Origin of the sequence: uncultured Litoreibacter sp. (assembly GCF_947487515.1) — a bacterium.
Lineage (GTDB): Bacteria > Pseudomonadota > Alphaproteobacteria > Rhodobacterales > Rhodobacteraceae > Litoreibacter.
Genome location: NZ_CANKWO010000003.1, coordinates 168,759 through 395,074 on the forward strand (window position 1 = coordinate 168,759; position 226,316 = coordinate 395,074).

General features: G+C 56.8%; 230 protein-coding genes, 3 tRNA genes, 2 pseudogenes and 2 riboswitches (2 of these 237 cut by a window edge). Of the genes and pseudogenes, 152 read left to right on the forward strand and 83 right to left on the reverse strand.

Annotated elements, in window-relative coordinates; all coding sequences use genetic code 11:
• The 3 genes from moaB to Q0746_RS10725 form a co-directional block, all read left to right on the forward strand.
• On the forward strand, positions 1–367 hold the 3' portion of the coding sequence (gene moaB / locus Q0746_RS10715) for a molybdenum cofactor biosynthesis protein B (RefSeq protein ID WP_298260077.1). 176 nt of this gene lie to the left of the window's left edge; 367 of the gene's 543 nt are visible here — the last part of the coding sequence; its start codon lies off the left edge, out of view; it ends in the stop codon at positions 365–367.
• Positions 368–453: 86 nt separating this feature from the next.
• Positions 454–1,908: an HlyD family efflux transporter periplasmic adaptor subunit gene (locus Q0746_RS10720; protein ID WP_298260079.1), complete on the forward strand. Its 1,455-nt coding sequence runs from the start codon at positions 454–456 to the stop codon at positions 1,906–1,908.
• A 3-nt stretch (positions 1,909–1,911) separates the two neighbouring features.
• Complete coding sequence (locus tag Q0746_RS10725; protein ID WP_298260081.1) at positions 1,912–5,298, forward strand: efflux RND transporter permease subunit; 3,387 nt, start codon at positions 1,912–1,914, stop codon at positions 5,296–5,298.
• On the opposite strand, the gene Q0746_RS10730 is transcribed toward Q0746_RS10725, so the two are convergent.
• Positions 5,295–6,116: a protein-disulfide reductase DsbD domain-containing protein gene (locus Q0746_RS10730; protein ID WP_298260082.1), complete on the reverse strand. Its 822-nt coding sequence runs from the start codon at positions 6,114–6,116 to the stop codon at positions 5,295–5,297. The genes Q0746_RS10725 and Q0746_RS10730 overlap by 4 nt on opposite strands.
• A 124-nt stretch (positions 6,117–6,240) precedes the next feature.
• On the opposite strand from Q0746_RS10730, the gene Q0746_RS10735 reads away from it, so the two are divergent.
• Positions 6,241–6,810: a YqgE/AlgH family protein gene (locus tag Q0746_RS10735; protein WP_298260083.1), complete on the forward strand. Its 570-nt coding sequence runs from the start codon at positions 6,241–6,243 to the stop codon at positions 6,808–6,810.
• Here the strand turns inward: Q0746_RS10735 and Q0746_RS10740 are convergent.
• The gene (locus tag Q0746_RS10740; RefSeq protein WP_298260085.1) at positions 6,802–7,752 is read right to left on the reverse strand and encodes an L-threonylcarbamoyladenylate synthase; all 951 of its coding nucleotides are present in this window, start codon (positions 7,750–7,752) and stop codon (positions 6,802–6,804) included. The two genes, Q0746_RS10735 and Q0746_RS10740, sit on opposite strands and share 9 nt — an antisense overlap.
• Before the next feature lie 141 nt (positions 7,753–7,893).
• On the opposite strand from Q0746_RS10740, the gene Q0746_RS10745 reads away from it, so the two are divergent.
• The 5 genes from Q0746_RS10745 (at position 7,894) to Q0746_RS10765 (ending at position 11,920) form a co-directional block, all read left to right on the forward strand.
• Positions 7,894–9,600 carry an acyl-CoA dehydrogenase gene (locus Q0746_RS10745; RefSeq protein ID WP_298260088.1) on the forward strand — a complete coding sequence of 569 codons (1,707 nt, stop codon included), beginning with the start codon at positions 7,894–7,896 and terminating at the stop codon, positions 9,598–9,600.
• Positions 9,597–10,628 carry an MBL fold metallo-hydrolase gene (locus Q0746_RS10750; protein WP_298260090.1) on the forward strand — a complete coding sequence of 344 codons (1,032 nt, stop codon included), beginning with the start codon at positions 9,597–9,599 and terminating at the stop codon, positions 10,626–10,628. The genes Q0746_RS10745 and Q0746_RS10750 overlap by 4 nt, the downstream gene beginning before the upstream one ends.
• A 3-nt stretch (positions 10,629–10,631) precedes the next feature.
• Positions 10,632–11,090 (forward strand): DUF6173 family protein, encoded by a 459-nt coding sequence (locus tag Q0746_RS10755; protein ID WP_298260092.1) that lies wholly within the window; start codon positions 10,632–10,634, stop codon positions 11,088–11,090.
• An 89-nt stretch (positions 11,091–11,179) separates the two neighbouring features.
• On the forward strand, positions 11,180–11,314 hold the full coding sequence (locus Q0746_RS10760) for an aa3-type cytochrome c oxidase subunit IV (RefSeq protein ID WP_298260095.1): 135 nt from the start codon (positions 11,180–11,182) through the stop codon (positions 11,312–11,314).
• 12 nt (positions 11,315–11,326) lie between these two features.
• A complete protein-coding gene (locus Q0746_RS10765) occupies positions 11,327–11,920 on the forward strand; it encodes a hypothetical protein (protein WP_298260097.1) in 594 nt (197 codons plus the stop codon).
• 298 nt (positions 11,921–12,218) lie between these two features.
• On the opposite strand, the gene rpsU is transcribed toward Q0746_RS10765, so the two are convergent.
• Positions 12,219–12,425: a 30S ribosomal protein S21 gene (gene rpsU / locus Q0746_RS10770; RefSeq protein WP_073145071.1), complete on the reverse strand. Its 207-nt coding sequence runs from the start codon at positions 12,423–12,425 to the stop codon at positions 12,219–12,221.
• A gap of 111 nt (positions 12,426–12,536) precedes the next feature.
• On the opposite strand from rpsU, the gene Q0746_RS10775 reads away from it, so the two are divergent.
• Together Q0746_RS10775 and Q0746_RS10780 are read left to right on the forward strand one after the other, a co-directional pair.
• The gene (locus Q0746_RS10775; protein ID WP_298260101.1) at positions 12,537–13,220 is read left to right on the forward strand and encodes a COQ9 family protein; all 684 of its coding nucleotides are present in this window, start codon (positions 12,537–12,539) and stop codon (positions 13,218–13,220) included.
• 12 nt (positions 13,221–13,232) lie between these two features.
• Positions 13,233–14,219 carry an NAD(P)H-quinone oxidoreductase gene (locus Q0746_RS10780; protein WP_298260103.1) on the forward strand — a complete coding sequence of 329 codons (987 nt, stop codon included), beginning with the start codon at positions 13,233–13,235 and terminating at the stop codon, positions 14,217–14,219.
• A 297-nt stretch (positions 14,220–14,516) separates the two neighbouring features.
• On the opposite strand, the gene Q0746_RS10785 is transcribed toward Q0746_RS10780, so the two are convergent.
• On the reverse strand, positions 14,517–15,149 hold the full coding sequence (locus tag Q0746_RS10785) for a ribonuclease T2 (RefSeq protein WP_298260105.1): 633 nt from the start codon (positions 15,147–15,149) through the stop codon (positions 14,517–14,519).
• 141 nt (positions 15,150–15,290) lie between these two features.
• Between Q0746_RS10785 and Q0746_RS10790 the strand changes: the two genes are divergently transcribed.
• The 4 genes from Q0746_RS10790 (at position 15,291) to Q0746_RS10805 (ending at position 19,915) form a co-directional block, all read left to right on the forward strand.
• On the forward strand, positions 15,291–16,043 hold the full coding sequence (locus Q0746_RS10790; RefSeq protein WP_298260108.1) for a cell cycle transcriptional regulator TrcR: 753 nt from the start codon (positions 15,291–15,293) through the stop codon (positions 16,041–16,043).
• Positions 16,044–16,160: 117 nt separating this feature from the next.
• Positions 16,161–17,207 (forward strand): alcohol dehydrogenase family protein, encoded by a 1,047-nt coding sequence (locus tag Q0746_RS10795; protein WP_298260110.1) that lies wholly within the window; start codon positions 16,161–16,163, stop codon positions 17,205–17,207.
• 137 nt (positions 17,208–17,344) lie between these two features.
• Complete coding sequence (locus tag Q0746_RS10800; protein ID WP_298260112.1) at positions 17,345–19,303, forward strand: bifunctional 2',3'-cyclic-nucleotide 2'-phosphodiesterase/3'-nucleotidase; 1,959 nt, start codon at positions 17,345–17,347, stop codon at positions 19,301–19,303.
• 48 nt (positions 19,304–19,351) lie between these two features.
• Entirely contained in the window at positions 19,352–19,915 is a 564-nt protein-coding gene (locus Q0746_RS10805; RefSeq protein WP_298260114.1) for a DUF4453 domain-containing protein, read from the forward strand.
• Here Q0746_RS10805 and Q0746_RS10810 read toward each other — a convergent pair.
• From Q0746_RS10810 to clpS, 3 genes are read right to left on the reverse strand one after another with little or no spacing between them, the layout of a single operon-like run.
• On the reverse strand, positions 19,912–20,718 hold the full coding sequence (locus Q0746_RS10810) for an SDR family oxidoreductase (protein ID WP_298260116.1): 807 nt from the start codon (positions 20,716–20,718) through the stop codon (positions 19,912–19,914). The genes Q0746_RS10805 and Q0746_RS10810 overlap by 4 nt on opposite strands.
• A gap of 42 nt (positions 20,719–20,760) precedes the next feature.
• The gene (locus Q0746_RS10815; protein WP_298260118.1) at positions 20,761–21,771 is read right to left on the reverse strand and encodes a class I SAM-dependent methyltransferase; all 1,011 of its coding nucleotides are present in this window, start codon (positions 21,769–21,771) and stop codon (positions 20,761–20,763) included.
• Positions 21,772–21,792: 21 nt separating this feature from the next.
• Positions 21,793–22,143, reverse strand: coding sequence for an ATP-dependent Clp protease adapter ClpS (clpS, locus tag Q0746_RS10820; RefSeq protein WP_298260120.1), 351 nt, complete (start codon positions 22,141–22,143; stop codon positions 21,793–21,795).
• Positions 22,144–22,226: 83 nt separating this feature from the next.
• Between clpS and Q0746_RS10825 the strand changes: the two genes are divergently transcribed.
• A complete protein-coding gene (locus Q0746_RS10825) occupies positions 22,227–22,937 on the forward strand; it encodes an HAD family hydrolase (protein ID WP_298260122.1) in 711 nt (236 codons plus the stop codon).
• A gap of 2 nt (positions 22,938–22,939) precedes the next feature.
• On the opposite strand, the gene Q0746_RS10830 is transcribed toward Q0746_RS10825, so the two are convergent.
• Positions 22,940–23,530, reverse strand: a complete 591-nt coding sequence (locus Q0746_RS10830; RefSeq protein WP_298260124.1) for a TetR/AcrR family transcriptional regulator — start codon at positions 23,528–23,530, stop codon at positions 22,940–22,942.
• Positions 23,531–23,634: 104 nt separating this feature from the next.
• Here Q0746_RS10830 and Q0746_RS10835 point away from each other — a divergent pair, with 104 nt between their 5' ends.
• A complete protein-coding gene (locus Q0746_RS10835) occupies positions 23,635–24,246 on the forward strand; it encodes a DUF2306 domain-containing protein (protein WP_298260126.1) in 612 nt (203 codons plus the stop codon).
• 31 nt (positions 24,247–24,277) lie between these two features.
• Here Q0746_RS10835 and Q0746_RS10840 read toward each other — a convergent pair whose 3' ends face one another.
• Positions 24,278–25,693, reverse strand: coding sequence for an FAD-binding oxidoreductase (locus Q0746_RS10840; protein WP_298260128.1), 1,416 nt, complete (start codon positions 25,691–25,693; stop codon positions 24,278–24,280).
• 110 nt (positions 25,694–25,803) lie between these two features.
• Here Q0746_RS10840 and Q0746_RS10845 point away from each other — a divergent pair.
• Positions 25,804–25,880, forward strand: a tRNA-Met gene (locus Q0746_RS10845).
• Positions 25,881–25,948: 68 nt separating this feature from the next.
• On the opposite strand, the gene Q0746_RS10850 is transcribed toward Q0746_RS10845, so the two are convergent.
• Together Q0746_RS10850 and Q0746_RS10855 are read right to left on the reverse strand one after the other, a co-directional pair.
• On the reverse strand, positions 25,949–26,800 hold the full coding sequence (locus Q0746_RS10850) for an SMP-30/gluconolactonase/LRE family protein (protein WP_298260130.1): 852 nt from the start codon (positions 26,798–26,800) through the stop codon (positions 25,949–25,951).
• 36 nt (positions 26,801–26,836) lie between these two features.
• Positions 26,837–27,751, reverse strand: coding sequence for a 2-dehydro-3-deoxygalactonokinase (locus tag Q0746_RS10855; protein ID WP_298260132.1), 915 nt, complete (start codon positions 27,749–27,751; stop codon positions 26,837–26,839).
• Positions 27,752–27,913: 162 nt separating this feature from the next.
• Between Q0746_RS10855 and Q0746_RS10860 the strand changes: the two genes are divergently transcribed.
• The 6 genes and pseudogenes from Q0746_RS10860 to Q0746_RS10885 all read left to right on the forward strand — a co-directional run.
• Positions 27,914–28,900: an aldose epimerase family protein gene (locus Q0746_RS10860; RefSeq protein ID WP_298260134.1), complete on the forward strand. Its 987-nt coding sequence runs from the start codon at positions 27,914–27,916 to the stop codon at positions 28,898–28,900.
• A gap of 6 nt (positions 28,901–28,906) precedes the next feature.
• Positions 28,907–30,349 carry an NAD-dependent succinate-semialdehyde dehydrogenase gene (locus Q0746_RS10865; RefSeq protein ID WP_298260136.1) on the forward strand — a complete coding sequence of 481 codons (1,443 nt, stop codon included), beginning with the start codon at positions 28,907–28,909 and terminating at the stop codon, positions 30,347–30,349.
• 12 nt (positions 30,350–30,361) lie between these two features.
• A complete protein-coding gene (locus Q0746_RS10870; RefSeq protein ID WP_298260138.1) occupies positions 30,362–30,907 on the forward strand; it encodes a hypothetical protein in 546 nt (181 codons plus the stop codon).
• Between the two features lie 116 nt (positions 30,908–31,023).
• Positions 31,024–32,331 (forward strand): histidinol dehydrogenase, encoded by a 1,308-nt coding sequence (gene hisD, locus Q0746_RS10875; protein ID WP_298260140.1) that lies wholly within the window; start codon positions 31,024–31,026, stop codon positions 32,329–32,331.
• A 170-nt stretch (positions 32,332–32,501) separates the two neighbouring features.
• Complete coding sequence (locus tag Q0746_RS10880; RefSeq protein WP_298260142.1) at positions 32,502–33,287, forward strand: phosphatidylcholine/phosphatidylserine synthase; 786 nt, start codon at positions 32,502–32,504, stop codon at positions 33,285–33,287.
• Positions 33,288–33,352: 65 nt separating this feature from the next.
• Positions 33,353–34,048, forward strand: a pseudogene (locus tag Q0746_RS10885) (phosphatidylserine decarboxylase); the annotation flags it as partial.
• 77 nt (positions 34,049–34,125) lie between these two features.
• Here Q0746_RS10885 and Q0746_RS10890 read toward each other — a convergent pair.
• The 8 genes from Q0746_RS10890 to Q0746_RS10925 form a co-directional block, all read right to left on the reverse strand.
• Positions 34,126–35,001, reverse strand: coding sequence for a DmsC/YnfH family molybdoenzyme membrane anchor subunit (locus tag Q0746_RS10890; protein WP_298260144.1), 876 nt, complete (start codon positions 34,999–35,001; stop codon positions 34,126–34,128).
• On the reverse strand, positions 35,001–35,744 hold the full coding sequence (locus Q0746_RS10895; protein WP_298260146.1) for a 4Fe-4S dicluster domain-containing protein: 744 nt from the start codon (positions 35,742–35,744) through the stop codon (positions 35,001–35,003). The genes Q0746_RS10890 and Q0746_RS10895 overlap by 1 nt, the downstream gene beginning before the upstream one ends.
• A complete protein-coding gene (locus Q0746_RS10900) occupies positions 35,741–38,551 on the reverse strand; it encodes a molybdopterin oxidoreductase family protein (protein WP_298260148.1) in 2,811 nt (936 codons plus the stop codon). The genes Q0746_RS10895 and Q0746_RS10900 overlap by 4 nt, the downstream gene beginning before the upstream one ends.
• Before the next feature lie 13 nt (positions 38,552–38,564).
• The gene (locus Q0746_RS10905; RefSeq protein ID WP_298260150.1) at positions 38,565–39,512 is read right to left on the reverse strand and encodes a phosphate acyltransferase; all 948 of its coding nucleotides are present in this window, start codon (positions 39,510–39,512) and stop codon (positions 38,565–38,567) included.
• An 87-nt stretch (positions 39,513–39,599) separates the two neighbouring features.
• Positions 39,600–41,369: a sulfoacetaldehyde acetyltransferase gene (gene xsc, locus Q0746_RS10910; RefSeq protein ID WP_298260152.1), complete on the reverse strand. Its 1,770-nt coding sequence runs from the start codon at positions 41,367–41,369 to the stop codon at positions 39,600–39,602.
• 185 nt (positions 41,370–41,554) lie between these two features.
• A complete protein-coding gene (locus tag Q0746_RS10915) occupies positions 41,555–43,030 on the reverse strand; it encodes a PLP-dependent aminotransferase family protein (RefSeq protein WP_298260154.1) in 1,476 nt (491 codons plus the stop codon).
• Positions 43,031–43,154: 124 nt separating this feature from the next.
• The gene (locus tag Q0746_RS10920) at positions 43,155–43,844 is read right to left on the reverse strand and encodes a DUF1295 domain-containing protein (RefSeq protein ID WP_298260156.1); all 690 of its coding nucleotides are present in this window, start codon (positions 43,842–43,844) and stop codon (positions 43,155–43,157) included.
• Positions 43,845–43,854: 10 nt separating this feature from the next.
• On the reverse strand, positions 43,855–44,334 hold the full coding sequence (locus Q0746_RS10925; RefSeq protein ID WP_298260158.1) for a DUF2269 family protein: 480 nt from the start codon (positions 44,332–44,334) through the stop codon (positions 43,855–43,857).
• A 73-nt stretch (positions 44,335–44,407) separates the two neighbouring features.
• Here Q0746_RS10925 and Q0746_RS10930 point away from each other — a divergent pair, with 73 nt between their 5' ends.
• Positions 44,408–44,929 (forward strand): TetR/AcrR family transcriptional regulator, encoded by a 522-nt coding sequence (locus Q0746_RS10930; RefSeq protein ID WP_298260160.1) that lies wholly within the window; start codon positions 44,408–44,410, stop codon positions 44,927–44,929.
• A 122-nt stretch (positions 44,930–45,051) separates the two neighbouring features.
• Here Q0746_RS10930 and Q0746_RS10935 read toward each other — a convergent pair whose 3' ends face one another.
• Entirely contained in the window at positions 45,052–46,464 is a 1,413-nt protein-coding gene (locus Q0746_RS10935) for an aminotransferase class III-fold pyridoxal phosphate-dependent enzyme (RefSeq protein ID WP_298260162.1), read from the reverse strand.
• 499 nt (positions 46,465–46,963) lie between these two features.
• Here Q0746_RS10935 and Q0746_RS10940 point away from each other — a divergent pair, with 499 nt between their 5' ends.
• From Q0746_RS10940 to Q0746_RS10960, 5 genes are all read left to right on the forward strand, one after another.
• Positions 46,964–47,968 carry an ABC transporter substrate-binding protein gene (locus tag Q0746_RS10940; protein ID WP_298260164.1) on the forward strand — a complete coding sequence of 335 codons (1,005 nt, stop codon included), beginning with the start codon at positions 46,964–46,966 and terminating at the stop codon, positions 47,966–47,968.
• An 80-nt stretch (positions 47,969–48,048) separates the two neighbouring features.
• Positions 48,049–48,855 (forward strand): ABC transporter ATP-binding protein, encoded by an 807-nt coding sequence (locus Q0746_RS10945; RefSeq protein WP_298260167.1) that lies wholly within the window; start codon positions 48,049–48,051, stop codon positions 48,853–48,855.
• Positions 48,852–50,117: an ABC transporter permease subunit gene (locus tag Q0746_RS10950; protein WP_298260169.1), complete on the forward strand. Its 1,266-nt coding sequence runs from the start codon at positions 48,852–48,854 to the stop codon at positions 50,115–50,117. The genes Q0746_RS10945 and Q0746_RS10950 overlap by 4 nt, the downstream gene beginning before the upstream one ends.
• Before the next feature lie 81 nt (positions 50,118–50,198).
• Positions 50,199–51,602, forward strand: a complete 1,404-nt coding sequence (locus Q0746_RS10955) for an L-serine ammonia-lyase (protein WP_298260171.1) — start codon at positions 50,199–50,201, stop codon at positions 51,600–51,602.
• Between the two features lie 31 nt (positions 51,603–51,633).
• The gene (locus Q0746_RS10960; RefSeq protein WP_298260173.1) at positions 51,634–52,464 is read left to right on the forward strand and encodes an NAD(P)-dependent oxidoreductase; all 831 of its coding nucleotides are present in this window, start codon (positions 51,634–51,636) and stop codon (positions 52,462–52,464) included.
• A gap of 7 nt (positions 52,465–52,471) precedes the next feature.
• Here Q0746_RS10960 and Q0746_RS10965 read toward each other — a convergent pair whose 3' ends face one another.
• Positions 52,472–53,230, reverse strand: coding sequence for a DeoR/GlpR family DNA-binding transcription regulator (locus Q0746_RS10965; RefSeq protein ID WP_298260175.1), 759 nt, complete (start codon positions 53,228–53,230; stop codon positions 52,472–52,474).
• 95 nt (positions 53,231–53,325) lie between these two features.
• On the opposite strand from Q0746_RS10965, the gene glpD reads away from it, so the two are divergent.
• Both glpD and glpK read left to right on the forward strand, forming a co-directional pair.
• A complete protein-coding gene (glpD, locus tag Q0746_RS10970; protein WP_298260177.1) occupies positions 53,326–54,909 on the forward strand; it encodes a glycerol-3-phosphate dehydrogenase in 1,584 nt (527 codons plus the stop codon).
• Positions 54,906–56,390 carry a glycerol kinase GlpK gene (glpK, locus tag Q0746_RS10975; protein WP_298260179.1) on the forward strand — a complete coding sequence of 495 codons (1,485 nt, stop codon included), beginning with the start codon at positions 54,906–54,908 and terminating at the stop codon, positions 56,388–56,390. The genes glpD and glpK overlap by 4 nt, the downstream gene beginning before the upstream one ends.
• Here glpK and Q0746_RS10980 read toward each other — a convergent pair.
• Positions 56,387–56,953, reverse strand: coding sequence for a gamma-glutamylcyclotransferase family protein (locus Q0746_RS10980; RefSeq protein WP_298260181.1), 567 nt, complete (start codon positions 56,951–56,953; stop codon positions 56,387–56,389). The genes glpK and Q0746_RS10980 overlap by 4 nt on opposite strands.
• A gap of 94 nt (positions 56,954–57,047) precedes the next feature.
• Here Q0746_RS10980 and Q0746_RS10985 point away from each other — a divergent pair, with 94 nt between their 5' ends.
• Positions 57,048–57,251 (forward strand): dodecin family protein, encoded by a 204-nt coding sequence (locus Q0746_RS10985; RefSeq protein WP_298260183.1) that lies wholly within the window; start codon positions 57,048–57,050, stop codon positions 57,249–57,251.
• Here Q0746_RS10985 and Q0746_RS10990 read toward each other — a convergent pair.
• Entirely contained in the window at positions 57,248–58,414 is a 1,167-nt protein-coding gene (locus Q0746_RS10990; protein WP_298260185.1) for a geranylgeranyl reductase family protein, read from the reverse strand. The two genes, Q0746_RS10985 and Q0746_RS10990, sit on opposite strands and share 4 nt — an antisense overlap.
• A 114-nt stretch (positions 58,415–58,528) precedes the next feature.
• Here Q0746_RS10990 and Q0746_RS10995 point away from each other — a divergent pair, with 114 nt between their 5' ends.
• A complete protein-coding gene (locus tag Q0746_RS10995; RefSeq protein WP_298260188.1) occupies positions 58,529–59,044 on the forward strand; it encodes an alkylphosphonate utilization protein in 516 nt (171 codons plus the stop codon).
• Positions 59,045–59,124: 80 nt separating this feature from the next.
• Here Q0746_RS10995 and Q0746_RS11000 read toward each other — a convergent pair whose 3' ends face one another.
• The gene (locus Q0746_RS11000) at positions 59,125–59,331 is read right to left on the reverse strand and encodes a cold-shock protein (protein ID WP_021101227.1); all 207 of its coding nucleotides are present in this window, start codon (positions 59,329–59,331) and stop codon (positions 59,125–59,127) included.
• 165 nt (positions 59,332–59,496) lie between these two features.
• Positions 59,497–59,727 carry a DUF465 domain-containing protein gene (locus Q0746_RS11005; protein WP_298260191.1) on the reverse strand — a complete coding sequence of 77 codons (231 nt, stop codon included), beginning with the start codon at positions 59,725–59,727 and terminating at the stop codon, positions 59,497–59,499.
• Positions 59,728–59,853: 126 nt separating this feature from the next.
• Between Q0746_RS11005 and Q0746_RS11010 the strand changes: the two genes are divergently transcribed.
• Positions 59,854–60,063, forward strand: coding sequence for a hypothetical protein (locus Q0746_RS11010; RefSeq protein ID WP_298260193.1), 210 nt, complete (start codon positions 59,854–59,856; stop codon positions 60,061–60,063).
• A 311-nt stretch (positions 60,064–60,374) separates the two neighbouring features.
• Here the strand turns inward: Q0746_RS11010 and Q0746_RS11015 are convergent, their stop codons facing one another.
• Positions 60,375–60,893, reverse strand: coding sequence for a hypothetical protein (locus Q0746_RS11015; RefSeq protein ID WP_298260195.1), 519 nt, complete (start codon positions 60,891–60,893; stop codon positions 60,375–60,377).
• 10 nt (positions 60,894–60,903) lie between these two features.
• A complete protein-coding gene (gene ettA / locus Q0746_RS11020; protein ID WP_298260197.1) occupies positions 60,904–62,559 on the reverse strand; it encodes an energy-dependent translational throttle protein EttA in 1,656 nt (551 codons plus the stop codon).
• A gap of 262 nt (positions 62,560–62,821) precedes the next feature.
• Between ettA and Q0746_RS11025 the strand changes: the two genes are divergently transcribed.
• The 4 genes from Q0746_RS11025 to Q0746_RS11040 all read left to right on the forward strand — a co-directional run bounded on the left by Q0746_RS11025 (position 62,822) and on the right by Q0746_RS11040 (position 69,167).
• The gene (locus Q0746_RS11025) at positions 62,822–63,418 is read left to right on the forward strand and encodes a nicotinate-nucleotide adenylyltransferase (RefSeq protein ID WP_298260199.1); all 597 of its coding nucleotides are present in this window, start codon (positions 62,822–62,824) and stop codon (positions 63,416–63,418) included.
• 101 nt (positions 63,419–63,519) lie between these two features.
• Positions 63,520–65,001, forward strand: coding sequence for a D-alanyl-D-alanine carboxypeptidase/D-alanyl-D-alanine-endopeptidase (dacB, locus tag Q0746_RS11030; protein WP_298260201.1), 1,482 nt, complete (start codon positions 63,520–63,522; stop codon positions 64,999–65,001).
• Between the two features lie 108 nt (positions 65,002–65,109).
• Positions 65,110–66,687 carry a lysine--tRNA ligase gene (locus Q0746_RS11035; protein WP_298260203.1) on the forward strand — a complete coding sequence of 526 codons (1,578 nt, stop codon included), beginning with the start codon at positions 65,110–65,112 and terminating at the stop codon, positions 66,685–66,687.
• A 188-nt stretch (positions 66,688–66,875) separates the two neighbouring features.
• On the forward strand, positions 66,876–69,167 hold the full coding sequence (locus Q0746_RS11040) for a glycosyl hydrolase family 28-related protein (protein WP_298260205.1): 2,292 nt from the start codon (positions 66,876–66,878) through the stop codon (positions 69,165–69,167).
• A 327-nt stretch (positions 69,168–69,494) separates the two neighbouring features.
• Here the strand turns inward: Q0746_RS11040 and Q0746_RS11045 are convergent, their stop codons facing one another.
• The gene (locus Q0746_RS11045) at positions 69,495–69,890 is read right to left on the reverse strand and encodes a hypothetical protein (protein WP_298260207.1); all 396 of its coding nucleotides are present in this window, start codon (positions 69,888–69,890) and stop codon (positions 69,495–69,497) included.
• 152 nt (positions 69,891–70,042) lie between these two features.
• Between Q0746_RS11045 and Q0746_RS11050 the strand changes: the two genes are divergently transcribed.
• From Q0746_RS11050 to Q0746_RS11060, 3 genes are all read left to right on the forward strand, one after another.
• Positions 70,043–70,450 (forward strand): universal stress protein, encoded by a 408-nt coding sequence (locus tag Q0746_RS11050; RefSeq protein WP_298260209.1) that lies wholly within the window; start codon positions 70,043–70,045, stop codon positions 70,448–70,450.
• Between the two features lie 169 nt (positions 70,451–70,619).
• On the forward strand, positions 70,620–70,847 hold the full coding sequence (locus tag Q0746_RS11055) for a hypothetical protein (protein WP_298260211.1): 228 nt from the start codon (positions 70,620–70,622) through the stop codon (positions 70,845–70,847).
• Between the two features lie 32 nt (positions 70,848–70,879).
• Positions 70,880–71,197 carry an antibiotic biosynthesis monooxygenase family protein gene (locus Q0746_RS11060; RefSeq protein WP_298260213.1) on the forward strand — a complete coding sequence of 106 codons (318 nt, stop codon included), beginning with the start codon at positions 70,880–70,882 and terminating at the stop codon, positions 71,195–71,197.
• Positions 71,198–71,348: 151 nt separating this feature from the next.
• Here Q0746_RS11060 and Q0746_RS11065 read toward each other — a convergent pair whose 3' ends face one another.
• Together Q0746_RS11065 and uvrB are read right to left on the reverse strand one after the other, a co-directional pair.
• Positions 71,349–71,930: an ion channel gene (locus Q0746_RS11065; RefSeq protein WP_298260215.1), complete on the reverse strand. Its 582-nt coding sequence runs from the start codon at positions 71,928–71,930 to the stop codon at positions 71,349–71,351.
• Positions 71,931–72,000: 70 nt separating this feature from the next.
• The gene (gene uvrB / locus Q0746_RS11070; RefSeq protein ID WP_298260217.1) at positions 72,001–74,202 is read right to left on the reverse strand and encodes an excinuclease ABC subunit UvrB; all 2,202 of its coding nucleotides are present in this window, start codon (positions 74,200–74,202) and stop codon (positions 72,001–72,003) included.
• A gap of 128 nt (positions 74,203–74,330) precedes the next feature.
• Between uvrB and Q0746_RS11075 the strand changes: the two genes are divergently transcribed.
• The 6 genes and pseudogenes from Q0746_RS11075 (at position 74,331) to Q0746_RS11095 (ending at position 79,482) form a co-directional block, all read left to right on the forward strand.
• Entirely contained in the window at positions 74,331–74,642 is a 312-nt protein-coding gene (locus tag Q0746_RS11075) for an ETC complex I subunit (protein ID WP_298260219.1), read from the forward strand.
• 1,153 nt (positions 74,643–75,795) lie between these two features.
• Positions 75,796–77,058, forward strand: coding sequence for a DUF4123 domain-containing protein (locus Q0746_RS11080; protein ID WP_298260221.1), 1,263 nt, complete (start codon positions 75,796–75,798; stop codon positions 77,056–77,058).
• Between the two features lie 229 nt (positions 77,059–77,287).
• A complete protein-coding gene (locus Q0746_RS11085; RefSeq protein WP_298260223.1) occupies positions 77,288–77,911 on the forward strand; it encodes a hypothetical protein in 624 nt (207 codons plus the stop codon).
• 55 nt (positions 77,912–77,966) lie between these two features.
• The gene (locus tag Q0746_RS11090; RefSeq protein ID WP_298260225.1) at positions 77,967–78,488 is read left to right on the forward strand and encodes a hypothetical protein; all 522 of its coding nucleotides are present in this window, start codon (positions 77,967–77,969) and stop codon (positions 78,486–78,488) included.
• A gap of 302 nt (positions 78,489–78,790) precedes the next feature.
• Positions 78,791–79,132: pseudogene (locus Q0746_RS16730) on the forward strand (TniB family NTP-binding protein); the annotation flags it as partial.
• An 86-nt stretch (positions 79,133–79,218) separates the two neighbouring features.
• Positions 79,219–79,482, forward strand: a complete 264-nt coding sequence (locus Q0746_RS11095) for a hypothetical protein (protein ID WP_298260227.1) — start codon at positions 79,219–79,221, stop codon at positions 79,480–79,482.
• A gap of 18 nt (positions 79,483–79,500) precedes the next feature.
• On the opposite strand, the gene Q0746_RS11100 is transcribed toward Q0746_RS11095, so the two are convergent.
• The 5 genes from Q0746_RS11100 to Q0746_RS11120 all read right to left on the reverse strand — a co-directional run bounded on the left by Q0746_RS11100 (position 79,501) and on the right by Q0746_RS11120 (position 82,914).
• On the reverse strand, positions 79,501–80,460 hold the full coding sequence (locus Q0746_RS11100) for a phosphatidate cytidylyltransferase (RefSeq protein WP_363322758.1): 960 nt from the start codon (positions 80,458–80,460) through the stop codon (positions 79,501–79,503).
• A complete protein-coding gene (locus Q0746_RS11105; RefSeq protein WP_298260228.1) occupies positions 80,460–81,098 on the reverse strand; it encodes a lysophospholipid acyltransferase family protein in 639 nt (212 codons plus the stop codon). The genes Q0746_RS11100 and Q0746_RS11105 overlap by 1 nt, the downstream gene beginning before the upstream one ends.
• A gap of 108 nt (positions 81,099–81,206) precedes the next feature.
• Complete coding sequence (locus Q0746_RS11110) at positions 81,207–81,494, reverse strand: hypothetical protein (RefSeq protein WP_298260230.1); 288 nt, start codon at positions 81,492–81,494, stop codon at positions 81,207–81,209.
• Positions 81,495–81,534: 40 nt separating this feature from the next.
• Entirely contained in the window at positions 81,535–82,209 is a 675-nt protein-coding gene (locus Q0746_RS11115; RefSeq protein WP_298260232.1) for a PspA/IM30 family protein, read from the reverse strand.
• Between the two features lie 96 nt (positions 82,210–82,305).
• Positions 82,306–82,914: a TetR/AcrR family transcriptional regulator gene (locus Q0746_RS11120; RefSeq protein WP_298260234.1), complete on the reverse strand. Its 609-nt coding sequence runs from the start codon at positions 82,912–82,914 to the stop codon at positions 82,306–82,308.
• Positions 82,915–83,009: 95 nt separating this feature from the next.
• On the opposite strand from Q0746_RS11120, the gene Q0746_RS11125 reads away from it, so the two are divergent.
• The 4 genes from Q0746_RS11125 to Q0746_RS11140 all read left to right on the forward strand — a co-directional run bounded on the left by Q0746_RS11125 (position 83,010) and on the right by Q0746_RS11140 (position 84,537).
• A tRNA-Arg gene (locus tag Q0746_RS11125) sits at positions 83,010–83,086 on the forward strand.
• A gap of 233 nt (positions 83,087–83,319) precedes the next feature.
• Positions 83,320–83,673: a nuclear transport factor 2 family protein gene (locus Q0746_RS11130; protein ID WP_298260235.1), complete on the forward strand. Its 354-nt coding sequence runs from the start codon at positions 83,320–83,322 to the stop codon at positions 83,671–83,673.
• A gap of 46 nt (positions 83,674–83,719) precedes the next feature.
• Positions 83,720–84,076, forward strand: a complete 357-nt coding sequence (locus Q0746_RS11135) for a metalloregulator ArsR/SmtB family transcription factor (RefSeq protein ID WP_298260237.1) — start codon at positions 83,720–83,722, stop codon at positions 84,074–84,076.
• Positions 84,073–84,537 (forward strand): SRPBCC domain-containing protein, encoded by a 465-nt coding sequence (locus Q0746_RS11140; protein ID WP_298260239.1) that lies wholly within the window; start codon positions 84,073–84,075, stop codon positions 84,535–84,537. The genes Q0746_RS11135 and Q0746_RS11140 overlap by 4 nt, the downstream gene beginning before the upstream one ends.
• Positions 84,538–84,780: 243 nt before the next feature.
• Here the strand turns inward: Q0746_RS11140 and Q0746_RS11145 are convergent, their stop codons facing one another.
• The 4 genes from Q0746_RS11145 to Q0746_RS11160 all read right to left on the reverse strand — a co-directional run bounded on the left by Q0746_RS11145 (position 84,781) and on the right by Q0746_RS11160 (position 88,655).
• Positions 84,781–85,320 (reverse strand): hypothetical protein, encoded by a 540-nt coding sequence (locus tag Q0746_RS11145; protein WP_298260241.1) that lies wholly within the window; start codon positions 85,318–85,320, stop codon positions 84,781–84,783.
• An 82-nt stretch (positions 85,321–85,402) separates the two neighbouring features.
• Entirely contained in the window at positions 85,403–86,191 is a 789-nt protein-coding gene (locus Q0746_RS11150) for an AraC family transcriptional regulator (RefSeq protein WP_298260243.1), read from the reverse strand.
• Positions 86,192–86,756: 565 nt separating this feature from the next.
• A complete protein-coding gene (locus Q0746_RS11155) occupies positions 86,757–87,503 on the reverse strand; it encodes a hypothetical protein (RefSeq protein WP_298260245.1) in 747 nt (248 codons plus the stop codon).
• Positions 87,504–87,530: 27 nt separating this feature from the next.
• Positions 87,531–88,655, reverse strand: coding sequence for an NmrA family NAD(P)-binding protein (locus Q0746_RS11160; RefSeq protein ID WP_298260247.1), 1,125 nt, complete (start codon positions 88,653–88,655; stop codon positions 87,531–87,533).
• Positions 88,656–88,740: 85 nt separating this feature from the next.
• Here Q0746_RS11160 and Q0746_RS11165 point away from each other — a divergent pair, with 85 nt between their 5' ends.
• The 5 genes from Q0746_RS11165 to Q0746_RS11185 all read left to right on the forward strand — a co-directional run bounded on the left by Q0746_RS11165 (position 88,741) and on the right by Q0746_RS11185 (position 92,240).
• Complete coding sequence (locus Q0746_RS11165) at positions 88,741–89,298, forward strand: TetR/AcrR family transcriptional regulator (protein WP_298260249.1); 558 nt, start codon at positions 88,741–88,743, stop codon at positions 89,296–89,298.
• A gap of 277 nt (positions 89,299–89,575) precedes the next feature.
• The gene (locus tag Q0746_RS11170; RefSeq protein WP_298260251.1) at positions 89,576–89,917 is read left to right on the forward strand and encodes a PepSY domain-containing protein; all 342 of its coding nucleotides are present in this window, start codon (positions 89,576–89,578) and stop codon (positions 89,915–89,917) included.
• A gap of 87 nt (positions 89,918–90,004) precedes the next feature.
• On the forward strand, positions 90,005–90,685 hold the full coding sequence (locus Q0746_RS11175; protein WP_298260253.1) for a response regulator transcription factor: 681 nt from the start codon (positions 90,005–90,007) through the stop codon (positions 90,683–90,685).
• Entirely contained in the window at positions 90,669–91,952 is a 1,284-nt protein-coding gene (locus tag Q0746_RS11180; RefSeq protein WP_298260255.1) for a HAMP domain-containing sensor histidine kinase, read from the forward strand. Before Q0746_RS11175 ends, Q0746_RS11180 begins: the two co-directional genes overlap by 17 nt.
• A 78-nt stretch (positions 91,953–92,030) precedes the next feature.
• Positions 92,031–92,240: a hypothetical protein gene (locus Q0746_RS11185; protein WP_298260257.1), complete on the forward strand. Its 210-nt coding sequence runs from the start codon at positions 92,031–92,033 to the stop codon at positions 92,238–92,240.
• A gap of 305 nt (positions 92,241–92,545) precedes the next feature.
• Here the strand turns inward: Q0746_RS11185 and Q0746_RS11190 are convergent, their stop codons facing one another.
• Genes Q0746_RS11190 through irrA form a run of 6 tightly spaced genes read right to left on the reverse strand, consistent with a single transcriptional unit; the run spans position 92,546 to position 96,248 of the window.
• The gene (locus tag Q0746_RS11190; RefSeq protein ID WP_298260259.1) at positions 92,546–93,274 is read right to left on the reverse strand and encodes a DUF4123 domain-containing protein; all 729 of its coding nucleotides are present in this window, start codon (positions 93,272–93,274) and stop codon (positions 92,546–92,548) included.
• The gene (locus Q0746_RS11195; RefSeq protein ID WP_298260261.1) at positions 93,275–93,661 is read right to left on the reverse strand and encodes a hypothetical protein; all 387 of its coding nucleotides are present in this window, start codon (positions 93,659–93,661) and stop codon (positions 93,275–93,277) included.
• Between the two features lie 55 nt (positions 93,662–93,716).
• Complete coding sequence (locus tag Q0746_RS11200; protein WP_298260262.1) at positions 93,717–94,160, reverse strand: protein-arginine deiminase family protein; 444 nt, start codon at positions 94,158–94,160, stop codon at positions 93,717–93,719.
• A gap of 20 nt (positions 94,161–94,180) precedes the next feature.
• Positions 94,181–95,143: a hypothetical protein gene (locus Q0746_RS11205; protein WP_298260264.1), complete on the reverse strand. Its 963-nt coding sequence runs from the start codon at positions 95,141–95,143 to the stop codon at positions 94,181–94,183.
• Positions 95,128–95,799, reverse strand: coding sequence for a DUF1007 family protein (locus Q0746_RS11210; protein ID WP_298260266.1), 672 nt, complete (start codon positions 95,797–95,799; stop codon positions 95,128–95,130). The genes Q0746_RS11205 and Q0746_RS11210 overlap by 16 nt, the downstream gene beginning before the upstream one ends.
• 32 nt (positions 95,800–95,831) lie before the next feature.
• Positions 95,832–96,248 carry an iron response transcriptional regulator IrrA gene (gene irrA, locus Q0746_RS11215; protein ID WP_298260268.1) on the reverse strand — a complete coding sequence of 139 codons (417 nt, stop codon included), beginning with the start codon at positions 96,246–96,248 and terminating at the stop codon, positions 95,832–95,834.
• Between the two features lie 159 nt (positions 96,249–96,407).
• On the opposite strand from irrA, the gene fabA reads away from it, so the two are divergent.
• The 8 genes from fabA to Q0746_RS11255 are packed head-to-tail and all read left to right on the forward strand — an operon-like array spanning position 96,408 to position 103,521.
• Positions 96,408–96,917, forward strand: coding sequence for a bifunctional 3-hydroxydecanoyl-ACP dehydratase/trans-2-decenoyl-ACP isomerase (fabA, locus tag Q0746_RS11220; RefSeq protein ID WP_298260270.1), 510 nt, complete (start codon positions 96,408–96,410; stop codon positions 96,915–96,917).
• A gap of 21 nt (positions 96,918–96,938) precedes the next feature.
• Complete coding sequence (fabB, locus tag Q0746_RS11225; RefSeq protein ID WP_298260272.1) at positions 96,939–98,168, forward strand: beta-ketoacyl-ACP synthase I; 1,230 nt, start codon at positions 96,939–96,941, stop codon at positions 98,166–98,168.
• A 3-nt stretch (positions 98,169–98,171) separates the two neighbouring features.
• Positions 98,172–98,960 carry an SDR family oxidoreductase gene (locus Q0746_RS11230; protein WP_298260275.1) on the forward strand — a complete coding sequence of 263 codons (789 nt, stop codon included), beginning with the start codon at positions 98,172–98,174 and terminating at the stop codon, positions 98,958–98,960.
• Between the two features lie 55 nt (positions 98,961–99,015).
• Entirely contained in the window at positions 99,016–99,798 is a 783-nt protein-coding gene (locus Q0746_RS11235) for a site-2 protease family protein (RefSeq protein WP_298260277.1), read from the forward strand.
• Positions 99,799–99,855: 57 nt separating this feature from the next.
• Entirely contained in the window at positions 99,856–100,542 is a 687-nt protein-coding gene (locus tag Q0746_RS11240; protein WP_298260279.1) for a haloacid dehalogenase type II, read from the forward strand.
• Positions 100,539–101,360 (forward strand): alpha/beta hydrolase, encoded by an 822-nt coding sequence (locus tag Q0746_RS11245; RefSeq protein ID WP_298260281.1) that lies wholly within the window; start codon positions 100,539–100,541, stop codon positions 101,358–101,360. Before Q0746_RS11240 ends, Q0746_RS11245 begins: the two co-directional genes overlap by 4 nt.
• Entirely contained in the window at positions 101,357–102,337 is a 981-nt protein-coding gene (locus Q0746_RS11250; protein ID WP_298260283.1) for a threonine/serine dehydratase, read from the forward strand. The genes Q0746_RS11245 and Q0746_RS11250 overlap by 4 nt, the downstream gene beginning before the upstream one ends.
• The gene (locus tag Q0746_RS11255) at positions 102,334–103,521 is read left to right on the forward strand and encodes an endonuclease/exonuclease/phosphatase family protein (protein ID WP_298260285.1); all 1,188 of its coding nucleotides are present in this window, start codon (positions 102,334–102,336) and stop codon (positions 103,519–103,521) included. The genes Q0746_RS11250 and Q0746_RS11255 overlap by 4 nt, the downstream gene beginning before the upstream one ends.
• Here the strand turns inward: Q0746_RS11255 and Q0746_RS11260 are convergent.
• Positions 103,490–104,707, reverse strand: coding sequence for a TCR/Tet family MFS transporter (locus tag Q0746_RS11260; protein ID WP_298260287.1), 1,218 nt, complete (start codon positions 104,705–104,707; stop codon positions 103,490–103,492). The genes Q0746_RS11255 and Q0746_RS11260 overlap by 32 nt on opposite strands.
• Before the next feature lie 39 nt (positions 104,708–104,746).
• Positions 104,747–105,532, reverse strand: a complete 786-nt coding sequence (gene pcaD / locus Q0746_RS11265) for a 3-oxoadipate enol-lactonase (protein ID WP_298260289.1) — start codon at positions 105,530–105,532, stop codon at positions 104,747–104,749.
• 134 nt (positions 105,533–105,666) lie between these two features.
• Here pcaD and Q0746_RS11270 point away from each other — a divergent pair, with 134 nt between their 5' ends.
• Both Q0746_RS11270 and Q0746_RS11275 read left to right on the forward strand, forming a co-directional pair.
• Positions 105,667–106,755 (forward strand): zinc-binding dehydrogenase, encoded by a 1,089-nt coding sequence (locus Q0746_RS11270; protein WP_298260291.1) that lies wholly within the window; start codon positions 105,667–105,669, stop codon positions 106,753–106,755.
• On the forward strand, positions 106,752–107,981 hold the full coding sequence (locus Q0746_RS11275) for a mandelate racemase/muconate lactonizing enzyme family protein (RefSeq protein ID WP_298260293.1): 1,230 nt from the start codon (positions 106,752–106,754) through the stop codon (positions 107,979–107,981). The genes Q0746_RS11270 and Q0746_RS11275 overlap by 4 nt, the downstream gene beginning before the upstream one ends.
• Here the strand turns inward: Q0746_RS11275 and Q0746_RS11280 are convergent.
• The 4 genes from Q0746_RS11280 to Q0746_RS11295 form a co-directional block, all read right to left on the reverse strand.
• On the reverse strand, positions 107,971–108,741 hold the full coding sequence (locus Q0746_RS11280; protein ID WP_298260295.1) for an FCD domain-containing protein: 771 nt from the start codon (positions 108,739–108,741) through the stop codon (positions 107,971–107,973). The two genes, Q0746_RS11275 and Q0746_RS11280, sit on opposite strands and share 11 nt — an antisense overlap.
• A gap of 103 nt (positions 108,742–108,844) precedes the next feature.
• Complete coding sequence (locus tag Q0746_RS11285; protein ID WP_298260297.1) at positions 108,845–109,489, reverse strand: OmpA family protein; 645 nt, start codon at positions 109,487–109,489, stop codon at positions 108,845–108,847.
• A 125-nt stretch (positions 109,490–109,614) separates the two neighbouring features.
• Positions 109,615–110,250 carry an OmpA family protein gene (locus tag Q0746_RS11290; RefSeq protein WP_298260299.1) on the reverse strand — a complete coding sequence of 212 codons (636 nt, stop codon included), beginning with the start codon at positions 110,248–110,250 and terminating at the stop codon, positions 109,615–109,617.
• A gap of 111 nt (positions 110,251–110,361) precedes the next feature.
• Complete coding sequence (locus Q0746_RS11295; RefSeq protein ID WP_298260301.1) at positions 110,362–111,228, reverse strand: bifunctional helix-turn-helix domain-containing protein/methylated-DNA--[protein]-cysteine S-methyltransferase; 867 nt, start codon at positions 111,226–111,228, stop codon at positions 110,362–110,364.
• 106 nt (positions 111,229–111,334) lie between these two features.
• On the opposite strand from Q0746_RS11295, the gene nth reads away from it, so the two are divergent.
• Both nth and Q0746_RS11305 read left to right on the forward strand, forming a co-directional pair.
• Positions 111,335–111,991, forward strand: coding sequence for an endonuclease III (gene nth / locus Q0746_RS11300; RefSeq protein ID WP_298260303.1), 657 nt, complete (start codon positions 111,335–111,337; stop codon positions 111,989–111,991).
• Positions 111,984–112,979: an adenosine kinase gene (locus Q0746_RS11305; RefSeq protein ID WP_298260305.1), complete on the forward strand. Its 996-nt coding sequence runs from the start codon at positions 111,984–111,986 to the stop codon at positions 112,977–112,979. The genes nth and Q0746_RS11305 overlap by 8 nt, the downstream gene beginning before the upstream one ends.
• 68 nt (positions 112,980–113,047) lie before the next feature.
• Here the strand turns inward: Q0746_RS11305 and Q0746_RS11310 are convergent, their stop codons facing one another.
• Together Q0746_RS11310 and Q0746_RS11315 are read right to left on the reverse strand one after the other, a co-directional pair.
• A complete protein-coding gene (locus Q0746_RS11310) occupies positions 113,048–114,187 on the reverse strand; it encodes an SRPBCC family protein (protein WP_298260307.1) in 1,140 nt (379 codons plus the stop codon).
• A gap of 10 nt (positions 114,188–114,197) precedes the next feature.
• Positions 114,198–115,016, reverse strand: a complete 819-nt coding sequence (locus tag Q0746_RS11315; RefSeq protein ID WP_298260309.1) for a sulfotransferase family protein — start codon at positions 115,014–115,016, stop codon at positions 114,198–114,200.
• A gap of 156 nt (positions 115,017–115,172) precedes the next feature.
• Here Q0746_RS11315 and Q0746_RS11320 point away from each other — a divergent pair, with 156 nt between their 5' ends.
• Both Q0746_RS11320 and Q0746_RS11325 read left to right on the forward strand, forming a co-directional pair.
• Positions 115,173–116,750: a DUF5928 domain-containing protein gene (locus Q0746_RS11320; protein WP_298260310.1), complete on the forward strand. Its 1,578-nt coding sequence runs from the start codon at positions 115,173–115,175 to the stop codon at positions 116,748–116,750.
• 5 nt (positions 116,751–116,755) lie between these two features.
• Positions 116,756–117,127: a histidine triad nucleotide-binding protein gene (locus tag Q0746_RS11325; protein WP_298260312.1), complete on the forward strand. Its 372-nt coding sequence runs from the start codon at positions 116,756–116,758 to the stop codon at positions 117,125–117,127.
• 15 nt (positions 117,128–117,142) lie between these two features.
• On the opposite strand, the gene Q0746_RS11330 is transcribed toward Q0746_RS11325, so the two are convergent.
• Positions 117,143–118,087, reverse strand: coding sequence for a calcium-binding protein (locus Q0746_RS11330; RefSeq protein WP_298260314.1), 945 nt, complete (start codon positions 118,085–118,087; stop codon positions 117,143–117,145).
• A 316-nt stretch (positions 118,088–118,403) separates the two neighbouring features.
• On the opposite strand from Q0746_RS11330, the gene Q0746_RS11335 reads away from it, so the two are divergent.
• Both Q0746_RS11335 and polA read left to right on the forward strand, forming a co-directional pair.
• A complete protein-coding gene (locus Q0746_RS11335) occupies positions 118,404–118,583 on the forward strand; it encodes a zinc-finger domain-containing protein (protein WP_298260316.1) in 180 nt (59 codons plus the stop codon).
• Positions 118,583–121,369 carry a DNA polymerase I gene (gene polA, locus Q0746_RS11340; protein ID WP_298260318.1) on the forward strand — a complete coding sequence of 929 codons (2,787 nt, stop codon included), beginning with the start codon at positions 118,583–118,585 and terminating at the stop codon, positions 121,367–121,369. Before Q0746_RS11335 ends, polA begins: the two co-directional genes overlap by 1 nt.
• A 3-nt stretch (positions 121,370–121,372) precedes the next feature.
• Here polA and Q0746_RS11345 read toward each other — a convergent pair whose 3' ends face one another.
• The 3 genes from Q0746_RS11345 to Q0746_RS11355 all read right to left on the reverse strand — a co-directional run bounded on the left by Q0746_RS11345 (position 121,373) and on the right by Q0746_RS11355 (position 123,074).
• The gene (locus Q0746_RS11345) at positions 121,373–122,002 is read right to left on the reverse strand and encodes a LysE family translocator (protein WP_298260319.1); all 630 of its coding nucleotides are present in this window, start codon (positions 122,000–122,002) and stop codon (positions 121,373–121,375) included.
• Positions 122,003–122,067: 65 nt separating this feature from the next.
• Complete coding sequence (locus Q0746_RS11350) at positions 122,068–122,331, reverse strand: DUF2798 domain-containing protein (protein ID WP_298260321.1); 264 nt, start codon at positions 122,329–122,331, stop codon at positions 122,068–122,070.
• Between the two features lie 155 nt (positions 122,332–122,486).
• Positions 122,487–123,074, reverse strand: a complete 588-nt coding sequence (locus tag Q0746_RS11355) for a DUF1285 domain-containing protein (protein WP_298260323.1) — start codon at positions 123,072–123,074, stop codon at positions 122,487–122,489.
• A gap of 66 nt (positions 123,075–123,140) precedes the next feature.
• Between Q0746_RS11355 and Q0746_RS11360 the strand changes: the two genes are divergently transcribed.
• From Q0746_RS11360 to Q0746_RS11375, 4 genes are read left to right on the forward strand one after another with little or no spacing between them, the layout of a single operon-like run.
• Positions 123,141–124,148, forward strand: coding sequence for a MoxR family ATPase (locus Q0746_RS11360; protein WP_298260325.1), 1,008 nt, complete (start codon positions 123,141–123,143; stop codon positions 124,146–124,148).
• Positions 124,145–125,050 carry a DUF58 domain-containing protein gene (locus Q0746_RS11365; RefSeq protein ID WP_298260327.1) on the forward strand — a complete coding sequence of 302 codons (906 nt, stop codon included), beginning with the start codon at positions 124,145–124,147 and terminating at the stop codon, positions 125,048–125,050. Before Q0746_RS11360 ends, Q0746_RS11365 begins: the two co-directional genes overlap by 4 nt.
• Positions 125,047–127,797 (forward strand): DUF4159 domain-containing protein, encoded by a 2,751-nt coding sequence (locus tag Q0746_RS11370; RefSeq protein WP_298260329.1) that lies wholly within the window; start codon positions 125,047–125,049, stop codon positions 127,795–127,797. Before Q0746_RS11365 ends, Q0746_RS11370 begins: the two co-directional genes overlap by 4 nt.
• Before the next feature lie 3 nt (positions 127,798–127,800).
• Positions 127,801–129,864, forward strand: a complete 2,064-nt coding sequence (locus tag Q0746_RS11375; RefSeq protein WP_298260331.1) for a hypothetical protein — start codon at positions 127,801–127,803, stop codon at positions 129,862–129,864.
• A gap of 3 nt (positions 129,865–129,867) precedes the next feature.
• Here Q0746_RS11375 and Q0746_RS11380 read toward each other — a convergent pair whose 3' ends face one another.
• Positions 129,868–130,227: a hypothetical protein gene (locus tag Q0746_RS11380; RefSeq protein ID WP_298260334.1), complete on the reverse strand. Its 360-nt coding sequence runs from the start codon at positions 130,225–130,227 to the stop codon at positions 129,868–129,870.
• Positions 130,224–130,952 (reverse strand): DUF599 domain-containing protein, encoded by a 729-nt coding sequence (locus tag Q0746_RS11385; protein WP_298260336.1) that lies wholly within the window; start codon positions 130,950–130,952, stop codon positions 130,224–130,226. The genes Q0746_RS11380 and Q0746_RS11385 overlap by 4 nt, the downstream gene beginning before the upstream one ends.
• Before the next feature lie 91 nt (positions 130,953–131,043).
• Here Q0746_RS11385 and Q0746_RS11390 point away from each other — a divergent pair, with 91 nt between their 5' ends.
• From Q0746_RS11390 to Q0746_RS11410, 5 genes are all read left to right on the forward strand, one after another.
• Entirely contained in the window at positions 131,044–132,486 is a 1,443-nt protein-coding gene (locus tag Q0746_RS11390; RefSeq protein ID WP_298260338.1) for an FAD-linked oxidase C-terminal domain-containing protein, read from the forward strand.
• A 17-nt stretch (positions 132,487–132,503) separates the two neighbouring features.
• Positions 132,504–133,598: an FAD-binding protein gene (locus Q0746_RS11395; RefSeq protein ID WP_298261252.1), complete on the forward strand. Its 1,095-nt coding sequence runs from the start codon at positions 132,504–132,506 to the stop codon at positions 133,596–133,598.
• 4 nt (positions 133,599–133,602) lie between these two features.
• Positions 133,603–134,934, forward strand: a complete 1,332-nt coding sequence (gene glcF, locus Q0746_RS11400; RefSeq protein ID WP_298260340.1) for a glycolate oxidase subunit GlcF — start codon at positions 133,603–133,605, stop codon at positions 134,932–134,934.
• Between the two features lie 177 nt (positions 134,935–135,111).
• The gene (locus tag Q0746_RS11405; RefSeq protein WP_298260342.1) at positions 135,112–135,918 is read left to right on the forward strand and encodes a trypsin-like serine protease; all 807 of its coding nucleotides are present in this window, start codon (positions 135,112–135,114) and stop codon (positions 135,916–135,918) included.
• A gap of 141 nt (positions 135,919–136,059) precedes the next feature.
• Positions 136,060–136,509 (forward strand): Hsp20 family protein, encoded by a 450-nt coding sequence (locus Q0746_RS11410; RefSeq protein ID WP_298260344.1) that lies wholly within the window; start codon positions 136,060–136,062, stop codon positions 136,507–136,509.
• A 77-nt stretch (positions 136,510–136,586) separates the two neighbouring features.
• Here Q0746_RS11410 and Q0746_RS11415 read toward each other — a convergent pair whose 3' ends face one another.
• Positions 136,587–137,447 (reverse strand): hypothetical protein, encoded by an 861-nt coding sequence (locus Q0746_RS11415; RefSeq protein ID WP_298260346.1) that lies wholly within the window; start codon positions 137,445–137,447, stop codon positions 136,587–136,589.
• Positions 137,448–137,560: 113 nt separating this feature from the next.
• On the opposite strand from Q0746_RS11415, the gene miaB reads away from it, so the two are divergent.
• From miaB to Q0746_RS11435, 4 genes are all read left to right on the forward strand, one after another.
• Positions 137,561–138,877: a tRNA (N6-isopentenyl adenosine(37)-C2)-methylthiotransferase MiaB gene (gene miaB, locus Q0746_RS11420; RefSeq protein ID WP_298260348.1), complete on the forward strand. Its 1,317-nt coding sequence runs from the start codon at positions 137,561–137,563 to the stop codon at positions 138,875–138,877.
• A 357-nt stretch (positions 138,878–139,234) separates the two neighbouring features.
• Positions 139,235–139,717 carry an OmpA family protein gene (locus tag Q0746_RS11425; protein ID WP_298261253.1) on the forward strand — a complete coding sequence of 161 codons (483 nt, stop codon included), beginning with the start codon at positions 139,235–139,237 and terminating at the stop codon, positions 139,715–139,717.
• A 12-nt stretch (positions 139,718–139,729) separates the two neighbouring features.
• Positions 139,730–140,047 (forward strand): hypothetical protein, encoded by a 318-nt coding sequence (locus Q0746_RS11430; protein ID WP_298260350.1) that lies wholly within the window; start codon positions 139,730–139,732, stop codon positions 140,045–140,047.
• 147 nt (positions 140,048–140,194) lie between these two features.
• Positions 140,195–141,205, forward strand: coding sequence for a PhoH family protein (locus Q0746_RS11435; protein ID WP_298260352.1), 1,011 nt, complete (start codon positions 140,195–140,197; stop codon positions 141,203–141,205).
• Here the strand turns inward: Q0746_RS11435 and Q0746_RS11440 are convergent.
• Together Q0746_RS11440 and Q0746_RS11445 are read right to left on the reverse strand one after the other, a co-directional pair.
• Positions 141,195–142,061 (reverse strand): shikimate dehydrogenase, encoded by an 867-nt coding sequence (locus Q0746_RS11440; protein ID WP_298260354.1) that lies wholly within the window; start codon positions 142,059–142,061, stop codon positions 141,195–141,197. The two genes, Q0746_RS11435 and Q0746_RS11440, sit on opposite strands and share 11 nt — an antisense overlap.
• A complete protein-coding gene (locus tag Q0746_RS11445; RefSeq protein ID WP_298260355.1) occupies positions 142,027–143,262 on the reverse strand; it encodes a urate hydroxylase PuuD in 1,236 nt (411 codons plus the stop codon). The genes Q0746_RS11440 and Q0746_RS11445 overlap by 35 nt, the downstream gene beginning before the upstream one ends.
• Before the next feature lie 98 nt (positions 143,263–143,360).
• Between Q0746_RS11445 and Q0746_RS11450 the strand changes: the two genes are divergently transcribed.
• The gene (locus Q0746_RS11450; protein WP_298260357.1) at positions 143,361–144,275 is read left to right on the forward strand and encodes a LysR family transcriptional regulator; all 915 of its coding nucleotides are present in this window, start codon (positions 143,361–143,363) and stop codon (positions 144,273–144,275) included.
• A 22-nt stretch (positions 144,276–144,297) separates the two neighbouring features.
• Here Q0746_RS11450 and uraH read toward each other — a convergent pair whose 3' ends face one another.
• Positions 144,298–144,651: a hydroxyisourate hydrolase gene (gene uraH / locus Q0746_RS11455; RefSeq protein WP_298260359.1), complete on the reverse strand. Its 354-nt coding sequence runs from the start codon at positions 144,649–144,651 to the stop codon at positions 144,298–144,300.
• A 138-nt stretch (positions 144,652–144,789) separates the two neighbouring features.
• Between uraH and ybeY the strand changes: the two genes are divergently transcribed.
• The 4 genes from ybeY to metK all read left to right on the forward strand — a co-directional run bounded on the left by ybeY (position 144,790) and on the right by metK (position 148,993).
• Positions 144,790–145,287, forward strand: coding sequence for an rRNA maturation RNase YbeY (gene ybeY, locus Q0746_RS11460; RefSeq protein ID WP_298260361.1), 498 nt, complete (start codon positions 144,790–144,792; stop codon positions 145,285–145,287).
• A 37-nt stretch (positions 145,288–145,324) separates the two neighbouring features.
• Positions 145,325–146,224, forward strand: coding sequence for a hemolysin family protein (locus tag Q0746_RS11465; RefSeq protein ID WP_298260363.1), 900 nt, complete (start codon positions 145,325–145,327; stop codon positions 146,222–146,224).
• 5 nt (positions 146,225–146,229) lie between these two features.
• Positions 146,230–147,741 carry an apolipoprotein N-acyltransferase gene (gene lnt, locus Q0746_RS11470; protein ID WP_298260365.1) on the forward strand — a complete coding sequence of 504 codons (1,512 nt, stop codon included), beginning with the start codon at positions 146,230–146,232 and terminating at the stop codon, positions 147,739–147,741.
• Positions 147,742–147,755: 14 nt separating this feature from the next.
• Positions 147,756–147,804, forward strand: a riboswitch (SAM-SAH riboswitch).
• A 7-nt stretch (positions 147,805–147,811) separates the two neighbouring features.
• On the forward strand, positions 147,812–148,993 hold the full coding sequence (gene metK / locus Q0746_RS11475) for a methionine adenosyltransferase (RefSeq protein ID WP_298260367.1): 1,182 nt from the start codon (positions 147,812–147,814) through the stop codon (positions 148,991–148,993).
• A gap of 53 nt (positions 148,994–149,046) precedes the next feature.
• Here metK and Q0746_RS11480 read toward each other — a convergent pair whose 3' ends face one another.
• Entirely contained in the window at positions 149,047–149,400 is a 354-nt protein-coding gene (locus Q0746_RS11480) for a hypothetical protein (protein ID WP_298260369.1), read from the reverse strand.
• Positions 149,401–149,512: 112 nt separating this feature from the next.
• Between Q0746_RS11480 and trmB the strand changes: the two genes are divergently transcribed.
• From trmB to Q0746_RS11535, 11 genes are all read left to right on the forward strand, one after another.
• A complete protein-coding gene (gene trmB / locus Q0746_RS11485) occupies positions 149,513–150,223 on the forward strand; it encodes a tRNA (guanosine(46)-N7)-methyltransferase TrmB (protein ID WP_298260371.1) in 711 nt (236 codons plus the stop codon).
• 148 nt (positions 150,224–150,371) lie between these two features.
• The gene (locus Q0746_RS11490) at positions 150,372–150,752 is read left to right on the forward strand and encodes a hypothetical protein (protein ID WP_298260373.1); all 381 of its coding nucleotides are present in this window, start codon (positions 150,372–150,374) and stop codon (positions 150,750–150,752) included.
• 64 nt (positions 150,753–150,816) lie between these two features.
• Positions 150,817–151,254: a hypothetical protein gene (locus tag Q0746_RS11495; protein ID WP_298260374.1), complete on the forward strand. Its 438-nt coding sequence runs from the start codon at positions 150,817–150,819 to the stop codon at positions 151,252–151,254.
• A 138-nt stretch (positions 151,255–151,392) separates the two neighbouring features.
• Positions 151,393–151,842 (forward strand): ribose 5-phosphate isomerase B, encoded by a 450-nt coding sequence (rpiB, locus tag Q0746_RS11500; RefSeq protein ID WP_298261255.1) that lies wholly within the window; start codon positions 151,393–151,395, stop codon positions 151,840–151,842.
• A 194-nt stretch (positions 151,843–152,036) separates the two neighbouring features.
• Positions 152,037–153,461, forward strand: coding sequence for a DUF2235 domain-containing protein (locus tag Q0746_RS11505; protein WP_298260376.1), 1,425 nt, complete (start codon positions 152,037–152,039; stop codon positions 153,459–153,461).
• Between the two features lie 103 nt (positions 153,462–153,564).
• Positions 153,565–154,911, forward strand: a complete 1,347-nt coding sequence (aroA, locus tag Q0746_RS11510; protein ID WP_298260378.1) for a 3-phosphoshikimate 1-carboxyvinyltransferase — start codon at positions 153,565–153,567, stop codon at positions 154,909–154,911.
• A 5-nt stretch (positions 154,912–154,916) separates the two neighbouring features.
• Positions 154,917–155,498, forward strand: a complete 582-nt coding sequence (locus Q0746_RS11515; RefSeq protein WP_298260380.1) for a hypothetical protein — start codon at positions 154,917–154,919, stop codon at positions 155,496–155,498.
• A complete protein-coding gene (locus Q0746_RS11520; RefSeq protein ID WP_298260382.1) occupies positions 155,482–155,988 on the forward strand; it encodes a hypothetical protein in 507 nt (168 codons plus the stop codon). The genes Q0746_RS11515 and Q0746_RS11520 overlap by 17 nt, the downstream gene beginning before the upstream one ends.
• Positions 155,975–156,376: a GFA family protein gene (locus tag Q0746_RS11525; RefSeq protein ID WP_298260384.1), complete on the forward strand. Its 402-nt coding sequence runs from the start codon at positions 155,975–155,977 to the stop codon at positions 156,374–156,376. The genes Q0746_RS11520 and Q0746_RS11525 overlap by 14 nt, the downstream gene beginning before the upstream one ends.
• Entirely contained in the window at positions 156,373–156,978 is a 606-nt protein-coding gene (locus tag Q0746_RS11530) for a (d)CMP kinase (protein WP_298260386.1), read from the forward strand. The genes Q0746_RS11525 and Q0746_RS11530 overlap by 4 nt, the downstream gene beginning before the upstream one ends.
• A gap of 31 nt (positions 156,979–157,009) precedes the next feature.
• The gene (locus Q0746_RS11535) at positions 157,010–158,644 is read left to right on the forward strand and encodes a caspase family protein (RefSeq protein ID WP_298260388.1); all 1,635 of its coding nucleotides are present in this window, start codon (positions 157,010–157,012) and stop codon (positions 158,642–158,644) included.
• A gap of 276 nt (positions 158,645–158,920) precedes the next feature.
• On the opposite strand, the gene Q0746_RS11540 is transcribed toward Q0746_RS11535, so the two are convergent.
• The gene (locus Q0746_RS11540) at positions 158,921–159,871 is read right to left on the reverse strand and encodes an ion transporter (RefSeq protein WP_298260390.1); all 951 of its coding nucleotides are present in this window, start codon (positions 159,869–159,871) and stop codon (positions 158,921–158,923) included.
• A gap of 173 nt (positions 159,872–160,044) precedes the next feature.
• Between Q0746_RS11540 and Q0746_RS11545 the strand changes: the two genes are divergently transcribed.
• The 6 genes from Q0746_RS11545 to trpB all read left to right on the forward strand — a co-directional run bounded on the left by Q0746_RS11545 (position 160,045) and on the right by trpB (position 165,165).
• Complete coding sequence (locus Q0746_RS11545; protein ID WP_298260392.1) at positions 160,045–160,293, forward strand: hypothetical protein; 249 nt, start codon at positions 160,045–160,047, stop codon at positions 160,291–160,293.
• Positions 160,294–160,559: 266 nt separating this feature from the next.
• Positions 160,560–162,239 carry a 30S ribosomal protein S1 gene (rpsA, locus tag Q0746_RS11550; protein ID WP_298260394.1) on the forward strand — a complete coding sequence of 560 codons (1,680 nt, stop codon included), beginning with the start codon at positions 160,560–160,562 and terminating at the stop codon, positions 162,237–162,239.
• A 293-nt stretch (positions 162,240–162,532) separates the two neighbouring features.
• Positions 162,533–162,820: an integration host factor subunit beta gene (gene ihfB / locus Q0746_RS11555; RefSeq protein ID WP_298260396.1), complete on the forward strand. Its 288-nt coding sequence runs from the start codon at positions 162,533–162,535 to the stop codon at positions 162,818–162,820.
• A 5-nt stretch (positions 162,821–162,825) separates the two neighbouring features.
• Positions 162,826–163,185: a LapA family protein gene (locus Q0746_RS11560; RefSeq protein ID WP_298260398.1), complete on the forward strand. Its 360-nt coding sequence runs from the start codon at positions 162,826–162,828 to the stop codon at positions 163,183–163,185.
• Between the two features lie 9 nt (positions 163,186–163,194).
• Positions 163,195–163,848, forward strand: coding sequence for a phosphoribosylanthranilate isomerase (locus tag Q0746_RS11565; protein ID WP_298260400.1), 654 nt, complete (start codon positions 163,195–163,197; stop codon positions 163,846–163,848).
• Between the two features lie 84 nt (positions 163,849–163,932).
• Positions 163,933–165,165, forward strand: coding sequence for a tryptophan synthase subunit beta (trpB, locus tag Q0746_RS11570; protein WP_298260402.1), 1,233 nt, complete (start codon positions 163,933–163,935; stop codon positions 165,163–165,165).
• A gap of 70 nt (positions 165,166–165,235) precedes the next feature.
• Here the strand turns inward: trpB and pth are convergent, their stop codons facing one another.
• Positions 165,236–165,928, reverse strand: coding sequence for an aminoacyl-tRNA hydrolase (gene pth, locus Q0746_RS11575; RefSeq protein ID WP_298260404.1), 693 nt, complete (start codon positions 165,926–165,928; stop codon positions 165,236–165,238).
• Positions 165,929–166,010: 82 nt separating this feature from the next.
• Entirely contained in the window at positions 166,011–166,766 is a 756-nt protein-coding gene (locus Q0746_RS11580; RefSeq protein ID WP_298260406.1) for an SDR family oxidoreductase, read from the reverse strand.
• A gap of 229 nt (positions 166,767–166,995) precedes the next feature.
• Between Q0746_RS11580 and Q0746_RS11585 the strand changes: the two genes are divergently transcribed.
• A complete protein-coding gene (locus tag Q0746_RS11585) occupies positions 166,996–167,415 on the forward strand; it encodes a VOC family protein (RefSeq protein WP_298260408.1) in 420 nt (139 codons plus the stop codon).
• 114 nt (positions 167,416–167,529) lie between these two features.
• Here the strand turns inward: Q0746_RS11585 and Q0746_RS11590 are convergent, their stop codons facing one another.
• Positions 167,530–168,180: a 50S ribosomal protein L25/general stress protein Ctc gene (locus tag Q0746_RS11590; protein WP_298260410.1), complete on the reverse strand. Its 651-nt coding sequence runs from the start codon at positions 168,178–168,180 to the stop codon at positions 167,530–167,532.
• Between the two features lie 150 nt (positions 168,181–168,330).
• Between Q0746_RS11590 and Q0746_RS11595 the strand changes: the two genes are divergently transcribed.
• Positions 168,331–169,464, forward strand: coding sequence for an MFS transporter (locus tag Q0746_RS11595; protein ID WP_298260412.1), 1,134 nt, complete (start codon positions 168,331–168,333; stop codon positions 169,462–169,464).
• Here the strand turns inward: Q0746_RS11595 and Q0746_RS11600 are convergent.
• Together Q0746_RS11600 and trpA are read right to left on the reverse strand one after the other, a co-directional pair.
• The gene (locus Q0746_RS11600; RefSeq protein WP_298260414.1) at positions 169,461–170,624 is read right to left on the reverse strand and encodes an alpha-hydroxy acid oxidase; all 1,164 of its coding nucleotides are present in this window, start codon (positions 170,622–170,624) and stop codon (positions 169,461–169,463) included. The two genes, Q0746_RS11595 and Q0746_RS11600, sit on opposite strands and share 4 nt — an antisense overlap.
• Before the next feature lie 71 nt (positions 170,625–170,695).
• On the reverse strand, positions 170,696–171,487 hold the full coding sequence (gene trpA / locus Q0746_RS11605) for a tryptophan synthase subunit alpha (protein ID WP_298260416.1): 792 nt from the start codon (positions 171,485–171,487) through the stop codon (positions 170,696–170,698).
• A gap of 187 nt (positions 171,488–171,674) precedes the next feature.
• Between trpA and ychF the strand changes: the two genes are divergently transcribed.
• The 5 genes from ychF to Q0746_RS16735 all read left to right on the forward strand — a co-directional run bounded on the left by ychF (position 171,675) and on the right by Q0746_RS16735 (position 174,343).
• Positions 171,675–172,772: a redox-regulated ATPase YchF gene (gene ychF / locus Q0746_RS11610; protein ID WP_298260418.1), complete on the forward strand. Its 1,098-nt coding sequence runs from the start codon at positions 171,675–171,677 to the stop codon at positions 172,770–172,772.
• Positions 172,773–172,898: 126 nt separating this feature from the next.
• On the forward strand, positions 172,899–173,222 hold the full coding sequence (locus tag Q0746_RS11615; RefSeq protein ID WP_298260420.1) for a hypothetical protein: 324 nt from the start codon (positions 172,899–172,901) through the stop codon (positions 173,220–173,222).
• 108 nt (positions 173,223–173,330) lie between these two features.
• Positions 173,331–173,981 carry a hypothetical protein gene (locus tag Q0746_RS11620; RefSeq protein ID WP_298260422.1) on the forward strand — a complete coding sequence of 217 codons (651 nt, stop codon included), beginning with the start codon at positions 173,331–173,333 and terminating at the stop codon, positions 173,979–173,981.
• Positions 173,982–174,044: 63 nt separating this feature from the next.
• Positions 174,045–174,134: transfer RNA gene (locus tag Q0746_RS11625), tRNA-Ser, on the forward strand.
• Positions 174,135–174,232: 98 nt separating this feature from the next.
• Positions 174,233–174,343 (forward strand): DUF6538 domain-containing protein, encoded by a 111-nt coding sequence (locus Q0746_RS16735; RefSeq protein ID WP_363322759.1) that lies wholly within the window; start codon positions 174,233–174,235, stop codon positions 174,341–174,343.
• 299 nt (positions 174,344–174,642) lie between these two features.
• Here the strand turns inward: Q0746_RS16735 and Q0746_RS11630 are convergent, their stop codons facing one another.
• Together Q0746_RS11630 and Q0746_RS11635 are read right to left on the reverse strand one after the other, a co-directional pair.
• Positions 174,643–175,041, reverse strand: a complete 399-nt coding sequence (locus Q0746_RS11630; RefSeq protein ID WP_298260424.1) for a methylglyoxal synthase — start codon at positions 175,039–175,041, stop codon at positions 174,643–174,645.
• Positions 175,031–175,978, reverse strand: a complete 948-nt coding sequence (locus tag Q0746_RS11635; protein ID WP_298260427.1) for a GntR family transcriptional regulator — start codon at positions 175,976–175,978, stop codon at positions 175,031–175,033. Before Q0746_RS11635 ends, Q0746_RS11630 begins: the two co-directional genes overlap by 11 nt.
• Positions 175,979–176,320: 342 nt before the next feature.
• Between Q0746_RS11635 and Q0746_RS11640 the strand changes: the two genes are divergently transcribed.
• The 10 genes from Q0746_RS11640 to Q0746_RS11685 all read left to right on the forward strand — a co-directional run bounded on the left by Q0746_RS11640 (position 176,321) and on the right by Q0746_RS11685 (position 187,721).
• The gene (locus Q0746_RS11640; protein ID WP_298260429.1) at positions 176,321–177,307 is read left to right on the forward strand and encodes a tripartite tricarboxylate transporter substrate-binding protein; all 987 of its coding nucleotides are present in this window, start codon (positions 176,321–176,323) and stop codon (positions 177,305–177,307) included.
• 65 nt (positions 177,308–177,372) lie between these two features.
• On the forward strand, positions 177,373–177,804 hold the full coding sequence (locus Q0746_RS11645; protein WP_298260431.1) for a tripartite tricarboxylate transporter TctB family protein: 432 nt from the start codon (positions 177,373–177,375) through the stop codon (positions 177,802–177,804).
• An 11-nt stretch (positions 177,805–177,815) separates the two neighbouring features.
• Positions 177,816–179,360, forward strand: a complete 1,545-nt coding sequence (locus Q0746_RS11650) for a tripartite tricarboxylate transporter permease (RefSeq protein ID WP_298260433.1) — start codon at positions 177,816–177,818, stop codon at positions 179,358–179,360.
• A 57-nt stretch (positions 179,361–179,417) separates the two neighbouring features.
• Complete coding sequence (locus Q0746_RS11655) at positions 179,418–180,503, forward strand: isocitrate/isopropylmalate dehydrogenase family protein (protein WP_298260435.1); 1,086 nt, start codon at positions 179,418–179,420, stop codon at positions 180,501–180,503.
• Between the two features lie 93 nt (positions 180,504–180,596).
• A complete protein-coding gene (locus Q0746_RS11660; protein WP_298260437.1) occupies positions 180,597–181,259 on the forward strand; it encodes an aspartate/glutamate racemase family protein in 663 nt (220 codons plus the stop codon).
• Between the two features lie 17 nt (positions 181,260–181,276).
• Positions 181,277–182,554, forward strand: a complete 1,278-nt coding sequence (gene otnK / locus Q0746_RS11665; RefSeq protein ID WP_298260439.1) for a 3-oxo-tetronate kinase — start codon at positions 181,277–181,279, stop codon at positions 182,552–182,554.
• A gap of 228 nt (positions 182,555–182,782) precedes the next feature.
• Positions 182,783–183,256 (forward strand): ribonuclease E activity regulator RraA, encoded by a 474-nt coding sequence (gene rraA / locus Q0746_RS11670; protein ID WP_298260441.1) that lies wholly within the window; start codon positions 182,783–182,785, stop codon positions 183,254–183,256.
• 29 nt (positions 183,257–183,285) lie between these two features.
• Positions 183,286–184,311 carry an AbrB family transcriptional regulator gene (locus Q0746_RS11675; RefSeq protein WP_298261257.1) on the forward strand — a complete coding sequence of 342 codons (1,026 nt, stop codon included), beginning with the start codon at positions 183,286–183,288 and terminating at the stop codon, positions 184,309–184,311.
• Positions 184,308–186,896 (forward strand): aconitate hydratase AcnA, encoded by a 2,589-nt coding sequence (acnA, locus tag Q0746_RS11680; protein ID WP_298260443.1) that lies wholly within the window; start codon positions 184,308–184,310, stop codon positions 186,894–186,896. The genes Q0746_RS11675 and acnA overlap by 4 nt, the downstream gene beginning before the upstream one ends.
• A gap of 93 nt (positions 186,897–186,989) precedes the next feature.
• A complete protein-coding gene (locus tag Q0746_RS11685; protein WP_298260445.1) occupies positions 186,990–187,721 on the forward strand; it encodes a GntR family transcriptional regulator in 732 nt (243 codons plus the stop codon).
• Here Q0746_RS11685 and Q0746_RS11690 read toward each other — a convergent pair.
• Complete coding sequence (locus Q0746_RS11690; protein ID WP_298260447.1) at positions 187,718–188,584, reverse strand: amidohydrolase family protein; 867 nt, start codon at positions 188,582–188,584, stop codon at positions 187,718–187,720. The genes Q0746_RS11685 and Q0746_RS11690 overlap by 4 nt on opposite strands.
• Positions 188,585–188,664: 80 nt before the next feature.
• Here Q0746_RS11690 and Q0746_RS11695 point away from each other — a divergent pair, with 80 nt between their 5' ends.
• The 9 genes from Q0746_RS11695 to Q0746_RS11735 all read left to right on the forward strand — a co-directional run bounded on the left by Q0746_RS11695 (position 188,665) and on the right by Q0746_RS11735 (position 197,183).
• Positions 188,665–189,588, forward strand: coding sequence for an SMP-30/gluconolactonase/LRE family protein (locus tag Q0746_RS11695; protein WP_298260449.1), 924 nt, complete (start codon positions 188,665–188,667; stop codon positions 189,586–189,588).
• A 35-nt stretch (positions 189,589–189,623) separates the two neighbouring features.
• Positions 189,624–190,166: a TRAP transporter small permease subunit gene (locus tag Q0746_RS11700; RefSeq protein WP_298260450.1), complete on the forward strand. Its 543-nt coding sequence runs from the start codon at positions 189,624–189,626 to the stop codon at positions 190,164–190,166.
• A complete protein-coding gene (locus Q0746_RS11705) occupies positions 190,166–191,485 on the forward strand; it encodes a TRAP transporter large permease (protein ID WP_298260452.1) in 1,320 nt (439 codons plus the stop codon). Before Q0746_RS11700 ends, Q0746_RS11705 begins: the two co-directional genes overlap by 1 nt.
• A 43-nt stretch (positions 191,486–191,528) precedes the next feature.
• Entirely contained in the window at positions 191,529–192,530 is a 1,002-nt protein-coding gene (locus Q0746_RS11710; RefSeq protein WP_298260454.1) for a TRAP transporter substrate-binding protein, read from the forward strand.
• Between the two features lie 537 nt (positions 192,531–193,067).
• Entirely contained in the window at positions 193,068–194,006 is a 939-nt protein-coding gene (locus tag Q0746_RS11715; RefSeq protein ID WP_298260456.1) for a substrate-binding domain-containing protein, read from the forward strand.
• An 84-nt stretch (positions 194,007–194,090) separates the two neighbouring features.
• A complete protein-coding gene (locus tag Q0746_RS11720) occupies positions 194,091–195,164 on the forward strand; it encodes an ABC transporter permease (protein ID WP_298260458.1) in 1,074 nt (357 codons plus the stop codon).
• Positions 195,165–195,172: 8 nt separating this feature from the next.
• A complete protein-coding gene (locus tag Q0746_RS11725; RefSeq protein ID WP_363322771.1) occupies positions 195,173–195,949 on the forward strand; it encodes an ATP-binding cassette domain-containing protein in 777 nt (258 codons plus the stop codon).
• A 7-nt stretch (positions 195,950–195,956) separates the two neighbouring features.
• Entirely contained in the window at positions 195,957–196,163 is a 207-nt protein-coding gene (locus Q0746_RS11730; RefSeq protein ID WP_298260462.1) for a hypothetical protein, read from the forward strand.
• A 12-nt stretch (positions 196,164–196,175) separates the two neighbouring features.
• Positions 196,176–197,183 (forward strand): LacI family DNA-binding transcriptional regulator, encoded by a 1,008-nt coding sequence (locus tag Q0746_RS11735; RefSeq protein ID WP_298260464.1) that lies wholly within the window; start codon positions 196,176–196,178, stop codon positions 197,181–197,183.
• On the opposite strand, the gene Q0746_RS11740 is transcribed toward Q0746_RS11735, so the two are convergent.
• Genes Q0746_RS11740 through Q0746_RS11750 form a run of 3 tightly spaced genes read right to left on the reverse strand, consistent with a single transcriptional unit; the run spans position 197,175 to position 200,351 of the window.
• Positions 197,175–198,332 carry a Gfo/Idh/MocA family oxidoreductase gene (locus Q0746_RS11740; RefSeq protein ID WP_298260466.1) on the reverse strand — a complete coding sequence of 386 codons (1,158 nt, stop codon included), beginning with the start codon at positions 198,330–198,332 and terminating at the stop codon, positions 197,175–197,177. The genes Q0746_RS11735 and Q0746_RS11740 overlap by 9 nt on opposite strands.
• 2 nt (positions 198,333–198,334) lie before the next feature.
• Positions 198,335–199,231 carry a TIM barrel protein gene (locus Q0746_RS11745; RefSeq protein ID WP_298260468.1) on the reverse strand — a complete coding sequence of 299 codons (897 nt, stop codon included), beginning with the start codon at positions 199,229–199,231 and terminating at the stop codon, positions 198,335–198,337.
• Positions 199,232–199,247: 16 nt separating this feature from the next.
• Positions 199,248–200,351, reverse strand: a complete 1,104-nt coding sequence (locus tag Q0746_RS11750; RefSeq protein WP_298260470.1) for a Gfo/Idh/MocA family oxidoreductase — start codon at positions 200,349–200,351, stop codon at positions 199,248–199,250.
• Between the two features lie 121 nt (positions 200,352–200,472).
• Between Q0746_RS11750 and iolD the strand changes: the two genes are divergently transcribed.
• From iolD to gcvP, 8 genes are all read left to right on the forward strand, one after another.
• On the forward strand, positions 200,473–202,344 hold the full coding sequence (gene iolD, locus Q0746_RS11755; RefSeq protein ID WP_298261259.1) for a 3D-(3,5/4)-trihydroxycyclohexane-1,2-dione acylhydrolase (decyclizing): 1,872 nt from the start codon (positions 200,473–200,475) through the stop codon (positions 202,342–202,344).
• The gene (gene iolC / locus Q0746_RS11760; RefSeq protein ID WP_298260472.1) at positions 202,344–203,336 is read left to right on the forward strand and encodes a 5-dehydro-2-deoxygluconokinase; all 993 of its coding nucleotides are present in this window, start codon (positions 202,344–202,346) and stop codon (positions 203,334–203,336) included. Before iolD ends, iolC begins: the two co-directional genes overlap by 1 nt.
• A 28-nt stretch (positions 203,337–203,364) precedes the next feature.
• Positions 203,365–204,207, forward strand: coding sequence for a 5-deoxy-glucuronate isomerase (locus Q0746_RS11765; RefSeq protein WP_298260473.1), 843 nt, complete (start codon positions 203,365–203,367; stop codon positions 204,205–204,207).
• Positions 204,204–205,031, forward strand: coding sequence for a class II fructose-bisphosphate aldolase (locus tag Q0746_RS11770; RefSeq protein WP_298260475.1), 828 nt, complete (start codon positions 204,204–204,206; stop codon positions 205,029–205,031). Before Q0746_RS11765 ends, Q0746_RS11770 begins: the two co-directional genes overlap by 4 nt.
• Positions 205,032–205,034: 3 nt before the next feature.
• Positions 205,035–206,027, forward strand: coding sequence for an inositol 2-dehydrogenase (gene iolG / locus Q0746_RS11775; protein WP_298260477.1), 993 nt, complete (start codon positions 205,035–205,037; stop codon positions 206,025–206,027).
• 70 nt (positions 206,028–206,097) lie between these two features.
• Positions 206,098–206,184, forward strand: a riboswitch (glycine riboswitch).
• A 157-nt stretch (positions 206,185–206,341) separates the two neighbouring features.
• A complete protein-coding gene (gene gcvT / locus Q0746_RS11780; protein ID WP_298260479.1) occupies positions 206,342–207,457 on the forward strand; it encodes a glycine cleavage system aminomethyltransferase GcvT in 1,116 nt (371 codons plus the stop codon).
• A 16-nt stretch (positions 207,458–207,473) separates the two neighbouring features.
• Entirely contained in the window at positions 207,474–207,833 is a 360-nt protein-coding gene (gene gcvH / locus Q0746_RS11785; protein ID WP_298260481.1) for a glycine cleavage system protein GcvH, read from the forward strand.
• A 13-nt stretch (positions 207,834–207,846) separates the two neighbouring features.
• Positions 207,847–210,681: an aminomethyl-transferring glycine dehydrogenase gene (gcvP, locus tag Q0746_RS11790; RefSeq protein WP_298260483.1), complete on the forward strand. Its 2,835-nt coding sequence runs from the start codon at positions 207,847–207,849 to the stop codon at positions 210,679–210,681.
• Positions 210,682–210,758: 77 nt separating this feature from the next.
• Here the strand turns inward: gcvP and Q0746_RS11795 are convergent, their stop codons facing one another.
• The 5 genes from Q0746_RS11795 to Q0746_RS11815 form a co-directional block, all read right to left on the reverse strand.
• Positions 210,759–211,565 carry a substrate-binding domain-containing protein gene (locus tag Q0746_RS11795; protein WP_298260485.1) on the reverse strand — a complete coding sequence of 269 codons (807 nt, stop codon included), beginning with the start codon at positions 211,563–211,565 and terminating at the stop codon, positions 210,759–210,761.
• A complete protein-coding gene (locus Q0746_RS11800) occupies positions 211,562–212,272 on the reverse strand; it encodes an ABC transporter ATP-binding protein (RefSeq protein WP_363322760.1) in 711 nt (236 codons plus the stop codon). The genes Q0746_RS11795 and Q0746_RS11800 overlap by 4 nt, the downstream gene beginning before the upstream one ends.
• Positions 212,269–212,973 (reverse strand): ABC transporter permease, encoded by a 705-nt coding sequence (locus Q0746_RS11805; RefSeq protein WP_298260487.1) that lies wholly within the window; start codon positions 212,971–212,973, stop codon positions 212,269–212,271. The genes Q0746_RS11800 and Q0746_RS11805 overlap by 4 nt, the downstream gene beginning before the upstream one ends.
• A gap of 111 nt (positions 212,974–213,084) precedes the next feature.
• Positions 213,085–214,323, reverse strand: a complete 1,239-nt coding sequence (locus Q0746_RS11810; protein WP_298260489.1) for a response regulator — start codon at positions 214,321–214,323, stop codon at positions 213,085–213,087.
• On the reverse strand, positions 214,320–216,074 hold the full coding sequence (locus Q0746_RS11815) for an ATP-binding protein (protein WP_298260491.1): 1,755 nt from the start codon (positions 216,072–216,074) through the stop codon (positions 214,320–214,322). The genes Q0746_RS11810 and Q0746_RS11815 overlap by 4 nt, the downstream gene beginning before the upstream one ends.
• Before the next feature lie 244 nt (positions 216,075–216,318).
• Between Q0746_RS11815 and Q0746_RS11820 the strand changes: the two genes are divergently transcribed.
• The 4 genes from Q0746_RS11820 to gph all read left to right on the forward strand — a co-directional run bounded on the left by Q0746_RS11820 (position 216,319) and on the right by gph (position 220,194).
• Positions 216,319–217,323, forward strand: coding sequence for a DctP family TRAP transporter solute-binding subunit (locus tag Q0746_RS11820; RefSeq protein WP_298260493.1), 1,005 nt, complete (start codon positions 216,319–216,321; stop codon positions 217,321–217,323).
• Between the two features lie 78 nt (positions 217,324–217,401).
• Positions 217,402–218,079: a TRAP transporter small permease gene (locus Q0746_RS11825; RefSeq protein WP_298260495.1), complete on the forward strand. Its 678-nt coding sequence runs from the start codon at positions 217,402–217,404 to the stop codon at positions 218,077–218,079.
• Between the two features lie 3 nt (positions 218,080–218,082).
• Positions 218,083–219,459 carry a TRAP transporter large permease gene (locus tag Q0746_RS11830; RefSeq protein WP_298260496.1) on the forward strand — a complete coding sequence of 459 codons (1,377 nt, stop codon included), beginning with the start codon at positions 218,083–218,085 and terminating at the stop codon, positions 219,457–219,459.
• Positions 219,460–219,549: 90 nt separating this feature from the next.
• A complete protein-coding gene (gph, locus tag Q0746_RS11835; RefSeq protein ID WP_298260498.1) occupies positions 219,550–220,194 on the forward strand; it encodes a phosphoglycolate phosphatase in 645 nt (214 codons plus the stop codon).
• 130 nt (positions 220,195–220,324) lie between these two features.
• Here the strand turns inward: gph and Q0746_RS11840 are convergent, their stop codons facing one another.
• On the reverse strand, positions 220,325–221,047 hold the full coding sequence (locus Q0746_RS11840) for a transporter substrate-binding domain-containing protein (protein WP_298261263.1): 723 nt from the start codon (positions 221,045–221,047) through the stop codon (positions 220,325–220,327).
• Between the two features lie 152 nt (positions 221,048–221,199).
• Between Q0746_RS11840 and Q0746_RS11845 the strand changes: the two genes are divergently transcribed.
• Genes Q0746_RS11845 through Q0746_RS11855 form a run of 3 tightly spaced genes read left to right on the forward strand, consistent with a single transcriptional unit; the run spans position 221,200 to position 223,038 of the window.
• Positions 221,200–221,940: an amino acid ABC transporter ATP-binding protein gene (locus Q0746_RS11845; RefSeq protein WP_298260500.1), complete on the forward strand. Its 741-nt coding sequence runs from the start codon at positions 221,200–221,202 to the stop codon at positions 221,938–221,940.
• 1 nt (position 221,941) lies between these two features.
• The gene (locus Q0746_RS11850) at positions 221,942–222,700 is read left to right on the forward strand and encodes an amino acid ABC transporter permease (protein ID WP_298260502.1); all 759 of its coding nucleotides are present in this window, start codon (positions 221,942–221,944) and stop codon (positions 222,698–222,700) included.
• A 5-nt stretch (positions 222,701–222,705) separates the two neighbouring features.
• Positions 222,706–223,038 (forward strand): carboxymuconolactone decarboxylase family protein, encoded by a 333-nt coding sequence (locus Q0746_RS11855; RefSeq protein ID WP_298260504.1) that lies wholly within the window; start codon positions 222,706–222,708, stop codon positions 223,036–223,038.
• A 9-nt stretch (positions 223,039–223,047) separates the two neighbouring features.
• Here the strand turns inward: Q0746_RS11855 and Q0746_RS11860 are convergent, their stop codons facing one another.
• A complete protein-coding gene (locus Q0746_RS11860; protein WP_298260506.1) occupies positions 223,048–223,236 on the reverse strand; it encodes a hypothetical protein in 189 nt (62 codons plus the stop codon).
• A gap of 144 nt (positions 223,237–223,380) precedes the next feature.
• Here Q0746_RS11860 and Q0746_RS11865 point away from each other — a divergent pair, with 144 nt between their 5' ends.
• The 3 genes in view from Q0746_RS11865 to Q0746_RS11875 are tightly spaced (at most 12 nt apart) and all read left to right on the forward strand, a layout consistent with a single transcriptional unit that may run on beyond the window.
• Positions 223,381–225,027 carry a hypothetical protein gene (locus tag Q0746_RS11865; protein WP_298260508.1) on the forward strand — a complete coding sequence of 549 codons (1,647 nt, stop codon included), beginning with the start codon at positions 223,381–223,383 and terminating at the stop codon, positions 225,025–225,027.
• A gap of 12 nt (positions 225,028–225,039) precedes the next feature.
• On the forward strand, positions 225,040–226,158 hold the full coding sequence (locus Q0746_RS11870) for a phosphatase PAP2 family protein (protein WP_298260510.1): 1,119 nt from the start codon (positions 225,040–225,042) through the stop codon (positions 226,156–226,158).
• Positions 226,159–226,316, forward strand: the beginning of a protein-coding gene (locus tag Q0746_RS11875; protein WP_298260512.1) for a hypothetical protein. Its footprint extends 1,978 nt past the window's final position; the window shows 158 of its 2,136 coding nt (coding positions 1–158); it begins with the start codon at positions 226,159–226,161; its stop codon lies beyond the right edge, outside the window.

Sequence of the window (226,316 nt, forward strand, 5' to 3'; positions counted from 1 at the left end):
TTCCGAGCAGCTGCGAGCATGGTGCGCCTCCCCTGATATTGACGTTATCTTGACCACCGGCGGCACTGGCCTGACGGGGCGGGATGTCACTGTCGAGGCCCATCGTGACGTCTACGAGAAAGAGATCGAGGCCTTCGGGACGGTGTTCACCATCGTATCCATGAAGAAGATTGGAACCTCCGCCGTGCAAAGCCGCGCAACAGGGGGGGTGTTGAACGGGACATATCTGTTTGCCCTGCCCGGAAGCCCCGGCGCGTGCAAAGACGCATGGGATGAAATTCTGGTGCTTCAGCTGGACTACCGCCACCGCCCTTGCAACTTCGTTGAAATTTTCCCACGTCTGGATGAACACAAGCGACGGAAGTGAAGATGTTTCACGTTTAGGTATGTGACGTTGAACCTGCTACGTTGTGCGTTCTACGATACGAGTGAACTTTCGGAGCCCGATTTCATATGCGTTTTTTCCGCCGGAGCCTTGTTGGCCTGTTCCTGATGGCCCTGACCATTGGCCTGTTGGCGACGGGCGGGAATGTTATCTATGGCGCGCTTAAAGAGCGCTGGGCGCGCGACAGCACCGCCCGTCCCGCCCGCGAAAGAGTGTTTTCTGCGAATGTTGTGCTGCTCGAAGCCGCGACCGTGACACCGGTTTTGGCCAGCTTTGGCGAAATCCGGTCACGGCGCACGCTGGATTTACGCGCACCCGTGGGCGGCACAGTGGTGGAGCTGTCGAAGGATTTCCAAGAAGGCGGCATTGTGCGCGCAGGCCAGCTGCTGGCGCGTATTGATCCTGCTGAAGCCCAAAATGCCGTCGATGTGGCGGAAACAGACTTGGTCGAAGCGCAGGCGGATTTGACAGATGCCCGCGCGGCTTTGGAGTTGGCCGAAGACGACCGCGCCGCCGCCGTCGAGCAGTTGGCGCTGCGCAGCCGTGCCTATCAACGCCAACGCGACCTAAAGGCGCGGGGTGTGGGAACCGAAGCCAGTGTCGAAGTTGCCGAGCTGGCGGAAGCCAGCGCAAAACAGGCCGTGCTGTCGCGCCGCCAAGCGATCCAGCAAGCCGAAGCCCTCGTAAGTCAAACCCGTACCTTAATCGAGCGCCGCCGCATCACCCTGTCCAACGCGCAACGACTTTTGGCCGACACGGAGGTCTTTGCGGCCTTTGACGGGCGTCTGTCGGGCGTTACCGCGACCGAAGGCGGCTTGGTCGCCAATAACGAACGACTGGCGGAACTGATCGACGCCGATGCGCTTGAGGTATCGTTTCGCGTTTCCACGGCCCAATATGCGCGACTTCTAGAGGCTGACGGTTCTCTGACGGACGCGCCGGTGAAGGTCACCTTGGATGTTTTGGGGACCGATCTGAGCTTTGAGGGCCGTCTGACACGCGAAAGTGCTGCCGTATCTGAAGGGACAACCGGACGTCTGCTGTTTGCCGAGCTCGCGAACACCCGCGGATTGCGTCCAGGTGATTTTGTGACCGTCGCCATTGAGGAGCCGGAGTTGGAGCGGGTCTCGTTGATCCCGTCTACCGCTGTGGATGCCGCGGGCGGCGTTTTGGTTCTGGGCAGCGGTGACCGTTTGGAGGACGGGCAGGTCACCGTGCTGCACCGCCAAGGCGACGATGTGATTGTGCGCGCCCACAGTCTTGTTGACCGCGAGATTGTGGCAGAGCGTTCTCAACTGTTGGGGGTAGGGATCAAGGTGCGGCCGTTGCGCGGCAACCGCGAGGTGCCAGAGACCCCGCAAATGGTGGAGCTGGAACAAGACCGCCGCGCCAAATTGATCGCCTTCGTTGAGGCCAACGGCCGCATCCCCGATGAGGTCAAAGCCCGAATGTTGACCCAACTGGCGGAACCGAAAGTCCCCGCCGCCATGGTGAAGCGGCTTGAAAGCCGCATGGGAAGCTAGGCCATGAAGCGCCGCATCGGATCAAAAACTGGCGGAATACTGTCTTACTTTACCCGTCATGGAACCGCGGCGAATTTGTTGCTGGTCATTCTGATTGCGATGGGCGCCGCTGCCGTTCCGCGCATGAATACCCAATTCTTCCCTGATGTGATTGTCGACAGTGTTTCGGTCAGCGTTCAATGGGACGGTGCGGGGGCAGATGACGTCGACGGGGCGATTGTCCAGCTGCTTGAGCCCGCGTTGCTGGCTGTTGAGGGGGTCGAGAGCTCCAATTCCCAATCGCGCGAGGGCAGTGCCAGCATCCGTCTGGAATTCGAACCGAACTGGGATATGTCGCGCGCCGCCGATGATGTGCAGGTGGCGGTGGACAGCGTCAACAACCTGCCCGACGATGCCGAAGAACCCAATGTGCGCCGCGGCGCTTGGCGAGACAGGGTCACCGATGTGGTGATTTCGGGGCCTGTGTCTGTGGGGCAGCTTGGCCGGTTTGCAGATGAATTCGTCACGCGCCTTTTTGCCGCCGGAGTGACCCGTGCCACCATTCGCGGCGTCGCAGCGCCGGAAACGATTGTGGAGGTGTCGTCGCTGTCGCTGATCCGCAATGACATATCGATGGCGCAGATAGGGGATGCCATTCGCGGCGAAGCCTCCGCCGATCCGGCAGGAGATGTGGACGGCGCAAATGCCCGCGTACGCACCGGAGTGGCCAAACGAACTGCGGACCAGATATCGGGGATCGTACTGCGTTCGAACCCTGACGGATCGAAGCTGACAATTGGCGACGTGGCCGTGATCCTTGTGGAAGGCAGCGACCGCGAACGGGCGTATTTTGTAGGCGATAACCCTGCCGTGTCGATCCGCATTGATCGCAGCATTCGCGGGGATGCCATTGCCATTCAGGGGCAGGTGCAAGAGGTGGCCAAAGAGCTGGAGCGGACCCTTCCCGAAGGCACCAAGGTTGAACTGATCCGCACCAGATCCGAGGCGATTTCGGGGCGTTTGAATATCTTGCTCGACAATGGGCTGGTGGGGCTTGGGTTGGTCGTATTGCTGTTGTTTCTGTTTCTCAATGCGCGCACCGCCTTTTGGGTCGCGGCGGGTGTGCCGGTGGCCATGCTGGGCGCGATTGCGATGATGTATGCGGCTGGGATCACGATCAACATGGTGTCCCTGTTTGCGCTGATTATCACGCTCGGGATCGTTGTGGATGACGCCATTGTGGTGGGGGAGCACGCCGATTTTCGGGCCTCCACCCTTGGCGAAGACCCTGCCACCGCCGCCGAGAATGCTGCACGCCGCATGGCGCAACCGGTGTTTGCTGCGACCATAACCACCGTCATAGCCTTCTTCGGGTTGGTGGCTGTCGGTGGCCGGTTTGGCGACCTGATCGCTGACATCCCGTTTACCGTTATTGTGGTGTTGCTGGCCTCCTTGGTGGAGTGCTTCTTGATCCTGCCAAACCACATGGCGCACGCCTTGGCGGCGCAGTCAAAGGAACGCTGGTATGACTGGCCGTCACGCACAGTGACGCGCGGGTTCAACTGGTCGCGGGAGACATTGTTTCGCCCGTTTATAACGGGGGTGATTTGGGCGCGCTATCCGGTGATGGCGGGGGCGATTGTCTTGCTGATGTCGCAAGCCGCCTTGTTTATCAAAGGTGATGTGACCTGGCGGTTTTTTAACGCGCCGGAGCGCGGGTCGATTTCGGGAAATTTCGCGATGTTGCCGGGTGCCACCCGCGACGACACCATGGACATGATGCGCGAAATGCAGCGGGCCACAAATGAGCTGGCCTCGAAATATGAGGCCGAGCATGGCCGCAACCCGATTGACTATGTGTTAGCGGAAGTCGGCGGCACGACCGGACGCGGGTTGGCAGGGCAAGAGACGAAGAATGCGGATCAGCTTGGCTCTATCGCGATAGAATTAATCGAGGCTGACCTGCGCAGCTATTCAAGTTTTCAATTCGTAGGTGAATTGCAAGATGCCGTGCGCCGGCACCCTATGCTGGAGACCGTGAGCTTCCGTGGCTGGCGCTCGGGCCCAGGAGGCGACGCCTTGGATGTGCAGATCTACGGAGCAGATGCCGCGACTTTGAAGCAGGCCTCCGAGCGACTGAAAACCGTGCTCTCAACATTCGCGGAAGTCTCGGCTTTGGAAGACAACCTTGCCTATGACAAAGAAGAGTTGATCCTTGATTTAACCGCCCAAGGGCAGGCGTTGGGTTTTACCATCGACGCCTTGGGCCGCGTGTTGCGCAACCGTTTGAATGGCATTGAAGCGGCGACATACCCTGACGGGCCGCGGTCCGCGACGATCCGTGTGGAGCTGCCGAAGGGCGAACTGACGGCCGACTTCCTAGAGCGCACATTCCTGCGCGCACAATCTGGCGAATATGTCCCCCTAAGCGACATTGTCGCCGTCGTGCGCCAGTCCGGCTTTTCCACCGTGCGGCGCGAAAACGGCGTTCGGTTGGTCTCGGTCACTGGTGATTTATCCGAAGACGACCCCGTGCGCGCCGAAGAAATCATGGCCTCCCTAGAGGAAGACATCCTGCCGATGATAGAGCAGGACTACGGCGTCGCGACCACCTTGTCGGGCTTGGCAGAGCAAGAGAGCGAGTTCCTAACTGACGCGGGCCTAGGCTTCATGTTCTGCCTGATCGGAATCTATCTGGCACTGGCTTGGGTTTTCTCGAGTTGGACCAGACCTTTGGTTATCATGTTGATTATTCCCTTCGGCTTGGTTGGCACCATCTATGGCCACCACGCGTGGGACGTGCCTTTGTCGATGTTCACGGTAGTGGGATTGATCGGGATGACGGGGATTATCATCAACGATTCGATTGTATTGGTGTCTACGGTGGATGAATACGCCCAAGAACGGGGATTGATCCCCGCGATCATCGACGGAACCGCCGACCGGTTGCGCCCCGTTTTGCTAACCACCCTGACCACCGTGTTGGGGTTGGCGCCGCTTTTGTTTGAGACGTCGTCGCAGGCGCAGTTCCTGAAGCCCACGGTCATAACGCTGTGTTACGGGCTTGGCTTCGGGCTGGTGCTGGTGTTGCTGATCGTGCCGTCGCTGATGGCGATGCAGGCGGATGTGGCGCGGCAAGTCACCGCGGCGCGGCGGGCAATCTCGGCGGATGGCGGGATGCGCTGGATCACCCTGAGCTTTGCGTTGATCATTGCCGCGCTATTTGGGGTGACCTTGGGCAGTGTATCGATCTTGGGCGAGATGTCGGCGCCGGTCGCAATGCTTGCGGGTGACGGCAGCTCTGTTCTGTCGGCTTTGTTGTTGTTTGTGCTGGGGACCGCCTTGCTATTGGCCTTGGGCTGGGTTGCGGCGGTGCTGTTGCACCTGCGGGCGCGCCAAAAAAACGCCTAAGGGCAACCGATGATTTCAACGGCGGTTTGCGTGGTAATCACTGTAACCCGCATTTGCTGCATATCCACGGCGAAGGGCGCGCCTGTGCGGCTGGCCACTTCGGCGCGCATTTTCAGGTGATCTCCGTCGCGGTGGATCAATGGCTCGGCAACCCACAGATGCGGGTTTGCAACCTCAATCACCACCGCTTCGCCATTGCCCGCGAGCGGAGGCATATCCAATTCAACATCTATCCGAGTATGGGTGTCACTGCGGTGAAGGGCACAGTTGATGTTTTGAACATTGGCCTGATCCGCGCTGAGCGGGTGCCGTTGCAACGCGGCAGAAATCTCGGTGACATCGGTTTGATCCGCAGGGTCCAACAATGCGTGCAAATCCAAGTTCACCGGCATGCAAACCTCGTCGCAGACGCCGAAGGCCAAATGCCCGTCAATTTCAATGGGCCCGTTGCCATCGGCATCAAACGCCAAGGGCAGCACAAATTCATCGCGGTACCCCACAGAGCGAAGCCCGTTCTGGCGAAAGACCTGCGGGATCGGCCAAAGCGTATGCGCCTCGCGTAGGTTGGTCGAGGCGGACCAGTCCATGCGTGTGGGGATGCCGCCATCTCCAGGGGCGCGCCAGTAGGTTTTCCACCCTGGGGCCAAGCTGAATCTCAAGGCGGCATGATGTGTCCCATGCTCATCGCGCCAGCCGGTCAACAGCGAAACAGACACCACATCCGACAAGCCGTTCTCCACGATCTGCGCGGACGCAGGGGAAAGGGCGGACATAGTGCCGACAAGGGCAGCGCCAAAAGAAGTCAAGAATCTGTTCATACTATTTCGATAGCGGCTCTCAATATGACATTAAACTCACGTTTGAGCGAGGCTTTGCAGAAGTTTTACTCTGCGCCTTTGAGGTCGCTTGTAAGCGCAGGGCCAAATCGCCAGTTTGCACCCCATGAGTATTGATTCGACTTCGCTGGCAGGAAAGCTGCTGATTGCCATGCCCGACATGGGCGACCCGCGCTTTGAGCGGTCTGTGATTTTCATGTGTTCCCACTCGGCCGAACGCGCCATGGGGCTCATTGTCAACAAAACGGCGCGGGATTTGAAATTCAACGACCTGTTAAAGCAGCTTGATATCCCCTTGGCCCCGCCAGAGCGCGAGATCACCGTGCATATTGGCGGGCCGGTGGATTACGGGCGGGGTTTTGTGCTGCACTCCCCAGATTACCACAGCACCGACAACACATTGGACATCGACGGCGGCTACGGGCTGACGGCGACGCTGGACATTCTTGAGGACATCTCGACCGGCGACGGGCCAGAGCAGTGCCTGCTGACCATGGGTTATGCCGGTTGGGGGGCTGGGCAATTGGAAAACGAAATCCAACGCAACGGTTGGCTGATCTGTGACGCGGATAGTGACTTGATCTTCAAAGGCGCGAATATTGCCAAATGGAGCGGAGCCTTGGACCTGCTGGGGGTCGATCCTTTGATGTTGTCCCCTGGCGGTGGCTCAGCCTGATCGCGGTGCCGCGGCACGGGTAAGGCGGTCATTGATCGCGAGGCCCAAGCCGGTCATCGGAATTGGGGCGACGGTGAATTGACCTGCCCCATTGGCCCCTTTGGCCAGTTTGTCCATCTGACGCAACATGGCGAACAAATTGGCGGCGGCTTCATGCAGATCGCCTGAGGGCGACAGGTTCAGTTGGCCGCCGACGTCACCGAACCCCAGCATCAAATCCCCCTCCAATTGGTTCAACACCACCTGCGCGTCCGGCGCATAGTGAGAGGTCAACTGACCCGGGGCGGCTGGTATGTCGGGATTTAGGTCTTGCATCAATGAGCAACCCAAGGCGGCCTCCAAGGCTTCGGCCGGCAAGCCGCCGTGTCTCAGCAGCCGCAACGGGTTTGTGGAAATGATGGTGCTTTCCACGCCAACGTCGCAAGGGCCACCGTCCAGCACAGCATCAATGCGTCCCGACAACCCGTCCAAAACATGGGCCGCGGTGGTGGGGCTGATCTGGCCGGAGGGGTTTGCAGAAGGTGCTGCAACAGGGCAATCGGCCAAGGTCAGTAGCTTGCGGGCCAAGGGTTGCGCGGGCATGCGGATGGCCACCGTCTCTAGGCCGGCGGTCACCAAGGACGACAGCCCGTGATCGGGCTTCAATGGCAAAACCAACGACATAGGGCCAGGCCAGAAGGCTTGCGCCAAGGCGCGGGCATTGTCGTCGAAACGGGCCAAAGCTTCTGCCTGCGCAAGGCTGGCGACATGCACGATCAGCGGGTTGAAACTGGGGCGGGTTTTGGCCGCGTAAATCGCCGCGACAGCGTCACCATCCTTGGCGTTCGCCCCCAAGCCGTAGACGGTTTCTGTGGGGAAGGCGACAAGTCGCCCCGATTGCAACATCATGGCAGCCTTGGCTAAATCGGCCGGACCAAGTAATTGGGTCGATAATTCGGTCATGCGGTAAGACCCATGTCTGACGTTGCGTTCTGCTTGATGCCGCTCCCTTGTGAGGGGTATCAAGCGGCACGAGTGATGGACCCTACTATCTGATCCTGCGGCTGCTTGCCAAGCCGCGAGATACCCTAACGAGGACAGAACATGCCATATCGCGCCCCCGCCGCTGACTACAAATTTTTGCTCGATCATATCGTTGGCTACGACGACGTGGTTGCGACAGAACGCTTCGGTGAAGCAACTGCGGACATGGTTTCGGCGATCCTTGACGAAGCCGCCAAGATGTCGAACGAGGTTTTGGGCCCGCTCAATCGCAGCGGCGATCTGCACCCCGCGTCGCTGGAGAATGGAGTGGTCCGCACCTCGCCAGGCTTTGCGGAGGGATATAAAGCCATCGCAGAAGGCGGTTGGATCGGCATGGCAGCCAGCCCTGAATACGGCGGCATGGGGCTACCGTTTTCGGTGCAAAACGCGGTGAATGAAATGATGGGCGGCGCCTGCCTGTCGCTGCAACTCAACCCGTTGATGTCGCAGGGCCAGATTGAGGCGCTGGAACATCATGCGTCTGACGCGATCAAGGATGTGTACTTACCCAAGCTGATATCGGGCGAGTGGTGCGGCACGATGAACCTGACCGAGCCGCAAGCCGGTTCCGACGTCGGCGCATTGAAGTCCAAGGCCGTGAACAATGGTGACGGCACCTACGCCATTTCCGGCCAAAAGATTTTCATCAGCTGGGGCGACAACGACTTCAGCGAAAACATCTGCCACTTGGTGTTGGCGCGCCTTCCTGACGGGGCCGCGGGGACCAAGGGCATTTCGCTGTTTATGGTGCCCAAACTTATTCCCGACGAATCTGGCAAACCGAGTGTGGCCAATAGTTTGAAAGTCGTCTCGCTGGAGCACAAGATGGGGCTTCACGGCTCCCCCACCGCAGTGATGCAATACGACGGTGCGACCGGCTGGCTTGTGGGCAAGGAGGGCGGTGGCATGGCGGCGATGTTCACCATGATGAACAACGCCCGCGTCGGGGTTGGCGGGCAAGGGATTGCTGTCGCTGAAGCCGCCTATCAACACGCCTTGGGATACGCGCAAGATCGCAAGCAGGGGCGTGCCGCCGTGGGGGACACAATTTTGGGGCACGCGGATGTGCGCCGGATGCTCTCGCAGATGAAGGCAGATGTGTTCACAGCCCGCGCAATTGCCGCGTCTTGTGCCGCAGCCATTGATATGCAGACGGCCACAGGCGGGGCGGAGTGGTCGGCCCGCGCGGCGTTGCTCACCCCGATCGCCAAAGCCTTTGGCACCGACACCGGTATCGAGATCGCCGAGCAGGGCATCCAAGTGCATGGCGGGATGGGGTTCATTGAAGAAACCGGCGCTGCGCAATTCCTTCGCGATGTACGGGTTACGGCGATCTACGAAGGCACGAATGGCATTCAAGCCATGGACCTTGTTGCCCGCAAAATGATGGATGGCGGCGAGGCGGCCTATGCCTTGATCGACGAAATTGAAAGCTACGCCGAGCGGTGCAGATCTGTGGTACCAGAGCTTGCGGCACCGGTCTTTTCGGCCTCCGAGACATTGCGCGAAACCACCGAATGGCTGGTAGAGCAGGAGATGGACGACCGCTTTGCCGGTGCGACGGCCTATTTGCGGCTGTTTGCGCGGGTGCTAGGCGGATATTTCCACCTTTGCTCGGCGAAGGTTGCAGGGGCCGACAGCGCACGCGGACGCTTGGCCCGCGTCTATGTGAAGCGCTTGTTGCCCGAACATGTCGGATTGGCCGAACAGGCACGCCAAGGGGCGGCTGATCTCTTTGCGTTGAGTGAAGAGGATCTGATTGCGTGAGCGACAAATTGAACTACCCCTTTCCGGACATCCCCGTGGAAGGAGAGGCCATCGAAGTCGCGACAGGCATATTGTGGATGCGATTGCCGCTGCCGATGAAGCTGGATCACGTCAATGTTTACGCGTTGGATGAAGGCGATAGCTGGACACTCATAGACACCGGTTTTTTCTCGAAACGTGGCGTGGCGATTTGGGAAGGGCTGATGGCAGGACCGCTGCAGGGGAAGCCCGTGTCGCGGGTGATTGTCACGCATCATCACCCTGATCACATTGGCATGGCCGGCTGGTTCCAAACGGAGCACGGCGCGGAGCTAGTAACCACACGCACGGCGTGGCTGATGGCGCGGATGCTGGTTTTGGATGTGCAGGATCGCCCGAACGCCCAACAGCTGCAGTTCTGGAAGCAGGCGGGAATGGACCCCGAAGTCTTCGCGCAACGGGCCCAAGAGCGCCCGTTCAACTTTGCCGACTGCGTCGCCCCGATGCCGTTGGGATACCGCCGGATCAAGGAGGGCGACGTCCTGTTCGCTGGCGGACGTGACTGGACGGTGCGCATCGGCAATGGTCATGCGCCAGAACATGCAACGCTTTGGGCGGATGATGTGGTTTTAGGGGGCGATCAGTTGCTGCCATCCATCAGCCCGAACCTAGGGGTTTACCCAACCGAACCTGACGCCGATCCGGTGTCCGACTGGCTGGAGGCCTGCGAACGTCTTGCGACGTCTTCCACGCCGGATCAGCTGGTGTTGCCGGGCCACAAATTGCCGTTTACCGGCCTGCCTTTGCGGATGCGCCAACTGATCGACAACCATCATGGTGCGTTGGAGCGTTTGTTGGAATACCTCGACACGCCCAAATCGGCGCATGACTGCTTCTTGCCTTTGTTCAAACGCGAAATACGGGGTGGGGAATACGGCTTGGCGCTGGTCGAAAGCGTGGCGCATTGTGCTCACTTATATTTGGCTGGACAAACCACGCGTAGTTTGCGTGAAGATGGGGCACATGTGTACCAACGCAAAGAGGCCTGAGTTATGGACGACAAGATAGAAACAACCGCAGAGGCCATCGAGGCCTCGGCATTGCGCCGCGCCGGTGTGGTTCACGTAAATGATTGCGGCCCGACCGCGGAAAACGAACCCCTTCCAGAGGCCATGGCCAAAAAGCCGATAGAGCAAAAATCCCCGTCAGAATGGGCCTATGAGCGGCTGATTCTCTATATCAAGAACTTCGAGGAAAAACTCGATAATGACCACGAGGTTGCCATGGGTTTTGTCGGCGGCGACACAGGGGTTATGCGGATTGAAGGGATTGGCTTTTATGCCCCTGATATCATCACCTTTTACGGGTCAGACCCGAGCGGCGCCCGCACCCAGCAAATTCAGCACGTCAGCCAATTGAATGTGCAGCTGAAAACCCTGCCCAAGCAGGTCGATCAGCCTGAACCCAACCGCATCGGCTTCCGGCTGGCCCAAGATCTGGACAAAGCCTGATATTTTGCGCCCCCCCGCGTCCCCCTGACGCGTGACAGCACCAAAAGAATCCGCTAGATCACCCCAAACGACACATACGGAGAGATACAATGGCAGAGCACAAACACGGCTCCATGGACATCAGCGAACACGAAAAGATGTTCGCGGGTTTTGCAAAATTCACCACATATGCCGTGATCGGCATCATTGTGTTTCTGGTGCTGTTGGCACTGGTCAACGGTTAAGCCGACACTGCTATGATGCGGCTGGTGTTGTCAGTAGTGATGGTCGCATGTCTTGCGGCGTGTAGTGCCGAACCGGTTTGGGCGCCTGACGATCAGGTGCGTTCCAAGGCCTATCGCCACAACGGGCCGGCCTCGCTGACATTGATCACCGTGATTAGCAACCGATCTGGGGCAGGCGGGCACACCGGCCTGCTGATCAATGGCTCGCAACGGGTTGTTTGGGATCCTGCCGGTTCGTGGTGGAGCCCGAACGCGCCGGAACGCAACGATCTGCATTACGGGATGACCGACCGTATGGTCGGCGTCTATGTCGATTACCACACCCGCGAAACCTACCACACAGTTTTGCAAGAGGTGCAGGTCTCGCCGGAGGTGGCAGAACTGGCCCTGAAAGAGGCCGCGTCTTACGGCGCGGTTTCCAAGGCAGCATGTGCGCAATCGACAAGCACGATTCTGAGCCGCCTTCCTGGGTTCGAGAGCATCAACGCGTCGTTTTTCCCTAAGAAGACCATGGCTGCCTTTGGCAAGCTTCCAGGTGTCAAAACCCGCAAGGTTTATGACGACGATCCGGACGACAATTCGGACAAATTGCCGACCGCCGGCTGATTTTCCGCGCCGATACCCGACTTTTTCACGTTTTATGCACGCGCGTTCACGGTAACGAATCGCGTAGGTTAGCCGCACGAACAAAAGTTTGTTCAGCACTGTGTAGCGAGTACATTGGGGGATGGTTGCCGTAGATCGCAGTATCTACTTTTAGTGAGTTTGAGCGCCGGTTTTGCAATATTGCCGAGCCAGCCCTATTACCCGAAGGCCCAAATCATCCCTGTTTTTCGGGTCGCCCCAAAAAAACCCCCGCGGCTTTCGCTGCGGGGGTAATTTATGTCTGCTTGAAAACCCGGATCTAACCGCCGTTTTCGCGCTGGAGCTTTTTGCGAGCCAGCTTGCGGGAACGACGAATTGCTTCGGCTTTCTCGCGTGCTTTCTTCTCAGACGGCTTTTCGAAATGTTGCTTGAGCTTCATTTCACGAAAAACGCCCTCACGCTGAAGTTTCTTCTTCAGTGCGCGGAGAGCCTGATCGACGTTATTGTCGCGAACGCTTACCTGCATGTGGTGTCACCACCTTCCTAGGTTAAATTTTGCAAGATTGCAGGAAGTGGCCATATAGCAAAGCACCTTGAACTTGTCTACCATGAAGGCAGGTTTTGAAAGGACCGCACTATGGAAGACGCAAAGACCAAACTTCTTGACGCAAGCCTGCCTCATGTCACCTTCGACGGCTGGTCCCAAGACACCTTTGATGCCGCAATAGAAGACAGTGGCGTTGATCGCGCAGCGGCGTTGGCCCTCTACCCGCGCGGCGCGCTGGATTTGGCGGTGGCGTTTCACAAACGCGGTGACGCGCAGATGGTTGCGCGGCTGCAGTCCGAGAACCTGCTGTCCCTGCGCTTTCGCGACCGAATCGCCGCGGGCGTCCGTTTTCGACTGGAGGCGGCAGGGCTGGATAAAGAAGCGGTGCGTCGCGGAACGTCCTTCTTTGCTGTTCCGGTGAATGCCCCAGAGGGTGCAAAGCTTGTTTGGGGCACGGCTGACGCGATTTGGACAGCCTTGGGCGATCAATCTGTGGATCACAATTGGTACACCAAACGCGCCACCCTATCAGCTGTTTATGGCGCCACGGTTCTGTTTTGGCTGGGCGACGACAGTGAAAACTATGCCGCAACTTGGGAGTTTCTGGACCGCCGGATCGACAACGTCATGCAGTTTGAGAAGGTCAAAGCGCAAGTAAATGCGCACCCGTTGGCGTCGAAGCTCATGACGGGGCCGAATTGGCTTTTGTCACAGCTTAAAGCCCCCGGTTCGGGGTTCGATTCCGATTTGCCCGGGCATATGAATTCTAAGTAAGGACCACGATTTATGGCACTCCCTGAAATGATGCGGGCGGTGGAGATCACCCAAGCCGGCGGACCAGATGTCTTGCAATCCACCCAAGCGCCAGTTCCTGCCCCACGTCACGGCGAAGTATTGATCAAGCTGGCATATGCCGGAGTAAACCGCCCCGACGCCTTGCAGCGCGCCGGACTGTATAACCCGCCAAAAGGGGCCTCCCCCCTGCCGGGATTGGAAGGCGCTGGCACGATTGCGGCCATCGGGGACGGTGTCGTTGGCGTCAACATCGGGGATGAGGTTTGCGCCTTGTTACCAGGCGGCGGCTATGCCGAATATGTGCGCGCCCCAGCTGCCCATTGTCTTCCGATCCCCAACGGGCTGAACATGGCGCAATCCGCAGCCCTGCCAGAGACATTCTTTACCGTATATTCAAACGTGGTGATGCGCGGCGCGTTGCAGGCGGGGGAGCGGTTCTTGGTGCATGGCGGGTCATCAGGCATTGGGACAACCGCGATCCAATTGGCCTCTGCATTGGGGGCACGGGTGTTTGCCACGGCCGGATCGGCAGAGAAATGCAGCGCCTGTCTGTCACTGGGAGCGGAGCAAGCGGTGAACTACCGAGAGGCAGACTTTGTTGACGTTATGAAAGCCGAAGGAGGCGCAGACCTGATCCTTGATATGGTTGGCGGAGACTACCTGCCGCGCAATCTGCGTGCCTTGGCAGATGACGGGCGTTTGGTTCAGATCGCGTTTTTGCAAGGCCCGAAGGTCGCGGTAAACTTTGCGCAAGTGATGATGCGACGTCTGACGATCACCGGCTCCACGCTGAGACCGCAAAGTGATTTGGCGAAAGCTGCGATTGCCACGGAGTTGAAGCAGCGCATTTGGCCGCTGATCGAGGCCGGACGCATCGCGCCGGTGATGGACAGTGAGTTTGCACTTGAAGACGCGGCGAAAGCGCATGCGCATATGGAAAGCTCGGCGCATATCGGAAAGATCGTCTTGAAAGTTTGAGAAAAGTAAGCCGGGCCTTGGGGGGACCCGGCTTTTACCATTTACCCCTGAAATTATGGGCTACAAACTCGCTACATCTTTTCACACGACGTGCAAAAAGCAGGACAAAAGTGCAGTGCAAAACCATGCAGAATGCTCAGATGGTCCTCACAATTAACGAACTACATTTCTTCCCCCCGGAAGTACCGCACAGGTAAGGAATACCATACTTTTTGCGAAACCTTTAGGGGAGAAGTCGCAAACTGTGCTCACGTTTTCGCGATGCCATCACGTAGAACGCGTGTTTTTATCATGATTTCAACGGATTGGATCAAGCAGGGCGTCCGTCATGGAGCAGTCGTTTTGAGTGTCTTTTCCGCAACGCCTAGGGATTAAACCCTTGGTCAGGCAGATGCGCACCTCCTGAATCCGGCGCTTTTTACAGGTCACGGTGACCATATCAGGGGACAGATTCGGGTTTGCTTCTAGGAATGCTTCCTCGACGACTTTGGCAGGGAGTTTGACCGGATCCTTCAGCTTGCGCAGAACGGCGGGGCGCGTCACGGCATTATAGGCCGCGCGGGACGCTTCCAGATAGTCCTTGGCCGACAGCCCAGAGCAGCGCCCATGCTTCTTCCATTGGTGCCACGCCAAGCCGCCGGACCCCATGATATCCGCCATGGCTTTGGTTTGCCCTCGCGACGCATCACGGTGAGGCGTGCGGCAATAGGAAGGCCAGCCGCGTTCGTTTTGTGGCCACAACCCGTGCAGCGTCCAGCCAAAGTCATGGCGATCGTCGCATTGATCTGACTTGCGCGCGTCCCCCTCCAATGCACACCAAGTCGGCGACCAGCTTAGGGCCAGCACGTAATAGTCGAACTCCCCCGCGCGTTCGCCATCGGCCCAAACCGGCGCCCCCCAGAGCAGCAACGCCATCAACAACTTTCGCATTTTCTCTTCCCCTGCGGCTATTCCGGCCCTATATAGCGTTCAAGTTCCCCAACATCACGAACTTGTTCCGAAAGGGACAGCCCCTAAGCCGGGTGACGGGGAAGATGTGTCCGCAGAGGCGGCAATTATGGAGAAAGCACAATGGCACTACCCATTATGGCGAAAGCCACCGCAGTTTGGTTGGTTGATAACACCACGCTGACGTTCATTCAGATCGCTGACTTCTGCGGCTTGCACGAGCTGGAAGTTCAAGGCATCGCGGATGGCGATGTCGCCCAAGGCGTGAAAGGCTTTGACCCGATTGCCAACAACCAGCTGACGCAAGAAGAGATCGACAAAGCGGTAAACGATCGCAAGTACCGTTTGCAGTTGAAGTTTAACGCGGCAGCCGAAGGCGAAGAAGTGCGCCGTGGCCCGCGCTATACCCCGCTGTCCAAGCGCCAAGACCGCCCAGCGTCGATCTTGTGGCTGGTGAAGTTCCACCCTGAGTTGACCGACGGTCAGGTCTCCAAGCTGGTCGGCACAACCAAACCCACGATCAACGCCATTCGCGAGCGCACTCACTGGAACATTGCCAACATCCAACCGATTGATCCGGTTGCCTTGGGCTTGTGTAAGCAATCCGAGCTGGACGCCGCCGTGCAAAAAGCCAATGCCAAGCGCCTGAAAGAGGGCACCGCCCTGTCCGACGAAGAGCGCCGCAAGCTGGTCTCGACCGAGCAGTCACTGGGACTGGCCCCAGAGCCAGAGCTGCCAACTGCGATTTCCGGTCTGGAAGCCTTCACGCTATCGGGTGACACGGATGAAGAGGAAGAAGATGACAACCTGCTGGTTGACGCCGACAGCCTGTTCAACCTGCCAGATGCACCAAGTGCCGATGGTGACGACGACTAATACGACCACCCAATTCCAAGTTAAGCGCCGCTCCTCAAACCGAGGAGCGGCGTTTTTCGTTTGACGCCCCTGACCGTCGTACTCAAGATTAACTCTGGTTCTCGGCAGGAGGTTGGCATGAACATCCCAATAAGCATGCAAGGCATCGCTATGGTCGGTCACGGCGGCCCAGAAATGCTTGAGTGGCGTGAAGATTTACCCGTACCGACTTTGGATAAGGGAGATGTGCTGGTTCGCGTGCGCGCGGCGGGCGTGAACAACACGGATATCAACACACGTATCGGTTGGTACTCCAAGGGGGATGCCGACGCTGATGACGCTGCATGGAATGGGTCGGCGTTGACGTTTCCCCGTATTCAAGGTGCAGATGTTTGTGGTCACATTGCCGCTGTGGGCGAAGGCGTCGATCAGGGCCGCATTGGAGAGCGGATATTGATTGAGCCATCACTTCAAGAGGTTGATGGGCAGGTTTTGGATGTGCCCGTCTACTACGGCTCTGAAGCCGATGGAGGGTTCGCCCAATACACCAAGGTTGCCGCCCGCCATGCCCATTCCGTCACCAGTGATTTGACGGATGTAGAGTTGGCTTCATTTCCGTGCTCATACTCCACAGCTGAGAACATGCTCACGCGGGCAAATCTGCAATCGGGTGAAACGGTGTTGATAACCGGCGCATCAGGTGGTGTGGGGTCGGCTGCTGTGCAATTGGCGCGCGCCCGCGGCGCAAACATCGTGGCCGTGACCAGCCCTTCGAAAGCGACTGCGCTGACTGAATTGGGCGCAACAAAAACATTGGGGCGCAATGACGATTATGTTGCATCACTTGGCTTGAACAGCGTCGATGTGGTCGTGGATTTGGTGGCTGGCCCGAAATGGCCATCGCTGTTGGACGTATTACGCCCCGGTGGGCGGTATGCGGTGTCAGGCGCTATCGGCGGCCCTATCGTGGAGTTGGATGTACGCAGTCTTTACCTAAAAGATCTAAGCTTCTTTGGGTGCACAATTTTGGAACAGCAAGTGTTTGGCAACCTTGTGAAATTGATTGAGACCGGAAAGATTGACCCGCTGGTTGCAGAAACCCACAACTTGCGGGACATCAACAAAGCACAAAAATCTTTTCTAGAGAAAAACCACATTGGAAAGATTGTTCTAAACGTAGATTGATCAAATAATACGCCGCACTTTCGCCCATTGATTTCGGATTAAGCGAGAGGGCGCGGAAACCGAAGCTTTGTCAGAAAACTGTTGTGAGACTCAGCCAGATGAGTGCTCAATCAGAGAAATATATAGGGAAGACTGTTATGACAAAAATCACTTTTGACCGACGCAACTTTTTGATGGGCACCGCTGCTTTGATCGCAGTTCACCCGTTTTCGGCGCGTGCTGCATCTAACCAAGCGCATTTGCGGATTATGGAAACGACCGACCTGCATGTGCATGTGTTTCCCTATGATTACTACGCCGACAAGCAACGCGACACCGTAGGGCTTGCCCGCACCGCCTCGATCATCGGCGAAATCCGCGCGGAGGCCACGAACTCGATGTTGATCGACAATGGCGACTTCCTGCAAGGCAACCCGATGGGGGATTACATCGCCTATGAGCGCGGCCTGAAAGAGGGCGACAAACACCCCGTCATCCAAGCGATGAACGCCGTTGGGTTTGATGCCTCCACCTTGGGCAACCATGAATTCAACTATGGGTTGGAGTTCCTAGGCAAAGCACTGGCAGGCGCGGACTTCCCAGTGGTGTCGGCCAACGTCGTGAAGGAAATGGGCGCAGAGCCGACCAAAGACAAAACCCTGCTGCCGCCCTTTGTGATCTTGGACCGCATGATCATCGACGGGGATGGCAACAGCCACCCGATCAAAGTGGGCCTCATCGGCTTCGTTCCGCCGCAGGTGATGAACTGGGACCGCAAGCATCTGGAAGGCAACGTACAGGCGCGCGATATCGTTGATACCGCCAAGGCCTATGTGCCTTTGATGAAAGAACAGGGTGCAGATATTATCATCGCCCTTAGCCACTCTGGCATCGGAGCTGCGGATCATTCTGACGGCATGGAAAACGCATCTGTGCCTTTGGCGATGGTTGACGGCATCGACGCGATCCTGACGGGCCACAGCCACCTTGTGTTCCCCGGACCGAAGTTTGAAAATTTCGCAGGTGTTGATGCCGAGAAAGGGACGATCCACGGCAAACCAGCGGCCATGGGGGGCTTCTGGGGGTCACACCTTGGCGTGATTGATCTGATGCTGGAGCGTTCTGGCAACGAGTGGAAAATCGTATCCCACATGTCTGAGGCCCGCCCGATTTCAAAGCGCAACGAAGACCGCTCAACCACCGCATTGGTGGAAAGCGACGAGGCAGTGCTGGCCTCCGTTGCCAAAGAACACGAAGAAACGCTGGCCTATGTGCGCCGCGCAGTGGGCAAGACAGACGCCGCGTTGCACAGCTACTTTGCCTTGGTGGCGGATGATCCTTCGGTGCAAATCGTATCCAACGCGCAAATTTGGTACATTGAGGATCAACTGAAAGGCACCGAGCATGAAGGCCTGCCGATCCTGTCCGCAGCGGCGCCGTTCAAGGCCGGCGGTCGTGGTGGCCCAGAGTATTTCACCGATGTGCCAGTGGGTGATGTGGCGATCAAGCATGTCGCTGACCTGTATTTGTACCCCAACACCGTGCGTGCAGTGCGCGTGACGGGCGCGCAGGTGAAGAACTGGCTGGAACGCTCTGCGGGAATGTTCAACCAGATCAAAGCGGGCGAAGGGGATCAGGTTTTGTTGAACCCCGAATTCCCAAGCTACAACTTTGATGTGATTGACGGGGTTGAGTACCAAATCGACTTGTCGCAACCGTCGATGTTCACCTCCAAAGGGGAGCCGTTGAACGCAGATGCCAACCGCATCGTGAATTTGACCTTCAACGGCAAGCCGATTGATCCCGCGCAAGAGTTCATCATCGCGACGAACAACTACCGCGCATCCGGCGGCGGAAGCTTCCCGGGAACAGGCGATACAATCGTGTTTGAAGGCCCAGACACCAACCGCGACGTCATCGTGCGCTACATCGTCGACAAAGGCACTGTCAGCCCGCGTGCGGACGCCAACTGGACCTTTGCGCCAATGGAAGGCACCAGCGTTCTGTTCGATACAGGCCCAGCCGCCAGCACCTACATGGGTGACGTAACCAGCGTAAACATTGAAGAAGCGGGCGAGGGCCCCGAGGGGTTCGCACGTTTCCGCATCGCGCTGTAAGTCAAACACAGGCTTGACCAGAGCAGGGAAAGGGGGCTGATTGGGGCCATGAAATATCTTTCCCTGCTTTTGCTATTCTTGTTTCCGGCGCCCGCCTTCGCAGATGAGCCTTGTGCCGACCTGTGGTGGTCGCGCAATCATTTGTTTGATCAGGCTGGGTATTGTTTTGCATCCCCGCTGGGGCAGTCAGTCTTTGACAACAGCGACTGCACCACTAAGGCGCCCCCCAAGCTGTCGCCCGCGGCCAGCAAAACCGTATCAGCCATTCGCGAGGAAGAAGCGCTCTGGGGCTGCAAGGTAGATACCAAAGCCACAACTTTGGAATTGCAGCAACTCGCTCTGCGTCGAAGGCTAGAGGATGTGGCGGTGAATGACGGGTTGGAAAGCGCTTGTTTGAACTACCTCGGCCCCGAGTTCCATGTTCACGCGGCTGCGCGTGACGGGGCTCCTGTAATTGGCACGATCCGCACAGGCGACAATATCGGCCTTGCGCATTACTCCGTTTTTGAAGGCTGGCTGTTCGTATCCTATGGCACCAACCTGTATCCCGACAGCCTAGTTGGCTGGGTCAGCCATGACTTTTGGAAGCAATGCGAACACGTCGCGGGTTAATGCGCTGCTGTCTCGACCGGATCAAGCAAGGTGCGTCCTCCGTCGACGGTCATGATCTCACCGGTGATGAAATTCGAGCTGGGCGAACATAAGAACTGCACCGCCTCCGCCACCTCAGAGGCGGGCGCAATACGTGACAAAGGCGTGTGCCCGATGATGTCTTCGCGCAGGTCGTCCGTCTCTTTCAGGGAGTTTTGCAAACTGGCGCTCATGACCGAGCCGAACGCCACGGCATTCACGCGAATGCGGTTGGGGGCCAAGGCGATGGCCATGGTGCGCGTCATCTGATCAAGTGCTGCACAAGAGATCGAATACCCCATTAAACCAGGGCGTGAGCGGCGCGCGGCAATCGAGGACAGGTTCACAATGGAGCCCGCCATCTCACCATCCTCTAGGTCTTCGGATTGCTTTATCATGCGTTTGGCGATCAGCTGGCTCAAGCGCAAACCGGACAACAGGTTTTGTTGCAAAAGCTGCTCAACAGAATCGTCTTCGTCATCCATCGGATTGGTCGGCAGCACCTGCCGCGACGCGTTCACCAAGATGTCGACACGGTCAAAGGCATCGATGGTCGCAGAGAGCAAATTCGCCTGAGACAGCTTTTCGCGCAAGTCGCATGAAAAAATGCGCGATGTGCTTTCGTCTTCTGCCATGTCCCCCATTTCGGCGCGCAGATGCTTTTCATCGCGATCGGCCATCATAACGTTGGCCCCCTGTGCGATGAAATGCCGAGCGATCGCAAGGCCGACCCCGTTTGCAGCGCCTGTAATAATGGCGGTCTTACCAGCAATGGAAAATGACATTGGACTGTCTCCGGTTGAGTGGTGGGGTCAGGCTAGGGTGATTCAGCGTTTTGTGCGAGTTTTTTGCGGCGCGGCCTGAGGGCGGCGTGCGCAGATCACTTTGAAACCGGCTGTTTGGGCAACGGTGTCAACTTGCCCGAAACGCTCGTTTAGGGTTTGCTCATAGGGAAGGTTGCGATTGGCGACCATCCAGAATTGGCCCTTTGGCATCAACATGTCAGCCGCGCGGCGGATGAACATTTGACCCAACTCAGGCATTGGCTTTCGCCCAAGATGGAACGGCGGATTCGAGACAACAGCCGCATAATTGCTGCCGACATGATAGGTCACATCGCCCCAATGGAACGCGGCGCGCGGATCGGTGATGTTCAATTTTGCAGCGTCTATCGCGTGGTGATCTGCCTCGACCAAATCTAAAGATTTGACGCCCTCGGAGGTCAGAATTTTGCGCGCCAAATACCCCCAACCCGCACCAAGGTCCGCAACAGGGCCTTTGAAGTCCGGCAGATGTTCGGCCAGCAACGCCGAGCCCTTATCGATGCCATCTGCCGAAAACACGCCAGGAAATGTGGTGAAGCCACTTGCAAGAGAGATCGGCTTTGCGATCCAATCGCTGATATCTGGCACGGTTTCAGGGCGTGTGAACCAAAACATCTTTCCGTGTGACTTGGAGTAAACCTCCACCCCGTCAAATCGAGCGCGCACCGATTTGAGAACCGATTCCGCGCCATCAGTTTTGGCCCCCTCGATGGCTATCACGCCGCCGACGGCCGTCTGCTCTAGGGCGCGGGCGATCAGATCGAAGGTGGCAGGCTTAGATCGGTGACACATGACCAAGCTGGCCGTCACGGGCCTAGTGGCGCCGACGGTGATGTTGAAGCCCCGCGACGCCAAGGCCTTGTGATCCGGATAGAAGCTTTGTGTCAGATGCAAACGGTCGGCCTGTGCAAAGCTCAGGTCCATGTCGCCAGCCGCATTTAGAACGGCGACGTCACCATCGGGCAGGCTCAGGAGGTCTTGCTCCAGCGCCAGTGAAAAACGAGTATCTGTCATAGGGGGCAATAGGCGCGCGGCCTACTCTTTCTCCATCGTGCATTGAAGCGGATGTTGATTGCTGCGGGCCGATTCCATGACCTGCGCGACCTTCGTTTCGGCGATTTCAAAGGCGAAGACGCCCACAACTGCCAGCCCCTTCTTGTGGACTGTCAGCATGATTTCGACAGATTGCGCATGGTTGAGGCCGAAGAATCGTTCCAGTACCAGCACCACGAATTCCATCGGGGTGTAGTCGTCGTTGAGCAGCAGCACCTTATACATCGGTGGCCGTTTGGTTTTAGGTTTGGTCTTCGTAACAACGGCAACGTCGCCCTCGGCGTCGTCATCTTTGTCGGACATGGTGATCTCAAACGGGGTCACGGGCAGCATTCCCTTGCGGCGGCAGACTTTCGGTTGGCGAGGCCTACTATATAAGCGACAGGTGAGTCCAGAAAAGGGGGGCAGTTTGAAAAATGAGTCATATAATTACGACTATCGGTTTTGATGCAGATGACACGCTTTGGGAAAACGAAGAGTTTTTCCGCCTCACGCAGGATGTTTTCTACGACTTACTGCGCGATTATGCGGACCCCGAGCACTTGGCGGATCGCCTGCTGCAATCAGAGCGCAAAAACCTCGGTCACTACGGATTTGGGGTCAAAGGTTTTGTGTTGTCGATGATCGAAACGGCCATTGAGGTGACTGAGCAAAAGGTCCCAGCCTCGGTCATTCAAACGATCATTGAAGCGGGCCAAGAGATGCTGCGCCATCCTGTGAACCTGCTGCCCCACGCCCGCGAGGCGGTGGAAGTTCTTGGACGGGATTTCAAGCTGGTGCTGATTACCAAAGGCGACATTTTGGACCAAGAACGCAAGCTTGCCCAATCAGGGCTTGGCGAGATGTTCGACGCGGTGGAAATCGTCGCGGATAAAACACCGCAGACCTACATTCGTGCATTTATGCGCCACGGCCATGGGCCGGACCGTGCAATTATGGTGGGCAATTCGATGAAATCCGATGTCGTCCCCGCCATTGAGGCAGGGGGATGGGGGGTGCATGTTCCAGCTAAATATGAGTGGGAAATGGAACAGGCCGAGGCCCCCGTCGGGCACCCGCGGTTCTTTCAAATGACAAACCTGAGCGAGCTAGAAAATCTGGTTGCAGACATCCGCTCTGGAAGGTGAGTTCATTTTTTCGGCGTCAGTTGGGGCAAGATCAGCTCGAAGGGCATAGCGGCGCCATCTTCTGGCGAGATCAGCTTATTGTAGGCCCGCAAACTGGCGTAGCCGTGCACAAGTGACCAAATCATGATTTCGTGGCCCTGACTGTGCTTGGGGGACGGCTCGAACAAGGCGCAGGTGTCTTCCAGCAATCTGAACGCTCTGTTTGCACTTTTTCGGAAGTCTTCATCCACGTTGGCATGGGGTTTGATGTCGGTCGAAAAAATCAACTCGAAGAGCGCTTCATTCTCGGCCGCGAACTGCAGATACCCTTGGCACAAACCCAATAGCTGGTTTTGAGGATCTTTCGGGGCAGCGTCCCTGTTTTTCTCCATCAGATCGGCGAAAACCTGAAACCCTTTCGCAGCAATGGCGACGAGCAATGCCGCCTTGCCCTTGAAGTGGTGGGCTGGGGCCGCATGTGTCACGCCCACTCGGGTCGCAATTTTGCGCAAGGACAAACCCTTGGTGCCTTCGGTTTCCAAAATGTCGATCCCTGCTTGTATCAAAGCGGGTCGCAGGTTTCCGTGATGGTGAGGAGTGTTTTCAGACGTCATGGTGTCACTTGGGTCAAGTTGCTTGACAGTGTCAAGTTCGAGACACTATCTTTACAGTGTAAAGTTTGAGTCGAGCACTCTGCCCCAATAGCGAAAGGTCCATCATGTCGCCTAGAAAACCATTGAAATGGCTCAACGCGCTTTTGTGCATTCTTGTGGCGATTGTATCTTGGCGATTTATCGTTCTGGGTGTCGAGGCCAGCATGGAGTTCATGCTTTACCATGCGCAGCAGCGGCCCCTTTCGTTCTACGCACATGTTGGCCTAGCACCATTGGCTTTGCTACTGATGCCGTTTCAGTTTTGGACGGGGCTTCGTCTGCGACGCCCCAAAACGCATCGATGGATCGGTCGGGTTTATGTCTTGGCGATTGTGATCTCAGGCGTCGGGGCGTTGTTCATGGCGGTGAACACCCGTACGGGGCTTGTTGCGGGGACGGGGTTTGGATTGCTGGCTCTGGTTTGGCTTGGCACGACCTTGCGGGGAATTTGGCTTGCGCGTGCGAAGCGGATTGCAGAGCATCAAGTCTGGATGATCCGTTCCGCCGCGTTGACGTTCGCAGCCGTTACCTTGCGGTTGTATCTTCCGCTGTCCCAAGTCGCCGGTTTGCCGATGGAGGCATCCTATGCAGCCATCGCATGGGCGTGTTGGGTGCCGAACCTAATCGTGGCCGAAATTTGGATTGTGAACAGGATCCAGCGTCAGGTGCTTGCATGACAGCGGCCCCGCGCATTCCATAACCTTTGGGCTAATTCGTCTCTGGGAGTACTTTTCCAGGGTTCATGATGTTGTCAGGGTCGATTGCGGCTTTCACCGAACGCATCACAGCCAGCGCGACCTTGTCTTTGCGCCGCGCCATGGACGGCTTTTTGGTCAGGCCGATTCCATGTTCCGCAGAGAAGCTGCCACCAAGTGACAGGACAACGTCCTCTACCATCTCGGTCAACATATCGACATGCTGGGGATCACCCTGCGTGGGAAACAACAAGAAGTGAATGTTGCCGTCTCCGAGGTGGCTGACCGACGTGTGCAGTGCTTGCGGGTCTAGGTCTACCAGCCGCGCGTCGATCTGGGTGAAAAAGTCGGCCACTTTGTCTACGGGCACGCAGATGTCGTTGTTGATCATCGGCTTGCGGATCAGCATCACCTCGCCCGCGTCCTCGCGGCGTTGCCACATATCGCGGCGCTGGCTGTCGTTCTGGGCAACGACGGCATCCAGAATTCGGCCATCCTCCATCATGTTCGCCAGCGTGGTTTCCAACAGGGTGACCAATGGGGTTGTGCCATCTGCCTGCACAGCGGTCAGCATTGGCGCGGTGGCACCAACTTCGACCATGATGTTTACATCATGAGGGGCCTCAAACGGGGCACGGGCCTTGGGGAACATCGTTTGATGGTCCGAGATATAAAGCGCATCCATGTATTCAAAGGCCTCAACCAAGCCGCCAGTGGCGGCCTGCAAGTCGTTCAATAACGTCAGCGCATCGGATAAAGCAGGCACGGCGACCATGGCCGTGGCGTAGGCGCGTGGCTTGGGCACCAGTTTCAACACCGCTGATGTGATCAACCCCAACGTTCCCTCGGCCCCGATGATCAGGTCTTTAAGGTCGTAGCCCGAATTGTCTTTGTGCAGCTCACTCATCAGGTTCATGATCTGACCGTCAGGCAGAACCACCTCCAACCCCAAGCACAGCCACCGCGTTGATCCATAGCGCACCACGTTTGAGCCACCCGCATTGGTGCTGAGCGCGCCGCCAATCATCGCAGAGCCCTTTGCGCCAAACGTCAAAGGGAACACAAGGTCATGGGCATCTGCGGCATCGTGGATCGCCGACAACACCGCCCCAGCCCCGACAATCGCAATGCGGGCATTAGGGCGAATTTCACGGATGTCGTTCATGCGCTCCATTGAGATCATCACCGCATCCTTCGCATAGGTGCCACCTGCAAGGGAGGTGTTGCCAGACACCGGAACGATCGCGGTTTTGGTGGCGGCGCAGGCTTTGACAATTTCGCTGACGTCTTGCGTAGACGCGGGGCGGACCACAGCGATAGGGGTCGCCTTATACTTGCCAGTCCAGTCGTGATCATATTTGGCCGTATCGGCATCCGTCAGAACGTGAGCATCGCCCACAATGTCGCGCAATTTGGTCAATAGTGTCATGGGGTCCTCCACTGCCTGAGCGAAGTTCTATCGCAAAGGCGCCAATGGCAAGCCTAATCCTGCGATTCCCGCTTGACCCCGCCGCTGTGGTTTCTTATTCCCCGCCCAGCGGCGTTATAGCTCAGTTGGTTAGAGCGAACGACTCATAATCGTTAGGTCGGTGGTTCAAGTCCACCTAACGCCACCAAAGAAAGCCCGTGGATGCTGCAAAGCCTCCGCGGGCTTTTTTTATGGCCTTGGGCCGAGCTGCGAATTTTACAAGAGTACCTGAGGGGCGGCGAGACCGCGCAATGCGGTGTTGAACGCGAATGTTTTTCCCGCATCTGGCTGCGCCAACAAGGCATCATCAGACAACCCCTGCTGCGCGGTCGTAACAAACAGGGTCGACATATCCGGGCCACCAAAAACAGGGCATGTGACATGCGCAGTAGGAAGATCAAACGTACGTCGTTGATCCCCGAAACGACCATATTGCGCCACATTGGACGCCCCCCATTGCGCGATCAGCAAATCGCCATCCGCGGTGGTAATTGCGCCATCGGGATTTAGGCCCTTCTTGCTTAGATCAAGAATCCTGTCAGGGGCCGCGCAGGGCCAGCCTTGCGGATCCAGTGGCACCCGCATGACACGGGCATAGTAAGTGTCGGTGAAATAGGCATAGGCCCCGTCAGGGCTGAAGCAAATGGCATTGGAGATGGTGATCGGGGCGAACAGGCGGCGCAGCTCTCCCTTATAGTAGCGGTATATCGCACCTGCGTCGGGCTCTGCTTGCTTGCCCATGGTTCCGATCCAGAACCCGCCATAGGGATCAGCGCGCCCGTCATTGGAACGCGTGACGGGATTATCGGCCTCGAGGTTGCATATTTTGCTGCGCGCCGCGCTTTCTAGGTCAAAGGTGAACAGCGACACTTCATCGGCGATAAGCAGCTGCGTGTCGCTGACCCACCCCATGGCGGAGACATGCTGCTCAAACGCCCATTCTCGCCCGTCGTCACACAGCAGCTTTCGCCCAAGGATGTCGCACCAGAACAATTTGCCCAACTTGGGGTGCCAAAAAGGGCCTTCGCCCAGCAGGCAAGCGCGATCATCGTGAACTTGGGGACTCATAAAACTACCATTGTTACTTACTTGCCTAGCACCGGTTTAGGCCCGCGAGGACAGGTCCTTATAGGCCGCCGACAGGCCTTGCAGTGTGGTGGAGGCCACGTCGTGCATGGAGGGTGAAACCCCTTGGGCTGACAGGGCCTTCGCATAGAGGGCATTCAAAGCAGAGGCCCCGATCAGGGACACGGATTGACCCAACCAATAGGGGCGGGCTGCGGAAAGCTCCAAGCCCAGCAATATGCCCGACAACCGCGCACGTGATACGGCTTGATCTGCCCCGAACAGCAGATCGACCGCACGGACTTTGAACAGCTGCGTTGCCACGGCTTCGGGGCGGCTGATCGTGTCGGACACCGCGCCAAGGAAGGCTTCGTGATCCAACCCGCCGCCTTCACCGATGGAATGGCGCAACACCGACTCGCGGCTCAGCAGGTCAAACATTTCGCCAGTCATGAAGGTCTGAAAGGACACAACTTCCCCTGCGCTGATATGGGCCCACTTCGTGTGGGTTCCCGGAAGGCACAAAATGCCGTCATAGCCGGGGTTCTCCGATAGGAAGCCCGCGATTTGGGTTTCCTCGCCACGCATGACGTCGGCGGATTTTTCTTGCTTCAAGCCAGGCAAGATATGCATGGAAATGCGGCTGTCTTTGCAAGGCACGACATGAATGTCACCCAAGGGTGTGGTGGGGACCGCTCGGTAGGGGGCCTCGTCCCAGCCTTGTCGCGCACCAACCATGCCACATGCGATCACGGGCGTGTGGTCATTGCCCAGCCACGGCGCGATATGGGACAGAAGCGTGACCTCGAATTCTCCGGGGGCGACGCTTGACATGCCTTGGTCAGAGCCATTTTCGGCGAGCACGTCGCCCTCTGCAGTCATGGCCCAAACACGCAGGTTTGAAGTGCCCCAATCGACCGCAATCCAGTCGGGATATGTAAGTTCATTTTGCATGCGGCAGTTAGTAGCATACTTAAATCTGCAACCAAGCCCCTCTGCCCATCTAATTTCAGCTTTGGAATTCGGTAGGTCCAGCGAGGGACGGGTCTTGCTAGTCGACGGAAGGTCGGCTTTGGTGTGGCCAGCGTAAAACCTTCAGTCATAAGGATACCCGATTTGAGCTTTGGACAGATGCCCGATGGCAGCACAGTTTCGCGTCACCGCATCGAAGGAGGCGGCTTGGTCGCGCATGTTTTGTCCTATGGGGCAGTGCTGCAAGACTTGCGACTGGAGGGCCATGCGCCGCCATTGGTTTTGGGCTTTGACGAGTTTGCCCCCTACCTGACAGATGATTCCTGCTTCGGGGCCGTGGTTGGCCGTTGCGCCAACCGGATTGGAGGCGGGGCGTTTCAGATTGACGGCACGCAGTACCAGCTGGATCGGAATTTTGAAGGCCGTCACCATTTGCACGGCGGCGCGGCTGGGGCTGGCACGCGCAATTGGGAGGTTGAGGCAGTGGCGCGCGACCGGATCACTCTGCGTCTGGATTTTGCCGACGGAGAGATGGGCTACCCAGGGAACATGACTGCGCGTTGCAGCTACGCCTGTTTGGACGGCGGGGTGCTGGATATACAGATCACCGCCGAAACCGACGCGCCGACACTGTGCAACTTTGCCCATCATTCCTATTGGAATTTGGACGGCGGCGCCACGACCAAGAACCACTTGATGCAAGTGGATGCAGACCGGATCACGGCTGTGGACGACGGCTTCATTTCCACCGGCGAGACCCCCAATGTGACGGGAACGCGCTACGACTTTCGCACCGAGCGACCAATCCATGATGACGTGTTCATCGACAACAACCTGTGCTTGTCCAATGCGCGGCACCCCCTGCGCCGCGTTGGATCGCTGCGGTCTACAGTATCGGGTGTGACCATGGAGATGCACACCACCGAAGCGGGATTGCAGGTTTATGACGCGTTCAAAATGAACGTGGAGCCGGCGGGATTGGAAGGGCGCATATATGGCGCGAATGCCGGTGTGGCGCTTGAACCTCAGGTGTGGCCTGATGCTGTCAATCACGCCAGCTTCCCGACAGCAATCCTGCGGCCGCACGAGACCTACAAACAACACACACAGTTCGAAATTTCCAAAGGATAACGCGCTATGAGCTATGAAAAATACATGAAGGAAGCCAATTTCATCGGCGGTGAATGGGTCGGCGCGGACAGCGGGGAGACGATTGACGTCACCAATCCCGCTACGGGCGAGGTTATTGGCACCGTTCCCGCCTGTGGCGATGTTGAAACCCGCCGCGCGATCGACGCTGCTGCGGGGACGTTTGACCAGATGGCAGGCATGGCCTTGATGGACCGCGTCGGTCTGCTGTGGAAATTGCACGACGCGTTGATGGACAACCAAAAGACGCTGGCAGAGTTGCTGACGGTCGAAATGGGCAAGCCGCTTGCGGAAGCCATGGGCGAAATTGGCATTGGTGCGCAATATGTGCGCTGGTTCGCCGAAGAGGTCCGACGTGCGAAGGGCGAAATCGTCCCGGCCCCCTCAAATGGCCGCCGGTTTTTGGTGACCAACCACCCCGTGGGTGTGGTCGGTATGATTACCCCGTGGAATTTTCCGTCATCCATGCTGGCCCGCAAAATTGCCCCCGCTTTGGCGGTCGGCTGCACGGTGGTTGCGAAACCTGCAACGGCTACGCCCTACAGCGGCTTGGCGTGGGGTGCATTGGCCGAAGAGGCGGGCTATCCCAAAGGTGCGGTCAATGTGGTGACAGGTTCTGCACGCAAAATCGGCGGCGCGATTATGGCGGATGCGCGGGTGCGCAAAGTCACCTTCACCGGCTCCACCGAAGTGGGGAAAGAGTTGATCCGCCAATCGGCGGACACGGTCAAAAAGGTTTCGATGGAATTGGGGGGCAACGCGCCGTTTCTGGTGTTTGACGACGCGGATGTCGATGCTGCGGTAACCGGCGCTATGGTGTCGAAGTTCCGCAACTCTGGCCAAACCTGCGTTTGCGCAAACCGCATCTATGTTCAATCCGGCGTCTACGACGAATTCGTGGCCAAGCTGACAGTGGCCGTTGAGAACCTGAAGGTCGGCGACGGGCGCGAGGCGGGTGTGGAGCAAGGCCCGTTGATCGACATGGATGCCGTCGAGAAGGTGGAAGAATTCGTGGCTGATGCCACTGCCAAGGGCGGCAAAGTCGTCTCGGGCGGGGCGCGGCATGGGAATGGCCACAGCTTCTTTGAGCCGACAATCGTGACCGAGGCCACGCAGGACATGAAATTCGCGAAGGAGGAAATTTTCGGGCCGCTGGCTCCGGTGTTCCGCTTCGAGGACGAAGATGAGGCAATCGCTTGGGCCAATGACACAGATTTCGGATTGGCATCCTATGCCTATACCCGCGACGTGGGCCGGATCTTCAAGCTGAACGAAAAGTTGCAATACGGGATGATTGGCGTGAACTCCGGCTTGATCACAACCGTTGAGGCCCCGTTTGGGGGTATGAAAGAAAGTGGCTTGGGCAAGGAAGGCGGCAGCCAAGGGTTGGCCGACTACATGGACGTGAAATACACCGCCGTGGATTTCTAGGCGCCTGTATCTGTGAGTTGGATTGACACTTTCCTTGGCGGTGGGCCTGAGTATGCCGCCGAGGATTGGTTGGTGGCTGACATGCAAAACCTGCTTGCTCAGGCGTGCTTGGGCGCGGGGCTGCCGACGCGCCAAGCCGAGGACATGGCGGGCATGTCCGCCTTATTGATGAGCGACCCGAAACTGTTTGCCATAGCGGTCGCGGCGCTGGAGCCGCCGCATTTTGCCGTACGCGCCGAGGGCACCACCGAACATCTGGTGATTGAATCTGCACGGATCGTTATGGCCGCCTCCGTGATGACCGACGCCTTCGCCGACGGTGCCTCTCGGGTGGTGCTACATGATTTGGACTGGCCGCAATTGGTCTGGCCAGTGCTGTTGCAGGCGGAAAACTTCTTTGGATGCGGCTTTGCGATCGACAGGCCAGACGCGCGGACGGTGATGGTTTCACGTTCCCGCAGCCGGTTGAAGCCATTGGGCGAACCGCAACCGGTTCCGCTGGTCCCTTTGGCGCAACTGCACAGATTGGCGGCCAAAGCGCGTCTCTCACGCGGCTAACCATCACCACAGTTTCGGAATTCTTGAAAGTGGCTCGGAAAAGCCGAATATGATTTGCCTCCAGCGGTCCGCTGCAACATGCCTGAGGGCAGACTGCCGGATCAAGAGGGCCCCCGATGATACATCTCAAGTCACCACAGGTTGACCAACTGGACGCCGACCGAAAAACACGCGAGATCGTGGAAGACATGCTTTCCAAGATTCGCATCAACGGCGAAGCCGCCGTGCGCGGTTACGCCAAAGACTTGGATGGGTGGACGCAAGAATTCGCCTTGTCTGCCGAAAAGAAGGCCGCATTGATTGCCCAAGTCCCCGACCAAGCGAAGGCGGATATCGAGTTTGCCCACCGGCAGATCGTGCGCTTTGCACAGGCGCAGCGCGACAGCATCACCGACTTTCACATAGAAACGGAGCCCGGTGTAACCCTTGGCCAACGCTGCGTGCCCGTCGATTGCGCTGGCTGCTATGTTCCGGGTGGCCGCTATGCGCATGTGGCGTCGGCCTTGATGAGTGTCGCAACCGCACGGGCGGCGGGCGTTCCCTTCATTGTCGCGGCTTCCCCGCCGCGCGGCGACGCGATTGATCCGGCGGTGGCATATGCGATGGATTTGGCAGGGGCCGATTTGATCCTAGAAATGGGGGGCGTGCAAGCTGTGGCGTCCATGGCGATGGGCCTGTTCGGGGCGAAACCGGCGGATATACTCGTAGGCCCCGGCAACGCCTTTGTGGCAGAGGCCAAGTTGCAACTGTTCGGAGGCGTGGGCATTGACCTATTCGCCGGACCTACGGAAAGCGCCGTGATCGCGGATGAGACCGCGGACCCGATGACCGTCGCAATTGACCTGTTGTCCCAAGCAGAGCACGGCACCAATTCTCCGGTTTGGCTGTTCACAACATCGAACGCGCTGGCGGAAACGGTGAATCGTATTTTGCCGAAAATCGCCAAAGAATGGCCCACCGGCGACGTTGCGCGCCAAGCTTGGGCCAATCACGGTGAGATTGTGATCTGCGAGGACCGCGAGCAAATGGCAGAGGTTTCGGACAAATATGCCTGTGAACATCTGCAGGTGCAGGCCGAAGATCTGGATTGGTGGCTGCAACGCCTGCGCAACTACGGCTCGCTGTTCTTGGGTGAAGGTTCCACCGTAACCCATGGGGACAAATGCTCCGGCACCAATCACATCCTGCCGACGCGTCAGGCCGCCCGCTACACCGGCGGGTTAAACGTGATGAAGTTCCTAAAGATTTTGACGTGGCAGGAAATCAAAACCGACGCAGACCCGATGATGTCCTCCGTTGCGTCACGCCTGTCACGTACCGAAGGGATGGATGCCCACGCCCGCGCTTGCGACTGGAGGTTGCAAAAATTTGGCGGTCGGGAAAACTGGGGCTTCGAGGTCGCACACCAAAAACGCTTTGACTAGGACGAGCCTTGAAAAGGGAAATCCGAAGGACCGGTTGGATGGCCGGTCTTTTCGTGTCTGAAACCCGATAGAGACCATCCCCACCGAACTGTGTTAGGATATGGCTTCCCCGCGTCAATGGATGTAGCAAGGCGTGAAATTGTGCGACACAGATTGAGAACTTAAACAACATGAACGTTAAGGATGACACCCCGCGCAGCACCTCCAAAGAGGTGGCCTCGGATCGCCGAATAAAGTTGCGCCATATCGTACCAAGCATGGTGACGGTCTTCGCAATCTGTGCCGGTTTGACGTCTTTGCGCATGAGCATCGAGGGCAACATCCCTGCGGCTTTGTATCTCATCATGCTGGCCGTGTTTTTGGACGCGGCTGACGGCAAGCTTGCCCGTTATCTGGATACTGCCAGCCCTTTCGGGGCGGAGTTGGATACACTCGCAGACTTCTTTAACTTCGGCATTGCGCCGGGGCTGCTGATCTACAACGCCTTCTACCACGCATCCGAATTTCAAAACCTAGGCTGGTTGAGTTGCCTAATTCTTGCGGTGTGTTGCGCGCTGCGTTTGGCGCGTTTCAACGTTGGCTTGTCGGTGCCGCCGAAATCCGGCGCGCGCGACTACTTCGTGGGAGTTCCGGCTCCGGCATTGGCATCCCTAGCGTTGATGCCGGTGTTCATGAGCTTGGTCGGATGGACCAGCATCGGGACATATTCGCATGTGATCGCAGTCTATGAAATTGCCATCGCGTTGCTGGCGGTTAGCATGATCCCTACGTTTTCGATCAAGCACGCCTCCATTAGCCGCAAGTTCCTGCCATTTCTGGCGATTGGCTCTGCGATCGTGATCATCTGCTTGATGGTGTACCCGTGGCACACATTTATTTTCGCGAACCTCATGTATTTGGGGTCTTTGCCCGTGTCTTACATGCGCGAACGCGATTCCCAGCCAGCGGAAGGCTAGGCAGACTTGCCCTGCGCGGGCTTTGCTGTCACTGAGCGTGCCAACCCAGATATAGACAGGATAGACCTATGAACATGCTTAAGATTGTGGCGGTGCCCATGCACCCGGAAGGCCGCAAATTCGTCGCCATATTTGCCGGTATCGCGGTGCTTCTTGGTTTGATCTGGCAGCCACTTTTCTGGTTGGGCCTTGGGGCGACGGTCTGGTGCTACTACTTCTTTCGCAATCCGGTGCGCACGATCCCGCAGCGCGAAGGGTTGGTTCTGTCCCCTGCGGATGGCGTTGTTTCCCTGATTTCCGAAGTCGTGCCACCGGTGGAGCTTGGCCTTGGGGACACGCCTGTGCACCGTGTGTCGGTGTTTATGAATGTGTTTAACTGCCATGTGAACCGCTCGCCGATGGATGGGACGATTACCGAAATCGCCTATCACAAAGGGAAGTTCGTCAATGCGTCTTTGGACAAAGCCAGCGAACACAACGAGCGCAATGGATTGGCCATTGAGTCTGCGGATGGACACCGCATCGGTGTGGTGCAGATTGCTGGGCTGGTTGCGCGTCGCATCGTTTGCTTTGTCAAAACCGGTGACGCCCTGAACGCGGGCGAGGTTTTTGGCCTTATCCGCTTTGGGAGCCGTTTGGACATCTATCTGCCTGCGGGAATTCTGCCGGCCGTTTCAGTTGGTACCACCGCAGTCGCGGGTGAGACCATGCTTGCTGATTTGCGCGGAGAGCAAAAGGTCGTGCAAAGCGTCAATATCTAAGCCGCGATTGCTGCGCCGAACACAAAGAAAGCCCCGTCAGATTCTGGCGGGGCTTTCTTTTCGTTTGGGATGTTGGGTTAGCGTTTGCCGTAGTACAGCCCAACGGTGTGCTCGGCCTCAGCAAAGAACAACCAGCGCAGGGTGAGCGCGCCGAAGATATGCAACAGCAAAGCCAAAAACGATATCAGGTGGCTAAACGGCGGCAACACCAGCAGTATGAACGGCAGCACAGACAGGCACAGAACGCCAATGACCCGCAGCTTGAACGCATGCTTGCGGCCAACCACATGAACCATTTCCTTCATCAGGTAGTTTTTGGAACTATGCGGGGCCTCAAACATGCGCACCTTGCCCATGTCGCCAAGACCGGTCGCACTTTCGATGGTGGAGCCTGAAGCTGCGAACAGCTTGTCCCCGATCATCCATGCCACGACCTGCGCCGCGCCAAGCACCAACAGCATCGGCGCCGCAAGAGACGTCTGCCCCGCAAGGAAGGCGCCACCGGTGAGGGCGTATAACAGAAACAGCACAGGCGTGATCCAATGGTTCCAGCGCGGCACGGTGGTGATCTGCGTATAGATCATTGAGGTGCCGAACACCGTGGCCAAGCTAAGTGCGCCGCCAAGCAGGCCCAATAGCGTCCAGCGGGTGTCTAGGAAAACCACACCGATGGCATAGAGCCCCATGACCACCAGCGATGCCACTGCCAAGCAGCCCTCGCGCGACAACCAGCTTGTGCGCCATTGCGTGAAAGCCTTCAGGGCGCGCTGGGGGTTGCCAAGGTGGAAGGTCGACGAAATCAAGCCTCCAACCGCAAAGGCATAGGCGATCAAAAAGAAGAGGAAGGCGGTGAAGCCAGAGTAATCCGGTTTGCCAAGGCCTAGGAACGTCAAAAGCCCAAAGCCCAACCCCGAAAAGACGGTGAAGACGATAATGGATGGAGCCGGATGCATTAGCCGATCCTTTCAAGCGTTTTGTCGAGCCAGCCAAGGAAGCCCTGAGGCTCTTCTGCGACGGTCTCAAGGAAGGGGGCAAGGATGTCGATCTGGTCATCCTTCGGACGCGGCGGCAGGTATTTGTTGACCGGCTTTGTGCCCAATTCTGGCATCAGATCCATCCCGCCGCGTTCCGCAACAAGTTTGGACACGTCGGAATTTTCATCCCCCAAATCACCAAAGTGACGCGCGCCCGCAGGGCAGGTGCGCACGCAGGCTGGCTGACGGTCAATTTCGGGCAGGTTTTCGTTGTAGATGCGATCGACGCATAGGGTGCATTTCTTCATGACACCTTCGGCTTGGTCCAGCTCGCGCGCGCCATAAGGGCAGGCCCAAGCACATAAACCGCAACCGATGCAGTCGCTCTCATTGACCAACACGATGCCATCTTCGACGCGCTTGTAGGATGCGCCGGTCGGGCAAACGGTGACGCATGGCGCGTCCTCGCAGTGGAGACAGGACTTCGGGAAGTGAACGGTCATCGCCGCCCCCTCATCCGGTGTCACCTCATAGGAATGCACACGGTTGAGGAACGTGCCCGACGGATCAGCACCATACGGATTTTGGTCCGACAGGGGCGCGCCGTAGTTTTCCGTGTTCCAACCTTTGCAAGACACCACGCAGGCGTGGCAGCCAACGCAGGTGTCTAGGTCAATAACAAGCCCAAGCTTCTTGTCGGTTTGGGTCGGGAGAGTGGTCATTTGCCAACCTTCCATTCTAAGTGGGATGGCCCTTTGCCAACCGGTGATTTTTGGGGAGGCATGTTCGGCTGGCTTTCCGCCGGAGCCGTCGTTTTGACAATGCGCACTTTCAGATCGAACCATGCCGCCTGACCGGTGATCGGATCAGAATTTGCCCACCGCAGCCCGTCGCCTTTGGGGGGCAGCAATTCGTGGATCAGGTGGTTCAGCAAGAAGCCCTTGGTGGTCTCCGGCGCATCCTCATCCAAAGCCCACGCCCCTTTGCGTTTGCCGATGGCGTTCCATGTCCAGACAGTGTTGCTGTTCAGAGCAGCTTGTAGGGCTACAGGGACCGTGATCTCGCCATGCGGGGATGTGACCTTGGCCCAATCGCCCTCAGCGAAGTTGTTGTCGTCCCAGATCTTCTGCGGAACATAGAGCGGGTTGTGGCCGTGGATTTGGCGCAACCAAGCGTTCTGGCTGCCCCACGAGTGGTACATCGCCATCGGGCGCTGCGTCAGCGCGGTGATGGGGTATTCGTCGGCCTTGTTCTCGTCCTCGTTGGAATACCAGATTGGCAGCGGGTCCATCGTTTGCTTGATCCGCTCGCGCAGATGCTCTGGCGGCTGGCGGGTGCCAACCCCTTCGGCGGCAAGCTGGAACCGGCGCATCGGTTCTACGTAGAGGTTGAACAAATAGGGCATTGGCTTGTCAAAGAAGGATTTCTTCACGGCCCAGTCTTGGTAATCCATGTTCCACGGTTTGTAGAAGGCGGCCTCTTCTGGAACGTGTTCCATCCAGAAACCACCGTTTTCAATGTAGCGGTCAAGTTGTTCGGGGTTGCTGTCACCGCGCCCGTGATCGTCACCGTCACCGCGGAAGCCCGCCAAGGGACCAACGCCCGGACGGCGGATGTGGTTGGTGATATAGTCGGCGTAGTCTTTGTATTTTTGCGACCCATCCTCATTCACAAATCCCGGCAAGCCGAGGCGGCCACCAAGATCGCAAAGGGCCGATTGGAAGCCTTTGACATCGCGGTCTGGCTCCACCACTGGCCAGCGGATGGCATCCGCTACGGCGTCGGCCTCGCAGATCGGGCGATCCAGCAGGGAGATGCAATCGTGGCGTTCCAGATAGGTTGTGTCGGGCAAGATCAGGTCAGCATAGGCGACCATTTCGGAGGAATAGGCATCCGAATAAATGATGTTCGGGATCACGTAATTCCCGTCGTCATCCTTGTCGGTCAGCATCTCGATCACGCCGCGCGTGTTCATCGAAGAGTTCCACGACATGTTCGCCATATACATGAACAACGTGTCGATCTTGTAGGGATTGCCAGCATGCGCGTTAGAGATAACCATATGCATCATGCCGTGGCTCGACATGGGGTTTTCCCACGTGAAAGCCTTGTCGATACGCGCAGGCGAGCCGTCTTCCTTTAGTGCCAGATCATCTGGGCCGTGGGTGAAGCCAAGGTGAGGGCCGTCCAAGGCCTGACCAGGCGTGACACCGTAATGCGGTTTGGGGTGGGCCTCTGGTGGCTTGGGGTAGGGCGGCTTAAAGCGCATACCACCAGGGGTCTCAACGCTGCCAAGGATGATCTGCAACACATGCAAGGACCTGCAGGTTTGGAACCCGTTGGCGTGGGCAGAAATGCCGCGCATCGCGTGGAAGGACACAGGACGCCCGATCATTTTGTCGTGCTTATGGCCGCGGAAGTCCGTCCATTCGCGGTCCAGCTCGATGGCTTGGTTGAAGGCAACATCGGCCAGCTCTGCGGCGATACGCTTGATGCGTTCGGCGGAGATGCCCGTGCGTTCGGCCACGGCTTCTGGTGCGTACTGCGGGTCTAGGTACTTCTCGGCCATATGCTGGAAGACCGAGCGGTGGGTGACACCTGCCTCGCGCAGTGATCCGGCCAAATCCGGCTTCACACCCATCGCGTCGAACGCAGCAGGCTTTCCGGTGGCGCGGTCGATGACCATCAGCTTGTTGTTCGCGTCGCGCATCAGCAGGCCGAAGTCTTCGGAGTTCTCGTCACCATTGACCAACACAGGCGCGTTGGTGAACTGCGCCAGATAGTCGAGGTCCAGCTTGCCCGCTTTGAACAGCTCATGCACCATCGACAGGATGAACAACCCATCAGTGCCCGGAGTGATGCCGACCCATTCGTCCGCCACCGCGTTGTAGCCCGACCGGATCGGGTTCACGCCGTATACTTTGGCACCGCGCGCTTTGACTTTGCCAAGACCCATCTTGATTGGGTTGCTGTCGTGATCTTCAGCGACGCCAAAGATCATCACCATTTTGGTGCGATCCCAATCCGGCTGGCCGAATTCCCAAAACGCGCCGCCCATTGTGTAGATCCCCGCCGCCGCCATGTTGACGGAGCAGAAACCACCGTGCGCCGCGTAGTTCGGCGTGCCGAAGCCTTGCGCCCAAAGGGAAGTGAAGCTTTGCGACTGGTCACGCCCCGTAAAGAATGCCAGCTTTTCCGGTGCAGTTTCGCGGATCGGGCGCAGGACACCTTCGGCGATGTCGTAGGCCTCTTCCCAAGTGATTGTCTCAAACTCGCCAGAGCCGCGCGGCCCAACCCGTTTCATCGGGGCCTTAAGGCGTGAGGGCGCATTGTGCTGCATGATGCCCGCAGAGCCCTTGGCGCACAGCACACCTTGGTTCACAGGGTGGTCGCGATTGCCTTCGATATAGGCAACTTTGCCCTCTTTCATGTGAACGTTGATGCCGCAGCGACAGGCGCACATGTAGCAAGTCGTTTTGCGGATTTCGTCGCTGACTTTCGGGGATAGGTCGATCACGGGTTGGTTCATGGTATGACTCCGGTCAGCTATTTTTATTGGCGGCGGTGACAAGGGCGGCAAGGCAAGCCGAGGCCATACGCGCAGCAGGCGGATCAGCGCGCGAGGTCAGCAAGACGGGGACTTTGGCCCCCATAACGATGCCAGCCGCACAGCCGCCCGTGAGATAAACAAGAGATTTGAACAAGGAATTGCCCGACACAATGTCGGGCACGATGATCGCGTCGGCTTGCCCCGCGACCGGATCGTTAGACAGCCCTTTGGTGGCAACTGCTGCGGGCGACAAGATGAGGTCCAGCGCCAGCGGGCCGGAGAAGTCAGCGCCGCTGATCTCTACCTTGGCCCATGTGGCCAGCTCATCCGCTTCAACCGACGAAGGGACCGCTGGTAGCACGCTTTCTGTGGCCGACATGAAGGCCACTTTCGGGCGCTCGGTACCCAGCATTTTGAGAAGTTTCACGACCTCCTTGGTCGCGTCTTTGCGGGTGTCGATATTGGGGTCCACGTTGACCGCGGCATCCGAGATGGTGACAGAACGCCCACCGTCGGGGTGGGAAATATGGAAGATATGCACAAGGCGGTTGCCGGTGCGAAGGCCCGCGTCGCGTGCAAGTGCTGCACGCATGAAGGTGTCAGAATGCAGCTGGCCCTTCATCATGACGTCTGCGCGGCCCTCGCCGCAGGCCATGGCCGCGGCCATTCCGCTGTCTTGCTCGCCCTCAGCTTCAATCAACTGGAACTGCGAAATGTCCCAACCCAGCTTTTCGGCCTCGGCTTCGATCATCGCGCGCTCCCCCGTGAACACGGGTTCCATGATGTTTGCGTCTGTGGCGTCGCGGGCCGCTTCCATTGGCAAAGGCGCACCTGCGCGGGCAATCGCGACGCGCGGTGTGGCGGCTTTTTGCGCCATATCTAGAAGCCAATCGGGGCATACCGCTTCGCGTTGGGATAGGAATGGATTGTTGGATGTCATGGCGGTCTCTCTCCCAAGGCACGTCTTTTCACCACAAAACCCGCCCCAATTTCTTGGGACGGGTGTGATCTTAATATGGAGGGCGGCTTACCGGTCCGCCATGTCCGATGCGGATACGCCTGCAACGGCGACTGGCTTTTTCATCGCGTCGCGGCGGAACGGCTCGCCCAGCTCTTTGTTGAGAAGAACTTCGATGAAGGTTGTAACATTGCCTTCCATCTGGCCTTTGACTGCTGTGTTCAAGGCCTCTGTCAGCTCTTCCATCGTCGATACTTGCACGCCGGTCAGGCCACATGCGTCCGCGATTTTTGCATAGGACACGTTGGTATCCAGCTCTGTGCCGACGAAGTTATCGTCGAACCACAACGTGGTGTTCCGCTTTTCGGCACCCCATTGGTAGTTGCGGAAGATGATCATTGTCATTGCAGGCCAATCGCCACGACCAACGGAAACCATTTCGTTCATCGAGATGCCGAATGCGCCGTCACCTGCGAAACCAACAACTGGAACATCTGGGCAGCCGATTTTTGCACCGGCGATTGCTGGGAAGCCGTAGCCACATGGGCCAAACAGGCCAGGTGCCAGATATTTGCGGCTTTCTTCAAACGAAGGATAAGCGTTCCCAATCGCGCAGTTGTTGCCGATGTCGGACGAAATGATCGCATTCTTCGGCAGCGCCGATTGAATTGCGCGCCAAGCTTGACGAGGGGACATTTTGTTCGGCTCGTTGTTGCGGGCGCGTTCGTTCCAAGTGGTGCCTGGATCGTCCTCTTCGTGATCCAAGGATGTCAGCTCTTGAGCCCAAGCAGATTTGGTTTGCGCGATCAGGTTCTTACGATCTGCGCGACCAGCGTCACCTGCAGTATCCGCGAGTTGTGACATGATACCTTCGGCAACCTTCTTGGCGTCACCCACGATACCAACGGTGACTTTCTTGGTCAGGCCGATGCGGTCAGGGTTGATGTCGACTTGGATGATTTTCGCGCTCGTTGGCCAGTAATCGATGCCGTAACCCGGAAGGGTCGAGAACGGGTTCAAACGTGTGCCCAATGCCAAAACCACATCCGCCTTGGAGATCAACTCCATGCCAGCCTTTGAGCCGTTGTAGCCCAGTGGGCCTGCAAACAGCGGGTGGTTGCCCGGGAACGCATCATTGTGCTGGTAGCCCACACACACCGGCGCATCCAGCGTTTCCGCCAGCTTGGCCGACGCGTCGATGCCGCCTGCCAGAACAACGCCCGCGCCGTTCAGGATCACTGGGAACTTAGCGGAGGACAACAGTTCTGCCGCTGTTTTGATTGCTTCTTCGCCGCCTGCTGGGCGTTCGAATTCCACCTTAACGGGTAGTTCGATGTCGATGACTTGTGTCCAGAAGTCCCGTGGGATGTTGATCTGAACTGGCGCAGAGGCGCGGTGAGCCTGCATGATGCAGCGGTTCAGAGTTTCTGCGACGCGGGACGGGTCGCGGACCTCTTCTTGGTAGGCCACGCAGTCAGCGAACAGGTTCATCTGTTCCATCTCTTGGAAGCCGCCTTGGCCGATAGTTTTGTTTGCAGCCTGTGGTGTGACCAACAACAGCGGGGTGTGGTTCCAGTAAGCAGTTTTCACGGAGGTTACGAAGTTGGTGATGCCCGGACCGTTTTGCGCGATCATCATGGACATCTCACCGGTGGCGCGGGTGTAGCCATCTGCCATCATGCCTGCTGTCATCTCATGCGCGCAGTCCCAGAATTTGATGCCCGATGTTGGGAACAAATCAGAGATAGGCATCATAGCCGACCCAATAATGCCGAATGCGTGGCGAATGCCGTGCATTTGCAGGGTTTTGACGAAGGCTTCTTCGGTCGTCATTTTCATGGTGGCGGTCTCCCAATGTGGTGAAATGCGGGCGCAGGTGCCCGAGATTATAACGGTCTGCGGGGAAGCTATGCTGTGTCCAAGAGTCGTGTTATAGCCAAAAATTTGGTACTATATGTCCAGCAAATTGGAGGAATCGGCCATCATATCTGATTCTGCGCGATTTTTTGGGATTGTTGGTCCCATTATTTGCGGATTTGGGATTTCATTTCTTCAATCTCTTTGGCGATTAACGCGACTCCGGGTGAAATTTGACCCGTTTGAATCGACGAGTACGCCAAGCGGTAGTGCTTGAACTCGCGCTGCTCACCTTCACAAAAGGCCGCGCCCGGTTCGATCAGCACGGATTTCTCCCGCAAGCGCTCCGCGAGTTCTTTGGTGTCCACACCATCCGGCGCACGCATCCAGTAGCTTGACCCCCCAAACGCCCCCGCACCAGCCACGGTAAGCCCATAGGTCATCAGCGCCTTGTCCATCACGCGTCGCCGGTCATGGAACGCATTGCGCAACCGACGAACCAGCGCATCGTAGTGCCCCAACGACAAAAAGTAGGCGGCAGTGCGCTGCATATGAACGGGTGGATGCCGAAGCACAGCAGATCGAAGCGCACGGGCCTCGCGAATGAACGGCGCAGGCCCGACCAAATACCCCAACCGCAAACCGGGAAACAGGGATTTGGAAAAGGACCCGATGTAGATAACACGCCCGTCCTCATCCAATGATTTGAGGGCGGGTGACGGGGGCTTTAAAAACGACATCTCGAACTCGTAGTCGTCCTCGATAATCAGGAAATCGTCTTCTGAAGCCCGCCGCAGAAGCTCTTTGCGTCTGGCGATTGGCATTGTGGATGCGGTGGGGCACTGATGACTTGGGGTCGTGAAAACAACATCTGTTTCTGGCGGAATCAGATCGGGCGGCAAGCCGTCGCTGTCGACGGGAACCTCAACGCGGTGGCAGCGCGACTGGTGCAAGATCGAGCGCAAGCCGGGGTAGCAGGGATCCTCGTGGGTAGCGGTTCGACGTTGGGTGAGCAAAACCTGCGCAGCCATCCACAAGGCGTTCTGCGCACCCACAGTGATCAAGATTTCGTCGGTGTTTGCCAATATCCCGCGGCGAGGCAGGGTGTTTCGGGCAATGAATTCTATCAATTGCGGATCATCGCGATCCACTTGATCCGCGGTCAGGCTGTCAAAATCACGTTGCCCCAAAGCCCGCAGTGCACATAGGCGCCAGTTCTGACGATCAAACAACGACGGGTCCACCTGCCCGTAGATAAACGGGTACTTATACTTGCGCCAATCGAGTGGTTTGGAAATCTGCAAGCCGCCGGAGAACCTGTTGCCAATCGCACGAGACCAATCGACGGTGTCCGAAGAAGACCGCGGGCTGATTTGTGGCGGCTCCGGCGCGTTTTGCGAAACAAAGTAGCCAGAGCGGCCAGCGGACGACAGGTAATCATCGGCCATCAACTCGTTATAGGCGAGGGTCACGGTGATGCGGCTCACCCCCAGATGCAGCGCAAGTTTGCGCGACGAGGGCAGCTTTTCTCCGGGGCGAAAGCGACCTGACAAAATGCCGCCCGCAACCAGCTGCTGGATTTGTTGCTGCAGGGTGCCCTCGAATGCGGGGTCCAGAAAGAAGGTTTCGACTGCGATCGGCATGGGGAAGCTGGCCTTAAATCGGTTGTGATTTGGATATACCGAAAATCACAGCGCTGGGGAAGGGCCGAGAGATTGAAAATGCACAGATGCGATGACTTCGAGAATGGCCGGAAGGGGATGCTATTCAATATACGAAGGGCATAAACTTTGCCGTTTTACCTGCATAGGTCTTGAATTCATCGCCATATCTTTCGGCCAGATAGGTATCCAAAGCGGGGATGTGGAAGAAGATGAACAGCAAGGTCATCATGATCGGGATTGCGAAGGCAAAGGCAGAAGCCGCCAAAATTGCCCATCCCGTGAACAATACGCTATCGCCAAAGTAGTTGATATGCGCCGAATACGCGAACAGCCCACCGGTGTAGCAGTGCCCCTTGGAGGCGGGGTTCTGTTTCCACTTTCGTCGCTGCAATTCTGATCCCGTATTCAGATAGGAGCCGCAGAGCACAAGCCCGATGCCAGCCCAATCGACAGGCCTAAAGGGCCTCGCCTGTCCCGAAAGGCCACCGGCGCCGAGCAACAGGAACCCGACTTCGAAGATGGCCATGAAAAGGAGCAGCCCCCAGACTTCTGACATCTCGACCCTACGTTGCAACAAGACAAACAAGGTGACGAGGTGACGTAGAAAGTAGAGAAGCGCGCAGAGGGCCAGTACCTTGGCGCGCAAGCCGTCTGGCCATTCACCTCCACCAAATGCCACCCATAAGCAGGCGAGCACGATGATGCCGTGCAAAGAGGCAAAGACGCGTTTCGGCCACAAAGAGCTGTCATGAGAGCGATCGATCCCCCCAGTTTTAGAAGAAATATCGGTCATTTTTCGGCCTCTATGGTTTGAATATCATCAGAATGACGGTAGTTATGCTCATCAACAGCGCACCACCGCCAAGGGGGACGGCCTTCTTAAAGGTCTCTTCATATTGAGTGGGCAGGGCCGGTTGGCTTTCGAAATCGGCGTCGCTTGCGATCTTATGCAGTTGCCTTTCGATCTTCGCACCGATCCGGAAGGCCATGATCAAAGCGATGCTCAAGCCAAAAGAGGTGGCGATCCAGATCGACCCGAAATCGTGGCCAGCTTGGACCATCATGAAGAGACCAGAAGCAGGTATGACGATCAACGACGGCCCCATGAGCAGGCGGTTTATTCGCAATACGACACCAAGCATGGGAACCGCTTGAGACGGTGTAAGGCGCTTGGCTTCGGCATGGATCAGGCCATTGATTACAGTTGCACCGACCATCACGATCACCGCGCAAAAGTGAATGAGTTTTGTCATTATAAAAAGATCGAACATGTTTTCGTCCAACTGGTCTATTTCCGCCGTATAGACATTGCCGCCAATTGGTGTCAAACGTTATCGACCAAATGGACGAAAAAAGATGCCCAAGATTGTTGACCACGACAAACACCAAAAGCAGCTGGCCCTGAGGGCCGCATCATATTTTACCGAAAAAGGGTACGCGGGTGGAAGCATGCGTAAAATTGCGGAGCACCTAGGTGTTTCCAAAAGCGCCCTCTACCACTACTTCCCGAGCAAAGAAGCGTTGTTTCTGGCCTCAACCGTTCAAGTGATGGAGGGGATCGGGACACATGACGCCGACGATGACCAGCCTGCGCAGGTGCGCCTAGACCGGCTCCTTGCGCAGATGAGCCCGAATTTTGGCGCGGAAATGACGCTGCTGTTTGACTATCTTCGGGGCAAAACGCCTCTCGATGTGCGCGAGGATCAAGCGATGCAGATCGCAATGGAAACCTACCGAACCATTGTCGCCGATATTGTCGGTGAGGCCAACGCGCAGGACACCTTGGCGCTGTTGTTGGGGAAGCTATTGATCGCCCATCTTACCGGACATCCTGCGCAGGGATGGGCGTCTGACGCCGGCACCCAACCGGCCAAGTAGCGGGCCGTGCGTATGTGCAAGTTTTGACGCCTTAAGGGTCCGTTGTGCCGAAGGCGAAAGTCAAAAGCCCGCGACATCCATTGGACGCGCGGGCTTTTCTATTGGTTTATTGCTGGTGGCCCTTAACCTAGGACCGCCGTCAAAGCGCCATCCACAGATGAGATGATCGCATCGATATCGTCCTTTGTTGCGATCAGGGAAGGCGAGAAGCATAGCGTGTTGTTGAACCCCGGCACGGAGCGATTTGTCATGCCAATGATCACCCCGTCCTTCGCCATGCAGTGACCGACCACTTGGCCGACCAGCTTCTCATCCAGCGGCGCTCGGGTCTCACGGTCAGCGACCAGCTCCGCACCAAGGAACAGGCCTTTGCCGCGCACGTCGCCGACGGACTTATGCTTGGCTTTCAACTCGTCGAGTTGCCCCAGCATGTAGTCACCCATGGCCACGGTGTTCTCGAGCAGCTTCTCATCTTCGAGGATGCGCATGTTCTCCAGCGCCGCTGCGGGGCCCGCGGTACAGCCGCCAAAGGTGGAGATATCACGGAAATAGTTCAGCTGATCAGAGGTGTCGTCCTTGAACATGTCGAACACGGCCTCGGTGGTGACACAGCAGGAGATCGCCGCATAGCCAGAGGCCACGCCTTTCGCCATGGTCACGATGTCGGGCTGCACACCGTAGTGCTGATAGCCGAACCAAGTGCCTGTACGCCCCATGCCGCAAACGACCTCGTCGATGTGCAACAGGATGTCGTATTTCTTGCAGATTTCCTGAACACGTGGCCAATACCCTTCGGGTGGGGTGATCACGCCGCCGCCAGCTGTGATGGGCTCTAGGCAAAGGGCGCCGACGGTGTCGGGGCCTTCGCGCAAGATGACCTCTTCGATCGCGTTGGCCGCCGCAATGCCGTAGGCCTCGCCGGACAATTCGCCCAAGCCCTGATCCATGGCGCGATACTCGAGGCAGTGCGGCACCTTGATGAAACCTGGTGTAAACGGGCCGTATTGTGCGTTGCGTTCGTCCTGACCACCGCCAGACAGGCAGGCGATTGTGGTGCCGTGGTAGTCTCGGTCACGGTAAAGAATTTTGTGCTTCTTGCCGCCATACCGCTTATGCGCAATCTGGCGAACCATCTTAAAGGCTTTTTCGTTGGCCTCGGAACCGGAGTTCGCATAGTAAACCCGCTTCATTCCGGGCATTTTGGCGATGAGGCGCTCGGAAAACATCGCGGCCGGAATTGATCCGACTGTGCCGCCAAAGAAGTTCATCTTAACTAGTTGGTCGCGCACGGCATCTGCGATTGTCTCGCGGCCATATCCAACATTTACGGTCCAAACGCCGCCAGAGACGGCATCGATGTGCTCACGGCCGTTTTGGTCCCAGACGCGCAGGCCTTTGCCTTCGACCATGATTTTTGGATCGGTCGGGTTTTCATCGGCCATATAGCCAGCATGTTGGCTAAGGTGATGCCAAACATGAGCGCGGTCGGCTTCGACAACGCCGGAGAGATCATTGCTTTGCAGATTACCGTCCATCGGCTTGCTCCATTATTTTCAAGGGGGCCGGGTGGTTTCCCAGCGATTCTAAATATTTTGCGACAATTCTTTCGCTGGTATCAAAGCTGCATGGATTTTGAGCCCGCAATAGGGCCAGAGGTGGATCACGAATAGAGCCAGATTTCGAATATTGAGCGAAGTTCGCGGGTCTCCATCTTTGGCAATTCTTTTTAAAAATAGCGGGTTAGCTGCAGGCCGCTGGGCGAAAACCTTCAACGGCCTGTGTAAAGTGCTGCGATTAAATCCATTGACGGGAGGCACTTCATTTCGCCTAGCTGTATGTGGAAAAGCTGGAAGGGATCATGCGAAAACATGAAACTCTGACTGCAAGAGCAGACTGTGCTGGCATCTGTATGGCGGTGTGATCTGTTCTAAAAGCCCCTTGGTACGGCATGAGAACCGGAAAACCGGACCTGCTGAAATCAATGGAAAATTTCGCGCTGTATTGCGCTCGTTGTTCAACATGGGAGATGAACGTATGAAACTAACCACTAAAATGATGGGTGCTGTTGCCAGCATCGCAATGCTGTCCGGCGCTCAAGCCGCAATGGCGGATGGCCACGGGCTGACCGTCGGCTATTTCCTAGAGTGGCCGATGCCATTCCAATTCGCAAAAGTGAACGGCACCTATGACGAAGCACTCGGTGCACCAGTCACTTGGGTGTCCTTCGACACAGGTACTGCGATGTCCGCTGCAATGGCATCTGGCGACGTGGATATTTCCGTATCCCAAGGCGTGCCACCCTTCGTTGTTGCAACCTCCGCAGGCCAAGACATCCAGATCGTTGATGTTGCTGTGTCCTACTCCGAAAACGACAACTGTGTTGTCGCCACTGGTTTGGAAATCGACAAAGACTCCGCGGCGGAACTGGCTGGCAAGAAGGTTGCCGTTCCTTTGGGGACAGCCGCGCACTACGGCTTCCTGAGCCAAATGAACCACTTCGGCGTCGATGTCGCTGGCATGAGCGTCGTGGACATGGCCCCCGCTGAAGGCGCCGCTGCGCTGGAGCAAGGTTCCGTGGATATGGCATGTGGTTGGGGCGGCGGTTTGCGCACCATGCTGAAGTCCGGCAACGTGTTGCTGACAGGGGCCGAAAAAGAAGCCTTGGGCATTTTGGTGTTTGACGTTTCTTCCGCGCCTGCAAGCTTCGTTGCTGAAAACGGCGAAACAGTTGCCAAGTTCTTGAAAGTGACTGCGGACGCAAACGCGATGTGGGCTGATGAAGCCAACCACGCGAAAATGCTGCCTGTCATCGCAAAAGACGCTGGTATGGACGAAGCCGCAACGGCCTCCACACTGGCTGGTTTTGCCTTCCCAACCGTAGCGGACCAACTGGGCGAGAAGTGGCTGGGCGGTGGCGCACAAACCTTCATGAAGGGTGTTGCGGACGTCTTCGTGAACGCCAAATCCATTGACGGCGCATTGGATAGCTACAGCGCGACTGTGAACACAGGACCGCTGCAAGCCGCGTCAGAAATGTAGCACCGACTTGGGGTGGCGCAGGGAGAACCCTGCGCCACCCTTTTCACTTCCAAGCCACCTAATTAAGGAGTGGGGCAGCAATGTCGGGCCTATCAATTGAAAATATTTCCATGCGCTTTGACCTGCCAAACGGCGGATCGGTGCAGGCGTTGAAAGACGTCTCTCTTGACCTGAAGCCAGGAGAATTAATGAGCGTTCTGGGGCCATCCGGCTGCGGGAAAACCACCTTACTGAACATCGTTGCAGGCTTTTTGGCCCCCACCGGTGGGCGCATCGCCATGAATGGGCACACGGTTCAAGGACCCGATGCCGAACGGGGCATGGTGTTTCAACAGGGTGCTTTATTCGAGTGGATGAGCGTGCGCGAGAATGTCGCCTTTGGCCCACGCATGAAAGGCGAGAAGGAAACGCAATACGGGGCCAATGTTGATCACTTGCTGGACGTCGTAGGCCTTGGTGATTTCAAAGAAAAGGCCATCTATGAGCTGTCTGGTGGGATGCAGCAGCGTGTGGCTTTGGCGCGTTGTCTTGCCAATGACCCCGACGTCATCTTGATGGATGAACCTCTGGGCGCGCTAGACGCATTGACCCGCGAGAAGATGCAAAGCCTTGTGCTAAAGCTGTGGAAAGAAACTGGCAAAACGATCATTTTGATCACGCACTCGGTTGAAGAAGCATTGCTTCTGGGCGAGCGACTGCTGGTCATGGCCCCTCGTCCGGGCCGCATTCACAAAGAGTACCGTTTGCCATTTGCCGACCTCGGGGTGGATCAAGATCTGCGCGAAGTGAAGAAGCATCCGGACTATAACAAAACCCGTGAGGAAATCCTCGCCATGATCTGGGACATGGAAGAGGAAATAATGGGCCGCACGGAGGAATCAGCATGATTATTCTCGCAATTTACATCGCCATTTTTGCCGGTGGTTACTTCGCGGTGAAGCAGATCACCGCCTCCACGCAACCCAAAGACTACACTTCGCTAAAGACGGTGACCTTCGGGGATGAAAGCGCCGTGCGCCCGAACCGAGCGGCCTCTATCATTTCGGTGGTGACGATCTTTTTGCTGTGGGGAGCGTTCACTGGATCCAGCTTGATCCCGTCCTTCTTGCATGCCCCAGCGGCCTTCACTGGCACGGGCGAGTTCTCCTATACCGTCGAGGCTGGCGGGCAATCCGATGACGCGACGGTGACGGTCAACGTGCATGAAGCCGATGGCGACGCCGCTGAACCTGTAGTTGAGGCGGGTGACGGTTTCGCCAAGAACGATGTCATGTCGGTGGCGAAATACCGCTCCAAGCTGTTGCGCGTAGATAAGAATGACGAACTTGGTCGCACTGACGGGGCGCAGATTACTGCGGTCAACGGACAAGCAATTGCCCCTGGTGGTGAGGTCTTTACCGACTTTGCCCGCATTGGGATGACGCCTAAAGGCACGCTCAACATTGTGCCAAACACAGGCTGGCAAATGCAGCCGTTGTATCTGCCACCACCAGAGAAAGTGGCAAGCCGCCTAGCCGAGATTTCCAGCACCGGTTTCCGCAACTCGACGCTGTGGGAGCACTTAGGGTTCTCGTTGTTCCGTGTGGTTATCGGGTTCCTTATTGGTGCGGCTGTGGGCATCCCGTTGGGGTACGCCATGGGCCTGTCCAACTGGTTCCGCGGCTGGTTTGATCCTGTGGTTGAGTTCATGCGTCCGGTGCCACCTTTGGCGTTGATTCCGCTGGTGATCATCTGGGCCGGCATTGGCGAGGTTGGCAAAATCGTCCTGTTGTTCCTTGCGGCACTTTGGATCATGGCAATTGCTGCGCGTTCCGGCGTATCGGGCGTCAACATCACCAAAGTTCACGCGGCGTATTCGCTGGGTGCGTCCAAGTGGCAGATCATGCGCCACGTCATCATCCCGAACAGCCTGCCGGAAATCTTCACCGGCGCGCGGGTCGCGATGGGTGTTTGTTGGGGCACGGTTGTTGCTGCTGAATTGGTCGCGGCGGAGAAGGGGGCAGGCATGATGATCATGGTCGCCTCCAAGTTCCAAAACACCGACATCGTGTTGATGGGGATCATCCTGATCGGCGTCATCGGGTTCAGCATCGACGTACTGATGCGCTGGGCCGAAAACATCTTGGTGCCTTGGAAGGGCCGTAGCTAAGATTTAGCTCATGTCGTGAATCCACTGCCGCCTGTCTTGTTTTGATAGGCGGCAGTTTTCGTTTTGGGAGACTGTTCCCACATGTTTCTAAGTATCTTCGACATATTCAAAGTGGGCATTGGCCCGTCTTCGTCTCATACCATGGGGCCGATGACGGCTGCGGGGCGTTTTCTTGATGACCTGCGGGGCGGGCGCGAAAAGGAACCGGGCGCAGGAGAGCTGCGAGCGGTGTCGGCGTCTTTGCACGGGTCCCTGGCGTTTACAGGCAAGGGGCATGCCACGGATCGCGCCGTGATGCTGGGGTTGATGGGGTATCTGCCCGCGACGATGGATCCTGATGCCGTCGACGACTTGATTGCCACCCTGACGGATGAGAAAACCCTACGCCCAGAAGGCTTGCCAGAATTGGCCTTTGACCCTGCAAAAGACGTCGCCTTTGACTATGACTTGATGTTGCCCGGGCACACCAACGGCATGAGGCTGAAGGCTTGGGATGTCGCAGGCAACCTGTATATGCAGGAAACCTACTACTCGGTGGGCGGTGGCTTCGTCCTGACCGAAGCCGAGCTGGCCAACGAAGAGCCGGACCTTCATGCGCAAAAGGAACAAGCCGGTTTTCCCTATCCCTTTGGATCAGCGGCCGAGATGCTGAAAATGGGCGCGGCAAACGGTAAAACAATTGCGCAAATGAAAGAGGCCAACGAATTGGCCACCATGTCGCGCAGTGATCTGGACCGCAATCTGTCCACCATTCGCAATGCTATGTTTGACTGCGTTGACCGTGGGCTGCGTTTAGAGGGGATTCTACCCGGAGGCCTGAAGGTCAAGCGCCGTGCCAAACATATCCATGATCAACTGACCGCAGAGCAGGGCATGAACCGTGCCCAACCGCATACCATCAATGACTGGATGAGCGTCTACGCCATGGCAGTGAACGAAGAGAACGCAGCGGGTGGCAAGGTCGTCACTTCCCCCACGAATGGGGCGGCGGGGGTTTTGCCCTCTGTCCTGCGGTACTACAAAGAACATTGCGTCGGGGCGACCGATGACGGGCAGCGCGTCTTCTTGTTGACCGCCGCTGCCATTGGCGGGCTGATTAAGCACAATGCATCGATTTCCGGCGCTGAAGTGGGCTGTCAGGGCGAAGTCGGCTCCGCCTCATCAATGGCAGCCGCGGGCCTGTGTGCGGCGCTTGGCGGCACCAATGAGCAGATAGAAAACGCCGCTGAAATTGCGCTAGAGCATCATCTTGGTATGACCTGCGATCCGGTCGCGGGTTTGGTTCAGGTTCCGTGCATCGAACGCAACGGGCTGGGCGCGATCAAAGCCGTATCGGCAGCATCCTTGGCCCTGCGTGGGGATGGCACACATTTCATGCCATTGGACAATTGTATCGAAACCATGCGTCAAACCGGCATCGACATGAGCACGAAATACAAAGAAACCTCCTTGGGGGGGCTTGCGGTTAACATTCCGGAATGTTGAGGTCGCCCCAACAGTTTCAGGAGATCACACCATGAAGAAAATCGTGCTGACGGGCGCCGCAGGCAACCTTGGAAAACTCTTGCGCGGGCCATTGGCTGCGATGTGTGAGCAGCTCCTTTCAACCGACATCGTTGAAAGCATCGGCGCGTTGGCCGCAAACGAGACATTCGTGCAGGCTGATCTGGCCAAAATGGATGACATTCGCCCGCTGCTTGAGGGCGCGGATATGGTGGTCCATTTCGGCGCGATTGTGGATGAATTGCCCTTTGAGCAGATGTGGGGCCCGAACTTTGTGGGGTCCTATAACATTTGGCAATCCGCCAAGGATCATGGCGTACGGCGGGTGGTTTATGCATCCTCCATTCACGCCATGGGGATGTACCCCAAGACTGTCGCCATCACGCCCGACATGCCACATCGCCCAGACACCTATTACGGTTTGGCCAAATGCTTCACCGAGGATTTGGGCCGCATGTTTTGGGAAAAAGAGGGGTTGGAATCGGTTCATATTCGAATTCTGTCAGCCACATCACGTCCGGGCAATGCACGCGCCTTGGGGTCATGGCTGAGCCCCGATGATCTTGTGCGCGTGGTGACCCGTGCGATCGATACGCCCGTGGTTGGGTTCACAGTTATCTACGGCGTGTCCAATAATGACCGCTCTCCGGTGGATAACTCATCCGCGTCGCATTTGGGTTACCGTCCGAAGGATAATGCAGAAGAATTTGCAGCGGACATTTTGCCAGACACGCCACCAGCTGACCTGAACGACCTAGGTTTGACCTGCCACGGCGGACCCTTTGCATCCGCCACTTTGGGAGTAAGTCCGATGGCGTTGATGGGCATTCCTGAAGACGATTGAGCCGCCGCTAACACACGCGCAGATCTGTGTCCCAAGCTACGCAGCTTTGCGCCAGTTCAGGCGGCAGATCTGCGTCGGTGTAGACGCGATGGATGCTTTCTAGGGTGGCGATCTTAACCGGCGCGCTGCGGTCGAACTTTGAGCAGTCCGAAACCAGAAACGTGGCACGGGATCGTGCGATGATGGTTTGGCTTACCTCGACTTCTTGGATGTCAAAATCAAGAATGTCTCCGTCTTCATCCAGTGCTGAACATCCGATCACCGCGTGATCAAACTTGAACTGAGCGATAAACTTTGTGGTCATAGCTCCGATCAGGCCACCGTCCGAGCGGCGCAGCGTGCCGCCTGCGACCATGACATCGATCTGAGGTGCAGCGGAGAGGATATTGGCCACATTCAGATTATTGGTCACCACGGTTAATGCGTCGTGTTGCAACAACTCCCGCGCGACAGCTTCCGTTGTGGTGCCGATGTTGAGAAACACGCAGGCTCCGTCGGGAATGTCATGTGCGCAGGCCTTGGCGATACGGGTCTTGGCGTTGTGGTTTAATTGGCGCCGATCCTCATATCCGATGACCGAGGCGGTTTCGGGCAGAATTGCGCCACCATGCACCCGCTTTAGTTGCCCGCTTTCGGAGAGATCAGACAGGTCTTTGCGAATGGTTTGCGCGGAAGTCTGAAAGCGCCGCGCCAATTTCTCCACGCTGACGCGGCCCTTGCGGCGCGCAATGTCCAGAATTTCGGATTGCCGGAAGTTTTCAGCCATTGAGCGCCCCATTTCTACCAATTTCGAAAGTAAACCTTGACGAAACGAAAGTAAACTTGTGTTTAGGGATGAGATACGCAAGAGGAGTCGCTGGCATGGCGCGCGAAGATATTGTTGACCTTTTCATCATCGGCGGCGGCATAAACGGTGTCGGTATTGCCCGTGACGCGGCAGGGCGCGGCATGTCCGTATCCTTGGCCGAAATGAATGACTTGGCCTGGGCCACATCCAGCGCATCAACCAAGCTGTTCCATGGCGGCCTGCGGTATCTCGAGTATTTTGAAGTCGGTTTGGTTAAAAAAGCGTTGATCGAGCGCGAAACCCTGCTGCGTGCGATGCCTCATATCAGTTGGCCAATGCGGTTTGTGCTTCCCTATCACAAGGACATGCGGTTCGAGGGGATGACACCAACCTCCAAAGTGTTGAGTTTTGTGATGCCTTGGATGAAAGGTCGCCGTCCTGCTTGGCTGATCCGGTTGGGGCTGTTCATGTATGACAACCTTGGCGGTCGCGAAATACTCCCTGCGACGCGCCGCGTGGACCTAACAACGGATCAGGTTGGCGAAGGGATTGAAGACCGGTTCAAGCTGGCCTTTGAATATTCCGATTGCTGGATCGAAGACGCGCGGCTGGTGGTTCTGAACGCCCAAGATGCTGAACAACGCGGCGCCGAAATTATGGTGCGCACCAAGGTTGTCTCGGCCCAACGGGCGGCGGACCATTGGGTGATCTCCCTGCAAGACAGTGACACGGGCGAAATGTCAGAACGCCGTGCGCGTATGTTGGTGAATGCCGGCGGGCCGTGGGTGGAAGACATCATTCGCAACGTCACGCGCAGCAATGCCAGCGAAGGTGTTCGCCTTGTGCGCGGCAGCCATATTGTGACCAAGCGTTTGTTCGAGCATGACAAAGCCTATTTCTTTCAAGGGGAAGATGGCCGGATCATCTTCGCGATCCCCTACGAGACGGATTTCACCTTGATCGGCACAACGGACGCAGAACATTTTGAGCCGTCGGTGAAGCCGGAATGCACCGACGAGGAACGCGACTATTTGATCGAGTTCGCCAATGGCTACTTCAAGCGCGATATCTCGGTGGACGACGTGGTTTGGACCTATTCGGGCGTGCGTCCACTTTACGACGACGGGGCCAAATCAGCTACAGCTGCCACCCGCGACTATGTGTTGAGCGTCTATGACGATGGTGCCCCGATGCTGAATGTGTTCGGGGGAAAAATCACGACCTACCGCAAACTGGCGGAGCATGCTTTGGGCAAGATTGCGCCCTTCTTCCAGAGTGTCGGACCCGATTGGACGGCAGGTGTCGCCCTTCCGGGCGGAGATTTTCCCGTGGATGGTGTTCAGGGTCTGATTGACGGGCTTACGGTGGATTATCCGTTCTTGGACGAGAGATGGGCGAAGCGATTGGTCCGCGCATATGGAACTGATGCGGGGCGAATGCTGGCCGACGCTGCTGCACCATCAGATTTGGGGCGACACTTCGGGGCAACCTTGACGGAGCGCGAGGTCAGATGGCTCATGGCGCATGAATATGCCCGTCGGGCAGAGGATGTCGTGTGGCGCCGCTCCAAACTAGGGTTGCGGATGAGTGACGCCGAGATCACTTTGTTGGACGACTGGATGCAAGCTGAACGCGCCGCGACGGAGGAAACCACATGACACATATTCTAGCGATTGATCAGGGCACAACGTCCAGCAGGGCGATCCTCTTTGACAGCGACATGAAGATCGTGACCTCTGCACAAGAAGAATTCACGCAGCATTTTCCGCAGTCAGGCTGGGTGGAACATGATCCCGCCGACCTATGGTCGACCACCGTCAGCACCTGCCGTGAGGCAATACAAAAGGCGGGGATCACCGCGAATGACATTGCCGCAATCGGGATCACCAATCAGCGCGAGACGACGTTGGTTTGGGATAAGAAAACCGGCGAACCCGTGCACAACGCGATTGTCTGGCAGGATCGCCGGACCTCAGAGTATTGTCGCGCGTTGCGCGACGCAGGTCATGAGGCAATGTTTACCAAGCGCACCGGACTGCTGCTTGATCCGTATTTTTCAGGTACAAAATTGCGGTGGATACTGGAAAATGTCGAAGGCGCACGGGAACGTGCGGAAGCCGGCGAGTTGCTCTTCGGGACCGTCGACAGCTATTTGATTTGGAAAATGACCGGCGGGGCTTCTCATGTCACCGACGCCACAAACGCCGCGCGCACGTTGATGTATGACATCCGTAAAGGAAGTTGGAGCACCACGATCTGCGAAGTGCTGGGCATTCCCATGGGGATGTTGCCACAGGTCAAGGACTGCGCCGCTGATTTCGGCATGTGCCGCGCGGAGTTGTTTGGCTCCTCATTGCCGATTTTGGGCGTCGCGGGCGACCAACAGGCGGCCACGGTCGGGCAGGCGTGTTTCCAACCTGGTATGTTGAAGTCGACTTATGGCACAGGCTGTTTTGCCTTGCTGAACACGGGCGACACCCCTGTTGCGTCACAAAACAGAATGCTGACGACCATTGCCTATCAGTTTGATGGTCAACCTACCTATGCGCTGGAGGGGTCCATCTTTATTGCCGGGGCCGTGGTGCAATGGCTGCGGGACGGCATCAAGATTATCCGCGACGCTGCTGAAACGCAGGCCTTGGCGGAACAGGCGGATGATGGGCAAGAGGTTGTCATGGTGCCGGCCTTCACTGGCCTCGGCGCGCCTTATTGGAATGCGGACTGCCGCGGGGCGATCTTTGGGCTGACACGCGGCACTGGCGCGGAAGAGCTGGCCCGTGCCGCATTGCAAAGCGTCGGATTCCAGACAAGGGACTTGCTGGAAGCAATGACCGCTGATTGGGGCGGGGATGAAAAAGCCGTGTTGCGAGTGGACGGCGGAATGACGGCCAGTGATTGGACGATGCAATTTCTAAGCGACATTATCGGCGCGGAAGTGGACCGACCTCAGGTGCTGGAAACGACTGCTTTGGGGGCTGCTTGGCTGGCGGGCTCACGGGCGGGGATATACCCTGACATGCAAGGTTTCGCGCAGAGTTGGGCATTGGAGCACCGGTTCGAGCCCCGCATGGACAACGCCACACGAAACGAGAAACACGCCCGTTGGAAGAAAGCTGTTGCGGCGACGATGTCGGTCTAACGGGAAAACAGCTGCGCGCCAAGCGACGACAAGTGATCGTCCACAAACGTGGATTGAGCGGCCGACAGGGTTTGACTGCGCGGATAGATGGGTGCTGAACGGTCGTTCAATATCGGGGTGTCCCATCCATCTGTCGTGTCGAAGAAACGGGCCGCGCCCACTTCGCCAAAGACCTCTAGATAACCTTGAACAACGACATCGAGATAGCTCAGCAGGATCGGTTGATCTGTGCTTGGCGGGGCATCATTGCCCAAATGGACTTGATACATGTGGACATCTACACCCCCTGCGCCGTGGACCAGACTTGTGGCCGGTAGCGCGTTGCGAAAGTACCCGCTTTCACGCAGATCAAGCGCCTTCCAATCCGCATTTGGAACCTCTGCAATCAGCCCGTCGATATTGCTATCGGCGTCAGGCGTGACGCTCAGAAACGCCTGAGGCGCACCAGAATTATGCCGCCAAACGCGCCGCCACCCGCTTAGTTTCGCAGGGTGGGTGGAAGAGTAAACATGGGTCTTGGCGTTTACCAAGGAGCCGTAGCCGAAGAAATATGGATTATTCATGGTGGGAAAAGACAGGATTTTCCCCGCAGGCACAAGTTGAGTTATGGTCGAAACAGGCTAGCAAGGATGCTCATACTCAAAACGGAGAAGTAATATGTCTATCGCACGCGTAACCGAAGTCATCTCGTCCTCAACAAAAAGCTTTGAAGATGCAATCCAGCAAGGCGTAGAGCGCGCTTCCAAGACGCTGAAAAACGTCCAAGGCGCATGGGTTCAGGACCAAAAATGCACCGTTGAGAACGGCAAAATCGCTGAATACCGAGTGACCCTGAAGATCACGTTCGTTCTGGAAGACTAAGTCGGGCCTCGAAAGCCAAGGCGGTGTTTTAAGAGCCGCCAGCCAAGTTTTGGAATACGCCGCAACAGCGCACCGCGCAGATCGGCGTATTCTGCCTCTCCTGCAAGAAGTTCAAGATACTTCATTTGCAAAGAGCTCCCCCGCTCAAACGCCTTGCGGAAGTAACCTTCAGTGGCTTTGGGAAACATGATCATTCGCCACATTTTGGCTTGATCGATGGACCTTTGAATGGGTTTTACCAATTTTTCATAGTGGAAATACGCCGTTTGGGGGCGGTTCTGCTTTAACGCTTTGATTGCTGCTTCTGCGGCATGTTGGCCGCTTTCCATTGCAAGCGCGATGCCCTCGCCGGTGATGGGATCCACAAGCCCTGCAGCATCGCCAGCCAATAGGATGTTGTCACGGCCCGGTTTTCTTTTGTAGTCGCCAAACGGCAAGTACTGCCCCTTGAAACGCTGATCCGGATCGCTGTTCGTTTGATCTACATAAGCCGACATATTGGCTTTCATGTCGGCGTTCTTCGCATTGATGCCGCCGACACCAACGGTCACGGTCTCGCGCTTGGGGAAAGACCAGCCATAGCCCCAACTGGCGGCGTCAAAATCAATCTCAACCGCGCCATCACATTCCGGCTTGCGAGGAGATTCGATTTCCAACCCGAACCCGATGGTGTCGGGATCGAAAGGTTTGCCAAACAGGGACCGCGCGATGAATGAGTTCACCCCGTCAGCGCCAATCAGCGTTCTGAAGCCAAGTTGGGTGCCGTCGCGAAGGGTTAGGGCGCTGTTACCCAATTCGGTTATCGGTTGCCCCACGTAAGGAACCGCGCCGGCTTTCACGGCCTCGCCATGCAACATGGCATCGAAATCACGGCGCATGGTTAGATGCACCGGTGGGGCGTTCGGAATGTCGGCCAGTACCCGACCCCTGGACAGGAAGCGCATGTGATCAGTGGTGACAAACAGATCAGAGGTGACCTCTTGCCCAAAAATGGCGCGCATGGCTTTTTGGCTGCGCCCCGTAAACAACCCACCGCACAACTTGTCGCGCGGGAACGTTGCCTTGTCGACGATAGCGACATTGAGGCCAGCACGAGCGGCGGTTGTGGCGGCGGCAGATCCAGCAGGGCCGGAGCCTACAACGATGATGTCATATTCGGTCATAGCGCACTATTACGGGATCGCAGGCAGCGTGCCAATGCGCTACCTAGGGGGTAAATACATCTAGGCGCGTCACGGCCACTTATTGGGGCGACGGGCATTGAAAAAGGGCAAGTGATGATACCAGAAAGCGTAATGACGCGGTGCGATGGCGCTTGCGAGTTGTGTGGCTCTGCCGCGACCGAAGGCGTCCCTGTTACGCCGCGTGAAGATGTAATCGCGCTTTGCGGGATATGTGCGTCGGGGGAGGCAGAGGAAAACCACTGGCGTTGTTTGCAAGGGGCTGTGTGGTCGGAGGCGCCAGCGGTTCAGGTGTTTGCGGTGCGCAAGTTGCGCCAGCTTGAAGCCTCTTGGGCACAGGAAACGCTGGACATGGTGTTTCTGGATGACGACTTGTCGGCTTGGGCCGCAGATGTGCCGCTGGAGCATCGCGATTCCAACGGTGCGGTTCTGGCGGCGGGCGACAACGTGGTGTTGATCAAAGACCTGCCCGTCAAAGGTGGGGGCTTCACGGCCAAACGCGGCACAGCTGTCCGCGGGATATCCTTGGTCGCGGACAATGCGGGCCACATCGAAGGGCGCGTGGAGGGGCAGCGCATCGTGATCCTGACCGAGTTCGTCAAGAAGAAGTAGCTGCCAAAAGAAAAGGGCGCGCGAAGATGTCTTCGCACGCCCCTTAGAATTCTTTAATCGCGGTGGCTTACGCCAATGCCTTAGGCAAGTGCGATGTTTACAGCGCTTTCGCGGCCGTCACGGCCAGCTTCAACGTCAAAAGTTACAGCTTGGTTGTCGTCCAATGTGGACAGACCGGAGCGTTCCAGAGCGGAGATGTGTACGAACACGTCCTTGGAGCCGCCTTCAGGAGCGATAAAGCCGAAGCCTTTAGTAGAGTTGAACCATTTCACGGTGCCATTAGCCATCGTGTTATTCCTTAATTTAATGCTGCCCGCATGATCGCGGCAGCTCGGCTCGATTGGTCTGTAACGATAGACTGGCGGCCTTATTAGGGAAGTCAGTGGGTCGAAAGAGGCAAACGTTGCAGGGCGCGTGTGCCAGAGTTTGCCCTGCAAGTAAAGCTTTTTCGATCAAAGCATTGCGGCGATCTGATCCTTCAACGCCAAGCGTTGCTTGCGCAAAAGAGCCTCATTTGCCTCATCTGTGGGCTCTACGTTGGTCTCGGCGCGGTGCACGGCACGGTTTACATCATGGTAGGCGTCAAACAGCTTGCGAAAATGAGCGTTGCCTTCTTTGAGCGCGTGAATTTGTTTCAATTTTTCAGGAAATTCTTCGGCAAGCTCATGAGGGGTGTGGGACATCGTTTGGCTCCTTTTTGATCACGTCGACATCAAGCATAACGGTTGTGGCGGCGGAGGCCTTGATGTGGGTCAAAGGGCGGGTAGCTGTTTTGAATTCAGAGCGAGGAGAAGAAGAGCACCTTGTGCATGGACCGCAGCGTGGTGAAATTCTACCGCGCGTGGGAAAGGGTATCAGGAGCGGATCAACCGATTTTAGCCACCTATGCGCAAGCTAGGATCGTGGAGTGCCTGACGGTGGAGGAGAACTTCTACCAGAACATTGAGCACACGCTCGACAAGTACAACGATCCGGCGCCGGAAGATATTGAGGAGGGGCCGGAGGAGGGGGAGGTTTGAAGGGGGGGAAGCCTATTGCAGCGACGTGCGACGAATTCGACACATGCGCGAAAAATGGAGCTTCACCCATAAAAAAAGCGGGCAAGGAGCCCGCTTTGGTCGAATTTTTCCGAATGCATTTGAATTATGCAGCTTTTGATTCGGTGCGTTGCTCAAAAGCGGATTTAACATTGCGCATGAACAGGGATGACTGTTTGAATTTGTCTAGTCCAACTGTTTTTATAGCATTTTCAAATGCTTGCTTGGTCGAGGCGTGATTGCACATAATGGATTTGCCCTTGTTTGTAGTGGCCATTCCTAGCGGAAAAACCTTACGTCTTAGTTAAGTGTAACCACATTCCCTTGGATTCAACAGTCGAGAAACGACCTGTTGAACGCATTGTGAGGCCGAAAGCTGCGAAGAAGGTTCTATCGTACGGGCTTCGGTAGTGAATCTTGATGTGAGGACTTACGAGAGTTGTTTCAGAGCAATCGACGATAGCTGTAAAGCAATGTGCAAGTATTTCTGCATATTGCTCAAGTTCCAAGTTCTCGAAGTCGTAATACGGGGACAGGATAAGGTGCCGCACTCGCATCACCTTTCCCTTGAAGCCCTTTAACAGAGTTGAGTTTAGAAAGCAGGCCGCATGAATGCGGTCCTGATCATCAATTAACGCAAAGACTCCCGAATCCGGATCTGGTGTACCATTGTCACACTCGTTCTCCAGCGTGCCGAGCGCCGCTGAGGCGTAGCCCTCAAATTCATCTTCGTAAGTAGAGTACTCTTCTTTCCATTGGGTTTGAAAATCTTGCCAACTGTTATCTGCTGTGTTTAATCGCGTTAATTTCAATTTTATGCCCTTACCTCGTGAACTTCTTATACTTCACCCGTGTTGGCTCCACTGCATCCGGACCCAAACGGCGGATTTTGTCTTCTTCATAGGCCTCGAAGTTGCCTTCGAACCATTCCACATGGGCCTCGCCTTCAAAGGCTAGGATGTGTGTGCAGAGACGGTCGAGGAAGAAGCGGTCGTGGGAGATGACCACGGCGCATCCGGCGAAATCCTCAATGGCATCTTCAAGCGCCCTTAACGTTTCCACGTCAAGATCGTTGGTAGGTTCATCGAGCAGCAACACGTTGCCGCCGGATTTCAGGAGTTTCGCCATGTGCACGCGGTTGCGCTCACCGCCCGACAAAAGGCCCACCTTCTTCTGCTGATCGCCGCCTTTGAAATTGAAGGCGGAGCAATAGGCGCGGGAGTTCATTTGTGCATCACCCAGTTGGATGATCTCGCCTCCGTCGGAGATTTCTTCCCAAACGGTAGCGTCTGACGCCAGCGCGTCACGTGATTGGTCGACATAGCTGAGCTGCACGGTATCGCCGTAAGTGACGGAACCGCTGTCGGGCTGTTCCTGCCCTGTGAGCATGCGGAACAGCGTGGATTTACCCGCACCGTTGGGGCCGATGACGCCGACGATCCCACCCGCAGGCAGGGAGAAAGACAGGTCTTCAACCAGCAGCTTGTCGCCGTAAGCTTTGGTGAGGTTTTCGACCTCGATCACCTTATTGCCCAAACGTGGACCGTTGGGGATGATGATCTGTGCATTGCCGAGCTTTTCGCGCTCGGACTGGCCGGCCATTTCGTTATAGGCGTTGATACGCGCCTTGGACTTGGCTTGGCGGGCTTTGGCGCCAGCGCGGATCCACTCGAGCTCTTTTTGCAAGGTCTTTTGTTGGGATTTGTCTTCCTTGGCCTCGCGCTCCAGACGTTTGGCTTTCTGTTCCAGCCAAGAGGAATAGTTGCCTTCGTAAGGAATGCCGCGACCACGGTCGAGTTCCAGAATCCAGCCGGTGATGTCGTCAAGGAAGTAACGGTCGTGAGTAACGATCAGGATGGTGCCCTTGTAGTCGATCAGGTGCTTTTGCAACCAAGCAATGGTTTCGGCGTCAAGGTGGTTGGTCGGCTCATCGAGGAGCAGCATGTCGGGTTCTTCGAGCAGCAATTTGCACAAGGCCACACGGCGCTTTTCACCACCCGACAGGCTTTCGACTGCAGCGTCATCTGGTGGGCAGCGCAGGGCTTCCATGGAGACGTCGATTTGCGCGTCGAGGTCCCAAAGGTTCTGCGCGTCGATTTCATCTTGGAGCTTCGCCATCTCATCGGCGGTCTCATCGGAGTAGTTCATCGCAAGTTCATTGTAGCGATCAAGGATGTCTTTCTTGGCCTTCACGCCCAGCATGACGTTGCCGCGCACATCAAGGGATTCATCTAGGTTCGGCTCTTGTGGCAAATAGCCAACATGCGCGCCCTCGGCGGCCCATGCTTCACCGGTGAAGTCCTTATCCGTGCCCGCCATGATGCGCATGAGCGACGATTTACCCGAGCCGTTGACGCCCACGACGCCAATTTTCACGCCAGGCAGGAAGTTCAGGCGGATGTTCTCAAACACCTTTTTACCACCGGGATACTGCTTGGAAACGCCGTCCATAAAGTAGACGAATTGATTGGCTGCCATGGGATAAGCTCCGGCTAGTGTGAGTAACTGTTGGAAGGTGTTTAATCCGCCTTTGGAAGAAGGGCAATCATGCGAAATGACTTCAAAGAGCCAATAGGTTCGGGCGCCAACGATTTGTCGCTACCCGCACCAAGCTTGAGGATGAGCATCATTGCCCCAAGGGTCAACACAGACGCTGACCATTCCCAAATCACCGACTTAGTGTGAGTTCCAAATTCATGCTCATTTGACAGGGGTGAAAATAGGTTATCTATGCAATGGCATGAAAAGAGAGTTTCCATTAGCGTTTTCAGGAGAGGTGATCGGCCTGCTGGGAGGGTCGTTTGATCCTGCGCATTCCGGACATGCGCATATCACCCGAGAGGCGTTGAAGAGGTTTGGATTGGATCGTGTGTGGTGGCTCGTCAGCCCCGCAAACCCGTTGAAAGACCACACGCCTGCGCCAATTGAACACCGCATAGCGCGTGCGCAAAAGGTGATGGACCATCCCAAGGTGCGGATCACTGGCATAGAGCAATCCTTGGGCACCCGATACACCGCGCAAACTTTGGCCGCATTGAAAGCGCGGTATCCGGGGGTGCGCTTCGTGTGGTTGATGGGGGCTGACAATCTGGCAAGCTTTCATCACTGGCGCGACTGGGGATGGATTATGCAAAACGTGCCGGTCGGTGTTCTGGCGCGTCCAGGTGACCGGATTTCCGCGCGGCGATCCGTGGCTGCGCAGCGGTTTGAACATGCGCGATTGGGTGGATCAGAATCGCAGCTTTTGGGGGTGTCTGAAAGCCCGTGCTGGTGCTACGTCAACGTGCCTTTGAGCGACGCATCTTCCAGCAAGATCAGGGCTTCGGGCGCTTGGTAGCGCACCTGCGCAGCATCACAGCTGTGTCACGCTGCGCGTTGGTGCTTGTCTCCTAGAGCGGTTTGAGCGAAATAGTTTTCAGGTAATATTTGGGTGGAACCGTGACACGATTTGGCCGACGCGCAGTAATAGGGTTTTTGATGTTTGGCGTGGCAGAAGCCGCATTGGCGAATGCGCCTGCCAGATCATTGGTGCCCACGCGCAAACCTTCCGGCAAGTCTATCCCTGTGGCCAAGCCAGTGGTGAAGGGCGCAAGCGCTCTTATTCAAGAGGCGAATTTGGGCGGCAAAATAGGCTTCGTCGTCGCGGATGCGCGAACGGGCAAAGTATTGGAGCAGCACAACGGATCATCTTCGCTGCCCCCTGCGAGTGTGGCGAAGGCGCTGACGACATTGTTTGCGCTGGATAAACTGGGGGCTGCCAAGCGTTTCAAAACGCAACTGATCGCAACTGGCCCCGTTCGAAATGGCGTGCTCGCAGGTGATTTGGTGGTGAAAGGCGGAGGTGACCCGACGCTGAGCACGGATGACTTGGACGCTATGGCGGCCAAGTTGCGTGCCGCGGGGGTAACTTCGGTAAAGGGTAAAATGCGCGTGCATGGCGGGATGCCTGTGATCGCGCAGATCGACCGCGAACAGCCCGAGCACGTGGGATACAACCCTGCGGTGGCGGGGCTGAACCTGAATTTTAACCGTGTTTACATGGAATGGCGTCGCACGAGTAACGGCTACTCCGTCAAGATGGACGCGCGGTCAGACAGAATTCGTCCCGGCATCGGGTTTGCGAAAACGACAGTGGCCTCGCGTGACCTGCCGATTTTCAAATACTCGGGGCAGGGCGGCAAGGATAACTGGAGTGTGGCGCGCAAAGCTTTGGGGAAATCTGGCGGGCGCTGGTTACCGGTGCGCCGCCCCGAGATTTACACAGGTGATGTGTTGCAAACTGTGGCGCGCTCCCATGGGGTGAAGCTGCCATTTCCGGTGAAGTCCACGACGGCCCCGCGAGGCAAGGTTTTGGTCGAACACAGCAGCCCAGAAGTGCGCGTGATCGCGCGTGATATGTTGCGATTTTCGACCAATCTGACGGCGGAAGTCTTGGGGCTGCAGGCCAGCGGAGCAAGCAGCTTGAAGGCCTCTGCGCGCTCTATGAACAGCTATTTGAAGTCGAAATTCGGCTTGAAGAACGTTAAACTGGTAGACCATTCCGGCCTTGGGGACTCGTCCCAGATCAGCGCCCAAGAGATGGTGCAAACCCTTGTGGGGGCCGGATCAAACGGGCAGCTTCGGTCGATCCTGAAAACCATTGCGGTGCGAGATGACGACCACAAAGTGGTGCAAAACAGCGCAACCAAAGTCGTGGCCAAAACCGGCACGCTAAACTTTGTCAGTGCGCTTGCGGGATATATTCGAACGCCCGATGGTCGTGATTTGGCCTTTGCAATGTTCATGGCTGATGAGCCGCGCCGCAAGGCATTGAAAAAATCCGAGCGCGAGGCCCCGCGCGGATCGCGGTCTTGGAACGGGCGCGCCAAGAAACTGCAGTCGAAACTGATCAACCGTTGGGCGGCGCTGCACGGAAGCTGATCTAGCATTTGGTGCAGCGCAGAATGTTGACCTGAGGCAATGCACACAATAGGTAGCGACACTGCTGCGTCACATGGTGTGTCGCGGGACAAAACTGGATGTGCTCCGATGACGGAAATGCGTGACGCTGGAATGACTTCTAAAGCTTGGCCTTTTGTGGAGGCTCGGTCGTTACTCAAGCGTTACGAAAAGAGCGCTCCGGAAAAGGGTTACGTGCTGTTTGAGACGGGCTACGGTCCATCAGGTTTGCCGCACATCGGGACCTTTGGCGAAGTTGCACGCACCACAATGATCCGCCGCGCCTTTGAGGTGATTTCGGACATTCCGACACGGTTGGTTTGCTTTTCGGACGATGTGGACGGCATGCGTAAAGTGCCCAGCAATGTCCCGAACCCTGAAGGCCTTGAGCAATATCTGCAGATGCCATTGACCAAAGTGCCTGATCCCTTCGGCGAATATGAAAGCTTTGGCCATCACAACAACGCCATGTTGCGCCGGTTCCTAGATACCTTCGGGTTTGAGTATGAGTTCATCTCGGCGTCTGAGTTCTACGGGTCTGGCAAGTTCGACGACGTGCTGCTGCGTGCGGTCGAGCGGTATGACGACATCATGAAAGTGATGCTGAAAAGCCTGCGCGAAGAACGCCGCGGATCTTATTCTATCTTCCTGCCGATCCATCCTGAGACCGGTCGCGTGCTCTATGTGCCGATGAAGAATGTCGATGCGGCGAAGGGTGAAATCACCTTTGACGACGAAGAGGGCAAGGAATGGACGCTGCCTGTCACCGGTGGCAACGTGAAGTTGCAATGGAAGCCGGACTTCGGCGCACGCTGGGCGGCACTTGATGTAGACTTCGAGATGTATGGCAAGGACCATTCGACCAACACGCCGATCTATGACCGGATCTGCGAAATTCTTGGCGGACGCAAACCGGAGCATTTCTCATATGAGCTGTTCCTTGATGCGGATGGGCATAAAATATCCAAGACGTCAGGCAACGGGGTGTCGATCGACCAATGGCTGACCTATGCCTCGTCGGAATCGCTGTCGTACTTCATGTATTTAAAGCCGAAGACCGCCAAGCGGATGCATTTCGACGTGATCCCCAAAGCGATGGACGAATATCACCAACAGCTTCGCGCCTATGCGGGGCAAGATGCGGCGGCGCGGGCAAACAACCCCGTGTTCCACATTCATGGCGCGGATGTGCCAGAGAGCAAAATGGTTGTTCCCTTCTCGATGCTGTTGAACTTGGCCTCGGTCGCAAATGCCGAAGAAAAAGACCAGCTTTGGGGCTTTATTCAGCGGTATGCACCAGAGGCAACCGCCGAAACCCACGGCGACTTGGATCAAGCAGCAGGCTTTGCCGTGCGCTATTACAATGACTTCGTGAAGCCGCAAAAAGTGTTCCGCTTGGCCAGTGATCTGGAACGTGAAGCCTTGCTGGACCTACGCGGTCAATTGGCTGCATGGGACGGCGGCTTGGACGGCGACGCGCTGCAATCAGTCGTCTTTTCCTGTGGTCGGGAGCGGTTTGACCCGATGCGCAACTGGTTCAAAGCCCTCTATGAAGTGCTGCTAGGTGCCTCGCAGGGCCCTCGATTTGGCGGATTTATCGCGCTTTACGGCGTCGATGAAACAATCGCGTTGATCGATGATGCTTTGGCGGGAAAGCTGGTCGGTTGACCCCAGCGTACGGTGCTATTTAGCAGCGTCTTAACTATTTGAGGCTAAACCGCCCCCGTCAGGACGGCGTGTCCGGCATTCCAATTCCGAGTAGCTTTTTTCACCCTTTCTTAGGGGGCGCTCGGCTTGTGTCTGGCGTAGCGCTTTGTCTGACACGCCCGCTCCAACCAAGTTGAAAAGGGCTACCGATGAACAAAGCGATTACCGACGGGCTGGTGTTGACGCCGCCCCCATTTGCAAACGGTTTGGATGTATGGTCACGCGGGGATGGCACCCCCGGTACGGCCACCTATGATGGCTACGCGAGTGCGGCCTATGTCCCTGCAGATCAGGATTTCAGCGGGTGCCTTGAAATACTGAAAACTGAAAACACGCAGCGTTTGCGCTATATGGGCGAAACGCCGTTGCTGCCTGGGTGCTATTTGCAGATCAAGGTGCGCGTTAAAGCGATTTCCGGCAACCTGCCGACCGTTCGCATTGCGGCTTTCGCCGGAGGGGCTGGTGGTGCGGCGGTCAGTGGGGTGTCTACGCAAGGGCCAGCCACCACTTTGACCAGTTACGGTGACATCGTCGAAGTCACTGCGATCGTCGGCACCGGCGAACGCAACGGGGTAGACCTGTCGTGGGGAAGCGATGCGCTATATGGCCACTTCGGGATCGACCTGACCGGAGCGAATGGCGGCGTACTGCGCATCGATGATGTGCAAATCGAAGATGTGACCAGCGCTTTCTTGCGGTCTATGATGGATTGGGTCGACGTTAAGGATTTTGGCGCAATCGGGGATGGAACCACGGACAACACGGATGCCTTTGAAGCCGCTGATGCCGCTGCGAATGGTCGTGGTGTTTTGGTATCAGATGGCGTCTTTCATCTGGCGGGAAATGTTACGATCGAAAGCCGTGTTCGTTTCCAAGGCACTGTCACCATGCCTGATGACAAGTATTTGGCGTTGGCGCAAAACTTCGATTTCGATCACTACGCTGCGGCATTTGGGGATGAGGAACTGGCGTTTCGGAAGGCGTTTCAAGCTCTGCTAAAACAATCCAGCCATGACAGCCTTGATCTATGCGGTCGCTCCATCGGACTGCGAGGGCCAGTGGATATGCAGGCGGCGGTGCCCGACGTGTCGACCTTTACGACGAGACGCGTCATTCGCAATGGCCAATTGGATGCCATCAGCAACCCTGCGTGGGACGCAGGCACTGCGACGTCCAGCGGCACGTATTCCGTGTCTCAACCTTATCGCCTGAGTGGCGTGACCAATGTGGCAAACATTGAAGTTGGAAGTCTTGTTAGCGGAAATGGCGTGGGGCGCGAGGTTTACGTGACCAGTAAGAATGTCGGTGCGCAGACGTTGACCCTTAGCCAGCAATTGTATGATGCCGTTGGCACGCAAAACTATAGCTTCAAACGCTTTCGCTATATGTTGGATTTCAGTGGGTTTGAAAAACTGTCTCAGTTCAACATCGCCGACGTTGATCTAAAGGCCGACGGTTTGGCGAGTTGCGTGATGCTGCCGCCCGCTGGATTGATCTGGCACCTGCGCGATTGTTTCTTCAATGCGCCGCTGGACCGCGCAGTCACTTCGATTGGGCTGGCCTGCCAAGGGATGATGATCGACCGGTGTCAATTCATCTCGAACGAGCAAGCGGTCGTGGCTACGGCGCGGACCTCCATCGGGTTCAACATCAATGCCAATGATGCCAAAATCCGTGACAACCGCTGCATTCGCATGGGGGCATTCGCGGTTGTTCACGGGTCCGGGCACATGCTTCTGGGCAATCACTGGTTCCATGGGGACAACTTGACCGGCGCCCCCCGTGTCGCAGGGCTGATCCTGACCAAACCGTCGTCAAAGATCGTAATCAACGGCAACTATAGCGACAACAACTACATCGAATGGAACAATGAGCATGACGCATTGCCCAATTTTTCCAGCGAGTTGAGCTTTGGGGCATTGTCCATTGTCGGCAACATTTTCACGGCCATTGGCGCGACATCCTCCTTCCGGTTTATTGTGGTGAAACCGTATGGATCGGGACATTTCATTAACGGCCTGAATGTGTCGGGCAATACGTTCAAAGTGACGAACGGCAACATTGACCGTGTGGACAAGGTGGATGACAGCGTGGCGGAGCTGAACACAAGCCGGTTCCGAAACATTAACTGGACAGGCAACACCTATCACTCGATCAACCAATGGACGCAAAATCCGGTGATGTTGTCCTTCAGTGAGACCAGCCCAGCAGAGACGTGGACCTGCGACTTTTCAGAGTGGTTGCCGTTCGGTGGACGGGCCCGAAATGTGACGGATGTCACACCCGTGGGGGCACTCAGAAGCGCGAGTAATGTGAAGCAGTTTGTGACGCATTACACTGATCCCGAAGAAGGCGCAGACGGTGGCGCAGTCGATATTATTTGGGGGGCTGCGGTGAAAGGAAAAATCAATGTCACCGCACGTGTAGACAACCCATATTAGAGGTTAATGGCCCTACTCAGTTTTGGGTGGGGCCGCCTTTCCTGAGTTGCGGTAAAGCATCAAATCGGCTTTGCCTTTTACCAACCAGCTGACCGCAAAAGCCCATACTCCTATGCTTTCGAACCAGAACACCAAATTGTAGTTGAGCACTCGGCTTTTCATGTTTTCTGGACCCTGCACTTTGAACCATGAGCACGCGAAAACCAGCACGACCATTACCATAATAGTTACCCCGCAAATGCGGTATATCCGTTTGCGATATGGCTTGGCGTTCTTTGGAAACTTGTAAAGACAGAAGACTGCCAAACTCAGCAAAAATGTGAGTGCTTAGACATAGTGTAATACTGCGGTAGGGAAGATGCCAAAGACGGCTTGCGCAAAAGAGGTCACCTCCTGACCGCCTGGAACCTCGTTTGGGAAGAAGGCTACACCAAAAGCCGAAAGACCCGCGATTGTTGCTACTCGGTCATCGGATATCCATTCATTGCGTGACTTTGGATATCCTCTATAGGACACCAGAAAAACGCCGATGGCGCAAAGCGTTCCGACAAAAACATCTCGGAAGGTCGTGTGGTAGAAGTCGGAAATGGATGGCTCCACCTTTCCCAACTGCATGATGCCCCCGAAAATAAGCAGCAGCGGAAGCAGCATCCCCAAAAAGCCCAATGCGTTACGACCGCGTGAATAAGACAAGACCATTTCGTCGCGATGATGAGGGGGCATGGGTACTCAACTACTTTTACTATGTGCTGAGGACAGGCTAGTCGGGCAGCGCAGGAGTTGGCAAGGAAAAGACATTGCGGGGATTGACGTGGATCAAGGCGGGGTCATTGCCTTTGTGGTGATCTGGGAAGGAAACAAAGGAGGTGCAGACCATGTACTCAAGAATTCTTGTCCCTGTTGTCTTTGATCCCGACCATACTCCCGATGCAGCACTAGAGGTGGCCAAAGCCATTGCTGCCGATGACGCGCGGGTCACCATATTGCACGTTATCGAAGAGCTCCCCAGCTACGCGTCGCGATATGTATCCGGAGATTTCATCGAGAAAAGCCGTGATGCGGTGAAAACCCGATTGGATGAAATCGCGACTTTGGTTCCCGGTGGTGAATCAATGGTGGTTACAGGTCATTCCGCCCGTACAATTTTGGAATGGGCGGACACGCATGGGAATGACTGCATTATCGTGTCGTCGCATAAACCTGGTGTTCAGGATTACTTTCTTGGCGGTACGGCGGCGCGGATCGTGCGGTATGCCCAATGTGCAGTGCATGTGGTTCGGTAGGTCGAAGGGTAGCCGCCAGTTGTGTTTTTGCGATGTGCTGCTGTTTAACGCGCGACTGAAAATGCACCTCTGCTTTGGACAGGGCGTCCGTTGCCCGCGCGAACCACTGATGCAGCTCTGACGGTGAAACTTCTTTGCGCGCCAGTTCTGCGCGTTGGGCAAGTAGGACATGGCGCTTCAAATTGCGAAAACGGCGCAGCCAAAAAGCTGCCGCCTCTTCAGATTTGTCGCCAGTGTCGCGGGCCTGCCCGAGCTGTTTCCAAACTTGGGATATCAAAGCGCCGTGGCGTTGTGCGAGCGGGTCAAATTCGTGATGTTCCATTCTGCCAGCATGAATGGATTCGGTTTCTACTTCGTTAAGTTAACCACCACCTGCATTGACGACAGGCGCGCATGATGTGTTAGGCTTGCGCAGTGGAGGACCATCAGATGCCCAAGATTACAAAGCAATTACAATGCCAAACCGTGATCACCACCTTCGAGATGACACCAGGAACCTGTCAGGATTTACTCGATGAATTAACGACGGCTTACGCTGAATTCATCTCCAAGCAACCGGGGTTTATCGCGGCGGCGCTACATGTGAACGACGCGCAGACACGGATCGCCAACTATTCACAATGGGACCGCCGCGAGGATTTTCAGGCGATGCTGCGCACGGACGAGATGCGCAAACGCAACCGCGTGATCAGCGGGCTGTGCAAGAGCTTTGAGCCCGTGATGTATGATGTGGCGGAGGTGTTTTGAGGGGTGATGTTAGTTAGATATTGAGGTTTTGGTTATATTAGTGTATGAAGAACTTAAGGAGAACAAAATGAGTCAAAAAACTTACGATAAAGTGCTTGGATGGACGGTTTGGGTTGCCCCAGCTGTGTTGTGCTTGGCCGTTATCTTTAGCCTATTTTGAATGTTCCTGCTCTTGTACAAGGGCGTAAAATACAGCGCCTGCAAGTAATCCTAAATGGATGTTTCCCCAAAGCCCTTGTATCGCAGCGTACCCTCGAGCACTTGAGCTGGGTCTGAAGTCACCAAACCCCAGTGTAGAAAACGTGATTGCCGAAAAGTATAAGTTATCTAGGACGGTTCTAACGTCCATCGTATTTGCTGTCTTCTCGATGCCGAGACCATGATATAGAAACCCAAATACGGTGATGCTGTAAAATGCTGAAATCAAAATATCTAAAATTAAACGATGTTTATTCAATGTGAAGTTTCGATGATCAATGACGAGAACGGGTATTATTACCACGATCGTAAAGAATGCAATTGACCAAAGTATAAGGGTCCGCCGACCTAAATACTGTAGAGTTTCATCTTCGTTCCAGAAGCCAAATACTCCTAAGAGCAATATTATCGATGCAATAAGAAACGTAATTCGAGATAAAAAACGTCGAGAATTACTACCGTTTTCAGAGGAGGGTCTGAATCCACAAATCTTTTCAGCAATAAAAATTCTTATGTAGCTAAATATGCAACTCATGTGGTGGGTGTATCTTCACTATATGAAAATAGAATTGATACAACAAATTTGAGATGAAGAGAAGACTTGTTCAACGCCCCCGCTTCTTCACACCACCCCGTTGACCCGGCCTGCCAGCGGTTGAGCGGCCCGCGTTTTTCTTGCCGTCTTCCACGGCCTTCTCCACCGCGTATTGCCGCGCCAGAGGATCGTCGGAGATCACCAGATCGACGGTTTCCAAACGCTTTACCTCGTCGCGCAGGCGGGCGGCTTCTTCGAACTCTAGGTTCTCGGCGGCCTTGCGCATGTCATCGCGCAGACCGTCCAGTACGGCTTGCAGGTTGGCACCAGCGGGCGCGTCAATGGTGGCGGTGACGCGGTTCATATCGACGTCGCCTTTGTAGAGGCCCGCCAGAATGTCCTCGACGTTCTTCTTGACCGTCGCGGGGGTGATGCCGTGTTCCTCATTGTAAGCGATCTGCTTGGCGCGGCGGCGTTCGGTTTCCCCCATCGCGCGTTCCATTGAGCCGGTGATTTTGTCGGCATACATGATGACGCGACCTTCGGCGTTTCGCGCGGCGCGGCCGATGGTTTGGATGAGCGATGTCTCGGAGCGCAAGAAGCCCTCCTTATCCGCGTCAAGAATGGCGACGAGGCCACATTCGGGGATATCCAAGCCTTCGCGAAGAAGGTTGATCCCGATCAGCACGTCGAACACCCCAAGGCGTAAGTCGCGCAGGATTTCGATCCGTTCAATCGTGTCGATGTCGGAGTGCATGTAGCGAACTTTGATGCCATTCTCATGCAGGAATTCGGTCAAATCTTCGGCCATGCGTTTGGTTAACGTGGTGACCAAAGTGCGCATCCCATTGGCGTTGACGCGGCGGATTTCGTCCATGACATCATCAACTTGTGTCTCAACGGGGCGGATTTCAATGACGGGGTCCAGAAGGCCCGTGGGGCGAATGATCTGCTCCACAAAAACACCGCCTGCTTGCTCCAGCTCCCAATCCTTTGGCGTGGCGGACACGAAGACGGACTGCGGGCGCATGGCGTCCCATTCCTCGAACTTGAGGGGGCGGTTGTCCATGCAGGACGGCAGGCGGAAGCCGTGCTCTGCCAGCGTGAACTTGCGCCGGTAGTCGCCTTTGTACATACCGCCGATTTGCGGCACAGAGACGTGGGATTCATCGGCGAATACGATGGCGTTGTCGGGGATGAATTCGAACAGGGTGGGGGGCGGCTCACCTGGGGCGCGGCCCGTCAGATAGCGCGAGTAGTTCTCAATACCCGCGCAGACACCTGTGGCCTCCAGCATCTCCAAGTCAAAATTGACGCGCTGTTCCAGCCGCTGGGCCTCCAGCAATTTACCGTCGTTGGTGAGTTGGGGTAGCCGAATGGACAGCTCGTTTTTGATGCCTTTGATGGCCTGCTGCATCGTCGGGCGCGGGGTCACATAGTGCGAGTTGGCGTAGATGCGCACACGCTCGAACGTGTCGGTTTTTGTGCCGGTGAGCGGGTCAAATTCCGCGATGGATTCGAGCTCCTCGCCGAAGAAGGACAGCCGCCATGCGCGGTCATCAAGGTGGGCGGGCCAGACCTCTAGGCTATCCCCGCGCACGCGAAAGGTGCCGCGCTGAAACGCCTGATCGTTGCGCTTGTAGGCCTGTGCGATGAGGTCGGCCATGACCTTGCGCTGATCGTATTCTGCACCGATGTGCAGATCTTGGGTCATGGCGCCGTAGGTTTCCACCGAGCCGATACCGTAAATGCAAGACACGGAGGCCACGATGATCACATCGTCGCGTTCCAGCAGCGCGCGGGTGGCGGAGTGGCGCATGCGGTCGATCTGCTCGTTGATCTGCGATTCCTTCTCGATGAACGTGTCGGAGCGCGCGACATAGGCCTCGGGTTGATAGTAATCGTAGTAGCTGACGAAATACTCGACGGCATTGTCGGGAAAGAAGCCTTTGAATTCACCGTATAGCTGGGCGGCAAGCGTCTTGTTGGGGGCAAGGATGATCGCGGGGCGATTGGTTTCCTCAATAAGTTTAGCCATCGTAAAGGTTTTGCCGGTACCAGTGGCCCCGAGGAGGACTTGGTCTCGCTCTCCCGTGTTGATGCCTTCGGCAAGTTCTTTGATGGCAGTGGGTTGGTCCCCTGCGGGTTCAAATTCTGTCTCCAGACGGAACTTGATTCCGCCTTCTAACTTGTCGCGATTCTTCACGTCGGGGGCAGGGTTCGACAGGATCGGCTGCTGATCCGGCATCTGTTCGGGGGAGTTATTGTGCATGTCGCGCGATTCCTATGGTTGCCTCTAAGATGACCCTTTTTGAGGCCGCTTCAACCCGTGGTATTTTGTGCTCTTGCCATAGGGTGTCAGGACCGCGATATATAGGCAGAGTTTTTGGAGACGATCCCATGCGTGCACGCATTTACCAACCGACTAAGACCGCCATGCAATCCGGCACAGCCAAGACCAAGAATTGGGTGTTGGAATATGTGAACGATACAGGCCGCGATGTTGACCCGCTGATGGGCTGGACGTCTTCGGCAGACACGCAAGCGCAGGTGAAGCTTTCCTTTGATAGCAAGGAAGCCGCGTTGGATTACGCCAAGGATAACGGTATCGAGGCAACGGTAACGGATCCCAAAACACGCAAACCGGTGATCCGCCAAGGCGGCTACGGCGAGAACTTCGCGACCAACCGCCGTGGGGTTTGGACGCATTAAGTTTGTGTGAACCGGGGTAAAGTTGTCTCGGAATTCGGGGTAAAGATCCCGCGAAACTGATGAGACCCATTCAGGACAACAGATTTTGCGGCTGATAGAATGGTCTATCTAACTGCCATGACTACTTATGACTTCGCGTAATTTTCCTAAAGTTTATCAACACAACCAGGCGGGCAGCAGACGTGTGCTGCAAGTGCATCGCCTAGGGGGCTGACATACTAGAGCGGACGTACGAATTTCCTCGGAAAAATGACATCAGATGACCACTTGGTGCCGCGTAAACTTCTTTGAAGGCCTTACCTTCAAGCCGAACCTTGAAGTAAGAGCAGGGCTTTGTGTCGAGATCACAGGCATGCCTCGGCTGTTGCGTACGAGCGAGATCATCAGCTCCACCACCGCGCCGCCTTTTTGCTCCAGATCGAGGCGGGGACCAAACACGGCACCTTCGCCAGCCCAACTTTCGGCTCATGCTTTGGCTTGCGCAAACAATTTCCGGTAGCGCGGGCTGCCAGCGTCATGCAAGTTGCGGGCTTGTTCGACCCATTCGGGGGAGACAGTGCACAGCGCTTGCATGCACATCGGTGCGCCTTTGCGTTCACCCGCCAAGCACGAAATTGTGGGTTTTGAATGCGGCAAGTTAATCGCGTGGACTCCCGACCTTGGACCCATGCCAAATCGAAGTCCGCTTGTGCGTCTGCGCGAACGCGGGCTTGGCCTGTAAGGTTGGCTCCCGTTATTGGGCGATGGTTTTGATCTTGTTGACACGAACGGCTGCTTTGCACATGGGGCGGTGATAGCTGAAAGGGGCAGAGCTGTCACATCAATCGACAACCCGCTAGGCAATTCTCTCCAGCTTCGCCTTCGAGGTGCTTCGCTAATTGTCATGAATCAGAAGCACTGCGCACTCTTGGATCACCAGCTTGAGAACAAGGAGAATGTCGTTTGGAGTTGCATTACCTCACTATGATCTAGTGAAACTTCCATAAGTTGCATGCGAATTCGAAAAGATGTAATATGTAGTTTTAGATCAAAAGAAGAGACATTGCGTTTTTCAATACAAGATCTTCAGGATCTGGTCCCAGTATACAGCGACCCAAGGACCACAAAGATCACGCGACCCCAAGATCTTTGGGAGGCCTTTGAGCAGCCAAATTTGCAACTTTTTGCATGTATTGACGCGGCCAAGATGCCAAATATTTTGGAAGTTTTAGCCGCTGAAGGCATCCAGCACGCTTGTCTTTTTTCTGGAAAAGAAGCCGAGGACTATGGAGCTGTGGCTCCTTGGATTGCAGAAATCCCACCCAACGAGAGAATCTTGGATAAACTCTTTTCCGTCAATCCAGAGATGAGTGCGCTTTGGCAGTTTGATGGCGCGATCTTCTTCCAAAGCACTGCGAATTTCGATGGAATGCGGTCGCACTTGCGGCGCCTCACTAAGGTTCCGCGTGTAGATAACAAGAGTGTTTTCTTCCGTTTTTGGGATCCGCTTGTCGCACATTGGTATTTTTCAGAGATCGCCGATTGGCCGGATCGGCTTTCAAGTCTGCTCGTTTCGCGGCATGCCACGGTCAGCCGTATTATTGTGCCCCGGGGCACGACGAAAAGCGCGCGGATCTTTGATCTGTCCATGCCTGCAGGGCATATCCCTTCATCTCGAAGCCTTCGCCTAGAGGAGCGGGACCTCAAAATCCTAAGGGATCTGCAATGGTTTCGCCTAGAGCATGACCTATGTGCTTGGATGACGCGATTTGATCCGGTGCGGTTCCGCGGATTTGACCAGGCGCGCTTGGCTCGCATATCAAAGCATGCGATCCGCGAAGGGCGTGCATTTGGTCTACGTTATCAAGAAGAGTTTGCCTATTTGCTCTATGTGATGACCTTTCTCGGGGGATGGTTCCACCGAGCGCCACAATTTTCGTGTTTTTCGGAATTGTTCGCAGATCCAAGTGATGAACGTTTCACTAATTTGACACGGGAATTTCCTGATCGTCACAAGAAGTTCTTCGGGCATTTGGGCGATCCATCAGTGCAGATGAAACACCTTCAGTCATGGACAGAAAAAATCATCGCGGAAGCGGGCAGCTGGGACAAATTGGATGCGGGCCATCTCAACATGATGTCCACAGAAATCGCCCGACGGCTTGGATGGGGTGAGGAACAGTACCGAATAGTAGAGGCCGATGCGGCTGCATCAGCGCGAGACAGCGGCATTCTGGATGATCGCGGCATAAGACTGCATCACATCATCTGGATGACGCTTGGACCCTATTTTTTGCACGATCCACTTTACCCGTGGGCAGAGGAAAAGTATGTTGAAGCTTCAAAGAAACCCGACGCTATTTTTAAGGTCGCCTCTTACGGGCACCGTCGTTTGACTAGAACAATTTCTCTTCAAAGGTTTTTTGCAAATGCCTAAATCAGCCCTTGGCCCAGATGAGGCCTTACCCGGAGGACCACCACGAGGCAGTGTAGAAGGCACAGGACTGTGTTGCGCATGCCCCGCTACAGGGCGTGTGAACAGTGTCGGAGATACCAAGTATTTTTCTTGTGGTTATAATCCAGGTTGGAACATCAGAAATCGCGCACAGGTTGCGATAGCTCGAACCAACACTGGTGGAATTGTCACAATCAGTAAGACGTTTAGCTTGGCTTATTCAAATGGTGCGACGAGTGCGGCAAATGCAGCAGTAATCACTTCGGCTTTGACATCTGCTATGGGGTCTTGGACCTCGGCTGCCAGCGGATGGCGCGTACAGATTACGCAACCCGGATGTGATGTCCAAAAGCTGCGGTTAGTCTTTTCGTCGACTATCACAAGTGGCTCGGCGAATGTTGCGGTCACAGTGGACAACAAGACCCCAGCAACTTTGCCGGATGGGACAACAGAGCAACTGCGCTCCTACGTTAGAGGAGGCACGGAAATGAACTTCTTCGTTCAAGGCCCCAGCAGCATCAGCTGGACCATGATACACGAGGTTGGTCACACGTTAGGGCTGCCGGATGAGTATACGTATAATCGATCTGCAGCCAGTCCGGCACCTACATGCACCTATAAGGGCGCAGACAATCCCGACAAGAGCATCACTTTGTCAGCGTCCAGAATACCCCCAGCGGCGGTAGGCCAGCATTCTTTCGACAATGCCTCCGTGATGGGGGAAAGTGGCAATACAAACTACCCTGACAACCTGTTCTATTGGGTTGCGATCGAGGTGAAGAAAATTTTGGCGGATGAGGGAGTGAGTGCTGATGTTAAGATTGTGGCTCGCTAGCCTGACACTATTTGGGCTGACGGCCCTAACCGCCTGCATGACAGAGGAAAGAGATATGACCGAGAATGCGTGCAAAATGGAGATTGAACTCCTTGAAAAGCGGCAAAGCGGGCAATTCGATGTCGAAATTATTGGATCTCCCGTTCTTTGCCTTGAAGCGATAGGTGATGCGAATCTCGCGCCGTTCACTGCGACAGCACGGATCACAAACCGTGGTGCAGAAAAAGTCACAGTCCATTATCGTCGCGGTGTATCCAGCGCGTTCCAATCAGTGTCCTACTGGCCATCAGATCGTCCCGATAAAGCGATCGCCTTCAACGAATGTTGTGGGGATACGCAAAGCGGCAGCAACGAGCAGAAGTCTTTAGCACAAGGCGAAGCCCTTTTGATCAGCAGTTGGACTAGACATCACAACGGCATCTGGTCCCAGATGCTGCCTGCGTTAAACGCACAGCCTCTTGGTCTACCTCGAGACTACATCGTGCGTTTTTCGCTTTCAATCACCTACGACGCTAAGCCAAAGCCCGTCACGCTTGTTGAAGACTTCGAGGTCATGTTTCGCGCGGTTCCAAACTGACCAGCGTCCTAGCGAGGTATCTCTTTCCTGAATATCTCCTCAACCAGCCGTAAACGTTGATTCCTCGCCGAATTCCGTGCGGTTGACTGGATAAGAATTAGTACCCTAAAGCCCTCGATCAAAAGCTTTGTGGCCTCTTCTCCTCAAGGAGCGTCGTTGCTTTCTAGCGCCATTTGTCACGATCATCTTTCAAATCTGTGACTTGATAATCTAGGTTGGCCAAGTGTTGCTGTGATGCATTGAGAAGTATTTCTAACATCCTCGACGTGGCTTGAGTCGCCGGTGTTTACACGAAAGTCGAATCCAAGTTGCGCGCAGCAGACGCTTGGGAAATCACACGGCATTGTTTTTGGTTGGTGGGCAACAAGGCACTCGTGATCGACGAGTGCCATCACACTCTTCGATCAGGCACTGGCCGCGACATTCCCGCGGCAATTCAGGCACTGAAAAACATGGTACAGTCTGAGCAAGGTGTGGCTCTCGTCATCGCCGGGGTGCCTGGCCTGAAGGATGCGATCCTTTCTGAGGCTACGGGCGAAACCATCCGCCGGTTCAATGAGCTCCCGCTCTCAAGAATCTTTCCGAACACGCGAGGCGCGGCAGCGATTAATGCCGTTTTGAGGCAGCTAAAGCCGTACCAATGATCGAGGCTTTAAAACCTGTTGTTCGGTTTCAGGGCATTCCTGATTAAATTGGCGCTACTAAAGGTCAGCTCGAGGCGCTGTACCAGATGGATATCGTGAAGCCATTCGTTTCTCGGACGAGTAGGGGTTCAGTTCGAAGCGTCGCCTTCTCGCAACAACATCTTGATGAATTTTTGCAGGCATTGCAGGAATTGCCGCTTCTTGCACATGACGTTGAAGGCGATTTCTACCCAATCGCCTATGCTTGTCAGTGTGGTGTTGGGCTGTTCGAAGATGCTTTCATCGACCTTCAAGCTGACAGTATCTGCGGATGCCGCCATCCTGACAAAGCCGGCATTGGCGCTGTCTAAGTTGATGTAAGTTTGCTGTCACCCGCCGTAAAAATAGCGGGTGACATGGAAAAACACTGGGGCTGCAAAAACCACAGAGTCGAGTTGATCCACAAAGCCCCCCTGGCCGGGAATAAGATGGCCCCAATTCTTGATGCCGCGGTCGGATTTGATCGCCGCCAAGACCAGTGACCCACCAACTCCGACCAAGTAAGCCACGACCGCCATCGCCATAGATGCAAGCGGAGAGAACGGCGTCATCCAAGTGAGCAACAGCCCCAAACCGGCAGCAAAGGCCGCGCCGCAGGCGATGCCTTCACGGGTTTTGGGGGACACGGCGGGGGCCACTTTGCGTTTGCCGAGATTGCGTCCGGCGAAATACTCCATCAAGTCCCCCATCTGAATGACGAACACCAAATAAGCGATGAGCAAAGGCGCGCGGTCGCCGTACTCTGGAATATCAAGTGTAACGAGGGCAGGGATGTGGCTGGCGCAGAACACGCATATCATCAGGCCCCATTGGGTTTCCGAAATGCGTGCGAGGAAATTTTTATCGGCCCCGTCGCCCCCGCGCAGCACGCTCAAGATTGGCAGAAACAAGAAGGCGTAGACGGGGATCAGGATAGAAAACAGCCCGACTTCGCCCCACCAAATGAACACATACTGCAGTGGCAAGGCCAGATAGAAGCTGGCGATCAAGGACCAGTGATCCGCGTTGGTTTTGGTGGTCAGCGTCAAAAATTCACGTAGTGCCGCGAGGGAGCAAAAGGCGAAAAGCAGGATGATGCCAACCGGTCCGATCAGCAGCGCCATGGAGAATAAGAACACCATACCCCACCAGCTGTGCACGCGGGTAAGATAGGTTTCCACCGTTAGGTTTGCTTTGGTCTTGTGAAGGCGGGCTTGCAGGACTTCACCGATAAGCGTGGCAATGATGAGCAGCCCGCAACAGGCGGCAAACAAGAAGAGTAGATCAGAACTGGTTTGCGTCATCTCCATCAGACGTTCCCCCGTGTTGGGATCAGCTCTAGCAAAGCACCCGAGGCGCGGGAGAGGAAGGCGTCCTTGTCTTCGCTGGGTTGAACATGAAGCGGCGCGCCGAAGGTGACGGTGCAGGCCAAGGGCACTGGGATGACTTCACCCGTCGGCATGATGTGGGAAATATTGTCGATCCAGCAGGGGACCAAATCAACCTCTGGGCGTTGCTGGGCTAGGTTGTACAGCCCCGCTTTGAAGGGCATCAATGGGTCGTCGGACCGGTTGCGACCACCTTCAGGGAAGATGATGATCGACGATCCCTCATCCAACGCCTCGACAATTTTTGCGATGGGGTCATCGGTGCGATGCTCGGCGCGGCGGTCGATTAAGACGCCGTGAAAGACGTCGCGACCGATGAAGGCGCGGAGTTTGTTTTTCAGCCAGTAATCGGCTGCAGCGACCGCGCGGGTATTGCGCCGGATGGCGGCGGGCAGCACGGTCCAAATCAACGGCAGATCGGCATTGGACGAATGATTGGCGTAATAGATGCGTTGACGCGCTATCGGTTCTATCCCACGCCAATCCGCCCGCGCAGCGGTGATGAATTGACCAACGAAGATTAGAAGTTGTCCGACGATGGAGGCTGCGAAACGGCGCATTGATATCTCTTTTATTAGGTCCCCCCAAGGGACAGGTTTTATGCGGCTTAATCAAGAAAAACCGCGCCCTCGGGGAGGAGGACGCGGCAACCTGCATGAAGGTGGGGATTAAGCAGCCTTGTCGACTGTCACAAAGTCCTCCAGCAGTTTCTCGTTTTGGGCGCGTTCGATCTGTTGGATGCGATCTTCATTGAGGCGCTCGTCAAAGCGGTATTTCACGAAGTTCACCAAGCTAAGGCACAACATCAGCACCCCGATACCCCAGAACCCTTTGGTCGACAGTGGCACGTCAGGAGACATGTAGAGCGAGAGGGCCAACATCCCTAGGGCGATGAAAACACCTGCAAGGTTCACCATCATGATCAAACTATTGTCGGATTTGATTGCGTTGTTCATTGTTTCGTTCCTTGTCTAAATCTTTGTGTGAATTGGTAAGTTATTTGGATTTCAGGCGCTTCAGGACATCCGCCCCAGTGGCCCGTGTGGCGGTGCCGTATCCCGCATCCGACAGGCGATCCGCGAGGGTGTCATGGCTTAGGTCGCGGTCAATATCGGCGAGGATTTCGGCCTGCTCGAACGGGTCATCCTTTTTCATGACACCCGCGATAAGTTCTTCTGCTTCGGCCACACTGGATTGCCCTTGAAGGGTGGTGTTCAGCTTGGCCTGTACATTTTGCTCGTAGCGGACAGCTTTGGCGGTGATCGCCCCTTGCTTCAGGTCGATGATGCGGCGGTTGCCGGTCTCGATGCTTTGGCGCAGGCGCATGATCCGCTGATCAAGGCGATCTAGCGTTTGGCGACGTCCTTCCAGCTCATTCTCTAGCTGTGCAATCGCGTTCGCGGCTTCCGTTGCCATTGCTTCATTGCCATCATCTAGCGCCTTGGTGGCGCGGTCCGTCAGGTCGGCAATGCGGGTTTCAATGGCCTTAACCTGACGGTCTTCGCCGCGGTGGCGTTGGATCAGGCTGGCCAGCGTTGCCTTCGCAGCAGTCAGGCTGTTGGTGGCTTCGCGGATTTTCTGTTCGATCAATTCGATGGCGTAGACGTCGCGGACCTTTTCTTCGGCACGGGCGTTTGCTCCGGTCATCAGGGTCTTCAAAGTCAAAAACATCTTGGTCTCTCCTACATGGGGGCGTTTCGTGAACGCCGTTCATGAATTCAAGATACCGTTTTCTGAACGTCGTTCAAGAAATAAATTGAACGTCGTTCATTTTTTTGAGGGAGTAGAGGTTAAGTGACTGAAAACAAGCGTAATCATGTGCTCAAGCCTATCGATGGGAACGCCGGAAATGCGTTTTTCAAGCCCCAAAAGAACGATTCCATGCACGGAAGAGAACAATCCGCGGGTCATCAGGGACACATCTTCTTCGGACATTTCGGGAAAGATTCGCACCAAAGGATCAGCGATCAGGGCGAAGACCTTTTGCAACTCTTCAAGATACCAAGCTGGGACGACTTCCTCTGTAGATACTTCCAAATCGAACAAAGTGCGCCACGCGGCTGTGTTGTCACGCGCGAAGTGAAGATAGGCGTGCGACATGGCGATCATAGTTTTGACAGGGTGGCCCGGCGGCTCTGCTGCGACGGCCGCGGACACTTGTTTTCCGACGCGCTTAAATGTGCGGGCGTTCACGGCCATGATAAGGTCGTTCATATCACCAAAGACATTGTAGATCGCGCCGACTGCGCATCCGGCCTCCTTTGCCAAGTCGCGTGCGCGAACTTCGGCAATGCCGCCGGTTTTGATCCGTTCCTCTGCGATGTCGATAAGTTTAGCTCGCAGGTCGTCTCGTTTTTTTTGAACTTTGCCCGCCATTCCGGCCTCCTTGAACTACGTTCACAATTAACCAATGTGTTTCAAGAAGCAAAGCCCTTGCGTTTCGGCCCAAGCTTTCGCAATAAGCAGGTAGCGGTCCCGTAGCTCAACTGGATAGAGCATCTGCCTTCTAAGCAGAGGGTTGGGGGTTCGAGTCCTCCCGGGATCGCCAAATCTCATTCTAGATATCGTGCAAACGCGTTGGATCGCCCGTGGCCCATAGGCGTCCGAGGTGGCCCAAGAACAAGCTGGCCGATCATAAAGCTGATCGAGAAGACACGCAGGCGATGCTGACCACATCAATGCTGGCACCAAATTCTATCGCGCTTGGTATTCGTGTGTCTTGATTACTTTGCTACATGGTGAAATGTTAGCGATATAGCGAATCAAAACAGGAAACGTGCAATGACCCCAGCCCAAAAAACAACTCTCGATCAGTTTTATGCCGGTGCGACAGCTCAGGATGCTTCTATGATCCGTCCGCTTTTGACCGATGATTTTACCTTCAAAGCCCCGATGATGAATTTCGATGAGCCCGACGCCTATATCGCGCATCTGATTGGGTTTTGCGGCCATGTGAAGGATTCCCGCCATATTGCGCAGGGTGAGAATGTCGTTCATGTTTTCACACTCGTGGCCCAGATGCCGGACGGGGAGAAGGAAATGGAGATGTGCGATATATTCACCTTCAAGGGTGATAAGATTTTGCGTCAGGAGCTTTATACAGACTCCAAGCAGTTCCCTGAAGAAGCGGCCTAATTCAACCCGCGTAGAATTCACAATCCCGCAGATAAAGAGAGCATAGATGCAACAGATAACTCCAGAGCTGGTACGCACTTTTTCAGCCCTTAGCGATCCGGTGCGAATGGCAACGCTCGCTCGGCTGGCGGACGGTCCGGCGACGGTAGGCGAATTGGCAGAACCATTCGCTTTGTCCGCAGCCGGATTTTCCAAGCATCTGTCGATCCTTCAATCTGCGGGACTGGTTTCAAAGGAACTCGACGGTCGCAAGCATATATGCAGCTTGCAGGTCGCCCCCTTACAGGCGGCTTTCGATTGGCTGTCCTTCTATCGGCAGTTTTGGTCAAGCAATCTGGATCAGCTGGAAGATTTCCTTGTGAAGAGCACGACGAAGGACAAAGAAAAGAAGTCTGATATATGACAACCACCCACAGCGTCTTGCAAACACGCCTCTTGAACGCATCTCCGGAGGATGTTTGGGATGCGTGGATCCTGCCCGAACTCATGAAACAATGGTTTTGCCCCTTGGGCATGAAAGCCATCGAAGCGGAGGTTGATCTGGTCGTCGGCGGCACGTTTCGTATCATCATGGATGCCAGCGACGCTCAAATGCGTCCTCCACCGGCGATGGGAAATTTTCTCACGGCCTATGGCACTTATCAAAGGATTGAACGTCCGCACGAATTGGTCTTTTCATGGGCTTGGGAAGGTCGGGATGAAACCAGTCGCGTTACCGTCACGCTTGTGCCCAAAGGGGAGAAGACGCTGCTGGTGTTGGAGCATGATGGCTTGATAGATGAGGCCAGCCGTATTTTCCATGAAGATGGATGGACGCCGACCTTGGAGAACCTGTCGCAGCATCTGAATGCGCAACAGGCCTGAACATCCACCCCATGAGAACACTTGCCATCTACGCCCACACGAAAATAGGGTTCGAAAGAAGTCAGGCGCGGCACTCTTCGGAATTGCCCTTAGTCTTGGTTGCCTTCGCTTCACATCATCACCTTAGGCGGATTGCATAGGAGCAGTCCTTTGTGTTTTGGCGCGGTGGTATGCGCAGCATGAAGCCATCGAAGAGAAAGGTTCTATTCCGTATTCACTTCAGCTGCGCACGCAGAGTTCGACCTATGGAAGCCGTGTGGACAGGCTGGCGCAATCCACGTCTGTTTTGCGCGCACCTAGTACATCCGCCAATAAGGACCGGCCTGGGTTGATGACAAATCCGGTGTCCGCCGAAAGGCCCTTCGCGAGATGCAAATCTGCCGCCTTGTCTGCGGGATCGGATGCAACATGCACCATGTCGCTGACAAGGTCTTTCCCTGCCAATAGGTCACGGATGACGTCCGGAGCGGTAACGACAATTTGGATGGATTTCGATTTTCCGAAGTCGATACTTCGGCCCGAAAAATCGCCCGCTACAAACCGGACGGGCATCGATCGGCATTGGCCATCGATCCGAAACGAGGCCGTGCCTTTGCCGACAAGACCGCGCAACATCAGCAGGTTCCCTTCTTTTGGATGGGGAACGTCGATCACCGCGATGTCCCTTTTCGGAACGACGACCGTGTCAGCTTTCGCGGCTTCGATTGTTGCAGTGGTGAAAAGTATCAGACTAATTGCCAGCCCAATGGCGGTCAGCTGATGTCTTGTGTGTTTGATCTTCATGATGTTTCCTTTCTTGATCGCGCCCAATGCAACTGGGCTCTGGTGTCAAGAAAGGCGAAAGGTCGGTGGTCTTCGCCCTGATTTACGAATCCGAACGTTTGAGATCGCGATTGAGAACATTGTCGTCAAAGCCATCATGCTGCCTATAGGTGGACGGGGTTTGGCCGGTCAGGCGACGAAACTCTGTGTTGAAACTCGACTTACTTTGGAAACCGGATTCCAACATGATGTCGGTCACAGGCCGATCCGTTGTTTTCAATAGCAGGGCTGCATAGCTCACACGAAAGCGGTTAATGTACCGCGAAACATTCTCCTTATGGATGAGATTGATCGCCTTCGAAACACTCCTTGCCGGGCAGTGAAGCCGCCGACCGAGTCGCGCAAGCGTCAGGTCTGGGTCTGTGAATATTTGATTGTCGCGCATCAGATGGTCGAGCCTGCGCAGCAGTTCATGGTCCTCTTCTGACGGCTGCTGTTCAGGGGCCTCTCCTGAAATGCTATGCGACTGTGCGCCAAGAAATAAGGGCACACCGATGAGAGCGCACAGCATAACAATAACAACTACGACCCCAGATGCGCCTGTCAGAAGGTGAATTACCCCTGCGTTTCCCGCCGACAGCATCGCAAGAAGTATCGTTATGTCCGCGGCGACAATCAGCGCCATGAACAGAAGTGCAAAAAGCAACGCAATCCGAGTTGTGCGAAACCTATGTGGCGCAACCTGAACAAATGCGTCTTGTGGCTGGCGCAGCATTGCCGCGAGCAATACGACAAAAACAGCATTTTCCGTGATCACGACCACATCTGCGGACCAAGCTGATGGCACGAAAAGGGCAAGTTCCAAGGCCAATAGACCAACGGAAACAAGCATTAGTTTTTGACGTGAAGGGGTCCCAGTCGGTGACGCAAGAGATTGAAATCCAAGCCAGAGACATGGGGCCATCAAAATGGCCAAGTGCGGCTGTAAGCTGCCTAGCACGCCAATTCCATACTCCGATCTCAGGCCGACAAAACACGCGACCACAGCAATAAGTCCCAGCCCAAGGCCAAAAAAGACGCGTGCTGCTGAAGGCAGCTGAGGCTTGCTTACGACTGCCGCTGCGATGAACACCGCTAGAATTGATAAAAGCCATGACGTTGGAACAGTGGTCAAAGTGGCAGTCCTCATTCAGCTATTTAGGCGCAAGATAGGTGCCACCACATTCTATACTAGACGCATCGAAGCGAGCTAGTGCGCTCCAGTACGAGATCGCGTTTTAGAACTGTGTTCAGGCCAAACGGAAACGGACGGGCAAGGGCGATTGCCCCAAAGTCGGGTTTTCGTGCAAAAGGTGCAGTGCAGCTCCACTCCCCTTCCGCAACGGAGTGCAGATTGGCGCCACCCGCGAGATCGATCCAACGAGTCCGGAAGGGGGAACGTCTGGGGCGGGCCAAACTCAGGCATGTGCGATCTTTGATCTTGCCCCTTCCGTCCGCATGCGAGCCAGCGCAATAAAGTGGAAGCCCAAAAAGATGGGAACGAAAAAGGCGGGAAACATCGCCAGCGGGTGATTGTTGATGATGTTTGGGGCCTCAATCGCGTAGAGATGGGCAAACCCCTGAGAGGTCACAATCCCGAGCAGGACCGCCAAAGCGAAATCAACGATGCCGATCCAATTCGCGCGCGCCAACAAACGACGCGCATTAGGTGCGCCCCGCGCCAACGCCTGACTGGCCTGCCATCCTGCTATTCCCGCTAGGATGTCCCCCACGCCCGCTGGAATGGCGAAAATAGCGGGGATGTCGCCAGCCAGCCAACCGATCAAGAAGAGGCCGCCCATGACGCGGGGGATTTGGAACGCCGCGATCGCGCTAAGAGGCGTGGCTTCGGTCAGCCGTCGCCCAAGTGGTGTAAGCCAAGCCAGCGCCCAGATTGTGAACGCGCCCCCAAACAAAAATAGCAACACGATGGGCAGGTCACCAAATTCGGCCGGAACATTGAACTTCCCCGCCTGTGATAGGGGGATCGCAACCGCATACCAGCTTGCGAACATGCTCGCGGTAACCGCAACAAACAGCGCGGTCTGGGTCGGGCGGAACCCTGCCCGAAAGGCGCCAAAACTGGCAATCACGATCGCCAGCAGTGGCAAAGCTATGGCGAAGGCTCGAACATAGAATTCATAGAATTCATAGAAGGCGATCATGAAGCACTCCTTGGTTGGGTTTTAGGCTCAGGCAATTTTGGGAGCAGTGACGGGCCGGACAGGATCGGGGCCGTCCAAAAGCATCAGGGTCCCGCCGCGGGCGGCGTCTTGCCATTCCGGATTAGCATGGCCAGCCATGGGGGTGGCCAAACATGCGCCGCCTTCATGGGCTGACAATGTCTTGAAATTCGGAGCCGGAGTGAGGAGCATCCGGATCATGAACGCCATTGCCTGAAAGACAGAGGCATCTTCTACATTCGGGGCGAGACGGCTGACATCTGCCGCATACCGGTCTGCGGTGGTGTGAAAACTCTCGGCGGGGGTGCCGGTCAATTGTTCCACGTGATCGGTTGGCGCACCTATCGCGAAGGCGCCATTGGCAATCTCATCGGCGTAATGGCGCAAGTTATAGCTGTCAAAATCCGCAAACCCCATTGCACGCGCGGCTTTGGAAAACATACGAAATGAAATGGGCTGATAGCGAACCTGGCGGCCAAACACGTCTCCCAAAATCTCTGCCACGTCTGTTCCAGTCAAAAGCGCGGGTCCGGTGGGGCGCCAAGAGGTTCCAATATAGGGCTTTGGGTTTTTCAAAAGAGCAACGGCGCAACGCGCTATGTCACGCTCTGAAACGGGCGCATTTGCCCCGTCTGCGAACGGCAACGGCAGGACGCCCAATTTGCGTGTTACAGGCGTTGTCAGAAGATATGTAAACGCGAAAATGCCTGGGTTCAGGTGAATGACCCCAACATCGGGCATCCAACGTGCGATGTTGTTTGCGATCCAGTGTTCGCGGGTCAGCATCGAGGGATGTGAGGGGCTGGGATTCCAACCAGACAACAGAACCAGCGCCTCCAGCTTCGCCGCCTGTGCTGCCAGACAGACCAGCATTGTGTTGTGCAAAAGATGCGGCGCAAATGGGGGAATGTGAAACGCGCGGGAAACGCCGGTCATTGCTTTTGTCAGATCGTCAAAATCAAACAGATTTCCAACAAAAATGTCGGCTCCCAACGCGGCCAGCTCATCCGCGCGATTGTCCTGACGATGGACCATGGCGCGGACCTCGAAGCCGGATTCTATCAGGAAACGGACGGCATCCCGCCCAACGCGACCTGCTGCAGAGGTGACAAGAATTTTTTGGTTAACTGTCATGTGGCACCTATAGATGATTGTTGTAATCTAATTGATTAGATGATAGATACCATCTTAACTGTCAACCCCGAAGTTTGAGATCGCCATGCCCAGAGTGTCCGACGCCGAAAAACAGAAATCTCACAAACGAATACTCGAGGCGGCGGCCGGTCTGTTTCGTGAAAAAGGGATTGAAACCACCAGCGTTGCTGAAGTCATGAAAGCTGCTGGGATGACCCACGGAGGGTTCTATCGTCACTTCTCAGGCAAAGATGAAATGGTTAGTGCAGCATTTGACGCGGCTGTAGATGACGCGGTTGCGGACATGGAGCAGGGCGCTGACGGTGCAGCCCGCGCAGCTGCTCGGGCCGACTATATCGCCAAATACCTCTCGCAGAACCACGTCGAAAACCGCAACATCGGCTGCCCGATCGCGGCTCTCGGCTCAGAACTTGCGCGCAGTGAGGGTCCGGTGAAACAAGACACCGCCAACGCGATTGACCGCGTAGCGGAGCTGCTGGAGGCGGATGCGACCGATCAGTCTGGATACGCGCGCCTCGCCCTCCTTGTTGGGGCGGTCACACTTGCAAGACTGACCGGCGATGAAACGCAATCAAAGTCCATTCTTGAAAAAACTGCCGCTACGATCAGCAAGCTTACGTGAGTGTATCTTCTTTTGCAGGCCACGTTTGGCAGCCCCCAGAGTTTGGGAAATTTCCTTGTTCGGCAAAGGGTTATGAATGTGAAAACCCGCAAGTTCTCGTTGCCAACAAGAACGGGGTATTCTTCGTCAATGTCGGCAACTGCGGTGGATAACAGGTCTTCAATGCAGACCTTACAGAATTGTAAGTTTGGTGTTGGGACAATGTGATCTGGCCCCCCCATTTCTGTTTCATCGGGCGGCATCACGCCGCCAGCAACAAAAGAAATGGAGAAACACTATGAATACGAACCTTGTTAAAGCCGGCGCTCTTTCTGGTCTCATCGCAGTTGGCGGAATCGCCTCGATGGTGTCAGCGCAAACCGCCGCAGAACAAACCAATCTGACTGAAGAACAGATCATCGAAATCGCACTCATGGAAGTGCCGGGCGAAGTCACAGAGGTCGAATTGGAAGAGCGCCGCAACAACACCTATTATGAGGTCGAAGTTGTCGCCGAAGATGGCACCGAGATGGAGCTTAAGATCGCCGCCGATGACGGTGAGATCCTGAGGGTCAAAGCAGAAGGCAAAGACTGCGACGATGACGATCATGAAAATGACGACGACGGTGAAGACGCCTAAGGCAGATCGCCTTTGAAATCTCATATGTTCCCTGTAGGTTGCCGGTCACGGCAACCTATTGTCGTTTGCCGTAGCTGAAGGATCATCATGCGCATTTTGCTTTTGGAAGATGACAAGCAACTTGGACCATGGATCGCCGGCGGATTGCGCGAGGAAGGCCATGTCGTCGACCATTTTGAGGATGGAAAGGACGCCCTGATCGCGGCCATGGGGCAGGAGTTTGATCTCTTGATCCTTGATCGCATGGTGCCGGGCCTAGATGGTCTGGCGGTGCTGAAGTCACTACGGGCATCCAAGGACACCACGCCTGCCTTGTTCCTGACGGCGCTTGGTGAAGTGGATGCGCGGGTGGAAGGGTTTGAAGCTGGCGGCGATGATTACCTGACGAAGCCGTTTGCCTTTGTCGAACTCTCTGCTCGGGTCAGCGCTTTGGGGCGCCGTCGGGACGGGGCGCAGATGGAGCAGGAGCAAACGGTGCTGCGGTACGGCGACCTCACGCTTGATTTGCTGTCGCGTCAATGCGACCGGCAAGGCACGGCGATTGACCTGATGGCAAAGGAATTCAAGCTGCTGGAATATTTCATGCGCCGACCCGGGCGGCTCGTGACGCGCACAATGTTGCTGGAGCAGGTTTGGGACATGAGCTTTGATCCCACAACAAGCGTCGTAGAAACCCATATCAGCCGCCTACGTTCAAAAATCGACAAACCTTTTGATGATCAACTGCTGCGCACGCGCAGGGGCGAGGGCTATGTCTTTGGCACTTAAACTACTTGGCAAACTGCGTTGGTTGCTGCGGTCATCCACCCTGCGGCTGGCTTTGATGTTGTCCGCCATTTTTGCCATCGGTTTTGCAATTGCGATCTTTGTTGCGCTGACATTGGGAGAAGATGCCAATGAACGGCGGGTAGATGCGTCGCTTTCGGCATTGGCTGGCGCGACGGAACTGGAAGACATGACCGAAGACAGGCCGGGCATGATATTGCGGTCGACAGATGATCTTCGAGGACTGCCAAAGCGGTTTCAGCGCTCTGTGCAACGCGGTGGCGGAACGGTGCATTTGGAACGAGAGTTTCGCGGCTCGGAAGTCTGGCGCGTCTTGGTTACGGAGGATAGTGAAGGCACGTCTGTATTGGTTGCTGTTTCCTTGGAAGACACGGAAGAAACACAAGCGCTCCTTGCCGGTTTTCTCTGGATCACAGCGGCTATTGTGGTGGCTTTAACGCTTGTCGTCGGCCTGATCACCGGACTTCTGGCGCAACGGCGCCTATCGCGCATTGGTGATACTCTCGGGCTTTTGGCGGCGGGCGATTTAGCGGCGCGGACTGGCCACCTACGACCCAAGGACGATTTGGACGATGTGGCGCGACAGTTGGATGTGACCGCGGCAGAGCTGGAACGCCTCGTGACCCAAACCCGCCATCTTAGCGCGAGTATTGCGCATGATTTGCGAACGCCTTTGGCCAGATTGCGAGCGCAGCTAGAGATGCTGCCCAAAGGCGATGCGCGTGGTGCCGCTCTCGAAGAGGCGAGCCGTTTGTCGGACATCTTTGACACGATTATGCGCGTGGCACGGATTGAGGCCGCACAAGGAACGGACGGGTTTGAAACCGTCGACGTCGCTGAACTGCTCGAAGACGTCGCAGAGATTTTCGGCCCCGTTGTTGAGGATGATGGGAAGTCCCTTACGCTTGATTTGGTTGACGCCGGTCAGGTGCAGGCCGATCGGAAAATGCTGTTTCAGGCCATTGCCAACTTGATTCAAAACGCCCTTGTCCATGGCGGCGCGCAGATCACCTTGTTTGCCGCGGGCCGCTCCTTCGGGGTGGCGGACAATGGGGCCGGTGTTGATCCAGCGCAATATTCGGAAATCATCAAACCAATGGTGCGCCTTGATGCCGCTCGCACGCGGGATGGTTCCGGCCTTGGCCTTGCCTTGGTACGCGCAGTGGCAGACCGGCATAGCGCCCGGCTGGAACTTTCAAAGCACCAGCCAAGCGGGCTGAGGGTCACGCTGAACTTTGCAAATTTGTAAGGTTAGCGTCAGGCGCGCGTAAAATCAGATGCCCATAACAGTTTCATCGAAACAAAAAATGAAACTGGAGAGACCAAAATGAAAACCCTCATCAACAAAGTTACCACCGCAATCTCTGGCGCGGTTCTGTTTGCAGCGGCGGTTGCTATGGCGGGTCTCGGCTTTGCCATGATCGCATTGCTCGCGTTCTTTGCCTTCATCGCCATTGGCGTCGCCCTTCTTGCCGCGCCCTTCGCTCCAGCGGCCGAGCCCGACGAAGCTGAGCTGGACGCCGAAGTCACCGCTTGAATGGCTGCTTTCCAATGCGCGTTCGAGCCACGATAGAGCGATCCCCAAACCGGGGCTTCCAATGAAAGGTAACGGGGCTCTCGTGGATTTCATCACATCAACAGTTAGAAATCACCCTGCCTGAATTGTTGGCTCGACCAACACATGAGGCCTTGACCCATCAATGCGGCACTAGGCGTCCTGCCATGACGGGTGATCCGAAAACGGGCAGGGGAAAACGACGGGTCGGGGTGGAGGTCAAACTCGGCGCCGGCCCGATCTACCCCTGCTTCATCGGTGTCCGCTCTGACGTTATATGAGTGGTCTCATAAGCTTGAAACGAAGGCTGCGAATTGCCTTTGGCCTCGTTTTCCATGCGTGCCGCCCAAGCGTCTGCGAGATCGATAAGGACGGCTTTGAATTGTTGCGTTCTGGATTTCAGCCCGAATTGGAGCGATTTTCACAGTGTCGCCGGTGATGTTCGCGTGACTAATGATCATTGACACCCAATGGCCAGATTTCAGTTCAAACAGGTCCTTGCAGCGTGACGGCACCAAGGCGATAGCTTCGAAGTAGTCTCTCGTCGCGTTGGTTTCCCAGAACCGGAAAAAGCGATCAGGGCTGTGTTCACTGGTCGAGCGAATGAACTTGCGCAGGTGGGTCCAGATGACGTCCATAGGTGCGTCGGAACGCAACAGGATGCCCGTGCCAGCGTCCCAGTGGTCGGTAAAGAAAGATCGGTGAAACGGCGAAACCCGATCCGCGGGCAAGGTTAACTCGATCAGAAAGGGTGCGCTTTGTGCGAATTGCTCCTCCGCGTCGCCTTTGAAAAGACAGCGGGTTGGCAGGTTGAGCGTATCAAGGTCGAACACTTTGGTGATGGATTGCCTTAAGTGGGCGTCGACAACCAGATAAGTGTGTTCCGCGCTGCCCCCGAAAAGAAGCTGAAACAGCTCTGGATCGATCCACTGCCGATCCCAAAACGCCACGCCTTTTTGTGCCGGCGGTTTTGAGACCTCCAGCATATCGATTTGCAAACATGTAGCGTTCGTCATTTACCGGCCTCGAAGCGCCTTGCGCAATTGCGGCTTCACGAAGGTATAGAACCTTCCTTCCTCTTCCAGCCGTTCTTCGAGCGCTCCTTTTGGCATATCGCGAAGGGTGGCGGCGTATGAGACGGCTTCGCGATCGCTTTTGAGGTGCATCGCAATGAGAAGAGGATCGACCGAGTCCCTATGGGGATAAGCGCGGATGATGAAGATGCTGTTATCGATTTTCCACTGCGGCTTCGTTTTTTCGAATTTCAGAATATCTTCCCATGCATAGGGCAGCACATCTCGGCGCCATTCGGTCATGGTTTTACGTCTGTATTCATTGTGCACCGGTGACAACCCTGCCACCATTTCGTGCTGGGAGGTTTGCGCTTTAAGTTGGTGCCACAATGTATTTCACCTTGCATCCAGCGGTAGGTCAAAAAGCAGTCGACGTAGTGCAGGGTCACGTCGGAATTCGAAGCAAACGCCCCGTCAATCGCGGTTTGAAATGCACTTGTACTTCCGGCGCGCCGACGACAGGGCCGAACGGCTTGGGAATGATTCGATCAGCCTTTCGTCCAGGCTTCGTTACAACCAGCATGTTAACGGATCCGGGGTTAGGGCAATGCAGCCCAAAGTTTGCGGTTTGTTTGGTGACGTGAATAAAATCGCTATCCCTCAGGCCTAACTCGGATTCTAACGGCGCCTTTTGGGCGTTCAGCACCGATTGAACTCTGCCTTGAAAGCAGACCAAGTCGCTATCTGCCAGAAAGAGCCTGACGGCTTGCAAGATGTTGAGTGCCATGTCTGGCCACGCGAAGGCGGGCGGTTTCGGTGTGGGCAACCACGCCTCCGACTTCATGGCGCTGAAGTGAAAGGCCGAGCCTGCATAAGCCCAACCATTCATGACCCATGGTCGTGCGAAAGTTACAATGCGCGGAACAATAGTCCTGAGGCGATGATCAAGATAAGCATTCCCGCAATAAGTTCGATCATCGGCACGATCTGTTGAGCCACACGGGAGGATGCGAATGACCCCAACACGCCCGCGCGCATGGTCACGGCGGCAACCCCGACGCCTATTGTTACAACTGCGGTTCCAAGAGCCATTGCAAAGGCTCCGGCAATGCCAGCCATCGCAATTCCCATTTGCCAAGTGACAATCAGCACGAACAAAGCGCCGGTGCAGGGGCGTATGGCAATTCCACCGATCAGCACGAACGCATCACGCAGCGAGGTCGTGTTCTCGACGTCGTCCATGCTGGGACCATGCTTGTGTCCGCACTCTGAACAGGTTCCGTGGTCGTGGTCGTGGTCGTGGTCGTGGTCGTGGTCGTGGTCGTGGTCGTGGTCGTGGTCGTGGTCGTGGTCGTGTGAATGGGTATGTGTTTGTCGTTGTTTTATGAACTTTCGCACCGCTCGGATGACAAGCCAGCCGCCGATAAGCCCAATGGCGCCATAGCTGAAGGGCGCCATGTAGTTCTCGGCGGCCCCAACCATCTGGGGACGGCTAAGTTCAAACAACATGACCCCAGCATAGACCAAAACAACGGCGGTCACGGCCTGCGCAAGGCTGGACACCAAAGAGATCAACGAAAGTTTCATCCACGGAATTTTGCGCCCCAGCCCGTAGCCGCCGATCAAAACCTTGCCGTGACCTGGGCCAATGGCATGAAAAAAGCCATAGGCAAAGCAAAGGGACAGCAGAAGGCCAAAGGCCCCCACATCACCGCTTCTTATCGCGCGCAATGCGCGGGCGATCTGATTTTGGAAATCCCGTTGCTCCCCTGCGGCCCAAGCCGCGAGGCTGTCAAAACCCCCACTGCCCCAAAGCCACAGCAAGGCGGCAATGGCGCCCGCGACAGGAAAGAGGACTACAAGGCGGGGCATGTGATGCGAATGTCGGTGGCGAATTCACCCCCGATGAGCGGGATGTCGTTTTCTTCCAAATCCGCATTTGCGTCCAAGCTCAGCAATTGAGCTTGCATCAGGGCCAGCTGACCTTCGATATCCGGCTCGATCCGCAATATATCGCAGTCGTCACGCCCCTTGATGGTGACCGGAAGGGTCACATCATAGGCGGTGTAATATGACGGGTCGAAGGCCTTCAAGGAGACGGGATCACCCGACAACTTCGGAGAGCCGGACACCTCGCGCAGATGCGACGAGATCAAGCGCCCCTTTATCATATCGGCGGTCGGGTCTATTGGACGTGACAGCTTTAGCACTTGCCCGTCCAGCACGACTTCCAAATCCCCCGCATATCCCTGCACCCAATTCGCATCAAATCCAGTTAGGTCTTCGCGCTCTTGATCGGTTAGCGCGCCATCGCCATCAGCATCAACTTTGTAATCCTCGGCCAACAGCAGCGAATACAGGTCGTCATATTGCCATGTGACCTTCACATGGGTCATCCGCCCTTGATCGTCGAAAATGACCTCTAGGCCTGTGTCTATAAAGACATGCGGATGGGCGGTGACGGCTTTAGGGGTGGTGGCCAACATGGCTGCAAGCGTGACGGCCAGACCAGTTTTAGCGTTCAGCATTATATGGGTTCCCGCAAGAGAAATAGGGCGCTTCAGGTTCGGCGCAGCCGGATCACGACGTCAACTTTGGCGATCTCGGTGCCCTCGGGGGCTTCTGGCAGCGTGGCGATCTCAAGCTGTTCCTTCGGGGCGTCGGTCAACAGGCCGTCGTCTTCCCAGAAGAAATGCGGGTGATCGTCAACGCGTGTGTCAAAGTAGCTTTTTGTGCCATCGACCATAACTTCGCGGATCAAGCCCGCTTCCGAGAAGGCCTTGAGGGTGTTGTAGACCGTGGCCAATGATACACCATCGGTGTGGTCCGTTGCCGCAGCATGCAGGCTTTCAGCGGTGATATGACGGTGCTGGCCATCGCCCACAAGCAGCTCGGCCAGAGCCACGCGCTGACGCGTCGGGCGCAAGCCTGCACCCGCCAACCATTCCGTTCCACGTTTGGTCCCAATCGACAACATATGTCAAATTCCTTTGCTTGCCTTACATATAGAGCCTGCACCCCCCATGTTTCAAATGAAAATCAGTCGCAAGTGCCCAATGGCGGCCCTTGCACGCGATAAAGCGCCAATGCTAGGTGTAACATTAGGAAACAATACGAGATATGGGGGCAGGGTGGCATGAGCGATTACCCAACGAGCTTTGACAAAGACGCACTTTTGAAATGCGCGCGCGGCGAGCTGTTCGGCGTAGGCAATGCGCAGCTTCCAGCCCCGCCTATGCTGATGATGGATCGCATCACTGAAGTATCAAGTGATGGCGGCGCACATGGCAAAGGTCACATCCTCGCCGAATTCGACATCACACCCGAGCTGTGGTTCTTCGACTGCCACTTTCCAGGCAACCCGATTATGCCCGGCTGCCTTGGCCTTGATGGCCTGTGGCAGCTGACCGGCTTCAACCTTGGCTGGCGCGGCTGGCAAGGCCGTGGCTATGCGCTGGGTGTGGGCGAAGTGAAGCTGAAAGGCATGGTGCGCCCTGACCGCAAGATGCTGACTTACAAAATCGACTTCACTAAGGCGATCCAAACCCGCCGCCTGACGATGGGCGTGGCAGATGGCATCGTGGAAGCCGATGGCGAAGTCATCTACGAAGTAAAAGACATGAAAGTCGCTCTTTCAGAGAGCTAAATCCCAAAGAGGAGCACGCCCATGCGTCGCGTCGTCGTCACAGGTTTGGGGATCGTATCCCCCATCGGCAATAGCGCCGAAGAAGTTACTGCCGCTTTGAAGGCTGGCACATCCGGCATCGTTGCCTCCGAGGTGATGGCCGAGCACGGGTTCCGTAGTCAGATTGCCGGTACGTTGAAGATTGACGTGACCGAACATGTCGACAAGCGCCGCCTGCGCTTCATGGGGCCGGGGGCGGCTTATGCCCATATCGCGATGGAGCAAGCGATTGCCGATGCGGGCCTTGAAGAAAGCGATATCGTTAACCCGCGCACGGGGCTGATCGCCGGATCGGGCGGGCCATCCACATCGGCCATGTTTACGGCGCACCAATCGGTGCTAAAAACGGGTGCTACCAAACGCATCGGGCCATTTGCCGTGCCCAAATGCATGGGCTCTACGATTTCCGCCAACTTGGCGACAGCCTATCAGATCAAGGGGATCAACTACTCGATCACCTCGGCTTGTTCGACCTCGTTGCACTGCATCGGGGCCGCATCCGAGCAGATCATGATGGGCAAGCAAGACGTCATGTTCGCCGGTGGCGGCGAGGAACTCGATTGGACGCTGTCCTGCCTGTTCGACGCGATGGGGGCTATGTCCTCCAAGTATAACGACACGCCGACACTCGCGTCCCGCGCCTTTGACGCCAACCGCGACGGCTTTGTGATCGCAGGCGGCGGCGGCATGGTGGTGCTGGAGGATCTGGAGCACGCCAAGGCACGCGGGGCAAAAATCTACGCGGAGGTCACCGGTTTCGGGGCCACGTCAGACGGGGCCGACATGGTGGCCCCATCGGGCGAAGGCGGCGAGCGCGCGATGCGTCTAGCCATGAGCACCATTCCAGAAGGGCGCAACGTCAGCTACATCAACGCACATGGTACGTCTACGCCTGTTGGGGATGTGGGCGAAGTCGAAGCCGTGCGCCGCGTGTTTGGCGAGGGCTCCACCCCTCCGATCAGCTCTACCAAGTCCATGACAGGTCACTCCCAAGGGGCGACCGGTGCGCAAGAAGCGATCTATTGCCTGCTGATGCTGAAAGATGATTTCATCACACCGTCGATCAATGTGGAAACGCTGGATCCCGCGCTCAACGCAAATGAAATTGCCACAACGTTGGTCGAAAACGCGGGGTTGGATACCGTTATGACGAACTCTTTCGGGTTCGGTGGCACCAACGGTTCCATGATGCTTTCTAAGTTTAAGGATTAATTTATGTCTGACCTGATGAAGGGCAAGCGCGGCCTTATTATGGGCGTCGCGAATGAACGCTCTATCGCTTGGGGCATCGCGAAAGCCATGGCCGCAGAAGGTGCCGAGCTGGCGTTTTCCTACCAAGGGGATGCATTTGGCAAACGTGTAGAGCCGCTGGCGGCGTCGCTGGGCTCCGACATCTTGGTTGATGTGGACGTCACCGACGACGCATCTCTGGACGCTTGTTTCAAAACGCTGGAAGACAAGTGGGGCAGCCTCGATTTCGTGGTTCACGCCATCGCATTTTCCGACAAGAACGAACTGACGGGGCGTTTCATCAACACCTCGCGCGACAACTTCAAGAACTCCATGACCATCAGCTGCTACTCGCTGATCGACGTGGCCCGCCGTGCGGCACCGTTGATGAAAGACGGCGGCACATTGCTGACGATGACCTACCAAGGCTCCAACCGCGTGACGCCCTATTACAACGTCATGGGCGTGGCCAAGGCCGCGTTGGAATCAACCGTGCGTTACTTGGCAAACGATCTGGGGCCAGACGGCATTCGGGTGAATGCTATCTCCCCGGGCCCGATGAAGACATTGGCAGGTGCAGCCATTGGCGGCGCGCGCAAGACGTTCCGCCAGACCGAGGCGAATTCCCCGATGCGCGCGAATGCCACGCTGGATGCGGTGGGCGGCACGGCTGTCTACCTTGCCAGCGACCACGGCAATTGCACCACCGGCGAGATCATTCGCGTCGATGGTGGCTATCACGTGCTTGGGATGCCGCAGCCGGAAAACCTGTAGGAAACCGACGCTACTTTGGCGTTCTATCCTGCGGCCAAGTCAATGTGAGACTGACATGCTAACCTTGCTTTCCGCCGCCGTTCTTTGTGTGCTGATGCTCTATGTTTTGCGCGGCGGGCTGGCGTCGGCAAATGGTTTCACCATTGTCGGGATGGATGTGCAGGGGTTGGGCATGGGGGTGCTCGCGTTCGTCGCGGCAGCTTGGTACTTTGGGCCTCTCTACGGGGTGGCGATTGTGATTTCGGTGATGATCCATGAATTTGGACATGTCGCCGCGTTTCGGATCGCAGGCCATGACGACGCAAGGTTCCGTTTGATCCCGCTTATGGGTGGCGTGGCGATTTCAGACAAAGCGCCGGAAAGCCAAGCGCACGACTTTTTCATCACCTTGATGGGGCCAGGGATATGCCTCGCGCCAATGGCGTTCGCCTATGCGCTGGCGGATGTTGTGCAGCCGGTGTCCCCCGCAGCGGCAGAATTTTTGTGGACATTTGCCTTGGTCACAGCCGCGTTGAATTTCTTCAATCTTTTGCCGTTCTGGCCGCTTGATGGTGGGCGCTGTTTGCGCATTCTGACGGATACCTTTGCGCCCGGAGCGACAAATGTTGTGACGATGATCATGAGTGCCGCGATGGCGGCCGCAGCCGTGGCAATGCAATCTATGGCGCTGTTTTTATTCGCAATACTGGGGGCGCAATCGCTCTTTAGTTGGTCTCAGGCATGGGCGCAAAGGCGTCAGATGACCAAGATGCAAGGCCTGTTGGCCCTGTCGGCCTATCTGTTTACGGCAGGCGCTCATCTCTTGGGGGGCTACACAATGCTGGTGCGCTTCCTTTAGGCGTTTTCCTCTGTGGCGGGCTGTGCAAAGCTGGGCTGAGCAACCGGAGGACTTTGAATGCCGATCACCACTTGTGTTTTTGATGCATATGGAACGTTGTTTGACGTCGCGGCGGCGGCCCGTCTTGCGGCCGACGAACCCGGGCGAGATGCCTTGGCCGCCTGTTGGCAAAAACTGGCGGCCGACTGGCGCAGCAAGCAGTTGCAATATACTTGGCTGCGCGCGGTGACAGGCGATCACGCGGATTTTTGGGATGTGACGCAGCACGGTTTGGACTGGGCGATGGAGGCCAATGGTCTGGACAGCTTGGAGCTGCGCGAGCGGCTTCTTGCCCTTTACTGGGAACTCCGCGCCTACAAAGAGGTCCCCGCCATGTTGGCCCAGCTGAAGGCTGCGGGAATGAACACAGCAATCTTGTCCAACGGATCGCCCGACATGTTGGATGGGGCCGCGACCTCGGCGGGGATCAGCGGCACGCTGGACGATATCTTGTCAGTAGAAGACGTAGGCGTTTTTAAACCTCATGCCTCGGTTTACGATCTTGTTGGCAAGCGTTTCGGCTGCGCCAAGGAAGAGGTCCTATTTGTGTCTTCCAACGGGTGGGATGCGGGCTGCGCCACGGGCTACGGTTTCACGACGGCGTGGGTTAACCGCGCCAACGAGCCGGTGGACCGCCTGCCGTGGACGCCCGCGCATATCTTGAACGATCTCACAACCATTCCAAAATTGGTCGCCTCCCTATGAGCAAATTTACCACCGCCGATGGCACGTCCTTGCATTTCACCGATGAGGGGGAGGGGCTGCCGATCCTGTGTCTGGCTGGCCTGACCCGCAATGCGACCGACTTTGATTACGTCGCGCCGCATCTGGATGGCGTGCGTTTGATCCGCATGGATTACCGTGGCCGCGGGCAGTCGGATTGGGCCGATCCCTCGACCTACACGATACCCCAAGAAGGCATGGACGCCCTTGCTTTGCTGGACCACTTGCGCGTTGAAAAGGCGGCGATTTTGGGCACCTCTCGTGGAGGGATCATTGCCATGGGGTTGGCGGCGACTGTGAAAGATCGCCTGTTGGGGGTTTGCTTGAATGACATCGGGCCGGACATCGCGCAGGCGGGTTTGGAGGCGATAAAAGACTACCTTGGCCGCCGCCCCAGCTTCAAAACATTTGAGGACGCAACGACCCAACGTGCCAAGTTGATGGCAGGATTTGCCAATATCCCCAAGGATCGTTGGCGCGAGGAAGCGCATAAACACTACGTTGAGAAACCCGACGGGTTGGACATTAATTATGACCCGAAGCTGCGCGACAGTGTGCTGTCGGGTCCTCAAAATTTGAACCCTGATCTGTGGCCGTTTTTCGATGCGTTGGACGGCCTGCCTTTGGCGTTGCTCCGCGGGGCAAATTCGGATTTGCTGACCCGCGAAACCGCCGCCGAGATGGAGCGCCGCCGCCCTGACATGCTGTCGGTCGAGGTGCAGGATCGCGGGCATGTGCCCTTCTTGGATGAGCCGGAATCTCTGCTCACCATCAAGGCATGGGTGGAGGAAATGAAATGAACCTAGAGATGATCGAAGCCGCGGCGGGGCGTATCAAAGGGCACGCGCGGCGCACCCCTTTGTTGTCGTCACCATTCATAGACGAGATCGCGGGGCGGCGCGTGTTTGTGAAACCCGAAGCTTTGCAACACACCGGATCGTTCAAGTTTCGCGGCGCATGGTCTGCGGTTTCTGCGTTGACGGATAGTGCTTTGAAGGCGGGAGTAATTGCGTTTTCATCCGGCAATCACGCGCAAGGCGTGGCGCTGGCGGCGCGCGAACATGAAACTTCCGCAGTGATCGTGATGCCTGCGGATGCGCCTGAAATGAAGATCGAAAACACCCGCGCTTTGGGGGCGGAAGTTGTGCTTTATGATCGCGCAACCGAGGACCGCGACGAAATAGGAACCCGCCTTGCAACCGAGCGCGGCCTGACCCTCATCAAGCCGTTTGACGAACCACTTGTGATTGCGGGCCAAGGGACCATCGGATTGGAAATTCTGGATCAGTCCGCAGAAGTGGGCGCGAATGCCTCCGAGGTTCTCGTGTGCTGCGGCGGCGGTGGGCTGACCTCTGGCATTGCCTTGGCGTTAGAGGCCAAAGCACCCCAGATGCGGGTGCGCCCCGTGGAGCCAGAGAATTTCGATGATGTCACCCGCTCCCTTGAAGCCGGCGAAATCAAGCGCAACGCGAGCCTGTCCGGCTCCATCTGTGACGCGATCATTACGCCCCAACCGGGCGATGTGACCTTCCCGATCCTGAACCGCCTGTGCGGCGCGGGCATTGTGGTGCCGGAAGAAGACTGTTTGCGCGCCATGGCCGTGGCTTTCGCGCGGTTAAAGATCGTGTTGGAACCCGGCGGTGCGATTGCATTGGCCGCGGCGCTCTATCACGGCGCACAAATAGAAGGCGACGACGTCATCGCCATTGCCTCCGGCGGAAACGTCGACGCAGAGGTGTTTCAAATGGCGCTTACAAAATATGGGAAAGATGCATGACCGATTTCACTATTGCCAGCTTCAACGTGAAGAACCTGATTGGCGCGGATCAAGAATACTATCGGTTCGAGAAATACACGCCCGAAGAACACGCGTGGAAGGAAGATTGGCTTGCGGATCAGGTGTTTACCCTGAATGCCGACATCGTGGGTTTTCAAGAAATTTTCGACAAAGCCCCGCTGCAAGACGTGATTGACGAAGCCGACCGGCGTGGCAAAGCGTCAAACGAAGACGCGGTACCCGATCGCAACAAACGTTATGCGCGCAAGGCGATTTTTCGCAAACTTGCCTATGCGGATTATTCGGACGCAGCCTTAGCTTTCGCGCCCAATACCAATGATGGCGGCCCAGGCCAGCGGCGCCCAGGCCTTGCGATCCTGTCGCGCTACGGCTTCGTGGGACAGCCCGAGGTGATCCAGAATGTCGACCCGAATTTGGTGATCCCTTTCGGTTTGATGGGCGAGGGCAACGGTGGGTCGTTTACCTTGGACCGCTTGTCTCGCCCGATTTTGAAAGCACGCATTCCGGTGGGAAAACAGGTGGTGACAGTGTTTAACTGCCATCTCAAATCCAAGCTGGGTGAATTTGTGCACCCCGAAGGCGGTCAAGCTCCTGAGGTGGATTTGGTCAACTATGACCCCGTGGGGCGGGCGCTTGGGGCTTTGCGCGCCGCGACACGCAGAATGGCCGAGGCATGGGTGCTGCGCCAGTTGATTGTCGAAGAGATCAACGCGGGCAATCCGGTCATCGTGCTAGGCGATTTCAATGACAGTGAAAATGCGGTCAGCTCCGAGATTATTGCCGGTGAACGGCCGTTCAAAAACTATGCGTGGATGCGGCGCCATGACGCGAAGAAGTCCAACGATCGCTATACGGATGCCGAAAACGAGGTCATCCAAGACAAGATCGAAGCGGTGCGACTGGAAAGCTGCGAAAAGCTGTTTGTGCGCAAGTCCCTGCGCGACATGGTCTACACCTCGGCCTTTGGTGGCGTGTTCGAGAGCATCGATCAAATCCTGCTGTCGCGCCATTTCACCGGTGGCAAAGATCAAATCGGGGAGATGTCGTATTTCTCGGTGTTCAATGACCATTTGACCGACGGCTCACATCCCGAAGCCCCGTATAACAAGCTGGCCTCGGATCACGGGCAAATCATGGCACATCTACGGCTTTGGGACGCCTGAAGGCCCGCGCCACTGTTCCCCATGCGATTAACATAATGGCCATGGCCAACAAAAACGATGCCCCAGGGAATTGGAACGCGGCATCGCCGGTGAAATAGGAAAACACGCGGGTGAACACCAGCGGGGCAAAAATCATGCCAAGCGCGTTTATCGACGACATCACCCCCAGTAGTTCGCCTTGCTGGTTGTCGGCGGCTTGGCCCGACATCACCGATTGCAGCGCGGGGCCAACGACCGCTCCGAAGGCCGCGAGCGGGGTGAGCAAAAGCAAGATATACCCCTCCGTTGTGAGGGCCATCATCGCCATGGTCAGGGCGTTGTAGATCAAGCCCCAGAAAACGGTTTTGACTTCCCCCAACTTGGCGATGATCCAGCGGATCAGTACCGCTTGAGTGAGCGCCATAGACACGCCGTATAAGGCCAAAGACGCGCCGATAACGCTGGGGGACCATCCGAAACTGGCGGCGGTATAATAGGCCCAAACTGCCGGATAAACCATATTGGCGATCTGGTAGAAAAAATAGACTGACAGCAATGCGCCTAAGCGGGGCAGGGCAGAAATCGCTTTGAACCCGCCCACAGGGTTGGCCCGTCGCCACTCGAACGCGCGGCGTTTTTCGGGGGTCACGGTTTCCGGCAGGACGATAAGGCCAAACACAAAATTTGCGCCGGCTAAAATGGCGGCGGCCCAGAAAGGGGCGCGCGGCCCCCACTCGGCCAACAGGCCGCCGATAACCGGTCCCAGCACGAACCCAACGCCGAACGCGGCTCCGATCAGGCCGAAATTCTTCGACTTCTCGTCCTGCTTGGACACATCCGCCATGAAGGCGTTTGCTGTTGCATGAGTCGCGGCGGTGATCCCGCCGATGATGCGCCCGATCAACAGCAACCAAATCGTGCCAGCCAGCGCCATTAAAACATAGTCAAAGGCCATCACCGCATTTGAGGTCAGCAAAACCGGCCGCCGACCAAAGCGGTCTGACAGCCCGCCAATTGTCGGAGAAAACACAAATTGCATCAGGGCAAATACGGCGGATAAGATCCCGCCCCAAAGGGCCGCCCCCGAAATGTCGGTGTGCCCCACGTCTTGGATCAATTCGGGCATGACCGGCATGATCAGCCCGATGCCCATGGCGTCGATCAGAACGGTGATCAAAATGAACGTGATGGGGAGATTTCGCTTCATACTAACCTGAATGACCGTGCCGTCAGGGTTTATCAAGGTTTACGTATGGCCAATGTCGCGAAAGAACTGGGACAATAGCTTTGCGAATTGCTCCGGTTGCTCCACGCAGGGCAGGTGGCCCGCGCGGCGGATGAGCGCGAACTGGCTGCCTCGGATCAAGTCGGCGGTCTCGCGGATCAGGTCCGCAGGGGAGGTGCCATCCTCACTTCCGGCGATAACAAGGGTTGAGAGGGTCAGCGAGGCGGTGGTCGTGTAAAAATCGGTTCCGGCAATGGCTGCGCAGGTGCCTTGATACCCTTGCGCTGGTGTCCCGATCAGCATGTCGCGCCAATGGTCCGCCTCCTCAGTCTTCAGAAAGGCCCGGGAAAACCACTTCTCCATGACGCTGTCGGCGATGGGCTCCAGTCCACCAGCTTTCACGGCAGCGATCTGGTCTTGCCACATTGGGCCATAGCCCATTTTCGCGGCACTGTTCGACAACACCATGGCGCGGATTTGATCCATTCGTTTCTTGGCCAGCCCCTGCGCAATCATTCCCCCAACGGAGTGTCCGACAAACACGCAGTCACGAATGTTCAGGTGATCCAGCAAGGCCTCTGCATCGCGCACCAACATGCCCATGGAATATGGGGCGTCCGGCACCTCTGACGCCCCATGCCCACGCATGTCGTATCGAATGAGGCGCAGGGTTTGGGGCAGCAGCGGAATGATCTTGTCCCAAAGTCCCAGCGTGGTGCCCAATGCATTGGCAAACACCACAGGGCGCCCGTCGGAGGGGCCGTCTTCAACAACGTTCAAGGTGATATGTCCAAGGTCGATTTGCATGGGCTCTCCTCACTTCGGTGATGTGGCGGAACGCGAATTAATGTCGGTAACGACCCAGTTTGTCGCGAAGAATGCTTGCGGAATGAAGGTTTCAGAGGTTGTCTTCAAGGGTAACATTCCGCGAGGGCTACTGAATGACCAAAATCAAAGCAGCTGTGTGCCATGAATTTGGCGCCCCCCTAAGCATCGAAAACGTGGAGCTTCGCGCCCCGCAAGCGGGCGAGGTGGAGGTCGATCTAGAGGCCTGCGCGATTTGCTTTTCGGATATTTCGTTCATCGATGGCGGCTGGGGAGGGGACTTGCCAGCGGTGTACGGCCATGAGGCAGCTGGGCGTGTGTCGGCACTTGGGGCAGGGGTCACGGGGTTGTCGATCGGGGATGCGGTCTTGGTTACCTTGATCCGGTCATGCGCGACCTGCACACCCTGCGCCTCTGGGGTGCCCACGCAATGCGCCACGCCCTACGACCGCATGGCCGGCCCTTTGTCGATGCCCGATGGGGGGGTGTTGGAACATGGTCTTGCCTGCGGGGCCTTCGCCGAGCGCGCGGTGGTCGACCAAAGCCAGATTGCCCGCATCCCCGATGACATCCCGATGGACGCGGCCTCTTTGTTGTCATGCGGCGTGGTCACAGGGGTCGGTGCGGTGGTGAACACAGCCAAAGTGCGCCCGGGTCAAAATGTGGTGGTGATCGGGGCGGGCGGCGTAGGGTTGAACGCTATCCAAGGTGCGGCGATTTCTGGCGCGGCGCGCGTTATTGCGATTGATATGGTGCCGGAAAAATTGGATGTGGCCAAAGAATTTGGGGCCACAGACGGTGTTCTGGCAACGGAGTCGAAGCCGTGGGAGCAGGTTGCCAAGATCACGGGCGGGCGCATGGCGGATGCGGTCATGGTCACCGTTGGCGCCATCCCTGCCTTCGAAAACGCCCCGCGGTTTCTTGGGGCGGGCGGCAACATGTATCTGGTCGGCATGCCGCATTCAGGTGCCAAGGCGACTTATGAACCGGTCATTTTCGGGGCGCTGGCGCAGGGCATGAAAGGCACCAAGATGGGCGATGTCGTATTGAAACGTGACATCCCGTGGCTGGTTGATCTTTATGCTCAGGGGCGTCTGAAACTTGATGAGCTGGTGTCGGGTCGCTGGCGTCTCGATCAGATAAACGAGGCAATTGCCGACACGCGCTCCGGCGCGGCGCGGCGTAATGTGATAATGTTCAAATGAAGCTGCAGGACCTGAAAATAATCGTGACCTCCCCCCCTGCACCTGGGTGGGGCGGTCAATATTGGATATTCGTAAAACTCACCACCGCTTGCGGCATTGAGGGCATCGGTGAGGTCTATGCTTCTGCGGTGGGGCCTGACGCGATGCGCGCGGTGATCGAAGATGTCTTTGCGCGTCATATCGAAGGCGAGAACCCCGAAAACATCGAGCTGATGTTTCGCCGTGTCTATTCTTCGGGGTTTACCCAACGGCCCGACCCGACGGTTATGGGCGCGTTTTCGGGGTTGGAAATGGCGTGCTGGGATATCTTGGGCAAGGCACGAGACCGGCCGGTTTGGGCACTGCTTGGCGGGAAAATGAACCCGCGCATTCGGGCCTATACCTACCTGTATCCATTGCCTCATCACGATCTGACAGAGTTCTGGACCTCGCCGGATATGGCCGCGGAATCCGCGTTGGATGCGGTGGAACGCGGCTACACGGCAGTGAAGTTTGATCCGGCCGGACCCTATACCCTTCATTCCGGACACCAGCCCGCGATGTTCGACATTTCCCTATCGGTGGCTTTTTGCAAAGCGATCCGTGATGCGGTGGGCGACCGCGCGGATTTGCTGTTTGGGACACATGGGCAGTTCAACACATCTGGCGCGATACGCTTGGGGCAGGCCATCGAGCCCTATGCGCCTTTGTGGTTTGAGGAACCTGTGCCACCCGACAACCCACTGGAGTTTGCCGAGGTCGCGCGGGCGGTGCGAATCCCGATTGCCGCGGGGGAAAGGCTGACGACGAAGGCGGAGTTTGCCACTCTTTTGCGCAGCGGTGGGGTGAAAATCCTGCAACCGGCGCTTGGGCGTGCAGGCGGGATTTGGGAGGCGAAGAAGTTGGCGGGGCTGGCCGAGGTGTTCAACGCCGAGATGGCACCACATTTATACGCAGGGCCGGTGGAATGGGCCGCGAACATCCATTTGGCGACTTCGATTCCGAACCTTTTGATGTGTGAAACAATCGAAACTGATTTCCATTCCGACTTGGTCGGCGGTGCGATTGTCGTCGACAATGGCTACATCACGCCGCCTGAAACCTCTGGATTGGGCATCATCTTGAATGAAGAACTGGCGGCGGCTCACCCGTTCACGGGGACCGGCCTTCACTTACAAATGCAAGAAGAGCCTTGCGACTACCAAAACGGCAATGCGTTTGCTGGGGGGGCGCCGCTTAAGACTTAGAGGTTTCATGCTCCAGCCGCAGCTTGGCCACGGCTTCGTTTTGATCTTCTTTGTTGCTAACGATCAGGCTGGCCTCGACATAGTTCAAATGGGCCTCGACGGCGGCGCGGGCGCCCGCTTCGTCGCGCGCCAGAAGTGCGGTGTTGATTGCGCGGTGTTGCTCTAGCAATGTGTCGCGTGTGGTGCGTTGTTTGAACATCATGTTGCGGTTGTAGAAGACCCCTTCGCGCAGCATTTGAAACATCGCGCGCATCATATGCAACATGATGACGTTGTGGCTGGCCTCGATAATGGCGAGGTGGAATTCGGCGTCCAGCTGGGCTTCTTCGGCGGGGTTGCGTTTGGTATGTGCGGCTTCCATTTTGCGGTAGATGGTGTCGACAACCTTTAGATCCGTATCAGAGCCCAGACGGGCTGCGCGCGCAGCGGCCAAGCCTTCAAGATCGCGGCGAAAGGAAATGTAGTCGAACACCGCCTCATCATGCCCTGCAAAAAGCTTCACCAATGCGTCTGAAAAGGCGGCCCCCACGACCTCGGCTACATAAATACCCGCACCCGCTTTGGTGGCCAGCAACCCGCGCTCTTGCAGGTTCGCCACGGCTTCGCGCAAGGACGGGCGGGACACTCCCATTTTATCGGCCAATTCACGCTCGGAGGGCAACCGCTCCCCGGGTTTCAATATGCCGCGCAGGATCAATAGCTCGATTTGGCGCACCACAGCGCTCGAGAGTTTTTCGGCTTCGATCTTCTTGAACGGCATTTGGTCACCCTGCTGAATTGGTAAATTCATATGACCAGCGGGGGCGTTAAACAACAAAAAACGGCCCCATGTTTTGGGGCCGTTCTTGTCGCATAGGTCGATTTTAGGCCGCGTTGGGGCGGATAACGATGTCGACACGGCGGTTCTGCGCGCGGCCTTCTTCGGTTAGGTTGGAGACAATCGGGCGGGTCTCACCTTGCCCGTAAGACTGGATGCGGGACGGGGTGACGCCGCCGTCTTCCAAAGTGAAGGCCACCGCTTGTGCGCGGCGCTCCGAGAGGTCGAAGTTGTGGCTGTCCGAGCCAGTGTCATCCGTGTGGCCAACAACATTTACTGATGTGTCGGGGTAATCTTGCAAGTTGCTGGCAAGCGCGCGCAGGTCCTCGCGCAGATCATATCCCAGATCGGCGCTATCCACCGCAAACAGCAGGTCTTGCGGCATGGTCACCCGCAGCTCTTCACCGGTGTTCACAATTTCGATGTCTTCATTCGGAATGTCGCGGCGTAAATCTGCGGCCTGTTTGTCCAGCTGATGGCCAATGACGCCACCGGCGGCTGCACCAATGCCTGCGCCAACAATGCCCTTGATCAGCTTGTTGTCGTCGCTGGATGCGCCAATGAGCCCGCCAACCGCACCGCCGATAATGGCGCCGGTTTGGGATTTGTTAACATCGGAAAGGCTGTCAGTCGTGCATGCGCTAACAGCAAGGGTGGCGGCCGCAAGGGCTGCGATGGTTTTGATCGTCATGGTACCTGCCTCGGTATATGGGTCCCGCCTTTGCGGCGTGGGTTATGGGCAGAATATAGGCCATTTCGGCGCCTGTGTTAAGGGGGAAGCGTGGGCCGGCGAAAACCTGCCGCCGGCCTCAGCTTCTAGGTGTAGGGGCGGATGACGATCTCGACCCGCCGGTTCTGCGCCCGCCCCGCAGCACTGTCGTTGGAGGCAACAGGTTGGCTTTCGCCTTGACCTTTGACGCGCAAGCGCCCGTTTGCGACGCCGGCGTCACGCAGCACAAATGACACCGCCTGCGCGCGGCGTTCCGACAGGTTTTGGTTGTAGCCGGCATCCCCCGTGCTGTCGGTATGCCCCACGATCACCACGTCACTATTGGGGTAGTCGTTCAGGTTGTTGGCCACCGCCCTCAGGTCAGCACGCAGGTCGGGCCGCAGCCTTGTGCTATCTGTGGCAAACAACAAATCTTGCGGCAAGGTGACCCGCAATTCAGAGCCGGTGTTCACCACCCCGACATTGTCATTGCCAAGATCGCTGCGCAATTCGTCCGCCTGCCGGTCCAGACTGTCGCCAATCGCACCCCCAACCGCCCCGCCAATCGCGGCTCCGATTATGCCGCGCTCCAGCTTGTTGTCGGAGGTGGAGTTCGCCCCCAATGCGCCCCCGATGACGGCCCCGATGACGGCGCCGTTTTTGGTGCGATGGTCCGGTGTTGTGGCGTCGCAGCCCGCAAGAAACAGGGCAGCCGCCGGAAGGGCCAGAAGAAGTGGTTTCATAGGTTTTGTCCTCGTTAAGGCGCGCCTGTGTGGCGCTTCACCTCTTAAGGTTGGGACTGGGGGGCAGGGTTGCAACCAACAAGAACGTGACGCCAGCGGTGATCCGCCGCTTCATAAGCTGGTTTTTGCCGCCTCATAGGCCAGCATTGCGCGTTTCATCGGCAAACCCCAGTGATACCCGCCCAAACCGCCGGATTTTCGCAACGCACGGTGGCAGGGGATCAACCAGCTGATGGGGTTGCGCCCCACGGCCGTGCCCACTGCGCGCACGGCCTTTTTGTGGCCGATGGTGTTGGCGATTTCGGAGTAGGTCACGACATGGCCGTTGGGCACGGCCAGCAGGGCCTCCCAAACCTTGATCTGGAACGGCGCGCCTATCAGATACAAGGGCGCGGCCTCGCCTGCGGCCTTCGCGCCAAAGGCGGCTAGGGCCCAAGGGCGCAGCATCAAAGGGTCTTCGACAAAGGTGGCATGGGGCCACCGCTGCACTAAATCCTCCATGGCGAGGGTTTCACCGATTTCCGCGCTGAACCCTATGCCGCATATGCCTTTGGTGGTGCCCATCACAATGGCGGGGCCAAAGGGGCTATCGAACCAGCCCCAGCGGATCGTCAGACCTTCGCCTTTTCTGGCAAATTCCCCGGGGCTCATGGCCTCCCACTTCACGAAGAGGTCATGCAGACGCCCCGATCCCGATAGCCCGACAGAGCTGGAGGTCTCCAGCATGGTGAAGCGCTCTTCCAGTAATGTCTTCGCATGCCCTAGTCGCAAATATTGTTGCAAGCGCGATGGCGACACCCCCGCCCATTTGCTGAAGACGCGTTGAAAATGCGATGGGCTCATCTTCATGTCTCGGGCCAATTGGTCCAGCGACAAGGGGCCGTCGCTGTGGGTGTCGATTGCTTCAATAGCGCGTTTCACCAGCCCGTAGTGGTAGCTGCCCTCTGATGCCGTGATCTGTTCTAGATTCTGTTCCATGCGTTCAACTTAGGACTGCGTGCCTTTCATATCGACCCGTTTTTTGCGCATTTTCGCCGTTCGGGAAAACCTTGCCCCCGCGTGGGGGACGTTGCATACCGCGCCTATGACAAAACCCGCCAAACAGCTCGACTATCATACGATCCACGAGATTTTCACGCGCTTTAGGGCGTCCGACCCCGAGCCAAAGGGCGAGCTGGATCACGTCAACGCCTATACATTGGTGGTGGCTGTGGCCCTGTCTGCGCAGGCGACGGATATTGGCGTCAACAAAGCAACCAAGAAGCTGTTCGAGATTGCGGACACCCCGCAAAAGATGCTCGACCTTGGGCTGGACGGCGTGACAGAGCATATCAAGACCATCGGCCTGTACCGCAACAAGGCAAAGAACGTCATCAAGCTAAGTCAAATTCTGGTCGATGAGTATGGCGGCGTTGTGCCGTCATCGCGGGCCGCGCTGGTTAGCCTGCCGGGTGTTGGGCGTAAGACCGCAAATGTGGTGCTGAACATGTGGTGGAGCTACCCGTCGCAGGCCGTCGACACCCATATCTACCGCATCGGCAACCGTACTGGCATCTGTCCGGGCAAAAACGTCGATGTGGTGGAACGCGCCATTGAGGACAATATCCCCGTCGAATTCCAACAACACGCGCACCACTGGCTGATCTTGCATGGGCGCTATGTGTGCAAGGCCCGTAAGCCGGTCTGCAACAATTGTATTATCCGAGATCTCTGCACTTCTGAGGACAAAATCCATGAGTAAGAAATTCCAAGTTGTCGGCATTGGCAACGCAATGGTCGACGTATTGGCCCACGCATCTGATGCATTTTTGGCCGAGAACGGCATTGAAAAGGGCATCATGCAGCTCACCGACCGCGCGCGCGGCGTGGAGCTTTACGGCTTGATTGGTCCGGCCAAGGAAATTTCGGGGGGATCGGCTGCAAATACGATCGCGGGTATCGCGCATCTGGGCGGCTCCACCGCCTATGTGGGCAAGGTCAAGGATGACCAATTGGGCGAAATTTTTGCCCATGACCTGCGTGCGCAAGGCGCCGTTTACGAGACCCCTTTGGCGCCTGCATCGCACGAGGCCGAAACCGGTCGCTGCATCGTGCTCGTGTCGCCGGATGGGGAACGCTCGATGAACACCTACTTGGGTGTGACCGAATTCCTTTCACCTGATGACGTTGACGAAGACCAGATGGCACAGGCTGAATGGATCTACCTCGAAGGCTACCGTTTTGACGGGCCAGAATCCGTCGCGGCCTTCGACAAAGCGATCCATGCCTGCACCGGTGCGGGGGGGCGCGTGTCGCTGACCTTGTCCGATCCTTTCTGTGTTGGGCGTCACCGCGACGCATTCCGCAAGCTGATCCAAGATCATGTAGATCTGCTGTTTTGCAACCGCGCTGAAATGTTGTCGATGTATGAGACCGAGGATTTCGACGCGGCATTGGAACAGGCGGCCTCGGAGGTCTCTATTGTGGCCTGCACCGACGGAGAAGACGGGGCACATGTGTTATCCGAGGGCAAGCGCTGGCATGTCCCAGCAATGCCGGTTCAAATTGTGGACGCCACTGGGGCGGGTGACCTGTTCGCGGGTGCATTCTTGTGGGGGCTGACAAATGGTCACGACTTGGAAACCTGTGGTCGCATGGGCTGTGTTGCGGCCTCCGAGGTGATCTCGCACATCGGGGCACGTCCGGAAGCCGAGTTGCAGGCATGGTTCAAGGATCAGGGCTTGCTCTAATCTCGAACGGGTCCGGGCGTTTGCGCGGGCCCTGCCGCTGCTGCCACCACAATTGGGGTGGCGGGCGCTTAGCTTTGGCCGACGCGGCTGTGAATATAGCGGGCAAAGTCAAAATTTGGGCGCTCCAGATGCGAAAGCGGGCCCGGCTCTGACAGGCCAGCGGATAGACCGCGGTAGACCTTTTCGGTGCAGCCGCGGTCTTCTTCGTTCACCGCATCCAGCACAGATTTCAACGTTGCAAAATGCACGTCGGCTTCTGGGTCTGCGACAAATTCGGGGGCCAAGCCGCCGCCAAACAGGATGTTGACGTGATCCGGCCCGTCTGGGCTTAGCGAAAGATACCAAAAATAGCCTGGCGTCAGCGTAATGAGCAACGCGGGGTAGACTGAGATCAGGTAGGTTTTGCGCCGGTCTTCGCCTTGCAAATGCCGGTTGTTGGGGTGGGCCAGCGTTAGCTTGAAGCTGTCGTTTTTCAATATCCAGTGATAGTTGAAGGCAGGATGGCCTTCGGGGCAGGTCATCTCGTTCAGGTCCACGGTGCCGCCAATGGTGTCTGCATGGCAGACGGGCAAATGGTAGCTTTCCATGAAATTTTCCGCCAACACCTTCCAATTGGTATTCCAATGATGGTTTTCTCGGAAGGTCTCGACGTAGTCGCCCATCTTGTAGTGGCCCACCAGATCAGACACGCCAGCCAATGCCTCATGCACATCAGGCGCATCGGGGTTGATGGTGAGCATGATCCAGCCTTGCCAATCGGTGCAGCGAATTTCAGGCAGGTGAATATCGGCTTTGCAGAAAGCCTCGTTCTGCTCCATCGCAGGCGCCCCACGAAGTTGGCCGCCCAAATCATAGGTCCACGCGTGATAGGGGCACACGATAGAACGCGTGTTGCCACGACCTGTCAAAAGCGTGGACATGCGATGCCGGCAGACGTTGGACTGGGCGCGCAAGTTTCCATCCGTGTCGCGCAGGACCATGATCGGCTCGCCCGCAACATCCATCGTCAGGTAATCGCCAACCTCGGGCAAAGCACTCGCGCGACCGGCGCAAACCCAGTCTTTGGCGAAGATTTTTTCAAGCTCCAGCGCGTTGAACTCAGGCGAGGTGTAAACCGACTTCGGCATCGCACTCGCCTGTTCGAACGGGGCCGCGACATTCGCTGCCAACTCGGACAAAGGGTCGTTGGATGCTTTTTCTGCCGTCATTAAGGGGCCCTTAGTCACCGAGTTTGGCGTGTACCTCATCCAAATCGATTTCCCCGATGGGCAGCTTGTTGCCTGGGTTCTCGAAGTCATATTTGAACAGATTGAAGTCGCGCTTGTAGATTTCATAGACCAAATGCATCGACAAGTCGTCGAAGTAGTCCTCAATCGGGTGTAGACGCTTGGGCCCGTGGCCTTCACTTTCGTTGAAGCGCGGGATTTTTGCGACGTCCACGGCGTGTTTCGTCTCCACCGCATCCATGACGGATTGCATGCCATCGTTAAACGTTTCGGTGAAGAAAATGTTGTCGTAGCGCCCGCCGTTCACAATGAAAGTCGAGATATGGCCGGACATGGCGGACCAGTGAATGTCTGGGTCCATCGGGCGTTTCCAGCGAATGGTGTCGCGGGCAAACAGCAAGAAGCGGCGAAACGATTCGATTTGGTCGAACTCGAAGCCGGTGTCAGGGTCGCCGACCTCAATGCCGTATTTCTGAACCAACAGGGGAACGAGGTTGCCACGATAGCGTTTGCCATTGCGTTGAATGCCGCAAATTTTGTCGAAGAAGGAAGACAAAATGCGCCCATAGGGGTTGCGAACGCAGGTAAACGCATAGCTTTTATGCGAGGTGACGTTCTTCTCGATCTTCGGCTGGCTGGCCTCAATGGCCCATTTGTGTAGCTTGCCGGTGGCGTCATGGATGTCGCCATCAAAGAATTCGCCATGATCGGAATAATACATAATCTGACCAATGGACGAGCACGCACATTTCGGCACCACGCGGTACACCATGCTCTCGCTCTCCGTCATCCAGGTGCCTGGAAACCCCATACTGTCGTCCTCGTTCTAGTACCAAGTGGCCGATTGTTTACGTTTTGGCCACAATTGCGCCTACAATTGCAATTGCGGTCTGTTTAAGCAACCACAGCTAAGGTTATGTAAGCAAACCTAAGAGAGTTTTAAGACAGGTCCGGGGTTGAATTCCAGATGGCAAAAATCGCCTTCATCTTGCTGTGTCATAAAGACCCCGGTGCGATTATCGACCAGGCTGAACGGCTGACAGCCGCCGGTGACTGCATGGCCATTCACTTTGACGCCAGCGCAGACCCGAAGGCGTATAAGCAGATTCGCGACGCCTTGGATGACAATCCCAACGTGGCCTTTGCCAAGAAACGCATCAAATGCGGCTGGGGCGAATGGTCCTTGGTGCAGGCCACCCTTCATGCCATGCGGGCGGCGGTCGACGAGTTTCCCCGTGCGACGCATTTTTATATGCTGTCCGGCGATTGCATGGCGATCAAATCCGCGACCTTCGCGCATGAGGCGCTTGATTCTAATGATGTGGACTATATCGAAAGCTTCGATTTCTTCGCGTCCGACTGGATTAAGACCGGTATGAAGGCCGACCGGCTGATTTACCGCCATTGGTTTAACGAGCGGGTGCACAAGTGGCTGTTCTATAAGTCCTACGAGCTGCAAAAGAAGTTTGGCTTCAAGCGCGATATCCCCGCTGATCTGCAAATGATGATCGGGTCGCAGTGGTGGTGTCTGCGCCGCCGCACGGTGGAGTGGGTGTTGGATTTCACGAAAGACCGGCCCGACGTGATGCGCTTTTTCAAAACCACGTGGATTCCGGACGAGACATTCTTCCAAACGCTGGTGCGCCATCTGGTGCCCTCCAACGAGATCAAAACCCGCACGCTGACCTTTCTCATGTTCACCGACTACGGCATGCCGGTGACATTCTACAATGACCACTATGACCTCCTGCTCAGTCAGGATTTCTTGTTCGCCCGCAAAGTTTCGCCAGATGCGCAGGAGCTGAAGGAACGTCTGGGGGATCTCTACGCCTCGGAACGGACGGACTTCCAAACCTCGAACGAGGGGCAGACATTGTTCAAGTTCCTGACAGGGCGTGGTCGCATCGGTCGCCGCTTTGCGCCGCGCTTTTGGGAACGTGAAAGCTCCCTCGGGCGCGACCGCGAATTGATGGTGATTGCCTGTAAAAAGTGGCATGTGGCCAAGCGGTTGATCCACCGCGTTATGGAGAATACCGAACTCAAGGGCGCTGAATATCTGTTCGATGAGGCTGGCACCGTTCTGCCCGACTTGGGCGGCATTCAAACCACGCTGGACAAACGCACCCGCCACCGCCGCGCTTTGATGCGGCTGCTCTATGATCACTATGAGCAAAACCGTATGGTGATCTGCCTTGATCCGTCCAATCTGGACCTGCTGAGCGACTTGTTCTCTGACAACTCCACCACGCGGTTGCTGGAAATCGAATGCCGCTTTGAGGATGAATATCTGTTAGGCCATGCCAAACGGGTGGGGTTGGCCGGCGAGATGACACCGCAAGACACCATTGACCGTCTTCTACCGACCGTGCGGCAGAACTTCTTGTTCGAGAGTGATCAAATCAAGGATGCAGATTTCCCCAATTACTTCAAAGTGTCGGAGAACCAGTCGCGGGATGAAAACATTGCTCCGCTGATGGCGTTTTTGGATGTGTCCGAAGACAAAGCCCGTGAAATACTGAACATCGACTACCTGTTTGAGGACTGATCCCCATGGCCTATATCTACGACGACCAGAACATTTTTGCCAAAATCCTGCGCGGTGAAATCCCAAACTCAACCGTGTTTGAAAACGATCACGCGCTGGCCTTTCGCGATATTTCCCCTGCGGCCCCAACGCATGTGTTGGTGATCCCCAAAGGGGCCTATGTGTCCATGGACCACTTCACCCAAGACGCCAGCGAGGCCGAGTTGGTGGGTTTCATGCGCGCCATCGGCGAGGTTTGCCGCCTAGAAGGCGTCAGCGAAGACGGATTTCGCGCAATTTCCAACACCGGCACCCACGGTGTCCAAGACGTGCCACATCTGCATGTGCATATCATCGGCGGGCGCCCGTTGGGCCGGATGATCGGACCAGCGGGTTAGGGCGAAAATTGTGACTTAGGCCGTCGGGCGTTCTGATGGGCCGAAGTCATATGGTACCAAGTCGATGTCGCTTTGGGATAGGGTTGAGGCGCCCAAAACCGTCACAAGTACCTCACCGTCGGCCAAGACATCTGCGCCTTCGCTGGTCGTCACGATTGTGACAACCGGAGCCGGACCTTCATCGCTATACAAAAGCCCGATGCGGTCTTCGCTGTTGTCGTAGTCTTCGATAACAGCACCGTTGTCCGCATTCAGCCATGTCCCCAAGGCAAAACGATCAGCCCCTTCGCCGCCGTTGGCAGTGTCTGCGTTGCCAATCTGGATAAGGTCGTCGCCAGCGCCGCCGCTCAGTTGGTCCCCTTCATCGTAATCGCTGTCGCCCAAAAGGTTGTCCGCGAGGCCGTCTTCCATGCCCACGATGTAGTCGTTCCCGTCGCCGCCCTTCACGATGTCCTGCCCGAGGTCACCAAGAAGAGTGTCATTGCCAGCCCCACCATTGAGCGTGTCATCACCGTCGTTGCCCGCGACGACATCGTTTCCGTCGCCACCAAATGCCACGTCGTTGCCTTGCCCGCCCAAGACCGTATCGTTCTCGGTGCCGCCGCGGAGGGTGTCGTCGCCTTCACCGCCAGAGACAAAGTCGCTACCTTCACCGCCATTCGCGATGTCATCCCCTGCGCCGCCGTAAATTTGGTCGCCGCCGCGGCCGCCGGTCAAGGCATCGTTGCCGTCACCGCCGTAAATTACGTCATCGCCTGCGCCTGCATATACAATGTCATCACCTGCGTAGGCCGCGATCATTTCGTCGCTGCCGTCCCCTCTGAGCGTTTCCGCCTCATCGGTGCCTTCAATGTCGAGCTCGGCATCAGGGTCCGGACCCGAAGTGCCACCATCACTGCTGCTAAAAACATCGCCTGCAATGCCGATGCCCAAAAGAGCCAACGCAACCAATCCAAACATAAAATACCGCCCCATTCACCAGAAAATTCAATGGGGCAAATAAGAGGTAAACAAGAAGTGAATGCCAGAGATATCGTTAAACATCGTTAATTTTCGCCATTTTTCCATCCTTTCGAAGCACGCATGGCCAACAATTCCGGTGCAGCGCGGAATTGTTTCCAAGCGGGCGACAATGCGGCGTTTGGCGGTCTGGGGCTGACCTTTAAAAACATGTGGCAAAGTACAGCGCCGAATCCCTCACTCGCCCCCTTGTCGATGTGCGTCAGGGCGCTATGATCTCCACTTCTGATATACTCTTTGAACGGGACGATTCATCATGGCCACTGCTGCCCCTGAGACCGAAATTGTGGACACCATGCGTATCGCATGTGACGGCGGCGAAGGGGCTTTGGGTCATCCGCGCGTCTGGCTGCAAATCCCTGCGGAAACCGGCTTCGTTGAATGCCCCTACTGCGACAAGAAAATCGTCCACAAAGACTTTGAGGGCAAGGTCTAGTGGCGTTTGGCAAGGGCTGCCATCTGCACCTGATCGACGGCTCTGCCTTTATCTTCCGCGCCTACCACGCCTTGCCGCCTTTGACGCGCAAATCCGACGGGCTGCCCATCGGGGCGGTTGCGGGGTTTTGCAACATGCTGCAGCGCTACGTCGAGGGCAACACCGGCTCCGATGCGCCGACCCATGTGGCCGTGATCTTTGACAAGGGATCACACACTTTTCGCAACGAGATGTACGACCTGTACAAAGCCAACCGCGACGCGATGCCCGAAGACCTGCGCCCGCAAATGCCCCTGACCCGCGAGGCGACGATTGCCTTCAATATCGCCTGCGAAGAAATGGAAGGCTATGAGGCCGACGACATCATCGCGACCCTCGCCGTGCAAGCGCGCGAATTGGGCGGGCGCTGCACGATCATTTCCAGCGACAAGGACATGATGCAACTGGTCGGTGGCGGCGTCGAGATGTATGACGCCATGAAGCACCGCGTTATCGATGTGGAGGGCGTCGAGGAGAAATTCGGCGTCGGCCCCAACCGCGTGGTCGATGTGCAGGCACTGGCCGGTGACACCGCCGATAACGTGCCCGGTGCGCCGGGAATTGGTGTGAAAACCGCCGCATTGCTGATCAACGAATATGGCTCGCTTGAGGAGCTGCTGGATCGCGCCGAAGAGATCAAACAACCCAAACGTCGCCAAACCTTGATCGACAACCGCGCGCAGATCGAGCTGTCCAAACGCCTTGTGCAACTGGACGAAAACACCCCGCTGACGTTCACAATCGACGATCTGGAGGTGCGCGACCCTGATCCCGAAAAGCTGCTGGCGTTCCTCGCCGAGATGGAATTTCGCACGCTCACCAAACGCATCGCCGACAAGTTGGGCGCCGAGGCCCCCGTGATCGAGGATACGGCCCCCGCGGCCTCCGAGGCACCGGAAATGCCGGACATCAAGGATGCGGTGTACGAGACCGTTCGCGACGCAAACGAACTGCAAAAATGGGTCGATCTGGCCTATGAGCACGGCCATGTCGCCGTGGATACCGAGACCACCGGCCTAGACGATATGGTGGTTGATCTTGTCGGCATTTCGCTGTGCGTAGTCGCGGGCCACGCCTGCTATATCCCGCTGGCGCATAAGCAGGGCGGCGATGATCTCTTCGGCGCGGATGAGCTGTCCGAAGGGCAGATGCCCCTGCAAGAGGCGCTCGATGTGCTCAAGCCCATGCTGGAGGATGGCAGCATCCTCAAGATCGGCCAAAACATGAAATATGATGCCAAGATATTCATCCGATACGGGGTGGATGTGGCGCAATTCGACGACACCATGTTGATCAGCTACGCGCAGAACGCAGGTCTCCACGGGCATGGCATGGACGCGCTGTCCGAGCGCTATCTGAGCCATAAGCCGATTTCGATCAAAACGCTGCTGGGCACCGGTAAAAAGCAAATCACCTTTGACCGTGTGCCAATCGACGATGCCACACCCTATGCCGCCGAAGACGCCGACATTACCCTTCGCCTGTGGCAGCTCCTGAAGCCGCAATTGCACGCCAAAGGTGTCGCGACGGTTTATGAAACGCTGGAACGCCCTTTGGTTCCCGTGCTGGCGCAGATGGAACGTCACGGCGTTAAAGTTGACCGCGACACGCTGAGCCGCATGTCGAACTCCTTCGCCCAGAAAATGGCAGGGCTCGAGGCGGAAATTCACGAGTTGGCAGGGCAGGACTTCAATGTCGGCTCACCCAAGCAACTTGGTGAAATCCTGTTTGATAAGTTGGAACTCCCGGGCGGCAAGAAGGGCAAAACCGGTGCCTATTCCACGGGTGTCGACATTTTGGAAGACCTCGCAACGGAGCATGAATTGCCCGGCAAGGTTCTGGATTGGCGGCAGCTGAGCAAGCTGAAGTCCACCTACACCGACGCGCTGCAAACTCACATCAATGCCGACACAGGTCGGGTGCACACCAGCTATTCCATTGTCGGGGCCAACACGGGGCGTTTGTCCTCGTCGGACCCGAACTTGCAGAATATCCCCGTGCGCTCCGAGGAAGGCCGCCGCATTCGCGAGGCCTTCGTGGCAGAGCAGGGCAATGTCTTGGTGTCCCTCGACTATTCGCAGATTGAATTGCGCATCCTTGCCCATGTCGCGGGAATTGATGCGTTGAAACAGGCATTCAAGGATGGCCATGACATCCACGCTATGACCGCTTCCGAAATGTTCGACGTGCCCTTGGACGAGATGACGGCAGACGTGCGCCGTCAGGCCAAGGCGATCAACTTCGGGGTGATTTACGGCATTTCCGGCTTCGGGTTGGCGCGCAACTTGCGGATCCCTCGGTCCGAGGCGCAGGGCTTCATTGATCGCTACTTCGAGCGGTTCCCCGGCATTCGCACCTACATGGACGAGACGGTGCAATTCGCCAAAGATCACGGGTATGTCCAAACGCTGTTCGGACGCAAAATTCACACACCAGAGATCGCCGCCAAAGGCCCGGGCGCAGGGTTTGCCAAACGCGCCGCGATCAATGCGCCTATTCAAGGGACCGCGGCTGATGTCATTCGACGCGCAATGATCCAGATGCCCAAGGCGATCAAAGACCTACCTTGCAAGATGTTGCTTCAGGTCCATGATGAGCTGATTTTTGAGGTGCCCGAAGACGCCGTGGATCACACCATATCGGTGGTGCGTGACATTATGGAAAACGCCTCTGATCCGGCGGTGAAATTCGATGTTCCGCTGGTTGTCGATGCGGGGCAGGGCGCGAATTGGGCCGAAGCCCACTAGCCGTTAGACAGTGCGCCGCACCGCCGCCGTCGCGATGCCCATTGCAACAAGCGCAGCCCCGCCCGCGCGGGTCAGCCAGACGATGACGGCCGGTCGTTGCATCTTGCTACGCATCTTATCCGCCAGCAGCGCATAAGCCAGCGCGTTGAGGGTGGCCAAACCTACAAAGGTGGAAATCAGGATCGCGAATTGCGGCAGCAAAGCCGCGCTCGGGTCAATGAACTGCGGCACAAAGGCAATGAAGAACACGATAGATTTCGGGTTCAAGGCAGTTACGATGGTGGCATTGGTAAAGCAGGCGCGCGCTGTCAGATCATCCGTTTGCTGCAGGCCGCCCAGTTTGGCACCTTTGGCGCTGCGCAGCAGTTGAAAGCCCATATAAACCAGATAGGCCGCGCCCAGCCATTTCAGCACCAAGAACACTTGGGCCGACGCCAAAACAATCGCGCCAAGTCCTGCCAGCGATGCGCTCATGGCGATCAGGTCACCAAGTGCTACGCCGCTTGCGGTCGCAACGGCAACCTTGCGCCCTTGGCTTAAGGCATAGCTCAGGACCAGCAAGATCGTGGGGCCAGGGATCAACAAAAGTGCCGTGGAGGCGGCGACAAAGGCCAGCCAGAGAGAAAAATCCATATGTTCGTCCTGATGATGAGGAAGGCGCGGTAAAAGCCTTTGAGTGCTGGTCTATTGGGGGAATGTTATCGGGTGTCTTTTTCCGGCTCAACAGGCACGGCCATGGGGCATTTGCAGCTGCGGTAGACGGATTTGCGCACGAATGGCCCAATGCTGAGCAACACGATGAATGCCACCGGCCAAGCATAGAGCCAAGCGCCCGACCAGACATGCATGAACGCGCCTGACAATCCAACCATTCGAAATGTTGCCACCCCGCAAACAAGCGACGACATCAGCGCCGAGGTCACGGCGCTAAACACGAGATGGGCAAAAAAGAATCGTGACATAAAGGTTCCCTGATCGGTGAAACTGTCACATCAAACTATTGGTGCATTTGGTCAAAGAATAGACTGTGAACGCACTGCCTCTGTGCATTGAAGCGCGAAACTGGCGGTAACTCTTTGAAAAATATAACAAGACCCTTCCGCTCACGCGCCTGTGATCAGCCCTCTAACGCGTCAGAACGGATCAACGGGAAAAATGCGCCTCCGGACCAAACCCCAAACCATCCATCGCGGTGAACGCCAAGATCCACCAGCCGGTAGAAACTTTTGCGATCCACCAAGGCCTCTAGATTGCGGCGCACCAAAACATAGGGCGAGGGTTCGCCATTGTCGTCGTAGGACACACGGATCGGGTGATCCGGCCCCGCGACAAACCGGTCTCCGACATGGGTTTCGAACCGCAGTTTTTGCGCTTCGCCTTCTCCGGCGGCATTGAAGTCCAAGGCCACAAAGGGCGCGTCATCGACCGTGATTCCCACCTTTTCTACCGGCGTGACAAGGAAATAGTCGTCGCCATCCTTGCGGATGATCGACGAGAACAGCTTTACCAGACCTTCCCGACCAATCGGTGTTCCCAGATAGAACCATGTGCCATCGCGCGCGATGCGCATATCCAGATCACCACAAAACGGCGGATTCCACTTATCAACCGGCGGCAAGCCCCCTTTGGCGCCCTCTTGGGCCGCGACTGCGATGCTTTCCGCCGATGGAAGCTCAAGCTTTTGTGCATCGGTGCCTTTTGCCATTCTCTTATCCCGCTATTTCTGCCTTTATGTAGATATTGATTATAGCCACCCCGAGGGAGTTGTCACATGGCAGACGCGCAGGAACTGGTAAAAGATATTGAAGCCCTTGCGGATAAGCTAAATGCGGCCCGCGCCAGCATTGGCCAGCAGATTATCGGGCAGCAGGATGTGGTGGATTTGTCCCTGATCGCGATGCTGTCAGGCGGGCATGCGCTGTTGATGGGGCTGCCGGGTTTGGGCAAGACGCTTTTGGTGGATACTTTGTCCACTGTTATGGGGCTCAGCTCCAATCGGGTGCAATTCACGCCTGATTTGATGCCCGCTGATATTATTGGCTCCGAGGTCTTGGAGACCGCAGACGACGGCAGCCGGTCGTTTCGCTACATTGAGGGCCCTATCTTCGCACAGCTTTTGATGGCCGATGAGATCAACCGCGCCTCGCCAAGGACGCAATCGGCGCTGTTGCAGGCGATGCAGGAGCATTCCGTCACAGTCGCAGGGGTGGATCACAAGTTGCCCGCGCCTTTCCATGTGCTCGCAACGCAAAACCCGCTGGAGCAAGAAGGCACCTACCCGCTGCCGGAAGCCCAGCTGGACCGCTTCTTGCTGCAAATCAACGTCGACTACCCTGACCGCGATACGGAGCGCGACATTTTGTTGGCGACGACGGGGACGGATTGCGCGCAGGCCTCCGAGGTCTTCACCGGCGACGAGCTCCTTGCCGCGCAAACCCTTGTGCGCCGCATGCCCGTGGGCGAGGCGGTGGTGGAACATATCCTTGATCTGGTGCGCGCTTGTCGCCCCGATGGGGCCGAGGCCACCGATCTGGTGCGGGACACCGTCGCTTGGGGCCCAGGTCCTCGGGCCGCGCAGGCCTTGATGTTGACCGTGCGTGCGCGTGCCTTGTTGCAAGGGCGTCTGGCACCTTCGTCCGACGATGTGCTGGCCTTGGCCGATCCGATATTGTCGCACCGCATGGCCCTAAGCTTTGCCGCCCGCGCCGAAGGACGGGTGCTGTCTGACGTCATCGCTGATGTCGCCGCGCAAACCGGTCAACGGAAAGCCGCCGCGTGAATCAATCCTCCCCGACAGATCAGGCCGCGACGCCCGCAAGCCTAAGGCACCGCGCCGAGGCGCACGCCAGTGCCTTTCCGCCGCTTTTGGCGCAGGCCGAGCATTTGGCCGCGACGGTTCTGCTGGGGGAGCATGGCCGCAAACGCGCGGGCATGGGGGATGAATTCTGGCAGTACCGCCCGACACAACACGGCGACGGGCTGCGCGATGTGGATTGGCGCCGCTCCGCGCGGTCGGATGCAACCTTTGTGCGTCAAAAGGAATGGCAGGCGGCGCAATCGGTGATGCTTTGGGTCGATGACGCGATGTCGATGTCATTCGCGGGAGGGAAGGATTGCCCGACGAAAGGCCACCGCGCTCGGGTGATTGCCATGGCGTTATGTGTGTTGCTCAACAAAGGTGGCGAACGTTTCGGCCTTGCGGATCGCGGCACGCCGCCGCGTCGGGGCGAGGGGCAGCTTGCCCGCATCGCCGGTCATTTGATGAATGCACAGGGCGCGGCGGAATATGGGGCCCCCAACGCGCGGGTGTTGCCTGCGGGGTCGAGGGCGGTGTTCATATCCGACTTTTTGGGCGATCCCGAACGGGTCAAAGACGCGCTGACCGCTGCCACGGATCGCGGGGTGCGCGGGGCCTTGGTGCAGGTTCTGGACCCCGACGAAGAATCCTTCCCCTACGACGGGCGCACCGTCTTCGAAAGCATGACCGGCGCGTTGAAATTCGAGACTTTGAAGGCCAATACCCTGCGCGAGGCCTATTTGAATCGTCTCGCGGCCCGCAAGGCCCTGTTGCAAGATCTGGCCCGAAAGACCGGCTGGCGCTACATGTGCCACCATACCAATGATCCTGCCGCCAAGTCGCTGTTGTGGCTTTATCAATCCTTGGAGCGCGGCGCGTCATGATCGCAAATCTCGCCTTTACCACGCCTTTGCTACTGGTGGCTCTTGCCGCATTGCCGGTCTTGTGGTGGCTGCTGCGCGCGGTGCCGCCCGCCCCTGTCAAACGCCGCTTTCCTGGGATCGCATTGCTGTTGGGGCTCACGGACGACGACACCCAAACCGACACAACCCCTTGGTGGCTGCTGATGCTGCGCATGCTCGCCGTTGCGGCCTTCATTGTCGGTTTTGCAGGCCCCGTCCTGAATCCCGAAAAGGACCGCGCAGGCAGCGGCCCGCTGTTGATCGCAATGGACGGGTCTTGGGCCAGTGCGCGCGATTGGCCCGCGCGCATAGCCCGTGTCGAGGATCTGCTGGCCGAGGCCGCCAGACAAGCCCGTCCCGCGGCCATTGCCATTCTGAGTGACCCGCAGTCTGGGGCGTTGAGTTTTCAATCTGCCGATGCTGTCGCTGCGACGCTCAAGGGAATTCAACCACGGGCATGGCAGCCGGACGCAGCGGGTCTGCAGGCATGGATAACCCGTTTGGGGGACGCAGACTTCGAGACGGTCTGGTTCTCCGACGGCCTAGAACATGATAGCCGTGCAGGGCTGTTGGCCGCTTTTGAGGCGAGAGGGGCCGTCACCGTAGTGGAGACCGCGCGCCCTGTCTTTGCGTTGAAGCCAGCCGTCTTCCAAGACGGCCGCATTTCGATAACGGCGCTGCGCAGCCCTGCAGCCTCTGCGCAGGAGGTGACGCTCTTAGCAGTTGGTCCCGATCCCAATGGGGCCGAGCAGACATTGGCCACAGGCACCGCTGCTTTCGCCATCGGGGCGATGCAGGCCGAAGTGCTGCTGGACCTCCCGTCGCAGTTGCGCAACCGCGTCAATCGCTTTGAGGTGCAAGGCACGCGGTCCGCCGGTGCTGTCACTTTGACCGATGATGCGTTGAAGCGCCGCGAGGTCGGACTGCTGTCTGGGCGCGACGACCAAGAGGCGCAAGACCTGTTGTCACCGCTGTACTACTTGAACAAAGCTTTGGTTCCCACGGCCGATCTGATCGAGGGCACCTTGCAAGATATGTTGCTGGCCAGCCCTGACGTGCTGATGTTGGCAGATGTGGCGACGGTCTCTGACGCAGAGCGCGACGCGCTTTTGGATTGGGTGGATGAAGGTGGCATGCTGGTCCGTTTCGCGGGGCCGCGTACCGCCGCTGCCGACATAGAACGCCGCGATCCTTTGATGCCTGTGCGCCTGCGTGCGGGCGGGCGCAGCGTTGGCGGGGCAATGTCTTGGGGAGAGCCGAAAGCCCTGCGCGCCTTCACCCGCGACAGCCCTTTCTTCGGGTTGGATGTGCCGGATGATGTGCAAGTGAGGTCTCAGGTTGTGGCCCAGCCCGATCCCGATCTCGCCGCCCGCACGATTGCCTCTTTGGCCGATGGCACGCCTTTGGTGACGCGCAAATCAATCGGCGATGGTCAGGTCATTTTGTTCCACGTCACAGCAAATGCCGAATGGTCGACCCTGCCTTTGTCGGGGCTGTTTGTGCAGATGTTGGAACGTCTCGCGATTTCCACGCGTCCCGCAGAGATCGCGCCGGACGATCTGATTGGTACCACTTGGGTGGCGGAAGAAACCCTCGATGCTTTCGGGGTGGTGCGCGATGCTGGAAACCTTGCGGGCGTCGCCGGTGAAAAACTGGCAGGTGCCGCGATCAACGCGGAGCTGCCGCCGGGTCTATATGCCGGAGGCGACCGCCGGATTGCTTTGAATGTCATGTCGGCGGATGCGACAGTTGCCCCAGCGGTCTGGCCTGCCGGCACACCTGTCGAAGGGCTGACAATCGCGCAAGAGACCCCCTTGATGGGCACGCTATTGTCATTGGCTTTGGGGCTTCTTTTGGTGGATATCCTCGCGTCCTTGGCCCTGTCAGGAAAGCTGCGCGGTGGCGTGACCGCCGCTGTTGTGGTGATGGCCGCCGCGGTCGCTGCCCTGCCGGAACACGCCGCCGCGCAAGAAGACAGCCGCGCATTGGAGGCCACATCCGAGGTTGTTTTGGCCTATGTAAAAACCGGTGATGCCAAACTGGATCAAGTGTCGGACGAGGGGCTTCGCGGGTTGTCGTTAAGCCTGTTCAGGCGCACTTCGGTGGAGCCAGCCGACCCCATAGCGGTCGACCTGGAGGAAGATGAGCTATCGTTTTTCCCGATCCTGTATTGGCCGATTATCGAAAGCCAGCCGACCCCATCCCCGCAAGCCTACGCGAAGCTAAATCGCTATCTGCGGACCGGCGGCATGATCTTGTTCGACACGCGCGATGGCAATATCGGCGGCTTTGGCGCGTCCACGCCGCTTGGTCGTAAACTGCAGGCTTTGGCGGCACCGCTGGATATTCCTGCGCTGGAGCCGATCCCGCAAGACCATGTGCTGACCCGTACCTTCTATCTGTTGCAGGATTTCCCGGGCCGGTTCACGTCGCGCGATATCTGGGTGGAGGCGGCACCCGCGACCGCCGAAGCCGTGGAGGGCTTGCCCTTTCGTGACCTGAATGACGGGGTGACACCGGTTTTGATCGGCGGCAACGATTGGGCAGCGGCTTGGGCGCGCGACGAACGTGGCAACCCGCGCTATCCGGTTGGTCGCGGGTTCGCAGGGGAACGCCAGCGCGAGTTGGCCATTCGGTTTGGGGTGAATGTTGTGATGCATGTGCTCACCGGAAACTATAAGTCGGATCAGGTCCATGTGCCGGCTCTGCTCGAACGGTTGGGAAACTAGCATATGGATGTGATTTTCGACCCTCTGATTCCTTGGCCGGCGATCTATGGCGCGGCCGCATTCTCTGGGCTGCTTATACTTCTTGCCATCTGGCGGCGGCTAAGCGGGTGGTGGTTGCGTGGGCCGGCATTGGTGGTGCTGCTGGTGGGGGTGATGAACCCGTCGTTGCAAGATGAGGACCGCGACCCGCTGACGGATATTGTGGTGATGGTCGTGGATGAAACCGCATCACAGCGCCTGTCGGATCGCGAAAGCCAGACGGCGCAGGCGGTGGCGGGAATGAGCCGCGACATTGCTGCGCGCGGGATGGAGCTGCGCAGGGTCACTGTGCCGGACGGGCAGGGGGATGCAGGCACCGAGGTGATGCGCGCCCTCACGGATGTTCTCAGCGAGGAGCCGAAGTCACGCATCGCGGGAACCATATTGATCACTGACGGCCAGCTGCATGATGCCCAACGTGCCCCAGCACTTGAGGCGCCTTTGCATACGCTGCTGACCGGACGGGCGACTGATTGGGATCGCCGCCTGATCGTCAAGAATGCTCCCGCCTTTGCGATCCTTGATGAGGAAATCACCCTCACTTTGCGTATTGAGGATCAAGGTCGGGTGCCGCAAGGCACGCCTGCGCGGGCCAGCCTGTCCATTGCAATCGACGGCGCTGCTCCGCAGACTTTCCAAGTCCCCACGGGCGAGGATCTGGAGCTGCCTTTGACCCTGCCTCATGGGGGGCTCAATGTGCTGCAATTCACCGTTGCCGCGGACGACACCGAGCTGACCGACCGCAACAACTCGGCCGTTGTTCAGATCAACGGTGTGCGTGACCGTTTGCGCGTTTTGCTGGTCTCCGGCGAGCCCCACGCAGGCGAGCGCACATGGCGCAATCTGCTCAAATCCGACAGTGCGGTGGATCTTGTGCATTTCACCATTCTGCGCCCGCCCGAAAAGCAGGACGGGGTGCCGGTGTCCGAGCTGTCCTTGATCGCCTTCCCCACGCGCGAATTGTTTCTGGAGAAAGTGGACGAGTTCGATCTGATCATCTTTGACCGCTACAAACGGCGTGGCATTCTTCCGGCGCTCTATTTCGACAGTATCCGGCAGTATGTCGAAAACGGCGGGGCTGTGCTGGTGGCGGCGGGGCCGGATTTTGCCTCTGCGGATAGTATTTACCGCTCCCCTTTGGGCGACATCATTCCCGCCGAGCCGACAGCGCGGGTGCTGGATCAAGGCTTTACGCCGCTAATTTCCGATCTGGGCGCACGCCATCCTGTGACCGAGGGCTTGGAGCGTTTTGCGCCGAACCCAACGGAAGACGCGGTGCCGGGCTGGGGCCGTTGGATGCGCCAGATCGAAGTAGATGCGCAGCGCGGGCAAACTGTCATGACCGGTGTGGACGACCGCCCGCTGCTGACATTGGACCGAGTGGGGGAAGGGCGCATTGCCTTGCTGGCATCAGATCAGGCGTGGCTGTGGCATCGCGGCTATGAAGGCGGCGGGCCGCAGCTGGAACTGCTGCGTCGCTTGGCGCATTGGATGATGAAAGAGCCCGACTTGGAGGAAGAAGCCCTGACCGCAACCGCAGAGGGGCAAACGATGACCCTGACACGGCGCACGCTTGAACTGGAAACCGGTGATCTGGAAGTCACGGCACCAGACGGGACGGTCAGCAATGTGCCGTTGGTTGAAACCTCTCCAGGGCGGTTCACGGCGACCTTTGATGGTCCGCAACAAGGCCTCTACCGTTTGAAAGAAGGGGACCTCGAAAGCGTGATTGCCCTTGGACCCGCCGCCCCGCGCGAATTCATTGAAACCATTGCATCCGGAGACAAGCTCGACGGCATAGTGAGCGCCACTCGAGGCGGCATCTTGCGGCTGGAGGAGGGCCTCCCGAACCTGCGGATGGTCGGCGAGGGCCGCAACGCAGCAGGTCGCGGCTGGATCGGGTTAACCCCGCGCAACGCCTATGTGACCACCAATGTGACCGTAACGCCGCTGTTGTCGCCATGGCTGTTTTTGCTGCTGGCCTTGGTGCTCTGTGTCGGCGCGTGGCTGCGTGAGGGGCGTCGCTAGCGGCTACTTCAGGCGCACCAAATAGCTGTCGTCGGACCAGCCATGGACGCTATCGCGGGCACGAATGGTCACCTCGGTCACGCCGTCGGGGATTTGCACACCGGACAGGGAGCGGGTGAAGGGTTGCTCGTTCTCATGGGGGTGCGCCAGCTTGCGAAAGCCCAATTCGCTGCCATCGGGCGCATGTACGGACCAGCCGTCGGCATAATGGTCCCAGCCGGTGTCAGGGTGGCTGATGGTGACGTCAAAGCTCCAGCCACTCCCGGTTTCTCGGGCGGTGACGCGCTTGATCTCGGCTTGATCGGCGAAACTTGGTGCGGTGTGGGCGCAAAACACGAATAGGGCTGCCAATAGAGGTTTCATGACGTGGTCTCCTTGGTGGCTGAGGGCAAAACAGGCCCATCTAGTAAAATAGAACGCGGCAACGATGAAAACTCGCGCTGCCATATGATGAAGGTGACGGCAAATGTGGCCATGATCAAGGGCACAGGCCCCAATAACCATGCCAACGCGCCTAGTGCGTAATAGATGGCCCGCAAGCCGCGGTTGAAATTCCATGCGGCCCGAATGTTGATTTCTGCGGCTTGGGCGGCGCGGTCATAGACGCAGGGTTGCGAAATGTCATTCGGCACAGCGGCCATTACCACAGCGCAGTACCCAAACAGCCGGTTTGCCCAGACGAACTTCAAAAACCCGTAGGTCAAGAATAGGACAACCACCAAAAGCTTGGCCTGCCACACGATGGTCGGCACTTGTGCGGTATTCAGGTCAGAGGCGGCCATTTGGATTTTGTCGGTGTTGCCCACCATGGCCAATACGCCGCCAATGGCGATCATGCAGCCAGAGGCAAAGAACGATGTGCCCTGTCGCAGGTTGGTAAGAATGGCGGCGTCGAAAATGCGCGGCTCGCGGGTGACAAGCTGGCGCATCCATGCGCGGCGGTATTCAACCATGATAACCGTCACTGACGGGCGGGAGTTGCTGGGGTTTTCGATCCACCAACTCATAAGAACCCAGCTTACCGCGAGATGCGCAAGCGCGCCGGCGTCAAGAAGCGTCAGAAGGGTCAGGTGATCTAATAGTGTCATGGTGTGATGCTACCCTTGATTTGGAGGACTTGCCATGCGCATAAATTGGTAATATATTTTTACCAATCAGCAAAAGCCGTTAGGATAACTCATGGAAATGCCTGCACCGGATGCGAAAATCATGGCCAAGAAAGCCATGTTGGTAAATCGCCTGATGCAGGTGCTGCCAAAGGATGCAGTGATCCACGACGAGTTTGAGACGCGGGCCTATGAATGCGACGCGTTGACAGCCTACAAATGCCCGCCCCTATGCGCGGTGCTGCCGGCGACGACCCAAGAGGTCGCGGATGTCTTGAAGATTTGCCACGAGGAGGAGGTGCCTGTGGTGCCTCGCGGCTCCGGCACATCTTTGGCGGGTGGCGCATTGCCCACCGCCGATTGCGTGATCCTTGGGGTGGCCAAGCTCAACGACGTTTTGGAAACCAACTATGACGACCGCTACATCCGCGTTCAAACCGGTCGCACAAATCTATCTGTGACAGGGGCGGTCGAAGAGCAGGGGTTTTTCTACGCCCCAGACCCGTCCTCGCAGCTGGCTTGCGCAATCGCGGGAAACATCGCGATGAACTCAGGCGGGGCGCATTGCCTGAAATACGGGGTGACGACCAACAACCTGCTTGGCGTAACCATGGTGCAGATGGACGGCACGGTGATCGAAATCGGTGGCGCCCATCTGGACGCCGCGGGCTATGACTATCTGGGTCTCATCTGCGGGTCGGAAGGTCAAATGGGGGTGGTGACCGAAGCCACTTTGCGCATCTTGCGCAAACCCGAAGGGGCGCGGCCGGTTTTGATCGGATTTGACGACAACGAGGTCGCAGGGGCCTGCGTGGCGGATATTATCAAGGCCGGTGTGCTGCCTGTTGCGATTGAGTTCATGGACCGCCCCGTCATTCGCGCCACGGAGGCCTTCGCGCAGGCGGGCTACCCCGATTGCGAGGCCCTGCTGATCGTGGAAGTGGAGGGCGCGCCGCAAGAAATTGATAGCCAACTTGCCAAAATTACCGCCATCGCCCGCAAACATAAACCGGTGGAGCTGCGCGAAAGCACCTCGGCCGAGGAAAGCGCCAAAATCTGGCTGGGCCGAAAGTCGGCCTTCGGGGCGATGGGGCAGATCAACGACTACATGTGTCTGGATGGCACGATCCCTGTCTCGGAGCTGCCTTATGTTTTGAAACGGATAGGCGAGTTGTCCAAGCAATACGGGCTGGATGTGGGCAATGTGTTTCACGCAGGCGACGGCAATATGCATCCGTTGATCCTGTTCAACGCCAATAAAGAGGGCGATCTTGAACTCTGTGAAGCCTTGGGGGCGGACATCCTGCGGCTTTGTGTTGAGGTCGGTGGCTGCCTGACTGGCGAGCACGGGGTGGGGATCGAGAAGCGCGATCTGATGTATGATCAATTCACCCCTGAGGACCTTGAGGCCCAGATGAAGGTCAAGGATGTCTTCGATCCCAAGTGGTTGCTGAACCCCGCCAAAGTCTTCCCGTTGACCGCAACACAGACGCGCCGCGCGCGTCTCAGCAACTAGAAGTTTGATCTGACATGATGACACCCGATAGTGAACACGCGCTGGCCGAAGCGGTTGCTTCTGCGACCTCCCCGATCCGCGTTCAAGGCGGCGGCACACGCCTGATCGAGCAGGTGGACGGCGACGTTCTGTCCACGACCGGCCTGTCTGGCATCACACTCTATGAACCCGGATCGCTGACATTGGTGGCCAAAGCGGGGACTCCGGTCGCGCAAATCGAGGCGGCGCTGGCGGCGGAAAACCAGCGTTTGCCCTTCGAGCCGATGGACCACCGCACGCTGCTGCGCACAACCGGCACGCCGACCATTGGCGGGGTGGTTGCCACCAATGCCTCCGGCCCGCGGCGCATCCAAGCGGGGGCTTGTCGGGACAGCTTGATCGGTGTGCGCTACGTGGATGGTCAAGGGACCATCATCAAAAACGGTGGTCGCGTGATGAAGAACGTAACGGGCTACGATCTGGTGAAACTAATGGCGGGATCCTACGGCACATTGGGGGTGATGTCCGAGGTCAGCTTCAAGGTGCTGCCCGGGGTGGAAACCAGTGCCACGCTGTTGTTGCACAAACTGGATGTTTCGGGCGCGGTAGACGCGCTGTCGAAGGCGCTGGGCTCGCCGTATGAGGTCTCGGGGGCGGCGCAATGTTTGGTGAAGGGAATAACAGCACTGCGTCTTGAGGGGTTTGAAGAATCTGTGTCCTACAGGTTGGCGCAGTTGCGAAACCTGCTGGTTGAATATGGCGATATGGAAGAATTGCATGGCGAGGCCTCCGAGGCATTGTGGCTGGCCAATCGCGACATGAAGCATTTCTCAGGCGTTGAAGGGGATATCTGGCGTATCTCGGTCAAGCCAAGCGACGCCCCTGCGGTGGTGGCCAGCATGCCAACTGCAACCAATGTGTTTCTGGACTGGGGCGGCGGGCTGATCTGGGCCGTCGTTCCCCAAGGCACTGATGTCCGCACGCCTATGGGCCGGATTTCCGGTCACGCGACCTGCCTGCGCGGCTCTGCGCAGACCTTTCCCCCAGAGCCTCCGGTGATGGCGGCCCTCTCGGAGGGGTTGCGCGCGCAATTCGATCCGCGCGGTATATTGAACCAAGGGGTGATGGGGTAAAACGATGCAGACGAATTTCTCCGCCGAACAGCTTCAAGACCCTGCTATGGCACAGTCCGAAAAGGTGCTGCGTGCCTGTGTGCACTGTGGCTTTTGCACCGCAACCTGCCCAACCTATCAAGTGCTGGGGGATGAGTTGGACAGCCCTCGTGGGCGCATCTATCTGATCAAGGATATGTTGGAAAACGCCCGCAAGCCGGACTCCAAAACGGTCAAACATATAGACCGGTGTCTGTCTTGCCTTGCGTGCATGTCTACCTGCCCGTCTGGCGTGCACTACATGCATCTTGTCGATCACGCCCGCGAGTATATCGAAAAGCACTACGATCGCCCCTTCTTTGACCGTGCGTTGCGTTGGATTTTGGCGCGTATCTTGCCGTATCCGAACCGTTTCCGCTTGGCGCTTTTGGGGGCAAAGATGGGTCGCCCTTTTGCGCGTTTTATGCCCGATGCCCGCCTGCGCGCGATGCTGGAAATGGCGCCGAAGACCATTCCGCCCGTGTCGCGCAATGACGATCCGCAAAGCTTCGCGCCCAAGGCCCCGTTGAAGATGCGCGTTGCGCTGATGACAGGCTGCGCGCAAAAGGCGCTGAATACTGACATCAATGATGCCACCATCCGGCTGCTGACGCGATTGGGTTGTGAGGTGGTGGTGGCCAAAGATGCGGGCTGCTGCGGGGCGTTGACCCATCACATGGGGAAATCCTCGGAAAGCCACGCTGCCGCGGCCAAGAACATCCGCGCATGGGATGCGGAGATGCAAGGCCAAGGTCTGGACGCCATCGTGATCAATACTTCTGGTTGCGGCACAACCGTGAAGGACTACGGCCATATGTTCCGCGACACTGACTTGGCGGCGCAGGCTGCTGCCGTTGCAGGGATCGCGATGGATGTCTCCGAAGTTCTGATGAAACTAGAGCTGCCGGAAGCTGCGGATCAAGGCCTGAAGGTCGCCTATCACGCGGCGTGTTCCTTGCAGCATGGCCAGCAGATCAAAACCTACCCTAAGGATCTGCTGAAACGTGCAGGCTTCACCGTGCTGGAGCCCAAGGACCCCCATCTATGCTGCGGCTCCGCAGGAACGTACAACTTGATGCAGCCGGATATTTCCAAACAGTTGAAAGACCGCAAGGTACAAACGCTGGAGGCAAAGGCGCCCGATGTCATCGCCGCAGGCAACATTGGTTGTATGGTGCAAATCGGCTCGGCTACGAAAATTCCGATTGTACATACGGTGGAGCTGTTGGACTGGGCCACCGGTGGACCCCAACCGCCAGCGATGCTTGCACCGGCACATGACGCTCCGCATGAGGCGATCATTCCGCGCCTGCGGTAAGAGACTGCTGCATATTGCCCGCAGTTTAGGAATTGCTCTGGCGGCGATCTGGACATGCGCGCGGAACTTCGGTTCTGTGAGGTTTCGGTTCTCGGGCCCAAAAGGGGCCAGTCATGGCCGCATTTTCGCCCTAACTGTTATCTAGTCAGGGTCAAAACGGGCATATCGGGGCGATTGATGCGATTTTTGGCAACATTGATAACGGCAGTCATGCTGACGACCACTGCGCAGGCAGAGGGCGCATTGCGCACGTTGACGTCACTGGATGCAACCAAAGCATGGCAGGGCGTGGGCCGTATCAATCTTGGGAAATCGGGCTTTTGCACCGGAACTCTCATTGCGCCCGATCTGGTGCTGACGGCGGCCCATTGCTTTTACGACAACAAGGGCGTGCGGACCCGTGACACCGAGATCGAGTTTCTCGCAGGGTGGCAGCATGGGCGCGCATCTGCCTATCGCGGGGTAAAGCGGTCGGTGATCCATCCCGACTATGTCTACAAAGGGCGCGGGAATGTTGACAAAGTGTCCTCTGATCTGGCGTTGATCCAGCTGGATCAACCGATCAAAAACACGGCCATCCGCCCGTTTGAAACGGCCACTCAGGTTGACCGCGGACAAGAGGTTCAGGTGATCTCCTATGCCAAAAACCGTGAGGATGTGCCGTCCATTCAGGACACGTGCAACGTGCTGGCCCGCGATCCCGGGGTTTATGTGACGTCTTGCGATGTCGATTTTGGGTCTTCCGGCGCGCCGATCTTTGCCATTCAAAACGGGGCACCGGTCATCTTGTCGGTGGTGTCCGCCAAAGCCGAATGGCGCAACCAGAAGGTGGCACTGGGGGTCGGATTGGACCAGCGCTTGTCCGTGCTTCTCAGCGAGATTGAATATAACGACGGCGTGTTCCGTCGCGTGGACACTGGCGCGTCGCGGGTGGCGCTGCAAACGGGCATTCAGCCATCCGGTGCGTTGTTCATCAAACCCTAAGCGCGGCCCCTTGAAACCCCGATCGGGCTTTCCCACATCAATATTACCGGATGCCCAAACGGGGTTCGGTAAACGCAAATGGGCCTGTCCATATGGAAGGCTCGCACACGCAAACATTGCTTATTGATAAGGATGCACCAAATGCGCGCATATGATTTTTCCCCCCTTCACCGTGCCACTGTCGGTTTTGATCGGGTCGCTGACCTGATGGACAGGGTTCTGACGTCCGAGGTCCAAACCTCCACATATCCGCCCTATAACATCGAAAGAACGGATGAGGATGCGTACCGGATTTCCGTTGCTGTCGCGGGGTTCTCCGAGGCTGATCTAACCGTCGAGCAGCGCGAAAACGCATTGATCGTTTCGGCCAAGAAGGCGGATGAGGCAGAGGTCAAAACCTACCTGCACCGCGGTATCGCCACCCGCGCCTTTGAAAAACGCTTCCATCTGGCCGACCACGTCCGTGTGACCTCTGCGAATAATGCCGATGGGATGCTGCATATCGATCTGGTGCGCGAGGTGCCCGAGGCATTGAAGCCGCGCCAAATCCAGATTGGCAAAAAGCCGAATGCCAAGGTCTTGGAAGCCTAACCCAGTTGAGCTAATGCGCCAGCGGCCCTCGTTTTGAATGCGGGGGCCGTTTTCGGGTGTTGTTTAGGGAAGGGGCGTCAAAACCACTGCCCCGGTTCCATCAGGCCCAATTCCAAAAGCTGATTGGAGTGCCAGTCGAACTTGGCCGAGCTTTTCCACCAGAAATGCGGGATTTCATACATTGATCCGGGGTTGGACACCAAAGCCTTCGCGGTGCGGAACGAACAGATCGCACCAGAGATGTTGTGATGCCAAGGGCAGGCGTAGGTGTTGTACTCTTGCACGTTGAACGTGTGGTCTCCGCGCAGTTCCAACCCTTTGTCGGCCATGAACAGGCCGACGCGGTCAATCCTGCGGCGTGTCCACGGGATATGTTCCTCAAAACGCCAGCGCAGCCCGCCGAAAAAGTCCAGCTGCCGGTCCAGCGCTTCCCCGTCCTCGGTGAACCGTGCCAAGGCGTAATAGCCGGATTTGTCCAGATAGGCCTGCTCCATCGAGACGGCGTTGGGATGCTTGCCCAGATCGTTGGAGTATAAATCGACCACATAGGTCATCACCGAATAGCGGCGCTCTTCCATGTTAAACGCGATGAGTTCGCGGATGTTGCGGGTCTCGCAGAAGGGGAAGTAGATGTATTCGGCGTTGAAGCAATAGTGCATCCAGACACCTGGGAATAGTTTGATCACTTCGCTGGTGATGGCGGCAAATGCGTCCTGCTCGTGAATGTTGGTGTCAATCAGGTGCAAGTCATCTTGGTCTTCGGGCAGAATATGCGCAGCCCCAAAGATCAAAACTTCGCGGAACCCCGTCTTTCGGACATGTGCAATTGTGCTTTGCACCTCGGTGTCATCCTCGATGAACACCAATGCAAACGGCCCTTTGGGGGAAAGCTGTGTCTGGGCGACGCCCAAAAAGTCGCTAAGAGAGCTGTGCCGCATGCCTGCCGTTCTTTCTTTTCTGCTGTTCCCTAAACTCTGTCATCCGGCGGTGAATTGCAAGATCGCACGGGCTGGGGTATGCCCCGCCTGAACCCTTGTTACACCGGTGCATCATGTCCAACACGAAGAAGCTCTTTATCAAGACCTATGGTTGTCAGATGAATGTCTATGACAGCGAACGCATGGCGGAGTCTTTGGGCGCAGACGGCTATGAGACCACGGATGTGATCGAAGACGCGGATATGATCCTGCTCAATACCTGCCACATACGTGAAAAGGCGGCTGAGAAGCTCTATTCCGATCTGGGCCGCATGAAGCCGTTGAAGGTGGAAAAACCCGACCTGAAAATCGGTGTGGCGGGCTGTGTTGCACAGGCCGAGGGCGGCGAAATCATGCGCCGTCAGCCCATGGTTGATCTGGTGGTTGGGCCGCAAACCTATCACCGGTTGCCGACGATGATGGAAAAGGTGAACCAAGGCGAAACTGCGTTGGATACTGATTTTCCAGAAGAAGATAAGTTTGAGCATCTGCCAAAGCGGGTGAACAAAGCCCGTCCGGCGGCATTTTTAACCGTGCAAGAAGGCTGCGACAAGTTTTGTGCCTTCTGCGTGGTGCCCTATACGCGCGGCGCCGAGGTGTCGCGCCCACCTGAGCGTTTGATCGCAGAGGCCAAAAATTTGGTGGCACGCGGTGTGCGTGAAATCACCCTGCTGGGCCAGAATGTGAACGCTTATCACGGCGAGGGCGAAGACGGCACTTGGGGCTTGGCGCGCCTGATCTGGGCCCTGAATGACATCGAAGGTTTGAAGCGCATTCGCTTTACCACCTCGCACCCCAACGACATGGAAGATGCATTGATCGAGGCGCATGGCACCTGCGAGAAATTGATGCCCTATCTGCATCTGCCGGTGCAATCGGGGTCGGATAAAATCCTGAAGGCGATGAACCGGAAACATACGGCCGCCAGCTACATCGAATTGATCGATCGCATTCGCGCCGCGCGCCCAGATTTGCTGTTGTCGGGTGATTTTATTGTCGGCTTCCCTGGCGAGACCGAGGAGGATTTTCAGGCAACCATGGATTTGGTCCGCAAGGTGAATTACGGGCAGGCCTATTCGTTCAAATATTCGGCCCGTCCCGGCACGCCAGCCGCAGAGAAAGAAGCCGTGTCAGACGAGATTTCCTCCGAGCGGCTGCAGCGCCTGCAAGCCCTGCTGACCGAGCAACAATACGCGGCCCAGCGAAGCATGGTCGGGCGGGAAGTGAATGTTTTGTTCGAGAAAAAGGGCCGTCAGGCAGGGCAGCTTATTGGCAAGTCGGACTACCTGCATGCGGTACATTGCGAAGCCCCGGAAGAGATGATCGGAACGGTTCAGCGGGTGAAGATTACGGTTAATATGACCAATTCGCTGACGGGTGTCTTAGCCTAAGTCGCGTTTTTCCGGCCAAATCTTGGGTCAATCAGTGCCATTTAGGACTCAATGTTGCCGATTCGGCAACTATATGTGGTAAAAAACTCTTTAAACTACACATAAATTTGCTAGGATATCCCAAATCTTGATGGATATGTCGAAGTCCAATCAAAATACCGATTTTATGCTTAACGATAACCACGCAAAAGGACGAGGGCAGTGCAGTTTAATCTTAAAAAATCCCTGCAGACCGCGATCAAAGGCTGTGCCATCTTGGCATCTGCTCTGACGCTGTCGACAGTAGGCGCTTCAGCGCAGCAGCAATATGTATACACCGAAGACGGCTTTAGCCAAGGCACCGTCACCAACGGTAAAATCGTCAGCCGGACAACCATTCGCGCCGAACGCTACATTCCAACGATCTGGGTCGATCCGGATGGCTGCGAACACTGGGTGATGGACGACGGTTTCGAAGGCTTCATGACACCGCATGTCACACGCCAAGGCATCCCAGTATGCCGCCGTGGGAACACTTGCGCAGTTATGAATTCGGATCAGCTGTTTGCAACCAATCAAGCGACCATCAACTCCGCGAACAAGCGCCGCTTGCAGCAGTTCTTCCAATCTGCCGGTGCCTCCGCCTACATCATCGACGGTCACACAGATAGCCGCGCCAGCGACAGCTACAATTTGAACCTGTCCAAGCGCCGCGCAAATGCAGTTGCACAAGTTGCACGGTCGGTCGGTGCGCGCATCTCTGCGACACGCGGCTACGGCGAGCGGGTTCCAAAGGCGTCCAACCGGACGGCGCAAGGCATGGCGGCCAACCGTCGTGTTGAAATTCAGTGCATTCGCTAAGGGGACGATGACATGAAATTTGGTAAAGCACTTCTCAGCGTCGCCGCAGTATCCATGCTGAGCGCTTGTTTGAGCGAAAGCAATGGTGGCGATAAAACGCGCGACTACAGCGGTATCTTTGGACGCGGCAAGAAAGACCTCAGCCAGCTTGAAGCCGGCATTTGGGTCGATCCGCGCGGCTGCGACCACTGGATCATCGATGACGGCATCGAGGGCTACCTGTCCGCCCGTTTGGACCGCCAAGGCAAGCCGGTTTGCTCCGGTGCAGCCCCTCCCGGCTACGCGACAGGCAACTACCGTGGGTCTGACGACGTGAGTGACCCGATCTAGGTGCCTCGCATTATATCAATTTATGAAAAAGGCTGCCCTCTTGGGTGGCCTTTTTTCGTATCAATTACGTGAAACATGCGCAGCAGCCCTTGCACGACATTGATTGCTCATGCACCCTTATCGAATAACCCAACTGAGGAGAGCTCATTGACCACAAGTGAATTGACCGTGCCCGCCACGGAGGCCGCCCCGTCTGAAACCCTGCTGGAGTTTCCCGACAATCGGTTGCTGATTGACTTATGTGGAGAGTTCGACCGGAATATAGCCCAAATTGAACAAGTGTTAGGCGTGCAAATCGTGCGCCGTGGCAATCAGCTGGCCGTCATGGGCGAGGCCATGGAGAAAGCCGTCACGGTTCTTGAGGCGCTCTATGTGCGGCTGGAAGGTGGTCGGCCGGTTGAAATGGCGGATATTGAGGCCGAGATTCGCATGGGCCGGTCCGCCGACACTGCCACCGCGCAAGATGGCGATCAGATCGAAATGTTCAAAGGTGGTGCGGTCGAAATCAAGACCCGCAAGAAAACCGTTGAGCCGCGCACTCAGGCGCAAAAGGACTACGTCACCGCGCTGTTCAAAAATGAATTGGCCTTTGGCATTGGCCCTGCGGGAACAGGTAAAACCTATCTGGCTGTGGCCGTCGGCGTGTCGTTGTTCATCACCGGCAAGGTCGACAAGATCATCCTGTCCCGCCCCGCCGTCGAAGCAGGGGAGCGGTTAGGCTTTCTCCCCGGTGACATGAAGGACAAAGTCGATCCCTATATGCAGCCGCTGTATGACGCGCTGAATGACTTTTTGCCGGGGAAACAATCGGCCAAGCTGATCGAAGAGGGCCGCATCGAGATTGCCCCGCTGGCCTTCATGCGGGGCCGTACGTTGTCCAACGCCTTCGTGGTGCTCGACGAGGCGCAAAACGCCACGACGATGCAAATGAAGATGTTCCTGACCCGTTTGGGGCAGGGGTCGCGCATGGTCATTACCGGCGACCGGTCGCAAGTCGATTTGCCGCGCGGGGTTCAGTCGGGCCTGCGTGAAGCAGAGGATTTGATCCAAGGGGTCAAAGGCGTGTCATTCAACTACTTCACCGCCAAAGATGTCGTTCGCCACCCCTTGGTTGCCCGCATCATCGAAGCCTATGAGGCGGCCGAAGCTAAGGGGTAATCTCTTGGCGCAGGCGGGCGTGGTCTATGGCCGTGCCCGTGAATATCGCCCAAGCGTCTATGCCTTGGCCGAAGAACAGCTCGTAGCCCGAGATAACGTCGAGCCCCGCGGCTTTGGCGTCGGTTAGGAACGCGGTTTCTATCGGGGTATATACCGCATCAAACGCCCATGACGCGCCTGCCATCGCCCCCTGCGGCAGGGGTGATCCTCCGACGCCGACCATTCCCAGCGGGGTGCAATTTATCAGCCCGTCCGCGCCTTTTGCGGCTTGCTCGGCATCCGAGGCGATTTCAATCACCACACCGGAGTTCAGCGCCTTTAGGCTTTGCGCGACGGCCATGGCTTTGTCGCTATCCTTGTCGACCAAACGGATCACTTTCGCGCCAAGCTTGACCAGCCCAAAGGCCACGGCCTTGCCCACGCCACCAGCGCCGATCACGCAGACGATGCCTGCCGGTGCCATCTGGCGGGCGCTGCGGTAGGCCCAAATGAAACCCGTGTAGTCGGTGTTGAACCCTTGCGCTGCGGGCGCATCCTGCGCAGAAAAAACCACCGTATTCACGGCGCCAATTGCACGTACCAGCGGATCAGCCACATAGGCTTTTTGCGCCGCGCGCTCTTTGTAGGGATAGGTCACATTGACCCCTCGAAAGCCGGTGTCACGGGCAAAATCAAACACCCCGTCGAAGTCGCGCAACATGTCCTTGGGCACGAGCCGCTCATAGGTGACAGAAACCCCGCTTAACCGTCCGGCCGTCTCATGCAGCTGCGGGGCTTTCGAGGCGGCGATATTGTCGCCAATCAGCCCAAGCTTGAACACCCTACCGTGCCGCGCCGTCACGATACCATGCCACAAGGATGTCGCGGTTTTCTGGGGTCATGGTCTCAATGGCGTTGGGCGGCGGCATGGCGTTGGTCACACCCGCATGCAAGAAGATCGACTTTGCGTGGCGGGCAACGTCGCTTGCGGTCTCCAACACCACGCCCTTGGGTGGCCAATGTATCCCGTCCCAAACCGGTTCGCGCGCATGACACATGGAGCAATTGCCCAGCACAACGTCATAGGCCTCTTCAAACCCGTCGGCGGCTGCGAAGCCTTGCTCATAGGGGGTGAGCGCCCGCGCCTCGGCATCGTCATAGCTGTCGAGCATCGGGTTGGTTGATAGCCACGCAATGATAATCATCAACAACAGCGTTACGCCCCACGTCCAATGCGGGCCCTTGCCAGTCGCATGCATGGTGTTGAAGTAATGCCGGATGGTAACGCCGGTCAGGAAAATCAGGCTGGCAATGATCCAGTTATATTCGGTGGCGAAGGCCAACGGGTAGTGGTTGCTCAGCATCAAGAAGATCACAGGCAATGTCAGATAGTTGTTATGGGTCGAGCGCAGCTTGGCGATTTTGCCATATTTGGGATCGGGCGTGCGCCCGTTTTGTAGATCCGCCACCACGATGCGTTGGTTGGGCATGATGATGAAGAACACATTCGCCGTCATGATCGTGGCGGTAAAGGCCCCCAAGTGGAGCAAGGCGGCGCGGCCGGTGAAAACTTGATCGTAGCCCCATGACATCACCACAAGAATAACGAACAGCAGCAACATCAATGCGGTCGGGGCCTCGCCGAGCTTGGACTTGCACAGGGTGTCGTAACATAGCCAGCCAATGGTCAGCGATCCGGCCGAGATCGCGATGCCTTGCCATAAGGACAGGTCGGCTTTGGTCGGGTCCAGCAAGAATAATTCGCCGCCGACCCAATAGACGATCATCAGCAAGGCCGCCCCCGACAGCCATGTCGAATAGCTTTGCCATTTGTGCCAGATCAGGTGGTCTGGCATTTGCTCTGGCGCAACCATGTACTTTTGGATGTGGTAGAAGCCCCCCCCGTGGACTTGCCATTCCTCGCCGGTGGCCCCTTCGGGCATGTTGGCGGCTTTGCGCAGCCCCAAGTCCAGCGCGATAAAGTAGAAAGAGGCCCCGATCCACGCCATGGCAGTGATCACATGGGTCCAGCGCACCGCAAAGCCAACCCAATCCCACATCACGGCAAAATCATACATGAGGCATCTCCCTTAACGGTGTTTCTGGCACTCTAGGCGTATTTTCACTTTTCTGGTATTAGGGGTAATCCCCTAGCTGTGTCAAAAAAAGCAAAAGAATGTCCTACTTCGATAACATCCGCACATTTGTTCGCGTCTTCGAGTTGGGAAGCATGTCCGCCGCAGGTCGGGATTTGCGCATTTCCCCTGCCGTTACATCGTCGCGGATCGCTTCGCTGGAGGAACATCTTGGCGTCCGCCTGTTCCAGCGCACCACCCGCAATCTAACCGCGACCGAACATGGCAAAACTTTCTACTCTGGGGCCCGTCAGGTGTTGGAAGCCGTTGAAGCCGCCGAAGCCCAAGTCGTCGATATCACCGAGCAACCGCGCGGCTCGTTATATGTGGCGGCCCCCCTGGGGCTGGGGCGGCGTTTGATCGCGCCGCAAGTGCCAGCGTTCTTGGCGCAATATCCGGATGTCAGTTTGCGGCTGCGGCTGACCGACAGAAAGGTGGATCTGACCACCGAGGGCTTGGATCTGGCGTTCTTCTTAGGGCAGCCGGAAGACAGCAATCTGCGGATCAAGAAAATCGCGGATGTGCAGCGTGTCCTATGTGCGGCCCCCGACTACATTGCGGCGCATGGGCATCCCAAATCGGGTGACGAGATCGTAAGCGAGGGGCACGAATGCCTTAACCTGCGCTTTCCCGGTGCGGTCGAGTTTCACTGGCCCTTGATGACAACAGAAGGCCTCAAACGGTACCGCGTGTCGGGGCGTTTTGAATGCGACGACGGCGATATTCTAACCGATTGGGCGCTGTCGGGGCAGGGTATTGCTTTGAAGCCCGCGTTCGAGGTGGCAGATCACCTGACATCCGGCGCATTGGTCGTGGTGGGCGAGGACACCCCACCCGAACCCGTGCAACTGGCCTGCCTGTTCACCCATCGTCGCCACCAAGACCCCAAAACGCGACTGTTCATGGATTTCGCCTCCGAGCAGATCATATCGACAATAACCGCCGCGCGCCCCTAAGGGGGGCGACGCTAGCAGGATCTTAGCTGCCGCGATACGTCGAGTAGCCAAAGGGGCTCAGCAGCAGGGGCACATGGTAATGCTGTGCTTGGGACATGCCGAACCGCAGTGGGATCACATCCAGAAAACGCGGCTCTTCAGGCGGGGTGCCGATCCGGTCGAGATAGGCACCGGCGTGAAAAACCAGCTCATAGGTGCCGGTTTGAAACTCTTCGGTGGGCAGAATATGCGCATCTGTGCGCCCGTCATCATTGGTCACAACCGTTTTCAGATGGGTGCGGTTGTCCCCTTCAATGCGGTGCAGCTCGATGGAAAGCCCGCTTGCAGGGCAGCCACGACCCGTATCAAGGATGTGAGTTGTCAAAAATCCAGCCATGTCGCACTCCGTTAAGCTTTTGTGCAGTGTCTCAACTGCAGGGGCGGAAAGCAAACCCCGATCCCCGAGAGGCAGCTTCGTTTGAAATTTGAAAACCACCCCCATTGACGCGAAACGCCGCTGCTGTAAGTGGGGGGGATGGCACAGATCGAAGTATTAACCGAAGACACGCGTTGGACCGACGCAGGCCTGCCCACGCTGGCCGAGCGCGCCTGCAACGCGGCTTTGGCCGAACTGTCGCTGGAGGCCGACTATGAAATCAGCCTGCTGGCCTGCAGCGACGCGCGGGTGGCGGAGCTGAATACCGAATTTCGCGGCAAGCCGACGCCCACCAATGTTTTGTCATGGCCCTCCGAAGAACGCGCCGCCGCGCTCCCTGGCATGATCCCACAACTTCCCGATGGTGCCCCCCATGAGCTGGAGCTGGGCGATATCGCCATCGCCTTTGAGACCTGCGTGCGCGAAGCCGAGGATGGCGGGACGTCATTTAACGACCATGTGACCCATCTTTTGGTGCATGGAACGCTACATCTGTTGGGATTTGACCACATAAATGATCCAGATGCCGCCTTGATGGAGGGTTTGGAAACCAGAATTCTTGCAAAATTAGGTATTGAGGACCCATATAGGGGGTAAGGCCCGCATTTGGGGCCGAATTATTGGAAAAGGACCGATGGGCGCAGAAATAGAAGGCTCGTCTACCGCAGCGCGAAGCGCGCAGGACATAGACCCTAGCCGGACCGACACCGCGATTGGCGGTGATACGGGACCAGGACTTATATCACGTGTGATCGCCGCCTTTCGTGCGCCCGATCCCATAGACACTCCATCCCCGAGAAATGGATCGATCAAGGCTCCGGCGCTTGGCCTCGGAAACCTGCGGGTGAAACGCGTGGAGGATGTGGCCGTGCCGCGCGCGGAAATCGTGTCAGCCTCGAAAACCATCGGCCTTGATGAATTGGTCGAGGTGTTCCGCGAAAGTGGCCTGACCCGCCTTCCGGTGTTCGAGGAAACTCTGGATACCCCCATTGGGATGATCCACTTGAAAGACGTGGCCCTGCGCCACGGGTTCAATGGCAAGGGCCCCAAGTTTGATCTGGAAACCATGGTGCGACCGGTGCTTTTCGTGCCGCCCTCTATGCCGATTGGCGTTTTGTTGGCCAAGATGCAAACCGAACGCAAACATATGGCATTGGTCATCGACGAATACGGCGGTGTTGACGGCTTGTTGACGATCGAGGACCTGATTGAACAGGTGCTTGGCGAAATCGAAGACGAGCACGACATCGACGAAGCGGACCTGTGGAAACTTGAAAAGCCGGGAAGCTATCTGGCGCAGGCCCGTGCCCCGCTTGAGGAATTCGAAGCCGAGATCGGTCAACGTCTGTCCGACGACGAGATGGACGAAGAAATCGATACCCTCGGCGGATTGGTGTTCATGTTGTCGGGCCGCGTGCCGACACGCGGCGAGGTGGTGGAGCACCCCTCGGGTGCCGAGTTCCAAATCATCGACGCAGACCCTCGCCGTATCAAACGTCTCCGCGTTTTGGTGCCGCTTGATAAAACCGGCTAGCGCTCATGCTCCGGCGGGCCTTCCAAACTGACGCCCGACCAAACCGGCGCATTTTTGCGCTGGCTTTGGGGGCAGGGGCGCTTGGGGCATTGGGACAGGCCCCTTGGTCAATGTGGCCCTTGGCGCTGGTCGGATTTGCCGGATTGATTTGGCTCTACACCATGTCGGCGACCGCCCCCAAGGCTGCTTGGACCGGTTGGGCCGGCGGCTCCGGATATTTCGCGGTTTCCCTGTTTTGGCTTGTTGAGCCGTTTCTGGTCGACATTGCCGCACATGGATGGATGGCCCCCTTCGCGTTGTTCTTCATGGCAGCGGGCTTGGCGCTGTTGTGGGCTACGGCCTTTGGGGTGGCGCGTCGAATAGGCGGGCTTTTGGCGTTGATTGCGCTATGGACGGCGATGGAAATGCTGCGCAATGTGCTGTTCACTGGCTTTCCTTGGGCAACGATCGGCCACATCTGGTCCGACCACCCCGTGATGCAGCTGGCAGCCCTAGGCGGGACACCGGTTTTGACAGCTGTCACTTTGGCAATTGCTGCGGGTGTGAATGCGCGAAACCTTCGGGCGGGAATGTCCATATCCCTTGCGGTACTGGCGGCGAGTTGGGGCTACGGCAGCTATCAGCTGTCCTCTAATGCCACGGAAAACACGGATAAGATCGTGCGTTTGATCCAACCGAATGCTGCGCAGCATTTGAAATGGGATCCGGAGCATGTGGGCAAGTTCTTGCAACGCGCGGTTACCTTGACGGCCAGCCCCGCTGAGACGCAACCCGATCTGATTGTGTGGCCCGAAACCTCGGTGCCATACCCGTTGAACGAGGCCCCGACGGTGCTGGACGCCATCTCGCGGGCAGCTGCGGGGCAGCCGGTGATCGTTGGTGGCAACGATCGGGTGGAAGACGGCTGGCGCAACACTTTGACCCTGTTGGACGCGGACGGGCAACGGGCGCAAACCTACTACAAATACCATCTTGTGCCTTTTGGCGAATACATCCCCTTTGGGGAGGCCTTGGCCCAGTTTGGCATTCGCGGATTGGCAGCTCGTGATGGGGGCGGGTTCTCGAAGGGACCGGGGCCGAAGCTGATCGACCTTCCCGGCATTGGCCCGGCGCTCCCGCTCATCTGCTACGAGCTGATTTTCCCGCAAAGCCTACGCGGATTGCCCCGCCCCAACCTGATTTTGCAAATCACCAATGATGCGTGGTTCGGCAATATTTCCGGACCGTATCAACATCTGGCGCAAGCGCGCATTCGTGCCGTGGAACAGGGCCTGCCCTTGATCAGGGCAGCCAACACCGGCGTGTCTGCGGTGATCGATCCTTGGGGGCGGGTACTGGCGCAAACCAAGTTGAACGAGGCGGCCTATCTGGACGCCAAGCTTCCAAAACCTGCCGCGCCAACTCTTTACAGCAGGCTGCATGACGCCCCCATGCAAGGGGTTTTGCTGCTGTTGCTGATCTGGCGGATCGCCGCACGCCGCCGTGTTTCGATTGACCGCACTGCGCCACACGGGTAGGTCAAGGCCAACTCAAACCGCCACAACGGCTTCCTGACGTGGCGGAGAAACATATTTGGAGCACTTCCCCATGGCACGACAGAACTATCTATTCACCTCGGAGTCCGTATCCGAGGGGCACCCTGATAAGGTGTGTGACCGCATCTCGGACGCTGTATTGGACGCCTTCCTAGCTGAAGAACCCGAAGCCCGCGTCGCCGCAGAGACCTTCGCGACCACCAACCGTGTGGTCATCGGCGGGGAGGTTGGACTGTCTGATCAAGCCAAGCTGAAAGACTACATGGAGCGTATCGACGGTATCACCCGCGACTGCATTCGTGACATCGGCTATGAGCAGGACAAGTTCCACTGGAAAACAGTTGAAGTGACCAACCTGCTGCACGAACAATCCGCCCATATCGCGCAGGGGGTTGATGCCTCCTCGGATAAGGAAGAAGGCGCTGGCGACCAAGGCATTATGTTCGGATATGCCTGCGACGAGACGCCGGAGCTGATGCCCGCACCGATCCATTATGCGCATTCGATCCTGCGTCGCTTGGCCGAAGTGCGCAAGAACGGCACAGAGCCAACACTCGGCCCTGATGCCAAATCGCAGCTGACGGTGCGCTATGTAGACGGCAAACCTGTTGGCGTGTCCTCGGTTGTTTTGTCGACCCAGCATCTGGACGAGAACATGTCGTCCCAAGATGTCCGTGCGGTGGTTGAACCCTACATCACCGAAGTTCTGCCCGAAGGCTGGCTGACGGCGGACACCGAATGGTGGGTAAACCCGACAGGTAAATTCGTCATCGGCGGCCCTGACGGGGACGCGGGCCTGACCGGTCGCAAAATCATTGTCGACACTTATGGCGGGGCTGCACCGCATGGTGGTGGTGCGTTCTCCGGCAAGGATCCAACCAAGGTTGACCGCTCGGCGGCTTATGCGTCGCGCTACTTGGCGAAGAACGTCGTGGCCTCTGGCCTTGCAAAGCGTTGTACCATCCAGTTGAGCTACGCAATCGGGGTGGCCAAGCCCTTGTCGATTTACTGCGATACCCATGGCACAGGCGAAGCGCCGGATGCGGCTATTGAAGCCGCCGTTGCCGGTTTGATGGACCTGACGCCGCAGGGAATTCGCGAACAACTTGGGATGAACCGCCCGATTTATGCGCGTACGGCGGCCTATGGTCACTTCGGGCGCGCGCCTGAGGCCGATGGTGGCTTCTCTTGGGAGCGCACTGATTTGGTCGAGGCGTTGAAAAAAGCGGTCTAATCCGACCTTGAGAACAAGATGTGAGGGGCGCGCCAATGGTGCGCCCTTTCTTGTTAGCTGCCACCCGACCAAAAGTGCCAAGCTAAAGCGATACTTGCGCCAACACATGCGACGGCTGCAACTTTCGCAGCAACGTATAACTTGTCGGGAACGTCCTCGCGCAACACCCTTTGTGCGACGGCATGCTGCGATCCCCCTTTGGCAATGACCCGTTGAAGGGATCTGCCGTACCAGCGCCATAGGTCGGGTTGCAGGCAGGCAAAACCGATGCCTCCCAACAGGGTAAAGGCCACAAGTGTGGCGCGTCGCGCCAAGTCTCGATCCCCGTCAAAAAGACCCAATGTAGCTTCACCGATCACTGCAAGCGCGATCAACATGACGCCGCAAACGATAGCAATAATCCGCATGGAAAACCTTGTTTGAAATACCCGCAGAGGTCACCATAATTTCCGCCCGTTCACAAGGTTCAGAACGTGAGCCCAGTTGCACCTGCTGCGCGTCGCGGCTACACCCCCGCGCATGAGCACATCAGACACAAATTCCGCAACGCCTTGGCGTAACTTTTACGGCCGCCTCAAGGGGCAAAGCCTAAACGCGCGACAAGAACAGGACCTCAAAGAGCTGCTCCCGCAGATCTGCCTTGAGAATGTCAGCCGCGAAGACAATCCCGAACGTAGCCTGCTGGATGTAGAGGCGATCAGGCAGGGCCGTCCTTTGTGGCTCGAAGTCGGTTTTGGCTCTGGCGAGCATATTGTCCATCAAGCCAAGTCGAACCCTGATGTGCTGATCATCGGTTGCGAAATCTACGTCAACGGGGTGGCTTCTTTACTGGGGAAAATCCGTCGCGAAGGGGTGAGCAATATTGTCATTCATCCAGGTGATGCACGCGACTTGCTGGATGTGTTGCCGGACAACAGCCTTGATAAGATGTTCCTGCTCTATCCCGATCCTTGGCCCAAGGCCCGCCATCACCGGCGCCGCTTTGTGACACCAGAGCATCTGGAGCCTTTGGCCAAGAAATTGAAATCCGGTCATGAGTTTCGTGTGGCGACGGATATCGTCGATTATGTGCGCCAAACTTTGGAAGAGGTGCCGCCTGCAGGTTTCACGCTGACGGAAAGCCCTGATGACCTGAGTGTGGCTTGGCCGGATTGGTTTTCCACGCGCTATGAACAAAAAGCCCTGCGCGAGGGGCGCTCGCCACATTACATGACGTTTTTCAAAACCTAGCATTGCGAAAACCGCACAAAGAAGCCGCTGTTTTTGCTACGCAGATTCAAAATCCATTTGCAGTGAATAATTTTCTCTGACCGCGGCATTAATTGTTGCGCCCCAGTGTAATTGAGGTGAATGTCCGCCCATTAACTGGAGACACATGATGAAATTTCTGATTGCTATTTTCGTGGTCTTACTGGGCGCTGGGGCGCTTTGGTGGGGCACGCAAAAGGGGCAGGACGTGGTGCAGGTGTCGAAGTTTGACAAAACGTCTTGGAGTGATGAGGACAAAATCTACGACACGCCACATTTGCGGGTCGCCATGGTCGAAGCCTTGATGAATGATCATCTTTCCAAAGGAATGAGCCGCGCCGCAGTCGAAGATATCATCGGGGCACCAACCGACACCCCCTATTTTGCGGATCATGACATGGTCTACTGGCTTGGGGATGAAAAATCGGGGTTTGGCATCGATTCACTTTGGCTGGTCCTCGATCTTGACGCCAACGGGTTGGTGAATGACATTCAGCTTTTAACCGATTAGCGCGTTACGACTTCTCACCGCCAACACACACACGAATTTTGATTTATCAATTATGGAGACCTAAATGCCCGATATTCCCGTTATCAAAGGTGTGGCCACCGGACTGACGCCTGCCGAGAAAATCTACCTCATTCGCCACCTGAACCAAGTTTCGACCATTCTCGAGATCAAGGAAAAAGCCAGCCTCGCCGCCGCGCGCAAGTTTCCCCGCGCAGGCCAGCACAACGGTAAAGGGGATGCGTTCCGCCACTGCTATGCCTCGGCATTGCTGGCGCGCGATATCGGCGCAAAAGGGGCAAAGGAATTCACCACCGCGCATGAGAACTATTCGGCCAACCCTGCGGGGGAACGTGCGATGGATTTGCACAATAACGCCATCGGTATCCAAATCGGCGCGCGGAAGAAATCCCCAACCGATGCTCAACTTGAAACGGCCTGCATGAATGCCTTGCTCGCGGGCTATCTCGAAACCTCGCCCCCTGCGGTCGGAGACGCCTACTAACGGAACGCCGATAGGTTCTGATGCAAGACGAAGCCGCGACATATCGCGGCTTCTTCGCGTTTCCCCAAAGGGCAATGGACGTGGCCCCTTTGCAAAGGTATCACACCAATGAGTTTGCCCATCAGAAAGCACATCGTCATGACCGCCAAAACCCGCATCGTTATCTCCAGTGATCACGCCGACATAGAGCTGCGCAAAGCCATTGCCGCTCATGTGAAAGGCCTTGGCTACGAGGTCGAAGATATTGGCCCGATGACCTCCGAGAGCACCCATTACCCCAAGCACGGCGAAGCCGCGGCACAGCGTGTGGCCTCGGGGGATTGCGACTTGGGCATCCTGCTGTGCGGCACGGGGCAGGGCATCATGATGGCGGCCAACAAGGTGAAAGGCATCCGCTGCGGCGTCTGCTCTGACACGTTCTCCGCCCGCATGATCCGCGAGCACAACAACGCCAACATGCTATCCATGGGCGCACGCGTGCTTGGCGATGCGCTGGCGCTGGACGTCGTCGACGCCTTCCTAAGCGCCGAGTTCGAAGGCGGCCGCCACGCGACCCGCGTGGATATGATCACTGCGATTGAGGGGTAGGCTCAGACCTGCCTCCTCGTCCTTATTGCTGAGATCTATTTGTGCAGCTTTTGCTAGCAATTCTTTTGGTGAGAATTGCTAGCAATAGGTATTTCTTGCTTTTGTTGCCTCGCCAATGGCAAGGTCGCGTCAAGCTATTTTTTTGAATTTTGTTTGTATGGGCCCGCGCGAAAACAGGGCTGGGTGAAGATAGTATGGCAAAGAATATTTTAATTTTCTCCGATGGAACTGGACAAATCGGAGGGCTTAAACCGGATCAAAGATTGTCCAATATTTATAAAATGTACCGTGCTATGCGGCCGGGGCCATCGTCCCCGATCAAGCCGGATGAACAGGTCTGTTTTTATGACCCAGGCCTTGGTGCAGGGGAAATGGGGGGCATGACATTCTCACGCATCCGGAATGTTCTATCAGCAGCGGTGGGCACGGGGATCGATGAGAACGTGATCGATTGTTATGAAAAGATCATCTCATATTATGAACCTGGGGATCGCATTTTATTGTTTGGCTTCTCGCGCGGGGCTTACACTGTGCGGGCTGTTGCGAATGTCATGAATCTATGTGGCATCCCAACTGAGATGCCCGACGGAACCTCGGTCCCAAGGCATGGGGACCGTTTGCGTAAAATCGCGAGCGACGCCGTGAATTATGTCTACAACCATGGGAATGGTTACTCACGAGGAAAGCAACCTTTCTACGAACGGCGTGAGGAGTTGGGCCGTAGGTTTCGCCAAAAGTATTCCAGTTACGTGCCTGATGCTGAAGAGGACGTCCAGGGGAATGTTCAGCCGACATTTATTGGCGTGTTCGATACCGTCGCCGCATTGGGAAATGCCCTCGTCGGTGGCTTGGCCGCTTTTGCTTTCGTGGCGCTTTTAACGTTGGTCGCGGTCCTTGCATATAACTCCTACCATTGGCTGCTTTGGGCGCCGTTGGTAGGTTTGTCCGGTATAGTTTTGTATTGGTATGGCAAGTTGAGGTGGTCCCAGTTTAAGTTTTTCTCACCGGATCCGAATAGGCGTCTAAAGGTGGAAAACGTAAAAGACTGGCCTAATATTTGGAAGTATGGGCACCGCGCGGTTTGGAACCGTACCAATTACGACAAGTGGTTGGATTCAGATGTTGGTTTTGCGCGTCATGCTTTGGCTATTGATGAAAACCGGAAAGATTTTCCCCGTGTTAAATGGGGGATGCATGCTGAACAAAAGAAGACGCTGGGGCGTAACCCAGAGTGGTTGAAACAAATTTGGTTTGCGGGCTGTCATAGCGACATTGGCGGCAGTTATCCGGAGCCAGAGTCTCGCCTTAGTGATATAACGCTGGACTGGATGATGTCCGAGCTAAAGGAATGCGTGCCGGAGGTTCTTGTAAACACGGATCAGCTTGTAACCTCGCCAGATGCAGGTGGGATGCAGCACGAAGAAACGCATATGTTCAATTTCTGTGGCATAAAGCTTCGCTGGCGAGAGCAGCCTCGAATGGTCAACCCAGACTTTCCGCTTCATCCCTCTGTGCATGCGAGATTAGAAAAGGACAGCGTGTCGCATCTAGGAGAAATGAAGCCTTACCGGCCACCGCAACTGCGTGATCATCTCGAAGCCCATAAGTATTATGACTGATCTGGTGTGATGAGAGCGGTTCGCAGCCACAAACGGCGATGGACCCTCGCGCTTCCCTAGGCTATCACGTCTGGGCTTTTGACTGACGAGAAAGAACTGCCCTATGTCCGGCCACGGTGACCCAATCCCAATGACCTCTCGCGCTGGTGGCGCTTTATCTGGTGAGGCGCATGTGCCGGGGGATAAGTCTATCTCGCACCGCTCGCTGATTTTTGGGGCGATGGCCGTCGGCGAGACCAAGGTTTCGGGCCTTTTGGAAGGGCAAGATGTCCTCGACACCGGCCGCGCAATGCAGGCCTTTGGGGCCGAAGTGATCAACCACGGTGGTGGCAATTGGTCGGTCCACGGCGTGGGCGTGGGCGGCTTTGCCGAGCCGGACCAAGTGATTGATTGCGGCAACTCCGGCACCGGCGTGCGGCTGATCATGGGGGCGATGGCCACATCGCCGATTACCGCGACATTCACCGGTGATGCCTCCCTGAATGGCCGCCCGATGGGGCGGATCACCGACCCGCTGGCGCTATTTGGCACCCAAAGCTACGGCCGCAAGAACGGGCGGTTGCCGATGACGCTGATAGGCGCACAAGATGCGGCACCTGTACGCTACACAGTGCCTATGCCCTCGGCTCAGGTGAAATCTGCCGTGCTTTTGGCTGGGTTGAATGCGTCAGGTGAAACCGTGGTGATCGAGAAAGAAGCCACACGCGACCACTCCGAACGCATGCTGAAAGGCTTTGGTGCAAACCTGACCGTCGACGACACCAGCGAGGGCCGCGTGATCACCCTGCAAGGCCAGCCAGAGCTGACGCCGCAAACCATCACCGTGCCGCGCGACCCGTCCTCGGCCGCTTTCCCCGTTTGCGCGGGCATCGTGGCGCCGGGATCAGACGTGTTGGTGCCGGGTATCGGGCTGAACCCAACCCGCGCGGGCCTGTTCACCACGCTGCAGGACATGGGCGCTGACCTGACATTCGAGAACATGCGTGAAGAGGGCGGCGAGCCGGTGGCAGACCTGCGGGCCAAGTTCTCGGACAACATGCAAGGCATCGAGGTGCCGCCAGAGCGCGCGGCCTCGATGATCGACGAATACCCTGTGCTGTCCGTTGTGGCCGCCTTTGCCACCGGAAAAACCGTCATGCGCGGCGTCAAAGAGCTGCGCGTGAAGGAAAGCGACCGCATTGACGCCATGGCCCGTGGGCTTGAGGCCTGCGGCGTGACTATTGAAGAAGACGAAGATACCTTTACCGTACACGGTATGGGCGTCGGCGGCGTTCCGGGCGGCGGCACATGTGCCACGCATCTGGACCACCGCATTGCAATGTCGTTTATGGTGTTGGGGCTGGGCACTCAAAAGCCGGTTCATATTGACGATGGAGGGCCGATTGCGACGTCCTTCCCGATTTTTGAAGGTTTGATGCGCGATTTGGGCGCAACTATTACAAGGGACTAAGGATTATGCAGAAGTATTTTGCGAGCGTTGTTACCGCGGGCGAGGCCGAACTGGACGCGAACTCGCGAATTTTCGTCGGCCACTCTGACAATATCGCGCAGTTTTTGGCGACGCTGATGATGGCCTTTGACCAAGACGGCACCAAGCTGTTGTTGCTGCGCCGCGCGGCCTTGCTGGATGACTTTGAAGAGGGCGATTTCGACGCACCGATCAACCTTGGTCCCGTCAAGGCGATGGATATGCAACCTGGCCGCCTGATCGCGGGTGACCCCTATCCTGGAGCGTTGCCGGAAGCATTGCCCGAAACCGGCTGCAAAATGGCGCTGGTGGAACTTGCGGTGCAAACTGGGGGTGGCCAAGTGGCGCTGGTTGGTGTGAAGGCTGAAAACGCGGTGCAGGGTTTGCGCATCATGCTCAGCGATGCGGAGCAGGGTGGCGCTACGATTACCTCGGTGGAGGGTCTGATGGACGCAGGGCTGCATGCCGATGACGCATATGACTTCGACGCCAAGCCAACTGATTTGGCCAAGCGCGTTGCAGGCGGCGAGCATGTCGCAATGAGCGATCCGATTGCCTTCGGCGCTTAACGCCCTGCTTTGGGCGCTGGCGGCTTTGGCTGCCGCGCTGTATGGCGCGTTGGCCTATGGCTCCTTCGTCACGATGCCCTCCCTTGCGGGGGGCATTTTGGGTTTTGACATGCGCCCCTTCGGGATGAGCGGTGCGCGGGGCGGTATCTATCTTTCTGCTATGACCGAGGCGGGACGGGACTATTACGTCAATTGGCTGAAGCCGGTAGATACGGTCTTCATTGGGACGTTGACCACATTGCTTTTGCTTCTTGCGTTCAAGCTTCGACGGTGGCGCGGGTGGCTTATTGCGGTGTCAGCATCGGCTTATGCGGCTTTTGATCTGTTGGAAAACCTGCTGGTATCGAGCCTCATTACGCATGGCGCGAAGTCGAGCACGAGTGACTTCGTTCAGACCATTGCGATGTTTACAACGGGCAAGTTTTTAAGCCTAGCTATTGCCCTAATCGCGTTAAAACTAGCTTGGAGATCTGCTCATGCCCAAAGGTAGCTGCTTGTGCGGGAATATCACCTATACTGTCGACGGCCCCTTGCGCCCCGTCATTGCGTGCCATTGCCGACAATGCCGCAAATCCAGCGGTCATCATGTCGCGGCAACCTCGGCGGCGCGAAGCGATGTCTCCGTCCATGGCGAGGTCACGTGGTATCGGTCCTCCCCCACCGCGCGCCGCGGGTTCTGCGGGACCTGTGGGAGCCAGATGTTTTGGGATGGTCAGGGCCAAAACCTGTCCATTTTTGCCGGCACTTTTGAGGAGGACGCAGGGCTTCGCCTTGCAGGTCACATCTTTTGCGCAGACAAAGGCGGGTATTACGACATAAATGACGATCTGCCGCATGCGCAGGCGGATGATCCAAATCTGACGACACAGGTACCATGAAGTTTACAGTAGCAATCGACGGCCCCGCTGCGGCGGGTAAGGGAACTCTTTCGAAACGTGTGGCGGCAGAGTTTGGCTTTGCCCATTTGGACACAGGGCTCTTGTACCGCGCCACCGGCGCGCGGGTGCTGGATGGCGCCGATCCGGTGAGTGCTGCCCAGAATTTAACGCCCGAGGATTTGGCCCGTGACGATCTGCGCACGACGGCCGTGGCGCAGGCCGCCAGCAAGGCCGCGGCCATCCCACAGGTGCGCGCGGCATTGGTTCAGTTTCAACATGATTTCGCCGGTCGAGAGGGGGGCGCGGTGTTGGACGGGCGCGACATCGGCACGGTGATCTGTCCGGATGCGCAGGTGAAACTCTTCGTCACCGCCTCTGACACAGTCCGCGCCGAACGCCGCTATCTGGAGCTTTCGGGCAAAGGGCAGGACGTGACCCGCGAAGGGGTGTTTCGGGATTTGACAGAACGCGATGCCCGTGACCGTGAACGCGAAGCGGCCCCTTTGGCGGCGGCACAGGACGCGGTGGTCATCGACACGTCCCATATGACCATCGAGGATGCTGTGGCGGCTGCAGTGGCGGCGATCCGGACAGCCCTCTAGCCCGAAATTCGTCGCCGTGATAGGGTGGGTTATGGAAACCCACGCGCTGAAATTCCAAACGAACCTGCGCGGCATTTTGTGCTGCCTGTTTGCCTTGACGCTTTCGGTGCTCGCGCTGACCCTTAGCGCGCAGGCACAAGGAGACAGCGCGCGTCGGATCGCCTTGGTGATCGGCAACGGTGCCTACGAGAATGTCGCCGAGTTAAGGAACCCCAAGAACGACTCCGCTGATCTGGCTGCAAGCCTGCGCGCGGCGGGCTTTGAGGTGGACCTTCTGTCCGACCAAAGCCAAAGCGCGATGCTAGACAGTTTGCGCGGGTTTCGCAGCCGCGCTGACGGGGCAGATATCGCGCTGATCTACTTTGCGGGCCATGGCATCGAAATCGACCGCCAGAACTACCTATTGCCGGTGGACGCGGTGCTTGAAAGCGATGCGGATGTGAACTTCGAAGCGGTGAAGCTGGAAACCATGGTTTTCGCCGCGAATGGTGCGCAGCGCCTGAGCATGGTGATCGTGGACGCCTGCCGGAACAATCCTTTTGCGACCTCAATGAAGCGGCGCGATACATCACGGTCCATCAGTCGTGGCCTGTCGGCGATCGAGCCGGCCAAAAACACTTTGGTGGCCTATGCTGCCAAAGAAGGCACCACCGCCGCCGATGGGATCGGACGCAACAGCCCCTATGCCAGCGCGCTGATCGAGGCGCTGGAACAGCCAGACCTAGAGGTGGGGTTGATGATGCGCCGCGTACGCGACGGGGTGCTGAAAGCCACGGCTGGCAAGCAAGAGCCCTTTGTTTATGGCTCTTTGTCGGCTGACCCGATCTATTTGAACAGTAGCCGAGGCCTCTCGGCCGAGGTGCCCGTTATCGTTACAACCGATAGCGCGGTGGAGGATGTGCCCTCTGCCAATGCCGCCGAAATCGTGTTTTGGACCTCCATTGCCGACACGCAAAAGACGTCACTGCTGGAAGCCTATCTGGACCTCTACCCTGACGGGTTCTTCGCGGAGCTGGCACATGCCAAGATCGCGGATATTGCGGGGGAGCCCCTTTCGTCAGAGGAGGTCAACGCAGCGACGCCAGAGTTGGAACGCGACCTCACCCGCGATGAACGGGTTGAGTTGCAAGAACGCCTGTCTGCGTTGGGGCATGCGTTAGGTCCCGCTGACGGGGTCGCCGGACGCCGGACCGAAGCCGCGATCCGCAGCTTTGAAACGGCGCAAGAGCTTCCGGTTCTTGGGCTTGCGACCTTGCCGGTACTGACCGCTTTGCGCGCGCAGGTGAGTGATGAGGATGTGAAGACTTGGCGCTCCAAGCTGGTAAAACGTGCCCCAGCGGCATCGAAAAAGACCCCCAAGCCGAAGGCCGCGAAAGCCAAAGCTGCGAAGCCCAAGGTGACCAAGCCCAAAGTGACCAAACCCAAGGTGACCAAGCCCAAGGTGGTCACACCAAAAGCGGCCAAACCCAAAGCCACCGCCACCGCGCCAAAGGCCAAGGTCGTGAGCAAAAAGGCGACGCCGAAACCCGCCAATAAGTACAAGCAGTTCTGCGGGGCCAACAGGCAATGCGGCACGAAGGAATGCAGGGCAGGAAATGCTGGCCAGTTTTTCAAGAAGACCCGAAACTGCAAGTTCTGCTCGTCTTATGTGGAACGCTGCCAATAGGGACCGTCGCCCGATGGTGCGGACGCGGCGAATGGTTATCTCTGTTTGATCAAAGTAGGCGGCCGCCCAGTTCGGGCTGCGGTCATTGTGCGTGCAGGCGTCACCCTGCGTCCCTTCGGGGAGTATTGCCCCCTTATATGCCGGCGGTCACGGGATGCCCTTTGCAGGGTCATGGACCACAGATCGAATGCAGGGCGTTGAGTGCGCCTTGCGATTGGTTAACCGAGGGCAGGGTATAGGGCCAAGACGTTAAGGTTTGGTGGTGGCGGCGTTCGCTCAACGCTCTTGCTGCAGGCTCTCGCCGCAATGAGGGCAGAAGCACATAGAGGCCTCTTTGCGAGAATTCTGAACATTTCTACGGATGGTTTGCGCGACGCGTTTGCTTAAACCAAGGTCGCGCCGAACCTTTTCAAATACCTCTTCATCTTCGGTGTCGACCTCGTCGTCATCCAGCACTGCACGCAACTTGTCCGCCAGCTCCTCGCGGGAGTGATGCAACCTGTCGGCAAGGCCGCTGGCCAGAATACCGGCAGGTAGGGCGGCCATGCCAATCCCCACAACGGCCACGAGAGATCCGAAAACCTGCCCCGCAGGGGTGACGGGGGCCACGTCGCCGTAGCCCACAGTCGTCAATGTGGCCATGGCCCACCACATCGCGGCCGGAATGGAGCCGAACTTTTCGGGTTGGACTTCATGTTCCACCAAATACGCCCCGCTTGCAGCGAGAATGAGCAACACGATCAATATGAAAAAGCCGGCAAAGAAGGCGTTGGCCTCTTCTTTGAAGACATCAAGCAACACCGTCATGGCAGATGAATACCGCGTCAGCTTGAGGAACCGCAGCAGCCGCACGACCCGCAAAAAGCGTAGATCAAGTTTAAAGAAGAACCCAAGGTAGAACGGCAGGATGGCCATAAGGTCAATCACCGCCATGGGAGACTTCATGTAACTTAGGCGCGGATTGGGGTGATCTTGATACTTGGGGTCCTCAACACTTGTCCAAACGCGCGCGAGATACTCAAGACTGAAGATCGCCATTGATATGACTTCAATCACCCAAAACGCAGCGTGAAATCGCGCGTCTATACTTTCCACGGTTTCCAATATGACAGCCGCCACATTGATCGCGATGAGCGCAATCAAAAACAGGTCTAGAAAACGGGCCAGCCAGTCTGATTTTTGATCAGGGTCGAGAAGTCGAAAGGCGGTTTTACGATATGTGTTCAATGTGCCGGTTCCAAATGTGTGTCCAAAGCGTAGCCTGAACTCTTCCGAAGGTTAATGGCCAAGTTATCGGGAAATGTAGGGCGCAAAGGCCGGACAGTTTTTCGCGGGGGACTTCTGGAGGCTGAATCCAAAAGATGCAGTATTGCCCGTGTTACTATAGTTTGAGAATTTACATGTTTACCAAAAAAATCGCTGTTGCCATCGTCGGGATGTCTCTTTTGGCGTCCCCTGCCGTGGCCGGAAATACGACCATGAAAAACGATGCGGGCGACAAGATTCGGATTGCTTGCAAGGACAGTGGCTGCACTGTGAAAAGCAAGAAATCAGACGCCAAGAAATATGGCTTGGTCGAAAAGACCAAGGGCGGCGTGGACACATTCAAAGCGCTTGAGGCGAAGTATCAAGGCTTGGGATACAAGTAAGCGACAAAACTGAAGGGGCAAGGACAAGGCTTTCGGCCTTACAGACTTGCCCTTTCCCCCAACTCAGGCTATATGCGCGACTGTCTGAAGGGGCGAGAACAGTCTCAAGGCATTCATTCAAACGGGCAGGGTCGGTTTTCCGGCCCTATTTGTTTTGAAAAATGCCCTTGAATTGGAATTGGCCCAGACGACCAACATGAAACCCAAAGACCGGCGGAGACAACCGCTCGGCCCGCATAAACATTAGATTAGGAAACCCACGCCACATGGCTACAAATGCAACTATGGACGAATTCGAAGCCCTCTTGAATGAAAGCTTCGAAATGGACACTCCGGACGAAGGTTCGGTTGTCAAAGGTAAGGTCATCGCTATCGAAGCTGGCCAAGCTATCATCGACATCGGCTACAAAATGGAAGGCCGCGTCGAGCTTAAAGAATTCGCTGATCCAGGCGAATCCCCGAAAATCGAAGTGGGCGACGAAGTTGAGGTTTACCTCGACCGCGTAGAAAACGCCCGCGGCGAAGCCTCCATCAGCCGCGACAAAGCGCGCCGCGAGGAAGCTTGGGACCGTCTGGAAAAAGCATACGCTGATGAAGAGCGCGTCGAAGGCGCAATCTTTGGTCGCGTCAAAGGTGGCTTCACCGTGGATCTGGGCGGCGCAGTTGCGTTCCTTCCTGGCTCCCAAGTTGACGTACGTCCCGTACGCGACGCTGGCCCATTGATGGGCATGAAGCAGCCGTTCCAAATCCTGAAAATGGACCGTCGCCGTGGCAACATCGTTGTATCGCGTCGCGCCATTCTGGAAGAATCGCGTGCTGAACAGCGTGCAGAAGTCATCGGCAACCTTACTGAAGGTCAGGCTGTTGACGGTGTGGTCAAGAACATCACCGAGTACGGCGCATTCGTCGACCTTGGCGGCGTAGACGGCCTGCTGCACGTCACCGACATGGCATGGCGCCGTGTGAACGATCCTCGCGAGATCCTGACAATTGGCGAAACCGTCAAAGTACAGGTTATCAAGATCAACAAAGAGACGCACCGTATCTCCCTCGGCATGAAACAGCTGCAGGACGATCCATGGGGCGAAGTTGCTGCGAAATACGCTTTGGACTCTACACACCAAGGCCGCGTCACCAACATCACTGACTACGGCGCATTCGTTGAGCTGGAGCCAGGCGTTGAAGGTCTTGTGCACGTGTCCGAAATGTCTTGGACCAAGAAGAACGTACACCCAGGCAAAATCGTGTCTACGTCCCAAGAAGTCGAAGTCATGGTTCTGGAAATCGACAGCTCCAAGCGTCGCGTTTCCTTGGGTCTCAAGCAGACTCAGCGCAACCCATGGGAAGTGTTCGCAGAGAACAACCCTGTCGGCAAAGAGATCGAAGGCGAAGTCAAGAACATCACCGAATTCGGTCTGTTCGTTGGTCTCGACAACGACATCGACGGCATGGTTCACCTCTCCGACATCACGTGGGAAGGCCGTGGCGAAGACGCATTGGGCGACTTCCGCAAAGGCGACATGGTTAAAGCCGTTGTCACCGAAGTTGACGTTGAGAAAGAGCGCATCTCGCTCTCGATCAAAGCCCTCGACGGTTCGTTCGACACAGCAGTGGACGGCGTTAAGCGCGGTTCCATCATCACGGTTGAGGTTACCTCCATCGAAGACGGTGGCATCGAAGTGGAATATGAAGGCGCTAAATCCTTCATCCGCCGCTCCGACCTGTCGCGTGATCGTGCCGAGCAACGCCCAGAGCGCTTCGGCGTTGGCGACAAGCTGGACGTACGTGTGACCAACGTGGACGCAAAAACCCGCCGCTTGGGTCTGTCCATCAAGGCACGTGAGATTGCTGAAGAGAAAGAAGCAGTTGAGCAGTACGGTTCTTCCGACTCCGGCGCATCCTTGGGTGATATCCTTGGTGCGGCTCTGAAGTCCGACGACGAGTAATCAAGCTCGACCAAAAATTGGGGAACGGCCTCGCCAGCAATGGCGGGGCCGTTTTCACGTCTACGACCCCGAATCGATCAAAGGCGCAGGGCGGCTTCACGCGGAATTGGTGCGATTTTCTAGCCAGTTTTCTGTGCAAAGCAGCAAGACCCGTCGGTTTTCACACGTTTTTCCCCGACATCTTGGAAGAAGATGCGCTCTAAATGCTTTCCTCAGTTGGATAATTCGGCCTATAGTTTCCCAAGGCGGGGCTGCCACCCGTATTTAGGAAAAAGTCCTGGGGAGGATATTTTATGATACGCTCTGAGCTGATCCAAAAGATCGCCGATGAAAACCCACATCTCTATCAGCGGGATGTCGAGCGCATCGTGAACACTGTCTTTGAGGAAATCGTCGATGCAGTGGCCTCGGGCAACCGCGTGGAACTTCGCGGATTTGGCGCGTTCTCGGTCAAAAAGCGGGATGCTCGCACAGGCCGGAACCCGCGCACCGGTGAATCTGTCCAAGTGGATGAGAAGCATGTGCCTTTCTTCAAGACCGGCAAGCTGCTACGAGACCGTCTAAACGGTAACGAAAGCTAATCTAAATGCGCTACATCCGCTATGTGTTCATGGCCGTCGTCGGCCTCTCGTTGATTCTTGTCGCCTTGGCCAACCGTGGCATGGTGACGATCAAACTTCTGCCTGAAGAACTTGCAGCCTATTTGGGCCAGCCTCTCTCCTACGAATTGCCGCTGTTTGTGGTGATCTTTGGCGGGATCATCGTTGGTTTGCTGATCGGGTTTGTCTGGGAATGGTTTCGCGAGCACAAGCACCGCGCCGACGCCCGCCTGCAAAAACGCGAAAAAGAAAAGCTGGAGCGCGAGGTCAAAGGCCTCAAGCGCAAATCCAACGAAGGCAAAGACGAAGTTCTTGCCCTTCTGGATGACAGCACGGCGACAAGCTAGGCCAATCACATGACCACGCGCGTCAAAATTTGCGGCCTTGGCCAGCCTGAAGATGTTGCTGCTTGTGCAGCGGCAGGGGCGGCCTATGTGGGGTTCGTCTTCTTTGAAAAATCCCCTCGCAATGTAAGTTTGGACACCGCGCATAAGCTTTCCTTGGAAGTTCCTTTGGGGATCGCCAAAGTCGCGCTGACGGTAAACGCCACCGACGCAGAGCTGGATGCACTGGTGGACCGCGTGCCGTTGGACATGTTGCAGCTGCATGGCTCTGAAAGCCCAGACCGCGTGGCGCAGGTGCGCGACCGCTTTGGCCTGCCGGTGATGAAGGCCGTGGGCATCGCGGATGAGGGCGATCTGGCGGGGCTGAATGACTACTTCCGCGTGTCGGACCAAATCTTGATTGATGCCAAACCCCCTAAAGGCGCGGACCTTCCCGGCGGCAACGGCCTCTCCTTCGACTGGCGCCTGATCGCCGAGCGCCGGTGGGGCATTCCTTGGATGCTGGCGGGCGGGCTGACGCCGGACAATGTGGCCGAGGCGATCCGCCTCACAGGGGCAAAGCAGGTTGACGTGTCCTCTGGCGTGGAATCCGCGCGTGGGGTGAAGGACGCAAATCTTATCAAGCAGTTCGTAGCTGCCGCCCATGACGATATACCGAAGCTCTAGTTTCCGCGCCTCATTGCGGCCTTACGCTTTACCCCGACCCGTTCACGGGCTACATCAGCTAAGTTGCAACGGGAGTGTTCCAAAATGCCTGACAATCTGGTGAACAGCTATAAAACCGGCCCTGACGAAAAGGGTCGTTTCGGCGATTTTGGCGGACGCTTTGTCTCCGAGACATTGATGCCGCTGATCCTAGAGCTGGAAGAGCAATACGAGCACGCCAAAACCGACAAATCCTTCTGGGACGAGATGGATTTCTTGTGGAAGCACTACGTTGGCCGCCCGTCGCCTATGTATCACGCGGAACGCCTGACCGAACATCTGGGCGGCGCGAAAATCTACCTCAAGCGCGACGAGCTGAACCACACTGGCGCGCATAAGATTAACAACGTCTTGGGCCAGATCATACTTGCCCGCCGTATGGGCAAAACCCGCATCATCGCCGAGACAGGTGCAGGCCAACACGGAGTGGCAACGGCGACTGTTTGTGCCAAGTTCGGCCTGAAATGCGTCGTCTACATGGGCGCGCATGATGTGGAGCGCCAGGCCCCCAACGTCTTCCGCATGCGCCTGCTGGGCGCAGAGGTGGTGGCCGTGACGTCTGGCCGTGGCACGTTGAAAGACGCGATGAACGACGCGATGCGCGACTGGGTGACCAATGTGCGCGACACCTTCTATTGCATCGGCACAGTGGCGGGGCCTCACCCCTACCCAGCAATGGTGCGCGACTTCCAAGCGATCATTGGCAAGGAAGCCAAAGAACAACTGATGGAAGCCGAAGGGCGCTTGCCCGACACGGTGATTGCCGCGATCGGCGGGGGCTCCAACGCGATGGGGCTGTTCTTCCCGTTCCTTGACGACAAGAGCGTGAATATTATCGGTGTCGAAGCTGGCGGCAAAGGCGTGAACAACAAGAACGAGCACTGCGCCTCCCTCACGGGTGGGCGCCCGGGCGTGCTGCACGGCAACCGCACCTATCTGCTGCAAGACGACGACGGGCAAATCCTTGAGGGCTTCTCGATCTCTGCTGGATTGGACTATCCGGGGATTGGGCCAGAGCACTCTTGGCTGCACGAAATCGGCCGCGCCGAATATGTGGCGATCACGGATGTTGAGGCGCTTGAGGCGTTTCAGCTGTGCTGCGAAAAAGAGGGCATTATCCCTGCGCTGGAGCCATCCCACGCCTTGGCTCATGTGATGAAAATCGCACCGACCCTGCCGAATGATCACATCATTTGCATGAATATGTGCGGTCGCGGCGACAAGGATATCTTTACCGTCGCCCGTGCGCTGGACTTCGAAATGGGTGAGTTCGCTTAAGGCGGGCTGATGATCGCCCACGGCGTAGATCACTTTAAGATCAATCGCTTGGGGTGATCTTCACTGAGGCTCAGTTGAAGCGATCCAACAGCTTTTGCATCGGGCTGCGGGTGTCTTCGGCTTCTGGCGAAGGCTCCGCCTGTGTCTGCCCCTGCGTTTGGGGCTTTGGCTTGGGCTGTGTGGTGGAGGAGCGGGCAGGAGCCACGCGAAGGGCCACAGCGTTAAGAAATTTAGCGCTGTCGTCTTCGGCCAGAAAAGGCGCCCCGTCAGAAACGCCACGCAACACATCGTCCAGCCAGTTTTGCTCCGCCTTGGCGAAATCGTTCAGCACATAGGACGGCACTTTGTCTTTGTGACCCGGATGCCCGACGCCAAGACGCACGCGATCGTAATGCGGCCCGATATGTTGGTGGATCGACCGCAGGCCGTTATGCCCCGCGTGCCCCCCGCCCGATTTGCACTTGGTTTTGGCTGGGGCTAGGTCGATCTCGTCGTGAAAGACGGTGATATCGGTGCTGTCGAGCTTGAAGAACCGCATGGCTTCGCCCACGGATTGCCCCGACAGGTTCATGAAGGTGGCGGGCTTGAGCAGCATCACCTTTTCATGACCCAAACGCCCCTCGGACAGCTGCCCTTGGAACTTGGACTTCCACGGGCTGAACCCATGATCATCCGCGATGCGGTCCAATGCCATAAAGCCGATGTTATGCCGGTTGTGGCTGTATTTTGCGCCTGGATTGCCGAGGCCTACGAAGAGTTTCATATCGCCGTTTTACCGCGTCTGCTGGGCGGGGGCCAGAGGGGGAAATCTGCCGTTGATCAAATGATGACCAACGGCAAGCCAGTCAGAGCAGACGTGTGGCCATACCACCATCCGCTGCAAGCGGTGTGCCGGTTATGAAGCTCGATCGGTCCGACAGAAGGAACAAGGCGGCTTGTGCCATCTCTTTCGGGTCCGCCAGGCGCTTTACCGGATGCAGCCCCGCGATGAATTCATGCGTATCAGGGTCATCCCCTGCCATCGCCGTCAGTGTTCCACCGGGCAACAGGGCGTTGACCCGCACATTTTGCGCAGCATGATCACTCGCTAAGGATTGCACCAATCCGATCAGCCCTGCTTTGGATGCAGCGTAAGCGCCCATGCCCGGCATGCCACCGTTGCTAAACCCGACGAAGGAGCTGGTGAACACCATCGAACCGCCTCCGGCCTCCAAAAGGGCAGGGAGTTGGGCTTTTGCACAGTAGAATGCACTGGTGAGATTGCAGTCGATCACGGATTGCCAGTTTGTGGTTTCCATGTCGGGAATAGGCCCCATGTCGCCCATCATTCCCGCATTGTTGAAGGCCCCATCAAGGCGGCCAAATTCGAATTTCGCCAAAGCGACCAGTTCGGCTGAATAGGATTCGTCGGTCACATCCCCTGCGAGGCATACGGCTTTACCGTTGCTTTGCTGTATCTGCCCGACGATTTGGCTAAGTTCTTTTTCGCGGCGTGCCCCAAGCACAAGATTTGCGCCTTGAGCCGCGAACAAAAGCGCAGAAGCCGCACCGATGCCGCTGCTTGCCCCAGTGATTAAAATGGTTTTATCTTTTAGGTCCATGGTCATGCTTTCCTTTTATTGCATGCCATCTAGGTAGCGAAGGTGATCCAAATGCCGCGACCCGCATCGTGCTTTTAGCGAAGGCGTGACGTTGAAACAGCAAAGATCGGGTCGGGACGAGCGCGCGAGGATTACCCCTTAGCGAGGTGTTGATGAGGGCGATACTCTGCTCTACCAATTTGCAGCAAGGTCGTCGCAACACCTCACTATCGGGAAGGTTACACGTAGTATGATTGCCTATGTCACCGTCGGTGCAGATGATATCGCACGTGCAAAATTGTTCTATTCGGCGTTCCTACCGGCGTTGGGCTATGGGGTGAAAGAGGGGCCAGAAGGCCTCAGTTACGCGCTCCCCTTTTCGCCGGACCAGTCCGCTGTGCCACCAGATTTCTACGTTAAACCAACCTTTGATGGATGTCCGGCCTCGGCTGGAAATGGCGCAATGGTTGCCTTTGAGGCACGCAACCAAAAGCAGGTGCGCAGTCTTCATTCTGCCGCCATTGCAGCAGGTGGCGCGGACGAAGGGCAACCCGGTTTCCGCGACTCTTATGGGCCACATTTCTTTGTGGGTTATCTTCGTGACCCTCAAGGCAACAAGATCGCAATATTTTCCAGTGACCCAAGTGAACCCGGGCGTCCCGACGCATAGGCACTGGCCAAAACGGGTGTTCACAAGTTCAAGGCAGAAGGGCTGCACAAACGAAAAACGCGCGACCCGTTCAGGCCGCGCGTTTTAATTAAGTCGCAAGAAGCGGCGGGAGGATTACTCCTCGGCGGCTGCTTCTGCTTCCGGAGCTTCTTCGCCCTCGGCTGCGTCATCCTCATCATCGCCGGAAGATTTCAGGCTTGATGGAGCGGAAAGAGTCGCGATCACGAAGTCACGGTCAATCGTAACTTTCGCGCCGTCTGGCAATTTCACGGAAGAAATCGTGACGTTTTCGCCGACTTCAGTCTCGGAGACATCGATAGTGATGCTCTCTGGGATGTCGCCAGCGGTTACAACCAGCTCAACCTCAGGACGTACCAGCGTCAGAACGCCGCCTTTTTTCAGGCCAGGGGATACGTCTTCGCCAACAACTTCGACCGGAATGAACAGGGCGATTTTTGTTGTGCGGCGCAGGCGCATGAAGTCGATGTGTGTTGGCAGATCTTTTACCAGATCGCGTTGCACGTTACGGCAGATGACGCGGAAGTCTTCTTGGCCTTCGATTTTCATGTTCTGCAATGTGGACATGAAGCGTCCAGCGCGCAGTTGCTTCAGCAACTTGTTGAAGGAGATCTGAATGGCTTGCGGCTCTTCACCACCACCATACACGATACCTGGCACCATGCCGTTACGGCGTGCTGCGCGAGCGGCCCCCTTGCCCGTCCCCGCGCGTGTCTCAACTTCAAGATCAGGGATCTTACCAGCCATGACTATATTCCTTTGTTTAATGGGTGCGGCTGCCTCCAAGGGTGTCGGGCCGCGTGAAGAGTGCCGTATAGGAGGGAATCGCCTGCTTGAAAAGGGGTTTCATCGGCTTTTCCATTGCTGCGCGATCGGTGTGACGATACCGCTTGGCCTATGACGATTGCAAACGCCCTGCGAACTTCCAAAACCCCCGCACTCACCTTCGCTATTGTGGGGCTGTATTGGGGCTGTTTTGCGGCCTATGTGCCCGAGTTAAAGGAGCAGATTGGCGCGGGGGATGCCCGATTTGGTCTTCTGTTGTTGGGGTCGGCTTGCGGGCTGGCCACAACCATGTGGTTTGCCCCCGTATTTGACCGGTGGCTGGGGCGTTGGTCGATGGGGGTCAGTGCCATGTTGCTGGCCTTTGCCTTCCTGATGCCGGGGCTGGCGACAACTTCAACGACCTTCTTTTTGGCGATGTTTGGCTGCGGTCTGGCCTCGGGGCTAACGGATGTGATCATGAACGCCCGCGTGTCCGAATTGGAGGCCGCAACAGGCCGCCCCCTTATGAATGCAAACCACGGCGCCTTTTCCTTGGCCTATGCGATTGCCGCTGCGGGAACCGGTTTGGCGCGCGAAGCCAGTATTCAACCTGCCGTGTTGTTTGCGATGATAGGGGCGGTCGTCATGGTACTGTTTTACCGGCTCAGAATGAAACCCGATGACGCCAAGCATGACGGTCGCCCCGTTTCCTTGCCTTGGGGGACGGTCGCGCTATGCGGCGCGGTGGTGCTGATCGCCTTCATGTCGGAGGCGGCGGTGGAGGCATGGTCCGCACTGCATGTGGAGCGGACATTGGGGGGCAGCGCCGCCGAAGGTGCGCTAGGGCCCGCGATGCTGGGGCTTACCATGACCATCGGTCGCTTCGGAGGTCAGGCGGTCAGCGAGCGGTTGAGCGACACCAGCGTGATCCTAGGGGCCGCAGGTCTGTCGGTTGTGGGCACCCTGTGTGTTGTCGTGGCCGCAACCCCGCTGATCGCCTACATCGGCTTTGGGGTCATGGGGCTGGGCATATCGGTGATCGGTCCCTTGGGGTTGGCTTTGGTCGGGCGGATGGTGCCCCCTTCGCTACGTACCGTCGCGATTTCGCGCACGGCGGTGTTGGGGTTTCTGGGCTTCTTTGCCGCGCCAACGATTATGGGCCTTATCTCTGAGGGCTACGGGTTGCGGGCCGCCTATGCGGCGGTCGCGTTATTGCTGGTGGGGCTGGTGCCCTTGGTTTTTGCCTTGCGAGGCCGCGGGGCCTAAGCCCAATCGCCATAGAAGTCGCGCGGCACCAGCAGGTTTTGCTTGCCCAAGTCCTGCACGGTTTTTTCACCGCAAAGGGCCATAGTGATGTCCAGCTCTTTGTGGATGACGCTCAGCGCCTCTTCCACACCTTGCTGGCCGTTCGCCCCCAACCCGTAGATGAAAGCGCGTCCGATATAGGTGCCTTTGGCCCCCATCGCCAAGGCCTTCAACACGTCTTGACCCGACCGGATGCCGCTATCTAGGTGAACCTCGATCTTGTCACCCACCGCATCCATAATTGATGGCAGCGCTTTGATCGAAGACATCGCACCGTCCAATTGCCGCCCGCCGTGGTTCGACACCACGATCGCGTCAGCCCCCACGTTCAACGCCATTTTGGCGTCATCGGCATCCAAAATGCCCTTGAGGATCAGCGGCCCGCCCCAGAGGTCTTTGATCTCTTTGACATAGTCCCAATCCAGTTTCGGATCGAAGCTTTCTGCGGCCCAAACGGACAGCGAGCTCATGTCCGTGATCCCGTCAATGTGACCGACAATATTCCCAAAGCTGCGCCGTTTGGTTTGCAGCATCTGCAAGCCCCACCGCCATTTGGTTGCCAGATCAAAGATCGTATGGGGGGACAGCTTGATTGGTACCGTCAGCCCGTTCTTGATATCCTTGTGGCGTTGCCCCAGAATTTGCAGGTCCAAGGTCAATACCAAAGCCGAACACCCCGCATCCTTGGCGCGTTGAATGGCGCGTTTGGTAAACTCGCGGTCTTTCATCACGTAGAGCTGGAACCAGAAGGGGGCGGAGGTATGCTCCGCGACGTCCTCAAGAGAGCACACAGACATGGTCGACAGCGTGAATGGCACGCCGAATTTTTCCGCCGCCTTGGCCGCAAGGATTTCACCGTCCGCATGTTGCATGCCCGTGGACCCAACAGGGGCCAAAGCCACCGGCATGGCAACATCTTGCCCGATCATCTGGCTTTTGGTGCTGCGGCCGGTCATGTCCACCGCCACCCGTTGGCGCAGTTTGATCAGATCGAAGTCCGATGAATTCTCGCGGAACGTCTGCTCGGTCCAGCTTCCACTTTCGCAATAGTCAAAGAACATCTTCGGCGTGCGCCGCTTGTAGATGCGCTTCAGGTCTTCAATTTCAGTGATTTTAGCCATGCCGCAGCCTTACCGTCCAAATTGGTTAGGAGTTGTTACCAATTTGGGCGGTTTGGTGTCAATGCGGTGCGTTAAGCCCGATGCGCGCCATCCGCCAGCGACTTCACGAAGGCTAAGACGTCTTCCGTGCTGTCGCCATTTGCGATCTTGGACACGATTGCCGACCCCACAACGGTGCCATCCGCCACAGCGGCCACGGCCTCAGCGGTCTCAGGCGTTTTCACACCGAAGCCCACGATGACCGGAAGGTCTGTGCTGCCCTTGATGCGCGCCACTTCGGGGGCCACATCGGTTGCACTGGCTTCGGCAGCACCTGTGATGCCGGTGATCGAGACGTAGTAGAGAAACCCAGAGGTATTCTGCAGCACCTTAGGCAAGCGTTTGTCATCAGTGGTTGGGGTGGCCAAACGGATGAAATTGAGGCCAGCGGCTTGGGCGGGGATGCAAAGTTCTTCGTCTTCCTCAGGGGGCAGGTCGACAATGATCATACCGTCGATACCAACCTCTTTGGCTTCAGCCAGAAACTTGTCCACGCCGCGTGAATAGATCGGGTTGTAGTAGCCCATCATCACAATCGGCGTGATGTCATCTGTGGCGCGGAAGTCGCGGACGAATTGCAGGAACTTATCCAGCGTCATGCCCGCTTCCAACGCGCGTTGTCCGGCCAGCTGAATGGTCTCGCCATCGGCCATCGGGTCGGTGAAGGGAAGGCCCAGCTCGATGATATCAACACCGGCTGCGGGCAGGCCTTTGACGATCTCTAGGGCGCGGGCCTCATCGGGGTCGCCGGCCATCACATAGGTGACAAAAGCCTTTTTGCCCTCGGCCTTCAGCCGCGCGAATGTGTCGTCGATGCGTGTCATGTGGCGTCCCCTGACTTATAACTCACAGGGGTTTGCACCATGTTAAGGGGGGAGATCAACGGGCGAGGGGGGATTTCTTCGATTTGGGGGGCGTTGCTGTGCTGCGCGCCATCAAAAAACCCATATATGCTTGACCAGAGCCGCCACCAGCCCCTACATGCGCCGGAACCGGATTTAGGAGAGCGTCATGGGTTTCAAGATGGGTATTGTCGGACTGCCAAACGTAGGCAAGTCCACGTTGTTCAACGCGTTGACCCGAACGGCGGCGGCGCAGGCGGCGAACTTTCCGTTTTGCACCATTGAGCCCAACGTGGGCGAGGTCGCTGTCCCAGACGCGCGGCTTGATACTTTGGCCGAGATCGCAAGCTCCAAGTCGATCATCCCGACCCGCATGACCTTTGTGGATATCGCAGGGCTGGTGAAGGGCGCATCGCAGGGCGAAGGGTTGGGCAACCAGTTCCTTGCCAACATCCGCGAGACCGACGCCATCGCCCATGTGCTGCGCTGCTTCGAGGATGGCGATGTAACGCACGTGGATGGCCGCGTAGACCCCGTGGCCGACGCGGATGTGATCGAGACCGAGCTGATGCTGTCGGACATGGAATCCATCGAGAAACGTCTGGTCAACATCGTGCGCAAGGTGCGCGGTGGGGACAAAGAGGCCGTTCAGCAAGAACGTCTGATGAAAATGGCCATGGAAGCGTTGGAAAACGGCAAGCCTGCGCGCACGGTCGAGGTGGATGAGGACGACCAAAAGCAGTGGAAAATGCTGCAGCTCCTGACCTCCAAACCGATCCTATATGTGTGCAACGTGGATGAGGCATCTTCTGCCACGGGCAATGAGTTCTCGGAAAAAGTCGCGGTAATGGCAGCAGAGCAAGGCGCCGCCCATGTTGTGATCTCTGCGCAGATTGAGGAAGAAATTTCCCAACTGGAAGCCGAAGAAGCCGAGATGTTCTTGACCGAAATGGGCCTGCAGGAAGCAGGCTTGGACCGGTTGATCCGCGCGGGCTACGAGCTTTTGCACTTGGAGACCTATTTCACCGTAGGCCCCAAAGAGGCGCGCGCGTGGACGATCAAGCAGGGCACGCTGGCCCCGCAGGCCGCGGGCGTGATCCATGGCGACTTCGAGAAAGGCTTCATCCGCGCCGAGACGATTGCCTATGATGACTTCGTGACCTTCAAGGGTGAACAACCCGCCAAAGAAGCGGGCAAGATGCGCGCCGAGGGTAAGGGCTACACCGTCAAAGACGGCGACGTATTGCACTTCTTGTTCAACAAATAGCCGGACGCATCATCCAGCAGGTTTGGTGTTCCGCGCCAAACCGGCCCCCAGAGAGGGAAAACCCGCAGCGCTTTCCCATACAGCGCGCAGCGCAGGGCTGTATCTTGAGTGCAAAGGAGAGATGTCATGTCCAAGACAGCTACACCCGCTCAACATCACAGCGATCTATTGTGGCAACTGACCGGAGCACGGGCAGGGCCGGTACTGCTTGTGACAGGGGATTTGGATGCGCTGGGCCCCGTGGTCGAGAGGATGCAAGCGCTTCCCTCGCTGGTCTATATGCGGGGCACCTTAAAGGTTGGCGGACACAACGTGCAAGAAGACGCAGATGTCGTGTTTGAACTTCCAAGCCGCGATCCAACAGAAAGCTATTGGCTGATCCTGACGCAAGCTAAGGGTTTGGGCATGATCTCGGGGCGCGGCATTCCGACGGATTTAGAGGCCGCGTAACGCCCCAAATCTGTTATAGTTCAGCTTAGAAACCAGTTTCTTTTTCTCCTGTTTATGGCAGGGTGTCGGAATTGAAACGAGTGATTCCAAACTGAACGGATACCCATTATGGCTGGCCCAAAAACACGCCCCGACAACAATTTTCACTGCTTTGAAGGGGCCGGTTACGGGTTCTGGAAAGCCATCGCCCAAGGCATGCGCCCGACTGGCATGTCGAATTCCCCTGACGGGTATCAACTGGATTATGCAAAGGACGTTGATGGCTCGATCGTGCACAATGGTGGCATGTTCGCGCCCCAAGAAGTGAAGCTGAAGCCGGGAAATTACTTTCGGTTCTTCGGAACGGCGTCCAAAAATGTATATGGTGCGAAGTCGTCAATGGCTGGCGGCTGGTGGCTGGACTACGATAACTTCGTGAAGGTCGGCGCATGGGCTGAAGAGCATGACATTTCGTTGGCGCGTGCAGCGCAAGCCTTGCTGGTGATCCCCAAGGAATGGCACGACTGCGGATACGTCGGCCGCGCAAGACTGAGCACGACAATGAAGGCGTGGGTTGGCAAAGGGAAACCTGCCACCGGCTCGATCAGCCCCGACAGCGCCAAGCGCGACAAAGCCACGACCCCTGTTACGACGGCACCTACACATCTGGAAATGAAGCAGTATTTTGTTCCCGGAGAGCGCGAATTGCTGAAAGGATGCTTCAAGTTGTTGAACTCCCAACAAGTGATCCGAAAAGGTACAGGCCTGCCGCAGGTTTAAAGGACGTTCAGCGGGGCAATTTTTCGGTTGCTGCCCCGTAAACCTATCGCTAAACGGGTCAACGGAGACGTGGCCGAGTGGTCGAAGGCGCTCCCCTGCTAAGGGAGTAGGCCCGGAAGGGTCTCGAGGGTTCGAATCCCTTCGTCTCCGCCACTTGACCTGTAACTCACTGGTCATAACCGTTTTTCCAAGAGCGCTTCTGGCAAATCCAGCCCCTGCTAAAGACACCTGTTACAGTAGGAACGCAAAGGATGGGCATTACTCCGCGTCTCGTGCTTCGAGGCACGACCTATTACTTTCGCATGGCTGTGCCGCGCCACCTCGTGAAACGATTGGGCAGGCAGATGGCGTGCAAGGTCTAGACACTGTTCGCAATGGGACATGGTCGTTGTCTTGTTCTCCCCCGCGCACATTGTTCTGGATGGTACGCCCCACCCGTGAAATTATGCTGACGGCAGGCATGGGATGGGACCCCGAAGAGGAACGTTGGTTCGTCACTGGCGTTCGATTGGGCAACATCAGACGACGTTAGCCCCGTGCCTCATTACGCATCCCCCCCGCGAATGGAACGCATCTGAGCCTTTGAGGCAGGCGACGTTGCTTCGCATGATCTCTGGGTGCTGCCGTATATCCAACAAGCAAACCCGCAGCAGCCGGTTGGCTATCGGTCGAGGCTGGACAATATGGCTGACGCGGTTGCCTCGTTGATGGCGAGGACCGTGTTGTAGAGGGTCGCCAATCTCAAAAGCGATTTGACGTCGACATCATGGGGGAGTGCCGACAACGGATCGGTAAAGAAGATGAGTGTACCCAATCGTCCTTCCGCAATCATTGCGCCGATTTGAGCGTCCCCGCCCAACGGGCCACTTTTGAGCCGCGTGATCGGCAAGTTCACTTCGTCGGCAATCCGCCCGCCGGTCGTCCCTGTGCCGAAAAGTTCGAACTCGCGCAGGATGTCGGCATTTGCCCCAGCCCATTCGACCATGCGGTCTTTCATTTGGTCATGCGCGACCAGCGCGATGCTCCGGTCGCCACCGGTTGGGGTCGCCTTATGTGTCATCGTCAAGTTTCCTCTGACTGCTGGTATCCGCGGCCCAGTTCCAAGCGAGCGGGGATTTTCGTTTAAGCGCCCCGCTTAAGTGTTGCCGCATTCTGTAGGAGGCATCGGCGATATTGCCCAATTCAAGTAGCGACAAAATCTCGAGGTGTTCGGTGCATTGCTCGATCAACCGCTCTCGGTTTATCTCGGCGCGATATTCCATCAAGCGCCGCATGCGGTTCACCCGTTGAAGAGACATTAAGAAGAAAGGGTTGCCTGACATTTTGATGATGTCTTCGTGGAACGTTGACCCGTTCTCGAGAAGAGATTCCCCATGGGCGGAGTTCAGATCGATCTCCAGCATATGCTCTTGGGTGCGGCGTTGCTCGTCCAGAACTTTGTGATCCAGCTCGAACGAGGGCTCAAGCATTGCCACGGGTTCAATCGCCATCCGGAACCGGTAGATTTCATCAAAGGCCTCGGGTGTTTTCGCGACTGGAAGAAAGCGCCAACCGTACCCTTCCTTTCGTTCTGCCCAGCCTTCGCGTGCTGCGCGAACCAGAAGTTCGCCGACCTTGGCCTTGGTCCAATCATACTTCTGGCGCAAAAATTGTTCTGTGACGTCTTCGGGGATTTCATTGGTTAGCCAATCGTCCGCCAGTCTTTGATAATCGTCTGCCTGACCCTGATCAGTGTCTTTCAGGGTATCCTTGATACTTGGCGGCAATTGATCGGCGACGAAGTAGCCGCGGTTGGCCTGACGAACGAGAATATTCTGGGCCTCAAGGGTGATCAGTGCTTCGCGCACGGGGGTTCGTGAGACGCCGTAGCGATCCGCCACTTGCTGCGCGCCGATATGTTGCCCTTGTTTCAGTGCTCCGGTCACAATGTCGTGTATCAGTCGATTGGATATCTTTCGTGACAGTTCGCTCGTTCGCACAGGTGGGGTCACTTTCATGATGCCTAGAAGTCAGGTTGGATTGCATTTTCTAATCGGCATGAGGCCAGAAAAACTGGCTTTATGCAAATTAAAAGCCGAAAAATACGGACTGTTGCGGCAATTTCTCACCCCAGCTTGCAAGAGCATTCTCCCAAATCAGAGCCGTCAGGCGATCACATTCGTGTCAGTGGAATTGGGTAAATCATTGTTAATATTAGGTTAATCGGAGTTTTCAATAAGGGCGCAGGAATATCGATTGCACAAGTGAAAATATGTATTGGCTTTTATGATATCAATATGCAATTCATTGGGGGAGCGCAGGAATCGCGCTTGGGAGTTTACTCAATGGGAGGACGATCAATGTTCATGAAATTTACACGGGTCAGCTTGCTTGCTGTCGCCACAACACTAACAGGTGCCACAGGCGCTTTTGCAGAGTTCAAGGCGGAAAGCCCGCAGTGCATCGCACCATCCAACCCTGGTGGCGGTTGGGACTTTATTTGCCGTACAACGGCGAAGTACCTGTTTGATCTGAAAGTCATCGAAGATTCGATGCAGGTCACAAACATGTCTGGCGGCGGCGGCGGTGTTGCTTTCGCGCATGTCACTAAAGAGCGCAACGAAGACAACAACCTGATCGTTGCTGCATCTATGAGCACCAGCGCACGTATTGCTCAAGGTATCTACGAAGGTGCTGAGCAGGACGACGTTCACTTCTTGGCGACATTCGGCGCTGAGTACGGTGCGATCGCTGTTCGCGCGGATTCACCTTACACATCCCTCAAGCAAATGATGGATGACATTGTAGCGGATCCTAAGTCTGTTGGCATCGCTGGCGGTTCTTCTGTTGGCAGCTTTGACCACATCAAGCCGATGCTGGTTGCACGCGAAGCAGGTTTGGCCGATGTGACGCAAATGAAATACGTCTCATTTGACGGCGGCGGCGAAGCTATGACTGGCCTTCTGTCCGGTGCGGTTGAAGCGCTTTCGGGTGACTTCTCTGAAATGTTGGGCTTCTTGGAATCAGGTGACATTCGCATCCTGACCATCATGGCGCCTGAGCGTTTGAAGAACTTCCCTGACATCTCCACAGCCAAAGAAGAAGGTTACGATGTTGTTGGTGCGAACTGGCGCGGTCTCTACATGCCAGCTGGTGCAACTGACGAAGCCAAAGAATTCTGGAAAGGCGCAATCATGACGCTGACACAGGACCCAGGTTTCCAAGCAGAGCTTGAAGCAGCAGCGATCGAGCCATTCAACAACTTCGGCGATGACATGCACAAGTTCGTAGCTGGCAGCATTGCAGATGTGACCAAGCTTTCCAAAGAAATTGGCATCATCAAGTAACTAAATAAAAATGGCTGATCCATTCTGATGGATCAGCCAGCATCTTACATTCCTGGGAGATTAAGATGAGTGACCGTATCTTTGGTGGTTTTGGGCTGGCCCTTGCCATTTTCTACATTTGGGCCGCCTCGATAATTAAAGACAGCTTTATGGTTGATGTAGTGGGCCCTCGGGCCTTTCCTTACATCGTCGGGACCGTATTGGCTCTCACCTCCATCTACTTCATTGCGCGGCCGGACGAAGAACCGAAATGGCCAATCTTGCGTGATATGGCAGAAATTCTATTCGCTACGGCGGTCATGGTTCTTTACGCGTTGCTTTTGTCTGATGTCGGCTTCGTCATCTCGACAACATTCGCAACAGCATACCTGACATGGCGCCTTGGTACTCAACCCCTATGGTCACTGCTTGTAGGCCTACTGACCGCTGTCGGTATCTACGTTGTTTTCCATCTTATCCTCGGCCTCGCGTTGGCTGAAGGCCCACTTGGATTCTGAGGTAACTAAACATGGATACTCTCTCGCTACTTTTTGATGGCTTTGCCATCGCGCTGACACCGCAGAACCTCTTTCTGTCTGTCGTTGGCTGTTTCTTGGGAACGCTTATGGGGGCTTTGCCTGGTCTTGGACCGGCAAACGGTGTCGCCATCTTGATTCCTATCGCATTTTCGCTCGGGCTTGGCCCGATCCCATCGCTCATTTTGCTCACCAGTGTTTACTACGGTGCGATGTATGGGGGGCGGATCAGTTCGATCTTGCTGAATATTCCCGGTGATGAACCGGCGATGATGACCTGTATCGACGGCTACCCCATGGCCCTGAAAGGGCAGGCGGGGGAGGCCTTATCTCTCGGCGGCGTCGCATCGTTTGTCGGTGCCTTCGTTGCAACCATCGGTCTGGTAATCCTTGCGCCGCAGTTGGTGAAAATTGCGCTGCTGTTCGGTCCTGCAGAATACTTCGTCCTGTTTACAGTTGCATTCGCAACCCTTGGCGGCGTGTCTTCAACCAATCAGGCCAAATCAGCCTTCGCTGCTGCTTTGGGTCTGGGGATTGCGATGATCGGCAGTGACTCACAAACAGGGTCGCAGCGGTTCACCTTCGATCACATCCACCTTTATGACGGGATTGACTTCCTGATCGCCATCGTTGGCCTGTTTGCCCTGAGTGAAGTTCTGATCTTTCTGGAGCATCACAAAGGCGGCGCAGCCGGAACAACTGGATCCGCCAAAGTTGGGCGCATTCTTCCTGATTTCAAAATGATCAAGAGCTGCATTCCCTCCATGGCGCGGGGCACAGGGCTTGGGTTCTTCTCAGGCGTTCTTCCCGGTGCGGGTGCTTCGTTGGGATCGTTCCTTGCGTATTCTCTTGAAAAGCAAACAGTCGACCGTGATGGGAAGACCTTTGGTAAAGGTGACCCACGTGGTGTTGCAGCCCCTGAGGCTGGTAACAATGCGGCAGCCGGTGGCGCGCTTGTGCCAATGTTGTCGCTTGGTGTGCCAGGCTCGGGAACGACGGCTGTTATGTTGGCGGTGCTTTTGCAACTCAACATCACCCCAGGACCTCTTCTGTTCACTAAGAACCCAGATGTGGTTTGGGGGCTGATTGCAGCGCTCTTCATTGCGAACTTCATCTTGCTTTTGATGAACGTACCGCTGGTTGGCCTGTTTACGCGGGTTCTGCTGATCCCCACACGCATCTTGATGCCTGTCGTCGCAATGATTTCCTTCGTGGGCATCTATTCGATCACCGGTTCAACTTTTGATGTGCTGCTGATGGTCGGGTTCGGATTTGCGGGTTGGCTCTTGCGGAAACTTGAGGTGCCTTTGGTGCCGGTGATCCTTGGTATTCTTCTGGGCAACCAGATGGAGGTCAACTTGCGCCGTGCCATGACGATTTCTGACGGGGACTGGTTGGTCCTAGTGGGAAGCCCGCTTGCCATCATCCTTTGGTTGATCGCGATCACAGGGTTCATGCTGCCGATGTTCATCGGTCGCCGCATGAAATCCCGTATCGAGGACGAACGCAAAACAAGCGAAACACCACTGGGCGACTAAGCCCGACCTTCAAAACATTAATTTAACTTGGCTTCGGCCAATATAGGAGACAACAAAATGCGTATCATGACCTTACCCTGCGATGGAATCGGGCCTGAAATCATGGCCGCGACGCTTGAAGTGGTTGAGGCAGCAAACAAGCGGTTTGATCTTGGGTTGACCTTCCATGAAGAAGAGTCCGGCTTCACCAGCCTCAAGAAACACGGCATTACGCTGCGTGATGAAGTGCTGGAGCGCGGCCGCAACGACTTTGATGGCGTGATCCTTGGGACACAATCCCACATGGATTACCCGCCAGTCGTGGAAGGTGGCCGCAACGTCAGCGCCGGGTTCCGCATCGGATTGGACCTCTACGCCAATGTCCGCCCTGCACGTAGCCGCAGCTTCCTGCCAAACAAGGCAGAGGGCATGGATCTGGTCATCATGCGTGAGGCGACGGAAGGGTTCTACCCTGACCGCAACATGTACAAAGGTGTCGGTGAAATGATGCCGGACCCAGACATGGCGCTGTCCGTGCGCAAAATCACCCGTCACGGCTCCATGCGGATTTGCCGCGAGGCCTTCAAGCTGGCCATGCAGCGTGAAAAGAAAGTGGCTGCCATCCACAAGGCCAACTCTTTCTTGATGACTGACGGTCTGTTCCTCGAGTGCTTCCGTGAAGTTGCTAAGGACTACCCAGAGGTCGAAACCGAAGAGCTGATCGTTGACGCCTTCGCCGCTCTGTTGGTGCGCAAGCCACAAGAGTATGACGTTGTCGTCGCGACAAACTTCTATGGTGACATTCTGTCTGATCTGGCATCGGAACTGTCCGGCTCTCTGGGCTTGGCTGGCTCGATCAACGCGAATGCTGAAACAGGGTTGTGTTGTGCTCAGGCGCAGCACGGTTCTGCTCCTGACATTGCTGGTAAGAACGTTGCGAACCCAACCTCGTTGATCCTGTCGGCCTCCATGATGCTGATCTGGCTTGGCGAACAGCGCGGCATTCAGAAGCTTATGGATGCGGGACAGGCTATTGCTGATGCGGTTGATGCGGTGATCGATGATCCGGCAAAACGCACACGCGACATTGGCGGCACAGTCAACACAGACGCATTTGGTAGCTTCGTCGCAGAAGCTGTTTCCAAAGAGTCTGTGGCAGCCTAAGGCCGCATCTTACAGGCAAAAGTGCCTGTGAACACTATCGGCGCCACCTGAAATGGCTCAGGTGGCGCCGTGTCCTTTCCTTCGGATACCAGCATGAAAACGCATCCCAGAATTGCCCTGATCCACGCAACACGAGTGGCGATTGATCCTATTGAAGCAGCTGCCAAGGCACTTTGGCCCGAGGCTGAAACAATCACGATCCTCGAAGAAGGTCTTTCTACGGATCGGGCCAAATCGGAAAAACTCTCCGATGATATGTCCCGCCGGATTATCGATCTTTCGCACTATGCGGCGGACGTGAAATCGGATGGTATCCTCTATACATGTTCAGCATTTGGCGCGGCGATCGAGCAGGCCAATGACGAACTAAGCATTCCGGTCATGAAGCCCAATGAGGCCATGTTTGATGCCGCCTTTGACCATGGCGACCGCATTGCCATGATCTACACATTCCAACCCGCCGCTCAGGGAATGGAAGAAGAATTCAGCGAGGCCGCGAAAAGCAAAGGTAGCGGCGCGCAAATCACATCCTACTTCTGCGAAGGAGCCTTGGAGGCAAAACGGGCGGGCGATGACGCGACGCATGACCGCCTGATAGCACAAACCGCCGCAACCATTCGCGATGCGGATGCGATCATGCTGGCGCAGTTTTCCATGGCCGGCGCGGCAGAAGCCGTGCGCAACGAAGTCGACATCCCCGTCCTCACAAGCCCCGAAGCAGCCATTGCTGAAATTCGGCGGCGTGTAGAAACTTAATCGAAAGACCAAATCCCATGTTTATAGGTGTGATTGCAGATGATTTTACCGGCGCCAGTGATATCGCCAATACATTGGCGAAAGGTGTAGCGCCTGAAGGCGGTCTGCGGACCGCGCAATTCTCTGGCGTTCCGGTTGGACCTGCTCCGAAGGACATCGAAGCCGGTGTAATCTCGCTTAAAAGCCGCACAGCCCCCGTTGCCGAGGCCGTGGAAGACAGCCTGCGCGCGCTGCGCTGGCTGATCGATCAAGGATGCGAGCAGTTCATTTTCAAATATTGCTCTACTTTTGATTCCACTCGCGAAGGCAACATTGGTCCCGTCGCCGAGGCCCTCGCGAAGGAGCTTGACGCCTCTGGCGTGATCTTCTGCCCAGCCTTTCCGACGACCGGCCGCACAATCTATCAGGGCCATCTGTTTGTTCACGACAAGCTGCTGAACGAATCCGGCCTTGAAAACCATCCGCTGACCCCGATGACCGACGCCAACCTTCAGCGCTGGTTAGGTCACCAAACCAAACTGCCGGTAGGCCTGATCCCGACAAGCACCGTGACGCAAGGGGCAGATGCGATCAGAACCGCGATGAAAACCGCGGATGAGCCATTCCTCATTGCGGATGCGGTCTCGGACGAAGACCTATTGGTTTGGGGCGAAGTTCTCAAAGGGGCCAAGCTGATCACTGGCGGCTCCGGCATTGCGCTTGGACTGCCGCGCAACTTCATCAAATCCCAATCGACGGCACGCGATGTCAGCGCCTATGACGGCGTATCCGGCCCAGAGGCGATTTTGGCGGGCTCTTGCTCCGGTGCGACCCGTGGGCAAATTGACTTCCACGCCCAATCCAACCCCGTGTTTGCCATCGATGTGGCGGGTGTCATGTCCGGTGACGTGACCACCGAAACTTTGCTGGAATTCTACAAGGGCCACGTCGGGGAAGCACCGCTGGCGTATTCCTCCGGCAACCCCGAAGAGGTACAGGCCATTCAAACTCGATTTGGGCGGGAAGCTGTTGCCTCCAAGCTTGACCTGTTGTTCGCCGACACGGCACGCGCGTTGATCGAACTTGGCTATCGCCGGATCGTGGTGGCGGGTGGCGAGACGTCAGGCGCCGTATCGCAGGCCGTTGTGACTGCGGTGGGGGTACCAGCTATGACCATCGGGCCAGAGATTGACCCAGGCGTGCCGGTTCTAACCCTCGGGGAGACCAACCCGATTGCCCTTGCGTTGAAATCTGGCAACTTCGGTGCGACCGACTTTTTCACCAAGGCCCTTCGCGTAATGAAGGCGGGTGCTTAATCTACAAGGCGCTAGCCCTGCTTCAGCAGATGGCGAGCGCTTTGATGTTTGATCGGGGTTTGCCGCTGAGTGACGCAAGACAAATATCAGCGCGCCTGCCGGACGGCATTGCGAAGACAGGCCACCGAGGTGCTGAAGGAAACCGCGACGCTTCAGGCGCGCAAACGGTTTTGAGACCTTTGGTAAGGTCAATGAAGAGAAACAACATTTGGTAGGAAGTAGGCCATCATGAAAACCGCTGATCTCATCGACACGAATGCAGCAGACCTAACCCTTGTGCATTTGCCGTTTCGGCGCTTTGGCGCAAAGGCGCATTTCGCGGGAAAGGTGCAAACGGTCAAATGCTTTGAAGATAACACCGAACTTCGCGCCCAGCTTGAAACACCAGGAGAAGGTCGCGTGCTGGTCGTCGACGGTGGCGGGTCAACCCGTATTGCCATTTTGGGCGATATGATTGCCGAGCTGGCGATCAAAAACGGCTGGGCCGGATTGGTTCTGAACGCCGCCATCCGTGACAGCGCAGAAATTGATCAGATGGATATTCAGGTCTTTGCCCTTGGAACCAGCCCCGTCAAAAGCGCCAAGCGTGGCTGGGGCGTCGTAGGTGAACCCATTGGTTTTGGCGGTGTCCAGTTTGAGGCTGGAGACTGGATTTACGGCGATGCGGATGGTGTTTTGCACAGCAAGAAGAAACTGGTCTGATTTTCACCTCACCCTCATATCCCGCTGCGCTGGCGGCGCTTGTTGGCGCCGCAGTCGGCGGGTGGCTCGTCTCGTTAACGGGTATTCCGTTGGGGTGGATGATTGGGTCAATGCTGGTGACGGCGGCGGCCTCACTGGGGGGGGCGTCCGTTAAACAACCCGGCTTTGTGATGGATGTTGTGCGCGCATCCATCGGCCTTATGCTCGGAGCGGCTTTCACCCACGAGCTTCTGGCTTCTTTTGCCGCGTGGTGGGTGTCTTTGGCCTTCTTGTTTGTGGCGCTCTCTTTGATGTTTGTCGCGGCCTTCTTTGCGTTACGGCGGATCGCGGGGTTTGACAAAGCCACAGCGGCGCTTTGTGCCATGCCAGGTGGCATTGCAGAAATGGTTCTATTGTCCGAGCAGCAAGGGGCCGATCAGGCGCGGGTCGCGATAGTGCATGCGTTGCGCATCGCCATGGCGATCTTGCTGATACCGATACTGGTAAGCCAAATCACCACGATCGAGCCTGTGGCGGCTGCCTCAACCTCTGGCCTGACATCTTTGGCTGCGTTGGATTGGCTCTGGATTGTCGTTTGCATCGCGGCGGGGCTGTTGGCGCGGGGGCGTGTGCGAATGCCCGCCCCAATCGTGGTTGTCCCGATGATCATCAGCGCCGCGGTTCATCTGCTTGGCTGGACAATGTTTGAAGTCCCCGCGTCGATCACGGCGCTTGTACAGGTCTTCATCGGGATCAATGTCGGTGGCCGGTTTGCCGGTGTTCCAATGAAAGCACTCATGGGCGCCCTCGGCGCCGCTGCCATGGTTGTGGCTTTGCAAATTGGGGTGGCTTTCGGGGGGGCTTTGCTTGTCGCCAAAAGCAGCGGGGCGGATCCCGTGGCGCTTGTGTTGGCCTTCGCACCTGGCGGTTTGGCTGAAATGTCGATCATCGCGCTTAGCGTGGGCCGTGATGTTGCATTTGTGGGGCTGCACCATGTGTTTCGCGTTCTCATTGCGCTGAGCTTGGCGCCCTTGTTGCTGTCGTGGCTTCTTAAACCCTCGGGACCTTCAAAATGAACGATATCTCAGTCGACCTTGGCCACAGACAACTGCGCGCAGTCGATTTGCGGGGCATTTTCGGAGAGGGCCTAGAGCAGCTTCCCATGGTGCTGCGGTTATTGTGCGAGAACCACATTCGAACGGGAGGGGCCATTGCCCCAATGCTGAACGCCATGCGCGAACGGCAAAACAGCGGTTTCGAGTTTGAATTTCGCCCCAACCGATTGCTGATGCATGATACGACCTGTACGCCCGCTTTGGCTGATGTCGCAGGACTGCGCGATGCCGTCGCCGAGGCTGGCGGTGACCCGAGCATTCTGGCCCCGACACTTCCTGTAGATGTGTCCGTCGATCATTCGTTGGCGGTTGATGTTTTCGCGTCGAAAAATGCGTTCCTGCAAAATGCGAAGAACGAATATGAGCGCAACTCCGAGCGCTATGCCTTCATGAAATGGGCCTCTCAAACCATGGATGGGGTGCGTGTTCATCCGCCTGGCACTGGTATCATGCACACGATCAACCTTGAGCAACTCGCGACAGTGCTGGACGTCAGTGAAGACGGGTTTGCGCATCCCGATATGCTGCTGGGAACCGACAGCCACACCCCGATGATCAACGGCATCGGGGTTATGGCTTGGGGCGTGGGCGGACTAGAAGCCGAAAGCGTTATGTTCGGGCAAACCGTGTTCCTTGCGGTTCCAAGAACTGTTGGCGTGCGTCTGACGGGGCAATTGCCCGCCGGCAGCTTTGCCACCGACCTTGCTCTGGAGCTGACCCACCGGTTGCGCGAAATGGACGTAACGAGTGAGTTTGTGGAGTTCTTTGGCCCCGGCGTGTCCACGCTAAACGCAGATTCCCGTGCAGTGGTGGCCAATATGGCACCTGAATATGGGGCGTCGACGGGGTATTTCCCAGTGGACAGCACGACAGTAGATTACTTGATGCGCACAGGGCGGGATCCACAGCATTGCGCCAGCATTGAGCCGGTTTATCGGGCCATGGGGCTTTGGTTCGACCCTGCGGCTTGCCCGCACTACGACCGCGTTCTGGAGCTGGATCTTGCGACGGTGTCTTCGGTTATTTCTGGGCCGCGCCGCCCGCAAGACCGATGCGCACCAGGGGAGGCGGCTGAACGGGTTGAAGCCGCAATCGGGCGGCCGTTGGAGACCGCGAAAACGGCCCCAGACCACTTGCCCGATGGCGCGGTCGGTATCGCAGCGATCACCAGCTGTACCAACACCTCTGACCCCGCGTTGCTTGTCGCGGCAGGCATTTTGGCACGCAACGCGCGGGCAAGAGGCTTAACATCCGCGCCGTGGGTGAAAACATCCTTGGCGCCTGGATCGCCTTCGGCGCGCAGCTTGCTGCGAAAATCGGGGCTGGATGACGATTTATCGGCCCTTGGGTTCGACGTCGTCGGGCATGGCTGCACAACATGTATTGGCAATTCAGGACCGTTGCCGCCGGTGATCGAGCAAGGGCTGACGGACGGTAAGGCGGTCGCAGCGGTCTTGTCGGGCAACCGGAATTTTCCCGGTCGCGTCCACCCAAAACTTGACCTCGGGTTTCTAGCGTCTCCGCCTATGGTCGTTGCCTATGCATTGAAGGGAAACTTGCATGGGGATATCCAGTCTGACCCTCTTGGGGTTGGATCAGACGGGGAAGAGGTCTTTTTGTCCGACGTTTGGCCTGCGCCAGACGACATCCAGCGCGAGATTGCCAACGCCCTTCACGCAAGCGATGTGCCGGAAGCTTTCGCTTCTGCGGGGAACAGTGCGGCGTGGGACGCAATCTTTGCCCCAAGTACACAGCAGTTCCCTTGGGACGAGGCGTCACGCTACCTCAGACGACCAAAGTTCGCCTCGCGCGCGCAAACATCCCGTTTGGGCCGGTATGAGGCCAAGCCTTTGATGGTGCTCGGGAATGACATAACCACCGACCATATTTCGCCTGCCGGTGCGATCTCCGCCGACAGCGCCGCAGGAAAATGGTTGATCGCGCGCGGCGCGGCACAGGACGATCTGAATGTTTATGCGGCCTATCGCGGAAATTGGGAGGTCATGCTGCGCGGGTTGTTCACCAACAGGTTGGTTCGCAATCAACTGCAAGCTGGTTTGGCGCCCTCCGAAACGGTGCTGGAGGACGGGCGGACATTGCCGGTTTTTGAGGCAGCCATCGAGCTGTCTCAGAGTGGTCAGAATGCCATTTTGCTGGCTGGCGAGCGCTACGGCATGGGCTCCAGCCGCGATTGGGCGGCCAAAGGACTGGCTCTTTTAGGCGTCAGAGCAGTGGTTGCACGCAGCTTTGAACGTATTCATCGTTGCAATCTGATCGGCATGGGTATTTTGCCGCTTCGGATTGAAGATGACTTTGAGCCCCATTCTGCCGGGATAACCGCCTCTGATAAATTCACTATCGATGTGCCCAGTGAGACATTGACCATCGGGCAGAGAATCCCAGTTCAGATATCGCGATCCAATGGCTTGGTGGACGAAATTTCGTGCTGTGCGGCGGTGGAAACTCAACAGGATTTGGACCTGCTTCGCCAAGGAGGAGTATTGCCCAATATTCTATCGTCCTGTCTGGATGATAAGCAGGAATAATGAGCGGCTCAAAATAACTACTCATTTGCGTTTAATTGATTGGCATCTCATAGTGGTCCTCAGCTATTAAAAGTATTTAATCAGGCCGAGCGCATGTCAGCTAAACAAAAAATCTACGCTAGGTTCGTGGAAGATATCCGCAGCGGCGAGATCCCGATCGGATCGCAACTCCCGACTGAGAAGGTGATTGCCGCCGAATTCTCTGTCAGCCGCTCAACGGTTCAAGCCGTGATGACGCGACTTGCAAATGAAGGGATCGTCAAGCGTCAGGCAGGGCGGGGAACTTTCGCGTCGCGCGTTGATGACGACATGTCAGTCAAAGTTGCCTTGGATATTCACAACATCCAGTCCTTTGAAAACGAGATGGCAGTGGCTGGCGATCGTGTCTCCTACAAATTGGTGTCGTTCACCAAAACCCCGTCGCTGCAACGTGTGGCCCGCAAACTTGATGTGGCGCAGGGTACGGAAGTTCGATGCCTCTATCGATTGAGATTTGTGGATGACAATTGCATTGGCTCTGAGGTGAGGTATTTGTCCCCCATGATCGATTGGGACGTGTCCTTGGCCGCGCTGGAAACCCAAGGCGGCCACCAGATTATTCAAGAAGGCTTGGGGCTGCGCATTGGGCGAATTGACGCCGCCTTGCGCGCAGTCTGTGCGAATGAAACGCAGGCACAGGATATGGAGGTCGCCTTGGGCGCGCCGCTCTTGGTGCGATCACATACGATCATTTCCGACGAGGAGCGGGTCATCTTATATGGCGAGTCCTTTTATGTGGAACCCTTCTCCTTCCGCTACACGGCCAATGTGGCGGGCCATAGCTAAAACCCGAACAGAGAATTCGCGGTATCACTCGTAATCTCTTGAAATATTGAATCATTTCCTGACCACTTGCGGATATTGTCCAAGCTGGCGTTGTCGTCAATAGCCATGAAAGGTTCTATCTCGCTTAGCGGTCGCTGCGCCCTTTCGGATGATTTCCCAGTATGAGGCCAGTCGCTGCCCCAGATCACCCGCCCGCGCGCCGCGGCAAATAATGTCGGTGCGACATCATCAAGTGCCGATGTCGTCGAGGCGTAATCGATGGCCCTGCAGGCCCCTGATGCTTTGAGGATGACATTGGGTAAACTGAGGACCTCCAAGAGGCCGGCAAGCTCTTCGTCTCTTGTAGGGCTTGATGTTTTTAGACCCGCAAAATGATCCAAGATCACCGGACGTCCTAATGACTTGAATGTTTCTGCCATGGCGATGGTCACCTTGATCGGCAGAAAGACTTGCAGCATTAAATCTGTTCCAGCCATCGTGCGCGAGATTTCTTGCAGCTGGCGCTCGACGTCCTCAATGGCGTTCACCCCTGCGGTCTTCAAATTTGCGCGCAGGCCACGAATTCCTTCACCCCAAAGCGCATCGAGATCTTCCTTAGATGTCGATGCGGGAGAGATCACACAAACACCCCGCGTGCAGTCTTGCCCCCGCTCACTGACGGCCCGAAGCGTGGGGCGATTGTCGGTTCCATGGGGGCTGGGTTGAACGATGACCGCGTTCTGCCCACCGATTCGTCCCAGATGATTTGCAAGATCAGCGACGTTTGCCGGCCCAGGTGTGTAGGAGCGAGACGCGTCCAGCGGATATTTTTCTGGTGCGAAAACATGAACATGGGCGTCGGTGATTGGGAAATGAGTGGTCATTTTGGAAAAAGACTACCTTTTTTGTTGATCTGATATTAATTTTGCATTTACCCTACGTCAAAAGCAATCCAGAGAGTCACATGTTTTTCGCAGCACCAGATGAAATTACAGCAGATGTTTTTGCCAGAGTGCCCTCTGAGTTCGAGCCGAAATCATCCTCGGCTTGGGCGGACGTGCAACATCCTGGCAAACGCTTTCGGGCTTTTCTGGAAGGGCCGTCATTTGACCGTGATGGAAACCTCTACTGCGTCGACATCTGTCACGGCCGGATTCTGCGGTGCGACCCAAAGGGCGAGTTCACGGTCGCGGCGGATTATGATGGGGAACCCAACGGGCTGAAAATCCATAAGGACGGGCGCATTTTCATCGCCGATCATGCGCATGGCATCATGGTTATGGATCCGGTGTCAGGGAAGGTGGAGAAGTTCATCACCCGCCCCGGATTGGAGCAATTCCACGGCGTCAATGATCTGTGCTTTGCGTCCAACGGAGACCTCTATTTTACCGATCAAGGACAAAGCGGACTTCACGCGCCTTATGGGCGGCTGTTCTGCTATCGGACCAACGGTGAGCTTGATTGTCTGATTTCCAACATACCGAGCCCGAACGGGCTGGTGTTCAACGAAACGGAACAACAGCTTTACCTCGCTGTTACACGCATGAACGCCGTATGGCGCGTGCGATTTCTCCCGGGTGGCCGGACCGTCGTAAAAACCGGTACGTTCATTCAGCTATCGGGCGGGCTTGCAGGTCCGGACGGTCTGGCGCTCGGAGAGGGTGGAGAACTGATCATCGGCCACATGGGGCTGGGCACCGTATGGGTAATGTCACGGCTGGGAGAGCCGATGTTACGGATCAAATCACCCGAAGGAATACTGACAGCTAATTGCGCATTTGGCGGGCCGGAGGGGCGCCACTTGTACATCACCGAAGCCGAAACATCGACGATTCTGCGGGCAGAACTGCCTTTTGCAGGGAAAAAAATGTTTTCCCATATGGACTGAATACTGCCGCATGGGACGGCAAAAGGGAGGAAGATGTGATCAAGAAACTGGATGGGCTACTGTCCGCAATAGAAGTGTGGTCAATGGTGGCCTTGACCTTGCTCGGGTTGGCATTCGCCTTCCTGCAGGTCGTGCTGCGCTACGTGTTCAACACAGGTATTCACTGGCTGGAAGCTGGGTTGGTCACGGCGCTGATTTGGGCCATGTTGATCGGCTCAGTTCGCGCGGTGCGTGAGGGCTATCACCCGCGTGTGGAGCTTCTGCCCAATCTTGTCGGCGAGAAGGCCCGTGCCGTTCTCAACTTTCTGGCAATAGGCGGGGCCTTTCTTTTGGCCTGCTTCTTCCTGTGGGACAGCATTTTCTACGCGCGCTTCATCGATATGATTAACGCGCTTCATCCGGAGCTGGGGATCAAGCAAGTCTATCCCTTTCTAATCGTTCCCATCATCACCTTTATGATGCTTATCCGCTACGGCTTGTTGGCTTGGGCACTTCTTTCAGAGCCCGCCAGCCATTCACCAGATGCGACTTTCAGAAAACAGGTCGGTGACACATCCGACAAGGGGATCGTAGACTGATGGCCTTTATAACTCTCATACTCATATTCTTCGTCATCATCGCGGTGGGCGCGCCGATTGCGGTTGCACTTGGTGGTTCTGCCCTGATTGCGTCGATGCTGTTCTCACCGATCCCAGACGGGATTGTGGGGCAGAAGGTTTTCTCTAACCTGAACCACTTCACTTTGATGGCCATTCCGTTTTTCTTCCTCGCCGCAGGGCTGATGGAGAAGGGTGGGTTGGTTCAACGTTTGGTCTCGCTTGCGCAGGCCATGGTTGGTCACCTTCGTGCGGGCCTTGGGATGACTACTGTTCTGACCTGCATTTTCTTTGCGGCGATTTCAGGCTCCAGCCCTGCCACCGTCGCGGCTGTCGGTAACATTCTCTACCCGTCGCTGATGAAAGAGGGATACTCGCCGAAATACGCTGTGGGCGCTTTGGCGACCTCTGGCTCGATCGGCATTTTGATCCCGCCGTCAATTCCACTGATCCTTTATGGGTTCGTAACCGAGACTTCGATCCCTGCGCTGTTTTTGGCGGGCATCATTCCCGGCATCATCTACGGAGCTTTGCTCTTGTTCACGGCACGGTTCCTCGCGGCCCGTGAAGGCATCGAAGTTAAGCCAAAGGCCACCGGAAAAGAGCTGTCTCGGGCCTTTCGAACAAGCCTTCCCGCCCTGTCCCTGCCGGTATTCATCGTTTTTGGCATCTACGGGTTCCCAGAATTCGATCTGATGGGCATCTACTACGATGGCGGCGCGATCTTCACGCCGACAGAAGCAGCAGCCGTTGCCGCCGTGCTGGCGATGTTGATTGGTATGTTCATCTACCGCGAACTTTCCGTTCGGGATGTTCTGAAGATCACGGCGGAAACGGGTCCGCGTGTGGGGATGATTTTCTGGATCACCGCCAATGCGCTGCTCTTCGGGTTCTTCTTGACGAAAATCGGTTTGCCCGCCGCGATGGCACAAGCCGTGCTGGACATGAACCTGTCACCGATCGTCTTCTTGCTTTGTGTGAACCTCTTGTTGGTGGTTGTCGGCTTCTTTCTTGAAGGTGTGCCAACCATTCTAATCTTTGCCCCGCTGTTGGTGCCTGCCGCGGAAACTCTGGGCATTGATCCTGTGCACTTTGCGATCATCATGGTGGTCAACATCGAGCTCGGGCTAATCACCCCGCCGGTTGGGATCAACCTATTCGTGGCAAGTTCCATCTCTGGCATCCCGCCTTTGCAAGTGTTCCGCGCAACCTTGCCGTGGATGGGGGCCACGATCATCACGCTGTTGCTCGTGACCTACGTTCCGACGCTTTCGCTTTTACTGCCCGGTCTCACACGTTGAGACCGGTTCAATCCCTGAGTTCAATTCTAACGGAGGAAGAAAAATGCTCATACAATCCCTAAAATCAGCAGCCCTTACGGCGACGTTGTTGCTGGCGCCAGTTGCCGCTTCGGCACAGGTCCAGATGATCATGTCGAACGACAACAACAACAAAGGCCTGAAAGGCCAGACCTTTGACTATCTGGTCGGGCAGCTTGAAGAGCGCCTTGGCGATAAGATCAACGTCGAGATGCACCACAGTGGCACGCTTTTCGACCAGCAAAGCCAGATTCAAGGCCTGCAGCTGGGCGGCACGCATATTATTTCGCCGACAGCCGGCATCTATAGCACCGTCGAACCCAAGGTTGCCGCGTTGCAACTGCCGTTCATGCTGAACACCCCTGAAAAGATTCAAGAAGCCGTCGCTGATCCGACCATTCGCGAAGCGATCATGCCTGGCTTGAACGGTCAGAACATCGAAATCGTTGCGGTTTGGATGAACGGACCTCGTGATCTGGGCTATAAGGCGCAAGATCCAATCCTGTTGCCCGAAGATGCAAAAGGGCTGAAAGTTCGCGTGCAGTCCGCGCCGATCTTCGTCAAAACATGGGAGGCCGTCGGAGCCAACCCAGTAGGGATCAACTGGTCCGAAGCCCCAACAGCCCTGCAGCAGGGTGTCATTGATGCAGGCGAAGTGACGCCCAATTCATGGCGCGGCTCTTCTACATACCAGTTTGTAGATCACATCACGATGACGGATCACCAGTACTCCTTCTATCTGGTTGGTGCGAACAAACAGTGGTGGGACGGTATGTCTGCTGACGTGAAAACTGAAGTACAGGCAGCTTTGGCTGACGCTACAAAGTGGAACATGGCAAAGAACACCGAGATCAACGGTTCTGCAGCTGAGTTCATCGCAGGCGAAGGTGTTGGCGTACATTACCTCAATGACGAGCAACGTGCGGCTTGGGCCGAAGCAATGAAGCCAGTTTGGGCAGAGCTGGGCAACGAACTTGTTGGCGATGAGGTCATGGACCGTCTGAAAACCATTGCAGGCGTGAACTAAAACACCTCTTTCACATGACGTTAGAAGGCGGCTGGATTTCAGCCGCCTTTTTTCGTTCCAGCAAAGAAATTTGTGGGCAGGCGGGCTGTGTTTGGCAAGGATCTGACCGCGTGAATCCTGCATGGTGAGTCGGGGAAAATCGACTGCTTTGGGGCTGAATTGGCGATCATGTAAAGGTAACGTTAACACTTTTTGACATACGAAACCTTTAAATATTCTTTTATATATCAATTGGTAAGGGGTGAATTTTTCCACATTTTTCGAGAAGTTATGCAACCGGTTGCAAAAATGAATCTAACCGCTAATCTACCTTAAGTGACTACGTTGGAAGGCCGTCTGGTTCAGGCAAGGATTCACACGCAACCTGATTGTGACCTGCCGTGGAGGGAACTGATGAGACGGCTTTGCGCATCTGCGTCATGGAGGACTTAGACATCGCCTTCGGCGCATGAACGGGTCGAGATGGACTAATCGCCCTAATCGGGGCTCCCGGTATCAACAACTTCGTGCGCCGGGCACGGTTCTTGGGAGGAATAGATGAAAAAATTACTACTTACCGCAGGCCTGACGGTCTTGATGGGAACCTCGGCTATGGCGCAGCAAATTGGCGTATCGGTTGCCCGCTTTGACGACAATGGCCTCACGGTTATGCGCAACGGCATGACCACACATGCTGACACGCTGGATGGTGTAAACCTGCAGGTCGAAGACGCCACTGACGACGTGGCCAAGCAGCTTGACCAGATCAACAACTTCGTGGCCTCGGGCGTGGATGCGATCATCGTGAACGCGGTTGATACCAACGCAACCGAAGCCATGTCCGCCGCTGCCGCCGCCGCCGGAGTTCCGCTGGTCTATGTGAACCGCCAGCCGATCAACATGGAGACCTTGCCCGATGGTCAGGCCTTCGTGGCCTCCAACGAGATCGAATCCGGCACATTGGCCGCATTCCGCATGTGCCAAGATTTGCGCGCGCAGGGTAAGTCCGGCGGTGCCAAGGCCTATATGCTGATGGGCCAGTTGTCGAACCAAGCGGCTGTTCAGCGCTCAAAGGATTTCCATGACGTGATCGGCATGGACATGTGCAACTTCATCACCCTGATCGACGAGCAAACGGCTGAATGGTCCCGCGACAAGGCGCAGGATTTGATGACCAACTGGATCTCTTCCGGCGAGCCGTTTGACGCAGTCTTTGGCAACAATGACGAGATGGCCATCGGCGCGATCCAAGCGATGAAAGCTGCAGGCATCTCTATGGATGACGTGGTTGTCGGCGGTGTCGACGCAACGGCTGATGCACTTGTTGCCATGCAGGCGGGCGAGATGGACGTCACCGTGTTCCAAGACCTTGCAGGTCAGGGCAGTGGCTCCATTGATACGGCGTTGAAACTGATTGCGGGCGAAGACGTCGACAAAACAGTGTTCATTCCGTTCAAGCTGGTCACCCCAGAGAACATCGGCGACTTCTTGCAATAAGCCGCGACAAAACCTGGTGCGAGGAGGTCATAGGACCACCTCGCACACGCATAAATTACCGACATACCAGAAGGGGGCTGACACATGTCAGACACGAGCCAAGGGACCGGTGGATTGGCCTTTGATAAGTCTAAGCGCCAGTGGCCGAACGAGATCAATGTCTTTGGCGCTTTGATCCTGATCATCCTTATCTTTGAGGGACTTGGCGCAGCCATCATGGGGCAAAGCTTCCTGTTTGACAGCAACGGACGTTTTGACAGCATCTTCAACGAAGCGCGCCTGAAGATTATCATCCTTCAAGTGTCCATCATTGGCATTATTGCCCTTGGGGTGACGCAGGTTATCATTTCTGGCGGGATTGATCTGTCCTCTGGCTCTGTGGTGGGGGCGGCGGCGATGATCGCGATGAGCTTCGCGCAGGTGGCCGAGGTGAACGGCAGCCCCAATCCCAAGGCCGTGTTTGGCCCCGCGTGGATGGACCTTCCGATCATTGTTCCAATCTTCGTGGGCCTCGCCATCGGTGTGCTGGCTGGCATGGTGAATGGCATGTTCGTGGCCATCGCAAAAATTCCGCCGTTCATTGCCACATTGGGGATGATGGTCTCAGCCCGCGGGGTCGCAAAATGGTGGACCAGCGGGCAGCCCGTGTCCTTCCCAACCGAGTCCTACGGCATGATCGGTGGCGGCATGATGCCGGTGGTGATCTTTGTGGTTCTGGCCATCACGTTTCACATCATCATGACGCAGACCATCTATGGAAAGCACACATATGCGATTGGCTCGAACGAGGCCGCGGCGCGAATGTCGGGGATTAATGTCGGCCGCCACAAGATACTGGTCTACGCGATTGCCGGTATGTTGGCGGGCCTGTCTGCGGTTGTTTTGACGTCCAAAAACCTGACCGCGCAATCGGGCATGGGCATTATCTATGAGCTGGACGCGATCGCCATGGCGGTCATTGGTGGCGTGTCTTTGGCGGGGGGGCGCGGGTCCATTATCGGGACCGTGATCGGGGCCTTGATCTTTGGGGTTATCATCTCGGGGTTCACCTTTCTGCGCCTCGACGCCTACTACCAAGAGATGGTGAAAGGCGCGATCATTGTCGGCGCGGTCGTCCTTGATCAATGGCGCCAGCAACGCGCCGCGATGAAAGCATAGGGGGTCAGATCATGTCAGACATAATTCTAGAAACAACAGACCTGACCAAACACTATGGTGGTGTGCACGCGCTGGAAGGGGCCAACTTCGCCCTGAAAAAGGGCGAGCATGTCGCGATTATGGGGGACAACGGCGCAGGTAAATCGACCTTCGTTCGTCAAATCACCGGCGTTGAGCAACGTACCCGTGGCACCGTCAAATTTGACGGCGCGGAGGTGAATTTTGCCGGCCCGATTGACGCCCGAGAGGCCGGAATCGAAACGGTGTTTCAAACCCTCGCCTTGGCAGATGATTTGAACGTACCCGACAACTTGTTCTTGGGGCGCGAAAAGACCAAATGGAACTTTCTTGGCCCCTTTCGCTTCCTCGACTATAAAGCCATGCGCGATGACACGATGGCAGGATTGGAAAAAACGGCCGTAAAAATACCCAACATCAAGAACACCATTCGCAATATGTCGGGGGGGCAGCGCCAATGCGTGGCGATTGCGCGGACGGCCACCTTCGCCTCCAAGCTGACCATCATGGACGAACCAACAGCGGCACTTGGCGTGCAGGAAACAGAGCAAGTGGAAAACATCATCCGAACGTTGAAAGAGCAGGGCGAAAGCCTGATCCTCGTCAGCCATAATATGCGCCAAGTCTTTGATTTGGTGGACCGGATTATCGTGTTTCGGCGGGGGCGCATTGTGGCCAATCTGCGCAAGGAAGACACCGACGGGCAGGATGTCGTCGCCTATATCACAGGGGCCAAAACGGGCGCTGAATTCGAAGGCGCGGCGTAGCTCAGGTATGTTCAATTTGGCCGTTCCCTTTTTCATCCCAGTCTGGCGTCGCCTTTGTGTGGTCGTCGTGGCGGTAATCTGGGGGCTGTTTGAGGTCTCAACGGGGGCGGTATTCTGGGGGGTTATCTTTTTGGGAATGGGCTTTATAGCTGCATGGAAGTTTTCGACGGCTGACTGGGAGGCCGTCGCGCAAGAAGAAGACGACCTGCAATAAGGGGCAGCAGACGTGGCGGTGACACTCAAAGATGTAGCGGAACGTGCGGGGGTCTCCCGATCTGCCGTGTCGCGCACCTACACTGAAGGTGCCTCGGTTTCGAAGCAAACCCGCCGCAAGGTTGAAAAGGCTGCGGATGAATTGGGCTACAGCCCGAACGCCTTGGCGTCCTCCCTGACCACTGGTCGCACCAAACTGATTGGCTTGGTGTCCAACAATTTTCACAACCCGATCTTTCTAGAGGTGTTCGACCTGTTCACCAAAGGGTTGCAGGATCGCGGGTTGCGCCCATTGCTGGTGAACCTGTCGGATGAGGTGGACCCCGAAAACTCTGTGCGCATGTTGCGTGCCTATTCGGTGGATGCGGTGATTGTGGCGTCTTCGACATTGCCCGAAAGTTTTGCCGAAGGGTTTCGCGCAGCCGGTGTGCCGGTGGTGCATTCCTTCGGACGGCACGTCGCCAGCCCCAAGGTGAACGTGCTGGGGATCAACAATATCGAGGCGGGCCGCATGGCTGCGCAAACCCTTGCGGCGCGCGGTTATCAGCAGGTCGCCTTTTTGGGAGGGCCGAAGTCCGCTACCTCCACCCAAGACCGGCATCACGGCTTTGCCGATGAGATCGCCCGAACTCCAAACATTGAGATGATCGCCAGCTATGCAGAGGATTACACCTTTGAGGCGGGCCGCGCCGAGATGCTGCGGGTTCTAGAAGGCCCAAGAGCCGAGGCCTATTTCTGCGGCGACGACGTGCTGTCCATCGGGGCGCTCTCGGCCATTCAATCGGCGGGGCTATCGGTGCCACACGACATAGGGTTGCTTGGCTTGAATGACATGGAAATGGCGGGCTGGGAAAACATCAACCTGACGACAATTCACAACCCGATTAAACAGATCATTGCGTCGTCGGTTGAATTGGTGGCCGCCATGTTGAAAGACAGTGACCGCCACCCCGAAGCGCGGCTTTTCGCGTGCCACGTTGTAGAGCGCGGCACGCTTCGTCCGGTGAAGTCGCTACCTTAACAGCGGGGGGACTGCGTCCACCCATGTGCCACCGTCCTTGGCTGATTTTACGCAAGCATATACCGCCGCCATGGACCGAAGCCCGTCCTCCGCACGCGGATATAAATCCGCCGCTTTGTCGACCGCGACGCCTGCTTTCTCGGCACGGATCACGGCCGCCAGATCAGAGTAAATATTGGCAAAGGCCAGCGGCATCCCCTCGGCGTGACCGATGGTGACGCGGGTGGCGCGATCTGCCTCAGGGGACAGCTCCGCCTCGCCGCGCTCGATCACTTGGACACGGCCATTGGTGGGGGTGAAATACAACTGGTTTGGCTGCTCTTGTGCCCACCGCAATCCGCCTTTCTCACCGAAGACCTGAATGGTCAGCCCATGCATGCGCCCCACCGCAATCGCGGAGGTCCACAGGCGCCCAACCGCGCCCCCGCTCATGCGGAAGTTGACCATTGCGTCGTCTTCCAACTCACGGCTGGGGATGGTGGAGGCGAAGTCGGCGGACAGCCTGTCCACCTCCTGTCCGGTCACAAAGCTGGCCATATGCATAGCGTGAATGCCGCAATCTGCGAACTGTGCAGATGCCCCCATTTGCGCGGGATCGTAGCGCCAGCGGATGCGCGGGTTGTCGGCCTGCGCGGCGTCAGCGTGGTGGCCGTGCGAAAACTCCGAGACGACCACACGCACTTTGCCCAGATCACCACGCGCAATCATCGCACGCATGTGGCGCACCAATGAATACCCAGTGTAGCCATAGTTCACCGCGCAAAGTTTGCCGGTTTTGCGGCTGATTTTGACGATCTCCTCGCCTTCCTCAACCGTCATGGTCATTGGCTTTTCGCATAGGACGTGAAAGCCGCCTTCCAGAAAGGCCTTGGTGATCTCAAAATGTGTGGAGTTCGGTGTGGCCACAGTGACCAGATCAACGCGGTCTTCGCGTGCCCGTTCACCCGTTAGCATTTCACGCCAGTCGCCGTAGGCGCGATCCGCTTCAATGCCTAATTCTTGCGCATAGGCGCGGCCCGCATCCGCGTTGTGATCCAGCGCACCGGCCACAAAGGAAAAGTCGCCATCAAGGCCAGAGCCCAATCGATGAGCCGGCCCGATTTGGCTGCCCTTGCCGCCGCCAATCATACCCCAGTTTAGTCGTGCCATGGTCAAGCTCCTGTAAAGCCGATGGATTGCAAATAGGCGCGGTTCAGTTTTGCGTCTGCGATCGGAGACGTGTCCCCCTCAGGGTCGCAATCCTGCTCGACCGTGCACCAGCCGTTGAAACCTGCGGCTTCTAGTTTGGCACGAACTGCAGGGAAGTCGACATCGCCGTCGCCCAAGTTGCAAAAGATACCCTGCGCACAGGCGTCATAGAAATCGGTGCGATTTTTCACCACTTCCGCCTTCACCACAGGATCAATGTCCTTGAAATGCATATAGCTGATACGGTCGATGAAGCGGTCCATGAAGGCCACAGGGTCGAAGCCCGCGTAGGAATGGTGGCCCGTGTCGAAGCAAATCTTCAAGATGTTTTCATCCACTTCGCTAAGCAGGCGATCCAGCTCTGGCTCGAAATCCATAAAGCCACCCGCATGGGCGTGAATGCCAACGGTTAACCCGTATTCCTCGGCCCCCAATTTGGCGATGGTGGTGATGCGATCGCGAAAGGCGGTCCATTCGGCTTTGTCCATCTGCACCGCCTCGGAGGCGCGGCCAGCGGTGGGCGCACGGCGCTCCGCGATGGAATCGATCAGCACCAAGTGCTTGGCGCCATGCGCGGTAAGCGCTTTGCAGGTGCGCACGGCCCCGTCCAGAACATCGTCCCATTGGGCCGCGTCGTGGAAGGGGCGAAACACCACGCCGCCGATCAGCTCTTGGCCGTATTCTTCCAAAGCCTCGCCCAGAATGGTCGGGTCTTCGGGCATGAAGCCCACAGGGCCCAATTCGATCCCAGTATATCCGGCGTCGGCGTTTTCTTGCAGAACTTTGCGCCAATTCGGGTTGCGCGGGTCATCTGCCCATTCGACGCCCCAGCTACAGGGGGCATTGCCAATTTTGATCATTGTGTTCGCCTTTGTTTTAGTAGTCCGCCACATCAACCCATACGCCCTTGGCGCTGGAATCGAGTGCTGCCGCAACCACGCGGTTTACTTCCATGCCTTCCGCAAAGGTTGGCCATTGAGGGGTGTTCTCAGAGATCGCCGCGAGGAAGTGAGCCGCCTCGATGGTGATCTGGTCTTGGTAGCCCGTGCCATGCCCCGGACCCTGACAAAACGGCAGGTAGTCGGGGTGCGCCGGTCCCGCGAGTATCTTGCGAAACCCTTGTTCCGCCTCGGGGCCTTCGCGCAGATAAAGGTGCAGGGCGTTTTGATCTTCGCCGTCAAAGCGGATCGCCCCTTTGGTGCCGTGGACCTCATAGGCATAGCCCATCTTGCGACCGGTTGCGATGCGGCTGACGTGGATGTGCCCAGTTACCCCGCTTTCAAATTTCACCATGATCTGAGCCTGATCGTCGTTGGTCACGGGTACACCGCCGCGCTGGTGGTGCACCGTTTCCACCACCGCGTTCACCGCTTTGATCGGCCCCATGAGCCGTCGTGCGCCATTGATCATATGCGGGGCCAAATCGCCCATCGTGCCGTTCGCCATTCCGGTGGTGCGCCAAGTGGCAGGGGCGTCAGGGTCGGCATAAAAGTCTTCGGTGTGCTCGCCGCGAAAGTAGGTGATATCGCCTAAGCGTCCGCTTTGGATCAGCGCGTAAGCGTATTGCGATGCGGGGGTGCGAATATAGTTGAAGCCCACCATGTGAATACCCCCCGAGGCCTCGGCCGCCGCAAGCATGGCGCGGCTGTCATCCAGCGATCCCCCGAGTGGTTTCTCACACATGACATGCTTACCAGCGGCGAGCGCTGCAACGGCGATCTCGCGGTGGGTTTCTTGAGGCGACGCAATGATGATTGCATCGATCTTCGGATCATCCACCATTACACGCCAGTCACTGGTTGCGCGGGCGAATCCATAGGCCACGCGGTAGCGTTCTGCCGATGTAGCGCTGGAGGCGCAGACCATCTCCAATCGGGGCTTTAGGGCCGTGTCAAACAGGGCAGAGACGCAGGAGAAGGCAACCGCATGGGCCTTTCCCATATAGCCGCCGCCGATAATTCCTATGCCGAGATCATTCATTGCGAAGCTCCTTCCAAGAAAGCAATTGCAACCGGTTGCAAAATGGTTATCTTGGATTCGGGCGGCGGGTCAATATGCAATCGCGCTGCAGTATAATTTCGACGATCTTGGGGGGCATGGCGTGGCATCATCCGGCGACACCATCACACTGACAACAGCGCAGGCCATTGTGCGCTATCTGGCGGCACAATTTATCGAGATCGACGGGGTGAAAACGCGCCTGTGCGGTGGCGGTTTTGGCATCTTCGGGCATGGCAATGTGACCTGTCTGGGAGAGGCGCTCTATGATTACCAGGAACAGCTTCCGCTATATCGCGGCCAAAACGAACAGGGCATGGGGTTCGCCGCGGCAGCCTATGCCAAGGCCCAGCTGCGCCGCAGGTTTATGTTTTGCACCGCCTCAGCCGGACCAGGGACCGCGAACCTGCTGACGGCATCAGCTCTGGCCCATGCGAACCGTTTGCCCATGTTGATGTTGTGCGGGGATACCTTCATCACACGCCTACCTGATCCCGTATTGCAGCAGCTAGAACATTTCGGGGATCCGACCTTCGGGGTAAATGATGCGTTCAAGGCGGTTACGCGGTTTTGGGACCGCATCACGCACCCCGCACAGATCATTCAATCCCTTCCTGCGGCTTTGAACACGATGCTGGACCCAGCGGATTGCGGCCCAGTATTCATTGGCTTGCCACAAGATGTGCAGGGGTGGGCCTATGAGTATCCGGCGCGCTTCTTTGACGAAAAACTGCACCGAATTCGCCGCCAAAGCGCTGACGCCGACGAGATTTCCGATGCAGCCGCACTGCTGACCCGCGCAAAGCGCCCGATGATTATCGCGGGTGGCGGTGTGCAATACTCTGGTGCTGTAGCGCAGCTCACCGCCTTCGCAGAGGCGACCGGAATCCCTGTGGTGGAGACCATCGCCGGACGGGCCAACTTACTGGACACGCATCCGTTGAATATCGGGCCGCTTGGCGTAACGGGGTCCAATTCTGCCAATGCCATCGCTGAGCAGGCTGACGTGATTTTGTCGGTTGGCTCGCGATTGCAGGACTTCACCACCGGCAGTTGGACGGCCTTTTCTCAGGACGCCAAGATCATTGGATTGAATGCTGCCCGCCATGACGCGGCGAAGCACATGTCGATGACAGTGGTGGGGGATGCAAAACTGGGGCTAAGCGCCTTGCAGAAGGCGATGGGCAGCTATTCGTCGCCACAATCATGGACCAAAGAGGCCCAATCAGAGCGGATCAAATGGGCCGGGTATGTTGAGAAGAACACACGATTGGGCAATGGCCCAGCCTCCTACGCGCAAGCCATCGGGGTGGTGAATGCCCTGTGCGACCCACGTGATCGTGTGGTGGCCGCCGCAGGTGGGCTGCCCGCAGAGGTGACGGCCAACTGGCGCACTTTGGACATTGGGACGGTAGATGTTGAATTCGGGTTTTCCTGCATGGGGTATGAAATCGCGGGCGGTTGGGGGGCGCGGATCGCGCAATCCGAAACAGAGCCGGATCAAGACACCATCATCTTCACCGGTGACGGATCCTACTTGCTAATGAATTCGGACATATATTCGTCGGTTCTTACGCAGAAAAAGATGATTGTTCTGGTGCTGGATAACGGTGGCTTTGCGGTGATTAACAAGTTGCAAAACAATATGGGTGCGGAAAGCTTCAACAACCTAATTGCGGACACACCAACCGCTACCCATCAGGTGGGGGTGGATTTTGAAGCGCATGCGAAGGCAATGGGCGCCCTGGCGGAAACGGTTTCTTCACCTGAGGGGCTTGCGGATGCGTTCAAACGTGCCAAATCCGTAGACCGCACCTACGTCATTTCCATGAAAGTCGACCCCTATGAGGGCTGGACCAAGGAAGGCCACACATGGTGGGAAGTCGGCACGCCGCATGTGTCCCAGAAGCCGAAAACACGCGCGGCGCATGAGGATGTGGAACGTGCGCGCCCCAAGCAGCGAAAGGGCGTCTAATGAAACCTGTTGCTGAACTTCTTGCTGGGTTTAGGCAAAACAATTTCGTCGTTGTCGGGCGCGCGGGGATGGATTTTTTCCCCGACCCAGCTGGTACGAAAACCGAAGATGCGACGGTCTTTCGGTCCAGCCTTGGCGGCAGTGCGGCGAACACGGCCGCCGGCATCTGCAAACTTGGTGGCCAATCCGCCTTGGTTACGCGTGTGTCAGATGACAGCATCGGGCGATACGCCGTGAACCAGCTGAAACACTACGGCGTTGATGCCACGCATGTGACGCCGGTTGGTGGTGAGTTTCGCAACTCTTTGGCGGTTTATGAAAGCCGGATTGAGGACCATCAATCGGTGATTTACCGCAATGGGGCCGCCGATTTTCAGATGAACACTGCGGATGTCGAAGCGGTCGATTTTGGCGCATATGGGGCCTTGATCACGGCCGGCACCGTCTTCGCAGCAGAGCCTTCCCGCACCGCAGCGTTCCTTGCCTTTGATCTGGCCGCAAAGACAGGTCTTCCGATCGTGTTTGACGTGGATTACCGGCCGTATTCATGGCCATCAGCACAGGTCGCCTCGGATGTTTTAAGTCGGGCGGCCGATCAATCCGATATGATCGTGGGGAATGACGAAGAATTCGGGTTCATGGCGGGCGGAATCGAAAAGGGCTTGGAGAAAGCCCGAGAATTGGCCCGAAATTCAGCTGCGATTGTGGTGTATAAAATGGGGCCCGAAGGGGCGATTACCTTCACTGGAGACCAAGAAATCCGCACTGGAATCTACGCCGTTGAGGCTTTGAAACCCACCGGTGCAGGGGACAGTTTTATGGCGGGGCTGATGACCGGATTGGCGGGCCAACTGCCGTTGGCGCAGGCAATTTTGCGCGCCTCCGCTTGCGCGTCCGTGACCGTCTCAAAACCCGGCTGCGCCCCTGCGATGCCCGACACCAAAACACTAGAAGACTTCTTGGCCGGACATCCCGGCCCGACCTCCGCCTAAAACGTCCTCCGCCTAAAAGGAACATACAATGCACATCCCTCCGTTTGACAACAAGAACACCCCCATTGTCGATGTGGATGATACCACGGTTCCGCTGAACTATTTCAACATCGTAAAGTTGAAGAAAGGCGAGGCGTTTGAATACAGCGTGCCCCGCTACGAGACCTGCATCGTCCCTGCAACGGGGTCGATTGACGTGAATGTTGAAGGATTCAAAGCGCAGGACATCGGAGGGCGTGTCGAGGACGTTTGGGGCGGAGAGCCGGAGGGCGTTTACGTCCCGAGCGCGGCCAAGGCCGAATTTGTTTGTACCAGCGACGAGGCCGAAATTTTTGTAGCGGGTGCTTTGTATGAAAAGACGCTAGAGGCTTTTGCCGTGCGCTCTGACGAATTGGACCTCGTGCAATACGGCTCGGATGACACGAAAACACACCGCAAAATCAAGCATATCCTTGGCACGAAATATCACGACAAAGTCGGGCGTTTGCTTGTCTCTGAGCTGTTCACAGTGGGCGAGGGCGGATGGTCCGGCTTCCCGTCTCACAAGCATGATACCGACCGTTTGCCTCTAGAGACCCGCCACGACGAGACCTACAATTTTCGCTTCAAGCCCAACCATGGGTCTGGCGTACAGATGCTGCAACGCGAGGACGGTAAGGCCGGAGACGCATATCATCTGGTAGATGGTTCGACGATTTGTCTTGATAGCGGCTATCACCCTTGTGCCGTTTTACCAGGGTATCAAATGTACTACTTCACCATTCTGGGAGGTTTGTCGCAGCGCAGCCTTGTGCAATATTTCCAACCCAGCCACGCCAGTCAGATTGAAACCATTCCCGGCATCAAAGACATGATTGCGAAGTTCAAATGACGCTTGCGACATTGTCTGACGTGCTGCATCCGGCCAAGGCCCACGGCTATGCTGTGGCCGGTCTGGTCACATTGGGGTGGGAAGACATGCGTGCCTATGTGGCCGCCGCGGAGGCCGAGAATTGTGCGGTGATTTTGCAAGCGGGGCCAAGCTGCCGTGAGCACACCCCCCTGCCTGTGCTGGGCAAAATGTTCCGCCATTTGGCCGAAGCCGCGCATGTGCCTGTGGTGGCGCATCTGGACCACGGCTACACCTATGATGATTGCGCGCAAGCTGTGGACTGTGGGTTTACGTCCGTAATGTATGACGGCTCGCGCAAGCCCCTGAATGATAACATCAAAGAGACCCGCAAGATCGCCGATCTGGCCCATGCCGCAGGAATATCCTGCGAAGGGGAAATCGGGTTTGTCGGCTACGCTGACGGGGAAAGCTCTGCGGGCACGGATCCTGAAGATGCCGCCATCTTCGCGCGCGAAACCGAAGTGGACGCGATGGCGATTTCGGTTGGGAATGTACATCTACAGCAAGACAAACAGGGCGGCTTGGACGAGGCCCGCATTGCCACCATTCAGGCCTTAACGGATGTGCCATTGGTGATCCACGGGGGCTCTGGGGTGCCAGTAGAGCAGCGTCAACGCTTGGCCAGATCGACCAACATCTGCAAGTTCAACATCGGAACCGAATTGCGCATGGTGTTTGGGGAGGCCCTGCGGACTGCCATCGGAAAGGACCATGCCCGTTTTGATCGTGTGGCGATTTTGAAAGACGTCCATGATCCGATTGAACAAGCCGCACGGAGCGTGCTGGCGACTATGAAAGGCTAGCCCATGTTGAGTTTCGGAATCCTCGGATGCGGACGTATCGGACAAGTTCATGCGCGGGCAATTATGGCTTCACCCGATGCGCGTGTTGCTGCGGTGAGTGACTTCCTACCCGCCGCCGCCGAAACGCTTGCCGTAAAGACAGAGGCGGCGGTGATGACTTCGGATGAAATCATCGCGGATACCTCCATCGATGCGGTGATTATTGGCACGCCGACGACCACTCATTATGATCTGATCCATCAGGCCGCCGCTGCAGGCAAAGCGATCTTTTGCGAAAAACCGATTGATCTGAGCGCAGAGCGAATCCGCGAGTGCTTGAAGGCGGTAGAGACCGCTGGCGTCCCCTTCATGGTAGCCTTTAACCGCAGGTTCGACCCAAACTTCGCAAGCATGCAGGCGCGTATTGAAGCGGGGGAGGTCGGGGATGTGGAGCTTGTTACCATTTTGTCGCGCGATCCCTCCGCCCCGCCAATCGATTACATAAAGACCTCGGGCGGGATTTTCCGCGACATGATGATCCACGACCTTGATATGGCACGTTTCTTGCTCGGGGAGGATCCAGTATCCGTGCATGCCACAGGTTCCTGCCTTGTTGATCCGGCAATCGGCGAAGCCGGAGATTTTGACACTGCAGCCGTGACTTTACGCACCGCAAGCGGCAAGATTTGCCAGATAAATAACTCCCGCCGGGCAACATATGGGTATGACCAACGGATCGAAGTACACGGGTCCAAGGGGATGATACGGGCGGATAATATTCTGGAATCCTCGGTCGAAGTCGCAACCGAAACCGGCTATCGGCGTGCCCCCCCGATGAACTTCTTTTTGGAACGGTATGAAGCTGCATATGCCAATGAATTGGCGCATTTCGTGGCCGCGTTGACGCAGGGGAAGGCGCCGCTGCCAAACGGTCTGGACGGCCTGAAGGCGCAGATGCTGGCGGACGCCGCCGCCCAGTCATGTGCTGATGGGCTTGTGAAGTCCCTATCGCTGTAGCCTCTTGACAGGCGACGCATTCATCGGTCATTTGGCTGTGCTTGGTCGCGACAACACGTCGGGATCAAATGCAGTCACGTCGGGAGAACCAGCCCAGCTGGTGCCGAAGGAGCAACCGCCCCGGAAACTCTCAGGCCACATGGACCGACGCGGCGAAGGACGATCTGGAGAGAGGTGTTAAGTCACCCGCCGAAGGGATAGCGATCTCAGGCAAAAGGACAGAGTGGGCATCAATCGTGTGGGCAACCGCACGTGACTTGATGCCGGTTATTGTCTCCACAGACATTTCGGCGAACATTTGAAGGGCCGAAAAAATGTCAGACCTGTTGCAGACCCCGCTTCATGATTTGCATGTCAGCCTTGGCGCGAAAATGGTACCCTTTGCAGGGTATTCCATGCCGGTTCAATACGGGCTTGGCGTCATGAGCGAACATCTGCACACGCGCGCCAAGGCCGGATTGTTCGACGTTAGCCATATGGGACAGGTCAAAGTCACCGGAGACACAGCCGCATTGGCTTTGGAGGCGTTGATACCGGTCGATATTGCGGGACTTGCCGAAGGCCGACAGCGGTACGGCTTCTTCACGAATGACGCTGGCGGCATTATGGACGATCTGATGTTGGCCAACCGCGGGGACCATATTTTTGTGGTGGTCAACGCCGCCTGCAAGGATGCGGATATCGCCCATATGTTGGCCAAACTGGGGCCTTCGGTTCAAGTCACACCGGTCACCGATCGCGCGCTGCTTGCCTTGCAAGGCCCGTCTGCCGAGGCCGTCTTGGCGGATTTGAACCCAGCGGTTGCAGAAATGAATTTCATGGATGTCGCAACCTTGCAGTTGAACGGCGCAGAATGCTGGGTGTCTCGGTCCGGATACACCGGAGAAGACGGGTATGAGATTTCGGTGCCCGATCAGGACGCAGAAGCACTGGCCAAAACCCTGCTGAGCCATGCAGAGGTCGAAGCCATCGGGTTGGGCGCACGGGATTCATTGCGCCTCGAGGGAGGTCTGTGCCTTTATGGCCATGACATCGATGCGGCGACAACGCCGGTTCAAGCCGCGCTGACATGGGCCATTCAGAAGGTCCGGCGCGCCGGCGGTGATCGGGCAGCCGGCTTTCCCGGCGCAGACATCATCCTTCGTGAAATAGCATCGGGCGCATCGCGCAAACGCGTAGGCTTGCGGCCCGAAGGACGCGCACCAATGCGCGAAGGAGTACCGCTTTACGCCCAAGCGCAGGGTGGGGAGCAGATCGGCTCAATCACCTCTGGTGGCTTCGGGCCGACTGTCGAAGGCCCCGTGGCCATGGGGTATGTCACGGCTGATCTGAGCAAACCCGACACGACGGTCTTTGGGGAATTACGCGGGAAACGCCTGCCGCTCACAGTTACCAAGATGCCGTTCACACCGGCCAATTTCAAACGATAACCAACGGAGAAATATAATGAAATTCACAGAAGAGCACGAATGGCTACGCGTCGAAGATGACTTGGTCGTCGTAGGCATCACCGAATATGCAACCACTCAACTGGGTGACATTGTCTTCGTTGAGTTGCCTGAAGTCGGCACCACAGTGAGCAAGGATGACGAAACCGTCGTGATCGAATCTGTGAAGGCCGCCTCGGACATTCTGGCCCCGATTGACGGCGAGATCGTCGAAGTGAATGACGCATTGACCGACAACCCGAGCCTGACCAATGAGGACGCAATCGGCGATGGCTGGTTCTTCAAAATCAAACCTTCCGACGCGTCCCAGATGGACGACTACATGGACGAAGCAGCCTACAAATCCCTGATCGGATAAGCGGAGCAAATCAATGACCTTCACCCCCACAGACTACCTGCCCTACGACTTCGCCAATCGTCGCCACATTGGTCCTTCTCCAGCAGAGATGGAGGCGATGTTGCAGGTCGTGGGGGCGGAAAACCTAGACAGGCTGATTGACGATACACTTCCAAGTAAAATCCGTCAGAAAGACCCGTTGGAATTCGGCAAGCCCAAGTCAGAGCGCGAACTTTTGCATCACATGAAGGCTGTCGCATCCAAGAACAAGTTGCTGACGTCTTTGATCGGGCAGGGCTATCATGGAACGGTGACGCCCCCAGCAATTCAGCGCAACATTCTGGAGAATCCAGCATGGTACACGGCCTACACCCCCTACCAGCCAGAGATTAGCCAAGGGCGTCTAGAGGCATTGTTGAATTTTCAAACCATGGTCTCGGACCTGACTGGGTTGGAGATGGCCAACGCCTCCTTGCTAGACGAAGCGACCGCCTGCGCAGAAGCAATGACCATGGCGCAGCGGGTGGCGAAATCGAAGTCCAAGGCTTTCTTTATCGATGAAAACTGCCACCCTCAGAACATTGCGGTGATGAAAACCCGCGCGGCTCCTTTGGGAATTGAAGTAATCGTGGGCAACCCCGACGATCTGGATGCCAGCGCAGTATATGGTGCGATTTTTCAATATCCCGGAACGCATGGGCATTTGCGCGATTTCACCACGGAAATAGCCGCGCTGCATGAGGTGAAATCCATCGGTATTATTGCGGCAGACCCAATGGCGCTAACCTTGCTGAAAGAACCGGGGGCCATGGGGGCGGATATCGCGGTCGGCAGCACGCAGCGCTTTGGGGTGCCTATCGGCTATGGCGGACCACATGCCGCCTATATGGCAACCCAGCAAAAACACGTACGCGCCATGCCTGGACGGATTATCGGGGTGTCGATTGACAGCCACGGCAACCGTGCCTACCGGCTGTCGTTGCAAACCCGAGAGCAGCACATCCGCCGCGAGAAGGCCACCTCGAACGTGTGTACTGCGCAGGCGTTGCTGGCTGTGATGGCGGGATTTTATGCCGTGTTTCATGGGCCGCAGGGCTTGAAGGCAATTGCGCAGCGCATCCACCGAAAAACTGTGCGACTGGCGCGCGGTCTAGAGGCAAAAGGCTTCAAGATTGAGCCAGAGAGCTACTTTGACACGATCACCGTCGACGTGGGCCCACTGCAAGAGGCGGTGATGAAATCCGCAGTGGATGAAGGCATTAACCTGCGCCGCGTCGGGACGACCAAGGTCGGTATCGCCTTAGACGAGCGCACGCGCCCCGCGACCATTCGCGCGGTTTGGCGGGCCTTTGGGATCAATGACCGCGACACAGGTTTAACCGCCGAGTACCGCATCCCAGATGCGCTGCTTCGAACGTCGGATTATCTGACACATCCGGTGTTCCACATGAACCGCGCCGAGACAGAGATGATGCGGTATATGCGCCGCTTGGCCGACCGTGACCTTGCCCTTGATCGCGCGATGATTCCTCTTGGGTCTTGCACCATGAAGCTGAACTCAGCGGCCGAAATGATGCCGGTGACATGGGACGAATTCTCGCTTTTGCACCCGTATATACCGGCCGATCAGGCCGCAGGATATCACGAGATGATCGATGACCTGTCATCGAAGCTATGTGACATTACTGGGTATGATGCGATTTCCATGCAGCCCAATTCCGGCGCGCAGGGCGAGTTGGCAGGGTTGCTAACAATTGCGGCCTTCCACCGTGCCAATGGTCAGGGGCATCGCAACATTTGCCTGATCCCGATGTCCGCGCATGGGACAAATCCCGCCTCTGCGCAGATGGTTGGCTGGAAGGTTGTGCCCGTGAAATCCGCTGACAATGGCGACATCGATATAGAAGACTTCCGCGCCAAGGCAGAAAAACACGCTGACGATTTGGCGGGCTGTATGATCACCTACCCCTCGACCCACGGCGTGTTTGAGGAGACAGTGATAGACATTTGCCAGATCACGCATGACTTCGGCGGGCAGGTATACATCGACGGCGCGAATATGAATGCGATGGTCGGTCTGTCGCGTCCCGGAGATTTGGGCGGCGATGTGAGCCACCTGAACTTGCACAAAACCTTCTGCATTCCGCATGGCGGCGGCGGGCCGGGCATGGGGCCAATTGGTGTGAAGGACCACTTGATCAAGCATTTGCCGTCTGACCCGACCAGCGGCGAAGAGGGCGCGGTATCCGCTGCGGCCTTCGGATCCCCCTCGCTACTGCCGATTTCTTGGGCCTACTGCCTGATGATGGGGGGCGAAGGGCTGACACAGGCAACGCGCGTGGCCATCTTGAATGCCAATTACATCGCCAAGCGTTTGGAGGGGGCGTTTGAGGTTCTCTACAAAGGCCCGACAGGTCGTGTGGCGCATGAATGCATCATCGATACCCGCCCCTTTGCCGAGAGCGCCAATATCACGGTGGATGACATCGCAAAGCGCTTGGTCGACGCAGGTTTTCATGCGCCCACGATGAGTTGGCCAGTGGCTGGCACCTTGATGATTGAACCCACCGAGTCTGAAGCCAAGGCCGAGTTGGATCGCTTTTGCGATGCGATGCTGGCAATCCGCGCAGAAATTGCGGCCATTGAAAATGGAGAGATGGACGCGGAAAACAATGCGTTGAAGAATGCGCCACACACAATGGAAGACTTGGTGAAAGATTGGGATCGGCCTTACTCTCGCGAAACCGGCTGCTTCCCACCTGGTGCATTCAGGGTCGATAAATACTGGCCGCCGGTCAACCGCGTCGACAACGTTTGGGGGGACCGTAACCTGACCTGCACATGCCCGCCAATGGACAGCTATAGTTAGGCGTCGTCACAAAGGTTGGTTGACGCCTAAAAGGGGCGGGCTGTGCGGTGCTAGTGCCAAATGGCCCGCCTATGCCGTTAGGGATGAGCGTTGAACGTGAACAACACTTCACCGTTGATGGTATAGGCGTTGATCAAACCCTTAGCCCTGTCGCCCACCAGCCAGTTCTCCAACTGAGCCGCCGGATCCTGCTTCACATGCGGATGTTTCTTCGGGTTGATCGGAATATAGGCGTATTGGTTGAACAGCAGCGGGTCGCCCTCAAACAGGATTGCGAGGTCGGCCTTATTGCCAAAGTTTAGCCAACTCGCACGGTCCGACAATATGTGTCCCGACAGGCCCGACGCGGTATTCAATGCAGCCCCCATGCCTGCTCCAACGGCGTTGTACCAAGGGCCAAAATTCTCGGGGTTCAAACCCGCGCGGCGCCACAGTGACATCTCCCGCTTATGGGTGCCGCTTTCGTCATCGCGGCTGACGAATGTTGCCTTTGACTGAGATATTTGCGCCAGTGCCGCGACGATACCGTCGGGTGCTGCAAGTCCCGCGGGGTTCGACTTAGGGCCGATAAGAACGAAATCATTGTACATGATCTCGCGGCGGTGGGTGCCAAAACCCGCCTCAACGAACGTCTCTTCTGCACCGCGCGAATGGACAAGAATGGCATCCACATCGCCCGCCTCTCCGAGGCGCAAAGCCTGCCCTGTTCCGACCACCAGAAGCTGAACATCAAGCCCCGTGTCTTCTTTGATTACGGGCAGCAGGATGTCGGATAGGCCGGAGTTGTGAAACGAGGTAGTGACCGCGAGTTTCATGGTTTCGGCCTTGGCACCGATAGCAAGGAACAAAGTTGCCAAGACGGCAAGCAAGACGGGGCGGATCATACGATGTCTCCTGTTAGGAATGCGGCGGCTTCGGGGGTTTGCGGGGCATCGAAGAAGGCGTCGGCCCTACCGGTTTCATGGACACATCCGCCCAGCATGAAGATCACGCGCGTGGCCAGACGGCGGGCCTGCCCAAGGTTGTGCGTGGACATAACGATGGTGCGCCGCGCCGCGCGTTCCGCCAGCAACATGGTCTCAATGTCTCGGGTGGCATGGCCGTCAAGATTGGCGCAGGGTTCGTCAAGAAAGACCAACTCCGGTTCACGAATGAGGGCACGGGCAACCGCGACCTTTTGCTTTTCGCCCCCCGACAAATTTGGCGCAGACTGATCCAGCGCGTGACGCAGGTTGATGCGCTGGGCCCAATCATCGGCCTGCGCATTGGCTGCGGACTTGGAAACGCCCCGTAGCTGCAACGGATAAATCAGATTGTTGCGCAAGGAGCGGCGCATCATGATCGGGTTTTGGGGCACGAAGGCCTGTGCTTGGCGGGCGTCGTCGATGGAGCAGGCAAACTCCAACACACCTGACGTCAACCGTTGCAGCCCGTGCATCGCTCGCATCAGCGTGGTTTTTCCAGCGCCATTGGGGCCAATAATGATCGTCAGCTCCGCCGCCTCGATGCTTAGGTCAATCGGCCCGATAAGCGTTTTGCCTCGACGCTTGACGTAGGCATTGGAGAGGGTCAGAGGCAGGATGCTGCTCACCAGAATTTCCCCCGCTCGGTTCTGCCCAAAGCATGTGTGGCGAAGTTAACCAGCAAGGACAAAAAGATCAGCACAAAGCCCAAACCCAAGGCCAAGGCAAAATCCCCTTTTCCGGTTTCCAACGCGATGGCGGTCGTCAAGACGCGGGTGGCGTGGTCTATGTTGCCGCCAACGATCATGATGGCCCCGACCTCGCCAATGGCGCGCCCGAACCCTGCCAAAGCGGCAGTAATCAACGCGCGCCGTCCGTCCCATATTAAGGTGCGAATACGTTGCCCACTTGTGGTGTTCATCGAGATGAGCAGATCATGATATTCGGCCCAAAGTTCGCGAATGGCCTGATGCGCGATAGAGGCAATCAAAGGAGTGATGATAATGACCTGCGCGATAATCATGGCCGCGGGCGTAAACAGAAGATCAAGCACACCAAAGGGGCCGGACCGCGACAACAGCAAATAGACGACCAACCCCACGACAACCGGCGGCAGGCCCATAAGGGCATTCAGAACCGCAATCGCAGCGCGTCGCAGCCGGAACCGGCGAATAGCAAGCCATGCGCCGAACGGAAGCGCAACAAAAGACGAGATGGCTACCGCGCTTAGGGTCACCTGAAGCGACCGCAAAGTGATCTCCATGAGATCGCGATCAAATGTAACCAGCAGATAAACGGCGGCTTTGATGCCGTCCCATATGTTATCCATGCATCGCCTTTCTCATATCTCGCTGGTTTCACAAAAACGCAAGCTCCGTTGGTAGCGGTTTGCGCCATGAGGATTGGTATTTGCGACAAAGCCGGTGAATCCACTGCCGCTTTAAGGGGGGGCGTTGCGAAAATCCTTGGCCTTGAGGTCGTGTTTGGCCAGTTTGTCGTACAGTGTCTTGCGCGGTAAGCCCAAGGCTTCGGCCACTGCGGCGCTTTTCCCACCCAACCGGCGCAAAGTATCGGTCAGGACAAGTTTCTCAAATGCGTTCATTTGCTCGACAAGGCTGAGTTCGGAGCTCTTGTTCGCATCAGTTTGCACGTTCAAACCCAAAGCAAAGCTGCGGGCGAAGTTGCGCAGCTCCGGGAGGTTGTCGGGCCAGTCGCGCGCGATGACCTGCGCATAGAGGCTTTCCGGAATTTCGCGCATGTCACCATTCATCCCGCGTATGGTTTGGCGCACCAAGGCTTCGAAAATCGTGGCGAGGTCTTTGCGCCTTTGTGCCAACGACGGGACGGTGACTTGCATCATGTCGAGGGCGTAGAACAGGTCATCCCGCAACCCGTTTTGTCTGAGTTGATCCAAGCTTTTGGGCGAGGAGGCAATCACACGCAGGTTAGGGAACTGCTCCATCATTTCCAGCAAGGCGGTTTGCTGTGCAGAGGTCGCCAGATCAAGGGATTTCACCGACAAGTCGGTTGGCTGGGAGGTCAACTCGATTGCGCTCAGTGCTTCGGGGGGCGTATCGCGCAAGGAGACAGCAATGAAGCGCTGTTTTTCAGGGGCGAGCGCGTGAATCGTGTGCGCAGCCAACCGTTTCCCAGCCCCAGCAGGGCCTTGCAGATAGATATGAACAGGCAAGCTGGCGGCTTGGCGCAGGGCCTTGCGCAGCCGGTTAACGGCTGCACAACTTCCAGGGAAATTGGTGGCCGCAGGGTCGCCGGCCTGCAGTTGGCGTTCCATATTGCGCGACTTGTGAACGAGGCGGCGATGCTCCATCGCGCGCGTAATAACTTCCAAAAGCTGGTCGGGCGGGCAGGGTTTTTGACGAAAATCATAGGCCCCTTCCGCCATCGCGCGCACGGCCATGGGGACATCAGCTTGACCGGTCAAAAGCACCACAGGCAGGTCCGGATCGACCTGCCTTGTATACGCCAAGACGTCGAAGCCGTCCTTTCCGGGCATTCTGATGTCAGACAATATGACGCCTTCAAAGTCTCGCGAAATGTTGGATTTAGCCATCACGAAGCTGGAGGCCGCAATGACCGTGATGTCCTCCAACTCAAAGCTTTGCGCCAGCGACCGGCGCAGGGCAGCGTCGTCCTCAATGAGTAGCAGCGTAGGGGTCATTGCGAGGCCTCCTGATGGGTCGCGATCGCAGGCAAGGTAATGGTGAAGGCCGCACCGCCTTGATCAAGGTTCTCGACGCTAAGCAAGCCGCCAAAACTGCCGACAATCCCGTAGGAAATCGACAGCCCCAACCCCAGCCCTTTGGACGCGCCGATGTCCTTGGTCGTATAGAACGGCTCGAAGGCGCGCTCGATATCCTTCAGTCCGGGGCCGGTGTCAGAGATGACCAACTGGACCTGCTTTCGGTGTTGGCTGAGGGTCACGGTGATCTTTTTGCTTTCGCAGTCGCTCAATGCATCCATCGCGTTGGACAGCAAGTTTACAATAACCTGCTGCAACCGGATTTGACCCGCGTCGACCCATGCATGCGGGACCGAGTGAAGAACTATGTCCACATTCTCCGATTTGGCGCGTTGCTCGGCCAAGCCAAGTGACGCCGCAAGAACGTCCGCGACATTGACGGTCTCCAAGGGTTCCGTTTCCTTGCGGGCAAAGCCGCGCAGGTTGTGGATGATCCGGTCCATGCGTTGGGTCTGTTCGGCAATGAGCGTCAGGTTCTCACGCGCTTCCGGTTCGCGCCCGCGTTCAATGAGTTTCTCTGCATTGGCGGTATAGTTTTGAATGGCCGACAAAGGCTGGTTCAGCTCATGGCTGATCCCCGCAGACATTTGACCAAGAGCCGTCAATTTGCTGGCTTGAATGAGGTTATCTTGCGCTTGTTGAAGTTGCGCATTGCGCTTGGCGACGCGGGCTTCCAGTTGGGTGTTGGCCTCTGCCTCCACCCGCAGCTGATCTGCTAGGCGATCTCGGCTTTGGGCGAAAAAGGCAAACCCCATCCCGAACAACGACAAGACCGCTGCCGCCAATGCGGCAAGCAGGCGGGCCTCGCTGAAGGCGGGGTTGGTGTCAATAAAGGCACGGGCGGTCATGTTGATCAACGGCACGTCTTGGGATGCGATCAATGCACGTTCGGGCATCTCTGATCCGCTTTCAAAGTTCCAAATATCATGGCCACCGGCGCGCGACAGCTGATGATGCGGGAAGCTTTGCAGCGTTTCGGGGTAACCAAAGGACGCAGAGGGCGTCTGCTGTAGCTTACTGTCGTGACGCAGCGCCAGACCCAACCTGTTGGACACAAAACTGACCCCCGACGTATCAAAGAAGGTCACCACAGTTTCGTCGATCCGCCACTCTGCTTCCAGTTCGTCCATGTTTACCTTCACGACGACATAGCCTTGCGGGTTCCCCGTGTCATTCAACACGCTGCGCGCGAAGTAATAGCTGCGTTGTCCAAGGTCATCGGCCGAGTGGTAAATCCCCATGCGACGCGTTCTGGCGGCGATGACATCGGCGCGGTTAGACCAATCTGTGCCAATGATGTGAGGTGCTTCTTCTAAAGTGGAGGAGGCCAGCACCCGCCCTTGGGCATCCAATGTATGCAGCTCTTTCGCGCCGGTAGTCAAAGCCGTGCGCAGCAGAAATTCCGACGTTACCGCGCGGCTGCTTCGGCCTTCGATCAGGGCTGACACCTGTGGGTGGCGCGCCATCAGATCGGTCATCTCGCGGTAGCTCTCTAGCTGGGCAATCAACCGGTCGGACGATTGCTCCAGTACCACTCTTCCGGTGCGAGACAATCGGGCCAGTTCCGAGCGCAAGGTGACATGGAAAGTCGCCCCCACGGCGGCCACAGACATCACGAGGTAAATCACCACATAGGTCCAGCGTCTACGGTTTCTGTCGGTGGAGTTCATTTCACTTTCGATTCGTCAGAAGGGTCTGTGCGAAATACCGGAATTTTTGTGCAAATGTCAGTGATTTTGTCTGATTTTTCGCACTTTTTGCAGGGGTGACTTTGCTAGATTGACGTTACTTTATTGTTATAAATAGATTTTTCGAAATTTGCATGGGGCGCTTGCACCGATTGTCGGCTTCTTGTCATGGTTTGAAAATCCAGCGGGACAGCCCGTTTGATCGAACATCCATTGGGAGGATACCATGAAAACACTATTGAAAGCGGCCTGCGTCGCCTCTGTTGCCCTTGTTCCATCTGTTGCCGCAGCAGCCTGTGACGATGGCGAAGTCGTTATCAAATTCAGCCATGTAACCAACACCGACAAGCACCCGAAAGGTGTGGCTGCATCCTTGTTGGAGCAGCGCGTCAATGACGAGATGAATGGCAAAGCCTGCATGGAAGTCTTCGGCAACTCGACGCTTTATAATGACGACAAAGTGCTCGAAGCCATGTTGCAAGGTGACGTTCAATTGGCGGCCCCTTCGCTGTCCAAATTTGAGACATTCACCAAGCAATTCCGCTTGTTTGACTTGCCGTTCATGTTCAAAGACATCAACGCCGTTGACGGTTTCCAAAACTCCGAAACAGGCCAAGGCATGAAAGATTCCATGCAAAAGCGCGGCCTTCAAGGGTTGGCGTTCTGGCACAATGGCATGAAGCAAATGTCCGCAAACAAGCCCCTCGTCTTGCCGACAGACGCCAATGGGCTGAAATTCCGCGTGCAACCGTCTGACGTGCTGGTGGCACAGATGGAAGCCATCGGTGGGTCGCCCCAGAAAATGGCCTTCTCGGAGGTTTACGGTGCGCTCCAGCAGGGCGTTGTAGATGGTCAGGAAAACACTTGGTCGAACATTTTCGGCAAGAAGTTCTTCGAAGTCCAAGACGGCGTTACCGAAACCAACCACGGCATTATTGACTACCTTGTCGTGGCCTCTGTGGACTGGCTGGACAGCTTGGATGCAGATGTGCGTGACCAGTTCATGACCATTCTGTCCGAAGTGACCGAAGCCCGTAATGGCGAGGCCTTTGCGACCAATGAAAAGGCCAAAGAGAACATCTTGGCAGCCGGTGGCGTCATTCGCCAGTTGGACGCCGAGCAACGTCAAGCTTGGGTCGATGCCATGAAACCGGTTTGGGCGCAGTTTGAAGCCGATGTCGGCGCTGACAACATCGCTGCGGCTCAAAAGTTTAACGAAACGGGTTCCTAATCCGGCTTCGACAATCACGAGCGCGGCGGCATCCGTCCGCCGCGCTTTTCTAATTTCGCGACTATTGGGGAGGGGCAGATGGCACAGGCCGCGCGCTCGTTTATCGACCGTATAGAAGAGATCTTCATCGCCCTGTTGCTGGGGCTGATGACGCTGCTGACTTTCGCCAATGTGATCGCGCGTTATGTGTTTAACGCTAATATCTTATGGGCGCTGGAGTTGACCGTTTTCATGTTCGCGTGGCTGGTGTTGCTGGGGGCGTCCTATGCGGTCAAGAAAGGTGCGCATCTTGGCGTGGACGCCATTGTGAATGTCGTTTCGCCGAAATTGAAGCGCGCGCTTGGTGTCGTCGCGGCCGTGGTTTGTATGGCTTTCGCATTTTTGCTGCTGAAGGGCGCATGGGATTACTGGGCCAATTTCGCCAATCTCCCTGCAACGGAGGGGCGGTGGTTCCCAACAGGCTTTGAGGAAAAGTTCCGCGGCAAAGGTTGGTACGAAACCAACGACATTCCGGTGCCCGAGGTGCTGCGGTTTATTGAGGGGCTGTTCAACGATGGTGACGAGTACGAAAAGCTTCCACGCCTCATCCCCTATGTTGTGTTGCCCGTGTCTATGGCGCTTTTCTTGTTGCGATCCGTGCAGGCCTTCTTCGCCATTGTAACCGGCAAAATTGACATGCTCATCGTCAGCCATGAGGCCGAGGACGATGTGGAAGAGGCCGCCGAGCGCCTCGCTGCTGACTTGAAGGAACAATAAGTTATGGAAATCATCCTTCTTTTCGGAATGGTCATTGGCTTCATGCTTATCGGTGTGCCGATTGCGGTCTCTTTGGGCTTCTCGTCGGTGCTGTTTTTGCTGTGGTTCTCGGACGCCTCGCTTGCCTCTGTCGCGGGGACTTTATTCGAAGCCTTTGCGGGACATTATACCTTGTTGGCGATCCCGTTTTTCATTCTCGCCTCCAGCTTCATGTCAACGGGCGGCGTCGCGCGGCGGATCATCAACTTCTCAATTGCCTGCGTGGGGCATCTTCGTGGCGGCATGGCGATTGCATCCGTGTTTGCCTGCATGATGTTTGCCGCTTTGTCCGGCTCTTCGCCTGCCACAGTGGTCGCCATTGGCTCCATCGTGATCGCGGCGATGCGTCAGGTCGGCTACACCAAGGAATTCGCAGCAGGGGTGATTTGCAACGCGGGGACGCTGGGCATCTTGATCCCGCCCTCCATTGTGATGGTTGTCTACGCTGCTGCCGTAGAGGTTTCCGTTGGGCGGATGTTCTTGGCTGGTGTGATCCCAGGGCTTCTTGCAGGCTTCATGCTGATGGTCGGCATCTACGTCATGGCCCGCATTAAAAACCTGCCAAAGGGCGAATGGGCAGGGTGGGCGCGTATTTTCGAAACGGGCAAAGAGGCCGGTTGGGGCCTGTTTCTGATCGTTATCATCTTGGGGGGCATATACGGCGGGGCGTTCACCCCAACCGAGGCCGCTGCCGTGGCTGCGGTATATGCGTGGATCATCGCGTGTTTCGTGTACCGCGACATGGGGCCGCTGGCGACGCGGGAAGGGGAAAAGAACGTCTCCCTTTTTGCTAAGCCACAGGCCTTGGTGACGGCGTTTTTCCACAAAGACACCCAACAAACCTTGTTTGACGCCGGCAAATTGACCGTGACGTTGATGTTTGTGATCGCCAATGCGCTGATATTGAAACACGTCCTCACCGACGAGAAAATTCCGCAACAGATCACCGCCGCCATGCTGGATGCAGGGTTCGGTCCGGTCATGTTCTTGGTTATCGTCAATGTGATCTTGCTGATTGGCGGGCAATTCATGGAGCCGTCGGGTTTGTTGGTTATCGTGGCACCGCTGGTGTTCCCGATTGCCATTGAGCTGGGCATCGACCCCATCCATTTGGGCATCATCATGGTGGTGAACATGGAAATCGGGATGATTACCCCGCCGGTAGGTTTGAACCTGTTTGTGACCTCTGGGGTGGCCGGAATGCCGATGATGGCGGTCGTTCGCGCGGCGCTGCCGTTCTTGATGATCCTTGTCGTATTCTTGATCATGGTGACCTATATCCCGTCCATCTCGACGTGGTTGCCGAACTTGGTCATGGGGCCGGAGCTGATTACGAATTAGGCTGCAAGCCCTTGCAAAAACAGTCATAACTTGCGCGTGAAACCCGTTGAAGGAGCAGGCGCTGGTTATGAAACTTCAGATTGAATTGACATGAAGGCTATCATTTTTGACCTAGATGGTACGCTTGTTCATTCCGCGCCGGATATTCACGCGGCGGCAAATGTGATGTTGGCCCATGCGGGACGTGATCCGGTGACATTGGATCAGGTGATTGGCTTCATCGGCAACGGAATTGAAAAAACTGTCGAGCGCTGTTTGCGCGCGACGGGCGGGGTGCCAGAAAACCTAGCCCCGCATTGCGCCGAGATGAACCGCGCCTACGGGCAGGATTTGACCACCCTGACACGCCTGTTTGATGGGGTGCGGGACACTTTGGATGCGGCAAGCGTGCCGATGGCGATCTGCACCAACAAACCCGAAGCACCGGCGCGTGACCTGTGCCAGAAAATGGACCTGACGCGCTACTTCAAGGCAATTACGGGTGGCGACAGTACTCCGGCGATTAAGCCCGACCCTTTGCCGTTGCTTCACACCGTCGCCGCCCTTGGGCTTGGCGTCGAAGATTGCCTCTATGTTGGCGACAGCGTGACCGATTTTCGCACCGCGCGCGCCACTGGCATGGCCTTTGCGTTCTACACTGGGGGATACCAACCGACAAAGGTTGAAGGGCTGTCCCCGTCGGAATGTTTTGATAGCTGGCAAGGACTAGATTTAGCCCGTTTCTACCCTGTTTAATCGGGTCGCTGTGGGCCGTTTTGGTCTGAAGTTTTGACCTGAACATGGGAGCACTAGAACGCGCTGGATCCTGATCAGATAGAAGAACCGCGCAACACACGCGCGGTCCCTCCGGTTTTGTCGAGGTTGCTCAGAGGCCCCATTTCTGTGCAACGGTATCGAAGAAGCCGCGCGCTTTTTTGACTTCGATCCAATTGTTTACGTAGTTGATCCAAACCTGATCGGCCTGCGGCAGCAGCATCGCAATAGGCGAGGGCGCGCGCGCTTCGGCGCCATTCACGCGCATGATCGGGAATTTGTCGTCCAATGTGGAGCCTTCAATGTTAGAGGTGATGAACACATCCGCACGCCCCGCAATCACTTCTTGATACCCGCGCGCCGGGGCTTCTACCACTTTGATGGTTGCGTTCGGGAACCATTCTTTGGCCAAGCTTTCAAACGTCGTGCCCAGCGTGGTGGCAACGGTGACTTCTGGCTTGTTGATGCTGTCATAGCCGTCAAATTTGTCGGCGTTTTCCTTCAGGGTGAAGGGAAAGATTTCAACCGCGATGTAGCTGTCCGAAAAACCTGCAACCTTCATGCGCGCAGGTGAGATCGAGGCGGAGCCAGTCATGTGATAGCTGCCTGCGGTCACGCCATTCACCAGCGTTTTCCAGTCGGTCGGCACAAATTCGACCTCGACGCCAAGGTCTTTGGCCAATTCTGTCATGATGTCGATGTCGTACCCTTTATAGCTGTTGGTGGCGGGGTCGCGCACGGACATTGGGTTCCAGTCACCGGTGGTACCGACTTTCATCACACCGCCGTCCAGTATTTCGTTCAAGGCGGATTGGGCGATTGCGGCCGTGCTCATGGCTGCGCCAAAGGCCAGTGCCACGAGGGCGTTTGCGAATTGTTTCATAGCGGGAGTGTCTCCGGTGTTGAGAAAGTGATCGTGGCTTGAAGTTTCGGCCACATGGCCCGTAACCTCAAGCTGTATGATGAATTGGCCGGAAGGGCGCGGATGTGACGCAAAATGCGATCGAGATGGTCAATGTAGACAAGTGGTTTGGCGACTTTCAGGTGCTTAAGGGCATTAATCTTAACGTCCAATCCGGTGAGCGGGTTGTTATCTGCGGGCCATCTGGATCGGGGAAATCGACGGTCGTGCGCTGTATCAACCGGCTTGAGGCTCATCAAAAAGGCGTGATCAAGATCGGTGGTGTGGTGCAAGATGGCAGCGCAGCGGCGCTTGAGGCGATCCGGTCCGAGGTCGGAATGGTCTTTCAGCAGTTCAATTTGTTCCCACATCTTAGCGTCATGGAAAACCTTGTTTTGGGGCCAATGAAGGCACGCGGAATGTCGCGTCAGCAAGCGGAAGAGCGTGCCATGGAATATTTGGAACGTGTGCGTATCCCCGAGCAAGCCTTCAAGCGCCCGAGCCAGCTATCAGGTGGCCAGCAGCAACGCGTCGCCATCGCGCGAAGCCTGTGTATGGAACCAAAAGTGATGCTGTTCGACGAGCCAACATCAGCCCTGGATCCCGAGATGATCTCGGAGGTGTTGGATGTGATCGTTGAACTGGCGGAGGAAGGGATGACCATGGTTGTTGTCACCCATGAGATGGGGTTTGCCCGAAAGGTCGCGGATAAAATGGTGTTCATGGATGCGGGCGAAATTATTGAAACCGGCACCGCTGGAGATTTCTTTTCCGCACCGAAGTCCGAACGCACTCAGGCGTTTCTTCAGCAAATTTTGCAGCACTGATATGCGCGTGGTCCTGTTCCTTTTCGGGGTGCTGCTGCTGTCCAGCTGCGGGTCGTCGGACACATGGGGGTGGTATGTCGTCAATCCGATGACGCCCTCCGGCTGGGTCAACATCAGGTTCTTGATCAATGGCATGGGGGCCACGGTTTTGCTGTCGGTAATCGCAGCATCGATCTCCATCGTGTTGGGGTTGCTGGTGGCCCTTCCAGCCTTGTCAGAGCATCGCGGCATACGCGCGATCAACCGCGTCTACGTTGAGGTTATCCGCGCGATTCCGCTGCTTCCAATGCTGTTTTGGGTCTTCTACGGGTTGCCGATTGTGTTCAAATCAATGGGGCTTAACATCCAGATTGATCCCTTCTGGGGCGCGATTATTACCCTTGCTTTATCCGACAGCGCATTCACCGCAGAGATATATCGCGCAGGGATACAAAGCATCGCAAAAGGGCAGTCAGAAGCCGCGAAAACGGTGGGTTTGAATTACCTGCAAACCATGCGCTACGTGATTTTACCGCAAGCCATTCGACGTATCCTGCCGCCCTTGGCGAACCAATTTATCTATATCGTAAAAATGTCAGCCTTCGCCTCGGTGATCGGCATGCAGGAGCTGACCCGCCGCGCCAATGAACTGGTGGTAACGGAGTACCGCCCGTTGGAAATCTATTCGCTACTGATCGTCGAGTATTTGGTGCTGGTGCTGATCATTAGCGCAGCTGTGCGCTGGCTAGAGCGCAAAATGGGATCGGATGAGAGAGGATGAACGAAATGGACTGGACTGAATTTATGAACGAGACCGCCGAAAATATCGGTGTCTTGGCCAAGGAGATGCCGGATACGGCAAAAGCGTTTAACGCGATGGGGACCGCGGCTAAAAAGTCTGGCGCTCTGGATGAGAAAACCAAAGAGATAATGGCCTTGGGAATCGCAATTGCCACCCGTTGCGACAGCTGTATCGGGTTTCACATTAAGTCGTTGATCCGTTTGAACATTACGCGCGACGAGTTGGTCGAAGCCCTTGCTATGGCCACATATATGGGAGGCGGCCCGTCATATGCGTATTCAGCCAAGGCGTTGAAGGCGTTTGAAGAGTTTTCTTGAGGCTGTGGGTTACGAGCTAATGTCAGCGGGGCCGACGCGATCCGCCAACAAGATCAGCCACGAAAGCGTTTCGCGTGTTTCCTCGCTCAGGGTCGAGTCCTCGCTGAGGGCGTGCATGGACCCCCGAAGAGACGGCCAACGATCGTAAAAATCGAGCAAGTCTGCGATAGGCTCTGGCCCCTTCTTCAGCGGCATCATAGGTGGCTCCGGTATGTTGAATGGATGCGAATGTATTTAGGGTATCAACGCATTACTTCCTCCACATGTGAAAAAAGTGTGAAGGAGTTGGAGAATTTTAGTTTAGATTGTTAAACTTACCTCTAGGGAAGGCGTGAGATAACAGTGACCACTAAACTTAACATATCGTTGTTCGGGTCCTGTGTGGTGCGTGTTGATGGTGCGGCCGGAGTTGAGGTTAAAGGCGCCAAGCATAGGGCGCTATTCGCGCTATTGGCGACTGCACCCTTGGGACGGCGGACCCGTTCCTACCTTCAGCGCACCTTGTGGGGGTCGTCTTGCTATGACGGCGGGCGGCAGAACTTGCGCCGTGCCCTGTCTGACCTGCGGTCTTTGCTAGGGCCGGACTTCGACAGATTTATCAAATGCACCAACAGCGACGTAGAATTGGATTTATCTTTGGTGAGCTTCTTGGGGGCCCCGGGAACCGGTGTCTTTATGGAAGGCATAGGTATTCGCGATCGCGGCTTTGAGGAATGGGTCGCGGCGATGCGGGCTGACGATAGTCAGATTGCTGCTTTGTATCGCACGACGCCGCGCACCCAGCTTGGGCGACCTCTGCCGCGTATCACCGCATTGCCATTTAAGCGCGTCATGGGCGGCCAGCAGTTGGGCGTTCTTGGGGATTGGCTGGCCGAAGAAGTCTGCCGGTCTCTGTCACGTTCAAATTTGTTGTCGGTTATCTCGCATCTATCAAGTCGCGCGCTGGCTGCACGGTCCACCAATATTTTGGATGTCCGCCGAGAGCTGGATGTCGATTACTTTGTGACGGGGTCCATCCGCGAAATGGGCGGGCGCATCATTGTCGACATGGATTTTGTCGATGCACGGGATGGCAGCATTTTGTGGACGCGGCAGCTTGCGGGTCCGGAATCCAGTTTTTGGGATGATGTCGGCAGCGGCTTAGAGGGGGCAGTGCGCGCCATTGGGCGCTCCATTGCGGATGAGGCGATTGCCTACGTCAATGACCGCCCCGTGCCGGAGTTGGACGACCATCATCTTGTGATTGGCGGTGTCTCATTGATGCATCGGCCGACTTTCCGCGACTTTGCGAAATCGCGCCCCTTGTTGGAAGAAGCCGTGTCGCGCGCGCCAATGGTGGCAGAAACGCATGCGTGGCTGGCTAAATGGTATGTGTTGAGCGTATTTAACGGCTGGACGACCGACAAGCAGGGCGACACCCAACGCGCATTGGATTCCTCTTCTCGGGCGTTGGACATCAACCCAGATAGCTCCTTCTCTTTGGTGATTGACGGCTTCGCGCATAACAACCTTTTGCAAAGGATGGACGTGGCCAGCGGACGGTACGACTTGGCCATCGATATCAACCCCAACGAAAGCCTGTCATGGCTGCTTCGCGGTGCGTTACTGGCGTTTCAAGACGAAGGTGCCGATGCCATCGAAGCCGCGAGTCAGGCGTGCAGCCTGTCCCCGATAGATCCGTTCGGCTACTTTTATGACAGCCTGTCCAGCACTGCGCATTTGGCCGCTGAGGACTACCAGAAGGCCCTCGAATTCGCCGAACGCTCCTTGGAGGTCAACGACCGCCATCTGTCTACATTGCGCGCAAAGATCATTGCGCTGCATTTCTTGGATCGCGGGGACGAATCCCGCGCGGCGGCATCGGACCTGATGCGCCGTCAACCTGACTTTAGACTTAACGATTATGCCAAAGCTCATCCTTCTTCGGGGCGGGCGATTGGGCAACGAGCGTTGGTGGCCTTAAAGGCGGCGGGCGTTCCCTTAACCTAGGAACAAAGCGACATGGCGAGATACGGTGGAATTGGTGGCATTGGCGGAATTGGTGGCATCGGTGGCATTGGAGGGATTGGCGGCATCGGTGGAATTGCTGGTGGCGCCGGACTTGGTGACTTCCTTGGAGGAGGGGCCGCAGCCGCATATGGACCTGCGTTAACGACGGGGCTTCAAACCACTGCAGAGGCGATTATTCACTCCATAGGTGACGGGCCCGCGCCCATCCCCACACAGCTGCCCGAGAATTCGACCGACAATCTGAATCAAGCCGCCGACTGGGTGCGCGGGTCTCTTTACCTTACGGATTTCATCAAAGACGTTGGGTCTTCGGTTGCAGGAGATCAGGTCGCACTCACCTTTGAGGGGCAGGATCTGCTGTCTGTCCAGCGCCCTTCAGCCGAGTTGCTTTCGCAGCAATGTAGCATCGTGCGCGACTACAGTGACTTGCGCGCCGATCGCGCGGCCGAGATCACCAGCCAACTGGGGTTCCCCACAGACTACTTCGCGATGATCCTCGCACTGCATCCGGCACATAACCGGTTCACGCTGGAGCTGATCACTGTCACGCAGTTGATGTGTTCGCATATTGCGATGATGGCAAAATACGCTTTGGCGGTACGGCGCCCCGACCAAGTGGATACGCGCATCATGCCGATGATTGCGACCCCGGGGCATGGTAGTTTTCCCTCTGCTCACGCAACGGAAGCCTATGGTGTGGCCACCGTTATGTTGGGGTTGATGGATGCGTGGCAAAGCTTTGCCGACAGCGCCGATCGCCGAGAGCTGTTGCGGCAATTGGCCAATCGGATTGCCGTCAACCGGACGGTTGCAGGCGTTCACTACCCGATAGACACTTGGGCCGGTGCCTCTTTGGGGCAAGCCATTGGCGGGGCCGTGCTGGGGCGCTGCGGGATCGCGCAAAGCAGTAAATCAGTGGGTTACGAGCCGCAGAACACGGATTTTGTCGGCCATGATTTTGTGACGTTGATGGAGGGGGGAACAACGGCTCAAAACTACGGCATATCGGTCGGAGAGGATGTTCAGTCCTCCACATCGCCGTTGTTCGAATGGCTTTGGCGTAAGGCCGTCGCTGAGGCGCATACGGGCGATTCTGGGGCGATGGTGTAAATGGCACCGCGTGTCCGGCAGTACACCGGCCCCTATGAACGTTGGGTGTTCGGTCAAAACCTAGGCCGCCCCTTTAGTTTCCCTGCAATCCGAGACTGGAGCTCGCGGTACTTCGCGGCCCTAATGGACAGCTCGGGGCCGTTACCTGATGTGTCTCG

Coding starts and splice junctions, on each gene's coding strand:
- Q0746_RS10720 (WP_298260079.1), top strand. CDS start 454: ATGCGTTTTTTCCGCCGGAGCCTTGTTGGCCTGTTCCTGATGGCCCTG.
- Q0746_RS10725 (WP_298260081.1), top strand. CDS start 1,912: ATGAAGCGCCGCATCGGATCAAAAACTGGCGGAATACTGTCTTACTTT.
- Q0746_RS10730 (WP_298260082.1), bottom strand. CDS start 6,116: ATGAACAGATTCTTGACTTCTTTTGGCGCTGCCCTTGTCGGCACTATG.
- Q0746_RS10735 (WP_298260083.1), top strand. CDS start 6,241: ATGAGTATTGATTCGACTTCGCTGGCAGGAAAGCTGCTGATTGCCATG.
- Q0746_RS10740 (WP_298260085.1), bottom strand. CDS start 7,752: ATGACCGAATTATCGACCCAATTACTTGGTCCGGCCGATTTAGCCAAG.
- Q0746_RS10745 (WP_298260088.1), top strand. CDS start 7,894: ATGCCATATCGCGCCCCCGCCGCTGACTACAAATTTTTGCTCGATCAT.
- Q0746_RS10755 (WP_298260092.1), top strand. CDS start 10,632: ATGGACGACAAGATAGAAACAACCGCAGAGGCCATCGAGGCCTCGGCA.
- Q0746_RS10760 (WP_298260095.1), top strand. CDS start 11,180: ATGGCAGAGCACAAACACGGCTCCATGGACATCAGCGAACACGAAAAG.
- Q0746_RS10765 (WP_298260097.1), top strand. CDS start 11,327: ATGATGCGGCTGGTGTTGTCAGTAGTGATGGTCGCATGTCTTGCGGCG.
- rpsU (WP_073145071.1), bottom strand. CDS start 12,425: ATGCAGGTAAGCGTTCGCGACAATAACGTCGATCAGGCTCTCCGCGCA.
- Q0746_RS10775 (WP_298260101.1), top strand. CDS start 12,537: ATGGAAGACGCAAAGACCAAACTTCTTGACGCAAGCCTGCCTCATGTC.
- Q0746_RS10780 (WP_298260103.1), top strand. CDS start 13,233: ATGGCACTCCCTGAAATGATGCGGGCGGTGGAGATCACCCAAGCCGGC.
- Q0746_RS10785 (WP_298260105.1), bottom strand. CDS start 15,149: ATGCGAAAGTTGTTGATGGCGTTGCTGCTCTGGGGGGCGCCGGTTTGG.
- Q0746_RS10790 (WP_298260108.1), top strand. CDS start 15,291: ATGGCACTACCCATTATGGCGAAAGCCACCGCAGTTTGGTTGGTTGAT.
- Q0746_RS10795 (WP_298260110.1), top strand. CDS start 16,161: ATGAACATCCCAATAAGCATGCAAGGCATCGCTATGGTCGGTCACGGC.
- Q0746_RS10800 (WP_298260112.1), top strand. CDS start 17,345: ATGACAAAAATCACTTTTGACCGACGCAACTTTTTGATGGGCACCGCT.
- Q0746_RS10805 (WP_298260114.1), top strand. CDS start 19,352: ATGAAATATCTTTCCCTGCTTTTGCTATTCTTGTTTCCGGCGCCCGCC.
- Q0746_RS10810 (WP_298260116.1), bottom strand. CDS start 20,718: ATGTCATTTTCCATTGCTGGTAAGACCGCCATTATTACAGGCGCTGCA.
- Q0746_RS10815 (WP_298260118.1), bottom strand. CDS start 21,771: ATGACAGATACTCGTTTTTCACTGGCGCTGGAGCAAGACCTCCTGAGC.
- clpS (WP_298260120.1), bottom strand. CDS start 22,143: ATGCTGCCCGTGACCCCGTTTGAGATCACCATGTCCGACAAAGATGAC.
- Q0746_RS10825 (WP_298260122.1), top strand. CDS start 22,227: ATGAGTCATATAATTACGACTATCGGTTTTGATGCAGATGACACGCTT.
- Q0746_RS10830 (WP_298260124.1), bottom strand. CDS start 23,530: ATGACGTCTGAAAACACTCCTCACCATCACGGAAACCTGCGACCCGCT.
- Q0746_RS10835 (WP_298260126.1), top strand. CDS start 23,635: ATGTCGCCTAGAAAACCATTGAAATGGCTCAACGCGCTTTTGTGCATT.
- Q0746_RS10840 (WP_298260128.1), bottom strand. CDS start 25,693: ATGACACTATTGACCAAATTGCGCGACATTGTGGGCGATGCTCACGTT.
- Q0746_RS10850 (WP_298260130.1), bottom strand. CDS start 26,800: ATGAGTCCCCAAGTTCACGATGATCGCGCTTGCCTGCTGGGCGAAGGC.
- Q0746_RS10855 (WP_298260132.1), bottom strand. CDS start 27,751: ATGCAAAATGAACTTACATATCCCGACTGGATTGCGGTCGATTGGGGC.
- Q0746_RS10865 (WP_298260136.1), top strand. CDS start 28,907: ATGAGCTATGAAAAATACATGAAGGAAGCCAATTTCATCGGCGGTGAA.
- hisD (WP_298260140.1), top strand. CDS start 31,024: ATGATACATCTCAAGTCACCACAGGTTGACCAACTGGACGCCGACCGA.
- Q0746_RS10880 (WP_298260142.1), top strand. CDS start 32,502: ATGAACGTTAAGGATGACACCCCGCGCAGCACCTCCAAAGAGGTGGCC.
- Q0746_RS10890 (WP_298260144.1), bottom strand. CDS start 35,001: ATGCATCCGGCTCCATCCATTATCGTCTTCACCGTCTTTTCGGGGTTG.
- Q0746_RS10895 (WP_298260146.1), bottom strand. CDS start 35,744: ATGACCACTCTCCCGACCCAAACCGACAAGAAGCTTGGGCTTGTTATT.
- Q0746_RS10900 (WP_298260148.1), bottom strand. CDS start 38,551: ATGAACCAACCCGTGATCGACCTATCCCCGAAAGTCAGCGACGAAATC.
- Q0746_RS10905 (WP_298260150.1), bottom strand. CDS start 39,512: ATGACATCCAACAATCCATTCCTATCCCAACGCGAAGCGGTATGCCCC.
- xsc (WP_298260152.1), bottom strand. CDS start 41,369: ATGAAAATGACGACCGAAGAAGCCTTCGTCAAAACCCTGCAAATGCAC.
- Q0746_RS10915 (WP_298260154.1), bottom strand. CDS start 43,030: ATGCCGATCGCAGTCGAAACCTTCTTTCTGGACCCCGCATTCGAGGGC.
- Q0746_RS10920 (WP_298260156.1), bottom strand. CDS start 43,844: ATGACCGATATTTCTTCTAAAACTGGGGGGATCGATCGCTCTCATGAC.
- Q0746_RS10930 (WP_298260160.1), top strand. CDS start 44,408: ATGCCCAAGATTGTTGACCACGACAAACACCAAAAGCAGCTGGCCCTG.
- Q0746_RS10935 (WP_298260162.1), bottom strand. CDS start 46,464: ATGGACGGTAATCTGCAAAGCAATGATCTCTCCGGCGTTGTCGAAGCC.
- Q0746_RS10940 (WP_298260164.1), top strand. CDS start 46,964: ATGAAACTAACCACTAAAATGATGGGTGCTGTTGCCAGCATCGCAATG.
- Q0746_RS10945 (WP_298260167.1), top strand. CDS start 48,049: ATGTCGGGCCTATCAATTGAAAATATTTCCATGCGCTTTGACCTGCCA.
- Q0746_RS10950 (WP_298260169.1), top strand. CDS start 48,852: ATGATTATTCTCGCAATTTACATCGCCATTTTTGCCGGTGGTTACTTC.
- Q0746_RS10955 (WP_298260171.1), top strand. CDS start 50,199: ATGTTTCTAAGTATCTTCGACATATTCAAAGTGGGCATTGGCCCGTCT.
- Q0746_RS10960 (WP_298260173.1), top strand. CDS start 51,634: ATGAAGAAAATCGTGCTGACGGGCGCCGCAGGCAACCTTGGAAAACTC.
- Q0746_RS10965 (WP_298260175.1), bottom strand. CDS start 53,230: ATGGCTGAAAACTTCCGGCAATCCGAAATTCTGGACATTGCGCGCCGC.
- glpD (WP_298260177.1), top strand. CDS start 53,326: ATGGCGCGCGAAGATATTGTTGACCTTTTCATCATCGGCGGCGGCATA.
- glpK (WP_298260179.1), top strand. CDS start 54,906: ATGACACATATTCTAGCGATTGATCAGGGCACAACGTCCAGCAGGGCG.
- Q0746_RS10980 (WP_298260181.1), bottom strand. CDS start 56,953: ATGAATAATCCATATTTCTTCGGCTACGGCTCCTTGGTAAACGCCAAG.
- Q0746_RS10985 (WP_298260183.1), top strand. CDS start 57,048: ATGTCTATCGCACGCGTAACCGAAGTCATCTCGTCCTCAACAAAAAGC.
- Q0746_RS10990 (WP_298260185.1), bottom strand. CDS start 58,414: ATGACCGAATATGACATCATCGTTGTAGGCTCCGGCCCTGCTGGATCT.
- Q0746_RS10995 (WP_298260188.1), top strand. CDS start 58,529: ATGATACCAGAAAGCGTAATGACGCGGTGCGATGGCGCTTGCGAGTTG.
- Q0746_RS11000 (WP_021101227.1), bottom strand. CDS start 59,331: ATGGCTAATGGCACCGTGAAATGGTTCAACTCTACTAAAGGCTTCGGC.
- Q0746_RS11005 (WP_298260191.1), bottom strand. CDS start 59,727: ATGTCCCACACCCCTCATGAGCTTGCCGAAGAATTTCCTGAAAAATTG.
- Q0746_RS11010 (WP_298260193.1), top strand. CDS start 59,854: ATGGACCGCAGCGTGGTGAAATTCTACCGCGCGTGGGAAAGGGTATCA.
- ettA (WP_298260197.1), bottom strand. CDS start 62,559: ATGGCAGCCAATCAATTCGTCTACTTTATGGACGGCGTTTCCAAGCAG.
- Q0746_RS11025 (WP_298260199.1), top strand. CDS start 62,822: ATGAAAAGAGAGTTTCCATTAGCGTTTTCAGGAGAGGTGATCGGCCTG.
- Q0746_RS11035 (WP_298260203.1), top strand. CDS start 65,110: ATGACGGAAATGCGTGACGCTGGAATGACTTCTAAAGCTTGGCCTTTT.
- Q0746_RS11040 (WP_298260205.1), top strand. CDS start 66,876: ATGAACAAAGCGATTACCGACGGGCTGGTGTTGACGCCGCCCCCATTT.
- Q0746_RS11045 (WP_298260207.1), bottom strand. CDS start 69,890: ATGCCCCCTCATCATCGCGACGAAATGGTCTTGTCTTATTCACGCGGT.
- Q0746_RS11050 (WP_298260209.1), top strand. CDS start 70,043: ATGTACTCAAGAATTCTTGTCCCTGTTGTCTTTGATCCCGACCATACT.
- Q0746_RS11055 (WP_298260211.1), top strand. CDS start 70,620: ATGGCGCTTCAAATTGCGAAAACGGCGCAGCCAAAAAGCTGCCGCCTC.
- Q0746_RS11060 (WP_298260213.1), top strand. CDS start 70,880: ATGCCCAAGATTACAAAGCAATTACAATGCCAAACCGTGATCACCACC.
- Q0746_RS11065 (WP_298260215.1), bottom strand. CDS start 71,930: ATGAGTTGCATATTTAGCTACATAAGAATTTTTATTGCTGAAAAGATT.
- uvrB (WP_298260217.1), bottom strand. CDS start 74,202: ATGCACAATAACTCCCCCGAACAGATGCCGGATCAGCAGCCGATCCTG.
- Q0746_RS11075 (WP_298260219.1), top strand. CDS start 74,331: ATGCGTGCACGCATTTACCAACCGACTAAGACCGCCATGCAATCCGGC.
- Q0746_RS11090 (WP_298260225.1), top strand. CDS start 77,967: ATGACCGAGAATGCGTGCAAAATGGAGATTGAACTCCTTGAAAAGCGG.
- Q0746_RS11095 (WP_298260227.1), top strand. CDS start 79,219: ATGGATATCGTGAAGCCATTCGTTTCTCGGACGAGTAGGGGTTCAGTT.
- Q0746_RS11100 (WP_363322758.1), bottom strand. CDS start 80,460: ATGGAGATGACGCAAACCAGTTCTGATCTACTCTTCTTGTTTGCCGCC.
- Q0746_RS11105 (WP_298260228.1), bottom strand. CDS start 81,098: ATGCGCCGTTTCGCAGCCTCCATCGTCGGACAACTTCTAATCTTCGTT.
- Q0746_RS11110 (WP_298260230.1), bottom strand. CDS start 81,494: ATGAACAACGCAATCAAATCCGACAATAGTTTGATCATGATGGTGAAC.
- Q0746_RS11115 (WP_298260232.1), bottom strand. CDS start 82,209: ATGTTTTTGACTTTGAAGACCCTGATGACCGGAGCAAACGCCCGTGCC.
- Q0746_RS11120 (WP_298260234.1), bottom strand. CDS start 82,914: ATGGCGGGCAAAGTTCAAAAAAAACGAGACGACCTGCGAGCTAAACTT.
- Q0746_RS11130 (WP_298260235.1), top strand. CDS start 83,320: ATGACCCCAGCCCAAAAAACAACTCTCGATCAGTTTTATGCCGGTGCG.
- Q0746_RS11135 (WP_298260237.1), top strand. CDS start 83,720: ATGCAACAGATAACTCCAGAGCTGGTACGCACTTTTTCAGCCCTTAGC.
- Q0746_RS11140 (WP_298260239.1), top strand. CDS start 84,073: ATGACAACCACCCACAGCGTCTTGCAAACACGCCTCTTGAACGCATCT.
- Q0746_RS11145 (WP_298260241.1), bottom strand. CDS start 85,320: ATGAAGATCAAACACACAAGACATCAGCTGACCGCCATTGGGCTGGCA.
- Q0746_RS11150 (WP_298260243.1), bottom strand. CDS start 86,191: ATGCTTGTTTCCGTTGGTCTATTGGCCTTGGAACTTGCCCTTTTCGTG.
- Q0746_RS11155 (WP_298260245.1), bottom strand. CDS start 87,503: ATGATCGCCTTCTATGAATTCTATGAATTCTATGTTCGAGCCTTCGCC.
- Q0746_RS11160 (WP_298260247.1), bottom strand. CDS start 88,655: ATGACAGTTAACCAAAAAATTCTTGTCACCTCTGCAGCAGGTCGCGTT.
- Q0746_RS11165 (WP_298260249.1), top strand. CDS start 88,741: ATGCCCAGAGTGTCCGACGCCGAAAAACAGAAATCTCACAAACGAATA.
- Q0746_RS11170 (WP_298260251.1), top strand. CDS start 89,576: ATGAATACGAACCTTGTTAAAGCCGGCGCTCTTTCTGGTCTCATCGCA.
- Q0746_RS11175 (WP_298260253.1), top strand. CDS start 90,005: ATGCGCATTTTGCTTTTGGAAGATGACAAGCAACTTGGACCATGGATC.
- Q0746_RS11180 (WP_298260255.1), top strand. CDS start 90,669: ATGTCTTTGGCACTTAAACTACTTGGCAAACTGCGTTGGTTGCTGCGG.
- Q0746_RS11185 (WP_298260257.1), top strand. CDS start 92,031: ATGAAAACCCTCATCAACAAAGTTACCACCGCAATCTCTGGCGCGGTT.
- Q0746_RS11190 (WP_298260259.1), bottom strand. CDS start 93,274: ATGACGAACGCTACATGTTTGCAAATCGATATGCTGGAGGTCTCAAAA.
- Q0746_RS11200 (WP_298260262.1), bottom strand. CDS start 94,160: ATGAATGGTTGGGCTTATGCAGGCTCGGCCTTTCACTTCAGCGCCATG.
- Q0746_RS11205 (WP_298260264.1), bottom strand. CDS start 95,143: ATGCCCCGCCTTGTAGTCCTCTTTCCTGTCGCGGGCGCCATTGCCGCC.
- Q0746_RS11210 (WP_298260266.1), bottom strand. CDS start 95,799: ATGCTGAACGCTAAAACTGGTCTGGCCGTCACGCTTGCAGCCATGTTG.
- irrA (WP_298260268.1), bottom strand. CDS start 96,248: ATGTTGTCGATTGGGACCAAACGTGGAACGGAATGGTTGGCGGGTGCA.
- fabA (WP_298260270.1), top strand. CDS start 96,408: ATGAGCGATTACCCAACGAGCTTTGACAAAGACGCACTTTTGAAATGC.
- fabB (WP_298260272.1), top strand. CDS start 96,939: ATGCGTCGCGTCGTCGTCACAGGTTTGGGGATCGTATCCCCCATCGGC.
- Q0746_RS11230 (WP_298260275.1), top strand. CDS start 98,172: ATGTCTGACCTGATGAAGGGCAAGCGCGGCCTTATTATGGGCGTCGCG.
- Q0746_RS11235 (WP_298260277.1), top strand. CDS start 99,016: ATGCTAACCTTGCTTTCCGCCGCCGTTCTTTGTGTGCTGATGCTCTAT.
- Q0746_RS11240 (WP_298260279.1), top strand. CDS start 99,856: ATGCCGATCACCACTTGTGTTTTTGATGCATATGGAACGTTGTTTGAC.
- Q0746_RS11245 (WP_298260281.1), top strand. CDS start 100,539: ATGAGCAAATTTACCACCGCCGATGGCACGTCCTTGCATTTCACCGAT.
- Q0746_RS11250 (WP_298260283.1), top strand. CDS start 101,357: ATGAACCTAGAGATGATCGAAGCCGCGGCGGGGCGTATCAAAGGGCAC.
- Q0746_RS11255 (WP_298260285.1), top strand. CDS start 102,334: ATGACCGATTTCACTATTGCCAGCTTCAACGTGAAGAACCTGATTGGC.
- Q0746_RS11260 (WP_298260287.1), bottom strand. CDS start 104,707: ATGAAGCGAAATCTCCCCATCACGTTCATTTTGATCACCGTTCTGATC.
- pcaD (WP_298260289.1), bottom strand. CDS start 105,532: ATGCAAATCGACCTTGGACATATCACCTTGAACGTTGTTGAAGACGGC.
- Q0746_RS11270 (WP_298260291.1), top strand. CDS start 105,667: ATGACCAAAATCAAAGCAGCTGTGTGCCATGAATTTGGCGCCCCCCTA.
- Q0746_RS11275 (WP_298260293.1), top strand. CDS start 106,752: ATGAAGCTGCAGGACCTGAAAATAATCGTGACCTCCCCCCCTGCACCT.
- Q0746_RS11280 (WP_298260295.1), bottom strand. CDS start 108,741: ATGCCGTTCAAGAAGATCGAAGCCGAAAAACTCTCGAGCGCTGTGGTG.
- Q0746_RS11285 (WP_298260297.1), bottom strand. CDS start 109,489: ATGACGATCAAAACCATCGCAGCCCTTGCGGCCGCCACCCTTGCTGTT.
- Q0746_RS11290 (WP_298260299.1), bottom strand. CDS start 110,250: ATGAAACCACTTCTTCTGGCCCTTCCGGCGGCTGCCCTGTTTCTTGCG.
- Q0746_RS11295 (WP_298260301.1), bottom strand. CDS start 111,228: ATGGAACAGAATCTAGAACAGATCACGGCATCAGAGGGCAGCTACCAC.
- nth (WP_298260303.1), top strand. CDS start 111,335: ATGACAAAACCCGCCAAACAGCTCGACTATCATACGATCCACGAGATT.
- Q0746_RS11305 (WP_298260305.1), top strand. CDS start 111,984: ATGAGTAAGAAATTCCAAGTTGTCGGCATTGGCAACGCAATGGTCGAC.
- Q0746_RS11310 (WP_298260307.1), bottom strand. CDS start 114,187: ATGACGGCAGAAAAAGCATCCAACGACCCTTTGTCCGAGTTGGCAGCG.
- Q0746_RS11315 (WP_298260309.1), bottom strand. CDS start 115,016: ATGGGGTTTCCAGGCACCTGGATGACGGAGAGCGAGAGCATGGTGTAC.
- Q0746_RS11320 (WP_298260310.1), top strand. CDS start 115,173: ATGGCAAAAATCGCCTTCATCTTGCTGTGTCATAAAGACCCCGGTGCG.
- Q0746_RS11325 (WP_298260312.1), top strand. CDS start 116,756: ATGGCCTATATCTACGACGACCAGAACATTTTTGCCAAAATCCTGCGC.
- Q0746_RS11330 (WP_298260314.1), bottom strand. CDS start 118,087: ATGTTTGGATTGGTTGCGTTGGCTCTTTTGGGCATCGGCATTGCAGGC.
- Q0746_RS11335 (WP_298260316.1), top strand. CDS start 118,404: ATGGCCACTGCTGCCCCTGAGACCGAAATTGTGGACACCATGCGTATC.
- Q0746_RS11345 (WP_298260319.1), bottom strand. CDS start 122,002: ATGGATTTTTCTCTCTGGCTGGCCTTTGTCGCCGCCTCCACGGCACTT.
- Q0746_RS11350 (WP_298260321.1), bottom strand. CDS start 122,331: ATGTCACGATTCTTTTTTGCCCATCTCGTGTTTAGCGCCGTGACCTCG.
- Q0746_RS11355 (WP_298260323.1), bottom strand. CDS start 123,074: ATGGCAAAAGGCACCGATGCACAAAAGCTTGAGCTTCCATCGGCGGAA.
- Q0746_RS11360 (WP_298260325.1), top strand. CDS start 123,141: ATGGCAGACGCGCAGGAACTGGTAAAAGATATTGAAGCCCTTGCGGAT.
- Q0746_RS11370 (WP_298260329.1), top strand. CDS start 125,047: ATGATCGCAAATCTCGCCTTTACCACGCCTTTGCTACTGGTGGCTCTT.
- Q0746_RS11375 (WP_298260331.1), top strand. CDS start 127,801: ATGGATGTGATTTTCGACCCTCTGATTCCTTGGCCGGCGATCTATGGC.
- Q0746_RS11380 (WP_298260334.1), bottom strand. CDS start 130,227: ATGAAACCTCTATTGGCAGCCCTATTCGTGTTTTGCGCCCACACCGCA.
- Q0746_RS11385 (WP_298260336.1), bottom strand. CDS start 130,952: ATGACACTATTAGATCACCTGACCCTTCTGACGCTTCTTGACGCCGGC.
- Q0746_RS11390 (WP_298260338.1), top strand. CDS start 131,044: ATGGAAATGCCTGCACCGGATGCGAAAATCATGGCCAAGAAAGCCATG.
- Q0746_RS11395 (WP_298261252.1), top strand. CDS start 132,504: ATGACACCCGATAGTGAACACGCGCTGGCCGAAGCGGTTGCTTCTGCG.
- glcF (WP_298260340.1), top strand. CDS start 133,603: ATGCAGACGAATTTCTCCGCCGAACAGCTTCAAGACCCTGCTATGGCA.
- Q0746_RS11405 (WP_298260342.1), top strand. CDS start 135,112: ATGCGATTTTTGGCAACATTGATAACGGCAGTCATGCTGACGACCACT.
- Q0746_RS11410 (WP_298260344.1), top strand. CDS start 136,060: ATGCGCGCATATGATTTTTCCCCCCTTCACCGTGCCACTGTCGGTTTT.
- Q0746_RS11415 (WP_298260346.1), bottom strand. CDS start 137,447: ATGCGGCACAGCTCTCTTAGCGACTTTTTGGGCGTCGCCCAGACACAG.
- miaB (WP_298260348.1), top strand. CDS start 137,561: ATGTCCAACACGAAGAAGCTCTTTATCAAGACCTATGGTTGTCAGATG.
- Q0746_RS11430 (WP_298260350.1), top strand. CDS start 139,730: ATGAAATTTGGTAAAGCACTTCTCAGCGTCGCCGCAGTATCCATGCTG.
- Q0746_RS11445 (WP_298260355.1), bottom strand. CDS start 143,262: ATGTATGATTTTGCCGTGATGTGGGATTGGGTTGGCTTTGCGGTGCGC.
- Q0746_RS11450 (WP_298260357.1), top strand. CDS start 143,361: ATGTCCTACTTCGATAACATCCGCACATTTGTTCGCGTCTTCGAGTTG.
- uraH (WP_298260359.1), bottom strand. CDS start 144,651: ATGGCTGGATTTTTGACAACTCACATCCTTGATACGGGTCGTGGCTGC.
- ybeY (WP_298260361.1), top strand. CDS start 144,790: ATGGCACAGATCGAAGTATTAACCGAAGACACGCGTTGGACCGACGCA.
- Q0746_RS11465 (WP_298260363.1), top strand. CDS start 145,325: ATGGGCGCAGAAATAGAAGGCTCGTCTACCGCAGCGCGAAGCGCGCAG.
- lnt (WP_298260365.1), top strand. CDS start 146,230: ATGCTCCGGCGGGCCTTCCAAACTGACGCCCGACCAAACCGGCGCATT.
- metK (WP_298260367.1), top strand. CDS start 147,812: ATGGCACGACAGAACTATCTATTCACCTCGGAGTCCGTATCCGAGGGG.
- Q0746_RS11480 (WP_298260369.1), bottom strand. CDS start 149,400: ATGCGGATTATTGCTATCGTTTGCGGCGTCATGTTGATCGCGCTTGCA.
- trmB (WP_298260371.1), top strand. CDS start 149,513: ATGAGCACATCAGACACAAATTCCGCAACGCCTTGGCGTAACTTTTAC.
- Q0746_RS11490 (WP_298260373.1), top strand. CDS start 150,372: ATGAAATTTCTGATTGCTATTTTCGTGGTCTTACTGGGCGCTGGGGCG.
- Q0746_RS11495 (WP_298260374.1), top strand. CDS start 150,817: ATGCCCGATATTCCCGTTATCAAAGGTGTGGCCACCGGACTGACGCCT.
- rpiB (WP_298261255.1), top strand. CDS start 151,393: ATGACCGCCAAAACCCGCATCGTTATCTCCAGTGATCACGCCGACATA.
- Q0746_RS11505 (WP_298260376.1), top strand. CDS start 152,037: ATGGCAAAGAATATTTTAATTTTCTCCGATGGAACTGGACAAATCGGA.
- aroA (WP_298260378.1), top strand. CDS start 153,565: ATGTCCGGCCACGGTGACCCAATCCCAATGACCTCTCGCGCTGGTGGC.
- Q0746_RS11515 (WP_298260380.1), top strand. CDS start 154,917: ATGCAGAAGTATTTTGCGAGCGTTGTTACCGCGGGCGAGGCCGAACTG.
- Q0746_RS11525 (WP_298260384.1), top strand. CDS start 155,975: ATGCCCAAAGGTAGCTGCTTGTGCGGGAATATCACCTATACTGTCGAC.
- Q0746_RS11530 (WP_298260386.1), top strand. CDS start 156,373: ATGAAGTTTACAGTAGCAATCGACGGCCCCGCTGCGGCGGGTAAGGGA.
- Q0746_RS11535 (WP_298260388.1), top strand. CDS start 157,010: ATGGAAACCCACGCGCTGAAATTCCAAACGAACCTGCGCGGCATTTTG.
- Q0746_RS11545 (WP_298260392.1), top strand. CDS start 160,045: ATGTTTACCAAAAAAATCGCTGTTGCCATCGTCGGGATGTCTCTTTTG.
- rpsA (WP_298260394.1), top strand. CDS start 160,560: ATGGCTACAAATGCAACTATGGACGAATTCGAAGCCCTCTTGAATGAA.
- ihfB (WP_298260396.1), top strand. CDS start 162,533: ATGATACGCTCTGAGCTGATCCAAAAGATCGCCGATGAAAACCCACAT.
- Q0746_RS11560 (WP_298260398.1), top strand. CDS start 162,826: ATGCGCTACATCCGCTATGTGTTCATGGCCGTCGTCGGCCTCTCGTTG.
- Q0746_RS11565 (WP_298260400.1), top strand. CDS start 163,195: ATGACCACGCGCGTCAAAATTTGCGGCCTTGGCCAGCCTGAAGATGTT.
- trpB (WP_298260402.1), top strand. CDS start 163,933: ATGCCTGACAATCTGGTGAACAGCTATAAAACCGGCCCTGACGAAAAG.
- pth (WP_298260404.1), bottom strand. CDS start 165,928: ATGAAACTCTTCGTAGGCCTCGGCAATCCAGGCGCAAAATACAGCCAC.
- Q0746_RS11580 (WP_298260406.1), bottom strand. CDS start 166,766: ATGGACCTAAAAGATAAAACCATTTTAATCACTGGGGCAAGCAGCGGC.
- Q0746_RS11585 (WP_298260408.1), top strand. CDS start 166,996: ATGATTGCCTATGTCACCGTCGGTGCAGATGATATCGCACGTGCAAAA.
- Q0746_RS11590 (WP_298260410.1), bottom strand. CDS start 168,180: ATGGCTGGTAAGATCCCTGATCTTGAAGTTGAGACACGCGCGGGGACG.
- Q0746_RS11595 (WP_298260412.1), top strand. CDS start 168,331: ATGACGATTGCAAACGCCCTGCGAACTTCCAAAACCCCCGCACTCACC.
- Q0746_RS11600 (WP_298260414.1), bottom strand. CDS start 170,624: ATGGCTAAAATCACTGAAATTGAAGACCTGAAGCGCATCTACAAGCGG.
- trpA (WP_298260416.1), bottom strand. CDS start 171,487: ATGACACGCATCGACGACACATTCGCGCGGCTGAAGGCCGAGGGCAAA.
- ychF (WP_298260418.1), top strand. CDS start 171,675: ATGGGTTTCAAGATGGGTATTGTCGGACTGCCAAACGTAGGCAAGTCC.
- Q0746_RS11615 (WP_298260420.1), top strand. CDS start 172,899: ATGTCCAAGACAGCTACACCCGCTCAACATCACAGCGATCTATTGTGG.
- Q0746_RS11620 (WP_298260422.1), top strand. CDS start 173,331: ATGGCTGGCCCAAAAACACGCCCCGACAACAATTTTCACTGCTTTGAA.
- Q0746_RS16735 (WP_363322759.1), top strand. CDS start 174,233: ATGGGCATTACTCCGCGTCTCGTGCTTCGAGGCACGACCTATTACTTT.
- Q0746_RS11630 (WP_298260424.1), bottom strand. CDS start 175,041: ATGACACATAAGGCGACCCCAACCGGTGGCGACCGGAGCATCGCGCTG.
- Q0746_RS11635 (WP_298260427.1), bottom strand. CDS start 175,978: ATGAAAGTGACCCCACCTGTGCGAACGAGCGAACTGTCACGAAAGATA.
- Q0746_RS11640 (WP_298260429.1), top strand. CDS start 176,321: ATGTTCATGAAATTTACACGGGTCAGCTTGCTTGCTGTCGCCACAACA.
- Q0746_RS11645 (WP_298260431.1), top strand. CDS start 177,373: ATGAGTGACCGTATCTTTGGTGGTTTTGGGCTGGCCCTTGCCATTTTC.
- Q0746_RS11650 (WP_298260433.1), top strand. CDS start 177,816: ATGGATACTCTCTCGCTACTTTTTGATGGCTTTGCCATCGCGCTGACA.
- Q0746_RS11655 (WP_298260435.1), top strand. CDS start 179,418: ATGCGTATCATGACCTTACCCTGCGATGGAATCGGGCCTGAAATCATG.
- Q0746_RS11660 (WP_298260437.1), top strand. CDS start 180,597: ATGAAAACGCATCCCAGAATTGCCCTGATCCACGCAACACGAGTGGCG.
- otnK (WP_298260439.1), top strand. CDS start 181,277: ATGTTTATAGGTGTGATTGCAGATGATTTTACCGGCGCCAGTGATATC.
- rraA (WP_298260441.1), top strand. CDS start 182,783: ATGAAAACCGCTGATCTCATCGACACGAATGCAGCAGACCTAACCCTT.
- acnA (WP_298260443.1), top strand. CDS start 184,308: ATGAACGATATCTCAGTCGACCTTGGCCACAGACAACTGCGCGCAGTC.
- Q0746_RS11685 (WP_298260445.1), top strand. CDS start 186,990: ATGTCAGCTAAACAAAAAATCTACGCTAGGTTCGTGGAAGATATCCGC.
- Q0746_RS11690 (WP_298260447.1), bottom strand. CDS start 188,584: ATGACCACTCATTTCCCAATCACCGACGCCCATGTTCATGTTTTCGCA.
- Q0746_RS11695 (WP_298260449.1), top strand. CDS start 188,665: ATGTTTTTCGCAGCACCAGATGAAATTACAGCAGATGTTTTTGCCAGA.
- Q0746_RS11705 (WP_298260452.1), top strand. CDS start 190,166: ATGGCCTTTATAACTCTCATACTCATATTCTTCGTCATCATCGCGGTG.
- Q0746_RS11710 (WP_298260454.1), top strand. CDS start 191,529: ATGCTCATACAATCCCTAAAATCAGCAGCCCTTACGGCGACGTTGTTG.
- Q0746_RS11715 (WP_298260456.1), top strand. CDS start 193,068: ATGAAAAAATTACTACTTACCGCAGGCCTGACGGTCTTGATGGGAACC.
- Q0746_RS11720 (WP_298260458.1), top strand. CDS start 194,091: ATGTCAGACACGAGCCAAGGGACCGGTGGATTGGCCTTTGATAAGTCT.
- Q0746_RS11730 (WP_298260462.1), top strand. CDS start 195,957: ATGTTCAATTTGGCCGTTCCCTTTTTCATCCCAGTCTGGCGTCGCCTT.
- Q0746_RS11740 (WP_298260466.1), bottom strand. CDS start 198,332: ATGGCACGACTAAACTGGGGTATGATTGGCGGCGGCAAGGGCAGCCAA.
- Q0746_RS11745 (WP_298260468.1), bottom strand. CDS start 199,231: ATGATCAAAATTGGCAATGCCCCCTGTAGCTGGGGCGTCGAATGGGCA.
- Q0746_RS11750 (WP_298260470.1), bottom strand. CDS start 200,351: ATGAATGATCTCGGCATAGGAATTATCGGCGGCGGCTATATGGGAAAG.
- iolC (WP_298260472.1), top strand. CDS start 202,344: ATGAAACCTGTTGCTGAACTTCTTGCTGGGTTTAGGCAAAACAATTTC.
- Q0746_RS11765 (WP_298260473.1), top strand. CDS start 203,365: ATGCACATCCCTCCGTTTGACAACAAGAACACCCCCATTGTCGATGTG.
- Q0746_RS11770 (WP_298260475.1), top strand. CDS start 204,204: ATGACGCTTGCGACATTGTCTGACGTGCTGCATCCGGCCAAGGCCCAC.
- iolG (WP_298260477.1), top strand. CDS start 205,035: ATGTTGAGTTTCGGAATCCTCGGATGCGGACGTATCGGACAAGTTCAT.
- gcvT (WP_298260479.1), top strand. CDS start 206,342: ATGTCAGACCTGTTGCAGACCCCGCTTCATGATTTGCATGTCAGCCTT.
- gcvH (WP_298260481.1), top strand. CDS start 207,474: ATGAAATTCACAGAAGAGCACGAATGGCTACGCGTCGAAGATGACTTG.
- gcvP (WP_298260483.1), top strand. CDS start 207,847: ATGACCTTCACCCCCACAGACTACCTGCCCTACGACTTCGCCAATCGT.
- Q0746_RS11795 (WP_298260485.1), bottom strand. CDS start 211,565: ATGATCCGCCCCGTCTTGCTTGCCGTCTTGGCAACTTTGTTCCTTGCT.
- Q0746_RS11805 (WP_298260487.1), bottom strand. CDS start 212,973: ATGGATAACATATGGGACGGCATCAAAGCCGCCGTTTATCTGCTGGTT.
- Q0746_RS11810 (WP_298260489.1), bottom strand. CDS start 214,323: ATGACCCCTACGCTGCTACTCATTGAGGACGACGCTGCCCTGCGCCGG.
- Q0746_RS11815 (WP_298260491.1), bottom strand. CDS start 216,074: ATGAACTCCACCGACAGAAACCGTAGACGCTGGACCTATGTGGTGATT.
- Q0746_RS11820 (WP_298260493.1), top strand. CDS start 216,319: ATGAAAACACTATTGAAAGCGGCCTGCGTCGCCTCTGTTGCCCTTGTT.
- Q0746_RS11825 (WP_298260495.1), top strand. CDS start 217,402: ATGGCACAGGCCGCGCGCTCGTTTATCGACCGTATAGAAGAGATCTTC.
- Q0746_RS11830 (WP_298260496.1), top strand. CDS start 218,083: ATGGAAATCATCCTTCTTTTCGGAATGGTCATTGGCTTCATGCTTATC.
- gph (WP_298260498.1), top strand. CDS start 219,550: ATGAAGGCTATCATTTTTGACCTAGATGGTACGCTTGTTCATTCCGCG.
- Q0746_RS11840 (WP_298261263.1), bottom strand. CDS start 221,047: ATGAGCACGGCCGCAATCGCCCAATCCGCCTTGAACGAAATACTGGAC.
- Q0746_RS11850 (WP_298260502.1), top strand. CDS start 221,942: ATGCGCGTGGTCCTGTTCCTTTTCGGGGTGCTGCTGCTGTCCAGCTGC.
- Q0746_RS11855 (WP_298260504.1), top strand. CDS start 222,706: ATGGACTGGACTGAATTTATGAACGAGACCGCCGAAAATATCGGTGTC.
- Q0746_RS11860 (WP_298260506.1), bottom strand. CDS start 223,236: ATGATGCCGCTGAAGAAGGGGCCAGAGCCTATCGCAGACTTGCTCGAT.
- Q0746_RS11870 (WP_298260510.1), top strand. CDS start 225,040: ATGGCGAGATACGGTGGAATTGGTGGCATTGGCGGAATTGGTGGCATC.